Raw genomic sequence first — 230,686 nt, 5'->3', positions numbered from 1 at the left:
CGCTTCGGCTGCGCGTAGATCGCCAGCGCCTCCTCGAGCGTCGTCGTGAACAACGCCTCCTCCGAGGCGATGGTCCGCGAGTCGGTGCCCTTCTTGAGGTACGGCCCGTAGCGGCCGTTCTGCGCGGTGATCTCCGCACCCGACTCGGGGTCCACGCCCACCACGCGCGGCAGCGAGAGCAGCTTCAGCGCGTCGTCGAGCGTCAGGGTCTGCAGGCTCATCGACTTGAACAGCGAGCCCGTGCGCGGCTTGGGTGCCGCGGCGAGCGCACGCTTGCGGGCCGCGGCCGACAGGCCCTCCTCCAGCTCCGGCTCGGGCAGGATCTCGGTGACGTAGGGGCCGTACCGGCCGTTCTTCGCGACGATGGTCGTGCCCGTGACCGGGTCCTGGCCGAGCACCAGGTCGCCCTCGGGCTGGGTCTCGAGCAGCTCGCGCGCCCGGGCGGGCGTGAGCTCGTCGGGTGCCAGCTCGTCCGGGACCGACGCGCGCTTCGGGTTGCCGTCCTCGCCCAGGGGCGCGTTCGCGTCCTCGAGGTACGGGCCGTACCGGCCGACCCGCAGCGTGATGCCGTCACCGATCGGGATCGAGTTGACCTCGCGCGCGTCGATGTCGCCCAGGTTGGCCACCAGGTCGCGCAGGCCCTCGCCCTCCTCGCGTCCGCTGCCGTCGCCGAAGTAGAAGCGCGTCAGCCAGGCCACGCGGTCCTGGTCGCCCGCGGCGATGGCGTCGAGGTCCTGCTCCATCTCGGCCGTGAAGTCGTAGTCGACCAGCCAGTCGAAGTTCTCCTCGAGCAGCCGCGTCACCGCGAACGCGAGCCACGAGGGGACGAGCGCCTGACCGCGAGACGTGACGTAGCCGCGGTCCTGGATCACGGAGATGGTGGCGGCGTACGTGGACGGCCGGCCGATGCCGCGCTCCTCGAGCGCCTTGACGAGCGACGCCTCGGTGTAGCGCGGCGGCGGCGACGTGCGATGCCCGGCGGCGGCCAGGTCGGACGCCGTGAGCGGGTCACCCTCGGCCATCCGCGGCAGGCGCGCGTCGCCCTTCTCGGCGTCGGCCTCCACCTTCTCGTCGTCGCGCGACTCGTCGCGGCCCTCCTCGTACGCGGCCAGGAAGCCGCGGAACGTGATGACGGTGCCCGAGGCGGAGAACACGGCGTCCTGCCCCGTGCTCGCCACGGCGCCCAGCCGCACCGAGGCGGTCGAGCCGCGCGCGTCGCCCATCTGCGAGGCGACCGTACGCTTCCAGATCAGCTCGTAGAGCCGGAACTGGTCGCCCGACAGCTCCTTGGAGACCTGCGCCGGCGTGCGGAAGTGGTCGCCGGCGGGCCGGATGGCCTCGTGCGCCTCCTGCGCGCCCTTGGCCTTGCTCGCGTACGTGCGGGGGGCGTCCGGGACGTACTCGGGCCCGTACAGCTCGGCGGCCTGCCGACGCGCGGCGTCGATCGCCTGCGTCGAGAGCACCGGCGAGTCGGTACGCATGTAGGTGATGTAGCCGTTCTCGTACAGCGACTGCGCGGTGCGCATGGTCTGGCGCGAGGCCATGCGCAGCTTGCGCGAGGCCTCCTGCTGCAGCGTCGAGGTGGTGAACGGGGCCGCGGGGCGGCGCGTGTACGGCTTGGTCTCGAGCGAGCGGACCTCGAACGGGGCCTCGGCGAGGCCCGCCACGAGCGCGGTCGCGGTCTCCTCGGTGAGGTGCGTGGTGTCCGACGAGCGGAGCACGCCTCGGTCGTCGAAGTCCCTGCCGCTGGCCACGCGGCGCCCGTCGAGCGCCGTGAGCCGGGCGGGGAACACGGGCTCGCCCGCGTCGGCCACCGCGAACGTGCCGTTGACGTCCCAGTAGTCGGCCGCGACGAACGCCATGCGCTCACGCTCACGCTCGACCACGAGGCGCGTCGCCACGGACTGCACGCGGCCCGCCGACAGCCCCTGGCGGACCTTGCGCCACAGCACGGGGCTGACCTCGTACCCGTAGAGCCGGTCGAGGATGCGGCGGGTCTCCTGCGCGTCGACCATCCGGTCGTCGATCTCGCGGGTGTTCTCCAGCGCGCGCCCGATGGCCTCGCGGGTGATCTCGTGGAACACCATGCGCTTGACCGGGACCTTCGGCTTGAGCTCGGAGAGCAGGTGCCAGGCGATGGCCTCGCCCTCGCGGTCCTCATCGGTGGCGAGGTAGAGCTCGTCGGACTCCTTGAGCAGCTTCTTCAGCTCGCTGACCTTCTTGCGCTTGTCCGCGTCCACGACGTAGTACGGCGCGAAGCCGTTGTCCACGTCGACGGCGAACTTGCCGAAGGGGCCCTTCTTCATGTCCGCCGGCAGCTCCGACGGCTGGGGCAGGTCGCGGATGTGCCCGACGCTCGCCTCCACGTCGTACCCCTCGCCGAGGTATCCCGCGATCGTGCGCGCCTTGGCGGGCGACTCCACGATGACGAGCTTTCGCCCTGCTGACATGCGACGGCCTTCCCTACCGGTTCACGAGCCGGACGACTCGTGCGAACTCCACCGAGGCGGACTCTACGACCATCCGTCAGCCTCGTGGCAATCCTGATGCCGCCGCGTGACGGAGCGCGAGCATCACCGCGAACGCCAGGCACGCGGCCGAGGCGGTCCCCGCGGCACCGCCCAGGTAGGCCGTGAGCAGGTCGTCCCGGCCGCTCACGTCCGGCAGCCGCGACCACGTCGCCGACAGCGTGACGCCCGCGACCGCGCCGGCGACGAGGCCCACGGCGACGAGCGATGCCAGCGCGACCCGGGTGGCCCGCGGCACCGCGCCGCGGTCCCCGGGGAGGCCCCAGCGCGGCACCAGCACCGCGAAGGCGCACGTGGCGGCCGTCCACGCGAGCACGACGAGCACGGCGGCCACCACGTCGGACGGACGGTGCCAGCGGCCGATGAGGGTCGAGACGCCCGTCGCCGTCGTGTACGCGGCCCCCAGCACCGCCGCCCAGGGCCGCACGCGCGGCGAGACGACGAGCATGAGCACCACCGAGATCGAGGCGGCCGCGGTGGTGTGCCCCGAGGGCAGCGTGTTGCCGTACCCGCCGGGCACGCCCAGCTCGGGGCGCTCGAAGACGTACTCCTTGAGCACCCGGGTGGTCAGGTTGGCGCCGATCATCACGATGGCGGCCTGCACGGCCAGCTCCCAGCGGTGCCGGACGACAGCGATCACGACGGCCGCGAGCAGGACCACCGCGATGAGCCCGACCGACACCACGTCGAGCACCTTCTCGGCGACGCGCCACAGCTGGTTCTGCCCGTAGGTCGCGCCCTCGATGACCGCCTGGTCCACCGACTGGCCCGCCCAGGTGCCGACGAACACGCGCCACAGCACCCACACGCCCACCACCGACACCGCGGCCACGACGATCGAGACCGCGACCAGCGGGACGGGTCGGCGCGGGCTCACGCGGACCACGGTAGGTCACGCGGCGGCCGCGCTCGCCCCCGGCGGCGGTGCGCCGGGGGCGAGCTGCTCCGATCGGTCAGCGCAGCGCCAGCCGGTCCGGGACCGGCTGCGGGGTGAAGCCGGCGGCCGCGACCGTCTCGGGCTCGTGCCGGAGGCAGGCGACCGAGCGCCGATGGTCGTCGCCCGCGACGGCCGGGTGCACGAGCTCGGGCGTGATGTGCGCGCACGCGTCGAACACGAAGGCGCAGCGGTCGCGGAACGGGCAGCCCGTGGGCAGCTTGCGCATGTCCGGCGGCGAGCCCGGGATGCCGCCGAGCTCGCGGCGCTCGCCGCGCAGCGGCGGGAACGAGTGCAGCAGCCCGTCGGAGTACGGGTGCCGGGGACGCCGGTACACGTCCTGCGCCGAGGCGTCCTCGACGATCTCGCCCGCGTACATGATCGCGATGCGGTCCGCGATCTCGATGAGCAGCGAGACGTCGTGCGTGATGAAGATGACCGAGAACCCGAGCCGCTCGCGCAGCTCGGCGATCTGCTCCACGATCTGCCGCTGCATCACCACGTCGAGCGCCGTGGTGGGCTCGTCCATGATCAGCACCTGGGGGTCCAGCGCGAGCGCCATCGCGATCATCACGCGCTGGCGCATGCCGCCCGACAGCTGGTGCGGGTAGTCGCGCAGCCGGTCCGCCGAGATGCCGACCATCTCCAGCAGGTTGGCGCTCCGCTCGAGCGCCTCCTTCTTGGTGACCTGCGGCATGTGCGCCTGGATGCCGTCGGCGATCTGCCGACCGATCCGGAACACCGGGTTGAGCGAGTTCATGGCGCCCTGGAAGACGATCGCCAGGTCCTGCCACCGCGAGGCCCGCAGGTCCTTGTCGTTGAGCGCCAGGATGTCCGACCTGATGCCGTCCCGACCGGTGAAGATCACCTCGCCACCGGTGATGAGCCCGGGGGGCGGCAGCAGCCGGGTGGCGGCGTACGCGAGCGTCGACTTGCCGCAGCCCGACTCGCCCGCCAGGCCGAGCACCTCGCCGCGGTTGAGGGTCAGCGACACCTGGCGCAGCACGTGCGTCGGGTCGTCGTAGCCGTAGTCGACCGACAGGTTCTTGATCTCCAGCACCGGGTCGGTGCCGGACGCGGCCGCACGGGGGGTGCGGGACTCGGCCAGGGTGCTCATCCCCGGTCCTCCTTGGCCTCGTAGACCACCGGCGTGAAGCCGATGCGGGGGCGGATCTTGCGCTTGCGCAGCGACCGGGCGTTGAGGCCGGTGCTCCGCAGGCGGGGGTTGACGAACTCGTCGATGCCGAAGTTGATCAGGGTCAGCGCCATGCCCAGCAGGGCGATGCACAGACCGGCCGGCACGAACCACCACCAGGCGCCACGCTGCAGCGCGAGCTGCTGCTGGGCCCAGAACAGCACCGTCCCCCAGTTCCAGTCGCTCACGCTCGTGATGCCGATGAACGACAGCGTGATCTGCGAGAGGACGGCGAAGCCGACCGTGCCGACGAAGCCGGCGGCGATGATCGCGGTGAGGTTGGGCAGGATCTCCGCGGTGATGATGCGCCACGTCTTCTCGCCGTTGGCGCGCGCGGCCTCCACGAAGTCGCGCCGTCGCAGTGACAGCGTCTGCGCGCGCAGCACGCGCGCGCCCCACGCCCAGCCGGTCGCGGCGATGACGAGCGCCACGGTGAGACCGCCCGCGGACGGCAGCTGCCCGGCGATGATGATGATGAGCGGGAGCTGCGGGATCACGAGGAACACGTTGGACAGGGCCGACAGGCTCTCGTCGCCCCAGCCGCCGATGAAGCCGGCGGTCACGCCGATCAGCACGCCGATGGTGGTCGCCACGATGCCGGCCACGAAGCCGACCACCATGACGCCACGGGTGCCGACCACGATCTGGGAGAAGATGTCCTGCCCCACGTGGGTCGTCCCGAACAGGTGCGCCATCGAGGGCGGCTGCAGGATGTCCTTGCTGCGCGCGTTGGGGTCGTACGGCGCGATGTACGGGCCGATGATCGCGATGAGCGTGAAGAACCCGAGGATCACCAGGCCGGTGACGGCCTTGGCGTTGCGCATGAACAGGAACTTGCGGCGCCCCTGGTCGGGTGCGGTCGCGTCGGTCGCGAGGTCCACCGTGTCGTTGATGACGGTGTTGTCGACGGCGGTCATGTCAACCCTCCTGACGCGTGCGCGGGTCGAGCACGCCGTAGACGAAGTCGGCCAGGATGTTGGCGAGCAGCACCGCCAACGTGATCACCAGGAAGCACCCCTGCATGAGCGGGTAGTCCTTGGCGTTCACCGCGTTGAAGAGCATGAAGCCGATGCCCTGGTAGGAGAACACGATCTCCATGACCAGCGTCCCGCCGACGATGAAGCCGAGCGAGAGGGCGAAGCTCGAGATCTGCGGGAGGATCGCGTTGCGCGCGGCGTAGCCGAACAGCACCTTGCGCTCCGAGAGGCCCTTGGCCTGCGCGACGGTGACGTAGTCCTCGGACGAGACCGTGACCATCATGTTGCGCATGCCGAGGATCCAGCCGGCGATGGACGAGATGACGATCGTCAGCGCGGGCAGGGCGCCGTAGTAGATCACCGAGCCCACGAACTCCCACGACCAGTTGGGGGCCATGTTGCGGTCGTAGCTGCCGCTGGCCGGGAACCAGCCGAGGCCGACCGAGAAGATCGCGATGGACAGCAGCGCGAGCCAGAAGTACGGCACGGCCGAGAAGAACGTCGAGATGGGCAGCAGCGAGTCGGCCCAGGTGCCGCGGCGCCAGCCGATGCCGCTGCCGATCAGCGTGCCGATGACGAAGCTGATGATGGTCGCGATGCCGACGAGCCCGATGGTCCAGGGCAGCGCGTCCTTGATGACGTCCGTGACCGCGAACCCGGTGTAGCTGAACGAGACGCCGAGGTCGCCGTGCAGGAGCAGGCCGAGGTAGTCGACGTACTGCGACCAGAGCGAGGCGTCCGGGTCCAGGCCGAACAGCGCCTCGAGGGCGGGGATCGCGTCGGGGCTGATGGAGCCGCCGGCCGCCGCGATGGCCGCCTGCACCGGGTCACCGGGCATGACGCGCGGGATGAAGAAGTTGATGGTGATCGCGGCCCAGAGGGTGATCAGGTAGAAGATGATGCGCCGGACGAAGAACCTCATCGGCCCTCCTCCTCGGTGTCGGCGCCGCCGGTGACCGGCAGCAGGCTGATGTCGACCGGGGGGCGCTCGCCGAAGGCGTCGAGGACGGAGCCCAGCACCGGGCGGTCGGGACGGTCGGCGTAGCCCCAGCAGGCCGCCTCGCGCCCCTCGCCCACGGGCAGGAGCGGCGGGACCTCGGCGCGGCACACGTCGGTGGCGAACGGGCAGCGCGGGTTGAACCGGCAGCCGGACGGCGGGCGCACCAGGCTGGGCGCCTCGCCGCGGGCGCCGCGAGCACGGGCGTCGAGGTCGTCCGGGTCGGGGGCCGACCGCACGAGGAGCTGCGTGTAGGGGTGCTTGGGGTCCTGCGTCACGGACTCCGAGTCGCCGGTCTCGACGACGCGACCGGCGTACATGACCATCGTGGTGTCGGCGAAGTACCGGGCCGACGCGATGTCGTGCGTGATGTAGAGGATGGCGATCTGCAGCCGGTCCCGCAGGTCGCGCAGCAGGTTGAGGATGCCGAGGCGGATCGACACGTCGAGCATGGAGATCGGCTCGTCCGCGAGCAGCACCTCGGGGTCGGCGGCGAGCGCGCGGGCGATCGCGACGCGCTGCCGCTGCCCGCCGGACAGCTCGTGCGGGAACTTGTCGATGTACCGCTCGGGGGGCGTGAGCTGGACGCGCTGCAGCAGCGTGCTGAGCGCCGTCTCGAGCTCCTCGCCGCGGAGCCGTCCCTGGTGGATCTTCACACTCCGCGTCAGCGTGTAGCGCACGGTGTGGATGGGGTTCAGCGACCCGAACGGGTCCTGGAAGATCATCTGGACGCGGCGCACGTAGCGGCGGAACGCGCGACGGTTGCCCGCCGTGGCGTCCTCGCCGTGCAGCAGCAGCTGGCCGCCCGTCACGGGCATCAGCTGCGCCAGCAGGCGCGCGATCGTCGACTTGCCGGAGCCGGACTCGCCCACCAGGGCGACCACGCGGCCGCGGTGCAGCTCGAGGTTCACGTCGTCGACGGCGTGGACCACCTGCTTGGAACGGAAGCCGCGCACCGGGAAGTGCTTGCGCAGGTCCACCGCCGCGAGGACGGGGACTTCGTCGGACGGGGCCTTGCCGAGGCGGGACGCCGGTGGCAGGCCTGTGGGCTGTGCACTCATCAGATCACCTGGGGGGATTGGGCGGGGCGGCACGATGGTGCGGCGGGCGCGGGATCCGCGCCCGCCGCACCTCCATCGTCAGATCCTCATGCGAACCTGAGGATCAGTCCTCCGTCGGAACGAGCTTCGAGAGGATGAGCGCCGCCTGCGGACCCGTCGGCTGCGGGTTCGCGTACGGGTCCTCGTCCGTCGGGAACCCGGTGTAGTTGACCGTCGAGTACTGCGCGACGGCCGGACGCGACCAGATGACCAGGCCGGGGACGTCGTCGACGAAGTGCTTCTGCACGACCGCGAGGGCGTCGGTGCGCTGCTCCTCCGAGGAGCCGCTCTTGAAGTCGGCGAGGGCCTTCGTGACGTCGTCGTTCTTGTACCGGCCGAAGTTCCACGTGGCCGGCTTCTTGAGCGGGACGTACGAGGCCCCGTCCATGATGTTGGAGTACATGTTCCACGGCGTGCTGCCACCGTCGGTCCAGTGCAGCGACGCCTGGAAGTTGCCGAGCGGGATGATGTCGTTGAACCACGTGTCCTGGACGGCACCCTTGACATCGGCGGAGGCACCGAGCTTGACGGCACCCTCCTTGATGATCGCGAGAGCGTCGAGGTAGTCGGTCCAGCCGGTGGGGTTGGTCAGCGTGAAGGAGACCTTCTCGCCGTCGGGGTCGAGCAGCGCGCCCTTCGAGTCCCACGTGTAGCCGGCCGTCGTCAGGACCTGCTTGGCCCCGTCGACGTCGACCGACAGCTCCTTGCCCTGGTACTCGGGCGAGATGAACGGGTCGCCCGTGCCCGGCGGCAGGCCGGTCACGCTCTTGATCTCGGGCCACACGCCGTAGCCGGCGGTCGCCGAGATGTCCGTGCGGTCGACGACCATGTTGAGCGCCTTGCGGAACGCCACGTCGTTGAACGGCTTGGTCTCGTTGTTCAGGTAGAGCACGTCGACGCCGAAGCCACCGCCCGCGACCTGGTGGTAGTGGTCGGGGTCCTTGGCGATGAAGGTGTTCTCGAAGTCGGGGATGAACACCCAGCCCCACTGCGCCTCACCGGTGGTGAGGGCGGTGGTCAGACCGTTGTTGTCGTTGAACGTGTCGTAGCGCAGGCCACCGACGAGGGGCTTGGTGCCCCAGTAGTCGGCGTTGGGCTCGAGCGAGACCGACTGCGGCGTGAACTGCTTGAGCTTGAAGGGGCCGGTCCCGATCATCTCGGGGTCGGTCCACGTCACGGGGTCCTGGCCCTCCCACAGGTGCTTGGGGACGATCAGGAGCTTGAGCAGCTTGGCCTGGTTGACGTACTGGCCGGTGGTGAAGCTCACCGTGACCTTGTTGCCCTCGACCGCGATGTCCTTGTACTGGTCGGGGAAGTCGGTGTTCAGCTCCTTGTGGTCCTTGCGGAGCTGGATCGAGTACGCGATGTCCTCGGCGGTGAACGGCGTGCCGTCCGACCACTTCACACCGTCGCGAGCCGTGATGACGGCCTCGGTCGAGTCGGCGTTCCACTCGACGGACTGGGCGAGCCAGGGCGTCGGGGGGTCGGTCGGCTTGAGCTCGTTGACCTGCATCAGGGACTCGTAGACCGCGAAGGCGTAGCCGAGCGACAGGGAGGCCGAGCCCGGGGCCAGGGGGTTCTGGTTCGGCTTCTGCTGAGCGTTCGGCATGCCGATGGTGAGGATCTTGTCGGACGCCTTGGGCGTGCCCGAGCCGTTGGACGCGGTGCTGGCCGGGTCCTTCGGGTCGTCGTTGCTCTTGTTGTCGGACGTGCATGCCGTAGCGAGCAGGGCGATCGTTGCCACACCGGCCACGATGCCTGCGAGCTTGTGCTTTCTCACGAGTGCCTCCTTGCACTTTCGGGGAAACTGCGGGGACTGCGGGACATGTCGGGAACTGCATCGACGTGACTGCGGATCACGTCGAGGGAGGGGTGGTGCAGGACTAGCTGTCCGGGTCCGCCGGGAGCGAGCCGGGGTGGCTCACCTCGACGGTATGACGCAGGTCGCTCACCGAGCGGCCGACGCGGATCCGGTACGGGCCGGGCGGGATGACCCAGCCGGACCGTGCCGTGTCCCAGGTCCGGAACGCCTGCGCGTCCACCCGGACAGGGACGGTCGTGCGCTCGCCAGGCTCGGCGTGCACGACAGCGAACCCGCCGAGCCAGCGCACCGGGCGGTCGCCCGAGGGCGCCTCCGGGGGCTCGACGTAGACCTGGACGACCTCGCGACCCGCGCGGCGGCCGGTGTTGCAGACGGAGACCTGCACCGTGACGCTGCCGTCGTCGGCGAGCGCGGCCGCGGCGTCCTCGTGCTCCCACGTGGTCCAGCCGAGCCCGTGCCCGAACGGCGCGGCGGGCGTGCGGCCCAGCCGGAGCCACGAGCGGTACCCCACGTGCACGCCCTCGTGGTAGTCGATCACGCCGTCCACCGGCACCGCGTGCGGCACGGGCACGTCGGTCTCGTCGGCGGGCAGCGTCCAGGGGAGCCGGCCGGAGGGCTCGGTGCGTCCCGCGAGCACGTCCGCGAGCGCCTCGGGCCACTCCTGGCCACCGAGCCAGGCCCACAGCACGCACGGCACCTCGTCGAGCCACGGCAGGAGGACCGGCGCGCCCGCGTTGACCACGACGATGGTGCGGGGGTTGGCGGCCAGGACCGCCTTGACCATCTGGTCCTGCGTGCCGGGCAGGGCCAGGGACGTCCGGTCGTAGCCCTCGGACTCGATCTCCTCGTTGGTCCCGACGACGACGACGGCCAGGTCGGCCGCCTCGGCGGCCTCCACGGCCGCGGTCAGCAGCTCGTCGGGCGACGTGCCCGGCGTCCGGTGGACCAGCTCGGCACGGGCGAACGAGGCGTACCCCACCGGGTGGACCGCCTGCACGAGGGCGTCGACGACGACCGTGGTGGGCTCGTCGACGTCGATGGACAGGATCGCGGGGGCGGGCGCGTTGACGCTCGAGTCCAGGATCACCTCGGCACCCACCACGGTGTCGCCCGTGGAGAGCACGACCCCGCCGACCTCGATGCGGTGGCGCCCGACGGTGCCGACGCCCACCTCGTGGTGGCCCGGCTCGTCGAGGGCGACCGTGGTGCGGATGCGGACCGAGGCGGCGTGCTCGGCGGGCTCGCGGAGCCAGCCGTGCCACGCGGTCACGACGCGCGAGTCGATGACCGAGCCGTCGGCGTCCAGCACCTCGACCAGCGCACCGACCTCGCCCTGCGGCGTCCGGCAGCGGCCCGCGAGGTCGAGCTGCGGGGGCAGCATGCGGGACACGGCACCGGCGTGCACGGACACGTCGGCGCCGAACGCCTCGGCGAGCGCGTCGGCCGGCGTCGAGGTGCGGTCCGGGCGGACGTACGCGGAGCCGCCGCCCTGCACGAAAGGCGAGACGGCGTTGGGGCCGATGAGGGCGATGCGGGTGACGGCCTCGGTGGCGAGCGGCAGCGCGTGCTCGTCGTCGCGCAGGACGACCATGGAGCGGGACACCAGGCGCCGCAGCACCGCGGGGACGTCGACCGCGAAGACCTCGTCGCGCAGGGCCCCGGCCGGCTCGTGCCCGGCGAGCGCGCCCACACGCTGCGCGAGCAGCAGCAGGCGGTCCACCTTCTCGTCGACGAGCGCCTCGTCCACGGCGCCCGAGCGCACGGCCTCGAGCAGCCCGTCGCCCCACACGCCGTCCGGCCCCGGCATCTGCAGGTCCAGGCCGCCCTCGAGCGCCGCACCCACCGACTTGGTGGCGACCCAGTCGCTCACCACGACGCCGTCGAAGCCCCACTCGTCCTTGAGCACGCCGGTCAGCAGGGGCCGGTGCTCGAGGACCGGCGCGGCCGTCGTGCCGTCGTCGATGCCCGAGTACGCGCCCATCACGGACCAGGCCTGCGCCTCGTGCACCAGCCGCTCGAACGGCGCGAGGTACACCTCGCGCAGCGTCTTCTCGTCCACGCGCGCCAGGTAGGAGGTGCGCTCGGTCTCGGAGTCGTTCGCCACGAAGTGCTTGACGCACATGCCGACACCGCGCTCCTGCGCCGCGCGCACCACGTGGACCGCGATCTCGCCGGTCAGGACCGGGTCCTCCGAGTAGCACTCGAAGTGGCGGCCGCCGACCGGCGTGCGCTGCAGGTTGACCTGCGGCGCGAGCACCACGTCGACGCCATGCCGGCGGGCCTCCGACGCGAACAGCGCGCCCACCTCGTCGGCCAGGTCGGCGTCCCACGTCGCGGCGAGCGCGCTCGGGGCGGGGAACGAGGCCGAGGTCTCGGACACGTCCTCGGAGACGCCGCGCACGCCGGCGGGACCGTCGGAGACGAACACGGAGCGGAGGCCGATGTGCGGGATCGCCGTGGTGTCCCACAACCCGGCACCGACCAGGAGGCGGACCTTCTCCTCGAGCGTGAGCTGCGCACGCAGCTCCGCGAGGGGAGTCGCCGGCCGGTCGGCCGTGGGCTGAGTAGCTGTGTCGAGAGACACGGAGTGGTGCTCCATCCGGGACGTCGTTGTCATCTGGCGATATGTAAGCACATCTTGCTGACTTGTCAGTAAGGCGTTCGGTCACAGTATGGTTGCAGTCATGGACGACGACGTACCAAGGGTGCCCGCGGGCACGAACCGCCGATCCCCGGTGCGCAACCCGCGCAAGGGCACGGCGGAGCGACGCGCTGAGATCCTCCGCGCCGCCGCCCACACCTTCGGGTCGAAGGGCTACAAGAACGGCTCGCTGGCAGACGTCGCCGAGCAGGTGGGCATCACCCACGCGGGCGTGCTGCACCACTTCGGCACCAAGGAGCAGCTCCTCATCGAGGTGCTCGAGTACCGCGACCTCGAGGACGTGCGCGACCTCGAGGGGCAGCACATCCCCGACGGGATGGAGCTGTTCCAGCACCTGGTGCGGACCGCGCGGCACAACGTCGAGCGCCGCGGCATCGTGCAGGGGTACACCGTCCTGACCGGCGAGTCCGTCACCGAGGACCACCCCGCACGGAACTGGGTCACGCACCGCTTCAGCGTGCTGCGCGGCGAGATCGCGCGCGCGATCCAGGAGATCGCCGAGCAGCCCATCAGCGACGAGCAGGCGCTGCGCGCCGCCAACGCGATCATCGGCGTCATGGACGGGCTGCAGATCCAGTGGCTGCTGGACGGCACCGTGGACCTGGCCGAGTCGACGGCGTTCGCCATCGAGGCGATCCTGTCGGCCGTGCTTCACCCCGCGGGGGTCACGCGCCTGCCGGGCTAGCCTCTCAGGAAGCTCACAGGTCCAGCACAGGGGTTCGGCAGCGACGCGTCGGAGGCTGCTCCCATGACGATCACGACAGGCAACCGACCCCAGGCCCTCACGCGTGCCGACGGCTCGCCCGTCCGCGCGCTCGTGGTCGACGACGAGCCCACCCTCGCGGAGCTCCTGTCCACCGCGCTGCGCTACGAGGGCTGGCAGGTGGAGCACGCCCTGTCCGGGCAGGCGGCGATCAAGCAGGTCAAGGCGACCGACCCCGACGTCATCGTCCTCGACGTCATGCTGCCGGACCTGTCCGGCCTGGAGGTGCTGCGCCGCGTCCGCGCCACGCACCCCGACGTGCCCGTCCTGTTCCTCACGGCGCGGGACGCGGTCGAGGACCGCATCGCCGGGCTGACAGCGGGCGGGGACGACTACGTGACCAAGCCGTTCAGCCTCGAGGAGGTCGTCGCCCGGCTGCGCGCGCTGCTGCGTCGCACCGGCGCCACGACGGCCCGCGAGGACGCTGTGCTGGTGGTCGGCGACCTGGTGCTCGACGAGGACAGCCACGAGGTGTCGCGCGGCGGGGACGACGTCCGGCTGACCGCCACCGAGTTCGAGCTGCTGCGCTACTTCATGCGCAACCCGCGGCGGGTGCTCTCCAAGGCGCAGATCCTCGACCGCGTGTGGCAGTACGACTTCGGCGGTCAGGCCAACATCGTCGAGCTGTACGTCTCCTACCTGCGTCGCAAGATCGACAAGGGCCGTGAGCCGATGCTGCACACGCTGCGCGGCGTCGGGTACGTGCTCAAGCCCGCGTGATGCGCACGCCGTCGCGCTGGACCCTGCGCCGGCGGCTCGTCGTCGTCCTGGTGTCCCTCGTTGCCGTGGTCGCGCTCGGCATGGGCGCCGTCTCCGCCCTCGCCCTGCGCGGGTCGCTGGTGCGGCAGGTGGACGACCAGCTGCACGCCGCGAACCAGCGCGCCGTCAACGCGCCCGCGTGGGCGCGCGACCCGAGCACCGACGGCCCTGGCGCCATCGACCGCCCGAGCCCCGGCAACCGGGTGCCCGGCCAGGCCGCCGGCACCATCAACCTGTTCCGGCAGGGCGACGAGGACGCCGTGCGCGCCGACTACATCGACGAGTCGGGCGAGCGCCAGTACCTCGACGACGCCCAGGTGGACACCCTGCTCGCCGTGCCCAGCGACGGCGAGGTCCACCCGGTGGACCTGGACCCGCTCGGTCACTACCGCGCCATCTCGACCACCACGTCCAGCGGCGCGACCGCCGTGACGGCGCTGCCCACCGCGGCGGTGACCAGCACGGTCACCCGCTTCGTCGTCGTGGAGCTGGTGGTCGGCGTCCTCGCCCTCCTGGCGGCCGCCGCCCTTGGCCTGCTGCTGGTGCGGCGCGAGCTGCGGCCGCTGGACCGGATGGCCGCGACCGCGACGCGCGTGAGCAAGCTCCCGCTGGACCGCGGCGAGGTGGTGCTCGCGGAGCGCGTGGCCGAGCGCGACACGGACCCCGCCACCGAGGTCGGCCAGGTGGGCTCGGCGCTCAACGAGCTCCTCGGTCACGTGGCCGAGGCGCTGACGGCCCGGCACGAGTCCGAGTCGCAGGTGCGCCAGTTCGTGGCCGACGCGAGCCACGAGCTGCGCACGCCGCTGGCCTCGATCCGCGGCTACGCCGAGCTGGTGCGCCGCTCGCCCGAGGTGCTGCCCGACGGTGCGGTCACCGCGATGGGCCGCATCGAGTCCGAGGCCGCGCGCATGACGGCCCTCGTCGAGGACATGCTGCTGCTGGCGCGCCTCGACGCGGGGCGCACGCTCGAGGCCGCGCCCGTCGACCTCGGCATGCTCGCGATCGACGCCGTGGGCGACGCGCACGCGGCGGGTCCGGACCACGAATGGCTGCTGGACCTTCCGGAGGTGGACGAGGACGACGACGGGCCGCTCGTGCTCGGCGACGAGCACCGGCTGCGGCAGGTGTTCGCGAACCTGCTCACCAACGCGCGCCTGCACACGCCCGCCGGCACCACCGTCACCGTGCAGGTGCGCAGTGTCGGCACGGACGTCGAGGTGCGGGTGACGGACGACGGACCCGGCATCCCCGACGAGCTGCGCGACTCCCTGTTCCAGCGCTTCACGCGCGGCGACGAGTCCCGCACGCGCGGCACGGGATCCACGGGCCTGGGGCTGGCTATCGTCGACGCCGTGGTGGGCGCGCACGACGGCCGCATCACCGCGGGAGCCGGACCGCGCGGCGGGACGACGTTCACGGTGCGCCTGCCCGCGGCTGCGCGCACGTGAGCAACCGGTCGGTCAGAGCGGGTACGCGTTGTAGGCGTTGACGACGTCCTCGACCGCCGTCACCAGACGGAACACCGAGGTGCGGTTGGTCCACACCGCGACGCCGGTGCCGTCGCCCCGGTCCTGGATCACGAAGGTGCCGACCTTCGTGCCGCCTGCGCTGACCTCGCCCGCGGCCGGCAGCCCGGCGTCGGCGTCGACCGTGCCGTCGCCGTCCAGCAGGGTCTTCGCGAACGCGGTCGCCTCCTTGGCCGTCGGGAACTGCCCGGCGTCGACGACGAGCGTGCCCGTGCCACCGTCGGAGTAGGTGTCGGTCACGGCCTCGACCGCGCCGGCCTTGGCCCACGCAGCAGCCGGCTTCTCCCCCGTGAACGCGTACTGGAGCACGCTCGCGGGCAGCGCCGCGGTGAACGCCGTGGGGTCCTTGCGCTGGGCGGGTGTGACGGTCGGCGTGGGGACTGGTCCCACGATGGTCGGCGTCGCGACGGGCGTGCCCGCCGGGTCGGCGTCGCCGCCCCGAGAGACGACGACCGCGACCACGATCCCGGCGACGACGACCACCGCGGCCACGACGGCGGCCGGGACCAGCCAGGCGGGGCGGTTCCTGCTCGTCGCGCCAGTGCCGTCGGGCGCGGCCGGCTCCGGTCCGTCCGCGTCCGGTCCGGGCCGCACGGGTCCCCCGGTGTCGCTCATCGCTGTCCCCCTCGTCGTGACGTCCGGTGCCGGACGCCCGCAGCCTATCCAGGGCCCGAGCCCGCCCTCCTCAGGCGCCCAGATCGCGTCGGCGGAAGCCGGCCAGCCCGCCGAGCGCGAGCACGAGGGCGACGAGCGTGCACGCCACCACGGGTGCCCAGCTCATCGGTTCCGCGGGAAGGGCGGGCAGGTACGTGAAGGGCGACGCGACGTCCGCCCCGTCGGGGAGCAGCTCGCCGAACATCGCCATCACGCCGACGTAGGCGACGTAGGCCCACACCAGCGGGAACGCGCGCGGAGCGCACCCGAGCACCAGCACGGCGAAGGCCAGCACGCACAGCACCCCCGGGACGGTCACGGCCGTCGCACCCACCAGGGTCGCCACCTGGCTGTCGTCGTCCAGGCTCGCCGCAGCCGTCAGACCCATCACCACGCCGGCCACCAGCAGCATCGTCACGGCCGCACCCAGCGCGAGCCCCAGCTGTGCGCCCAGCCAGCGCGTGCGGGACAGCGGCAGCGCCAGCAACGTCTCCGCCCGGCCGGAGGTCTCCTCGTGGCGGGCCGCACCGACCGCCGTGGTGACGTACGCGGACGCCAGCACCGCCAGGAAGACGCTGTAGAGCGCGAAGGCGGCGGCCGTCGCACCGCCCACGCCCCCGGGGTAGAGGTCGGCGAACGCGGGCTGCTCGGCCACGAAGTCGACCAGCTGCGCCGCGAGCACACCCACCAGCAGGCCGGACAGCACGATGGCCGCGCCCCACGACCAGATCGCGGTGCGCTGACGCCTCCACGTCAGCCCGACGACGCCGCCGACCCGGCCGTGCTCGCGCCCCGGCCGGTCGGGCAGGAGGCCCGTGCCGAGGTCGCGCCGACCCGCGAGCGCGAACGCGACGGCGATGCTCACGGCGGTGGCCGCGAGGCCGAGCAGCAGCGGCCACCACCGGTCGACGGTGTAGGGCGCGGTGGCCTGCGACCAGCCGAACGGCGACAGCCAGGACCACACGCTCGTGCTTCGGGGGCCTTGGACGTCACCGACCGCCCGCAGCACGAAGGCAGCTCCGACGGCAGCCATCCCCAGCGACGACGCGGTGCGTGCGTGGGTCGAGAGCTGGGACGCGACAGCGGACGCCCCGGCCAGCACGAGCGCGACGACGACGACCGAGGCGCACATGAGGGCCGACCCGGCCGGGTCGAGCGACGTGGTGAGCAGGCCGACGAAGGTGAGACCACCGACCGCCAGCACCGCCGCGGCCGCCGCCACGAGCCCCGCGACGACCGGCGCCGCAGACCCGACGGGCTGCGACCGCACCAGCTCCAGGCGGCCGTCCTCCTCGGGGGCGCGCAGGTGCCGCGTGACCGCCAGGACGGCCATGATCGCGACGGGCAGCATGATCCACAGCGCGAGCTCGTTGGCCGTCATCGCGCCGATCGTGTAGTCGTCGAGCCCGTACCCGGGGCCGGCGAGGGCCGTCGCGGCGGGTGACGCGATGAGCTCGGCGCGCGCGGCCCGCGACTCCGGCGAGGTGTAGACCGTCTCGAGCGCCTGCACCGAGACGACGCTCAGCCAGGCGACCGCCACGGCCCACACCGCGATGCGCCAGCGGTCCGCCCGCAGTGCCAGCCGCACCAGGCCGCGCGTCCCCGCGAGCGGGTCCGACGTGCGCTCGGCGACCGCCGTCACTGCTCCGCCTTCATGGTGGCGAGCTCCTCGCCGTACTGCCGCAGGAAGAGGTCCTCGAGCGTGGGCGGGTGCGCGACCAGGGAGTGCACGCCGTGCGCCGGCAGTGTCGCGAGCACGCCGTCGAGCGCGTCCGCATCGACGTCGAACGTCACGTGGCCGTCGTCCTGACGCGCGTGGTGGACCCCGGCGCGCGTGCTCAGCGCCGCGAGCGCCCCGTCGGGGTCCCGGACGCCGACGGTCACCGAGGTGCGCGTCAGCGAGCGGAGCTCCTCGAGCGACCCGCTCTGCACGGCCCTGCCCGCGCGGATGATCGTGACGCGCCGGGCCAGCGCCTCGACCTCGGCCAGGATGTGGCTGGACAGCAGCACCGTGCGCCCGTCGGCCGCGGCCTCCCGCACCACCTCCTGGAACAGCGCCTCCATGAGCGGGTCGAGGCCGCTGGTGGGCTCGTCCATGAGCAGCAGCTCGACGTCCGCCGCCAGCGCGGCGACGAGCGCGACCTTCTGCCGGTTGCCCTTGGAGTAGGCGCGCCCCTTGACCTTGGTGTCCAGCTCGAACCGGTCGACGAGGTCGGCCCGGCGTCGAGGGTCGAGGCCGCCGCGCAGCCTGCCCAGCAGGTCGATCGACTCCCCGCCGGACAACGTCGGCCACAGCGTCACGTCCCCGGGCACGTACGCGAGCCGGCGGTGCAGGGCCACGGCATCGCGCCACGGGTCGCCACCCAGCAGCGTGACCTCTCCGGCGTCGGCCTTGAGCAGGCCCAGCAGCACCCGGATGGTGGTCGACTTCCCGGCGCCGTTGGGCCCCAGGAAGCCGTGCACCTCGCCGCTCGCCACCTGCAGGTCGAAGCCGTCCAGCGCGCGCTTGGGGCCGAACGTCTTGACGAGCCCGGTGGCACGGATGGCGTCGGTCATGGCTCGTCCTTCGGGTCGGCGCGCAGCAGGCAACCCCTCCACCCAACACCTGCGCGGACTCGCCGGCCAAGGACTCGCCGATCCCGGCGTTCGAGCGGCTCGTGGCATCCTGTGGTGCGCCGCGACCTCGGGGGTCGCACCGGGTCGGATGAGGAGACGGATGACCGACGCCATCGACGCGCGGTGGGACGCACGGACGCGCGCGACGCTCTTCCCGTCTCTCGGCTTCTACGGGGCCAAGGTCGTGGACCGCGTCGAGGTCGCCCTCCCGCCCGACCTCGTCGCCCTGCGGCTGCAGCTGCCGCGCACACCGCAGGAGAGCCTGTCGGTCCGGCTCATCGAGCTCGCGCGCGGCAACGCGCTCGTGAAGGTGCCCGCGTCGGCCATCGTGGCGACGGCCAGCTCGATCGCCAAGACCCGCCCGCAGGACCCCGCCGCCCCGCTGACCGGGGGGACCCCGCTGACCACCCGCAAGCAGGCCGGGCCGTGGTGGCAGGTGAGGTTCGTGGAGCCCGTCGGCGCCACCTCGCTGCGCCTGTACAACCGCCGCGACGGAGCCGGCCGGCGCAGCCGGTCCATGGTGGTCAAGGCGCGGGTGGGGTCCCCGGACGCGCCGTGGACCACGCTGTGGGACCTGCAGGACGACGACCTGGCCGCGGCGGTCGCGGTCGTCGAGCGGCTCGTCGGGCTGCGGCTTCGCCCTCCGCGGTGGCGGCGGGCGCAGTGGGCGCAGCGCACGCGCGCGGCCGTCCTGGCCCACCTGGTCGATGCCGCCGGGTCCGGGAGCATCGGCACCACGAGCCGCGAGGACCTGCGCCTGCTCTTCGCGCTCGTGCCGAGCAGCCCGCGCCCCGACGCACCCGGCCTCACCGAGGCGGAGTCGCACCTGCTCGCAGCCCTGCTGGTGGCGCAGCGGGTGGCCGTCCCCCGCACCGCCACCAGCATCCGCTCGTTCGGCGACGTGCTCCCCGACCGGGCGGCCCTGCGCAGGCTCACCGACGACGTGAACCGGTTCGCCGCGTGCGCGGGCCTGGGGCCGCACGCGATCACGCGCCACGGGGTGTCCGAGCTGGGCGCCCTGCAGACCGACGCGGACGGGCACCTCGACCTGGTCGAGCGCCTCTCGACCGAGTTCGCCGAGCTGGGCCACCCGCTGGTCCTGGCCTACGGCACGTTGCTGGGTGCGGTGCGCGAGGGCGACTTCCTCAAGCACGACGACGACATCGACATGCTGTTCCGCCTCGACGCCACCGACGCGGCGGCGGCCAAGCCCGCGCTCGACGCGCTCAAGTCCCAGCTGCGCAGCCGGGGCTACGGCATCTGGAGCAACCCGACGGGACTCAACTTCCACGTCATCGAGCGCGCCACGAAGCGGCACGTCGACGTCTTCCCCTATCTGGTGGACGGCGAGCTCGCGACGCTGCACATGACGTCGATGCGGCTCGAGACGATGGCCCTCGACGTCCTCGAGCCGCACGGGCGCCGTGAGCTGCGCGGCCGGGACGTGCCCGTGCCGCACCGGCCGGAGGCCTTCCTCGAGGAGCGGTACGGCAGCGGCTGGGGCGTGGAGGATCCGTACCACGACTGGACCTGGCCGCTGTCGTCCTGACTGCGGGACGCGTCACGTCGTGCGGGTGGCGGGCCCGCCTGACGGGGTGTGTCGGTGCGGGCGGCTACGGTCCGTGGCATGAGCACCACCGCGACCCGCCGCGCCGAGAAGGCGGCCCGCCCCGGCTTCCGCTGCACCGAGTGCGGCTGGACCTCCGCGAAGTGGGCGGGTCGGTGCGGCGAGTGCCAGGCGTGGGGGTCCGTCCTCGAGGACACCGGCCCCGGCGGCGGCGCACCGCGCACGGTGGCGACCGCGCCCACGCGCGCGCCGGCGCGGCCGATCAGCGAGATCTCCGTGGAGTCGGCGCACGCACGGCCCACCGGGGTCGACGAGCTGGACCGCGTGCTCGGCGGCGGCCTGGTGCCGGGCGCCGTGGTGCTGCTGGCCGGGGAGCCGGGCGTCGGCAAGTCGACCCTGCTGCTCGACGTCGCCGCACGGGCAGCCCGAGGCGGCCGGCGCGTGCTGTACGTGACCGGCGAGGAGTCCGTCGCGCAGGTCCGGCTGCGAGCCGGTCGCATCGACGCGCTCGACCCGAACCTGCTGCTCGCCGACGAGACCGACCTGGCCACGGTCCTGGGCCACATCGAGCAGGTGGACCCCGACCTCTTCGTGCTCGACTCCGTCCAGACCATCGCGTCGGCGGCCGTCGAGGGCACGGCGGGCGGCGTCGCGCAGGTCCGCGAGGTCAGCGCCGCGGTGATCCAGGCGGCCAAGTCGCGGGACCTTCCGGTGGTGCTCGTCGGCCACGTCACCAAGGACGGCTCCGTGGCCGGGCCGCGCACGCTCGAGCACCTCGTCGACGTGGTCTGCCAGTTCGAGGGCGACCGCCACTCGCGGCTGCGGATGCTGCGCGCCACCAAGAACCGCTACGGCCCCACCGACGAGGTGGGCTGCTTCGACCTCTCGGAGCAGGGCATCGTGGGCCTCGCCGACCCCTCGGGCCTGTTCATGTCCCAGGCGCACAGCCCCGTGCCGGGCACGTGCCTCACGGTGACGCTCGAGGGCCGGCGCCCGCTCGCCACGGAGATCCAAGCGCTGGTCGCCCCGTCCCAGGTCCCGAACCCGCGGCGCACGACCAGCGGGATCGACTCCTCCCGCCTCGCCATGGTGCTCGCCGTGCTGCAGCGCCGCCTGGGCGCGCGACTGGCCGACCAGGACGTCTACCTCTCGACGGTGGGCGGCGCGCGGGTCGTCGAGCCCGCCGCGGACCTCGCACTCGCCCTCGCCGCGGTCGGGTCGCGCGAGAACACCTCGCTCCCGCGCGGACTCGTGGCGATCGGCGAGGTCGGACTCGCCGGGGAGATCCGCAACGTCACGGGTGTCGGCCGCCGCCTGGCGGAGGCCGCCCGGCTCGGCTTCACCCGCGCGATCGTGCCGCACGCCTCGGTCGCCGGGCTGGCCGTCCCGACCGGCATGACCGTGCTGGGCGCCTCCGACCTGGCGCAGGCCGTGCAGGTGGCGAGCATGACCGACAACGTGGTTCCGCTCCGGCGGGACTGAGCTGTCTCAGCCGAGCGCGGCGATCTCGTACGCGTCGCCGTACACGTGCCAGCGCAGCGGCGGATCCAGCTCCAGGTTCCCCGCGTCGAGGAACACGCGCTGCGCGTCGTCCACCCGGGAGGTGTCCGAGTGCGCCTCCTCCTTGTTCATCTCGACCACCCGCTCGTCGAGGAACGCGGCGAGGTAGGCCGTCTCGTCGCCGCCGGCAGCCGGGGTCGCGGCCTCAACCAGCGCGCGGGAGCGCACGCCCTGCATGCCGTCGAACCCGTGCATCACCGCGGCGTCGTAGTACGCGAACTGCCCGAGCGCGCCCAGTCCGTCCGCCTTCGCGAGCGCCACGGCCGGGTCGAAGTAGACGGTGTCGCGCTCGCGGTCCTGCGCCGCCTGGAAGACGGGATCGTCGGCGGCCTGCTTCCAGGCGGGGACGAAGCCCGGGTCGAGTCCCTCGTGGGAGTCGCTGCCGTCGACGGCGCGCAGCGCGGGCAGGTACGGCGCGAGCGGGTTGTCGGGCGAGGTCGCGGTGTACGCCCCGACGAGCTCGAGCATGTCCGAGGTGCCGGAGCAGAAGCCGACGATGCCCGCGGTGTAGCCACGGCCGTCGCCGATGTCCTCGATGTAGCCGTACTGCGCCCTCCAGTCCAGCGACGAGTTCTCGGCGCTCGACACGAGCTCCATCGCCAGCTCCTTGTGGCCCGGCTCGTCCAGGCCCACGCGCGCCGGGGGTGCAGTCGCCACTGCGGAGGGCGTCGATGCGGGCGGCTCGGCGGTGGTCGGCGTGCTCACGGTCGACGACGGACCGGCGGAGGGCGTCGACGTGCAGCCCGCGCACGCCAGAGCGATCGCGATCGGCACCGCGACGAGCGGTCGTGCGGGCACGGCGGGCCTCCTCGGTGCGGGCGGGCTCAGGTGGCGAGCGCGGCGTGGGCGCCGACGGTCGAGCGGACGCGCTGCTCGGCGGCGGTGCCCGCTCCCGCCGCCTCGACCACCAGCAGAGCAGCACCGAGCACGGGGCGCTCGGTGACGAACGACAGCACGGCACGCGGTGCGGCCGCGACGATCCGCGAGCGGATGCCGTCGGTGAGGATCGCGTCGCGCGCCGCCATGACCCCGCCCCCGAGCACCACGGGGACGTCGGAGTCCATCAGGTCGAGCCGGGCCAGGGCGGCGAGCGCCAACGCGGCGATCTCGTCGGCCTGGCGCTCCACCACAGACCGGGCCACCGCATCGCCCGCGGCCGAGGCGGCGAGCAGCACGGGCGCAAGGAGGGTGTAGGCCCGGTCCGAGAGCCTGCCGAAGTGCAGGTCCTCGATGACGGCGAGCATGTCGGTCCGGTCGAGCGCGGACGGGACGAGCGCCGTGAGCGAGGTCGTCGGGCCGCGCCCGTCGAGAGCGCGGGCCGCGTGCCAGACGGCCTGCTCCCCCAGCTCCCAGCCGCCGCCCCAGTCGCCCGAGATGCGGCCGAGGGCGGGGAAGCGGGCCGTGGCACCGTCGGCTCGTCGGCCCACGCAGTTGATGCCCGTCCCGCACACCACCGCGACGCCCTCGTCGGCCTGCGTGCCCGCCCTGAGCAGGGCGAACGTGTCGTTGTCCACCACCGCCGCGTCGCGCGGGAACCACGGCAGGGCGGCGAGGGCGGCGGTGAAGGTCGCGATCTCCACGGGCAGGTCGAGGCCCGACAGGTACACCCCGGCGCGGACCACCCTCGCCCCCGGCACCTCGTCGAGGACGGTCGTCACGAGCGCGTCGACCACCGCGAGCGCCGGGTCTACGCCGATGACCTGCGGGCACGAGCCGCCGCCGCGGGCATGGGCGAGCACCGTGCCGTCGAGCCCGATCGCGAGCACGTCGGTCTTCGAGCCGCCGCCGTCGACGGCGAGCAGCACCTCGGTCATCGGGCCCAGGCCAGGTGGTCGCGGTTGGCGTCGAGGAGCAGGTCCGTCAGGCGAGCGGCCCTCTCGTGCTGACCCACGAGGGGGTGCGCGAGCAGGGCGCGCTCGACCCGCGACCGTCCTCCCTGCAGCGCCGCGTCGAGCGCGAGCCGCTCGTAGTCGGCGACGTGCGCGACGAGTCCCGCGGCAGGCGAGGCCAGCGGGGCGGCGGGCAGCGGAGCGACGCCGTCGGCGCCCACCACGGCGGGCACCTCGACGACGTGGTCGTCGGGCAGGAACGGCAGCACGCCGTCGTTGCGCACGTTGACCACCTGCACGTCGCCGCGGTCGGCGGTGAGCGAGGCGAGCAGGTCCACCGCCGCCTCGGAGTAGAACGCGCCGCCGCGGCGGGACAGCGCCTCGGGCTTGGTGACCACTCCGGGGTCGGCGTACTGCGCGAGCAGCTCCGCCTCGACGTCCATGACGGCCTGCGCGCGACTCTGCCCGCCCGCGAGCTGCTCGGCGAGCACCTCGTCGTGCGCGTAGTAGTAGCGCAGGTAGTACGACGGGACGCAGCCCAGCAGGTCGAGCAGCTCGGGCGCGAGCTCGACCTCCTCGGCCAGCTCCTTGCGGTGGGCCGCCAGAAGCCCGGGCAGGCGGTCCACACCGTCCGCCACGGCCCCGCGCTCCCAGGTCAGGTGGTTGAGCCCCACATGGTCGAGCTGCACCGACGCCGGCGCGACCCCCAGCAGCGCGGCGAACCTCCGCTGGAAGCCGATCGCGACGTTGCACAGCCCGACGGCCCGGTGCCCCTCGTTCAGCAGCGCGCGGGTCACGATCCCCACGGGGTTGGTGAAGTCGACGATCCACGCGCCCGGTGCCGCGTGCCGCCGTACCTGCTCGGCGACCGAGAGGACCACCGGCACCGTCCGCAGCGCCTTCGCGAGCCCTCCGGGTCCGGTGGTCTCCTGACCGAGGCAGCCGCAGGCGTGCGGGAAGGTCTCGTCGGAGTGCCGCGCCGCCTGGCCCCCGATCCGCAGCTGCAGGAGGACGGCCGACGAGTCGGACACGCCCGCCGCCACGTCGGACGTCGTGGTGACGCGCACGTCGTACCCGGCGTGCGCGAACATGCGCCGCGACACCCCGGAGACGAGCTCCAACCGGGACGCGTCCGGGTCCACCAGGCACAGCTCGGTGAGCGGCAGCAGCTCGCGCAGCCGCGCGAAGCCGTCCACCAGCTCGGGCGTGTACGTCGATCCCCCGCCGACGACGGTGAGCTTCATCCCTTCACTCCTGTCAGGGTCACGCCGCGCACGAACGACCGCTGCGCGAGCAGGAAGACGAGCACCACCGGGACCATCGCGATCAGGGTCGCGGCCATGGTCAGGTTCCAGTCCACCGAGCGGGAGCTGCGGAACTGCGCCAGGGCGTACGAGACCGGCCAGGCGTTCTCGTTCTCGGAGGTGTAGAGCAGCGGCCCGTAGTAGTCGTTCCACGATGCGAAGAACAGGAAGATCGACGTCGCCGCGATGCCGGGCCGGGCCATCGGCAGCACCACCTTCCACAGCGTGCGGACCTCGCCGCAGCCGTCGATCCGCGCCGCCTCGGTGTACTCGCGCGGGATGGTCAGGAAGAACTGGCGCAGCAGGAAGATCGAGAACGCGTCACCCAGCAGGTTGGGCAGGATCAGCGGCCACAGGCTCCCGGTGAGCCCGAGGTTCGACCACATGACGTACAGCGGCACCGACGTGACCTGGGGCGGCAGGAGCATCGCGCCGATGATCGCGAACATGAAGAACCGCGATCCGCGGAACTGGATGCGCGCGAGCGCGTACGCCGCGGGGACCGACGAGAGCAGCATGAACAGCGTCGCCGCGCCCGCGTAGAGGAACGAGTTGCCGAAGTACTTGAGCATCGGCAGCTTGTCGAAGACCTGGGCGAAGTTGTCCCAGTGCCACGACGTGGGCCACGCGAACGCCGTCCCGGCCTGCTCCGGCGACATCACGGCCGTGAGCAGCACGAACACGAACGGCGCGAGGAAGATGACGGCCAGGGCGATGAGCAGTGCGTGGTCCGCGATGAACACCAGCGGCGTGCGCCTGCGCAGGCTCGCGCCGTCGACGTTGGGACGCGAGGCACGCACGCGGGACGCCGGTCGGGTCAGGGTGGGCGCGCTCAACTGGCCACCTCCGGGGTGAACGAGGAGAAGCGGCGCAGCAGGACGGCGGTGGTGACGCCCGCGACGAGGAACAGCACGACCGCCATCGCCGAGGCGTACCCGAACAGGTTGGCGCCGAACGCCTTGGAGTACAGGAGCTGGCCGTACGTGAGGGTCGAGCCATCGGGCCAGCCGAGCAGCTGGCTCGTGCCCGCCCCGACGGAGGACTTGCCCATGGCGGTCGCGGACGCCACGGCCGGTTCGGTGAAGTACTGCAGCGCCGCGATGACTCCCGTGATCAGCGCGAACAGCAGGACCGGCGCCATGTTCGGCAGGGTGATGTGCCGGAACCGCTGCACCCCGTTGGCGCCGTCGAGCTCGGCCGCCTCGTACTGCTCGGTGGGCACGTCGAGCAGCGCGGCGAGGAAGATCACCATGATGTCGCCGAGCACCCAGAGCCCGAGCATGACGAGCGCGGGCTTCGACCACGAGGGGTCGGTGAACCAGCCCGGTCCCTCGATGCCGACCGCCGCGAGCGCCCGGTTCACCGGGCCCGTCGCGGGGTTGAGCAGGAAGACGAAGGCGATGGTGGAGGCCACCGGCGGCACGAGCGCCGGAAGGTAGTAGACGGTGCGCAGCGCGCCCGACGAGCGGCGGGCGCGAGTGAGCGCCCACGCGACGAGCATGGCCCCGGCGATCCGCACCGGCACGAGGATCGCGACGAACCACAACGTGTTCAGCGCGGCCTGGCCGATGAGCGGGTCCCCGCCGAACAGGAACTTCCAGTTCGCGAAGTTGTTCCACCGTGGCGGGTTCGACAGGTCGAACGCCGTGAACGAGTAGACGACGGTCATGATCAGCGGGAAGACGAAGAAGATGACCATGCCGAGCAACGACGGTGCGAGGAACGTGTACGCCGTCAGCGTGCGACGGCGGCGGATCGCCGAGGCCATGGCTCAGCTCCCGGCCTGGAGCTGCACGGCCGCGTCGATCTCCTGATCGACGGTCTTGAGCATCGCCGGCAGGTCGGTCTCCTTGCCGGACTGCCACTTGGCGGTGTGCGTGCCGAAGATCGTCTGGTACTCCGCCCCGATGCCGCTGGGCGGCGTGGTCGCGGAGTGCTCGTTCTCGAAGATGTCCAGGAACGTCTGGAACTGCGGCGAGACCTCCAGGTCCGGGGACGCGATCGCGTCGTGCATGGTCGGCACGTTCTTGAGCCCGTTCGACAGCTTGACCTGCGCGTCGGTGTTCGTCGTCAGGTACTTGACGAACGCCCACGCGGCCTCGGGGTTGGTCGAGCCCTTGCCGATGCCGACGATGTTGCCCGTGATGTACCCGCCGCCGTACGTGCTCTCGAAGCCCTGCGCGGACGGGAACGGCGCCGTGCCGTAGTCGAGGTCCTCGGCCTGGTCGTCGATGAACGCCGTGCGGTACTCGCCGTCCAGGTTCATCGCGACGCGGCCGGTCTGGAAGTCGTTCTGCGCCGAGAACTCCTCGCCGAGCCCCGCCTGGAACTTGGCGAGCTTGTCGTAGCCGCCGAGCTTGGCGATGAGGTCCTTCTGCCACTCGAGCAGCGTGGTCCAGCCGGGCGATCCGCTGATCGCCGACGTGCCGTCCTCGTTGAGCCATTGCGCGTCCGCCGACGGCGCCCAGTGCGCCTCCGCGTTCTCGTAGTAGCCGAGCAGCGGCATGAAGCCGAGCGTCTTGATGGAGCCGTCCGCCTTGAACGTCGTGAGCTTGACCGCCATGTCCGTCAGCTCGGCGAGCGTCTTGGGCGGCGCGGTGTAGCCCGCGTCGGCCAGCAGCTTCTTGTTGTAGTAGAGCCCGTAGACGTCGGCCAGCGCCGGCATGGTGCAGCGCTTGCCCTTGTACTCGGTGTACCCCAGCACGGTGTCGGGGATCTGCGTCAGGTCCACCTTGTCGCGCTCGATGAAGCTCGCGAGGTCCGTGAAGTCGCCCGACGAGCACAGCGGGCCCACCTGGTCGGTGGAGTAGCTCAGGCCGACGTCGATGGGCTGCCCGGCCGAGATGGCCTGGCGCATCTTCTGGTCGTCCTGCCCGGACTTCACGACGACCTTCACGCCGGGGTTGGCGGCCTCGAAGTCGTCGACGACGCCCTGGATGACATCGGCCTCGCGGTCGGTGAAGAAGTGCCAGAACTGGATGGTGCCCGACACGGTGGGCGGCGCCGAGGCCGCCGCGGTGGGGCCGTCCGAGGGCGAGCCGCTGCACGCCGCGGTGGCGAGCGCGAGCGACACGAGGGCCGGGACGACGAGGAGCGCACGTCGTGATCTCACTGCGGTACTCCGTTCAAGGTGGCTGCGCGGGCCGCTTCAGGGTGTGAGCCATCGACGTCCGGCGCAGGAGCGCGGGCGGTGCGGGATGTGTGGGTGGTGTGGAGCGCTAGGTGGTGTGGGGCGCTAGGTGACGAGGTCGAGCAGCCGGTCACGAAGATCGGCGCCGATCACGGCACGGGCTCCACGAAGGACCGGCTGATCAGGCACGGAGCTCGCGGAGATGGACGGGGACCAGCGGGTGGTCCTGCGGATGTGGCTCCTGACCTGGTCGGCGAGGGCCTGACCGCCGGCCATGCCGGTCGGTCCGCCAAGCACGACCCGATGGGGCTCGAGCACGGCGAGAACGGGGAGCACGGCCTCCGCGACGCGGGGGGCCAGCTCGGTCAGCACGGCGTCGCGCGCCGGGCTCGTGGCCAGGGCGGCCAGGGCGTCCGAGAGCCGCCGGCCACGGACGCCGTGGGCACGCGCGACGCGGGCGACCGCGATGCCGCCCGCGACGTCCTGGAGGTCGTCGGCCGTGGGGTCGATCTGCGCGGCCGAGCGCGAGACCGGCAGGTAGCCGATCTCGCCGGCCCCGCCCGCCGCGCCGCGGTGGAGCTCGCCGCGCAGATGCAGCGCGACGCCGAGCCCGTCACCGAGCCAGAGCAGCGCGAAGTCCTCGTCGGGAGCGACGGAGCCGTCGTTCCGCTCGGCGACCGCGGCAAGGTTCACGTCGTTGTCGATGCGCACCGGGATGCCGAGTCCCGCCTCCAGCTCGGCGCGCACGTTGCGCCGCGGCCAGCCGGGCATCAGACCGGTGAACGCGAGGTCGTCGGTGCGCGGGTCCACCGCTCCCTGCAGGCCGACGACCGCGGTGACCACCGTCGCGGGGTCGGTGCCTGCGGCGGCGCACGCGGCATCGATCGCGGCCCGGATGTCAGAGACCGCCGATCGCCCGGACGCCGCCTTGGCCAGCGGCACGTCCGCGACGGGGTGCTCCGTGCCGCAGGGGTCGACCACGGTCGACACCACCTGGTGCGGGCGCACGTCCACGGCGACCGCGTGCAGCCGGCCGCCGCGCGCGCCGTAGGTGACGGCGCTGGGTCCGCGGGTGGCGGCGACGGACCCGACCACCTCGATGAGGTCCGCCGCCTCGAGGCGGGCGACCACCTGGGACGCCGTCGGCTTGGACAGGCCGGTGCGGTCACCGATCTGGGCACGGGTGAGGGGGCCGTCGTCGAGCAGCAGGGCGAGCGCGGCGCGGTCGTTCATGGCGCGCAGCAGGCCGGGAGTACCGGGCTGGTTCGCCGTGCCTGCCATCGTGCTCCGATCACCGTCGACCGAGGTCGACGCGAGCACGCGTCGACCCCGTCAAACTAATAGGTAAGTTTCCTAACAGTCAACGGGGTCGACGATTCAGGCGCGTCTCGGTCCGGTAACGAGGTGGTTACCGGTGCGAAGCGAGGACGTGCTCAGGGGCCCTTGGGGGGGCCGTCGGTCTCGACGACCTGCGCGGTCTCGCCGTCGTCGAGCACGCCGTCCTGGTGCCGGTGCCCGGTCACGTCGCCCGTCACGTCGGCGTCATGGCGGTGCCCGGTCACGTCAGCGTCGTGGCGGTGCCCGGCCTCGGCGAGCCCCTCCCCCTCGACCACGCGAGCCGTCTCGCCGTGGTCGAGCACCTCGTCACCGTCGTCCGGCACCAGGTGCCCGACGGCGTCGCCCTCGACGATGCGAGCCGTGTCGCCGTCGTCGAGGACGTCGGGCTTGCCGTGCGTGGTGGTGCTGGGCATCGCGCTGATGTCGTCGTTGCTCATCGCGTTCCTCCTCGGGTCGAGTGCTGCGCCGGGGGTGTCGGCACGCCTTCAGCGTGCGCTCACCGGCCACGTCCCGCACGGCGAGGCCTTGTCGCGCCGCCCCGCGCGGTGCCACGGTGGCCGGATGCCCCAGCCTCAAGGAGCCGGCGGCGTCTTCGACCGCGTCGCCGACACGTACGACGCGGTCGGCGTGCCATGGTTCACCCCGATCGCCGCGGGACTCGTCGAGCAGCTCGCAGTCCAGCCCGGCGAGCGCGTGCTCGACATCGGCTGCGGGCGTGGCGCGGCACTCCGACCCCTTGCGGAGGCGACCGGGCCGCACGGGCGTGCCGTCGGGATCGACCTCGCGCCGCGCATGGTCGAGCTCACCGCCCGTGACCTCGCGGACCTGGCCCAGGTGGAGGTGCTCGTGGGCGACGCGCAGGCGCCCGCGTTCCCGCCCGCGTCGTTCGAGGTGGTCTCCGCGTCGCTCGTGCTGTTCTTCCTGCCCGACCCCGCCGCGGCGCTCGCCGCGTGGACCGCCCTCGTGGCGCCAGGCGGGCGGGTCGGCGTCACCACGTTCGGCGCGCAGGACGAGCGGTGGCGGGCGCTCGACGAGGTCTTCCTGCCCTACCTCCCGCCCGCGCTGCTCGACGCCCGCACGAGCGGGAGGACCGGACCGTTCGCGACGGACGCCGGGATGGAGGGGCTGTTCGCCGGCGCCGGGCTCACCCAGATCCGCACCGTGACGCGCGCGGTGCACGCCGTGGCGCGGGACGCCGAGCACCTGCTGGCCTTCACGCGGTCGCACGGCCAGCGCGCGATGTGGGACGCGGTCCCGCCCGAGGCGCACGACGACGTCCGGGCCCAGGTCGTCTCCCTGGCGGACCGGCTCGCCACCGACGGCGGCATCGCGCTGGGCCAGGAGGTCCGCTACACGCTGGGTGTGCGACCCGTCGCTTCGTAGGTTCGGCATCATCACGCCGGTCCGAACCGGCGTGACGATGCGGGATCGGCGAGGTGATCGCCGCGCGTCGGCGCGCCCCTGGGTGGATGTGCAGGCTCGAGGGCGGGTCGCGGGGTCCGCGCACCGTCGCCGCTCGTTACCATGCTCACGTGCCGTCCACCCCGCACGCCCCCGACGACCTCATGAGGTCCACGCTCGCCGCAGTCGCACCCGGCGGGGCGCTGCGCGACGGCCTGGAGCGGATCCTGCGCGGCCGCACGGGCGCGCTCATCGTGCTCGGCTTCGACAAGACCGTGGAGTCCATCTGCTCGGGCGGGTTCGTGCTCGACGTGGAGTTCTCGGCGACGCGCCTGCGCGAGCTGGCCAAGATGGACGGCGCGGTGGTGGTCGACCAGGACATCAGCCGCATCGTGCGCGCCGCCGTGCAGCTGCTCCCGGACGTGACCATCGAGACGACGGAGTCCGGCACCCGCCACCGCACCGCGGAGCGGGTGGCCAAGCAGACCGGCCTGCCGGTCATCTCCGTGTCCGCCTCGATGCGGATCATCGCCCTGTACGTCGGGGACCAGCGCTACGTGCTGGAGGGGTCCACCACCATCCTGTCCCGCGCCAACCAGGCGCTCGCCACCCTCGAGCGGTACAAGTCGCGGCTCGACGAGGTCAGCGGCACCCTCTCGGCGCTGGAGATCGAGGACCTGGTCACGGTGCGCGACGTCTCCGCGGTGGTGCAGCGGCTGGAGATGGTGCGCCGCATCTCCGAGGAGATCGAGGGCTACGTCGTCGAGCTCGGCACCGACGGCCGCCTCCTCACGCTCCAGCTGGACGAGCTGGTGGGCGGCATCGGCTCCGACCGCGAGCTCGTCATCCGCGACTACGTGGACACCAGCCGCCGCGACATCGACTCCGTGCAGGCGGCCCTCGCAGAGCTGGACTCGACGGAGCTGCTCGACATCGCGCACATCGCCCGCGTGCTGGGGCTGCCCGGCGGCGGCGACGCGCTCGACGCGGCGGCGGGCCCGCGCGGCTACCGCCTGCTCTCGAAGGTCCCGCGCCTCCCCGGCGCCATCGTCGACCGTCTCGTGTCCCACTTCGGCGGGCTCCAGAAGCTGCTCGCGGCCGGCATCGACGACCTCATGGCCGTGGACGGCGTGGGCGAGCAGCGGGCGCGCGCGGTGCGCGAGGGCCTGTCCCGGCTCGCCGAGTCGAGCATCCTGGAGCGGTACGTCTAGCAGGCCCGGTCACCCGCGGTGCGCCGGACTCCCGGCTCAGCGCAGCCGCAGCACCACCGGCGCCGCGTTCTCGCCGTCCAGCGAGTACGTCACGGCGTAGGTACCGGTCTTCGCGGCGGCCGGTGACGCCGCGCAGGCCTCGCTCGACCGCACGCGCTTCCACGTGACGTCCGTGGTGGCGCTCTTCCCGGCCGACAGCAGCAGCGGGTGCGACCGCGAGCCCGCGGCGGCGCAGTGCTGGTTCGACCAGACGTCGTCGTCGCCCGAGGTAATCACCAGGACGGCGTGCGCGGTGCCGTCGTCCACGAGGCAGGCGGCGGACCCCGTGTTGGTCACGGTCATGGTCAGTCGAGGGTTCTCGCCCGCCGAGTAGGACTTCGCGTCCGCGCTCAGGTCGAGGTCGACCGAGTCGCAACCCGGCACGTTGGGGGCCACCGTCGGAGTGGTCGCCGTCGGCGTGGGCCTCGTCGGCTTCTGCTTCGTCGGCTTCTCCTTCGTCGGCGCAGCGCGCCGCTCCGAGGCGGGCGCCTTGCCGGTGGCCGCGACGGTCGGCGTCGCGGCCGCGGCGGGCTCACCAGCGGAGCCGCGGCCCACGAGCCAGACGACGAGCGCGACCAGCAGCAGAGGCAGGCCCAGGACCACGAGCCGCCGACGGCGGTACACGTGCGGTGGCGTCACGCCCGTCGGACGTCCCTGACTCATGGCCACCTCCCCCTCGCTCGCCTACCGGGCCGTGCCGGCCACCCGCCCGTGCCGGCCACGCGCCCGACGAGAGCCGTGGTCCGACCCGACCACGGTACGAGCGGGCGCACGTGGACCGGGCGAACGCGCGCGGCGCGCCGCCCGATCCGCGTCACGTCAGGAGCGACGCCTCCGGGCGACCCCGACGGCGAGACCACCCAGCAGCACCGCGAGCAGCGCCACCCCGAGCGCCGGCGCGACGTCGGAGCCGGTGCGCGCGAGCGACTCGTCGTCCGGAACGGGCTTCGGTGCCGGGCCGCCGGGCGTCGGCTCGGTCGGGTCCACACCCGGCCGCTCGGTCGGCTCGACGACGTCGACCGCGTGGAACGGATCGGCGTCCGTGACGCGCACGGGGGTGCCGTCGTCGTGCGTCGCCACCACCGGCCGACCGCGCCCGCCCAGGGACGGCGCACCGGTCGGGACTCCGCCGGCGTCGACCGCCGGGACCACGACCGTCGCCGTGGCGGTCACCGTGTCGGCGTGCGCGCCGGTGGCCAGCGTCAGCGTGCCGGTGCAGAAGAACGAGGCGGACGGCGGGAGGAGCCCGTGCCAGGTGCCGCGCGACGGCGCGAACGTCGCGGGGCCGCCGAGCTCCGACAGGTCACAGGTGATCCCGGTCAGCGCCGGGCCGTCCCGGGTCACGTCGACGAGGTCGACGTCCGTCAGGGTGGTCGATCCCGTGTTGGTGACGACCCAGCGCACCGGGCTCGGCGCCCCGGCGGGCAGGTGCACGGCGTGGGCCGCGTCGTTCGCGTCCTGCGCCGGGTCCACGAGCGGCTTCGCGGGGATCACCCAGTCGCCGCCGTCCCGGACCACCGGGTCGGCGTGCGACCCGTCGTACTTGATCACCTGGATGGCGCCCGTGAACGCGTGGTAGTCGTCCCTGTCGTCGACGCGCGTGCCGCTCGCGACACCGACCGCGTCCACGCGCGCACGGTCCACGTGCGGCGCGTCGCCGGCCCGCACCGTCAGCGTGGCGATCCCGGTGATCACCGCACCCGGGGCGAAGGAGGTGCTGCCGTCGAAGGTCGCCTCCCAGCGGGCCTCCCAGGCGCCGCTCACTCGATCCGCCAGCGCCGTGCTGCCGTCGGGGAACGTCCAGCGGATCGCCGTGACGTCGGCGCCGGAGACCGTGCTGTCACGCAGGACGACGTCGCGCAGACGCTCGGTGCCCGTGTTGGCGACGGTGAGCACCACCCGGCGCCGCTCGCCGGGCGCGTAGACCTCGCCGTCGGCCATCGTGTCGGCGTCGTGCGTGATGGTGCTGCCGACGCCGTCACCCTTCTCGATGTCGACCAGCGGCGTGACCGCGGTCGGGTTCTCGAGCGTGACCTCGACGGTGGTGCCGTCGCCGATCGTCACACTGTCGACCTCGACGCCGCCCACGAGGAAGCGCGGCGTGCCCCACGTGGCGCCGGCCGGCAGGCCGACGAGGGGGCGGGCCTCGCTGAGCGTGACCACCGTGCCGGCGGGCAGCTGCGGCGAGGCCCAGCGCTCGCCGTCGTGCACCGTGATCGTCTCAGGCTGCGCGCCGGGGTGGCTGTAGGTCACCGAGAAGGCGGGGTCGCCCTCGAGCACGCGACGGCCCTCGCCGACGACGCGCTTGGTCACCGCGAACGAGCCGAGCACACGCGCGGTCGGGTTCGTCAGCGTCACGGCGACGGCCTGGTCACCCACCACGAACGACGCAGAGCCGTCGCCCTGGACGGTCACTCCCGTGCCGCTCCAGACCGGGTTCCCCCACCGCACGTCGGCGGGCGCTCCCGTGGGGCTCACCTCGTCGAGCGTCACGACGGCGCCGCGGGGAAGGCCGGCGAACGCACGGGTGGGGTCGGCCGTGGTGAGCGTGATCGGCGGCTGGTCGACGCCGTCCAGTGCGTAGCGCACGGTGAACTGGAAGGTCGGGGGCACCGACGCGGATGCGTCACCGGTGACCGCCTTGGTCACCGAGAAGCCGCCCACCAGCTGCGTGGTCGGGTTGGTCAGCTCGACGTCCGCGACCACGCCGTCGCCCACGACGAGCGTCGCCGTGCCGTCGCCGTTGTCCGTGACCCCGGCGCCGCCCCACACGGGCGTGCCCCAGGAGAGGTCCGGTGCACCGGCGGGGCGCGTGCCCTCCCACAGCAGCACCTCGGTGCCCGCGGGGATCCCGGTGACGCCGTCGGTCTCGTCGGCCGCCATGCTCAACGTGCCCGACGTCGTGCCGTACGCGTAGTGCACCGTGTAGTCGGCGTCCGGTGCCGAGCCGCTGGCCGCGCCGGTCACGCGCTTGGTGATGTCGAAGCCGCCGGTCCGCTGCGTCGTGGGGTTGGTGAGCGTCACGGCAGCGGTGCTCGCACCGACGACCAGCGTCGCCGACCCGTCGCCGTTGTCGGTCACACCGGTCCCCGCCCAGCCGGGCGCGCCCCACCGCACGTCGGCGGGTGCGCCGGTCGGGGTCGACTCCGAGAGCGTCACGCTCGTGCCGAACGGCACGCCCGCCACGCCGTCGGTCGGGGCGGACTTGCTCAGCTCGAGGTCGCCCGTGACGTCGGCGCCGGCAGCGTCGACGTACGCGTAGTGCACCGTGAAGGCGAAGTCGTCGGGCACCGAGCCCGCCGCCGCGCCCGCGACGTCCTTGGTCACGGAGAAGCCGCTCGACACGAGCGTCGTCGGGTTCTCCAGCGCGAGGCCGATGTCCGTGCCGTCGCCGATCGTCACGGACTGCGTGCCCGTCGAGGTGGCGGAGCCGATGGTCCACGTCGCCGCGCCCCAGACCACACCCGTGACCGCGGGGCGCGGGGCCTCGCGCACCAGCACGGTGCTGCCGGCCGGCAGCTCGGGAGAGGTGACCGTGGCGCCGTCCGCGACGGTCAGCGTCTTCCACGTGCTGCCCGCGTCGGTGCTGTACTCCACCGTGAAACCCGTCCCCGCGGGGACGTAGGCGGCCCCGGGGCCCGTGACGCTCTTGTGGACCGAGAAGGTGCCCGGCTCCACGAGCGTGTTGGTCACGGTGACGAGCTGCGGCTGTCCCGTGCTGAGCACGGCGAACGAGCCCGCGGGGTCCACCGTGGCCGGCGAGCGCAGGCCGGTCGTGGTCGTCTCGGTCACCTCCACGCGCGTCCCGAGCGGCACGCTCACGGTGTGGCCGTTCCCCGAGCCCACGCTCACGTCGAAGTCGGTGTCACCGGCCGGCAGGCTCAGCGGCTCGCCGCGGAAGCTGGTCGCCTGCACGTGCATGGCGAAGGTCGCGCCGGGGTCCGCGGTGCCGCCGTCCGGGCTGATGGCCTTCTCGACGGTGAAGGAGGCGTCGGCGACCAGGCCGACGTCGAGCGTGTGGTCGTTCTCGCCCGGCCCGCGCACGGTGTACGTGAGCGTCCCGGTCGTGTCCGCGTCGGAGTCCACGGTGTCGTCGCTGCCGGCGTCCTGCGTCGTGAAGCTCAGCCTGCTCCACGGCACGTCGCCGAACGCGCCGCCGGACCACGAGCCCGTGCTCGGCCGCGTGAACGTGAGGGTGTAGGCGCCGAAGGCGTCGAAGCCGTCGGTGTCCGAGCGGAAGTAGTACTCGCCCGACGCGTCGGTGGTCCTGGTCGCGACCGTGGTCCCGCCCTGGTCGACGAGCCCGACGACGACACCGGCGACGGCCGGCTCGTCGGCGTCCTGGATGCCGTCCTGGTCCGCGTCGAACCACACGCGGTTGCCGATCTCCACCGGTGCCTCACCGGCGAGCGCCTCGATGGCGCCCAGCCCGCCGCCCTTCTGGAACGTGCGGCTGCCCGACGTCTGCGCGGTGTCGAGCGTGTGCTCGTAGCCGCGCACCGCGGCGCCGGTGGTCCCGTTGAACCACATGAGGCCCGCGAGCCGGATGCCGCCGAGGGGGTCGAACACCGTGGCGAGCACGGGCTGCGGCGCGCCCGGGAAGGAGACCGCGCTGCCCAGCGTGGTCTCGTAGTGCGTGGCACCCGTCCCGAGGTTCTGCTGGTCGGCGTAGAACTCGCCGCCCCCGGGGCCCTGCCCGTTGCCGACCTGCCCCGAGCGCACGACGCTCGCACCGAGGTAGTTGTACCCCGTGACCGAGCCGTTGGACTCCGCCCGGAACTGGGTGTGCGCCACGTCCGTCGCACCGGCGATGAGCATGTCGCCCGCCGAGACCGACTCGAACGTGCCGGTGACCGCGGGGTCGGACGCGCTGTTGCGGTTGCCGCCCTGGATCGCGGTGCGGTCCGCGAGGCTGAGGATCAGGAAGCCGTCCTGGTCGAACGTGAGGTCGGTGAGCACGGCCTGGGGGTAGGCGTGCACCGGCCCCCAGCCGGCCGCGCCGGAGGCGTCCGGAGCGGCGAAGCCGACCGCCCCACCCGCGAAAGTCCACGTGTCGGACCACGTGTTCCACCGCTTCACCTGCGGCTTGGTGTCGGCCCAGTACGTCCCTCGGCCGGACCAGCCCGAGATCGGGTTGCCCTTGGTGTAGCCGAGGGCCACGCCGTCGGTGCCGTCACCGTTCTTGACGACCGAGGTCCACACGGGCGACCCCGCCAGCACCGCGGCCTCGGACGCGACGCGGACGTGGGCGCGCAGGCCGGCAGTGCCCGCCGGCTGGCCGGCCACGGCGCCGGTGTCGGTCGACCCGACGTAGACCTTGCCGCCGCGCACCGAGAGCGCCCAGGGCTGCTCCCCCGCACCCGCTCCCGAGCCCACGCGCAGCGCCGTGCGCGGGGTCGCGGTGAGGTCGACCGCGTACAGCTGCGCGTCACGCAGGTTGACGAAGTAGAGCACGGTCCCGCGGGCGTTCAGCGAGATGCCGCCGATGCCCACCTTGGCGGCCTTCGCGAAGGCGTCGGCGTCCGGCGCGAGGCTCGACGACGAGCCGAGCGCCGGCCGTGCGGCCGTCCCCACGTCGATGAGGTTGCCGTCCTGGTCGCGGAGCGTCGTCACGTCGATCGTGCTCATCGCGGGCGTGGTGCGGACCGTGCCGTCGTCGGCGGTGAGGTCGGCGAAGCGGTAGATCGCCCCCAGGCCACCGGGCCCGAGGTCCGCGTGGCGCTTGTAGGTGGCCGAGACATACAGGTCGTCGGTGACCCCCGAGTACGCGGTGGACCAGACGGAGCCGACCTGCCCGTAGGTGGCGATCGTGGTCCGCGCGGCGAACCGCGAGTAGTCGTTGGCGCCCGAGTCGTTGCGCGCCACGTCCCACGGGGTCGCGGTGACCGCCGCCAGGTCCTTGACATCGGCCCCTGCGCGGGTGCCCGCGTACTGGATCGTCGTCACCAGCGGGACGTGGTCCTGCGTGTGGTCGGCCGGGACGTTGACGCCGTAGTCGACGTCCGTGGCGCCCGCCTCGACGAACTGCACCGAGCTGCGGTTGGCCGAACCCACCGCCGAGGTCACCAACGCGTCCGGGGTCTCGAGCTGCACCCGGAACCGTGGACCGGTCAGCGAGGTGACGTCCGCGGTCCACTGCCCGGTCGGCCCGGTCTGGACGGTGGTGCTCGCGCCTCTGCCGTCCGTGACGACGACGTCGACGCCGGGCAGGCCCACGTCCTTCGCGACGCCGACGGCCACGACAGTGTCGTACGCGCCGTTGCCGTTGAAGTCCCGGTACACCCGGCCACCCACCGTGTCGGTCGCGGCGCTCGCCGTGCTCGCGCCGGCGACGAGCCCCGTCGCGAGCAGAGCCGCGACGGTCACGCCCGAGACGGCTCGGCGGGCGGGTCGGATGACATTCAGGTGCACGAGGCGAGATCCCTTTATCGATGGGCCGTCGAGGAGCCCTTTGTGCGAATTCGCCCATTTTGGGCGCGGTCGCGAACGGCGGTCGGGGCGAAAGCCAATCACGCGGCGAATTTCCCGCCCGGAGGCTGTCCGATGTGCCTGGGTGGTACCGCCCATCCGGCCCATCACAATCACCCGACGGAGTGTGACCAGCGCCTCGCGGCTGCCCCGGAGCGGCCACCTAGACTCACCCCGTGCGCCCCCGCCCCCGCCTGATCCCGACCACGCTCGCCGTGGTCCTCGGTGCGGTCGCGGCGCTGTCGGCGGGTGCGTGCAGCTCCTCGCAGGGGAGCCAGGAGCTTGTCCGCGTGCCCGCGGACGCAGCGACCATCACGGACGCCGTCGAGCGCGTCGCTCCCGGTGGGACCGTGCTCGTCGCCGCCGGGACCTACCCCGAGCAGGTGCTGCTGAGCACCACGGACGTGACGATCCGCGGCGAGGACCGCAATGCGACGGTCATCACCGGGGAGGGGAAGCGGCCGTACGGCATCGTCGCGACGGCGGACGGTGCCCGGATCGAGAACCTCACGGTGCGCGAGACCACGTTCTACGGCGTGCTCGTGACGGGCCTGCACGACGAGAACGGCCCGTCGGCGCACAACGGCGACGGCTACACCCGGCTCGACCCGGACAAGTTCCCGCCCGTCCGCCGGTTCTCGATCGACCACGTGACCGCTGCCAACAACGGCCTCTACGGGATCTACGCGTTCGACGCCCACGACGGCGTCATCCAGGACTCCTACGCGTCGGGGTCGGCGGACAGCGGTTTCTACGTGGGCCAGTGCCGACAATGCGGGATCCTCGTGACCGGAAATGTCGCGGAAAGAAATGCCGTCGGGTTCGAGAATGCCAACGCGTCCGACTCGGTGATGATCGCCGGGAACAGGTTCTCGGGAAATCGCGTCGGCATGACGCTGATCTCGAACTACCAGGAGGCGTTCACCCCGCAGCGCGCCAACACCGTGGTGGGCAACCTGCTCGCGGACAACGCCGAGCCGGACTCGCCCGCCCAGGCCAGCGGCTCGTTCGGGCTCGGCCTGGGCATCAGCGGCGGCATCGAGAACGCGCTCACCCGCAACCGGATCAGCGGCAACCCCGTCGCGGGCGTCCAGCTCGCCAACACCGAGGACCTCGCCGCGGCGTCCAACGCCTTCACGGGCAACGCCTTCGAGGGCAACGGCGTGGACCTCGCCAACACCTCGGCGACGCGCGCGCCCGCCGCCGGCAACTGCGCCGACGGGACGCCCACCACGTCGCCCGCGGACCTCCTGGCGCCCTGCCCCGGCACGGCAGCACAGCCCGCCGCCCCGCTGGAGGGCACGAGCGTCCCGCGCGGCACCAGCTTCCTGCGCGTCGCGTCGCCGGTCGCCCAGCCCGACATGGGCGCGTGGACCGGCCAGGCGGCCCCCCTGCCCGCACGGGTGACCATGCCGGACCCGGCCGGCTTCCCGGTGCCCCCCGCGGACTTCCTCGCCGCGATGTCGGGGACCGCATGAGGCGCGTCCTGGTCACCCTCCTCGCCGCCGGGCTGCTCGGCGCGTGCGGCAGCGGGGGCGACGAGGCGCGCCCCGTGACGTCCGAGGAGGCACAGACCCTCGCGCAGGTGCGGTTCCGCAACTACGACGCGGGCGCGCGCGTCGTCGCCGCGTCCACCGAGGACGCGCAGGGCCCGGTGCACCTCGACGGCTGGGTCGACTTCGTCGACCACGTGGGCTACGCCAGCCTCGACCAGGAGGGCGCGGCCCCGAGCCTGCTCACCTGGGACGGGGAGTCGGCGGCGCTCGCGCCGGCAGCAGCCGCCACCGCACCGCTGCCCCCGCCAGCGGAGCTCGCGTCCGCGCAGCGTTCGCCGCTCGACGCCTCGGCGTCGGCCGAGCACGCGCTGCTGCTGGTGCTGCTCGACCTCGGCTCGGACCGCCCGGAGAACCCGCTGCTGCTCCAGCAGGGCGGCGCTCGGTGGCTGCGCTCGGACGAGGTGCAGGGGGCGCCCGTCGACGTGTTCACGGCCACCAGCGCGGGCAACGCGCGCTACTGGGTGGACGGCGACGGGCTGCTGCGACGGGCCGAGGTGCTGGTGGGCGGCGAGTGGGTGACCATCGACCTCGGCGACTCGCTCGACCCGAGCCGGCTGGACGCCCTGGTCCCGGCGGAGGGCTCGTGAGCCCCGAGCTGAGCCGGCGCTCGCTGCTGCTGGGCGGTGGTGCGCTCGTCGCCGGGGCGACGCTCGCCGCCGCCGGAGCCGCGGCGGCGATCGACCAGGCGACGCCGGAGCCCACCGGCCGGCGACTCTCGGCGGCGGGGCGCACGCAGGCGGGCGTCGCGCGGCCGGCCACGCCGCAGCGCAACGCGCTGCACGCGGTCTTCGCCGTGCCCGACACCTCGAGGCTGCAGCGCGACCTGGCCGCGCTCGGCTCGGCGATCCTCGCCCTGCTCGACGGCCCGAGCCAGACGCCGAACCCGACCCTGCCCGACGGACCCGGCGACCTCACGGTGCACGTCGGCCTCGGACCGAGACCGCTGCGCGCCATCGACCCGTCGCTCCCCGGCGCGACGCCCATGCCGTCCTTCGCCCGCGACGACGCGATCGCCGCCGACCGCCGCGACGGCGACCTGCTCGTCGCGCTCGCCTCGAGCGACGCCGGTGCGCTGCGCCCCGCGCTGGACCACCTGCTCCAGGCGGTCCCGACGCTGGTGCCGCTCTGGGCCGAGCACGGGTTCCGCGCCGCCGGGGAGGGCACGGTCGCGCGCAACCCGCTCGGCTACCTCGACGGCATCATCGTGCCCGAGGGCCAGGACGAGCTCGACGAGAACGTGTGGATCACGTCGGGCCCGCTCGCCGGTGCGACGGTGTGCGTGCTGCGCCGGCTGCGGCTCGACCGGCGCGCGTTCACGGCCCTGGACGTGCCCGCCCGCGACGGCGTCATCGGGCGTCACGCCGACGGCCGGCCGCTGTCCGGCGGCGGACCCCGCACGCAGGTGGACCTGCAGGCCAAGACCCCCGAGGGCGAGTACCTGGTGCCCGCGCGTGCCCACGCGCGGGCGGCCCACCCGTCGTTCACCGGCAGCGCGCTCATGCTGCGCCGGGGCTACGCGTTCGACCGGGGTCCCGACCCGACGTCGGGCGTCGACGACGCGGGCCTGCTCTTCGTCTGCTTCGCGCGCGACCTGGACGCCTTCGTGCGCACCCAGCTGCGCCTCGACGAGGTCGACGACCTCATGACGTACGCCACCGCGACGGCGAGCGGCAGCTTCCTGGTGCTGCCGGGCTTCTCCCGCACCCGTCCGCTCGGTTCCCCCCTGTTCACGTGACGCCGAGAGCCCGCGTCGCGGCGGCAGCGGCCCACCCTGCGGAGGCCGCGCCGCTGGTCGAGCGGGTCGTGGCGTGGTTCGAGGAGTCGGCGCGGGACCTGCCCTGGCGCGCGGCGGACCGCAGCCCGTGGGGCGTGCTGGTCAGCGAGGTCATGCTCCAGCAGACGCCCGTGGTGCGCGTCGAGCCCGCGTGGCGAGCCTGGATGGCCGCATGGCCCACGCCGGCGGACCTCGCCGCGGCGTCGACCGCCGACGTGCTGCGCGCCTGGGACCGCCTGGGCTACCCGCGCCGCGCGCTACGGCTCCAGGAGTGCGCGCGAGCGATCGTCGCCCGGCACGGGGGCCGCGTCCCCGACGACGAGGAGGCGCTCCTGGCGCTGCCCGGCATCGGTGCGTACACGGCGGCGGCGGTGCGGGCCTTCGCGTTCGGGCGACGGTCGGTGGTGCTCGACACCAACGTGCGCCGCGTGCTGGCGCGCGTGGTGGCCGGGGCCGCCCTTCCCGCGCCCTCCCTGACGGCGGGCGAGGTCCGGGACGCGGCCGCTCTGGTCCCCGCGGACGACGTGGCGGCGGCGCGCTGGGCGGCCGCCTCGATGGAGCTGGGCGCACTGGTGTGCACGGCACGCTCGCCGCGGTGCGAGGTCTGCCCGGTGGCCTCGTCGTGCGCGTGGCTCGCCCGGGGCCGTCCGGCCGACGACCACCCCGGCCGGCGCCGCACGCAGGCCTGGGCGGGGACGGACCGGCAGGTCCGCGGACGCATCATGGCCCTGCTGCGCGACGCGCTGCACCCGGTGCCCCTGCACGCCGTCGACGCGGTCTGGCCGGACGCCGCGCAGCGGACCCGCTGCCTGGAGTCGCTCGAGGCTGACGGCCTGGTCACTCGGGTCCCGCCCGCGAGCATCGACGACGAGCCCACCTTCACGCTCCCGGCCTGAGCCGCGTGGGCGGCACCCGGCGGGTCGACGCGCGGCCGTGCGGACGGTGAGGATGGCGGGATGCACATCTCGGTGATGCCCTCCTACCCCGTCGAGCACTTCGGCTCCGACGGCGTGCAGATGGACGCGCTTCCCCCCGCCGTCGACGGCGCCTCGACCCAGGTGCACGTCGCGCGGGTGGCCGCCGGCGGCACCATCGGGCGGCATCCCGCGGTGCGCAGCCAGGCGTTCGCGCTGGTGAACGGTCGGGCGCGCGTCGAGGCGCCGGACGGCGTGCGCGAGATCGGCCCGGGTGCGCTGGTGGTCTGGTCACCCGGGGAGGAGCACCAGACGTGGGCGCTCACCGAGGTCGTCGCCGTCATCGCCGAGACCGACGGCACGTTCGACCTCTACCACCACCCGGCCGAACCCTGAGCAGCCGCGGGCGGCGCTACAGCTCGATGAGCATGCGCGTGTTGCCCAGGGTGTTGGGCTTCACGCGCGCGAGGTCGAGGAACTCCGCGACGCCGTCGTCGTGCGAGCGCAGCAGCTCCGCGTAGACCTCCGTGGTGACCGGGGTCCCCTCGATCACGTGGAAGCCGTGGGCCGTGAAGAAGTCGACCTCGAACGTCAGGCAGAACACGCGGCGCAGGCCCAGGGCGCGGGCGCGCTCCAGCAGCCCCGACAGCAGCGCGTGCCCCACCCGGCGGCCGCGCTGGGACGCGTCGACCGCGAGCGTGCGGATCTCGGCCAGGTCGTCCCACATGACGTGCAGCGCGCCGCAGCCGACGACCTCGTCGTCGATCTCGGCGACCAGGAACTCCTGCACGGCCTCGTAGTAGCCCACCCACTCCTTGGCGAGCAGGATGCGGTCGTCGGCGTACGGCTGGACCAGGGCGCGGATCGCGCGGACGTCCGCGGGCAGCGCGGGCCGGATGAGCACGTCGGTCGAGGTCACGCGCTCACGGTAACCGGGCTCACGCCCGGGCACGTGCCCGCGTCCGTGCACTGTCCACCTGCTCGAGGAGCAGCGCCGCGGTGATCTCGTCGACCACCAGGTCGGTGACCACGCCTGCACGCAGGGCCGCGAGGAGCGGAGCCACCTTGTTGTCCCCCGCCACCACGCACAGCCTGCGCGGGACGTGCTCGAGCTGCTGCGGGTCGGGCCCGGTCGCACGGGCGTTGAGGGCGACGTCCTGCCACGACCCGTCCGCGCGCAGGAACACCGTGCAGACGTCGCCCACCACGCCCTCGCGGTGCAGGAGCTGGACGTCCGCGTCGTCGAGGTAGCCGGCCGAGTAGACGTGCGACGGCACCGCGCCGGCCACCGCGCCGACCGAGAAGACGGCGATGTCGGCGCGCTCCTGCATGTCCACGACGCGGCGCACGGACCGCTCGCGCCACATGGCTGCCTTCGTCTCCGGGTAGTCGAAGAACGCCGGGACCGAGAAATGGTGCACCGCGGCATCGAACGCGCTGCCGAATGACGAGATGAGGTCCGACGCGTACTCCACGCCGCTCGTGCGCATGTTCGCGGCGCCGTTCAGCTGCACGACCGCCGCCCCTCGCGTCGGCTTGGGCACCAGGAACCGGGAGACCGACGCGAGCGTGGTGCCCCACGCGACGCCCATCACCATGTCCGAGTCGAACCACGACGACAGCAGCCGGGCGGCCGTCATCGAGACCTGGGTGAGCCGCTCGATGTGGCTGGACGAGTCGGGCACCGGCACGACGTAGGAGTCGATCCCAAACGCCGCGGCCACCGACCGGCCGAGCCCGGGGGCGCGCGTGCTCGACGGTCGCAGCGTGATCTCCACGAGCCCGGAGGCGCGCGCCTGCTTGAGCATGCGCGAGACGGTGGACCGCGACGTGCCGAGGTGGCGCGCGATGACCTCCATCTTCAGGTCCTGCAGGTAATACATCGATGCTGCCCGGAGCATGTCCTGCTCCCGGTCGTACTCCATCAGGCCCCCCGTGCACGTTTGTGCGCCCCGGTTGCGCGTTCGTTCTGGCATGGCGACGATAGCGAGCAAGAGCCGGTGGCGCGAGCGCCGCCCGGCTGCGCCACGCCGAGGAGACATCGCCCCATGAGGACCGCACCGCTCACCGCCCAGGCCCGTTCCGACGCGCTGGCGGCGTTGCGGGGCAGCGCGACCCGGGACGACGAGCTCGACGTCCTGGTGATCGGCGGGGGCGTGACCGGCGCCGGAGTGGCGCTCGACGCCGTGACCCGCGGCCTGTCGACGGCCGTCGTCGAGGCGCAGGACTGGGCCTCGGGAACGTCGTCCCGGTCCTCGAAGCTGGTGCACGGCGGCCTGCGCTACCTGCAGATGCTCGACTTCCACCTGGTGCGCGAGGCGCTCACCGAGCGGGACCTGCTGATCAACCGGCTAGCACCGCACCTCGTCAAGCCCGTGAGCTTCCTGTACCCGCTGGAGAACCGCGTGTGGGAGCGGGCCTACGTGGGCGCCGGCGTCGCGCTGTACGACACGCTCGCGTCGGTCAACGGCGGCAAGCGCGCGATGCCCATCCACCGCCACCTCACCCGCAAGGGCATGGAGCGGCTGTTCCCCGACCTGCGTCACGACGCGGCCATCGGCGCCGTCCGGTACTGGGACGCGAGCGTCGACGACGCACGGCTGGTCGAGACGATCATCCGCACGGCGGTCAGCTACGGCGCGCACGCCGCGTCGCGCACCCAGCTGGTCGACCTGCACACGACGACCGGCGGCGCGGTGACCGGCGCGCGGCTGGTGGACCTGGAGACGGGCGAGCAGTTCGACGTCCGGGCGCGTCAGGTCATCAACGCCACCGGCGTGTGGACCGAGTCGACCGAGTCGCTCGCGGGGTCCGAGGGCGGCCTCAAGGTGCTGGCGAGCAAGGGCATCCACATCGTGGTGCCGCGCTCGCGCATCGCCGGGGACGTCGGCCTGATCCTGCAGACCGAGAAGTCGGTGCTCTTCGTCATCCCCTGGTCGCGCTACTGGGTCATCGGCACCACCGACACCCCGTGGGAGCAGGAGCTCACGCACCCCGTCGCCACGAGTGCGGACATCGACTACGTCATCGAGCACGCGAACGCGGTGCTGAGCCGACCGCTCACGCGCGAGGACGTGATCGGCACCTGGGCGGGCCTGCGGCCGCTGCTGCAGCCCGGCACCAAGGAGGGCACCTCGTCGGCCAAGGTGTCGCGCGAGCACACCGTCGCGTCGCCGACCCCGGGCCTCACCGTCATCGCGGGCGGCAAGCTCACCACCTATCGCGTGATGGCCAAGGACGCGGTCGACTTCGCGATCGGTTCGCGCGCCACCACGCTGCCGTCGATCACCCACGAGGTCCCGCTGGTCGGTGCCGAGGGCCTGCGCGTGTTCCAGCGCCAGGCGCGGGCCATCGGCGCGCGGTTCGACTGGGACCGCAAGCGCATGGACCACCTGCTGCACCGGTACGGCTCGCTGCTCGGCGAGATCATCGACCTGTGCGAGGCGAACCCCGAGCTCGCCAAGCCGCTCGTCAACGCGAGCGCGTACATCGGGGCGGAGATCGTCTACGCCGCCAGCCACGAGGGCGCGCTGCACCTCGACGACATCCTCATGCACCGCACGCGCCTCAACTACGAGCAGGCCGACAAGGGCGTGGGAGCCCTCGAGGAGATGGCCGACCTCGTGGCGCCCATCCTGGGCTGGGACGCGGCCACGCGCGCCAAGGAGATCGCCGCGTACCGCGCCCGCGCCGAGGCCGAGGAGGCCGCGGCCTCGCAGCCCGACGACCACAGCGCCGAGGTGGCCCGCCTGGAGGCGGACGACCTCGCGCCCATGCAGCCGCTCGGCCGCGGTCCCGCCGGCGGCACCAAGCCGGGCTCGCCCGCGGGCAAGGGCTCGTCGCAACCCGCCGGGACCTGACAGAACTCCCCGCGCCCGGTGCGCGGGGTGCACGTGACAACGTCGTCCGTACAGAAGGGATAGCTCAGTGAGCACACTGATGTCTCACGCGTTCGTCTCCGAGATCCTGGGAACAGCGATGCTGATCCTGCTCGGTGCCGGAGTGGTCGCGAACGTGATCCTGCCGAAGACCAAGGGCTTCGGCGGTGGCTGGCTGCTGATCAACTTCGGTTGGGGCCTTGCCGTGTTCGCCGGCGTCTACGTCGCGTTCAAGTCCGGGGCGCACCTCAACCCGGCGGTGACCGTCGGGTTGTGGACCGCGGACCAGCCGTTCTACTCCGTGACGGGACCGGGCGGGGCGGTGACCGCGTCGCTCCTGCCGACGTTCGGCAACGCCATGTGGTACTTCCTGGCGCAGCTCATCGGCGCCTTCATCGGTGCCGTCATCGCCTTCCTGGCGTACAAGAAGCACTTCGACGAGGAGGCCGAGCCCGGCATCAAGCTCGCGGTCTTCTCGACGGGTCCCGAGCTGCGGTCCTACGCGTGGAACTTCATCACCGAGGTCATCGCGACCTTCGTGCTGGTGTTCGTGATCCTGTGCTTCGGCCCCACCCCTTCGGGTCTCGGGCCGCTCGCCGTGGCGTTCCTGGTGGTCGGCATCGGCGCCTCGCTCGGTGGCCCGACCGGCTACGCGATCAACCCGGCGCGTGACCTCGGTCCCCGCATCGCGCACGCCGTGCTGCCGATCCGCGGCAAGGGCGGCAGCGACTGGGGCTACTCGTGGGTGCCGGTGCTCGGCCCGCTCGTCGGCGGTCTGCTCGCCGGTCTCGCGGCCAGCGCGTACGTCTTCTGACCCACCCCTGATCGACCTGGGACGGGCCCCGCGTGAGGGCAGCCGCGCGGCCCGTCCCGCCTCAGCAGACCAACAACTCGGAGGAAGCCACCATGGCGGACAGCAAGTACGTCCTCGCGATCGACCAGGGCACCACCAGCAGCCGGGCGATCATCTTCGACCACGGCGGGCAGATCGTCGCGACCGGTCAGAAGGAGCACGAGCAGATCTTCCCGCGTGCGGGATGGGTGGAGCACGACGCGGCCGAGATCTGGGTCAACGTCCGCGAGGTCGTCGGCCTGGCGCTCGCCAAGGCGAACCTGACGGCGCGCGACATCGCGGCGGTCGGCATCACCAACCAGCGCGAGACCGCCGTCGTCTGGAACCGCAAGACCGGTGAGCCGGTCTACAACGCGATCGTCTGGCAGGACACCCGTACGCAGAAGATCGCCGACGAGCTGGGCGCGCTCGGCGGCGGCGCCGACCGCTACAAGGAGAAGGTGGGGCTGCCCCTGGCCACGTACTTCTCGGGCCCGAAGGTGCGCTGGATCCTCGACAACGTCGACGGCGCGCGGGAGGCCGCGGAGGCCGGCGACCTGGCGTTCGGGAACACCGACTCGTGGGTCCTGTGGAACATGACGGGCGGGGTCGAGGGCGGCATCCACGTCACCGACGTCACCAACGCCTCGCGCACGATGCTGATGAACCTGGACACCCTTACGTGGAACGAGGAGATCGCGGGCGAGATGGGCATCCCCGTCTCGATGCTCCCGGAGATCCGCTCGTCGTCCGAGGTCTATGGCAACGGCCGCGAGGGCGGCCTCCTGGCGGGCGTGCCCATCGCGGGCATCCTCGGCGACCAGCAGGCGGCCACGTTCGGCCAGGCGTGCTTCGAGGTGGGCCACGCCAAGAACACGTACGGCACCGGCAACTTCATGCTGCTCAACACGGGCACGACGCCCATCCCGTCGAAGAACGGCCTGCTGACGACCGTCTGCTACAAGATCGGCGACCAGGACGCGGTCTACGCGCTCGAGGGGTCTATCGCGGTCTCGGGCTCGCTCGTGCAGTGGCTTCGCGACAACCTGGGGATCATCAAGTCCGCCCCGGAGATCGAGGAGCTCGCCAAGACGGTCGACGACAACGGCGGCGCGTACTTCGTGCCCGCGTTCTCGGGACTGTTCGCGCCGTACTGGCGCTCGGACGCGCGCGGTGCGCTCGTCGGGCTCACGCGGTTCGTCAACAAGGGCCACATCGCCCGGGCCGCGCTGGAGGCCACCGCCTTCCAGACCCGCGAGGTGCTCGAGGCCATGAACGCCGACTCGGGCGTGGACCTCACCGAGCTCAAGGTCGACGGCGGCATGGTCCAGGACGAGCTGCTCATGCAGTTCCAGGCCGACATCCTCGGTGTGCCGGTGGTCCGGCCGAAGGTCGCCGAGACGACCGCGCTCGGTGCCGCCTACGCGGCCGGCATCGCAGTCGGGTTCTGGTCCGGCGAGCAGGACGTCATCGACAACTGGGCCGAGGACAAGCGCTGGGAGCCCTCGATGGAGGACGCCGAGCGCGACCGGCAGTACCGGCTGTGGAAGAAGGCGGTCACGAAGACGTTCGACTGGGTCGACGACGACGTGAGCTGACGCCTCGCACGACGACGACGGCCGCGCCCCGCCCGGGTCGCGGCCGTCGTCGCGCCCGCGCCGCCCCTCGCCGCGCGCCCTCGCCGCCCCTCGCCGCCCCCTCGCCGCGGCGAGTCGTCACTTTCGCGTCGGGTCGCCACTTTGAAGTGACGACTCGGCGAGAAAGTGACGACCCGTGCGGGCCAGGCGCATTGGAGTGGCCTCCCGCGTACGACGGGTGGCGTGGGTGCCGGCGGGTAGCGTGCGCGCATGCTCGTCGCCACGTGGAACATCAACTCGATCCGTGCTCGTACCGACCGCGCACTCGCCTTCCTGGAGCGCACGGGGGTCGACGTGCTCGCCCTGCAGGAGACCAAGTGCAAGGACGAGCAGTTCCCGCGAGCGGAGTTCGAGGCGCTCGGCTACGAGGTGGTGACCAGCGGCTTCAGCCAGTGGAACGGCGTCGCCATCGCGTCGAAGGTCGGCATCGACGACGTCGAGGTCGGCTTCGCGGGGATGCCCTCCTGGGGCGACCCCGCCGCCGCCGAGGCCCGCGCGATCGGTGCCACGTGCAACGGGGTGCGCGTCTGGAGCCTGTACGTGCCGAACGGCCGTGAGCTCGACGACCCGCACTACGCCTACAAGCTCGAGTGGCTGGCGCGCCTGCGGGACACCGCGGGCGGTTGGCTCGCCGCCGACCCCGAGGCCCAGGTGGCGCTCGTGGGCGACTGGAACATCGCGCCGCTCGACACCGACGTATGGGACATGGGGTTCTTCGCGGGCCGCACGCACGTGAGCCCGGCCGAGCGGGAGGCGTTCGCGGCCATCGCCGCCGCCGGGTACACCGAGGTCTCGCGCGAGCACGTCCCCGCGGAGCACACCTACACGTACTGGGACTACCAGCAGCTGCGGTTCCCGAAGAACATGGGCATGCGGATCGACCTGACCTACGCCTCCCCGGCGCTCGCGGCCCGGGTGACGGGCGTGACGATCGAGCGCAACGAGCGCAAGGGCAAGCAGCCCTCGGACCACGTGCCCGTGGTGCTCCGGCTCGCCGACTGAGCGGCCGCGACGGACGGACGGGCGCGTCGAACGTTCGGTAGGTTTCCGTCATGAGCCCCGAGCCTGGCGAGCCGTCCGAGCCGAACCCGTTCGCACCGCCCACGTCGCCGGACCTGCGCAAGGCTGCTCCGCCCGAGCCGTCTGCCGCGACGGGCATGCCCGCCCCGCCGCCACCGAGCGGGTACGAGGCCCAGCTGCCGGCCACTCCGCCGCCCCCGGCTCCGTACGCGGTGCCGTCCGGCGACGCCCAGCCCGCTGCGCCCGCGCCGTCTCCCCAGGTGCAGCCCGGTGACGGCCAGCAGCCCTACGCTCCCCCGCAGCCCGGCTACGGCCAGCAAGCCTCCGCCGCGGCCCAGCCCGGCTACAGCCAGCCGGCCTACCCCCCGGCGCATCCCGGCTACGGCCAGCCGGCCTACCCCGGGGCGCAGCCCGGCTACGGCCAGCAGTCCCCCTACGCCGCGACGCAGCCCGGCTACAGCCAGCCCGGCTACGGCGCACCCGGCGGCCCGGGCGCCTATCCGCCGCCGTACGGGCCCTACGGCTCGTACGGCCAGCCGGCCGCGCAGACGGACGGTCTCGCCGTGGCCTCGCTGGTCACGAGCCTCAGCGGCATGGCCATCGGCGTCTCGTTCCCGGTGGGCCTCGTGCTCGGCATCGTCGCGCTCAACCGCATCAAGAAGAACGGCAAGGGCGGTCGCGGTCTGGCCGTCGCCGGGATCATCATCGGCGCGCTCGGCACGCTGGCCCTACTGGCCCTCGTCGCGCTCGTGATCGCCCTCATCGCGTCCGGCGACACGAGCAGCGGGACGTGGGAGTGGTCGACCAACGCCGCGGGCGTGATCGCGCCGGCGGTGGTGGGGGGCCATGTCCTCGCCTGACTCCGGCGAGGCCGGCGGCAGCTGGCCCGGCCAGCAGCCCGCAGGGCCGGGCGGCTATCCACCGCCCCCGACGCCGCCCGGTCCGGTGCTGCCCGCCGGCTACCCGGAGACGTACTACGCGCCCGGCTGGCAGGAGCCCAAGCCGCCCACCGACGGCGTCTCGATCGCGGCGCTCGTCACGGGCCTGCTCGCACTCGGGCCCGTGGCGGTGGTGCTGGGCCTCGTGGGCCTGTACCGCACCACCAAGCGCGGCACCCGCGGGCGCGGCCTGGCGATCGCGGGCATCGTGCTGGGCGCCCTCGCCACGGTCGCCTGGCTGGTCCTCGTCGCCGTCGTGGTGGTGACGCTCATGCAGACGCGGCCGCTCCCGGCAGACGTGAGCTCGCCACGCAGCGCGCACGTCGGCCAGCTGGTGGTCGGCAACTGCCTCGCCACGCTGCCACCCGACGGCGAGGTCGACACCGTGCAGGTGGTGCCGTGCGCGCACGACCACGCCGCCCGCGTCTCGTCGGAGTACGACTTCCCGCAGGACGCGGTCTGGCCGGGGCAGCCCGCCGCTGACGCGCGCGTCGCGCGGGCGTGCGTGCTCACGGAGCAGGAGCGGGCCGACGGCGCGACGGTGGTCACCTGGGCGCCCACCGAAGACGGCTGGACCCGCGGCGACCGTGCAGGGCTCTGCCTCGTGAAGACCTCGTAGTCCCCTTACCACGTGGTAGGTATCGCGCTACCCTGGCGCCACCGCAACGCACGAGGAGGTGCCGCATGTCACGCGAGGTGTTCGACGTCGAACGAGTCCTGGCCGGCCTGACGCTCGAGGAGAAGGCGTCGTTGACCTCGGGCTCCGACTTCTGGCACACCCAGGGGGTCGACCGCGCCGGGGTTCCGGCGGTCATGGTCACCGACGGGCCGCACGGGCTGCGCAAGCAGGCGGAGGACGCCGACCACCTCGGCCTCGGCGACTCGGTGCCGGCCACGTGCTTCCCTCCCGCCGCGGCCCTCGGCTCGTCGTGGGACACCGGGCTGCTGCGTCGCGTCGGCGAGGCTCTCGGCCGCGAGACCCGCGCGAACGACGTGGCCGTGGTGCTCGGGCCAGGCGTCAACATCAAGCGCACGCCGCTGTGCGGGCGCAACTTCGAGTACTTCTCCGAGGACCCGTACGTCGCGGGCGCGCTGGGCACGGCGCTCGTCGCGGGGATCCAGAGCCAGGGCGTGGGCACCTCGCTCAAGCACTTCGCCGCGAACAACCAGGAGACCGACCGCATGCGGATCTCCGCCGACGTGGACGAGCGCACCCTGCGCGAGATCTACCTCCCGGCGTTCGAGGCGATCGTCACCGGCGCCCAGCCGTGGACGGTCATGTGCTCGTACAACAAGGTCAACGGCACGTACGCCTCGGAGAACCGCTGGCTGCTCACCGAGGTGCTGCGGGACGAGTGGGCGTTCGAGGGACTCGTCGTCTCGGACTGGGGCGCGGTGCACGACCGCGTGCCGGCGCTGGCGGCGGGCCTCGACCTGCAGATGCCGTCGGTCGGCTCGCGCCCCGACGACGAGGTCGTCGCCGCGGTGCGGGCCGGGACGCTCGACGAGTCCGTGCTGGACGGCGCGGCGCGCCGCGTGCTCCGGCTGGTCGAGCGCGCGCTGCCCGGGCTCCGCAGCGACGACTCCTTCGACGTCGACGCCCACCACGCGCTCGCCACCGAGGCGGCCGCCGCGGGCACTGTGCTGCTCAAGAACGAGCCGGTGGACGGCGCTCCCCTGCTGCCGTTGTCCGGCGACTTCGTGGTGGTCGGTGAGTTCGCGCGCACGCCTCGCTACCAGGGAGCCGGTTCGTCGCAGGTGAACCCGACGCGGCTCGAGTCCGCCCTCGACGCGCTCGGTGACGTGCCCTTCGAGCCCGGCTTCACCATCGCCGGCGGCCCCGACGGCGACGACGCGACGTTGCGGGAGGCCGCGGTGGCCGCCGCGCGCACGGCCGGGACGGTTGTCGTGTTCCTCGGGCTGCCGGGGCCTGACGAGTCGGAGGGCTACGACCGCCCGCGCCTGGGGCTGCCCGACAACCAGGTGGCGCTGCTCGAGGCCGTCGCGACGGTCAACCCGCGCGTCGTCGTCGTGCTGGCCAACGGCTCGGCCGTCTCCCTCCCCTGGGCGCCGCACGCGCCCGCGATCCTCGAGACGTGGCTGGGCGGGCAGGCCGGTGGCCGCGCCGTCGCCCAGGTGCTGCACGGCACCCGAGCCCCGTCGGGCCGCCTCACCGAGACCATCCCGCACCGGCTCGCGGACACCCCGGCGTTCGGCAGCTTCCCCGGCGAGGCCGGTCACGTCCGCTACGGCGAGGGGGTGCTCGTGGGGTACCGCTGGTACGACACGCGGGAGCTCGACGTCGCCTTCCCCTTCGGCCACGGCCTGTCCTACACGACGTTCGTGTACTCCGACGTGCGGGCGGTCCTGACCGGCGAGGGGGCGAGCGCCTCGGTCGAGGTGCGTGTCCGCGTGACCAACACGGGCGACCGAGCCGGTGCCGAGGTGGTGCAGGTCTACGTCCGGGACCCGGAGGCGTCCGTGGTGCGGCCGGTGCGCGAGCTCAAGGGGTTCGCCAAGGTCGAGCTCGAGCCGGGCGCCTCGCAGGAGGTCGCGCTCACCCTCGACTCGCGCGCGCTGGCGTACTGGCACCCGGGGCTGCGCCGCTGGGTGGTCGAGGGCGGTGCGTTCGTCATCGAGGTGGGCGCGTCGTCCCGCGACATCCGCGGCTCCGTGCAGCTCGACGTGGCGGGCGAGCCGTTGTGGGGACCGCTCGAGGCGATGTCGACGATCGCGGAGTGGTTCGCCCACCCGGTGGGTGGGCCCCTGCTGCGGGCGACGCTCGTGCCGCCAGCCGAGGTGGTCGTGGACGAGACCATGCAGGCGATGATGCTCGGCATGCCGGCCAAGACCGTGGCCGACTTCGGCCTGACGGGCTTCGACCACGCCACGCTGGACCGCCTCGTCGAGCAGGTGGCCGCGCAGGCCTGACGGGGGGCCGGACGCCGCTCAGTCGACGAGCAGGCTGCGGTACAGGGCGCGGATGGTCGCGCCCATGTCCACGCGCTCGCCGGCGCCGTCGGCCTCGAGCAGCCACTGCAGCTGCAGGCCGTCCATCCCGGCGACCACCAGCCGCGCCGCGGTGCGGGGATCGACGCCCTGCCGGAGCCGCCCCGCCGAGCGCAACGACTCCAGCTCCCTGGTCGCCCCGTCGAGGACCGTGACGTAGCGCTCCTGGAAGTAGCCGTGCGCCGGATGCTCCGGCGACGTCGCCTCGGCGGAGAGCGTGGCGTACAACGCGACGATGCCGGGCCGCGTCGCGTTGCGGTCCGCCAGGCGCGCGAGCGCGTCGAAGAACTCGACACCGCGCTCGAGATCCTCGCGGAAGTCGACGCGGTCCACCTCGTCGCGCCGCTCGAGCACGGCTGCCAGCAGCACCGCCTTGCTGGCGAAGTGGTGCAGGAGGCCGGGGTGGGAGATTCCCACGCGCGAGGCCACCTCCCGCAGGGACGCCGTGTGGTACCCGACGTCGCCGAACAGGCGCATGGCCGCGTCGAGGATCTCCTCGCGAGTGGCCCGCCCCCTGGCGTAGCCCTGGCGCGCCTGGAGCTCGGTGGCGTCGGTGGTCATGGCGTCAGCATCCCACCCGGGATGGCCCGGAACAGCCGGGGAGGGCAGGTCGGCAGGGGGCGGGCCGGAGCCAAGACCCGCCCCCTGACCGCGCGCTACTTCACCTTCAGCGACACCAGCTTCCCGGCACCGAACACGTCGGTGGAGACCCAGAGCTTGCCGTGCGCCCACTCCACGCCTGCGGGCTGCGTGAGCGACACGAACGGACGGACCTTGCCGTGCCGGTCCACGCTCGAGACCTGGTTGCCGTTGAGCTCCGCGACGAAGATCCGGCCCCGCGGCCCCACCGCGAGCCCGGTCGCGCCCGCGAAGCCCTTCGCGACCAGCGAGACCTTGCCCGACCAGGGATCGACCTTCACCAACCGGCCCTGGGAACCCAGGCTGCCGTCCTCGGGACCACCCGGCAGCAACGTCACGTAGAGGGCGCCACCGTGGCCCACCTCGACGTCCGTGGGGACGGCCTCGAAGTAGTACTTCTGCCCGACCACGCAGTCAGGCAGGCCGAAGGCGGTCGCTGCGGCCGCGGTGACCGTCACGGGCACGGCGGGCAGGACGGCGACGGTGCTGACCGTTCCCTTGCGGTCCACCTTGAGGATGGCGTTCGCGCCGGCGTCGGCGAGGTACGTGACACCGCGACCCGTGTTGGCCGAGCCGTACACGTGCGAGTCGATGGTGCCGGTGTACGGCTTGAACATGTCGGGCACCTGCGCGAGGCACGCGGCGTCGAGAGTGCGGAAGCCGTACTGGACACCCTTGTCCGGGTTGGCCTGCTTCTCGAACGCCAGGACGTCGATGTCCGCGACCCCGTCGCGCGTCTGGCGGTGCAGCACCGAGGCGGTGACCGAGGTCTCGTCGCCAGCCCGCTCGGCCCAGGTGAGCACGCCCGGCCGCACGTCGACGGCGGCCACGTCCGCCCCCGTGGCGGCCGCGCCCACCACCTGCGGCGCGGCGTTCGCCGTGTGCTTGGTGACGATGCCCGCGAACGCCTGCCCGACGTAGACCGAGCGCGCACCCACCCCGAACGTGAGCGGACCGGCCAGGTCGGAGGCGACGACCTTCGGCGTCCCCGCCGTCGGCTGGTGGTGCGTGTGCGTGTGCTTGGCCGGGTGCCAGACGACGCCGTGGCCGAAGTGACGCGCGTTCGTGACGCGATGAGAGGCGAGTGCCGGACTGCTCCCGGCGGCGATGAGCCCCGCAGCCGCCACCACGGCGACCGCTGACATGCGAAGACGACGCATGGGTTTCCTCCTCGTCGAGGAACGCGCGCCCTGCGGCCCGGGTTCGGGCCTGTCCAGAAGCGGGCGAACCGCCCGAAACCGGGCGGCATCTACTGTGCTCCGGGTGTCGGGCGTCGTCTAGGCCCGTACCCCGCCCATCTCGACGAGCACCGCCCGCGCGCCGGTGTGCGGCGGCGGCCGACGACCCGTCGCTCGGTGGCGCGCCCCCGACCGGCCACGACGTTATCGATAACGTTATCTGCACGATAGGCTCCGGGACGTGGAGAGCGGCGCGCGCGTGAAGATGCAGGATGTCGCGCGAGCGGCGGGCGTGTCGGTCGCGACCGTGTCCAAGGTGGTCAACGACCGCTACGGCGTCTCGAAGGCGACGCACGACCGCGTCACCACGGTGATCAACGAGCTCGGCTACGAGACGAGCCTCGGCGCGCAGAGCCTGCGCAGCCACAAGACCAACGTCATAGGCGTGCTGGTCGCCGAGTTCGAGCCGTTCAGCACCGAGCTCCTCAAGGGCGCGTCGGCGGCCATCGGCTCGACCGGCTACGAGCTGCTCGCCTATTCGGGCGGCCACCGCGGCGGCGCGGTCGGCTGGGAGCGTCGTTCTCTGTCGCGCCTGGGCGGCACGCTCATCGACGGCGCCATCATCGTCACGCCCACGGTCGTCGGCGCCTCCAACGGCGTTCCCGTGGTCGCGGTGGACCCGCACACGGGACCGTCCGGCATCCCGACCGTCGACTCGGACAACTTCGCGGGTGCCGTGCTGGCCACCGAGCACCTGCTCGGCCTGGGGCACCGGCGGATCGCGCTGCTGGGCGGTCGTCCCGACCTCGAGTCGGCGCGCCTGCGCGAGGACGGCTTCCGGCACGCGATGGCGGCGGCGGGCGTGCCGGTCGACGAGGACCTCGTGCGCCTGGGTGGCTACCGGCCCGAGACCGCGGCGGCGCCGGCACGCGAGCTGCTGACGCTCCCCGAGCCGCCCACCGCGATCTTCGCCGCCAACGACCTCTCGGCCATCCGCACCATGGAGGTCGCGCAGGAGCTGGGTCTGAGCGTCCCCGACGACGTCTCGGTGATCGGCTTCGACAACGTGCCCGAGTCGGCGCTCGCCAGCCCGCCGCTGACCACGGTGGACCAGCCGCTGCAGGCGATCGGCGCTCGCGCGCTCGAGATGCTCGTGGAGCTCCTCGAGGGCCGCGAGCCCGCGACCCCGCACGTGCGGATGCCCACGGCCCTCGTCGAGCGCGCGTCCTGCCGGCGGATCTGACCCCGCGAGGCGAGCCGCCCCGCGGGGTCACGAGCCGCGCTCAGACCACGAGCGTCGTGGTCCACCGCTCGTCGGCGATGCTGACCTCGTGCACGCCGCCCACCAGCGTGACGGTGCCCTGGGACTCCTTCGTGGCGCACGACGGGCCGACCCACACCTCGACGTCGCCGGGCTCCACGATGCGCGTGCCGGAGCGACCCGTGAACGCGAGCCGGGTGGTCGGGATCGTGAGGTCCACGACGACGCTCTGCCCGGCCTCGAGGCTCACGCGGCGGTAGCCGAGCAGCTGCGCCACCGGCCGCGTCACGCTCGCGACGACGTCGCGGCCGTAGACCTGCACGACGTCGTCGCCGGCACGGTCTCCCGTGTTCGTGACGCGCACCCGGGCGCGGATGGCGCCGTCGGTCCCGGCCTCGGAGTCGAGCTCGAGCGCACGCGCGAACGTCGTGTACGACAGGCCGTGGCCGAACGGCAGCGCGGGCGTGCTGCGCAGGTTGGTCACGTCGCCGTTGCCGCCGAGCGCGGGGTGCAGGTAGGAGTACGGCTGGGCACCGGCCGAGCGGGGAAGGCTCACGGGGAGGTGCCCCGACGGGTTGACGCGTCCGGTGAGCACCCCCGCGACCGCCGGGCCGCCCTCCTCGCCGGGGAAGAACGTCTGGACGGCCGCGGCGCACCGGTCGAGCGCCCAGTCCACGGCGTACGGACGGCCGGTGAGGAGCACGAGCACCACCGGGGTGCCCGTCGCGAGCACCGCCTCGACCAGCGCGCGCTGCACGCCCGGCAGCTCGAGGTCGTCGCGGTCGCAGCCCTCGCCCACGGTCCCCCGGCCGAACAGACCGGCGTGGTCGCCCACCACGACGACCGCGACCTCGGCGGCCTCCGCAGCGGCGACGGCTGCCGCGATCCCCGACTCGTCCTGGTCGTCCACGGCACAGCCGCGCTCGAACGTGACCGACGCCGACGGCAGCTCGGCGGCGAGCGACTCGCGTACCGTGCGGACCTCCAGGCCCACCTCGGCCTCGGGGTGGTGCGCGAGGACGTGGTTGACGAACGAGTAGCAGCCGAAGAGCGCGTCGTACCGGTCCGCGTTGGGCCCGATCACGGCGACCGACGCGGGTGCCCGCAGGGGCAGCGTCCCGTCGTTGGTCAGCAGCACCACGGACTCCTCGGCCAGCCGTGCGGCGATGCGGCGGTGCTCGGGGGTGTCCAGGTCGATGGTGGCCGGCGGCTCGTCGTCGAACGTCTCGTCGAGCAGACCCAGGTCCTCCTTCTGCTGCAGCGCCCGGAGCACGGCCCGGTCGACGAGGGCCTCGTCGACCGCACCCGCGCGCACCGCGGCGGCGAGCGGCGCCAGGAAGGCGTCGCCGGTCGGGAGCTCGATGTCGACGCCGGCCGCGAGCGCCTGCCCCGCGGCGTCGCCGAGATCGGCGGCCACGCCGTGCAGCAGCTGCAGGAAGGCGACGCCGAAGTAGTCGGCCACGACCGTGCCGTCGAACCGCCAGCGGTCGCGCAGGACACCGGTGAGGAGCTCGGCCGACGCCGCCACGGGCACGCCGTCGATCTCCGCGTAGGAGTGCATGACCGAGCGCACGCCGCCGTCGAGCACCGCCATCTCGAACGGCAGGAGCAGCACGTCCTCGATCTCGCGAGGCCCCGCGTGCACGGGTGCGAAGTTGCGTCCGGCCTGGGAGGCCGAGTACCCGACGAAGTGCTTGAGCGTCGCGTGCACGCCCGTGGACTGCAGCCCCTGCACGTAGGCGGTGCCCAGCGAGCCCACGACGTACGGGTCCTCGGAGATGCACTCGTCGACCCGGCCCCAGCGGGGGTCCCGGATGACGTCGAGCACGGGAGCCAGGCCCTGGTGGATGCCGAGGGTGCGCATCGAGCCGCCGATGGCCGCTCCCATCTCCTCGACCAGCTCCGGGTCGAAGGCCGCTCCCCATGCGAGCGGTGTCGGGAAGGTGGCAGCCCGCCAGGCCGACAGGCCCGTCAGGCACTCCTCGTGCACCAGGGCCGGGATGCCGAGCCGGGTCTCGCGGACCAGCCGGCGCTGCTGCGCCCACAGCCATCGCGCGCGGTCGCCCGCGTCGACCGGGCGCGTGCCGTACGGCCGGGTCAGGTGCCCGAGGCCGTGCCGGACGGCGTCGTCGAGACCCTGCTCCACGGCGAACTCGCCCTGCAGGGGGGCCACGACCTCGCCGTCGCCCTTCTCCCAGAAGCCGACCAGCTGCGCGAGCTTCTCGTCCAGGGTCATCCGGGCCAGCAGCGCGTGCGCGCGGGAGGTCCCCACGACCGAGGGGGTCTGCAGATCCGTCACGGATCGATCTCCTTCGAAAGTGTTGAGTGGGCGCTCAGCCCTTGACGGCGCCCTGGAGCCCGTTGACGATCCGCTTCTGCAGCGCGAGGAAGAACACCAGCGCGGGGATCATCGCGAGCGTCGTGAAGGCGAAGACCCCGGCGGTGTCCGACGCGTGCTCCGAGGAGAAGTCGGCGACACCGAGCGGGAGGGTCTTCATGTCGTCCTGCAGCAGGAGCAGCGGGAGCAGGTAGGCGTTCCACGAGCCGACGAAGGCGAGCACGCCGACCGTGACCATGCCCGGGCCCGAGAGCGGCACGAGGATCCGCCAGAAGAAGCCGATGCGGGACGCGCCGTCCAGCAGCGCCGCCTCCTCGAGCTCGTTGGGCAGGGCCATGAGGAACGGGCGCAGGATCACCACCGTCATGGGCAGCGCGAACGCCGCCTGGGGCAGCGCCACCCCCCACCACGTGTTCCCCATGTTGAGGTCCTTCGTGATGAGGATGAACAGCGGGATGATCGCCACCGTGGCTGGGAAGAGCAGGCCGAGCACGAACACGAGGAACAGCGGCTCGCGCCCGCGGAACTTGTACCTGGCCAGCGGGTAGGCCGCCATCATCCCGAAGACCACCACGATCGTCGTGGTGAGCAGGGCGATGACGGTCGAGTTCACCGCGTAGTGCCAGAAGCTCGGGTTGGTCAGCACGCCCGTGTAGTTGCTCAGCACCCAGGGTGAGGGCAGCGCGGCCGGCTTGTCGGCCAGCTGCGCGTTGGTGCGGAAGCCGCCGAGCACCCCGTAGAGCACCGGCCCCACCGTGAAGCCGACCACGACCAGGGCGATCAGGTAGATCAGCGGGCTTCCCCCGCCGTGGCGCTTGATCCGCCGCGTGTGCGTCGCCTGCCGCTTCGGCGCGGCGACCGCGTCCGTCATCATGCCCGCGCTCATCGCTTGGCCCTCTTGTTCCGGGGGGCGTCCTGCGAGTCACGGCGCAGGACGAAGTACTGGTACAGCAGGGCCATCACGAGAGCGACGACGAAGAGGATCACCGAAGCCGCGGAGGCGATGCCGTAGTTGGACCGCTTGGTGCCCTCCGTGATGAGGAAGGTCGCCATGGTGGTCGTCGAGTTGGCCGGTCCGCCGCCCGTGAGGATCCAGACCATGTCGAACAGCTGCAGCGAGCCGATCATCGACAGGAACGCCCAGGTGCGGATGGTGGGGCCGAGCAGGGGGATCGTGATCTTGCGCTGCACCTGCCACCAGGTGGCGCCGTCGATCGAGGCCGCCTCGTAGAGCTCCTCGGGAACGCCCTGCAGGCCGGCGAGGAACAGGATCACCGCGAGGCCCAGGTACTTCCACGTCAGGACGGCGATCACCGTGTACAGCGCGACGTCGGGCGTACCGAGCCAGCCCTCCTCCGGGCCGTGCAGGCCGATCGCACTGAGGATGGTGTCGATCACGCCGTACTGCGGCTGCAGCAGCTGGAACCACACCACGCCGGCGATGACCTCGGCCAGCACGTACGGCACGAAGATGATGGTCCGCAGCGCGCTCTGACCCCACATCTTGCGGTTCAGCAGCAGGGCGATCGCCAGCCCGAGGGGCAGCTGGATGAGGATCGAGAAGACGACGATGGTGATGTTGTGCATGAACGCGTCGGTGAAGACCTCGTTCTGCAGCACCGACGCGTAGTTCTTCAGGCCGACGAAGTCGACCAGCGGGCCGTAGCCCTTCCAGCGGTACACGGAGAACTGGACGGCCTTGATGATCGGCCAGACCACGAAGAACAGGAACACCAGCAGGGCCGGTGCCACGAAGAACAGGATCTCGAGGCGCATGCGGACCGACGTGCTCGACCGACGGCGCCCACCCGGGACCGGGCCGGCCGGCCGCGCCGAAGCGCGACCGGCGGCCGGGGCCTGGGGAATGGACGTCGCAGCCGAGACGGTGGTTCCGCCAGAGGCGGTCGTGTCGTCTGCCACGTCGGTCACTTCTCTGCGTCAGCTGCCTGCTGCGTGGCGTCGACGATGTCCTGCGGGCTCGCCTTGCCGGCGAACATCAGGGCGATCTCGTCGTTCATCGCGCCACCGACCGCGGAACCGAACGCCGTGTCGAAGTAGAGCTGGACGTACGGGGCCGCGTCGCGCACCTTGAGCAGGCCGGCGAGCGCCGGGTCGGACACGTACTGCGAGGCCGTCGAGTTGGTGGGCAGACCCATGTCCTGCTCGGCGAAGCCCTTCTGGACCTCGTCGGACAGCAGGTACTTGACGAACTCCACGGCCTGGTCGGGCGCCTTCTGCGAGACGGCCCACGCGTCGCCGCCGCCGAGCTGCGCGGCCGGGTCACCCTGGCCACCCTGCACGGACGGGAACGAGAACCAGCCGGTGTTCTCGCCGAGGCCCTTCTTGTCCTCGGTCAGCCCCTGCATGACGCCGGGCTCCCAGTGCCCCTGCATCTCCATCGCGACCTTGCCGGTGGCGAGCAGGCCGGAGGCGCTCGTCGGGCCGGTCTGGGCCGGGGTGGACAGGAAGCCCTTGTTGAACGGCTTCGCGGCGATGACCTTCTGCAGGTCCTCGCCGGCCTTGATGAAGCAGGGGTCGGAGAACTCGAGCGACTTGACCGCGTCGGTCAGCACCTGCTGCGAGCACTCGCGCAGCGCGAACTGGTACCAGTAGTGCGCGGCGGGCCACTTGTCGCCCGCACCCACGGAGATGGGCTCGATGCCCGCGGCCTTGATCTTGTCGATGTCGGCGTACAGGTCGTCCCACGAGGTGGGGGTCTCGGTGATCCCCGCCTGCTCGAAGAGCGCCTTGTTGTACCAGAAGCCCACGACGCCGACCGAGAACGGCAGCGCGTACGTCTTGCCGTCGACCTGCCAACCCGCCACGGAGCCACCGATCTTGTCGATGACGTCCTTCGCCGACTCGGAGATGTCCTTGGTGAGGCCCGCCTCGACGTGGTCGGCGAGCTCGCCGCCACCACGCTCCATGTAGATGTCCGGGGCGTCGTCGCTCTGGAAGGCGGCGTCCAGCTTGGTGAGCATGTCCTCGTGCTGCATGGCGCTGACCTTGATGGTCACGCCCGGGTTGGCTGCCTCGAAGTCCTTGGCGACCTTGGCGTAGTAGCTCATGCCGGGGTCGGTGTTCGAGTTGTGCCACCACGTGATGGTCACGTCCTTGGCACCGCCCGAGGCGGACGTGCTGGGGTCCGCCTCGTTGCTGGATCCGCCCGAGCTGCACGCTCCGAGCAGTGCGAGACCCACGCCGACGGCCAGGGCACGCAGGACTGGCGTCCTCTTCATCTTTGAACTCCTCGTCGTCACTGAGAGGGATGGACGACGCAACGTTGACAGTTCGCGGGGCGCTCTGTCAATCGTTAGCGATAACGTTATCGAAACGTTGCTCCGCCCGGGTGACCAGCGTCTCTGCTCGTCGCCAGGACCTCTTGGACACGTTTCGATAACGTTATAGGTAACGTTATCGAAACGTGTCCGATTTCTGCGTAGCCTCCCGGGCGGGGTGGGACCCGAATCGCGCAAAGGAGCGCTGATGAGACCGGTACGAACTCTCAGGAGGATCGGTACGGCGATCGTCGCCGTCGCCGTCGCGGCTGTGACCGCCGGCGTGACCACCGGCCCGGCCGTGGCCGCCGACGACGGCCCGGCGACGCTGATCGCCAACGACTTCGAGTCCGGGGGTGCGACGCCGTGGGGCCCGCGCGGACCCGTCTCCCTGACCGTGGTGGACACGGCCGCCCACTCGGGCAGCCGCAGCCTGGCCGTGACCGGCCGCACGGGTGACTGGAACGGGCCGGCCACCGACGTGAGCAGCCTGTTCCCCGCCGGCTCCGCCGTGACCGTCTCCGCGTGGGTGCGGCTCGCGCCCGGGACCACGGGCTCGTCGGCGATGCACTTCACCGTCGAGCAGAGCCCCGCGGACAACCAGTTCGCGTGGGTCGGCTCGCCCGTCACCGTGACCGCCGACGGCTGGGCGCAGCTGACCGGCACGTACACCCGCGCGGCGTCGGTGACGTCCGCGTCGCTCTACCTGGAGGCCGCGCCCATCGACGGCGCGAACCCCTCCTTCCTGGTCGACGACGTCCTCGTGACGACCCCCGGCGGCGGAGCCGACCCGGACCCCGACGTCGTGCCCGGAGGCGCCGTGAACCCCGTGCCCACCCCCGTCTCGGCCGCGCGCGGCACCGGCGACGTCGCGGCGCTCACGTTCGACGACGGCCCCAACGGCGCCACCACGGGCGCGTTGCTCGACTTCCTGGCCGAGCAGGGCATCCACGCGACCTTCTGCGTCATCGGCCAGAACATCCAGGCGCCGGGCGGCGCCGAGATGCTGCGCCGGATCGTCGCGGAGGGCCACACGCTGTGCAACCACACCACGTCGTACGCCGACATGGGCAGCTGGTCGGCGGCCCAGGTGCGGGCGGACCTCGTCGAGAACCTCGCGATCATCCGTGACGCGCTCGGCGACCCGCAGGCGAAGGTGCCGTACTTCCGCGCCCCCAACGGCAGCTGGGGCCAGACGGCGCAGGTGGCGGTGGACCTCGGCATGCAGCCGCTCGCGGTGACCAACACCATCAGCGACTGGGAGACGCAGGACGTCTCGACGCTCACCACCAACCTGCGTGCCGCGATGAAGCCCGGCCAGGTCGTGCTCGCGCACGACGGCGGAGGCGACCGCTCCGGGACGCTCGCCGCGGTGCGCACGGTGGTCGCCGAGCGCCTGGCCGCCGGCTGGTCGTTCACGCTGCCCGCCGGCGGGGCCGACGGGGACGGGACGGTCCCGACGGCGCTGTCGACCGGCTTCGAGGACGGCCTGGGCGTGTGGTCGGCGCGCGGCAACGGCACCGCCCCGGTGGTGGCCGTCTCCGACGTCGCGCACGGCGGCGCACACTCGGCGAGCGTGACCGGCCGCACCGACGGCTGGCACGGCCTCGGCGCCTCGGTCACCGACGCGTTCGTCAGCGGGCGCACGTACGCGATCTCCGCCTGGGTCCGCCTCGCGGCGGACGAGACCGCTCCCGCCGACGTCCGCGTGAGCGTGCAGCGTGACAACGGCGGCACCTCGTCGTACGACACGGTCACGACGGCGGAGGACGTCACGGCCGATGCGTGGACGCGCCTGACGGGCAGCTACACCATGACCTCGGCCGACACCGCCCTGCTCTACTTCGAGACGGCCTCGGGCACGGCGTCGTTCCTGGTGGACGACATCGTGGTCACCGGGTCCACCGCGCCTCCCGTCCAGCAGGACATCCCGTCGCTCAAGGACGAGCTGCCGTGGCCGGTGGGCGTGGCCATCGACGAGCGCGAGACCGCCGGGCCCGGCAAGGAGCTGGTCACCAAGCACTTCGACCAGCTCACGCCCGAGAACGTCATGAAGCCCGAGGCGATCCAGCCGACGGAGGGCACCTTCACGTTCGAGGCCGCCGACCAGCTGGTCGACTTCGCGATCGCGAACGGGCTGCGCGTCTACGGGCACACGCTCGTGTGGCACAGCCAGACGCCGGCGTGGTTCTTCCAGCACGAGGACGGCACGCCGCTCGCGGACAGCGCCGACGACAAGGCGCTGCTGCTGGGGCGCATGACGACCCACATCGAGACCGTGGCGAACCACTTCCGCACCAAGTACGGCGAGTACGGCACGGCCGGCAACCCGATCGTCGGTTTCGACGTGGTCAACGAGGCGATCGCGGAGAGCGAGAGCGACGGCCTCCGCCGCAGCGAGTGGTACCGGACCCTGGGCTCGGGCTACATCAAGGACGCCTTCGAGATCGCCTCGCAGGCCTTCAACGACGGTGACGTCGACGGTCCCGTGAAGCTGTTCATCAACGACTACAACACCGAGCTGCCCGCCAAGCGGCAGGCGATGTTCGACGTCGTGGACGGGTTGCTCACGTCCGGCACCCCCATCAACGGCGTGGGCCACCAGTTCCACGTGAGCCTCGCGCAGCCGGTGGACCAGATGCGCACGTCGCTCGAGAAGTTCGCGACGCTGGGCGTCCTGCAGGACGTCTCCGAGCTCGACGTGCAGATCGACGGCACGGTCACGCAGGAGAAGCTGGTGGCGCAGGGCTACTACTTCGCGAGCGTCTTCTCCATGCTGCGCGAGTTCCCGGACCTGTTCTCCGTGACGGTGTGGGGCCCGTACGACAGCCGCAGCTGGCGCACGGGTGCACCGCTCGTGTTCGACGACGAGCTGCAGGCCAAGCCCGCGTACTGGGGCATCGTCGACCCGAGCAAGCTGCCCACGCTGACACGCGCGGCCAACGCACAGCAGACGTCGCCCGACGACAGCTGGGCGCTGCTGCCCGACGTCGAGATCTCGGGTGGCACGGGCTTCCAGCTGCGCTGGTCGGGCAGCCAGCTCACCGCGCGCGTGCACGTGGTGGACGCGACCGACGACGGCGCCGACGACTCGGTGACGCTGTTCGGCCCCGGTGAGCCCGTCGTCGTCACGCGCAGCGAGGCGACTTCGACGAGCACGGGCTACGACGTCGTCGTGGACGTGCCGCTCACGGCACCGGGTGCCGTCGGCGCGACCGTGCCGTTCGACGTGCGCGTCGCCGACGGCAGCGGCAGCACCGCGTCGTGGAACGACCTCTCGAACCACCAGGAGACGGGTGGGGCGCTGGGCGTGGTCACGCTCATCGGGCCGATCGGCGTCGTCGACGTGCCGCGGACGGCCGCGGCACCCACGATCGACGGCGTGGTCGACGCCGCGTGGGCGGACGCCCCGAGCGTCCGGACCGACGTGCAGGTGGAGGGCACCGGCGGCGCGTCCGCGAACGTGCGGCTGCTCTGGCACGGCGACTCGATTGACGTGCTCGCCGAGGTGACGGACCCCCACCTGGACGCCACCAGCTCCAACGCGTGGGAGCAGGACTCGGTCGAGATCTTCCTCGACCCGGTCAACGCCAAGGCAGGGGCCTACAACCCGGCCGACGGCCAGTACCGGATCAGCTACACCGGCGCGGAGTCCGTCAGCGGCGACCTCTCGGTGATCGGCGACCGGCTGACCAGCGCCACCCGCGTGGTGGACGGCGGCTACGTCGTCGAGGCGTCGCTCTCGCTCGGTCACGCCGTCACGGCGGGTGACCTCGCTGGGCTCGACTTCCAGGTCAACGACGCCACCGCGGGCGTCCGGGACGCGGTGCGCACGTGGTCGGACCCCACGGGACGCTCGTACCAGGACACGAGCCGGTGGGGGGTGGGCCGGTTCGTCGAGCCCGCCGGTCCGCAGCCGGCGGCACCGGCCGTCACCCGGCAGCCCGCGTCCGTCACCGGGACCCTCGGGTCGACCGTGAAGCTCACCGCCGCCGCCAGCGGCGTGCCGGCCCCCACGGTCCGGTGGCAGCGCCTGGGCAGCACCTGGGTCGACGTCCCGGGCGCGACGAGCCCGTCACTGGCCGTGACGCTGTCGGCCAGCACCGACGGGAGCCGCTACCGGGCGGTGTTCACCAACGCCTCGGGCGTGGCGACCACCGCGACGGCCGCGGTGAAGGTCAAGGTGCAGGCCCCCAAGGTCACCACCCAGCCGCGGTCCACGCAGGCCCGGACGGGACGGTCGGTCACCCTGAAGGCGGCGGCGAGCGGGTACCCGGCTCCCACCGTGCGGTGGCAGAAGCGCGCCGCCGGGTCCACGACCTGGCGTGCGGTCAGCGGGGCCACCCGGCCCTCGCTCACGGTGACGGTCGGCGCCACGCGGGTCGCGTACCGCGCGGTGTTCACCAACCGGGGCGGCCAGGCGGTGACGAGGACGGCGACGGTGTACCCCACCCCGGTGACGCCCCGCATCACGAGCCAGCCTCGGTCCGTGCGGGTGGCCAGCGGGACGACCGTGCGGTTCTCCGTCACGGTGTCGGGCACGCCGGCGCCCTTGCTCCAGTGGTACCAGCGAGCGCCCGGCAGCTCGTCGTGGTACCGCGTCACGGGGGCGACCGGCCGGACGCTCGTCGTGAAGGCCGGCGCGCGCACGGACGGGACGTCCTACCGGGTGGTCGTGCGCAACCGCGCCGGGTCGGTCACGTCGCACACGGCAGTGCTGCAGGTGAGGCACCGCTGACCTGAACCGCCGAGGGGCACCGGTCGACTCCCACCCTGACCGGGGCCCCTCGGCTCCAGCAGGACCCCGCGAGCGACCCGGCAGCTGCCGGGTCGCTCGCGGCACGTCAGGCCAGTGCGGCCCGCACCAGCGTCGAGAGCTTCTTGCCGTCGGCCGAGGCGCCCGCGCGCGCGGTCGCCTCCTTCATCACGGCGCCCATGTCGCGCATCGAGCCGGCGCCCGTCTCCGCGATCACGGCGGCGACCAGCGCCGCGAGCTCGTCGTCCGACAACCGGGCCGGCAGGTACGTCTCGAACAGGTCGGCCTCGGCGGTCTCGGTCGCGGCCCGGTCGGTGGCGCCCGCGTCGGTGTAGATCTGGGCGGTGTCGCGGCGCTTCTTGACCTCGCGGGACAGCACCTTGAGCACGTCGTCCTCGGACAGCTCCTTCTCCACGGGGCCCGCCTTGGCCTCGGCGCGCACGGCTCCGATCGCCTGCCGCAGCGTGTTGGTGCGCGCGGCGTCGCGGGCCTTCATCGCGGTGGTGAGGTCGGCGGTCAGGCGGTCCAGCGTCTCGGAGCTCATGGGGCCATTGTCGCGCGGCCGCCCGGTGAGCACGAGAGAGATACGTCCGACGGCGATGAGTCCGAGGCGGCCCGGCGGTATGTACCGGTGCGGGACCCTCCGCACACCGGAACAACCGAGGAGCACGCCATGACCACACTCGAGTCGACCAGACCCATCACCGAGGCGGAGGCGGACGCCGTCGTCGACGTCCTGGTGGGGATCGCGGCCGCCTGGGCGGCCCAGGACGCCGACGCGTCCGCGGAGCTGTACGCGCAGGACGCGACCGTCATCACGGCCGGCACCTGCACCGAGGGACGCGAGGCGATCCGTGCGTTCATGGCCGCGGGCTTCGCGGGGATGCTCCGGGGGACGTCCCTGCTGGAGACCGAGCGCCACGTGCGGCTCGTCGCGCCCGACGCGGCCGTCGTCACGACGCTCGGCGGGATCGTCGCCGCCGGTGAGAGCACCGTCCGGCCGGCGATGCTGCGCCGTGCGACCTGGACGCTGGCCCGGTCCGGGGGCACCTGGCGCGTCGCCGCGTTCCAGAACTGCCCGGCGTGAGCGGTCGGACCGGGCGGTCCCACCGCCCGGTCCGGCCGTGGTTACATCGAGCCACCACCGACCTCCGAGAGGCCACGCGTGCCCCGCACCGACGACTTCGAGCGTCAGACCGCTCCGTACCGCCGTGAGCTGCTCGCGCACTGCTACCAGATGCTCGGGTCGGTCCACGACGCCGAGGACCTGGTGCAGGACACGCTGCTGCGGGCCTGGCGCGCCTACGACCGGTACGACGAGCGACGCGCCTCGATGCGCACGTGGCTGCACCGGATCGCGACCAACGCGTGCCTCACGGCGCTCGACGGCCGCCGACGCCGGCCACTGCCGTCCGGCGTCGTGGCCGCGAGCGACGACCCGCGGGCGCCGCTCGTCCCTGGCGCGGAGCCCGCGTGGCTCGAGCCGATCCCGGACTCGTTGCTCAGCGGCGACGCGGGCGACCCCGCCGCGGTCGTCCTCGCGCGCGGCCGGCTGCGGCTCGCGCTCATCGCGGGGATGCAGCTGCTGCCCGCCCGGCAGCGCGCGATCCTCATCCTGCGCGAGGTGCTCGAATGGTCGGCCGCCGAGGTCGCCGTCGCGCTGGGCACCACGCCGGCCGCCGTGAACAGCGGTCTGCAGCGGGCCCGCGCGCGGCTGCGCGAGACGGGGGTCGGCGAGGACGGTGTGCGCGAGCCCAGCTCGGCGGAGCGCCGCGCGCACGTCGACCGGTACGTCGACGCGTTCGTCGGCACGGACCTCGCCGCCCTGGCCTCGTTGCTCACCGACGACGTCGTGCTGGAGATGCCGCCGGTCGCCGTCTGGTACCGCGGGCCGGCCGACTACGTGGCGTTCATCGCCCGCGCGCTCGAGCTGCGTGGCACCGACTGGCGCATGCGGCCCGTGGCGGCGAACGGCCAGCCGGCGGTCGCCGCCTACACCCGGGTGGACGGGGCCTACGCGCGCCACTCGCTGCAGGTCTTCGACGTGGTCGCGGCCGGGATCAGGCGCGCGGTCGTGTTCACGGAGGCCGCCACGCTCGACGCCTTCGGGATCCCTGCCGAGCTGGCTCCCGGCCGCTGACGGCCGGGAGCCCCAGAGCTCAGCGCGCGGTGACCGACAGCCCGGCGCCGGACCGGTCGACCACCACGGTCTGCCCGTCGCGGACCTCGCCGGACAGCAGCGCTCGCGCCAGCCGGTCGCCGATCTCGCGCTGCACGAGCCGCCGCAGCGGACGCGCGCCGTACGCGGGGTCGTAGCCCTCCAGCGCCAACCACTCCCGCGCGCTCGGCGTGACCTCGAGCGTCAGCCGCCGCTCGTGCAGCCGAGCGGCCAGCGAGGCCACCTGGATGTCGACGATGTGGCCGAGCTCGGCGATCGACAGCGGGTCGAAGAGCACCACGTCGTCGAGCCGGTTGAGGAACTCCGGCTTGAAGGCTCCCCGGACCGCACTCATCACGGCCTCGCGCTTGGCCTCCTCGGACAGCAGGGGGTCCACCAGGAACTGCGAGCCCAGGTTCGAGGTGAGCACCAGGATCACGTTGCGGAAGTCGACGGTCCGACCCTGGCCGTCCGTCAGCCGGCCGTCGTCGAGCACCTGCAGCAGGACGTCGAACACCTCCGGGTGGGCCTTCTCCACCTCGTCGAGCAGCACCACCGAATACGGCCGGCGTCGCACGGCCTCGGTGAGCTGGCCGCCCTCCTCGTAGCCGACGTAGCCGGGAGGCGCCCCGACGAGCCGCGCGACCGAGTGCTTCTCGGCGTACTCCGACATGTCGATGCGGACCATGGCGCGCTCGTCGTCGAAGAGGAAGTCCGCGAGCGCCTTGGCCAGCTCCGTCTTGCCGACGCCCGTGGGGCCCAGGAACAGGAACGAGCCCGTGGGCCGGTTCGGGTCGGAGATGCCCGTGCGGGCACGCCGGACCGCGTCGGAGACGGCACCGACCGCGGCGCTCTGGCCGATCAGCCGCTCGCCGATCACCTCCTCCATGCGCAGGAGCTTCGCCGTCTCGCCTTCGAGCAGCCGGCCCGCGGGGATGCCCGTCCACATGGCCACCACCTCGGCGACCTCGTCGGGCCCCACCTTGTCGGCGATCATCGGAGTGCCCTCGGGGAGCTCGTCGTCCACCGCGGCCTCCGACTCCTCGGCGCGGCGGATCTCGTCCTCCAGGGCGGGGATCTCCCCGTACTGGAGCCGGGCGGCGGCCTCGAGGGAGCCCTCACGCAGCAGGCGCTCGGCCTCGGTGCGCAGGGTGTCCAGCCGCGCCTTCAGGTCGCCGACGAGGTTGTGGCCCGCCTTCTCCTTCTCCCAGCGGGCCGTGAGCGAGGCGAGCGCCTCGCGCCGGTCGGCGAGGTCGGCACGCAGCCGCTCGAGCCGCTCGGCGGAGGCCTCGTCGTCGGACTCCGAGAGCACGACCTCCTCCATCTCGAGCCGGGTCACGGCGCGCTGGAGCTGGTCCACCTCGATGGGGCTCGAGTCGAGCTCCATGCGCAGGCGGGAGGCGGCCTCGTCGACCAGGTCGATCGCCTTGTCGGGCAGCTGGCGTCCGGGGATGTAGCGGTCGGACAGCGACGCGGCCGCGACGAGCGCGGCGTCGGAGATGGTGACCTTGTGGTGCGCCTCGTAGCGCTCCTTGAGCCCGCGCAGGATCGCGACGGTGTCCTCGACCGAGGGCTCGCCGACGTAGACCTGCTGGAACCGGCGCTCCAGCGCGGGGTCCTTCTCGATCCGCTCGCGGTACTCGTCGAGCGTGGTGGCGCCCACCAGGCGCAGCTCGCCGCGCGCGAGCATGGGCTTGAGCATGTTGCCGGCGTCCATCGCGCCCTCGCCGCCCGCGCCCGCGCCGACGACCGTGTGCAGCTCGTCGATGAACGTGACGACCTCGCCGTCCGAGCTGGTGATCTCCTCCAGCACGGCCTTGAGGCGCTCCTCGAACTCGCCGCGGTACTTCGCGCCGGCCACCATGGCGGCCAGGTCCAGGGCGATCAGGCGCTTGCCACGCAGCGACTCGGGCACGTCACCGGCGACGATGCGCTGCGCCAGGCCCTCCACCACGGCGGTCTTGCCCACGCCCGGCTCGCCGATCAGCACGGGGTTGTTCTTGGTCCGCCGCGACAGGACCTGCACCAGGCGGCGGATCTCGGAGTCGCGACCGATCACCGGGTCCAGCTTGCCGTCGCGCGCGCGCTGGGTGAGGTCGAGCCCGTACTGCTCGAGGGCCTTGAACGTCCCCTCGGGGTTGGGGCTCGTCACGCGGCCGGTGCCGCGCACCGACGGCAGGGCGGCGGCCAGGGCGTCGCGCGACGCACCCGCGGCGCGCAGGGCGTCGGCGACGCCCGACTGGCCCGCGGCCAGGCCGAGCAGCAGGTGCTCGGTCGAGACGTAGTCGTCGCCGAGGGCCCGGGCCTCCGCGTTCGCCGCCTCCAGGGCGGCGGCCGTCGCGCGCGAGGCCGACGGCTGAGCCACGGTGGACCCGGAGCTCGCGGGCAGACCCACCAGGACGGCGCGCGTCGAGCGCGCGAGCGCGGCACGGTCGGCCCCGACGGCGTCGAGCAGCGCCCCGGCGACACCGCCCTCCTGCTGGAGCAGGGCGTTGAGCATGTGGGCCGGCTCGAGCTGCGGGTTGCCCGCTGCGGACGCCTGCTGGATGGCGTCGCCGATGGCCTCCTGGGACCGCGTGGTGAACTTGGCGTCCACATGACCTCCTGGTGGTCGGGTTCGGATGACTGCCTGTCACAACCCTAACCAGAGTTGAGTCTATTCCGCTCAAGTCTGCCGATGGCTGCGCCTGCTGGTGCCGCGTGGCACGATCCCGACATGGCGAACGACGTGGACGTGCTCGGCCCGGGATGGACGGTCACCACCCTGCCCCTGCGGCCCGACGGCGGCACGCCGGACCCCGTCGCGACGCTGGTCCGCCGGGTGGCAGCGCCGTCGCGGCGCGCGGTCCTGTACGTCCACGGGTTCGTCGACTACTTCTTCCAGACTCACGTCGGCGACGCGCTCGTGGGCGCCGGCTACGACTTCGCGGCGCTGGACCTGCGCGACTTCGGGCGCTCGATCCGGCCGGGCCGCCGCCCCAATGCACCGACCGACCTGGGCGCGCTGGCCGAGGAGATCGACGCGGCCGTGCGCCTGCTGCGCGCCGACCACGACCAGGTGGTGCTCATGGCGCACTCGATGGGCGGCCTGGTCGCGTCGCTGTGGGCCGACGCGCGCCCCGGCGTCGTGGACGCGGTCGTGCTGAACAGCCCCTGGCTGGACCTGCGGGCGAACTGGTTCGAGCGCGCGGTGGCCGCCCCGCTGATCGACGTCGTCGGCCGGTTCGCGCCGTCGCTGCGGGCTGCCAGGCTGGGCAAGCACTACGGCGAGGCACTGCACGCCGAGTGGGGCTACGACCTGGCCTGGAAGCCGATCGAGGGGTTCCCCGTGACCGCCGGCTTCATCAGAGCGGTCCGGCGCGGCCACGCCCGCGTGGCTCGCGGCCTCGCGATCGACGTGCCCGTGCTGGTGCTGGCCTCCGACGCCACCGGCCCGGACGACCGGTGGCACGAGGAGCTGCTCACCACCGACTCCGTGCTCGACGTCGCGCACATCGCGAGCCGAGCCGTCCGGCTGGGGAGCGACGTCACGTTCGTCGAGGTGCCCGGCGGTGCCCACGACCTGGCGCTGTCCCCCAGCCCGACGCGCGAGCGCTACCTGGACGAGGTCCTGCGGTTCCTCGCGGGGCACCTCGAGCAGGACTGACGTGGGCGTCCGCGAGCGTGGTCTGCGGACCTGGGAGTCCGTCCGTGACACCTGGGGCGGCCGGCTCGTGGAACGGATCGCGCTCGACCTGGCCCGGCTCGAGGTCTTCGACCGCGCGATGACCCTCGCGGCACAGGCGTTCACCTCGATCGTCCCGCTCATGCTCGTCGCGGCGACCGTCCGTCCCCGCCAGCCCGGGTTCGGCTCGCTCGTCGCCGACTCCCTCGGCCTGTCCGACCAGACGCGGGCCGCGCTGGCGGGATCGGTGCCGACGGACGCGACCGCCATCGGCTCCATCGGCGCGTTCAGCATCCTCGTCGCCCTGCTCAGTGCCACCTCGTTCTCCCGGGCGCTCGAGCGTGTGTACCTGCGCACGTGGGGCGTGCACAAGGCGAGCGTCCGCACGGCGTGGCGATGGCTCGCCACCGTCCTCGCCGTGGTCCTCGCGGTGCTGGCGATCGCGTTCACCCGCTCGACGCTCGAGGGAGACGTGTGGCGGGGCACCGTCGCGGCGATCCTGGCTGTGGCCGTCTGGACCGCGCTGTGGACCTTCGTGCCATGGATGCTCCTGCAACGGCAGGTCCCCGTGCGCATCCTCGTGTTCACCGCGGCCCTCACGGCGATCTGCCTCGGCGTCCTCAACCTCGCCGGCAGCATCTACCTGCCGCTCGCGATGGAGGCCGGCGCCCGCCAGTTCGGGGTGCTCGGTCTCGTGTTCGCTTACATCGGCTGGCTGTTCGCCATCGCCCTGGTGATCGTCGCGACGACCGTCATCGGTCGTGCGTGCGCGGAGTCGGACGGGCCGATCGGCCGCGTGGTGCGCGGCGCGAGTGGCTCGGGTGGCTCGGGCGTCACGCCGGCGTCGGGCGACTGACCTCGGGCTCGTCGGGCTCCCCCGGGGCGCGCGGCTCGGCCGCGAGCTCGGGCGCGATCATCACCGGGCGGTTCGCCACCATCAGCCACGCGCCGAGCGAGGCGAGCACCAGGACGGGCAGCAGCACGGGGTCGGGGATGGCCGCGAGCGCCATGAAGATGCTCAGCCACCCGCTGCGGCTCACGGCCACCACGAGCCCGACGATGCCCGCGCCTACGGCGAGCGGCAGGGAGACGGACGGGAAGGCGGCGCTCACGGCGAACCCGAAGGCGGCGCCCGCGAAGACCGCCGGGAAGATGCGGCCACCCCGGAAGCCCGCGGTCGAGGCGACCAGCAGCGCGACGACCTTGACCATGCCCAGCCCGAGGAAGCCCAGCGCCGTCATGGTGCCGATCTCGGCCGGCAGCTCCTTCATCTCGTCGAGGCCCTTGAACAGGCTGAGGGGCCCACCGATCGCACCGAGCACCCCGAGCAGCAGGCCGCCGACGGTGATCCGGACCAGCGGGTCGCGCAACCGGTGGAAGAGCCCGTGCATCGGCGCGAACACCGCCGACGCGAGCACGCCCACGACCGCGGCGCCGACCGCGACCGCGAGGGCGATCAGCAGGTCCCACCGGTGGAAGGCGTAGCCGGGCAGGTCGATCACCAGGCTCAGGTCGGAGAGGCTGAGCGTGACGATCGAGCCGGCCGTCGCCGCGACGAGCGGGGCGAAGAGCCGGTCCCACAGGGGGATGCGCCGGTCGCCCACGTCGAGCTCGGACAGCATGAGCGCCGCTGCCACCGGCGTGCCGAACATCGCCCCGATCGTGCCCGCGGTGGACAGCACCACCCAGTGCGGCACCTTCGCGGCGGGCAGCACCTTGCCTCCGAGCCACACCACCAGGGCGGCGTTGATCGCCATGATCGGGTTCTCGGGCCCCAGGCTCACGCCGCCCGCGAGCATGAGCACGAGGGCGAGCGCCAGGCTCGGCGTCACGGAGGGCGACGGCGGCGGTCCGACGAGCCCGTGCGTGGCGGGGTCCGGCCCCGCGTGGCCCGGCACGTACTTGACCACGAGGCCCACCGCGACGCCGGTCACGGTCAGCACGGACACGATCCACCACGGTGAGTCGGAGGCGATGCCGAGCGCGTCCGACAGGTCGTCCCAGATCAGGCCCTGGAGCGTCTCGGCGACGAAGGACAGGCCGATCAGGAGCAGCGAGCACAGCGCGCCGACGGCCGCCGCGGGGACGATCGCACCGAGCAGCTGCCCGACCGGCACGTGCGGTGCCGCATCATCGCCCTCGAGGGGTTCGGTCACGTCGCACCACCCGGATCGAGCGAAGCCTCCTCGGGCTCGGACAGGGAGAGGATCGCACGCACGATCGCGGGGTGGCCAGAGATCCGCCGCTCCAGCTCGGCGAGCTGGTGCGAGGCGAGCGTCTCGTCCGGGTCACCCTCCAGGTCGACGGCGGCGACGAGCGAGAGCTTCTGCGCACCGACGTACTGCAGCGACAGCGACGTCACCCGGGCGATCTCGGGCTGCTCGAGCATCTGGCGCACGACGGCGTCACCCACCCGGGAGTCGGCGTACTCCCCCACCAGGAACCGGCGGTTGCGCTGGATCAGCACCACGGCGACCACGCCCAGCAGCACGCCCACAAGGATCGAGCCGACGGCGTCGGGGATCGCGGAGCCGGTCGCCTGGTGCAGCCCGATCCCGGTCGCGGCGATGGCGATGCCGACGAGCGCGGCCGCGTCCTCGAAGAAGACGGCGCGGACCGTCGGGTCGGACGTGGCGAGGATGTGGTCCAGCAGCTCGGTCTCGCGCGCGGCAGCCTCGCGGCGCGCCTGCTTGTGCGCCTGCAGGAACGAGATGCCCTCGAGCACCGCGGACACGGCGAGGACCACGTAGGCGACCCCGAAGTCGGTGGCCGGCTCGGGGTGCACGAGCTCCTGGACGCCGTGGGTGACCGAGACGCCCGCGCCCACCGCGAACAGCCCGATGGCCGCGAACATGGACCACACGTAGACCTCGCGCCCGTACCCGAGCGGGTGGGCGTCGTCCGCGGGTCGGGCGGCCTTGCGCTGGGCGATGAGCAGGAACACCTCGTTGCCCGCGTCGGCCCACGAGTGCGCGGCCTCGGCGAGCATCGACGCCGCACCCGTGATCACGGCCGCCGCCGACTTGGCCAGGGCGATCAGCACGTTGGCGCCGAGCGCGACGACGACCGTCAGCGCGCTCTCGCCTCCTTCGGGCCTGCCCGTTGCGTCCTTCGAGGTCATGCCTCGTGGGTAGCACACGAGCCGTACGCACGCCCGACGGATCCGGCGGCGGGGACGCCCGCGAGGGTGTGGGATGAGGCCATGACCACGCACCGCGACCCCTGGCCCGCCGGGACGCCGGCCTGGACGGACCTCACCGTGCCGTCCCTCGATGCGGCACGGGCGTTCTACGGCCCCCTGCTGGGCTGGGAGTTCGACGTGGGCGGGCCCGAGACGGGCGGCTACACGATCGCGCACCTGGGGGGTCGGCGGGTCGCGGGACTGGGTGAGCCGATGGGCGAGCAGACCTCTCGTGCGCAGTGGTGCGTGTACCTCGCCACCGACGACGTCGAGGCGAGCGTGTCCACCGCGGCAGCAGCCGGGGCGCGCGTGCTCGTCGGCGCGACCCCCATCCCCCCGATGGGAGCCATGGCCATCGCCGCCGACCCCGCCGGGGCCGTCTTCGGCTTCTGGCAGAGCCGCGCGCACCGGGGCTGGGACGTGGTCGACGAGCCCGGCGCCGTGGCGTGGACCGAGGTGATGTCGCCCGACCAGCCGCTCTCGCTCGCCTTCTACCAGCACGTCCTGTCGCTCGAGGCGGACGACATGAGCGGCGACGGCTTCGTCTACGCGTCCCTGCGCCGGGACGGGGTGCCCGTGGCGGGCGTCGGCCAGTCCCCAGCCCCCGCGGCGTGGATGGTGTACTTCGCCGTGCCGGACGTCGACGCGGCCGCCGCGCGGGTCGCCGAGCTGGGCGGCGCCCTGCTCGACGGGCCGTTCGACTCCCCGTTCGGCCGCAACGCGCGGGTGCGCGGCCCGTTCGGCGAGGCGTTCGCGATCATCACCCCGCCGTGACGTCCGTAGGCTGGGTGACCGTGCCCCTGCCCTCCGACGCCTTCCGCCACGTGGCGTCGCGCCCGCACGAGCCGCTGCGCACGTTCCACCCGCGCCGCGCACCGCTGAGCCGGGACCGCGAAGAGTCGCTGGCGAACCTGTGGCCGCGCCTCGGGTTCTCGGTGCACGACGCCGAGCACCCGTTCCCCACCACGAGCGACGGGATGCTGGACACGGTCGCGCTCTTCGGCCGCGCCGCGCCGGTGGTGCTCGAGATCGGCTCCGGCATGGGAGAGACCACCGCGGCCATGGCGGCGGCCGACCCGGACCGAGACTACCTGGCGCTCGAGGCCCACCTGCCGGGCATCGCGAGCCTGCTCGGGCTCGTCGACGCGGCGGGGCTGACCAACGTGCGCGTCGGCCATGGCGACGCCCTGGACCTCGTGCGCCGAGCCCTCGCACCCGGCAGCCTCGACGCGGTCCACGTGTTCTTCCCCGACCCCTGGCCCAAGAGCCGCCACCACAAGCGTCGGCTCGTGCAGCCGGCGCACGTCGAGCTGCTCCGTAGTCGGCTGCGCCTCGGGGGAACGCTGCACTGCGCCACCGACTGGCCCCAGTACGCCGAGCAGATGCGCGACGTGCTCGCGGCCGACCCCGACCTGGACAGCAGCGGCCTGGTGGACCGGCCCGCCCACCGCCCCGTCACCAAGTTCGAGCAGCGCGGCCTGGACCTCGGCCATCCCGTGCACGACGTGATCGCCCGGAGGATCCGATGACCTTCCGCATCCTGCTCGTCCCGGGGGTCAACCCGGACCGCTGGCTGCGCGTGTGGGCCGAGCGGCTCAGCGACGTGCCGGCCACGCTCGTGCACGCGGAGCCCGCCGACGCGGTGGCGCGGCTGCGCGCCGGCGACGCGGACGTGGCGCTCGTGCGGCTGCCGGTCGACCGTGAGGGCCTCGCGGCGATCCCGCTGTACGAGGAGACCACCGTCGTCGTGGTGCCGAAGGACCACGTCGTCACCGTGGTGGACGAGGTGCCCGTGGCCGACCTGGCCGACGAGACGCTCGTCGTGCCGGGCGACGACCTGCTGGCCTGGGCGCAGGCGCCCGGCACGCGGTTCGCGGGCGGCGAGGTGCCGACGACGGCGGACGCGATCGACCTGGTGGCCGCGGGCGTCGGCATCGTGCTCCTGCCGCAGTCGGTCGCGCGGCTGCACCAGCGCCGGGGCCTGGTGGCGATCCCCGTCCCGGAGGCCCCGACGACGTCGGTCGCGCTGGTGTGGCCCGAGGACCGCTACGACGACCTCGTCGAGGAGTTCATCGGCATCGTGCGGGGCCGCAAGGCGAACTCCTCACGCGGCCGGGGCGCGCCTGCGCCCGCGCCGAAGCAGGAGAAGACGACGAAGAAGCCCAGGCCGGCCGCTGCGGCGAAGAAGCCCGCGCCCGGCGCGTCGGGTCGTACGCCCATGCGCCAGAGCACCACCAAGCACCGCCCTCGCAAGGGCCGCTGAGCGGGACCTCAGCCCTTGGCAGCCTGCGCCGCGCGGCGGTCCGCCTCGCGGGACTCGAGCCGCCGCTCCTCGCGGCGCACCTCCTCGAACGTCGCCCGCTCCTGGACCAGCCACTCCGGCGGGTCGGCGATGAGCGCGGCGATCTCGTCGGTGGTCAGCGGGTCGGTGATCCCGGCGCGGGCCAGGCCGCTCGTCGAGACGCGCAGCCGCGCGGCCACGACGCCGCGGGGGTGCGGTCCGTTGCGACGCAGGTCGGTCAGCCACTGCGGCGGCGTGCGCTGCAGCTCGGCCAGCTCGTCGCGCGTGATGGTGCTGTCCTGGAACTCCTGCGGCGTGGCCGGCAGGTACACGTCCAGCTTGGCGGCGGCGGTCGACGCCTTCATCTCCTGCGACTTCTTGGGGCTCACGGGCTCACCGTAGTTCCCCCGGGTCCGCGGTGGCGAACGACGACGCCCTCCGACCCGGGAAGGTCGGAGGGCGTCGTCGGGGCCGTCGTCGCTGCGCCGGTCAGGCCGGGGGCACCGGCGGGGTGTGCCAGATGCGATCGATGTAGTCGCGCATCGAGCGGTCCGACGAGAAGAAGCCACCGCGGGCCACGTTGAGGACAGCCGAGCGGGTCCACTGCTCGGGGTCCGCGTAGGCGGCGTCGACGCGGGCCTGGGCGTCGATGTACGCCTGGAAGTCCGCGAGCGCCAGGAAGCGGTCCTCGTGCAGCAGGTTCGAGACGATCGGCTCGAAGACCGCGCGGTCGCCGTTCGAGAAGGCACCCGACGCGATGAGGTCCAGCGCGCGCCGCAGGCTCGCGTTCGTCTCGTAGTACGCCGACGGGTGGTACCCGCGGTCGACCAGCTGCTCCACCTCGGGCTCGGTGAGGCCGAACAGGAAGAAGTGCTCGTCGCCCACGAGGCGGCGGATCTCGACGTTCGCCCCGTCGTCCGTGCCGATGGTCAGGGCGCCGTTGAGCATGAACTTCATGTTCCCGGTGCCCGACGCCTCCTTGCCGGCGAGCGAGATCTGCTCCGACAGGTCCGCGGCGGGGATGAGAGTCTCGGCGAGCGTGACGTTGTAGTTGGCCGGGAAGACGACCGAGAGGCGGCCCTCGAGGGCCGGGTCCTCGTTGATCGTGCGCCCCACGGCGTTGATCAGCCCGATGATCTGCTTTGCCAGCAGGTAGCCCGGCGCCGCCTTCGCCCCGAAGGCGAACGTGCGGGGCGTGACGGAGCCGATGTCGAGCCTGCCGGACGTGACCTGCTCGTACAGCGACACGATGTGCAGGAGCTTGAGGGTCTGGCGCTTGTACTCGTGCAGCCGCTTGACCATGACGTCGAACATCGTGTCGGGGTTCACCACGGTGCCGTCCCGCGTGGCCAGCACGTCCGCGATCCGGTGCTTGTTGTGCAGCTTGATCTCACGGAAGCGGCGCCGGAACTCGGCGTCCTCGGCCAGCGGCTCCAGGCCCGACAGCTTGTCGAGGTCGGTCACCCAGCCGTCGCCGATCGCCTCGGTGATCAGGCCGGAGAGCGCGGGGTTGGCCAGCCGGACGAACCGTCGGGGCGTGACGCCGTTGGTGACGTTGGTGAACTTGTCGGGGTAGTACTCCGAGAAGTCGTTGAGGACCTTGTCCCGCAGCAGCTGCGAGTGCAGCTCGGCCACGCCGTTCACCTTGGTCCCGGCGACGGTGGCGAGGTAGGCCATGCGCACCGCGCGCACCGGGTACTCGGCGATGATCGACATGCGGCGCACGCGCAGCTCGTCGTCCGGGTACTCCTGCCGCAGCTCTGCCAGGAAGGCGTCGTTGATGCGGTAGATGATCTCCAGGTGCCGCGGGAGCAGGCGGCCCAGCAGGTCGACGGGCCACACCTCGAGCGCCTCGGGGAGCAGGGTGTGGCACGTGTACGCGAAGCACTTGCTGGTGACCGACCAGGCGTCGTCCCAGTCCCAGCCCTTCTCGTCGACCAGGATGCGCATGAGCTCAGGGATCGCGATCACCGGGTGGGTGTCGTTGAGCTGGAAGTTGATGCGGTCCGGAAGGTTGTGCAGGTCGAAGCCCTCGGGCAGCACCTCGTCGATGAAGTTCTTGAGCGACGCGGCGACGAAGAAGTACTGCTGCTGCAGGCGCAGCTCCTTGCCCTGCGGCGTGGAGTCCTCCGGGTAGAGCACCTTCGTGATGTTCTCGGCGAAGGTCTGCGCCCGCACCGCCTCCGCGTAGTCGCCCGAGTTGAAGATCGCGAGGTCGAACGCGTGCGTCGCCTGCGCGCTCCACAGGCGCAGGGTGTTCACCCGGCCGTTCTCGAAGCCGGGGACCATGTAGTTGTAGGGCACCGCGAGCACCGACCAGCCCGGCACCCAGCGGCGCCGGACGACGCCGTCGTCGGCCTGGTACTGCTCGACGCTGCCGCCGAAGTTCACGCGGACCGCCGCCTCGGGGTGCGGGAACTCCCACGGCGAGCCGAGGGCCAGCCAGTCGTCGGGCTTCTCCACCTGCCAGCCGTCGACGAACGTCTGCTGGAAGATCCCGTACTCGTAGCGGATGCCGTAGCCGATGCACGGGACGTTCATGGTGGCGAGCGAGTCGATGAAGCAGGCGGCCAGACGGCCGAGACCGCCGTTGCCGAGACCGGGCTCGACCTCCGCGTCGCGCAGCGTGGCGAGGTCGATGCCCAGGCTGGACAGCCCCTCCTCGACGATGTCCTCGAGCCCCGAGGCGAGCAGTGCGTTGTCCAGCTGGCGGCCCAGCAGGAACTCGGCGGACAGGTACGCCACCGACTTGGCCTGCAGCTCGCCCTGCCGGCGCAGCGTCTCCAGCCACCGCACCATGAGGTAGTGGCGCACGGTGCGGGCCATGGCCAGGTACTGGTCGTTCACGGATGCTCGGGACAGGTCTACCCCCTGCCCGAAGTTCAGCTCGCGCAGGAACTCCCGCACGAAGCCGTCGACGGTGCGCTCACGCGTGGCGATGGGTGTCGAGTTCTCGGTCACCTTCGTCACGGTAGCCGGGCTACGTGTCCAGGTCATCACCAACGCGTGACCTGCATGACCTGCGGCTCACGCCCCCGCCGCCAATGCCCAACGCCGCGACCGCGACCGCGAGGCCTGCGGCACGAGCGCGGGTGCGGCGGCGCCATTCGCGACCGCGGGTGCTACGGCACGAGCGCGGGTCGCGCGCCACGCGCGGTCGCGGCGGGCGACCCGCGCTCGGCGGACGCCGGCCAGGCGGCGGGTGGCTACGCGCCCGGCTTCCTGCCAGTGCAATAACTCGCCCGCGACGCGATGCCTGCGCACCATCCGCCACCGCGCCTCGGCCGCACATGATTCGCGACCGCGGGGGCTGCGGCACGAGCGCGGGTCGCGCGCTACGCGCGGTCGCGGCGGGCGACCCGCGCTCGGCGGACGCCGGCCAGTGGGGCGTGGGCTATGCGCCCGGCTTCCACTGCCAGTGCCACGACTCGCCCGCGACGTTGTCGACGAAGCCGTAGTCGTCGGCGTGCGCCTTCATCCACGACAGCGCCCTGGCGTCGAGATGGAGGTCGGTCGCGACGCCCCAGCCGTGCATCGACGTCCCCGGCTGTGCCGCCAGGCCGCCGTGGCCGTACAGCCCCTTGGTCTTCACCATCGCCTCCTGCCGTTCGTACGAACGGTAGGAGTCGTTGATCCCGATCGAGACGCCGTCCTTGGCGGCCGCGGCACGCAGGTCCTCGAGCGCACGCGCAGCGGGGGCCCACAGCACCGCGTCGGTGCCCGCCACGTTCGACAGCGCGCTCGCAGGGACATGGCCGTTGCCGAACTTCTTCAGGACGAGCGGCACACCCGTGGCGTCGACCGCCGTGCTCCCGGCCGTGCGGTCGGTCCCGGCCGACGGTGCCGCGGCTCTCGGTGCCGCGGCGACCGGCTGGGCAGCGGCGGTCTGCGCCGTCGCATCCGCGAGTGCCTGGGCGAACGCCGCCCCGCTGCTGCCGCTCGACGCGCCGACCGGCTGGCTGACCTGCGCGGGCGCAACCGCCTGAGCGGTCTGTAGGGAGCCGATCTGCGTCTGGATCTGCGCGATGCGCGCGGTCAGGGCGCTGATGCCGTCCAAGAAAGGGCCTCCTCGAGGGCTCCGGGCAGAGCCGCGACTCCACCTATCGGCACGGCCGGCGCATCGATGAGCGGATCACCCACCGCCGTTCTCGTCGTGCTCACTCCACCGTCATGGGTGCAGGACTGGCAGGTGACCACGAACGACGAGGTTGCCGCCGACGAAGACCGGCGGCAGCGAGCACGCGAGGCGCGCGAACGCGCGGCGGAGGTCGGCAAGCGCGCCGAGGAGCTGCGCAGTCGTCTGACGCCCACGGAGGCCGACGTGCAGCTGGGCGTGGAGCGAGCGCAGGCCGCCGCGGAGCACGCCCGCGAGGGGCACATCCGTGCCGTCCGGACCCACGACCGAGCGGCGCAGACGCTCGAGCATCTCGCCGACACGTACGACGGCCCCGAGGAGGGTGAGCGGCGAGCCGCCGCGCAGAGGCACCGCGATGCCGCGGCCGACGACCGGCAGGCCGCCGAGAGCTCCGCCGACTGACGGGCTCACGTCGCCGCTGCGCGCGTGGACGGGTCGCTCCCGCATCGGAATGCGTCGCAGACTCGAGAACGCCCCGCCCCTGCTGGGGTGCAGGTGGCGGGGCGTTTCCTTGCTGTGCGCCCGAAGGGACTCGAACCCCCAACCTTCTGATCCGTAGTCAGATGCTCTATCCATTGAGCTACGGGCGCATGGCCTTGCGGGCCGCGGTAGACGATACCGGGTCGAGAGGCCGGAGCCCAAACCGGGCGCACGTGACCCCGCGCACGTCCGCTGGCAGGATCACCGCCATGGACACGCTGTCGGGCCGGTGGGGCATGCGGGCCGACGTGCTCAGGCACGGCGACGGCCGCGACTCGAGCCGCGTCGGCTACATCGAGCTGTTCTTCGACCTGGTGTTCGTCTTCGCCGTCACGCAGCTGTCCCACAGCCTCATCGCGCACCCGGACGGCTCCACCCTGCTGCACACCGTGCTGCTGGGCTGGGCCGTGTGGTGGCTGTGGATCGACACCACCTGGGTCACCAACTGGCTGGACCCCGAGCGCCTCCCCGTGCGCGCCATGCTCATGGTGCTGACGCTGCTGGGCCTGCTGATGTCGAGCGGCATCCCCGACGCGTTCGAGGACAAGGCGCTGATGTTCGCCGCCCCGTACGTCGCGATCCAGGTGGGACGCACGGCGTTCACGGTGTGGGCGATGGGACGGCACTGGCCGTCCAACGCCATGAACTTCGTCCGGATCCTCGTGTGGGTGTCGGTGTCGGGCGTGTTCTGGGTCACCGGGGCGCTCGCGCACGACGAGTCCCGGCTGTGGCTCTGGGTCGTCGCCGCTCTCATCGACATGACCGGCCCCCGTGCGCTGTTCCGCGTCCCCGGGCTCGGCGCGACCGATCCCGGGACGTGGGAGGTGCGCGGCGCGCACATGGCCGAGCGCGTGTCGCTGTTCCTCATCATCAGCCTGGGTGAGTCCATCGTGGTGACGGGTGCGGCGTTCGCCGAGCTGGAGGTCTCCTCGACGCTGATCTGGGCGTTCCTCGCCGCGTTCGCCTCGACCGTGCTGATGTGGTTGCTGTACTTCGACCGCTCCGAGCACACGGGCAGCGAGTACATCGAGTCGCGCGACCAGCCCGGCATGGTGGCGCAGGTCGCGTACACCTACGTCCCGTTCCTGCTGGTCAGCGGCATCGTGCTCACGGCGGTGGCGGACGAGCTGGTGCTCGCGCACCCGCACGGCGAGGAGGGGGCGACACCGGCCTGGACCGCCGGGCTCATGTGCGGAGCGGCCGCCGTCTACCTCGTCGGGAACGCGTTGTTCCGGCGCGCGACGGGCGGCCGCTGGTCCGTCCCGCACCTCGTCGGCGCCGTGGCCGCCGCGGCCGTCGCGCTCCTGGCGCCGGCCGTGACCCCGCTCGCGCTCAGCTGGGTCACCAACGCCGTGCTGCTCGAGGTGATCGTGGGCGACGTGGTCCTCGAGCGTCGCCGGGCACCCGAGCTCGCGGCCGCGGCCTCCGTGGACGGCTGATCGGCACTCGCTCGTCGCCGGGGACGACGAAGGCCCGGTCGCAACGGACCGGGCCCTCGTGAAGCGGAGACGGTGGGATTTGAACCCACGGAAGGGTTGCCCCTTCACGACCTTAGCAGGGTCGCGCACTAGACCTGGCTATGCGACGTCTCCAGGCCAGCACAGGGTACCCGTGCGCGTCGTCGGGCGGCAAAACGGGCTGCGCGAGGCCTCTGACCAGCGAGAACGTCAGCGCTCGAAGCCCCAGGTGGGGTCGGTCAGCATGCGCGCGACCGCGAGGCCGATCGAGAGCGCGACGACGACGAGGGCCGCCTGGACGCCGTAGGCGAGGGCCTGGACCGTGTCGCCCTCGGACAGCGCGAAGACCGACCGGTAGGCGGCCACGCCCGGCACCATGATCACGACGGCGGGGACGGCGACGGTCACGCGGGGGACGCGGATGCGCGGCGCGACGTACGCGGCCAGCAGCCCCACGACGAGCGCGGCGGCCGCCGCCGCGGCCTGCACCACGGTGCCGGCGTCGACGAGCTCGAGGCGGCCCAGGTTGGCCACCATCCCGATGAGCGCCGCGGCGAGCGCCATCCGCCACGGGCTGTTGAACATGAGCGCGAAGCCGAGCACACCCAGGAAGCTGGCGATCGCGCGCAGGACCAGCAGGAACGAGTGGTCCAGGCCGAGCGGGGCGGGCGGGACGGGCGTGAGGCCGACGATGCTCGACACCCCCCACACGGCGAGGGCGGCGGACGTGAGGATCATGAGCGCGTAGGTCAACCGCGACAGCCCCGCCGAGAAGTCGAGCCTTGCCAGGTCGAGCGCGGCCGTGACGAGGGCGAACCCGGGAATCAGGAACAGCACCGCGGAGACGTAGCCCGCCTCGTGGCGCGTGGTCAGCACCCCGGCGGCGTGCAGCGTCGTGACCAGGCCCAGGTAGGAGAAGCAGGCCACCGCGGCGGCGATCATCGTGACGCCGAACTGGTTCCAGCCGCGGTGCAGCAGGTCGCGGCGGACGCCCTGACCCAGCGTCGCCGCGACGAACACGCCCCCGATCTCCACCAGCCCGCCGTTGTTGAGGAAGGCGAACGCGGCGCACGCGATCCCCGACCACAGGGCGTTGAGCAGCCGCGGGTACAGGGGCGGCGCGGAGGCGATCGCATCGAGGCGGGCCTCGACGTCGTCCACGGTCGCCTCGACGCCCGTCGTGCGGGCACGGCTCTCGACGTCGGAGACCATGATCTCGAGGCGAGCCAGCCGGTCGGCGTTGATCCCGACCGTGCGGACCTCGGCGACCTCGGTGCGGAACGACCGGCCGCGGTGCGAGGTCGTCGTGATCTCGGTGAGGGTCACGTGGGCCTCGTGCCGGTCCACGCCCATGGCGTGCGCGAGACGGGCCATCGACGCCTTCACGCGGTAGCTGCCCGTGCCGGCCGACAGGCTCAGGCGGCCGGCACGCAGGGCAGCGCCGGAACGACGGATCAGCTGGAGCTCGTCGTCGTCCGGGGTCGTCGGCACCCGCACATCATGGCGCGGGCTGCGCCGTCGCGGCGTCCACGGCCGCGGATCGGGCCAGGTTCAGCCGCCGGGGCGTCCGGGGCATTCCCGATCCGCGTGCGATTCCGCTCACAGCCAATCACCTTGACGGAACCGGCCAGTTCCGTATGTGCTGGCCCTTGTCCGTCGGGGTCAGCCGACGGCGAGTGCGACTCACAGGTCGTGTCAGAAGGTCCGGATACGGTCCGGATCAACCGCTTGTCCCCTGGCGACGCCGCCTCCCCATCTCTTCGTGCCTGGAGCATCCGTGTCCGAAACAGCTGCGACCACGGTCGCACCCGAGCCTCCTCACGAGGCCGACCACACCGAGCCCGACCCACGTCGGTGGATCATCCTGGCGGTCATCGCGATCGCCCAGCTGATGATCGTGCTCGACTCGTCGATCATGACCATCGCGCTGCCGAGCGCCGCGGTGGACCTCAAGATCTCGCAGGAGAACTTCCAGTGGGGCATCACCGCCTACACGCTCGCCTTCGGCGGTCTTCTCCTGCTCGGCGGTCGCATCGCCGACTACGTCGGCCGTAAGCGGGCGTTCGTCATCGGCCTGCTGGGCTTCGCCGGCGCGTCGGCGATCGGCGGCCTCGCCGTCAACCAGGGGATGCTCTTCGGTGCTCGTGCGCTGCAGGGTGCCTTCGCGGCGCTCCTCGCGCCGGCTGCGCTGTCGCTCATCACCGTGACGTTCACCGAGGGCAAGGAGCGCGCCAAGGCGTTCGGCGTCTTCGGTGCGATCTCCGGCGGTGGCGCCGCCATCGGCCTCATCGCCGGCGGAGCACTCACCGAGTACCTCGACTGGCGCTGGTGCCTCCTGGTCAACCTGCCGATCGCACTCATCACCGTCGCGTTCGCCATCCCGATCGTGCGCGAGTCCAAGGCCCACGGCGACACCCGCTTCGACATCCCGGGCGCGCTCCTGTCGATCCTCGGCCTCGTCGCCCTCGTCTACGGCTTCACCGAGGCCGCCAAGACCACCACGGGCGCCGACGGCGTCCCGCACGCGGTCGGCTGGACCGACCCGACGGTCATGGGCTTCATCGGGCTGGCCGTGGTCTCGCTGCTCATCTTCGTCCTGGTCGAGACCAAGGTGAAGAACCCGCTGCTCCCGATGCGGATCCTGCTCAACCGCAACCGCGGTGGGTCCTACCTCGTCTTCCTGCTCGTGGGTGCCGGTCTGTTCGGCATGTTCCTGTTCCTCACGCTCTACTTCCAGAACGTGCTGGGCTACGAGCCGCTCGAGGCGGGCTTCGCCTTCCTGCCGTTCTCGATCGGCATCATTCTCATGGCCGGCGTGGTCGCGCAGCTCATGCCCCGCGTCGGGCCCAAGCCCCTGATGCTCATCGGCCTGGGCATGGCGGCGACCGGCCTGCTGCTGCTCCTGCGCACCACGCCGACGTCGTCGTACTTCGGCTCGGTGTTCCCGGCCCTGGTGGTCATGAGCCTCGGCATGGCCGCGGTGTTCATCCCGGCGTCGAGCACCGCGCTCGTCGGGGTGGGCGGTCACGACGCGGGCATCGCCAGCGCCGTGCTGAACACCGCGCAGCAGGTGGGTGGCTCGCTCGGCCTCGCGCTGCTCAACACGTTCGCGCTGACCGCGACCGCCAACAAGATCGGCGACCTCGCCGCCGGCGGTCAGGACCCGTCCGCGCCCGCGACCGTGGCGACCGCCCAGGTGGCCGGGTTCCACGTGGCGTACATCGGCTCGGCGTCGATGCTCATCCTGGCCTTCCTGGTCGCGGTGGTGCTGATCAACGCCAAGAAGGACGAGCTGCCGACCGAGGGTGCCGTCGCAGCCTGAGCCGCTGCTGCATGACCTGCTTCACCTGGTTCACCTGCTTTACCTGACTCACCTGCACCACCGACGAGGCCGGTGCCCACTGCGGGCGCCGGCCTCGTCGCACGTCCGGCCGTCCGGCCGCCCGGCGTGCGGAGCCGAGCGTCGTGAACCCGGCGCCGACCTTCGTGAACCGGGCGGCGACCTTGCGGTTGTCCTCGGATAGCGGCCCGATAGCGTGGACAAGGTCGAGGTCGCGGGCCGACTAGGGCAGGCGGGTGCGGGACATCCCTTCGACCTTGCGGTTGTCCACGGATAGGGGCCCGATGGCGTGGACAAGGTCAAGGTCGCGGCGACTGGACCCAGTGACGTCGACCCGTGCGGCCGCGGGTCAGGAGCGGGGGGTCCACTGGTTGGCGCGGCGGCCCGCGGCGGCCTCGCGGGCGATCTCCTCGAGCCGGCTCGTCCGGGTGGCGGCGCGCTTGGCGTGCACCAGCCACTCGAGCAGGGCTCGGCGCGCGCTGGGTGGGAAGGCGTCGAAGTTCTCACGCGCGCCGGGGTGCTGGCCGAGGGCGGCGGCGAGGTCGTCCGGCACGACGAGGTTCTCGACGTCGTCGAGCAGCGTCCAGGACCCGTCGGCGCGCGCAGCCTCGATCATGGCGCGGCCGGCCGGGGCCATGAGCCCGGCGGCCTCGAGCTCGACGACCCGCGCCTTGTTGGTCCGCGCCCACCCGCTGCCCTTCTTGCGGCGGGTGATCCACAGCATCGACTGCCGGTCGTCGAGCGCCTTGCCGCTGGAGTCGATCCAGCCGAAGCACAGCGCTCCGAGCACCAGCTCCTCGTAGGTGACCACCGGTCCGCCCGAGCCCTGCTTCCAGGTGATCGCCCAGACGCCGGGAGGCTCGTCGGCGTGGTGCTCGGCGAGCCAATCACGCCACTGGTCGGTCGACTCCACCACGAGCCGGGGAGCGTTGTCGCGCGCCATCGCCCCAGCCTGCCAGCGCCGGCCGCGTCAGTCGACGGCGAACCGCACGCGCCGGTCGGCGACCGACGCGTCGGTGAGCCGCACCCGCACGCGGTGGCCCAGCGGCAGGTCCACGCCGTCGACCCGGGCCCGCACCACCGGGTCGGCCAGCTGGACGACGCCGGAGCTGCCGCCGTCGGCGACGTCGACCACGACGCCGTCGAACACCTCGCCCACGCGGTCGCGCAGCAGCACGGCCTCGACCAGGTCGAGCCCGCCCCGCTCGTAGGCCGAGGCGCGCCGGTCACCACCGGCCATGAGCTCGGGCAGGGACGGCAAGGCCTCACGCACCCAGTCGTCCGGCGTACGGCCGGCGGCCAAGGCGACGCAGGTGGCACCGACGAACCGGTCGACGAGCCGGCGCAGCGGCGCGGTGGCGTGCGCGTACGGCGCGGCGATCGCTGCATGCAGCGGCGCCTCCGGTATCTCGCCGTCGAACGCGACGTAGGCCGCGCCCCGCAGCAGGGTCGTCGCCTCGGCGAGCAGCGCCGCCTGCGCCGGCACGGCGGCATCGAGGCCGCGCACCACGTCGCCCACCTCGGCGCCGGACGGCCAGTCGACGCCGAGCGCGAGGGCGACCCGGCGCAACCGTTCGACGTCCCGCTCCTGGGCCGCGGGCAGCGTGCGGAGCACTCCCACGCGGCCGTCGAGCATCAGCTGCGCGGCACACATGCCCGTCAGCAGGGAGATCTGGGCGTTCCAGTCCTCGACGGGCAGCGTCGCTCGGCTCCGCAGCGACCACCCGTCCTCGTCGTGCTCGACCACCTGCTCGGGGCTGGGCAGGGTGATGCCGCCGCGGTCACGCTCGGCCTGCTCCCGCAGGCGGCCGATGTCGCGCAGGAGCGCCAGCGAGTCGTCGGCCGAGCCGTCCTCGATGCTCCGTTGCACGCCCTCGTAGGTGAGCTGGGCGCGGCTGCGCACGGTCGCGGCACGGACGTCGACGCCGGTCGGCGCGCCGGAGGAGTCGAGGTCGATGGTCCAGAGGATCGCGGGAGCGGCATGGTCGGGCAGCAGGCTCGCCGCTCCTTCCGAGAGGGCCGGCGGGTGCAGGGGCGTGCGGCCGTCGGGCGCGTAGAGCGTGACCACCCGCCGGCGAGCCTCGGCGTCGATCGCTCCACCGGGGACCACCCAGGCGGCGACGTCGGCGATCGCGTAGCGCACGCGGAAGCCGCTCCCCTGCCGCGAGAGGTGCACAGCCTGGTCCAGGTCCATCGATCCGGGCGGGTCGATGGTGACGAACGGGACGTCCGTGGCGTCGGTGCGCTCGGCGGGAAGCGGCCCGTCCTTGATGCGCGCGTCGGCCTCGGCCAGCACCGCCGAGGGGAACTCGGTCGGGACGTCCAGCTCCGCGCGAAGGTCAGCGAGACCCCCGCGGATCTCGTCGTCGGTGGACTGCGCAGGGGCGAGGTGGACGCGGCGACGGGGCACCAGCCGAGCGTAGGTCGCCGAGCCCCGATCAGCAGGGCGTCAGCCCAGCGCGGCGACCACCGCCGCGACGCGACGCGCGCGCGTGGCCTCCGCCTTCGCCTCGGTGACCCCGCGCACCCACTCCTTGCGTCGCGACGGAGCTGCACCGTCGAACTGCTCGCGCAGTCCTGCATCGGCCAGCGCGGCCGCGAGGTCATCCGGAACGTCGACCGTGCGCGGCTGGTCGTCGAGCACCACCGTGACCTGGTGCTCCTCGCCGCCGGCCACGCCGGCGGCGGCGCGGACGGCCGAGGACACCGACACGAGGTACCGGCCGCCCATGGATGCGACCGAGGAGCGGTAGGTGTGACCGTTCAGCGTCACGACGACGGGCGGGCGCTTGCCGGCGCCGAGCTCCAGCAGGATCTCCTCGGGGACCACGATCCCGACGTTGTTGCCGATCTGGGCCAGCACGGTCGTGTAGGTGGGCATCTGCTCACCTTGCCACGGCCGGTGATCTCAGTCGCAGTTGTCGCAGCGGCCGGTAGCGGGCAGCTGCGTGAAGCACGTCGGGCACACGGCCGGTGCCGGGGGCGCCGCAGTGGTCGAGGCGCGCGGCTGAGAAACCGGCGCGGAGACCGCCGACGCGTGCTCGCCGGGGATCCGCTTGGCCGGGCGGGCGGTCGCGGTCCGGGTGGGTCGCGTCGTCGAGGAGCCCTCCGCGCGGGGGGAACGCGCGGCGCTGCCCGCCACGCGCGAGCGGGTCGCGGCGCGGACCAGGGTGGTGCGCGGGCGTGAAGGCTCGCCGCCGCCCGGGGGGATGTCAGCGCCGAACTGCTGGTGACACCTCAGGCGCTCGACAGCGGCGTGCTCGTCGGGGTCGGTCGGCCGGTGTCCCGTCGCTGCGACCACGGCCCGCGCGTAGCCGGGGCCGACGCTGCCGTCAGCGCGCACGCACAGAGCCGAGAGCAGCGGCTCGTCGCGGGCGGCGCACTCGGCGGTCACGCGGGCGAGGACCTCGTCGACCCACTGGAAGACGGACTTGGTGGTGCGCACGCCGGTCTCGCTCTGGACGCGCTCGCCGAGAGCGGGATAGGTGAGCACGGCGTGGTAGTCCGCGGCGGTCTCGAGGAGAGCCTCGCGCGCCGCCAGCGCCCAGATGCTGACGGCGGCATCGAACGTGACCGGCTTTCCGTCACTCTCGTCGTAGGTCCGGACCTGTCCCGCGGCGTTGGTCGTGTCCTGCACCCCACGAGTCTGCCCCAGATTCGGCGAGCCACGATGCGCGAGGGACGTCAGAGCTCGCGCACCACTCGAGCCGGGTTGCCCACCGCCAGGACGTTGGCGGGCAGGTCCCGCGTGACCACCGAGCCGGCGCCCACCACCGTGTTGTCGCCGATCGTCACGCCGGGACACACGATGACGCCGCCACCGAGCCAGACGTTGTCCCCGATGGTGATGGGCTTGGCCGACTCGAGCTTCGCACGTCGCGGCTCGGCCTCCAGCGGGTGGATGGGCGTGAGCAGCTGGACGTTGGGCCCGATCATGCAGTCGTCGCCAATGTGGATGGGGGCGACGTCGAGCAGCACCAGGCCGTAGTTGGCCCAGGAGCGGGCGCCGAGGTGGGTGTGCCGGCCGAAGTCGACGTAGACCGGCGGCCGGATCCAGGCGTCGTCGCCGACGGAACCCAGCAGCTCGCGCAACGCTGCTGCGGCGGCCACCTCGTCGGTCCGGGCCAGCTCGCCGAACCGCTCGGCGCGCGCCTGGGCCGCTCGCACCATGCCGCTGATCTCCTCGTCGCCGACGTACCAGTCGCCGGCCAGCACGCGCTCGTACTGCGATCGGGTGTCCTCGCTCATGGTCCTCGAGCCTACGTTCAGCCGTAGCGCCGCATTTGCGGCCACAGCACCGCCCAGGGCTGTCGGGGGCTGGTCGCGACCACGACCGGAGCACCCTGCTCCTCGTTGTCCACGTCGAGACCGTTGTCGATGCGGCCGACCACGTCCACCTCGCCGAACCACTGGCTGAGGACGCTCGGGCGCAGGCCCACCGCCACCACCGTCGTGGTCCCTGCGGGTGGCGGTCCCCAGCTGCTGAACGCGTTGTGCCCCGAGTACACCGGCGCGGCGTCCCCGCCGAACCGGGCGACGGCCCCCGCCTCCCCGTAGTTCGACGTCAGCACCACGGCGTGCGCGCTTCGGTCGTCGGGCAGGGCCTCGACCGCCTCGTCGACGGTGGCGGCGAGGCGGGGCCATCCCACCATCTCGACCGAGTCCGGGTTGATGTCGGGGATCGGGGTCTTCGCCAGCAGGGTCGGTGGCAGGACGGGTAGCGCGATGACGCCGCCGACGACGAGCGACACCGCCAGCCCCACCGCGAGCACGGACCTTCGCACGCGCGCCAGCACGGGAACCGACCCCGCCGCGAGCAACGTCGGGTACACCCCCGCCATGTAGTACGCCTTGCCGCCGGTCGCGAGGAAGCCGACGAACAGCACGGCGTAGGCGACGGGCAGGAACCGCGCCCGACGGACCGCGGGATCACGCCACAGCCGAACGAGCCCCGGGACCCAGACGAGGACGAGGATCGGCGATACCTGGACCAGCTGCAGCACGACAAACTCCAGCGGCGACGAGCTGGTGGCGGACCCGCCCTCGGCGATGGCGCGGCTGAGCTCGAGCTGGGGCCAGCCGTGCGTCGCCTGCCAGGCGAGGTTGGGGGCCCAGAGGGCAAGCGCGATGCCGACACCACCGAGGAGCCACCACGAGCGCAGGGGCGCGCGTGGGCCGACGACGAGGAGCGCCACGAGGCACGCGACGAGCAGGGCCGCCACCAGCGTCTTGGCCTCGAGCCCGATCCCGGCCACGGCGCCCACGAGCAGCCAGAGCCGGCCGTCCCCCGGCTCCCGGACGATGCCGATGCAGCGCAGCACCAACCAGAGCAGGACCGACCACACCACCAGGTCGACCACCGTCGTCGTCATCAGGTGCGCCGGCGCCAGGGTGGTGCCCGAGATGGCGACGCACACGGCCGTCAGGATCTGCGCGTCGCGTGCGCCGCCGAGCTCGCGGGCGATCAGACCGGCGACGACGACGAGCACGCCCCCCAGCAGGGCCGCGACGGCGCGCAACGCGACGAGGGACCCTCCCGAGACGGCGTCGACCCCGTGCGCGAGCAGGGGCACGAGCGGAGGCTGGTCGACGTAGCCCCAGGCGGGGTGGTCGCCGGCCACCAGGAAATAGAGCTCGTCGCGGTGGTAGCCGTAGCGCGCACTGACGAGCAGCAGCAGGATGCTGGTCGCAGCACCGACCAGCGCGAGGGGCCTCCGGGCCGTCGGGGGCATGAGGGGCATGCTTGCCCCCCCGTCGGGTCCGCGCAACGGTTGCCGGTCGTGACTGTGGGAGACTCAGGCGCCGATCCGTCGGCGTGGAGGGCTGGCTGAGTGGCCGAAGGCGCCCGCCTTGAAAGCGGGTGGGGCGGTGACCCCGTCCTCGCGGGTTCGAATCCCGCGCCCTCCGCCGAACCACCCGCCGCGGCGGGCGTGCGTGGCTAGGCCGGCGCGCCCGCCGGCGCGGGGCGTGGGGCATCCGGGGTACCCGCGAGCGACCACCTGATCAGCTTCGTCACCAGCGAGCCGGCCCGCAGCGAGGCTCCGTCACGGCGCGCGCTGCGCTCCCGCCCGGGCTCGACCATCGCCCGCGCCCACGGCTGCAGGCTCGACACGGCCAGCGCCGAGAGGCCCTTGTACGGAAGGCGGAGTGTCTTCGGTACAGGTGGCTCGCGCAGGAGGAAGTCGATCGTGTCGCGCGCTTGCGAGCTCACCGCGAGCTCCGCCCGATAGTCCTCGAGCTGGTCGTCCAGCGCCGCGACGGTGGTGGGTGCGTCGATCACGCCGAGTCGGTCGGCGACCGTCGCCATCTGCGCGACGTACCCGTCGTACCCGGCGTCGTCGAGCGGGTGCTCGCCGACCAGGCGGTGCGCGGTGACGAAGCTGTCGATCTCCGCCACGTGCACCCACCGCAGCAGGTCGGGGTCGCTCGCGCGGTATCGCACGCCGTCGGGCGACGTCCCGCGCACCCGCTCGTGGATGGCGCGCACGCGGTCCACGGCGGCCTGCGCGTCGTCGGCCGTGCCGAACGCGGTGACCGCCAAGAACGTGCTGGTCCGGGCCAGCCGACCCCACGGGTCGCTCTTGTAACCGGAGTGCCCGGCGACGCCGGCCATGGCGGCCGGGTGCAGCGCCTGCAGCAGGAGCGCGCGGATGCCGCCGACGAACATCGAGGCATCGCCGTGCACGACCCGGACCGGCGAACCCGGCTCGAACCAGCGCGGTCCGGGGGTCTCGTGGATGCGCGCACGGGCCGCGGGACCGTCCGGCCCGGCCACCCGGGCGAACAGCGCGTCGCCGGCGCGGCGGCGAAGGGGCGAGAGGACCACGCACCCATCGTCTCCCGTCCGGCTGCGCGTCGCACCCCGCCCGCGGCGGCCCCGCTCACGTACGGCTTCGCTCACGCAATGCGCCGCACCCGAGCACGCATGGGCAGCGTTGTTCCCGCTCAGCGGGACGAACGCTGCCCGGCGCCCTCACCCCTCGCTCACGCCGTGCGCTCACACCAGGCGCCGCGCGCCGCCCCGCCTCCCTCACGCCATGCGCCGGGGGCCCGCCCCCGAAGGCGCTTGGGCAGTGTTGTTCCCCCTCAGCGGGACGAACGCTGCCCACCGGCCCGGACGGAGCGGCCCGGCGGACCCCCCGTCACGCCACCCAGGGGGTCGGGTCGACCTCCCACCAGCGCGGCACGCGGCCCGGCGTCACGACCGTCAGCCCGTACAGCGCCGCGACGCGCGCCAGGTGCACGTCGTACGTCGCGACGGCGTCGACGTCCGGGTCGGCCAGCGCGATGCCGACGTGCAGCGCGACGAAGGGCAGCAGCACGCCCGACACGTCGGTCGCCTTGCGCACCGCCTGGTCCGAGAAGCGGGCCACGGGTACCCGGAATGCGACATCCGCCGCGATGGCGGGCGCCTCACCACCCCGCATGCGGGCGATGCCGCGCAGCTCGGTGATCCCGAGCGGTGACGTGACCAGGCGCGCGAGGTGCTCGTCGGCCCAGGTGGTCCACTGCTGACCGTGCGGCGCACCCGGCAGGTACCGCGAGAGCGCGGACCCGTCGGCGTAGATGCGCGTCGGTCCCTGGGGCACGCGCCCATGATTCCGCATCGGCCCGGGTCACGGGCGCGGCCGCGTCAGTCGCGGCCGGCGACGATCGCCTCGGCGTGGGCGGACACCCAGTCGACGAGCGGCAGCAGGTGCTCGACGAGCCCACGGCCGAGCTCGGTGAGGGAGTAGTCGACCCGCGGCGGCACGCTCGGCGTGACCTCGCGGAGCACGATGCCGTCCGCCTCGAGCGTCCGCAGGGTCTGGGCCAGCATCTTCTCGCTGATGCCCTCGACGACGCGGCGCAGCTCGCCCCAGCGCATGTCGCGCTCGGACAGGGCGACGAGGATGAGGACGCCCCACCGGCTCATGATGTGGTCGAGCACCACGCGCGTCGGGCAGCCACCCGCGAACTTCCCGTCGGTGAGCATCCGCTCCAGCATGCTGACCTCGTTGCTTACTGTCACGTGCGTACCTGATCTCAAAGTGGGTACCGCTCTGCGGGAAGGTGCTCAGCGTACGCCCGGTTACCGACGGCGTACCCACTCGCGCTTGACCGGAAGGAACGTCATGACCATCGCCGTCACCGGAGCAACCGGCCACCTCGGCCGCCTCGTCGTCGAGAACCTGCTGGAGGCCGGGGTGTCCCCCGACCAGCTGGTCGCCACGGGCCGGAGCGTCGAGCGCCTGTCCGCGCTCGCCGAGCGCGGCGTGCGCGCCCTCGTCGCTCCCTACGAGGACCTCGCCGCGCTGACGACGGCCTTCGCGGGGGTCGACACCCTGGTCCTGGTCTCGGGCTCGGAGCCGGGCGTGCGGGTGGCCCAGCACACCAACGTGATCGAGGCAGCGCGCGCGGCGGGCGTGGGACGCATCGTCTACACGAGCATCGCGCACGCCGACACGTCCGACCTGCTCCTGGTCCCCGAGCACCGCGCGACGGAGGAGGTGCTGCGCTCGTCGGGCGTCGCGTGGACGCTGCTGCGCAACAACTGGTACTCCGAGAACTACGTCGCGACGGTGGCGCATGCGCGCCAGACGGGGGTCGTGCTCACCAGCACCGGCACCGGGCGCGTGGCCAGCGCGAGCCGCGCCGACTTCGCCGCGGCGGCCGCCGCCGTGGCTCTCGGGACCGGCCACGAGGGACGCACCTACGAGCTCAGCGGGGACGTGGCCTGGAGCTTCGACGAGCTCGCGGGCATCCTGACCGACGTGCTGGGCAGGCCCGTGTCGCACCGGAGCGTCGACACGGCCGAGCACGTGCGGCTCCTGGTGGAGGCCGGCCTCGACGAGGGCACCGCCGGCTTCGTGGCGGGGCTCGACGCCGGCATCGCGCGCGGTGATCTCGCGGACGCGACCCGCGACCTGCGCACGCTCATCGGCCGGCCCACGACGCCGATCGCCGACTCGATCCGCGCGTTCGCCGCACAGGACTGAGGACGACGACGGCCGGTCCCCGAGATGTCGGGGCCGGCCGTCGGTCGTCCTACGGGCTCAGCGGCTGCGCAGTCGCTCCATCGCGAGCTGCACCAGCGAGATGAGCGCCTGCTTGGTGGCCGCACGCGAGCGCGCGTCCGTGTACAGCACCGGCACGTGGGGCGGGATCGCGAGGGCCTCGCGCACGTCCTCGAGCTGGTGCTTGGCGACACCGTCGAAGCAGTTGACACCCACGACGAACGGGATGCCACGGCTCTCGAAGTAGTCCACGGCCGGGAAGCACTGGTCGAGCCGGTCGGTGTCGACGAGGACGACGGCGCCGATGGCACCGCGGACCAGGTCGTCCCACATGAACAGGAACCGGTCCTGCCCGGGGGTGCCGAACAGGTAGAGCCAGAGCGACCCCGGCAGAGCGATGCGACCGAAGTCCATCGCCACCGTGGTGGTGGTCTTGCGGTCCGACACACCGCCGGCGTCGTCGACGCCGACCGAGTGCTCGGTCATCGCGGCCTCGGTGTTCAGAGGCTCGATGTCCGAGATGGAACCGATGAAGGTCGTCTTGCCGACGGCGAAGCCGCCTGCGACGACGATCTTGACGACAGTGGGGGCGACAGACGCGGCGGTTCCGGCCGGAGCGGCCACCGCGGCGTCAGAGGGCGGAAATGCCATTGAGAACACTCTCCAGCACGCTCAGGGACAGGGCGGGGGACTCACCGGTGTTGACCTCGACCGGCTGTGAGGCGTGCACACGCACATACTGCTGGTCGGCAAGATCGGACACGAGGATCCGGATCACGCCGAGCGGAAGGTGGAGCAGGGCCGAGAGCTCGGCGACCGAGATGAAGTTGCTCGCTGCGTGCTGCAGGATCGCCTTCTTCTCGGGCGTCAGGCCACGGCTGACGACGGCATCCGGCATCGCCTCGACCAGTGCCTCGAGAGGCAGGTCGGAGCGCGCCGAGCGCACGCGGCCACCGGTCACGGCATAGGGCCGGACCGTTCTGGCCTCGTACTCGATGTGCTCGCTCATGGCTGCCCCGTTCAGGCGACCGGTGCTCGGACCGCACCGTCGACGGGGAGCTGGCCACGCATCTCGGAGATGAGCTGCGGGGTCAACGTCGCCTCGGTGCGAGAGACGAGCATCGCCATCTCGTAGCCGATGAGCCCGACGTCGCAGGTCGACTCGGCGACCACGGCGAGGACGGAGCCGTTCGAGACGCTCATGAGGAAGAGGAACAAGTTGTCCATCTCGATGATCGCCTGACGCACCTCCCCCGCACGTAGCTGCCGTGCCGCTCCACGGGTCAGGCTCGACATGCCGGACACGATGGCGGCGAGCTGGTCGCCGCTGGTGCGGTCGAGCTGCTCCGACATCGCCATGAGCAGACCGTCCGCCGACACCACGAGTGTGTGGCGAGTGCCGGGCACGGTCCGGACGAAGTTGTCCAGGAGCCAGCCGAAGTTGGCTGCCTCGGTGCTGAGCGCGGTCACACTTCCTCCTTGCTGGTGCAGTTCATGACTGCGGGTTCAGACGTCTCCGTGGTGGAGGCGGCGGTTGGGCGGTTCACTGGTTGGTGCTCTCCGCCGGGTCCCCCGCGGCGCGACGGCCGCGAGAGGTACCGGACTGGAAGTTCGACAGGCGCGAGCGGAGCTCGTCGGCGTCACGCTGCACGGGGGCGGCGGACTCCTCAGGACCAGGCGTCGAGGCCGGGACGGCCGTCGGCACGCGCTTGGTGAGGCGCTCGGCCTGACCACCGACCGCTGAGGGGCGGTAGGCGGACAGTTGGCTGAGCTCCGACAGCGCCTGCTCCTGGATGTCGGAGCGAAGCGCGAGCATGGCCGCGACGTCGTCGTCCAGCGTCCCGATCCGCGGTGCCACCGACGGCGGCAACGACGGGTGCGGGACCGACGACAGCGGGGCTGCACCACCGGTGGCGGGACGAGCCCACTCCGGAGCGGACCACGAGGGGTGGGCGGCAGCCGGCTCGGGCGCCACCGGGGTGAGCTCCGGCGCCGACGGCGCGCTCCACGAACCGCCCCACGACCCGGCGGCCGGGGCCGCCTGCGGCTCAGGTGCGGGAGTCGTCGCCGGCTGGGCCCAGGCGGACGCGCGGACCGGGTCCGGCGTCGTCGGCGCGACGGCGGGAGCGGCCTCGGCCGCGACCTCGTCCTGCTTGCGGCGACCGAAGAGGCCGAAGCGCTTGCGACCCTTCTCCGGGGCCGTCTGGACGACGTCGGCGAAGCCTTCGGGAGCCTGCGTGGTCGCGACGACCGCCGGGGCCCACGTCTGCGGCGCGAAGGCCGCGGGCTCGGGCTGGAAGGCGGGCGCCTCGCTGACCGGCGAGAAGACCGGCTCGGCGGGAGCCTCGACGACGGGCGCCTCGGCGACGGGGGAGAAGACCGGCGCGGCCGGGGTCTCGACGACGGGTGCCTCGGCGACCGGCTCCGCGACGCGACGCGCCAGCGGCTCGACGGCACCGGCCGCCTCGACCGGCGTGAAGAGCTGCGTGGCGTCGTCCTCGACCACCTCGGGGGTGGACCAGGCGTGGTCACCCCAGGCAGGCGTGGTGGGCGCCCAGGCGGGCTCGTCCTCGGCCTCCGGCGCGAGCTCGGCGACGGGCTGCTGCTCGACGACGGGCTCGGCCTCGACGGCCGGCTCGGCCTCGACGGCCGGCTCGGGCTCGAAGGCGGGCTCGGGCTGTGCGTCGACCGTGGGCTCGGCGATCTCGGCGGCCGGCTCGTCCCACGACGGGACGGCGTCCCAGGTGGGCGTCGGCCAGGCTTGCGAAGCCTCAACTGCGGCAGCCGCGGGCTGGGCGACGGTCGGGATGGCCCCGGTGTGCCAGGCGCGCGCCTCGTCGAGCGTGCGCTCGAAGTCGGCCGTGGACTCGGCGGCGGCAGCAGCTGCTGCTGCCGACCAGCCGGCGTAGCCGCTGTACGACGTGAAGGCGCGAGCAGGCTCGGCGACCGGCTCGGCCACCTCGGGAGCGGTCCACTCGGCGACGGGCTCGGCGGCAGCCGGCTCAGCCACCTCAGGAGCTGCCCACTCGGCAACCGGCTCGGCAGCCTCGGGAGCCACCCACTCGGGCGCAGTCCACTCGGCGACGGGCTCGGCGACCTCGGGCGCAGCCCACTCGGCGACGGGCTCGGCAGCCTCGGGAGCCGCCCACTCGGGCGCTGCCCACTCGGCAACCGGCTCGGCAGCGACCGGCTCGGCCACCTCAGGGGCACTCCACTCGGCAACCGGCTCGGCGGCCTCGGGAGCCGCCCACTCGGGCGCGGTCCACTCGGCAACCGGCTCGGCGGCCTCGGCGGCAACCGGCTCGGCCACCTCAGGGGCACTCCACTCGGCAACCGGCTCGGCGGCCTCGGGAGCCGCCCACTCGGGCGCGGTCCACTCGGCGACGGGCTCAGCAGCAACCGGCTCAGCAGCCTCGGGAGCTGTCCACTCGGGCGCGGTCCACTCGGCAGCAGGCTCGGGCGCAGCCCACTCGGCGGCGGGCTCGGCAGCAACCGGCTCGGCCACCTCAGGGGCACTCCACCCGGCAACCGGCTCAGCAGCCTCGGGCGCCGTCCACTCGGCCGCAGGAGCAGTCCACTCGGCCGCAGGAGCAGTCCACTCGGCAGCGGGCTCGGCCACCTCGGCCGCAGTCCACTCGGCGGCGGGCTCGGCAACCTCGGCGGCAGCAGGCTCCTCTACCGCCTCGTCGGCAGCAGACTCGTCGGCCGGCTGGGCCGCCTCGGGAGCGGTCCACGACTCGGCGGCCTCGTCGCTCGCGAGAGCGGGCGCCTCGTCGACGGGGGCGTCGGCGATCGTCGGGGCCCACGGCTCGTCGTCGTCGTCGACCAGGTCGGGGATGACCATCTCGGGGACGGGCGCGGCGTGCTGGCCGCCGAGCGACATCCACGGAGCGCGCACGGGATCCGGCGTGCTGGGGTCGCCGGCGTTGTCGTCGGCGGTACGGCCACGGAAGCCGGAGAACAGGCCGGCACGGGCGGCCGGGGCGGGCACCGACGCGGACGACGCGGGGGTTGCGGGCTCCTCGGGCTTCTGCCAGGCCGAGGTGCCGGCACGCGTGCGGCTGGGCAGGCCACCGGCGCCGGGCGCCACCACGTCGGGCGACCAGTCCGCGCCGTGCGTGGAGATGTCGGCGGACAGGTTGCCGCTGGGAGCGTCGGGCAGGACCAGGTTGTCCTCGTCGAACGTCTTGCGCGGGCGGGCGGGGAGGCCGGTCGCGGCGGAGACGCCCTCGACGGGGATCGGCGCGGAGTCGGTCGACGGCTCGTCGCCCTCGCCGCGACGGCGGCGCGGCAGGCCCTGGGAGGTCGAGCCGTCCGTCAGCGCGTTCAGGTCGACAGCGGTGACCTCGGGCGCCTCGCTCTCGACGAGCGCGGCGAGCTCGGCCGGCGAGTCGGGCGCGGTGCCGTACGTCGAGGTCTCGGTCGCGGCGAACAGGTGCGCCGGGAACAGCACGGTCGTCTCGGTGCCCGTGCCGCCCTCGGCCTTGGCGAGCTGCACGGCCGCACCGAGGCGGTGGGCGATACGGCCCACCACGAAGAGGCCGAGGCGCTGCGCGCCGAGCATGTCGCCGGCGCCGGTCGAGGCGATCTTCGCGTTGGCCGCCTCGATCTCCGCGTCGGTCATGCCGAGACCGTGGTCGACGACGCGGACCGCGACGTACTGGCCCAGGATGCCGGTGGAGACCGTGACGGGCGTCTCGGGCTCGGAGAACACCGTGGCGTTCTCGAGCAGCTCGGCCAGCAGGTGAGCGGCGCCGAGCGCGTTGAAGCCGAGCATGTGCGGGTCGGTCTGGAGGTCCAGCTCGATGCGGTCGTACTGCTCGATCTCCGAGGAGGCGGTCCGGATCACGTCGGACAGCGGCATGGCGTCGCGCAGGCGTCGACCGGAGTCGATGCCGGCGAGCACCAGGAGGGACTCCGCGTTACGACGCATCCGGGTGGCGAGGTGGTCGAGGCGGAAGAGGTTGGCCAGCGTGTTCGGGTCTTCCTCAGCGCGCTCGAGCGAGTCGATGAACGACAGCTGGCGGTTGAGGAGCACCTGGTCGCGTCGGGCGACGTTGACGAACATCTCAGCGATCGAGCCACGCAGGGCGGCCTGCTCCTGGGCGACGGCGACGGTGGTCGCGTTCACCGAGTTGAACGCGGCGGCCAGGCGGCCGACCTCGTCCATGGACGTCACCGGGATGGGAGCCAGGGTGATCTCGGGGCCCTCACCGGGGGTCGCCACCTGCTCGACCAGGCGGGGCAGCTGCTCGCGGACGTTGGAGGCCGCCGAGGTCAGGCGCCGCAGCGGCGTCACGATGCCGCGGGCGACGAGGAGGGCGAAGAAGAGGGAGAACGCGGCGGCGCCGACCACGATGGCGATCGTCAGCCAGGCGGTCTGGGCGGACGCGTCGACGTCCGCCGAGGCGAGGTCGTCGGCCGTGGCGAGCACCGCGTCGCTGGTCTCGACGATGCCACCCAGCTGGGTCTGCACGTCCTCGGTGTAGTGCGGCACGTCGAGCTTCGACACCAGGTCCACGTCGTTGGACGAGAGCTGGAGGCGGGCCTGGGTGAACCGCGACGAGGGCTGACCCGACGGCATCTTGATGCCGTTGTCCATGCGGGCAACCAGCGTGGCCGCGTCGCCGCGGGCCCGCTCGGTCTCGTTCGCGGCCGAGACGTAGCGCTGGTTCGAGATGTCGTTGACGCCCTGCGGGCCGCTGGCGAACATCGTCAGACCGGTGATCATCTCGGTGACGACGACGTTCGAGACCTCCTGGAGCGCCCGGAAGGCGCTCAGCGAGGCGCCGACGCGGCGGTTCTCCATGAACTCGGCGATCTCGGCGACCAGCTCGAGCTCACCAGCGGTGATGGTCTGGTAGTTGTACTGGACCGCACCGGCGCCGGTGCCGGCGTCGGCAGCCTTGCGGGCGGTCGGTAGGTTCGTGTTGTAGCTCTCCTGCACCTGGCGGAAGTGCGTGGACAGCGCGGAGGGGAAGGCGCCCAGGTCGAGACGTGCGGTGACCTCACGCACGTCCGTCAGAGCCGCGTCCGTGGCCTTGCGTGCCGCGGCGATCTCTTCCTTCTTCCCACCCGTCAGGGTGGCGACACGCTCGGTCTCGACCGCGGTCGACAGCGGCTTGTACGCCTCGAGCGTCTTGATGACCTGCTCGGCGGCCTGCGCGTCGCGGAGGTTCTGCACGGCGCCGTACGAGATGTACGTACCGGCCAGGAGCAGGACGATCATGGGGACGGCGAGAACCGCCATCACCTTGGCGCGGATGCCAAGCCGTCGCAGCATGTCGATCCCTTCCTTCACCCGACTCTGGGTGTGACCACGGTCGGCCGGCTTTCCGGCTAATCCGTGGGGTTCCCCGTTCGCACCTCATCGGCTCCTGGACGCGGGACCATTAGCCCGCGGCAGAGTTTGCCATGGACCTCACCCCGGCGGATACGCCGACCTCGCCCCGCTCTGTCGCGGTTCGTCCCGGACGAATCGGGCGGAGTCCGGGAGGATACGGTCGACGTCGTGCGAGCAATCGTGATCACCGAGCCGGGCGAACCGGACGTCCTGCAGCCCGCAGACGTCACGGACCCGGTACCGGGGCCTGAGGATCTTCTCATCGAGGTGGCCGCTGCGGGGGTCAACCGCGCCGACGTGTTGCAGCGTCTCGGCCAGTACCCGCCGCCGCCCGATGCGCCGCCGTGGCCCGGCCTCGAGGTGGCCGGGGTCGTCCTGTCGGGTCCCGTCGGGTGGGCCGCGGGATCGCCGGTCGCCGCCCTGCTCGGCGGCGGCGGGTATGCCGAGCGCGTCGCCGTGCCCGCCGCGCTCGCACTGCCGGTCCCGCCCGGGCTCACGCACCGCGCTGCGGCCGCGCTCCCGGAGGCGCTGGCCACGGCGTGGTCCACCTTCGACGCCGCGGGGCTGCGGTCCGGCGACACCGTGCTGGTGCGGGGCGGATCGGGCGGCGTGGGCTCGATCGCCGTCCAGATGGCCGCTGCCGTGTTCGGGGCCCGCGTGCTCGCCACGGCGGGCGGTCCCGCCCGGACGGCGCGGCTGACCGAGCTCGGCGTCGACGTCCCGCTCGACCACCGCGCGGACGACCTCGTCGACCAGGTGCGCGCGGCGACCGGCGGCGCGGGCGTCGACGTCATCCTCGACGTGCTGGGTGCGGGTGGGCTGGCCGACAACGTCGCGATGCTGGCCGACGGCGGCCGGCTGGCTGTCATCGGCCTGCAGCGCGGCCGACGGGCGGAGCTGGACCTGGGGCAGCTGGTCGCGCGCCGGTTGACGGTCCTCGGCACCGCGCTGCGCTCGCGCGCGCCTGCCGACAAGGCGCGGATCATGGCGGGCGTGCGGGAGCACGTGTGGCCCTCGGTCGCGTCGGGCCGCATCAGACCGCTGGTGCATGCCGCGCTCCCGCTGGACCAGGCCGCCGAGGCGCACCGGCTGCTCGACTCGGGGGAGGTGTTCGGCAAGCTGGTGCTCGAGCCGTGATCAGGCGGGTGGCGGCGCCTCCTCGGCCGCGTCCGACGAGCGGGCCGTGAGGGCGATCGCCCCCGACACGAGCAGCAGACCCAGCACCTCGAGCCCGTGCGGCACCTGGTGCAGCGCGATCGCTCCCACCACCGCCGCCGTGGCCGGGAGCAGGGCCAGGAGCACCGCAAACGTGGCGGGGCGGACGCGGCGTAGCACCACCTGCTCGATGGCGTAAGGGATCACCGACGACAGCACGCCGACGCCAACCACCGCCGCCGCGAGCGAGGCGTCGTGCAGCACCGCGGTGGCCTGCGACGCCAGGAACGGCGCGAACGCCACGGCGCCCGCGGTCATCGCGAGCGCCAGGCCCGTCACGCCGCCGCTGCGGGCGGTCGCGACCCGCCGTCCGAGCAGGATGTAGGCCGCCCAGAACACCGCGGCCAACGCGATGGCGACCAGGCCCGTGCGGGCGTCCGGACCCGCGTCCAGGCTCACCCCGGCCAGCAGCACCACGCCGACGGCGGCGATCGCGATGGCGACGCGCTCGCGCCACCCCCGCCCGGTCACTGCCGCGACCGCGACCGGCCCCGCGAACTCGATGGCGACCGCGGTGCCCAGGGGCAGGTGGTCGATCGCGACGTAGAACGTCACGTTCATCGAGGCGAGCACCACGCCGAACAGCGCGACGACACCCAGCTCGCGCCGGGTCCAGCGCGTGCGCCACGGCCGGCGCCACCCGACCAGCACGAGCGCCGCGACGACGATGCGCAACCACGCGACCGCGGGTGCGGCGATGGAGGCGAACAGGCCGACGGCCAGCGCGGCGCCCGCGTACTGCGTCAGCCCCGACAGGACGAACAGCAGCGGCGCGGGCACCTGACCAGGCTAGGCGTCCCGGTGGGAGCCGCACGCCCCGGTCGTCACCGCGTGATGACGATGCTGCGCTGGTAGGTGGTCTGGACCGACCTGTAGTAAGGACCGGTCGGCACGTTCCACGTGGTGCTCACCGCCCGGATCACATGACCCGTCGAGCCGAAGCTCAGGCTGGCCTTGCCGGTCGAGCTCAGCTTCCACGAGGCGGTGAACGCCGGTCCCACCGCGCCGCAGTAGTACTTCGTCGCCGGGGCCTTCGGCAGCAGCAGCGCGGCCGCCGCCTGGCCGAGGCCGATCACGTAGGGCCCCGGCACGGGGATCTGGGTGAGCGCGCGGGAGACCGCGAGCGGGGACAGCTTCTGCGGCTTGGTGTTGCACGCGATGGCCGTGAGGTGCACCTTGCTCGCACCGACCTTGTTGACGATGACCGCCATGCCGCGGGAGTCGACCTTGGCCTTGCCGTCGAGCACCCGGTACGCGAGCTCACCGTGCCGGGCCGTGACCGTGAAGTGCAGCGGCTTCCACGTCTTCGTCTTCGGGTCCTTGCACGCGAGGACGGTGATCGTGTGGTTCGCGATCGGTGAGTTCTTCGAGTAGTAGTAGCGCTCGGTGACCTCGACCTTGCCGGAGTAGTCGAGCTTGGTCTGGAAGTCGTAGGCCGTCGCGGTCGCGTGCACCGTCATGCTCGTGCTCCTGGTCGCGGAGCACGCGGCCGCTCCGGCGCTCGACGCTCCCGCGACCGCCGCCGTCGACGCCAGGGCGACGGTGGCCAGCACGGCAGTCGCCCGTCTCGTCCAGCTGAAGACCTTCATGCCCGCTCCCTCGCCCGTCACCGATGACGCCTCGGAGTGTTCCAGCGGCCGGCCGGACCGGCAACGCGGGGCGCACTGGCCCTGCCGCTCAGGCCAGCAGGCTGCGCAGCACGGCGAGAGCGCCGTCGTCGTCGATGGTGCCGGTGACCTCGTCGGCCGCCGCACGGACCCGCTCCGTGGCGTGACCCATCGCGACGCCGCGCGCGGCCCACTGCAGCATCTGGACGTCGTTGCCGCCGTCGCCGATGGCCACGGTCTCGTGCGGCTCGACGCCGAGCCCGCGCCGGATCGACTCGAGCGCGCTCGCCTTGGACACGCCCCCCGGCGTCAGGTCGAGCCACGCGCTGTACCCCACCGCGTACTCGACCTCCTGCAGGCCCACGCGCTCGACCAGGGCGTGGAACTCCTCGGGGCTGCTGCCCGGCGCGCGGATCACGACGCGCGTGGCGGGCGTGGCCAGGAGATCGTCGAACGAGACGACCTGCACGTGGCCCGACAGCTCACCGGCCGGGAACTCGCCGGAGACACGGAACCCGGCGGCCAGGTCCTCGACGGCGTACAGCGCGTCCGGGAGCTCGAGCGCGAGCGCCCGCAGCGCGGGTGCCGGGTCGAAGCGGATGACCTCGGTGACCTCGAACCCGTCGGGTGCCGAGGGGTCGAGGCGCGTGGTGACCGCACCGTTGGAGCTCACGGCCCAGCCTGCGCTCAGGCCGAGCTCCCGCGCCACCGGCAAGGTGGCGTGCAGCCCGCGCCCGGTGGCGAGCACCACGTGCAGGCCCGCGTCGCGCAGCGCGGCGACCGCCTCGCGCACCGGTTCGGAGATCACGCCCGCGTACGACATCAGGGTGCCGTCGACGTCGAGCGCGACCATCCGGGCGCGGCTCAACGCACGGGCTCCAGCACCTCGAGGCCCCCGAGGTACGGGCGCAGCCCGACGGGCACGCGGACCGAGCCGTCCTGCTGCTGGTGGTTCTCGAGCAGCGCGACGAGCCAGCGCGTGGTGGCCAGCGTGCCGTTGAGCGTGGCGACCGTGCGCACCGAGCCGTCCGCGGTCCGCTCGCGCACCCCGAGGCGGCGCGCCTGGAAGGTGGTGCAGTTCGAGGTCGACGTGAGCTCGAGGTAGCGCTGCTGGCTGGGCAGCCAGGCCTCGCAGTCGAACTTGCGCGCGGCGCTCGAGCCGAGGTCGCCCGCCGCGGTGTCGATCACGCGGTACGGCAGCTCCGCGAGGGCGAGCATCTCCTGCTCCCAGCCGAGCAGGCGGCGGTGCTCGTCGGCCGCGTCCTCGACCGTGGTGTAGACGAACGCCTCGACCTTGTGGAACTGGTGCACGCGGATGATGCCGCGCGTGTCCTTGCCGTAGGACCCGGCCTCGCGCCGGTAGCACGCCGACCAGCCGGCGTAGCGCAGGGGACCGCCCGACAGGTCGAGGATCTCGCCGCCGTGGTAACCCGCGAGCGCCACCTCCGAGGTGCCCACCAGGTACAGGTCGTCCGCCTCGAGGCGGTAGATCTCGTCGGCGTGCGCCCCGAGGAAGCCGGTGCCCGCCATGACCTCCGGCTTGACCAGCGTGGGCGTGATGACCGGCGTGAACCCGGCCGCGAGCGCACGGTCGACGGCCGCGTTGAGCAGCGCGAGCTCGAGGCGCGCGCCGATGCCGGTCAGGTAGTAGAACCGCGCGCCCGAGACCTTGGCGCCGCGCTCGGTGTCGATGGCTCGCAGGCCCTCACCCAGGTCGAGGTGGTCGCGCACCACGAAGTCGGCGCCGTACTCGGCCGCGAAGTCGCGGGGGGTGCCGACGTGCTCGAGGACCACGTAGTCGTCCTCCCCGCCCGCGGGGACGCCGGGCTCGATGACGTTGCCGATCCGGCGCGCGAGCTCGGTGGCCTTCTGCTCGGCGGCGTCCGCGTCGGCCTGCAGGGCCTTGACCTGCTCCGAGAGCCGCTTGCCGTGCGCGAGCAGCGCCTGCTTCTCGTCGCCCTTCGCCGCGGCGACCAGCTTGCCGTGGGACTTCTGCTCGGCGCGCACGGTCTCGAACTCGGTGAGCGAGGAGCGGCGCAGGGCGTCGGCGGCGAGCACCTGGTCGACCAGACCGGGGTCGTCACCGCGCGCGACCTGGCTGGCGCGCACCACGTCGGGGTCATCACGGAGCAGGCGGAGATCGATCACCTGCGCCACCCTACCGACGAGCCGGACCGCCTCCGACCGCGAATTCCTGTCGGCCCGGGCCGCGCTACCCGTAGATTGCCCTGGTGACGTGGGTGGGGTGGGTGGCGATCGCGGCGGGTGTGCTGGCGGTCGCCGCCATCGTCATCGCGGTCATGGTGTACCGCGAGCAGAACAGCCTGCACCGCCGGCTGGAGGCCGGCACCGTGAGCCCGGCCGCCCGGGGCCTCGCGCGCGAGGTGGACGAGGGCGGCACCATGGTGGCCTTCGTGGCCAACCCGTCCAAGCCCGAGGCGGCCGAGCTCCGCGAGGCGGTCCGCCGCACGGCCGCCGAGCTGGGCGTGTCCGAGCCGATGTGGCTCGAGACCACCATCGAGGACCCCGGCGTGGGGCAGACGCGCGCCGCGGTGGACGCCGGGGCGGACGTGGTGGTCGCCGTCGGCGGGGACGGGACCGTGCGTGCGGTGGCCGAAGGCCTGATCGGCACCTCGGTGCCCATGGGCCTGGTGCCGATCGGGACCGGCAACCTGCTGGCGCGCAACCTCGACCTGCCGCTGGGCGACCCGCTCTCGGCCCTGCGCATCGCGCTCACCGGCCGGGACCGCAGCATCGACGTGGGCTGGCTGCGTGTGCTGCGCTTCGAGTCCGACGTGCACGACAAGGTCGCCGAGGCCGCGGACGAGCGCCCCGCCGACCCCGACGCGCCGCGCGACCACATCTTCCTGGTCATCGCGGGCCTCGGCTTCGACGCGGCGATGGTCGCCGCGACCGATCCGCACCTCAAGGCCAAGATGGGTTGGATCGCCTACTTCGTGGCCGGCATCAAGCACCTGCGCGGCGACCGCACCCGCGTGCACGTGCGGGTGGACGGCGAGCGGTCGACCACCGCCCGTCTGCGCAGCCTCCTGGTGGGCAACTGCGGCAGGCTGCCCGGCGGCCTGACGCTGCTCCCCGACGCGGAGCTCGACGACGGCTGGCTCGACCTCGCGGCCATCGACGCGCGCGGCGGGATCGCGGGCTGGGCCCAGCTGTTCGGGGAGGTGGTGCTCCAGGGCTTCGGGGTCAGCACCACCAACGCCCCGAAGATCGGCCGCATCGACCACCGGCGCGCCAAGGAGGTGCAGATCGTCGTCCCCGCCGGCGAGTTCGCGCAGGTGGACGGCGAGATCGTCGGACGCGTCGTCGAGGTGGCCGCGCGCGTGGACCCCGGCGCCCTCGTGGTGCGCGTGGCCGCGCTCCAGCCGCAGACGTCGGGCGTCTAGGTCGCAGTCCCCCCGCGCACCTCCCGCAGCCACGACCGCGCCTCGACGAAGTCCGCGTCCGCGGTTCCGACGTGCACGGTGGGCTCGACGGCGTCGGCCCGTGGGTAGGAGCCCAGGAAGCGCACGAACGGGCACCGCCGGTGCAGGCCCATGATCGCCTCGCCCACGCGCTCGTCGCGGATGTGCCCCTCGGCGTCGATCGAGAACGAGTACCGGCCCAGCGAGTCGCCGATGGGGCGGGACTCGATGCGCGACAGGTTCACGCCGCGCACCGCGAACTGCTCGAGCATGGCGAGCAGCGCGCCGGCCTCGTTGTCGGGCAGGTGCACCACGAGCGTCGTCTTGTCCGCACCCGTGGGCGGGGGCACGTCGCCGGGGTGCCCGACGACCACGAACCGCGTCACGGCGGAGGCGGTGTCCGCGACGTGCTCCGCGAGCGTGGTCAGGCCATAGGTCTCGACCGCAGGCGGCGGCACGAGCGCGGCGTCGAACGGCAGCTCGCCCGAGCCGCCCGAGGCGATCAGGGCGGCCGGTGCGGTGTTGGACGTGGCCGGCACGTGCACGGCGTCGGGCAGGTGCTCGGCGATCCAGCGGCGGCACTGCACCCACGCGTGCGGGTGCGCGGAGATGCGCCGGACGTCGGCCAGCGTCCGGCCGGGCGCCGCGGCGAGCGTGAACTGCACCGGGACCAGCACCTCGCGCAGCAGCACCAGCGGCTCGCCCGAGGCGAGGCTGTCGAGGGTGGCCGTGACGCCGCCCTCGGCCGTGCTCTCGATGGCGACGACGGCGAAGTCGGCGTCGCCCGCGCGGACCGCGGCGATGGCGGAGGTCACGTCGGTCTGCGGCAGGTAGACAGCGTCGTCGGGCGAGACCACCTGGCGCAGCGCGGCCTCCGTGAAGGTTCCGGCCGGGCCGAGGTAGGCGTAGCGGGGCAGTGCCATGGTTCTCCCGTCAGCTGGTGCGCTGGTCCGCAGGGTAGTGCTCGCCCACCTCGCCCTGACCAACGGTTTCGGTACGGCCAACGGTTTCGGCCTGGTCGCCGGGCAGCGGCGCGCTGCGCGCGAGCAGCACGCCGAGCAGCGGCAGGAGGGCGGCCAGCACCGACGTGGCGATCCGGATGCCGTAGTCGTTGACCAGCGAGCCGCCGATCGCGGCCACCAGCAGGGCGAACATCGTGGGCCGGACCAGCGGCCAGTGCCGCTCGAGGCGGTCCCAGGCGGCCCAGCGCAGGGGCGAGCCCTTCCACACCAGCAGGACACCGACCACCAGCAGCGCGAGCGTCACCCACGACACCCAGCCGCCGCCGATCGTGCGCGCGGCGTACCCCAGCTTGCGGCTGATCGTGTCCCAGGCGGTCCCGTCCACCACGGACTGCACGAAGATGCCGAGGTGCGTGCGCTGCGGCGCGGGCCGCAACCAGTCGAGGATGCCGATGCCCGCGACGAGCAGCACACCGGCCACGCCCGCGACCAGCAGCTTCTGCCAGGTGATCCGGATGCCGGCCACGGCGAGCACCACGATGGCTCCCGCCGGGAGCAGCACCAGGCCGCCGCCGACGTCGGCACCCAGGCTGGGCCACAGGTCGACGACGAGCGCGGCCCCGGCCACCAGCGCCGCCCCGGCGCCGGCCACCCAGCGCCCGTAGCGGCGCAGCCAGGTGCCCAGAGCCGCGGCACCCAGCAGGGCGGCCACCACGTAGACGGAGTAGGTGGGGTTGCCGAACCCGTAGAACCGACCGCCCAGCGTGGGCGCGGGCCCCAGCAGGCTGCCGCGGTGCAGCGGCGTGCCCAGCAGCGCGTCGAGCGACAGGATGCCGAAGGTCACGAGCGCGACGATCCCCGGCCCGCCGATCACGGGACGCCACGGGACGAGCGCCGCCGCGGCCGCCACCACGAGCGTGCAGCCGAGCACCGACCACCACATCACCGCGGTCGGCGACGCGAACCGCCACCACGAGGTGGCCGTCATGAGGAAGACCCCGGCGGGCAGGCAGGCCAGCAGCAGCATGGCGGCGTCGGCCGCGCGGCGGACCGCGAGCTCGGTGCGGGGCTGCAGGCGGGCGACCGTGGGCGCGAGCAGCATGCCGAGGATGAGCAGCAGCGCGACCACGAGGGGCGTGGTGGTGACCTTGCCGGCCGTCCCGCGCAGCGCCTGGTCGCGCACCGTGAGGTCCGCGAGCTGCCGCGCGGCGGTCGCGGCTTCCGCCGGCCGGTCCTCACCCACGGTGATCGCGGACCCGGTGAAGACGTCGGGCGGCTCGATGCCGACGGCCGTGAGCAAGGTCGCGGGGAGGTCGAGCAGGCGCACGACGCCCACCCACCGCGTCGAGGGCGTGGACCAGTAGCGCGTCCCCGTCACCTCGTCGGAGTCCAGCAGCCCCACGCCGAGCGACGGGCGCGCCGGTGCGGGGTTGCCGGTGTCGACGATCATGACGGTCGAGCCCGAGGGGATGACCGTGAGCAGCGTGCGCACCTGGGCGTCGAGAGCAGCGAGCGAGCGCGCCCGCAGCTCGGGCACGTCGCGAGCCGAGTGCGGCACGGTGCCGACGCTGACGAGCGTCAGCGGGCACGAGAACGCGTCGGTCGGGTTCGTGGTCGCCTGGTCGAGCGTGCGGTAGCGCGCCACGCTCGCGTCGCTGCGGGCCAGCGCGAGCGCGGCCGTCGGGCCCACGGCGGTGGCGCAGACGCCGCCGTCGGCCAGGGTGTCGCCCAGCCCGCCGATGATCGGGTGGAACACCGAGCGGGACTGGAGCGACTCGAGCCCGTCCCAGCCCTCGACGGTCACGCCCTCGCCCGCGGGCGTGATGTCCCAGGGGGCGCAGAGCCAGTCGCCGTCCACCGACTCGCCCGTCACGGGCGCCTGACCGGCGCTCAATGCCAGCCAGCCCGCCGAGACGCACCAGGACGACCGGCCGGTCACCCCGGGGGAGACGGCACCGGCCGCCGCGCCGTCGCGCAGCAGCCCCCACAGCGTCGGCGTGCTCGCCCGGTCGACGTCGGCCCAGGTCAGGCCGGCGGTCCCGATGACCACCACGGGCTTGCCGGCAGGCACGGCGGCCTGCCCCCCGCCCGCGGTGACGGCGCCGGCGACGGCGGTCTGCGCCGGAACGGTGATCGTGACGAGCAGCAGCACCGCGAGCAGCGCGCCGCCCGTGGCGACCACCACGGCGGGCATGCGCCGCAGCGGGGAGTCGGCCTGGGACGGCACCGTGGTGGCGGGAAGGCGGTCCCAGGCGCTGGCGAGCGCGGACAGGACCAGGCTGACGCCCGCGAGGCCCAGCACGGAGATGGCGACCACCACGCCGCTGTCGTTGACGAGGGCGCCCAGCAGGGCCGCGACGACGACCGCCGCGAGCACGGCGCGCAGCAGCGGCCACGAGGCGTACGCGCGGCGCAGGTACCCCGGCCGCCAGCGGTCCGGTCCGACGAGCACCGCGCACACCGCGAGGCACGCGAGCGCGGCGAACGCCCCGGCGGGCTGGTCGACCGTGGCCCAGGCGCCGCCGGCCTTGCCCGCGATCACCGGCCAGGCGTCGCCGTCGATGACGCGCTGCACGAACAGCCCGAGGTGGGAGCTGCGGCCCGGGCGGACCCAGTCGACGACCGCCACGGCCGTGACGGCGACCACGGCGCCGACGAGGATCAGGACCGCGCGCTTGACGGTCACGGTGGCACCGGCCACGGCCACGACGAGCACCGCGAAGGCCGGGATGAGCGCGAGCACGCCGCCGAAGTCCGCGCCGAACGTCGGCCAGCCGTCGACGACCACCGACACGAGGCCCACCGCCGACACGGCGAGCACCGACGCCCACCGCCGGCCGGACGAGCGCAGCCACGCGCCGACCGCACCCGCGAGCACCAGCGCCGCGGCGGCGTAGACCCCGAACGTCGTGTTGCCGAAGCCGTAGTACCGGGCGCCGGCGGCCGGCGTGGAGCCGAGCACGGAGCCCTGCTGCAGCACGGTGCCGGTCACGCCGTCCACGGTCAGCACGAGCCACGTCGCACCGGCGACCGCCGCCGCGAGGCGCCACCGCCCCGCGGGCAGGACGCGGGAGGCGAGCAGCGCGACGAGCGCGACCAGGACCGTCGCCACGACGTACCAGCCCGTCGCGGCGAACAGCGGCGCGGGGGAGCCCCACCAGCGGGAGAGCGCCGCCAGGTGCGCCCCGACGGGCGTGCAGACGCCGAGCAGCAGCGTCGCCAGCACCACTCGCCGCGTGGCGGGCGCCGGCGTGCGGTGCCGCCGGCGCGCGAGGGCCACGGCGCCCAGCGCCAGCAGGGTGGCCGCGGCGGCGGTGAGCAGCAGCACCGGGAGCAGCTGCGGGCTGATGGTCGTCATCTCGGTGAGGTAGCGCCGGTTCTCGACCGTGCGGTCCACGCTGATGCGGCGCTCCGAGTCCACCACCAGCGGCGAGCCCTCGAGGTCGCTCGTGTCGGCGCCGCCCGCCTCGGCGAGCGTCGCTCCCAGGTCGGCGAGCGTGACGATGCCGGAGGAGCTGCGCGTCGAGCCCGACGAGAGCCAGCCGACCGGCCCCCCGCCGCGACGCCACTCGACCACCACCTGCAGGCCCGTCTCGCCCGTCGGGCTGTCGGAGACGCCCGCGACCAGCACGCGCGTGCCCACCGGCACCGTGCGGGCCACCAGGGCGAGCGCGTCGTCGAGAGCGGTGAGCGCGTCCGAGCGCTGCGTCCGGTCCGCGGGCAGCTCACCCGCGTCGAGGACGGTCACGGGGCAGGCCGCGAGCTCGGCGGCGCTCAGGGATCCCGGTGCGGCCGCATATCGCTGGACGCGTCCGTCGGCATCGGCGAGCGCGATGGCGGCGCCGGGAGCGGCCGCGGTGGTGCACGTACCGGCGTCGGCGATGCGCTGGCCGATCGTGCCGGGCACGCCCAGGTCCTTGGTGCTGGTGCTCGAGAGCCCGGCCCAGCCGCGGACCTTGTGCGGCGAGGGGTCCGGCGACGACGACGCGGGCGCGACCTCGGGGAGCGGTTCGCACTCCACGGGGACAGAGTCGGAGCCGTCCGCCTCGTCGCCCTCCGGCGCGGGGACGGCCACCTTGCTCGCGGCCGAGATGGTGAGCCACGCGTCGAGCGGGCACGTCACCGGGCTGGGGGTGTGCACCGAGATGGAGCCGACGGACCCGCCCGTGATCATCCGCCACAGCGTCGGCGTCGCGGCGCGGTCCACGTCGGACCAGTGCAGCCCGCCCACACCGACCAGGACGAGCGGAGCCGGGTCCGCGGCGTCGTCGTCGGCCACCGCCTGCCCGGCACCGAGCGCCACCGCCAGGCACGCCACGAGCGCCGTGATCAGGGCACGGGCGGACCGGCGGAGCAGCGGGGGCACGGGCCCAGGTTACGGGGCGGGCTCGTCAGCGGTGGGTCTGCGGTCCGGGCGCGGGGGTGACCTTGCGCTTGACGGCACCCGCCGCGGAGCGCACGCGCCGCGCGTTCACGGCCAGCTGCACGTCGCGGTACTGGGCCGCCCGATGGAGCTGGCCCTTGAGGTCCGTGCCCGACGCCCGGTGCCGCAGGTCGCACGGCACCTCGACCACGCGGAAGCCGCGGCGCAGCAGGTCGATGGTCATGCCGGTCTCGACCCCCCAGCCGCGGGCCAGCGGGGTCGCGGCCTCGAACGCCTCGCGGGTCAGGCAGCGCATGCCGGACAGCGGCTGCGTGGGGGTCCAGCCCGTCATGGACTGGATGGCCCGCCGCGCGGCGCCCACCACGATGCCGCGCCCTCCGGCGCCAGGCTGCGGCGGGATGAGCGCGATGGCGAGGTCGGTGTGCCCCTCGACGACGGGGGGGACCAGCGGTGCGGTGTTGACCGCCGTCTCGCCGAGGTCGCCGTCGATGAACAGCAGCACGCGCGGGAGCCGGTCGGGCGCGTCCCGCATGGCGACCACGGCGGCGCCGGTCTCCATGGCCGCCGCCTTGCCGCGGTTGTGCGAGTGCCGCACCACCACCGCCCCCGCCTCGCGGGCGACGTGCTGCGTGTTGTCCTCGGAGCCGTCGTCCACCACGAGGACGAGGTCCACGTGCGGGATGGCCTTGGCCGAGCGCACGGTGGCGGCGATGCGCCGCGACTCGTCCTTGGCGGGGATGACGACGGCGACCCGCTGGCGCGCGCGGGGGGCGCGCGGCGCACGGGGCGCCTGCTGCGGCGCGGGCGACGGGAGCTGCGGCCCAGCCGGCTCTGTCGGCTCGGGTGCCTCCGGTGCGGCGGTCGGCTCGGCGGCCGTGGCCGTGGGCTCCTGGCCTGTCGTCGCCGCCGTCCGGGTCCGAGCGGCCCGGGAGCGAGCCCGCGGGCGCGGCGTCGCGGCCCCCTCGTCGTCGGGGGTCTGGGTGCCCTGGGCCATCACGGCGGTCAGCCTAGCGAGATCGCGTGCGCGACGACGCCCGGGCAGCGACGGAGCAGCGAGTCGTCCACGCGGGCGGTCAGCGCAGGGTGACCTGGCGGGCCACGAGGCCCGCCCGCGCACGCCGCTCGTTGGCGTCCAGCGGCTCGGTGCTGGCCAGCGCCTCGGCGAAGCGGGGGGCGAACTGCGCGACCGCGTCCTCGATGTCCTCGGCCTCCGTGCCGCGCGGCAGCTCCCAGACGGGCACGACGAGCCCGCTGGAGCGGAAGTAGCCCACGAACTTCGCCCCGTCGAAGCCGGACTCGCGACGAGCGTGCAGCCGCGCCAGGCCGTCCAGCACCACCTGCTCCTCGTGCGGCTGGGCCCAGCGCAGGAACTCGCGCGCACCCATGCGGCACCAGTACGCCGAGTCGGCGGCCGCCAGCTTGCGGGTGTCGATGATGCCCGCGTCGGCCTCCTCGATCGCCGCGGCGAGGTCCTCGGTGCGCTCGACGTCGGGCGCGAGCCAGTAGGCGAACGTGTCCCGGACGGTGACCTCGAAGGGGACCGACAGGTCGAGCACGTCCTGCAGGCGGGGACCGGGCTCGGGCAGGCCGGTCAGCTCGATCGCGGTGCCGGGCTCGGCGTCGATGGCCTCGAGCAGCGCGGCCGCGAGGTCGCGGCTGGCGTCGCCCGAGCTGCTGGCCGTCTGCAGGGCCAGCAGCATCACGCCGTCGGCGCGGTGCAGCGCGGGCCAGGCCTGGGGCAGCACGGTGGTGACGAGCACCTCGCGGGAGCCGTACTCCTTCGTCGTGCGCGCGGTCCCGGTGGCCGCCGGGACGACCTCCTTGAGCGCGACCCAGTCGGGCTCACCCGGGAGGCCCTCGAACGGGCGCAGCACGAACTCTCCAGTGTTCTTGGCCATGGGGCCAGGCTACCGGGGCCGGGCCCGTGCATTGTCGCTGCGGCTGCGGAAGGATCGAGGCATGCACCCGCGCGCCGGAACCCCCGCCCTGCCCGAGGACCTCGTCGACATCGACGCGCTGCTCGGCGCCTACTACGACCTCGAGCCCGACGTGACCGACCCCGACCAGAAGGTCGTGTTCGGCACCAGCGGGCACCGGGGCGGCGCGTTCAGGCGCGCGTTCAACGAGGCGCACATCGTGGCGATCACGGCCGCGATCGTCGAGTACCGGCGCGGGCAGGGCACCGACGGGCCCCTCTTCATCGGGCGCGACACCCACGGCCTGTCCGAGCCGGCCCAGCGCACGGCCGTCGAGGTCCTCGTCGCGGCCGGCGTCGAGGTGCACGTCGACGCCCGCGACTCGTACACGCCCACGCCCGCGGTGTCCCTGGCGATCCTGCGCCACAACGGCGCGGGCACGTCGGAGGGCGTCCGGACGCGGGGGCCCGGGCTCGCCGACGGCATCGTCGTGACCCCCTCGCACAACCCCCCCACCGACGGCGGCTTCAAGTACAACCCGCCGCACGGTGGTCCCGCGGGCTCCGACTCGACCAACTGGATCGCCGACCGCGCCAACCAGATCCTCGCCTCGGGGTGGCGCGCGGTCCCGCGCGTGCCGTACGAGCGGGCGATCGCCTCCGAGCTGATCCGCAAGCACGACTACCTCTCGGCGTACGTCGACGACCTCGCGGACATGATCGACTTCGAGGCGATCCGGTCCGCGGGCGTGCGCATCGGCGCAGACCCGCTCGGTGGCGCGGTGGTCGACTACTGGGGCGCGATCGGCGAGCGCTACGGGCTGGACCTCACGGTGGTGAACCCCGAGGCGGACCCGCGCTGGCCCTTCATGACCCTCGACTGGGACGGCAAGATCCGCATGGACTGCTCGTCGCCGTACGCGATGGCCTCGCTGGTGACCCGGATGACGGCCGAGGGCGGCGCCGCGCCGTACGACATCGCCACGGGCAACGACGCCGACTCCGACCGCCACGGCATCGTGACCCCCGACGGCGGGCTCATGAACCCCAACCACTATCTCGCCGTGATGATCGACTACCTGTACGGCGGTGCGCGCCCGCAGTGGCCGTCGGACGCGGGCATCGGCAAGACCCTCGTCTCCTCCGACCTCATCAGCCGCGTCGGGGCGCGCCTGGGCCGCCGCGTGATCGAGGTGCCCGTCGGCTTCAAGTGGTTCGTGCCCGGGCTGATCGACGCGTCGATCGGCTTCGGCGGCGAGGAGTCCGCCGGCGCTTCGTTCCTGCGCAAGGACGGCACCGTGTGGACCACCGACAAGGACGGCCCCATCGCCGCGCTGCTGGCCTCGGAGATCCTGGCCGTGACCGGCAAGTCGCCCTCCCAGCGGCACGCCGAGCTCGTGACCGAGTTCGGCGAGTCCTGGTACGCCCGCGTCGACGCCGAGGCGACGCGCGAGCAGAAGGCGACCCTCGCGGCGCTCTCGCCCGAGCAGGTGTCCGCCCAGACGCTCGCCGGCGACCCGATCACCGCCCGGCTGACCCGTGCGCCCGGCAACGACGAGGCGATCGGCGGCCTGAAGGTGACCACCGCCAACGCCTGGTTCGCCGCGCGCCCGTCGGGGACCGAGGACGTCTACAAGATCTACGCCGAGTCGTTCGTCTCCGCCGACCACCTGGCCCAGGTCCAGGCGGAGGCCAAGGACGTGGTCTCGGCCGCCCTCGCCGGCTGACCCCCCCTCGGCGGCCGGCTGTCCGCCCGGCCGGGCCGCCGAACCAGTGGTTGTCCACGCTCCCGAGTGCCGAACCCGTCGTTATCCACGCTTCCGGCCACTGAACCGTGGACAACCACAGGCTCGATAGGCGAGGCGGGGCGGGCCGGCGTGGCGGGGGCCGGTCGGCAGCCGGTCCGCGCACCAGCCGATCCGCGCACTAACCGGTCGGCGGGCGCCGAGCCTCACGTTGTGGCCGCATCGACCCCTCCAACCGCCCGCAACGTGAGGTTCGCGGCACCTCCCGCCCGGCCGGCCCCTCGAGCCGGTGGTTGTCCGCGCTTCCGGCTGCCGAACCAGTCGTTATCCACGCTTCCGGCCACTGAACCGTGGACAACCACAGGCTCGACCAGCCTTCGGGCCCGTGGACCAGCGGACGACCATCGGGCCGACCGGCGACCGGCCGGCGGGCACGTGTCGCGGGTCAGGAGGGGCCGACGAGGTCCTGGTAGTCCGGGTGGCGGGCGATCCAGGCCTTCACGTACGGGCACAGCGGTGCGACGCGGCGGTTGCCCTGGGCGCGCACCGAGTCGAGGGCCGCGCGGACCAGCTGTCCCGCGACGCCCTGCCCCTCGTACTTCTCGTCGACCTCGGTGTGCGTGAACGCGACGGTGGTCCCGATGACGTCGTAGAAGGCGACGCCCATCAGCTCCCCGTCCTGCCCGCGCGCCTCGAACCGCGACTCCTCCGGCACGTCCACCACGTCGATCGTCACGCGCCCATCCTGCCTCCCCGGCGCCGCCCACGCCCGCGACGAGCAGGCTCGCGGACGGGTGAGAGACTGGGCGGGTGCTCGGGCCGTACGGAGATGTCCTCAGACGGCCCGGAGCCCTCGCCTTCTCCGCGGCCGGTGCGCTCGCGCGACTCCCGATGTCGATGGTGGGCATCGGCATCGTCCTCATGGTCTCCGCGCTGTACGACTCCTACGGCCTCGCCGGCCGGGTGTCGGCGGTGTACGTCATCGCGCAGGCGGTCTGCTCACCGCAGCTGTCGCGGCTGGTCGACCGGCACGGGCAGGCGCGCGTCATGCGGCCCGCGGTGGCCGTCTCGGCGGCGGGGCTCGTCGGACTCGTGGTCGCGGCGCTCGCGGACGCGCCCGAGGTCATCCTCTACGTCACCGCGACCGTCACCGGCGCGGCGATCGGGTCGTTCGGGTCGTTGGTCCGCGCGCGCTGGTCGAGCACGTTGAGCGACCCGCGCCAGCTGCACACCGCGTACGCCCTGGAGTCCGCCGTCGACGAGCTGGTCTTCGTCGTGGGACCCGTCGCCGCGACCCTGCTGGCCACGGGCGTGGACCCCACGGCGGGGCTGGTGGTGCCGCTGGTCGCGATGGTCGTGGGCGGCTACTGGTTCTGCGCGCTGCGCGCCACCGAGCCCCCGGTCGCCCCGAAGGGTCAGCCGCGACCGCGCGGCTCCGTCCTCCGCACACCCGCGATGCTCGTGCTCGTGCTGGTGTTCGTCGCGATGGGCTCGATCTTCGGCGCCAACGACGTCTCGACGGTCGCCTTCGCGGAGGAGGCCGGGCACAAGAACCTGGCCGGCCCCGTGCTCGCCGTGTTCGCCGCGGGGTCCCTCATCGCGGGCCTGCTGTACGGCACCCGGCACTGGAAGCGTCCCCTGCACCAGCGGTTCGCGAACGGGATGATCGCGCTCGCCGTCGGGGTGTCGCTGTTCTTCCTGGTCGACTCGCTGTGGGCGCTGGCCGCCGTCATGTTCGTCACGGGCTTCGCGATCGCGCCCACGCTGATCAACGGCAACGCGCTGGTGCAGCAGCTGGTGCCCGCCGAGCGGCTCACCGAGGGCCTGACCTGGATCGGCACCGCGCTGGGCGTGGGCGTCTCCGTGGGCTCGTCGGTGGCCGGCGCCCGGATCGACGCCGAGGGGTCGCACGCCGGGTTCCTCGTGGTGGTGGTCTCCGCCGTGGTCGCGGTCGTCGCGGTGCTCGCGTCGTACCGCACGCTGCGCGGCGACCACACCGGGCACGTGCACGACGCGGTCGAGGACGGCTCGCCGTCGGCCACGGCGGGTGCGGCCGTGGCCGCGACCGAGCTGGCCGAGTGCGTCGAGCCCGACCGGTCGGGGCGCTAGCGTAGGCGCGTGACCAGCAGCGATACGCTTTCTGCCCTCGTCGCACCCGTCGGCCGGCTCACCGGGTTCGAGCGCCTCACGGGCGGGATGTTCGCGACGACGTACCGCGTCACGCTCGAGGACGGCAGCCGGGTCGTCGTGAAGACGGCGCCCACCGACCTCGACCGCCTGCTCACCTACGAGCTCGACCTGCTGCGGACCGAGGCGCTGGTCTACGAGCTGGCCCACGAGCGCCCCGAGCTGCTCATGCCCACCGTGCTGCACACCGACTACACGCGCACCGTCCTGCCCAGCGACGTGCTCGTCGTCAGCCACCTGCCGGGGACGCCGATGCTCGACGCGGGGCTCGGCGCGGACGACCCGCGCACGGAGCGGCTCGAGCGCGACCTGGGCGCCTACCTCGCGCACCAGCACACGCTGACGGGCACCCGCTTCGGCTACCCCAACGCGGAGACCGGCCTGCAGGCGGACGCGTGGCCGGAGGCGTTCTCCCTGATCGTCGAGGCGCTGCTGGCCGACGCCGCGCGCTGGGGGACGGCGCTGCCCGACGACGAGATCCGGGCGGCGCTGCGACGGCACGCCGGTGCCCTCGCCCACGTGACCACGCCGGTGCTGGTCCACACGGACCTGTGGCCCGGCAACCTGTTCGTCGACCCGGCGACCGGCGAGCTGCTGGGCGTCATCGACACCGAGCGCGCGATGTGGGGCGACCCGCTGCTCGACCTCGTGGGCATCGACCCGATGTGGCACGGGGTCTCGCCGCGCGTGCTCGCCGGCTACGGCGCGACGAGCGGCGCCGCGTGGGACGTGGAAGAGCCGGACGCAGCCGCCCGGCTGCTGCTGTACCGCCTGCTCATGGCGCTGATCATGAAGGTGGAGACCGCTCCGCGCGCGTACGAGGGTGACTGGGTCGCGGACTTCGTGGCCCGCTACGAGGAGAACCTGGCGCGGGCGCTGACCGCGTTGGCCTGAGGCCTGCGGATGCGGGAGGGCTGACCGCCGTTGACGATGGATCGATGTCCCGTCGAACCGTTGCCGACCAGCTGGTCGCCCAGATCATCGCCGCCGGAGCACGCCACGTGTACGGCATCGTCGGCGACAGCCTCAACCCCGTGGTGGACGCGGTGCGGCGCGCGGCCGACGACGGCGCCGACATCGCCTGGGTGCACGTGCGCCACGAGGAGGCCGGTGCGTTCGCCGCCGCGGCGGAGGCTCAGCTCACCGGCCGGCTCGCGGTGTGCGCGGGCTCGTGCGGGCCGGGCAACCTGCACCTGATCAACGGGCTCTACGACGCGCACCGCTCGCGTGTGCCGGTCCTCGCGATCGCGAGCCACATCCCGAGCACGCAGGTGGGCACCCAGTACTTCCAGGAGACGCACCCGGACCGCCTGTTCCTGGAGTGCTCGGCCTACAGCGAGATGATCACGTCCGCCGCGCAGGCGCCGCGGGTGATCCGGTCGGCCATCCACCACGCGTACGGCGCGCCCGGGGTGGCGGTCCTGACGCTTCCCGGTGACGTCGCGGAGCTGGAGGCGGCCGACGACGGCATCGACGTGCTCACCCCGCCGCCGAGCCCCCGCGTGGTGCCGTCGCAGGAGTCCGTGCAGGCGCTCGCCGCCGCCATCGAGGCCGCCGAGAAGGTCACGATCTTCGCCGGCGCCGGCGTGCGGGGTGCGCGCGACGACGTGCTCGCGCTGGCCGAGCGGCTTGCCGCACCGGTGGGCCACTCGCTGCGCGGCAAGGAGGTCATCCAGTACGACAACCCGTTCGACGTCGGCATGACCGGCCTGCTCGGGTACGGCGCGTGCGCGGCCGCGCTCGAGGGCGCCGGCCTGGTGCTGCTGCTCGGCACCGACTTCCCCTACGACACCTTCCTCCCGGACGTGCCGACGGCGCAGGTGGACATCGAGCCGACCCGACTGGGTCGGCGCACGCGCAACGACGTGGCCGTGGTGGGCGACGTCGGCGAGACGATCCGCGCCGTGCTGCCGCTGCTCGAGCCCCGCACCGACCGCTCCTTCCTCGACTCCATGCTGGCCCGCCAGGAGAAGGCGATGTCCGGCGCCGTCGGCGCGTACACCCGCGACGTGGAGGACCTGCGACCCATCCACCCGGAGTACGCCGCCGCGGTGCTCGACGAGGAGGCGCCCGACGACGCCGTGTTCACCGTGGACACCGGGATGGGCAACGTCTGGGCGGCCCGGTACGTGACACCCACCGCGAGACGGCGCGTGATCGGGTCGTTCCTGCACGGCTCGATGGCCAACGCGCTCCCGCACGCCATCGGCGCGGCACTCAGCCAGGCGGCGTCGACGTCGCCGGGCGACCCCGCGGGACCGCACGGCTCGGGCGACGAGCCGGCGCGGCCCCGCACCGTCGTCGCGATCGCCGGCGACGGCGGCCTGTCCATGCTGCTCGGCGAGCTCATCACCCTGCGCGCCCTGGACCTGCCGGTGAAGGTCGTGGTCTTCGACAACGCCTCGCTCGCCATGGTCCGCCTCGAGATGCTCGTCGCGGGTGTGCCGTCGTACGCCACGGACTCGCCGCCGGTGGACTACGCCGCGGTCGCCGCCGCGCTGGGCATCCCGTCGGTCCGCGTCGAGGACCCCCGTGAGATCCGGTCCGCGCTGCGCACCGCCTTCTCGCACGACGGACCCGCGCTCGTGGACCTGGTCACCGACCCGCGCGCGCTGTCGCTGCCCCCGAAGATCACGCGCTCCCAGGTCTCGGGATTCACGCGCGCCATGGCGAAGCAGGTGATCGGGGGCGGCGTCGCCGACGTGGTCGCGATGGCACGCTCCAACCTGCGCAACGTCCCCCGCTGACCGGTCACCAGCCCGAGGACGAGTCCGGGTGCATCGGGGCGCACGCGGTGGCCCCGTCCGGCAGCTTCTCGAAGTGCCACAGCTCGTTGGCGTAGGTGCGGCACAGCCCCAGCTCCAGGCCGTGCTCGCCGAGCCACAGGGCTCCGGAGGTCGGCCCGACGTCGACGGCGAGCCCCTTGACGTGGGCCGACGACCCCGGCGGGAGCACCCAGCGGTGCGCCTCACGCTCGGAGCCGTACCGCTCCACCGCCGCCTCGACCAGCTCCTGCTGCTCGGCCGCCGAGCGCTTGCCCGACGTCAGCGTCAGCCGGACGCCGTCCGCCGCGGCGACCCGCTGGGCGTGCGCGAAGCGCGCGGCGAGCTCGTCGTCGAGCCCGGCGAGCACCGGGTCGCCCGTCTCGGGCGGCGCGTCGGACGCAGCGACGGGCACGAGCGGCTCGGACGCCCCCGACGGGTCGGCCAGGCGCAGCGCGACGCCGACGGCGGCCGCCAGCAGGAGCAGCACGATCAGGGCCCGGGGGCGGCGACGGGCGGGTCTCTCGGGACGGCCGTGGACGTACGTGGTCATGGCACGAGCCTGCGTGCCGAGGCGTGCCGCGCACATCAGCCCGCGGGCCCATCCGCGGGCGGGGGCCGTCAGGCGACGGGATGACGCGCGTCGTACTGCCAGAACGAGCGCTGCCAGCGCACCAGCAGCCACAGCAGCACCACGCACAGGGACCCGCCGAGGACGACGGCCCAGGCCTCGCCCACCCACTCCGACAGGGAGCCGATCCACAGGTCACCCAGCCGCGGGCCGCCGGCCACGACGACGATGAAGACGCCCTGCAGCCGCCCGCGCATGTCGTCGGGCGTGGCGGTCTGCAGGATGGTCTGGCGGAAGATTGCGCTGATCTCGTCGGACGCGCCCGCGGCGACGAGCGTGCAGCACGCGATGACGAGCGCGCCCCACAGCACGTGCTCGGGCTTGTCCCGGCCGACCGCCACGAGGACCAGCCCGAACGCGACCACCGAGAGCCCCCAGCCGGTGATGGCGAACGTGATGACGCGCGCCTGCCAGCGCACGCGCGCGAGCCCGCCCGAGAACGTGCCGGAGAGCACCGCGCCCACCGCGAGCGCCGCGGTGAGGATGCCGGTGGTGGTCGCGCCCCCACCCAGGTACCAGATGCCCACGGCGGGGAACACGACGCGAGGCATCGCCACGATCATCGCGATGAGGTCGACCGCGAACGTCATGCGCACGTTGCGCTGCGTGCCGAGGTAGCGGAGCCCGTCGACGACGGAGCCGAGACCCACCCGGGCACGGCGCGTGGAGGAGGCCTCGGGCAGGACCGGCGGAAGGCGGAGCACGGCGACCAGCGCGAAGGTGAACAGCAGGAAGTCCACCGTGTAGGCGAGGCCGTAGTCGAACGCGGCGACCAGCGCGGCGCCGATCAGCGGCCCCACCGTGAGCGACGTCTGGAAGCCGATGGCCTGCAGCGCGTTGGCGGCGGGCATGAGCCGCGGCTCGAGCAGACGCGGGATGATCGCGCTGCGCGCGGGCGCGTTCACCGCGTTGGCGCCCGACTGCACGGCGACCAGCGCGAAGAGCAGACCGACGTGCTCGTTGCCCGCCCAGCCCTGCACGGCCAGGACCGCGATCACCACCCAGCTCACCAGCGAGGCGTAGAGCGCCACCTTGCGCCGGTCGTAGTGGTCGACGATGGCGCCGCCGTAGAGCCCGAAGATGATGAGCGGCACCAGGGCGAACAGCCCGAGCACGCCGACCGTGAACGTCGAGCCGGTGATGTCGTACACCTGCAGACCCACGGCGACGACCGTCAGCTGCGTGCCGAGGTTCGAGATCGACAGGCCGAGCCACAGCCGCCGGAAGGCCGGGCTGATGCGGAGCGGCGTCGTGTCGACGACGAGGGATGGCACCGCGCGAGTTTAGTTGCCCCCGTCCACCACCGCGGCTCGTGCCCACGGTGCGGGAAGTCGCCGTGCCGCGCGCCGGCGCCTGCCAAGGTGGCGCTCGTGAGCGAGCACGTGGTGGTCATGGGGGTGTCCGGGACGGGCAAGACGACCGTGGGCCGGCTGCTGGCCGAGCGGCTGGGGGCGACGTTCGTCGAGGGCGACGACCTGCACCCGGCCGCCAACGTCGCCGCGATGCGCGCGGGTTTCGCGCTCACCGACGCCCAGCGCGCGCCCTGGCTGGCCCGGGTGCGCGAGGCCATGGACGACGCCTCCGGCGGCACCGTCGTCGCGTGCTCCGCGCTGCGGCGGCCCTACCGCGACGTGCTGCGGGAGGCGCGCGCGCCGGTGCGGTTCGCGCACCTGGTGGTGCCGCCCGACGAGCTGGCCCGGCGCCTCGCGGCGCGGACGGGCCACTTCATGCCCGCGACCCTGCTCGCCTCGCAGCTGGCCACGCTCGAGCCGCTCGAGGCCGACGAGGTCGGCATGGAGGTCTTCGTCGACGCGACGCCCGACCAGGTGGCGGCCCGGATCTGGGCCGCGCACCCCTGAAGGGTCAGAACCGGCGCACATTCGGGTCGAGCTCGTCCTCGGGGACGGCCTCGACGACGATCTCGTCCGGGTCCGGAGTGCTCTTCGCGTTGCCCATCGCCGCCCACGCGGCGTCGACCGCGCGGTCCTTGAGCGCGGCGCCCTGCTCCTTGGCGAACTGCGTCGCCTGGGCCTCCATGTCCTTGACGTAGCCCTGCACGCGCGGGTCGAGCCACATGTCGCCCGCCCACGACTTGATCTTCTCGAACTGGCCCCGCCCTGCCCGGGTGCCGAGCAGATAGCCGAGCCCGGCTCCGGCGACGAATGCGACCTTGCCCTTCATGTGCGCTCCTCGTTGGTCGGTCCTGCCCGAGCCTAGGCACGTCCGGCGCGGGTCCGCAGCACGAGCGACGCCCGGGCCGCACGCGTCAGATCACCCGTCGGGTGGACTGACCCGGCGGGCCGGAGGAGGCAGGATGGGCTGCGGCCGGCATCCGAGCTGCCCCCCTGCGCTCGGGTGCCGGTCCCTCCACGTCACGGCACGGCGAGGCGCGCCGAGGCCGTGGGCGCCGTTCAGCGCCGAGCCGTCACCGTGTCGTACACGCGGGCGTGGGCGCGTACGGCCGCCTCGACGTCGCCCGAGCGCACGGCCTCGGCGAAGCGCACCAGCTCCTCGCCGTCGTAGGCCTCGAGCGCCTGCGGGTCCCGCACCAGGTACCAGCGCGCGCGTGCCTCGAGCAGGTCCATGGCCTGGGTCGCGACCAGGTTGTCGCCGGCCGCGGTGATCGCGGCAGACAGCTCGTCCACCGCGGCGATCCGCTCGTGCAGCGACGCCGCGCCGCGGATCCGGTCGAGCGTGGTCCCCCAGGCAGTCGGGACATCGACCTTCCCCGACAGGGCGTCACCCAGGCTGACCCTCCGCAGGACGCCGAGTGCGCGCAGCACGTGCACGAACTCCTCGTGGTCGAGGGTCGCCACACGCGCCGGTCGGTGCGTCTCGAGCGTCACGAGCCTGCGGGACGCGAGGAGCGCGAGCGCGTCGCGCACCGGCGTCCTCGAGATGCCCAGCCATGCCATCAGGGCGGACTCGCGCAGCTGCTCGCCCGGCTCGAGCGTGCCGTCGAGGATCGCGCGCTGGATGACGGTCGCGGCACGCTCGCGCAGGACCACAGGCCGCGCGGGCGGGGCCACGTCGGCCGGGGCGTGGACGAACGGCGCCGCCGTGTGCTCGACAGCGGCATGCCAGGCCGTCAGCGCGGCGGCTGCGTCACCCTCGAGCGCCCCGTCGATCGTCGCGACGAGCGCGCGCCGCCAGCCGGTGACGTCGAGGGCGTGCTCGTTGTGCGCGAGCGAGCGCTCCACGTAGGGCCACGTCTGCTGGCACAGGCTCCGGTACTCGTCGTTGCCCGTCCGGCCCACGATCACCGAGGGGAACTGCACCCAGTACGTCGCGTCGGTCAGAGTCGCGAAGGCCGTCGCGTCGTCACGCAGGCCGATGTCACGGAGGTCGAGCAGGTTGCTCGCGTCGTCGGCGGTCAGACGCCCCGCGGTCTCGACCAGGGCCTGCCCGACGACGGCGCCCAGGAGCTCGAGGCACTCGGCAGTGCGGCGCGGATCGATCGGGGTCACCTCGGTGAGCTGGCGCGGGACCACCCGCACGAGCCCGAGCGTCTCGAGCCTGTTCAGCGCCTCGCGCAGCGGCACTCGCGAGGCATCGGTCGTCGCGAGCAGCTCGCCGTCCCTCAGGCGGGACCCGGGCGCGAGCTCACCGGTGACGATCCGGCGCAGCAGGAGCTCGAACACCGCATCGCGTGCAGGGGCTCCGACGAGGTCCACGCGTTCAGTCGGAATGGGCACGGCTCCATTCAACTGCCCTGCGTGCTGAAAGTCAGGACCTTCGTCACTGATCGTGAATGTGGTTGCTGAAATACATTCGAGATGTCGGAAGCACACTGAACAAGCCAAGGAGATCGACCTCATGTCCACCACACGTCGCGCAGCTGGCCGGACCGCCGCACTCGCGGTCTCGACCAGCCTCGCGCTCGTCCTGGTCGGAGCCGGCACCGCCTTCGCGACGCCCGGACACCCCGGAACGCCCGACGACCCCACCGTGGTCTTCCACGAGAACTTCGAGAACGCCAACCACAGCGGGCTGCGCACCGAGCTCGCCGACTACCGGGGCACGGGTGGCCAGAGCTACACCGCCGACGCCTACTGGCTCAATGCCGTCAAGGCGAACGGCCTGGTCCTCTCGTGGGACAACACCCGCGCGGCCAGCGACGCCACGGGAGCGAACAACGGCACGGAGGTCACCGCCTTCAACACGCTGCGCCAGCTCACCGAGGCGCTGGGCAAGGTCAACGGCACGTCGAACCCGCAGCAGAACATGGCCATCTCGGCTTACACGCAGTCCACGGGCGCCGTGCCCGCGGGCGGCAAGATCATGTTCGCGACCAAGGACGACATCAGCCTCAAGGACTCCAAGGGCCGGTTCCTGGCGTTCTCCCTCGCAGCGGCCGCGACCAACGCGAAGAACGCGGCACATCCCGATCGCGTGAACCCGCAGCTCACCTTCGCCGTCGCGCAGAACGGCGTCGAGCGCGCCCTGACCACGAAGGCCATCGACCCGATCACCGATCCCCGCGGCCACGTCGTCCCGGTGACCAGCCTCGCGAAGGGCGCAGCCGAGCCGGTCTATGCCGGCAGCTTCGCCTCCGACCAGTCCTTCCTCTACGACGGCGGCCAGTTCGGCATCGTGATCCGCAACCTGACCTCGGCCTACCTGGGCAACGACGGCGCGTTCGACGACATCAAGGTGCTCGACGTCACGCCACAGCTGGACAAGTCGTTCTCGACGTCGGCGGCGACGACCGGCGACACCGTCCGCCTGACCCTGACGGTGACCAACACCGCCGAGAAGGCCGAGAAGAAGGGCTGGTCGTTCACCGACTCGCTCCCCGCCGGACTCGTCATCGCGGACGAGCCGAAGCTCGTCGCGAGCTGTGACGCCTCGAAGGTGTCCGCTCCCGCGGGGGGCACCGAGATCGCCGTCGCGGAGGGCAGCCTCGACGCCGGGCAGACGTCGTGCACCGTCTCGGTCGACGTGACTGCCGCGCAGCCGGGGACGTACACCAACGGTGCCGCCAACATCACGGTGCGCCGCGGCCTGGACGCTCCCGACGCGGCGACGGTGACCTTCACGGACGCGGCCGCCGGCGACCTCGTCGTCCGGTACGTCGACGAGCACGGCAAGCAGCTGGCGCCCAGCGACACCTCCTCGGGCAAGCCTGGCGACACGTACACGACGTCCGCCAAGCGAATCGACGGCTACGAGCTCGTCGCCGAACCGGCCAACGCCGCGGGCGAGCTGACCGACGGCTCGACCACGGTCACCTACGTCTACCGGCCGATCCCGGCACCGGCGACGGGCGAGCTCGTCGTCCGGTACGTGGACGAGAACGGCAAGCAGCTGGCCCCCTCGGACAGCTCGTCGGGCAAGGTCGGCGACGACTACAGCACGCGCGCCAAGGACATCGACGGGTACGTGCTCAGCAAGGTCACGGGCGACGAGTCCGGGCAGCTGGTCGACGGCACCACCGAGGTCGTCTACGTGTACGCGCCCGCCCCGGTCGCCGAGGGCTCGCTCGTGGTCAGCTACGTCGACGAGCACGGTGCACCGCTCTCGCCGTCGGACACCTCGACGGGTACGCCCGGAGACGCGTACACGACGCACGCCAAGGACATCGACGGGTACGAGCTGGTGGCGACGCCGGCGAACGCCTCCGGCGAGCTGACCGACGGCACGACGCAGGTCGTCTACGTGTACAAGCCGGTCCCCGCGCCGGCCAAGGCGGACCTCGTGGTGCGGTACGTCGACGAGAAGGGCAAGGCGCTGGCGCCGTCGGACACCTCGACCGGCACGCCCGGCGACGACTACACGACGCACGCCAAGACCGTCCCGGGCTACGAGCTCGTGCGGGTGCCCGCCAACGCGAGCGGGTCGCTCGCCGACGGCACCACGACGGTCACCTACGTCTACAAGCCGGTCGTGGCCCCGAAGCCGGCCGACGTCACCGTCCGCTACGTCGACGAGAAGGGCAAGCCGCTGGCCGACCCGACCTCCTCGACCGGCACCCAGGGCGAGCACTACACGACGTCGCCGAAGTCGATCGACGGCTACGAGCTGGTGGCGGTCCCCGCTAACGCGAACGGCACCTACACGGACGACACGCCCGACGTGGTCTACGTCTACCGGCCGATCGTCGTCGAGCCCACCCCGACGCCCGAGCCCACCCGGACGCCGGTGAAGCCCACCCCGGAGCCGACGAAGCCCGTCTCCGGTCGCGGCGCGTCGACCCGGCCCACGACCCCCGTCGCGTCGAGCCCTGTCGCATCCAGGCCGGTCGTCGTCGCGAAGCCCTCGGGCCACCTGGCCCAGACCGGCTCGGACGCGGGGCGCCTGGTCGCCCTCGGCTCCGCGCTCGTGCTGGGTGGCGCCACGCTCGCGGCGGCCCGTCGCCGGAGCGCAGCCGACTGACGTCTGGCACCCCCTGCGGCCGCCCCCACGCCCCCCCGCGGGGGGGCCGCCCCCACGCACACCTGCGTGGGGGCGGCCCTCTGGCGTCACGGTGGCTCGCGGTCCGAGACTGGGCCCACAGCCGGACGTGACGTCGCGAGGAGCAGACCCATGACCAGCACGCTCGTGGAGGCCGACAGGACCACGCGTCCCTACGCCGAGGACCCGGACGCGGTGCTGCGGGCGCTGCGGTCGTCGGCGGACGGCCTCACCGACGAGCAGTCCGCCGCCCGGCTCGCGCAGGTGGGGCCCAACCGGCTGCCCGAGGCGCCGCGCCGGCCCGCGCTGCTGCGCTTCCTGAGCCACTTCGACGACGTGCTCGTCTACATCCTGCTGGCCGCCGCCGTCCTCAAGGCCCTCCTGGGTGACTGGGTCGACTTCGCCGTGATCCTGGCGGTCGCCGTGATCAACGCGCTGGTCGGCTTCATCCAGGAGGGCCGCGCCGACGCCGCGCTGTCCAGCCTCTCGACCATGCTGTCGCTGGACGCCAACGTGCTGCGCGGCGGTCGCTGGGCCGAGATCGACAGCCAGCACCTGGTGCCCGGAGACGTCGTGCGAGTGCGGTCGGGCGACAAGGTGCCGGCGGACGTGCGGCTGCTCGAGGCCACGAACCTGCAGGTGGAGGAGGCGGCACTGACCGGCGAGTCGGTCGCGGCCAGCAAGTCGGTGGACGCCGTGGGCACCGACGCGGGGGTCGGGGACCGCTCCTGCATGCTCTACTCGGGCACGATCGTGACGGCGGGGCGCGGGCTCGGCGTGGTCACCGACACGGGCGCGCGCACCGAGATCGGGCGGATCCAGTCCCTGGTGGCCGGCGTCGAGCACCTCCAGACGCCCCTGACCCGCCAGCTCGCCCGGCTCGGCAAGCAGCTGTCGTGGTTGATCCTCGGCATGGCGGCGCTCATGCTCGTCATCGGCCGACTCATCCACGACTTCGCGCTGGACGAGCTGATCTCCGCAGCGATCGGGTTCGCGGTCGCGGCCGTGCCCGAGGGCCTCCCGGCGCTCGTGACCATCACGCTCGCGCTCGGCGTGCAGCAGATGGCCCGCCGCAACGCCATCACGCGCAAGCTCACGTCGGTCGAGGGGCTGGGGTCGGTCACGACCATCTGCTCGGACAAGACCGGCACCCTGACCCGCAACGAGATGACGGCACGGACCGTGGTGACGCACGACGGCCGGTACGACGTGGACGGGATCGGGTACTCGCCCGAGGGCCACGTGCTGCTTGACGGCCGGCCCGCCCCGCTCGACGTTCACGGCGACCTGCGCGCGCTCGTGGAGGTCGCCGCCCTGGTCCCGGACGCGCATGTCGACCTCCAAGGCGACCACTGGACGCTCGTCGGGCAGCCGACCGAGGGCGCGATGGTGGTGCTCGCCCAGAAGGCCGGGGGCGGCACCCCGGGCGCGACGCGCCGGGGGGCCGTGCCCTTCGAGTCCGCGACCAAGTACTCCGCGACGCTCGACGAGCTGCCCGACGGCACGCGGCGCGTGCACGTGATGGGCGCCCCCGACCGTCTCCTGGACCGTTGCACGACGCAGCGCACCTCCACCGGGGCGGCCGCCCTGGACCGGGCGCGCTGGGACGCGGTCGTCGACGAGCTGGGCGGCCAGGGGCTGCGCGTCCTCGCGACTGCCCGGCGGCCGGCCGCACCCGACGAGGGCGACGCGTTCACCGAGGTCGGTCACGAGCTGGAGTTCCTCGGCGTGGTGGGCATCGTCGACCCGCCCCGACCCGAGGCGGTCCAGGCGATCGCGGACTGCCACCGCGCGGGCATCGGCGTGAAGATGATCACGGGCGACCACGCGGGTACGGCGATCGCGATCGCCCGCGAGATGGGCATCGTCGGCGAGGGCCACGTGGAGGCGCTGACGGGTACCGAGCTCGAGGCCATGTCGCAGGAGGAGCTCCGGCAGCGGGTCGAGCACGTCGACGTGTTCGCGCGGACCTCCCCCGAGCACAAGATCCGCATCGTGCGTGCGCTGCAGTCGCACGGCGAGGTGGTCGCGATGACGGGCGACGGCGTCAACGACGCACCGGCCCTCTCCCGCGCGGACGTCGGCATCGCGATGGGCATCAAGGGCACCGAGGCGACCAAGGAGGCCGCCGACATCGTCCTCGCCGACGACAACTTCGCGACCATCGAGCGCGCCATCGAGGAGGGGCGGCGGATCTACGACAACATCCGCAAGTCCGTCGTCTTCCTGCTGCCCACCAACGGCGCGCAGTCCCTGGTGATCCTGGTCGCCGTGCTGGCCGGCCTCGCGCTGCCGCTGACGCCGGTGCAGATCCTGTGGGTCAACCTGGTCACCGCGGTCACCCTGTCGCTCGCGCTCGCGGGCGAGCCGGCCGAGCCGACGATCATGGCCCGCCCGCCGCGCGCGGCCGGCGAGCACGTGGTGTCGCGCAGCGCCCTGGCCCTGATCCTCGTGGCCTCCGCGACCATCGGCGCCGCGACCTTGTTCACCTTCCTGCTGGAGAAGGACCTCGGGGCCGACGACGGCCGCGCGCAGACCACGGCCGTCACCACGCTGGCGCTGGGTCAGATGGGCTACCTGTTCACGTGCCGGTTCCTCGGGTCGTCCAGCATCACGCCCAGGGTGCTCGTCGGGAATCCGCTGATCTGGGTGGCGACGGGTGCGCTGCTGGTGCTCCAGCTCGTGTTCACCTATGCGCCGTTCATGCACGACTGGTTCGAGTCGGCGCCCATCGGCCTGCGCGACTGGGGCATCGCGCTCGCCGCCGCCGTGTGCGTCTTCGTGCTGACCGAGCTCGGCAAGTCCGTGAGTCGCCGCATCCTGGAGTGACCGTACCCCCGGGCGCGCGGGCGCGCATGGTGCCGGTTAGCGTGCCTTCATGAAGCGACTGCCGGCGTCCCTCGCCTGCGGGTCCCTCGTGGTGGCGGGGCTGCAGAACTGGCAGTCCGAGTTCCTGGCGGTCGCGAGCATGGTGGTGCTGTCCATCTACCTGCGCGAACGGGGCTCGCCGGAGTCCAAGCCGGTCGGAACATCGCACGAGGCCACGGGGGTGGAGGGATGAGCGCCGAGCGCGGAGCCGTCGAGCTGGTGCTGGTGCGCCACGGGGAGAGCGTGGGCAACCTCGCGGCCGCCGCGGCCGCGCAGGCCGGCGCCGACCGGCTCGAGCTCGACACCCGTGACGCGGACACCCCGCTCAGCGCGCGGGGGCTGGAGCAGGCCCGCGCGCTGGGCGAGTGGCTGGGGGCCCTCCCGCCGGACGAGCGCCCCGACGTCCTGTGGTGCTCGCCCTACGACCGCGCCCGGCAGACCGCGGAGACCGCGCTCGCCACGGCGGGCTTCGACGTGCCCCGGCGGATCGACGAGCGCCTGCGCGACCGCGAGCTCGGCATCACCGACCGCCTGACCACGAGCGGCATCGCCCGCCTCCTGCCGGAGGAGGCCGCGCGCCGGGCACTGCTGGGCAAGTTCTACTACCGGCCGCCGGGCGGCGAGTCGTGGGCCGACGTCGCGCTGCGCCTGCGCTCCGTGCTGGCGGACGTCGACCGCCGCGAGGACGGGCGATGCGTGCTCGTCGTCACGCACGACGCCGTGATCGCGCTGGTCCGCTACGTCTTGGAGGACCTCACCGAGACGCAGCTGTTCGACCTGGTCCGCGAGCGCAGCGTGCGCAACGCGTCCGTGACCATCCTGACGCGCGGCGGCGACGCGTGGACGACGAGCAGGTTCGACGACGTCGCGCACCTCGCGGCCCTGGACGCACCGGTGACCGAGCACGAGGGGACCGATCCGCATGAGTGAGCACGGCGCCACCGGGCCGCTGACGGCCGCCCTGCTGCGGGACTGGCCGCTGCCCGACCGCTCGGGGTCCAAGGACGAGCGTGGGGGCGTGCTCGTCCTCGGCGGCGCTCGTGGCACCCCAGGGGCCGCGATGCTGTCGGGGCTCGCCGCGCTCCGGGTGGGTGCCGGACGCCTGACGCTCGCCGTCGCGTCGTCGGTGTCGGGTCAGGTCGCGGTCGCGGTCCCGGAGTCGGGGGTGCTGGCTCTGCCTGAGTCGTCCAGCGGCTCCGTCGCCGGGCTGCCCGACGACGACGCCGGCGAGCTGGACCGCGCGGACGTGGTGCTCGTCGGCCCGGGGCTCGACGAACCGGACGGCACCCGGGGGCTCATCGAGGACGTGTGCGCGGCGCTCGACGACCAGACGCCCGTCGTCTTGGACGCCTTCGCGCTGGGCGTCCTGCCGCAGATGACCGACGCCCGCCGCGCGCTCGCCGGCCGCCTGGTGCTCACGCCCAACGGCGAGGAGGGCAGCCGCCTGCTCGACGGCGACGAGCGGGACCCGAAGGAGGCGGCCGCGGCGATCGCCGACCGCTACGGCGCCGTGGTCGCCCTGTCCGGGCACGTGGCCGCACCGGACGGCCGCTCGTGGCAGTCCGCCAGCGGCTACTCGGGCCTGGGGACGTCCGGGTCGGGCGACGTGCTGGCCGGTGCCGTCGCCGGGCTGGCTGCGAGCGGCACCGACCTGGCGCGCGCCACCGGCTGGGGCGTCGCCCTGCACGCCGGGGCGGGTGACCGGCTCGCGGCCTCGGTCGGTCCCGTCGGATTCCTGGCACGCGAGCTGGTCGACGCGCTGCCGCACGTGCTCCTGGAGTTCCAGGTCACCTAGCTCCGGGTCACCCAGGCGCGCCTCAGGGCGCGGTGAAGCCGATCGCCTTGTGCGTGCCGTCGCAGTACGGCTTGATGGCCGACGCGCCGCAGCGGCACAGCGCGACGGTGGCCCGACGGCGCTCGACCGGCTTGCCCTGCTCGTCCACCAGCTGGGCGTCGCCGCGCACCAGCAGCGGGCCGTCGGGGCACGCGACGACCGACACGGGGCGTGAGTCCTTCACGCTGCGGGCCTCAGGGCCGACGCGCCCGCGGTCCAGGCGGTCAGGGTCTGCTCGCCCGCGAGGTCGTCGAGGTAGAGGCACGCGGCCGCGCCGAACAGGATGTCGTGGCACAGCTCGGGCTCCTGCTGGGCGAGCTCGCCGGCCAGGTCCCGGCCGGCGATCTGCTCGTGCACGGCGTCCGCCTCGACGTGCTCGTCGAAGTACAACGTGGTGGCCTCGTCGAAGCCGTGCCGCCGGAACCCGTCCCCGTACAGCCGGTTGGGCAGCGAGGACGTCATCTCGAACGCCGCGAGGTGTCCCGCGGTCGCACCGCGCAGCCGACGGTGCAGGCCCACCAGCGACATGAGGTTCAGGGCGGCGAGGGTGAGGGCGGGGATCCGCTCCACGTAGGCGCCGTAGGCAGCGTCGAGCCCGACGCCCCGCATGGTGCTGGCGAACAGCTCGCAGTGCATGCGCTCGGCGTCGCCGCCCCCGTACTCGTCGGCCTGGATCTCCACGAGCGCCGCCTTCGGCTTGCCCGTGAGCCGCGGGATGGCCCACGTGTGCGGGTCGGCCTCCTTGAGCTGGTAGATGGAGCGCAGGACGAGGAACTCCTCGAGCTGCTCGCGGGTGGCGCGCTTGGCGACGTAGCGGGCCACGCTCGGCCCGGGCGACGGTGCGGTCATCGCGAACAGCGCGGCGGCCACCGCCCCGCGCTCGGGAGCCACGTCGCCGGGCACCTCGACGCGACGGCGCAGGTCCTCCTCGAACGCGCCCTCCACGACGCGGCGCACCCGGAGGAGCTCCGGGTCCCACTCCCAGTCGTCGTCGACCCCGTCGAACCCGCGGTAGGCCAGCTCGTTCATGACGTAGAGGGCGAGCTGGACGTCCTCGTCGGTCAGCAGGTCCGTCGTCGCGTCCACCGCCGCCCGGGCGACGTCGGGCGCGCGCACGTCTGCGGGCTGGTCCACGGGCGACGCCACGAGGGTGCGCACCGCGTCGCTCAAGGGACCGCGCGGGGAGGGCAGCTTCATGACGATGGCTCCGGGGGGGTAGGTGCGGTCGCCCGTGTCCTGAGCGTGCCTCGCGATCAGGCTCGCACGCGGTGCCCCGTCCGCAAGTCGAGAGGGTCAGCTCGGCGGGAACGGCGCCCCTGCCAGCAGCTTCGCCAGGTGGGCGGTGTTCGACGCGAGCGTCGCGGTGGCCGTCGCGACGGGCTCGGGAGTCTCGTCCAGGTCCTGGTAGTCCTGGGTCTCCATCGCCCGGCCCACCCAGTACGTCACGGCACCCGGCGCGAGCGAGAAGCCCACGTCGTTCAGCGCCTGGAACAGCTCGGCGCTGGTGTGGTGCGCGCCGTCCTCGTTGCCGACCACCGCGACCGCGGCGACCTTGCCGTACGTCAGCAGGCGACTCTGCTCGTCCTGCTCCGAGAGCTCGGCGTCCAGCCGCTCGAGCACGCGCTTCGTGACGCTCGACGGCTGCCCCATCCAGATGGGCGTCGCGAGCACCAGGATGTCGGCCGCGAGCACCCGCTCGCGGATGGCCGGCCACGCGTCGCCCGGGCCCATGTCCTTCTCGACGCCCGGCCGCACGTCGTGGTCGACCACGCGCACCACCTCGCCGCTGACTCCGTGCTCCCCGAGCGCGGCGAGCACCTGCCGGCCCAACAGCTCGCTGCTGGACGGCGCCGGGGACGGCGTGAGGGTGCCGACGAGGACGAGGGCGGTGAGCGTCGAGGTCATCTACTCAGCGTGCGTCGGGCGGCGCCGGTGCGCGAGCCGTATCACCGACGCGCGGTGTCACTGACGCGCGTTGCGCCGGCCGACCCCGGTCGCCGCGGTGGGGGGAGCGAGATACCGTCCGAAGGGTCGCGCGGACGGCGCGAGGGGCGGCAGGTCGCCGCGCGGCGGGACACCCGGCGCCGCCCACCAAGGAGCTTCAATGAAGAAGCTACGACTCGTCATCGCACTGCTCGCGGCGCTCGCCCTGGTCCCGTTCGCGGCCCTCCCGGCCGGCGCGCACGGGGGGCCGGCCAGATCGCTGCAGTTCACCCTGAACGCGAGGGTGCTCGACTCCGGCCAGCAGATCGTCTCAGTCACTCTCGACACCAGCCGCCTCGGGGTCAGGGCGTCGAGCCTGACCGCCGACACGTTCAGCGTCCACGCCAAGGGCACCAACCCGTACACCGTCGAGCCCGGCACGGTCTTCGGCGAGTACGACGTCGACCGTACCGTCACCGGGGTCCACCTCGACCGGCACGGCCGGGTCGTCATCGACCTGCTGCACGGCTACGAGGTCGAAGGCGCCTCGACCCTGGCCTGGTGCACCAGCTGCGACACGGGCCGCAACCTCGTCCTCGACCTGACCTACACGCTCACGCAGAACAAGCCCCTCACCCTGCGCAACGGCAAGGCGGTCACGCTGACCCGCTTCAAGCAGGGCGAGGTCGTCGACCCTGAGGTGGACGCCTACCGGGACGGCAAGGCTGCGGGGCTCTCCTACCGACTCTTCACGCCCGAGGGCCGCGGTGCGCATCCGCTCGTCGTCTGGCTGCACGGCGGCGGTGAAGGTGGCTGGGCGCAGGCGCAGGACAACGACCTGCCGCTGCTCGCCAACCGCGGCGCCCTGGGATTCAGCACGCGCGAGGCGCAACGCATCTTCGGCGGCGCGTACGTGCTGGCGCCGCAGGCCACCGACTACTGGCTGAACGACCCCGCGATGGGCTACTCGGCCAAGCTGAAGGCGCTGATCGACAAGGTCGTGAGGACCAACCACGTCGACAAGCGCCGGATCTACGTGGTCGGCGCATCGAACGGCGGGTACATGACGCCCAAGCTGGTCGTCGACAACCCCCGGTTCTTCGCCGCGCAGGTGCCGATCGCCCCCGCTCTCGTGTTCAACGGCACCACGATGATCTCCGACGCCGATCTCGCGGCCATCAGGACGCCCACGTGGGTGGTCCAGTCGAAGGACGACGACACCCTGCCGTTCGAGGCGAACGGGCTGCACATGGCGGACACGATCCCGGGAGCGCTGCTCACCGCCTACGACCACGTCACCTGGGACGGCGTGACGTATCCCGGCCACTGGTCCTGGATCTACGTCGGGCGCAACGACCCGACGACCGCCTCGGGCGTCCACATCTGGCAGTGGATGGCGCAGCAGAAGCTCGGCTCCGGCCACCGCCGCTAGCGCCTTGCGACGACGAGCGGGCGCCATCCTCGGCGCCCGCTCGTCGTCAGCGACAGACAGACGCTGATCTCAGCTGACGTCCCCGCGCCACGCACCGGTCGCCGCGCCGCGGGACTCGATGAACTCCTTGAACCGCTTGAGGTCGCTCTTGACCTGCGCGTCGTCGACGCCGACGGCGGCACCGAGCTTCTCGACGAGCGACTCCGTCTCCCAGTCGATCTGCACCATGACGCGCGTCGTGGTGTCGCCGAGCCGGTGGAACGTCACCACGCCGGCGTGCGTCGTGCCGTCGACGCTCTTCCAGGCGACCCGCTCGTCTGGGTGCTGCTCGGTGATCTCGGCGTCGAACTCGCGCTCGACCCCGCCGATCTTCGTCTTCCAGTGCGTCAGCGTGTCGTCGAGCTGCGTGATCGACTCCACCCCTCCCATGAAGTGGGGGAAGGACTCGAACTGGGTCCACTGGTTGTAGGCCGTCGAGACGGGCACGTCCACGTCGATGGACTGCTCGATGGTGGGCATGGAACCTCCTGCGGTTCGGACGTCGGTCGGACGTCGTTCGGACGCCGCCACGGTAGGTCCGCTCCGCCCGACGCGCGCGTCGGGGCGATCCCGACCTGCCCGAGCGGGCGCACGGGGTCCTGGCGCTCCGACGCCTACGCGGTCTCCGACTTCCCCCGCCGCCAGTAGCCCATGAACGCCACGGCCTTGCGGTCCACGCCGCACTCGGTGACCAGGTGCCGGCGCAGCGTCTTGATGACTCCCGACTCGCCGGCCAGCCACGCGTACATCGCGGCCATCTCCCTCAGGGGCCGGCCGTCCTCGTCGACGGGTACCTCCCACAGGTGGTCCTCGTCGACGTCCTCCAGCTCCACCCGGTAGGCGGGCGCCTGCCCCGGGAGCATGCGTGCGGCGGCGGCCCGGACGGCCGGCACCAGCAGGTCGCCGTGTGCGCGGCCGTCGCGGCCGAGCCAGCGGATCGTCATGCCCGCGGGCGCCGCGAGGTCGATGCGGTCGGCGGACGACGGCATCTCGATGAGCGCCTCGCCGCGCGAGTCGTCGGGCAGGCGCTCCAGGATTCCCGCGATGGCGGGGAGCGCCGTCTCGTCGCCCGCGATCAGCAGGCGGTCGGTGACGGCGGGCGGCACGAAGTCGACGCCGCCGTGCGGGCCGCTGGCCGCCGCGTTCGGTCCGGCGAGCACGAGCTCGTCGCCGGGCGTCGCCGTCAGCGCCCAGCGGGAGGCCGGTCCGAGGTCACCGTGCAGGACCACGTCCACGTCCACCTCGCGGCGGTCGTGACGGACCGCGCGGGCCGTGTACGTGCGCATGGGGTGCCGGCGGTCGTCCGGCAGCGAGCGCCAGTGGCCGTACCAGTCGCCGGAGTCCTCGAGCGAGAGCAGCTCGTCGTACGAGGCGCTCTCGAGCGGCAGGAAGAACTTGATCCGCTGGTCGAAGCCGTTGTCGGCGAAGCGGTCGAGGTCGTCACCGGTGAACGTCACGCGCAGCACGCTCGGGCACAGGTGGCGCACGGCGGCGACCTGCACGGCGAACATGCGGAAGGTGGGCTCGGTGGCGGTGGCGGTCGTCACGGGCTCAGCATAAGCACGAGGTGAGCCTTACCTAAATCCCCTGCGGGAGTGATCCACGGCACGATCTCCTCATGGGGAGCGCGCGCCGGACCGCTGGAACGCGGGCGTTCTGGGACGTCGTCAGGGGCTGGGCCGGCTACGGACGGACCCCCGAGGACGACCTGGCGGACCTCGCGCGAGGCGTCGACCTGGTGCTCGCGGTGTACGCGCTCGACGACCGCACGCACCGGCGGTACCTGCTCCTGGGCGACCACGACGAGGCGCGCGCGTCGGTCGAGGCGCTCATCGGCCCGGGCCCGCACCGGGTGTTCCGCACGGACCGCGACGCACCGCCTCCCGTCGAGCCGGACTTCCGGATCGTCGAGGGCGTGGACGGGCGGGGGGAGGACTGGCGCCTGGCCGTCCCCCGCGTGGACCTGCCCGTGCTGCGCGCGGCGCTGCTCAGCATGTGGCCGCGGCCCGACCGGCGCGGGCTCGAGGCGACGGACCCGCGCCCCTAGACCACGCCGCCGAACGCCAGGCCCAGCAGGTAGGTGGCCGCGGCAGCGCCGAACCCGATGGCGAGCTGGCGCAGCGCGCGCAGCCCGGGCGAGGCCCCCGACAGCAGGCCGACGGTCGCACCCGTGCCGAGCAGCGCCAGGCCGACGAGCGCCGAGGCCCACGCCACCGCGACCAGCCCCTCGGCGCCGAAGAGGTACGGAAGCACCGGGATCAGCGCGCCCGAGGCGAAGAAGCAGAAGCTCGCGGAGGCCGCGCCGATCGCGGTACCGATCGTCTCGTGCTCGTCGACGTCGGGCGCGGCCTCGTCGCGGCCTCCAGGGATGCCGAACGCCCCCGCGGAGGATCCGGCCGTCAGCGTGCTGAGCACCGTGTCGGCGCGCGCCTGCGCCTCGTCGGGAGCCATGCCGCGCGCCCGGTACACCAGGGCGAGCTCGTTGGCGTCGACGTCGAGGTGCGGCAGGGCGGCGCGCGCGCCGGGGCCCGGCCGGGACGCCTCCAGCAGCTCACGCTGCGAGCGGACCGAGACGTACTCCCCGGCCCCCATCGACAGGGCACCGGCGAGCAGGCCCGCCATGCCCGTGAGCAGCACGGCGGCCGCCGAGGCGCCGCTCGCGCCGATGCCCAGCACCAGCGCGAGGTTGGAGACGAGGCCGTCGTTGGCGCCGAAGACCGCGGCCCGGAACGTACCCGACATCCGGTTGCGGCCGCGCGCGGCGAGGCCACGGACGACCTCCTCGTGGATGCGCTCGTCGGCGGCCATCTGGGCGGTGGCGTCCTCGTCGTCCTCGTACCCCGAGCGGGCCTCGGCGCGCTGCGCGAGCGCCAGCACGAACACCGAGCCGAACCGCCGGGCGAGCCACCCGAGCGTCCGGGTGCGGACGTCGCCGCGCGTGGGCCGGCCCACGTCGTCGCCGAGCAGGTCCAGCCAGTGCTGCTCGTGCCGCCCCTCCGCCTCCGCCAGCGCGAGGAGGATGTCCCGTTCCTCGCCCGAGCGCCGGGAGGCCAGGTCGCGGTAGACGGCCGCCTCGGCGCGCTCGTCGGCCAGGTACTGCCGCCAGCGGCGCGCCTGTGCCGCGGTGGGCGTGCTGGGGGTCATGGCACCCATGGTCGCAGGCAGGATCCGGACATCTCGGGCATCCTAGGGAGTTCGACTTGCCGAATCGGTGCGTCCGATGAACCGTGGCAGGGCACAGACGAGCAACAGGGGGCAGGACATGCGCGCCGAACGGACGGTGGACCCGCACTACACGGCCGTCGCGCCGGCGCGTCACTGGGCGGCGGAGCGCCTCGAGGAGGCCGGGATCCCGGCCGAGCGCCGCGAGCTGCTGGTGCTGCTGGTCTCCGAGCTGGTGACCAACGCCGTCGAGCACGCCTGGCCGCCGGTGGTGCTGCGGGTGGACGTCGACGACGAGCGCATCCGCGTCGAGGCCTCGGACAGCCACCGCGACGAGCCGGTGCTGCGCGACGCCCCGCCCACCGACCCGGGCGGCCGCGGCGTGTGGCTCATCGACCGGCTGGCCAGCTCGTGGGGCTCTCAGCTCGACCGCTCCGGGGAGTTCAAGACGGTGTGGTTCGAGCTGCGGGCCGACGACGACCGCGGCGTGACCGCGTTCGGCGCCTGACGCCTCAGTCCTCCCAGGGCGGGGTGTCGCCCAGCTTCGCGTAGTACTTCGCGAGGTGGCTCTTGACCCGGTCACGGTCCTTGGCCGGGAGGTCCACGCCGCCGCGCGAGCCCTGCATCACGGCGGCGGCCGCGAAGAACCCCCGCGGCACCGCCGTGAGCCGCCCGTCGACGACGTCGGCGATCAACAGCTTGTAGGCGGTGAAGTTGTCCTTGGCGTCGGCGTCGTACCAGACGTGCGCGTCGCGGTACTTCGCGTTCGGCTCGTCCTGCGCGTCGGCCCACGCGCGCACACGCTTCTCGGCGGCGGCGCCGTCCCACTCGCGGTCGCGGTCGGCCAGGGGCAGGTCCTGGAAGCTGGTGACGGCCATGGTCATTCCTCCTTCGGTGCGGCGGCCCGGAGGGCCTCGAGCAGCGGGCCGGCCGCCTCGTCGAGGAAGCGCTGCTGTCCCTCGTCGCCGATCTGCACGATGGCGACGTCGGTGAAGCCCGCCTCCCAGAACGCGGCGACGGCCTCCACGTGCGCGTCGATGTCCGGCCCGCACGAGATCGAGTCGGCGACGTCCTCGGGCCGCACGAACTGGCTCGCGGCGGCAAAGCTCTCCGTGGTGGGCAGGTCGGCGTTCACCTTCCAGCCCCCGCCGAACCAGCGGAACTGGTCGTGCGCCCGCTCGACGGCCCGGTCCCGGGACGGGTCCCAGCTGATGGGCACCTGGCCGATCGTGCGGGACGGTGCGCCTTCGTGGGCCTGGCCCCAGCGCTCGATCAGGTCGGCGTCCGGCTCCACCGCCACGAGGTGGTCGGCGAGGGGCGCGAACCGCTCCACCGACTGCTCGCCCGACACGGCGACCCCGATCTGCACCGGCGCGGGCGGCAGGTCCCACAGCTTGGCCTGGTCCACCCGGAAGTGGTCGCCCTCCCACGTCACGCGCTCACCGTCGAGCAGGTCGCGGATGATCACCAGCGCCTCCTCGAGCATGTCGTGCCGCTCGCCGACCGCGGGCCAGCGCTCGCCCACCACGTGCTCGTTGAGGTTCTCCCCGGCTCCGAGGTTGAGCAGGAACCTGCCCTCGGACAGCAGCGCGAGCGTCGCGGCCTGCTGCGCGACGACGGCGGGGTGGTACCGGATCGTCGGGCACGTCACGTACGTCATGAGCTCGACCGTGCTCGTCGCCTGGGCGACCGCCCCCAGCAGCGTCCAGGCGTTCGACGCATGCCCTTGGCTGTCGAGCCACGGGAAGTAGTGGTCCGAGCTCACCAGCAGGTCGAAGCCGGCCCGCTCGGCGTCGGCGGCGTAGCCCACGAGCTCGCGGGGGCCCGACTGCTCGGTCATGAGGGTGTACCCGAATCGCGTCATGCATCGACGGTCACACCGCGGGCCGCCGTCCGCATCTGGGGAGACCGCTCGCCGTGCGCGGACGACGGCGACGCGCCACGATGCGGCCATGGGCTCGATCCTGCGGCACAGCGCCGTCGTGGCGCTGGCGCTCGGATCGCTCGCGCCGCTCGGGTGGCTCGCCGGGTGCTCGGTCCACGGCGAGACCGGCTCCGGCGCCACCACGCCCATCGGTGAGGCCGTCGACGAGGCCTCGTCGGCGGTCGCCTCTGCGCAGCTCACCTCCGACCTGCTGGCCCGCGGTCGGCTCACGACCACGGTCGCCGACACCACGTTGCGCGACCAGCTGCACGTCCTGCAGGGCGCGACGGGAGCCCTGCTCACGGTGGTGCCAGGCGACGCCGAGTCCGTGCGGCTGCGCGCCGATGCCCTGCGCGCGGTGTCCGAGGCCCAGGCCGGCGTGGCCGACGCGCGCGTGTGGGTGCGGGGCGGGCCGGGCTCGCCCGCGAGCGTGGCGGCGCGGCTCGACGAGAGCGGCGACGCGCTCTCGTCCGTCTCGGACGCGGTCGAGGCGTCGTGAAGCGTCTCCTCGGCGTCGCGCTGGGCGTCCTGACCGCGATCGGCGGCTTCCTCGACATCGGCGACCTGGTGACCAACGCCGTCGTCGGCTCGCGGTTCGGCCTGTCCCTCGCGTGGGTGGTGGTCGTGGGCGTGGTCGGCATCTGCCTCTTCGCCCAGATGTCCGGGCGGGTGGCGGCCGTGAGCGGACGCGCGACGTTCGAGATCATCCGCGAGCGCCTGGGCGCCCGGGCTGCGGGGGCCAACCTCGCGGCCTCGTTCGCGATCAACATCCTCACGCTCACCGCCGAGGTCGGCGGCATCGCGCTCGCGCTGCAGCTCGCCAGCAGCGTGGACCCGCGCCTGTGGATGCCGGTGGCGGCGCTGGCGGTGTGGCTGGTGCTGTGGCGCGTGAAGTTCTCGATCATGGAGAACGTCACAGGTCTGCTCGGGCTCACCCTGGTGGTGTTCGCCGTGGCCCTGTTCCAGCTCGGACCGGACTGGGGCGAGCTCGCGCAGCAGGCCACCACCCTCGCCCCGTCGGGCACCGAGACGTGGCCCTCCTACTGGTACTACGCGATCGCGCTCTTCGGTGCGGCGATGACGCCGTACGAGGTGTTCTTCTTCTCCTCCGGTGCCGTCGAGGAGCGCTGGACCGCCAAGGACGTGGGCCAGTCGCGGATCAACGTGCTGGTCGGGTTCCCGTTCGGCGGGGTGCTGTCGATCGCCATCGCCGCCTGCGCGGCGGTGGTGTTCCTGCCGCGCGCCATCGAGGTGTCCTCGCTCTCGCAGATCGTGCTCCCGGTGGCCCTGGCCGGTGGGAAGCTCGCGCTCGCGGTGGTGATCGTCGGCATCGTGGCCGCGACCTTCGGGGCGGCGCTCGAGACGTCGCTGTCGAGCGGCTACACGCTCGCGCAGTTCATGGGCTGGTCCTGGGGCAAGTTCCGGCGGCCCGCGCAGGCGGCCCGCTTCCACCTCACGATGATCGTCGCGCTCCTGGTCGGGCTGTCGATCCTCATGACGAGCGTCGACCCCGTGAAGGTCACGGAGATCTCGGTGGTGTTCTCCGCCATCGCGCTGCCGCTGACCTACCTGCCCATCCTCGTCGTCGCCAACGACCCCGAGTACATGGGCACGCACGTCAACGGCCGGGCGACCAACGCGCTCGCGCTGGTCTACCTGGTCATCATCGTCGCGGCGTCGGCCGCCGCGATCCCGCTCATGATCGCGACGGGGGCAGGCGCATGACGATCGCCCGCAAGACGCACGACCGCACGACGTACGAGAAGGACGCACCGCAGCCCGGACGGGTGCTCGACGCCCGGCTGCACCTGCTCGACCGCCAGCTGCTCGACGTCGACGACGTGCCCGTGACCACCATCGACGACCTCGAGATCCACGCCACCGGCGGCGACGCGGACCCCGTGGGCGGGCCGGCGGTGCTCACCAACCTGCTGACGGGCCCGGTGCTCGGCACACGCATCCTCGGTGGGCGCCCCCCGTCCTCGCGGCTCGAGCGCATCGCGTGGTCGCACGTGCGCGCGGTGGACAGCGCCGTGAAGCTCGGCATCCACGGCTCGCAGCTCGACGCCACCTGGGTGGAGCGCTGGGTGCGCGACCACGTGATCGGGCGCATCCCGGGAGGCCGTCATGATCCTGAGTGACCTGCTCGACCAGCCGGTGCGCGAGGCCGACGGCACCCCCGTGGGGTACGTGATCGACGTGCGGTTCGTGCTCGACGGCCCGCCCGTCGGCCCGCTGGCGACGCCGCGCGTGCACGGTGTGCTGGTGAGCCCACGCACGGGCAGCTCGTTCATGGGGTACGAGCGCGTGGACGTGCGCTCACCCGCGCTGCTGGCCCGGTGGTTCGCCTGGCGGCACCGCGGCACGTTCCTGGTGCACTGGCAGGACGTCGCGGCGATCGACGAGGACGGCGTGACGCTGGCTCGCGACGCGCGGCGCTGGGCACCCGGGTACGAGCGACCCGCGCCCGCCTAGCGCTGCCGCGCGCTCGTGCGCGAGGGCGCTGGGCGCTGGCACCTTGACGTGGACCCGCCGGTATCTCTATGCCTGGTTTGTCCCCCTTATGGGTGACAACCATCCCCGCGCGGAGGAGTCCGGCGATGACGCTGTGGGACGACCTGCCCGGGTCGGCGACCTCCGGCGGCGCACTCGACTCCCTGCGACCGCTGCTCGACTCGGTGGACTCGCCCTCGTCGACCGAGCGTCCGGAGGAGGACGGCACCTGGCGGATCTGGTCGACGACGATCGGCGGGGACCGCTCACTGGAGATGGACCTGAGCAGCGGCGCGATCAGCCACGGCGGCTCCACCGGCGACGGGGGAGCGATCGAGCTCTCGTCGGGCTTCGGGATCGAGCTGGGCCTGCGCCTGACCGCGGGAGGCACCGACCCGGACGGCACCATGCGACTCACGCTGACCGTCCCGAGCTCGTCGATCCGCGTGCCCTTCCTGCGCGGCGCCGTGCTGGACGCGCAGGGTCAGCTGCGTGCGGACCCGTCGCACCCCGCCGTCCGGTTCCGGCTGCCCAGCGTCAAGGTGCGCGTGCTCCGCCCCGCGGGCGGATCGGTCGGGGTCGACCTCATCCCCGTGCCGAGCGGGGGCACGCCCGACGAACCGGTGCTCGACCTGGTGAGGATGGAGCCGGCCTACGCGCTCATCGGCCCGGACGACGTGGTCGGGTTCGCGTTCCGGGCCGCCGTGCTCGACCTGTCCGGCACGGCCGGGCCCGCAGGGGTCCCGGACGGGGCGCGGACCATGCCCGACGAGTGGCAGGGGCTCTACCTGCCCGAGGTGCGGCTCTTCGTCGCGCCGCACGGGGTCGAGGGCCTCGCCGTCAGCGCCGGCGTGCGCAACCTGTGGATCGGGTTCGGCGTGCACGCGGGCGTGACGGGGGATTTCAACGCCGAGGTCGTCAACCGCGGGTCGGCGCCGTCGGTACGGGTCCGGTTCCAGACGCCCGCGGGCGAGTGGATCGGGGTGCAGGACACCGACCCGGTGCCCGCTGTGGAGCTGCCCGAGAGCGTGACGATGTTCGTGGACGGCGGCGGGGGCGTCGCGCCGCTGCGCATCCGGCTCCTGGTGGACGGCAGCGAGACGGTCTCCGACCGGGTCGCGCTCACCGTGCCGGACACGGGCAGCCTCCACGTCGAGGTCACGGTGTCCGACGCGGGCTCGCACTCCACCACACGGTCCTTCGACGTGCGCCGACGCTCGGGCGCGGGTCACGCCTCGTCCTCGGCGCGCGACGTGGTTCCGACCACCACGTCGGACGTCGGGTACCGCGTGGTGACGCAGCCCGCGACCGGCAGCACGGTGACGGTCTCGCTGAACGAGGACCCGCAGGGCACGGTGGTGTGGACGTGGGCCGGGCACGCCCCGGTCACCGCCCCGACTGCCCAGATCGAGGTGACGACCGGCGCACCGGTCGACGTCCAGGCACGCATCACCCGCACGGGCGGCGGCGGCACGACGACCGTCGACGCCTACTTCTCCTTCGACCATCCCACTCCCGCCGAGATCGCCAGCGGGCCGTCGACGCCCTGGTGGATGACGCCCGGCAACATGCGCTCGCAGCCGTGGCGCACGCGCACCGACCCCGGAGCCGCTCCCGACCTGCTCAGCCCGGACGGACTGGCGCGGCTGAACGCGCTGCCCAAGGGCGCGCACTGGACCGTGGAGGGCTGGGCCTCCTACGAGGGCAGTTCCGGCACGGCCGCGCACAACCTCGGCCTCTCCGAACGCCGGCGCGACGCGCTCGTCGCCCTGCTCGCCGACGCCTCCCGCCCCGAGCTGCACTTCACCGACGTCACCCCGGTCACGCCGGGGCACGGCGAGACCGTCGCCCAGGCGAGCGGACCGCACGGCAACCCGCCGCAGGACGCGCCCGACTGGTGGCACGCCCGGGCGAGCGCCGCCGTGGACCAGACCATCGACGTCACGGCCCACCTCGAGCGGCCGGCGGCCGACCCTCCGCCGCAGCAGGTCGACCCGCGACCCACCCCGACGCCCGTGCCCGCATGCTTCCGCAAGATCGGCGTCACGGTGGAGCTGGTGCGCTCGACCTTCGTCCGCGCGGAGATCTACGGCGAGATCGACATCCAGACCGCCGCCGAGAACCAGATCGCCTCGGCGAGCCCGGGCGCCACGATCCCGCCACGCGACAACCCGAGCGACGGCATCAGCCAGTTCCTGCTCCGGCTGCGGATCGCGGAGGACCGCTCCGGGTGGGACGTGACCGCGCAGTTCAGGGCCATCGAGGACGACAAGGACGGCCTCTGGCAGCGCAGGCGCGGGACGGGTGACCAGACCGGCCTCGACATCCTCGGTGCGGTCGCCGTGCTCTCGCCGCTGCTCGCCGCCGTCACGCCCGCGTCACCCACCGCGGGCGAGCTGGTGCCCATGGTGCTCGTCGGCGGCGCGGCCGTCGCGGTCGGGGCGGCGGGGGTGATCACGACCCAGAAGATCACGCTGCACGGCGGGCAGCTCATGGTGACCGACGGCCTCGTCGACCCCGCCACCGGCGTGGGCCCGCGCAGCACGAGCATCAGCATCCTGCTCGACGTCGAGACGGCCTTCACCTTCGACATCGGCATCCTCCGCGTCGAGCCCACCAAGCCGTTGACCGCCCGGTACAAGGCCGTGGGCGTGCGCTCGCAATGGCGCTCCGACCCGCAGCCCGACGGGACCGTCCAGTACGTGCCGCTGCCCGTGTTCGACCCGTCGGCCGGGTACTCGCTCGACATCCCGATGGGCTCGCTGGTGGGCCCGGACGCGCTGCGGGACATCCTGCGCGTGGTGGGCGGCCGGATCAGTCGCGACAACCCGCTCTACCTCGAGGTGGAGGTGGGCCTCGGCGTCGACCTCGGCATCGTGACCGTCGACTCGGCGCGCGTGCGGGTACGCCTGGACCAGGCCGAGTTCCCCCAGCTCACCGCGCTGGGCGCGAGCATCGACGTGCCGGACGTCCTGCACGGGTCCGGGTACGTGAAGATCGACGAGACCGGCTTCGAGGGCGCCTTCGACGTGACCCTCACCCCGGTCAAGCTCCGCATCGCGGCGCAGATCGCCGTCAAGCAGGACCAGGGCGTCACGGGTGTGCTCATCGGCGCCGAGGTGGAGTTCCCGGTGCCGATCCCGCTCGCCAACTCCGGCCTGGCGATCTACGGGTTCCTCGGGGGCGTCGCGGTCAACTTCGCGCGCCGGGAGGAGTCCTCGTCGCAGGTCCCCGCGCTCGACTGGCTGCAGACGCAGCTGAGCGAGCCGAACCCGTCCGTCATGAAGCCGTCCGGCTGGAAGGTGCAGCCCGGGGCCTTCGCGGTGGCCGGCGGCATCCTTCTGGGCACCGCCGAGGGCGGCTTCATCGTCAACCTCAAGGGGCTCGTGCTCGTCGAGGTGCCCGGGCCGCGGCTGCTGTTCGCGATGAAGGCCGACGTCATCAAGATCCCGCCCGCGTTGAAGGACCCGAGCCAGCAGGCCACCTTCCTGGCGGTCCTGGACCTGGACCTCGGCCGCGGGACGATCACCATCGGGCTCGTCGCGTCCTACGAGGTCAAGAGCCTGCTGACCATCCGCGTGCCGGTCACGGCGTTCTTCGACGCCCACCACCTCGACCAGTGGTTCGTGGACCTCGGCTCGAACACCAACCCCGTGACCGTGAGCGTGCTCGACGTCTTCGAGGGCACCGGCTACCTCATGGTCCACGGCGACGGCACGACGATCCACATCGAGGGCCTGCCCCTGGTCACCACGGGCATCACCGTTGCGGTGGGCTTCCACATCAACGTGGTGCTGATGGGCTCCAAGGCGGTCGGGCTCTACCTCGAGGTCGCCGCGGGCTTCGACGCCATCGTGGCGTTCTCACCGTTCGCGATCGGCGGTCGGATCTACGTCTCGGGTGAGCTGCGGCTGTGGATCATCGGGATATCCGCGAGCGCGGAGCTCACCGTGCTCGTGGGCCGCCAGGTGGTCGACGCCGGGCTGCCCAGCGAGCACACCGAGGACCGCACGTACGTGCACGGCCAGGTGTGCGGCGAGGTCGACTTCTTCTTCTTCAGCGTCAAGGGCTGCGTCGAGCTCACCATCGGCGACGACACCCCGCTGCCGCTGATCCCGCCCCCGCTGGTCTCCGGCGTGAGCCTGGTGTCGCGGTCGCCGGCGCTCGTGGACGGCTCGGCGGTCGACCGGGCGGTGGACGGCGTGCTCGGCCGCGCCGTCGAGGTGGGTGCGCCCGACGAGCTGCCGAGCGTGCCGCTGGACGCGATCCCCGTGGTGCTGTTCGAGACGGCACCCGGGGTGAAGGCCGGCAACGTGGTGCTGGGCGGGGTCGCACGCGGGGCGAACGGGCTGCCCGCCAACCCGTGGATTCGGCGCGGAGAGTCCTGGTTCCGCTACCGGATCACCGGTGTGGAGCTCGTCGGCGAGCTCACCGCCGGCGCGACGCCCGCCACCTGGTGGGCTCGCGCGCTGGTCGGCGACCCACAGGTGGGGCCGGCGCTCGCGCTGCTGTCCTGGCTGCCGACCGCGACGCCGCGGGCCGTGGCGCTGGGCCGCGAGCTGACCACCACCGTCGAGGAGCGGTGGGGCACCATCTGCACCCCGGTCGCCAAGGCCGTGCCGGTGCTGTGGACGTTCGACGAGCAGGCCACCGGTCCCTCGGCGCGCGGGTGGGTGCTGCAGGGCGTGGCCTGGCCCGACGAGCCCGGCACGTGGCGCTCGGCACCCGCGGACTCCGAGGCCGTGGTGCGCGAGCCGTGGCGCACGGGCGACGCGTTCGTCGACCTCCTGCAGGGCACCGACCCGGCCGTGGTGGTGGGCGACCGCGTGACGTGCCCACGCAAGGACCGAGGTCCCGTGGTCGGCGCCCGTCAGGAGGCGCTCGCCGTGGGCACGAGCTCCACCTTCGGCCCGGGCGCGCTGCCCGCCGCGGGAGCCGGCACCGACGACGTCATGACCCTGCTGGCGGGCGGCGTCTCGCTGCAGGACGCCAACGCGGCGTGGGGGCGCATCGCCACGGGCGACGGCCAGAGCACGTGCGAGGGACGCATCCTGCGCTCGCCCACCGGCGACGAACCCGAGCCCGCGCCGGGCGCGGACGACCGGGAGGTGGAACAGGTCAAGACGGCGTGGGACACGCTCGGCTTCGCCCCCTCGGAGCTCGCGGACGCCGTGACCCTGCGCGTCGAGGGCGGTCTCGGCTCGTTCGACGCGCTGCTGCTGGTGCCACGCCGCGGCGTCGAGCGCGGCCTCGTGGCCCGGTTCCGCGACGCCGACGGCACCCTGCTCGACGAGTACCGCGCGTCCGGCGCCGACATGGTCGGCCCGAGCCACCCGATCCCCCCGCAGTGGCTGGCCGGGCCGTGGTCCGACCCGGTGCAGCGCGCGGCGCAGATCGCCGGCCGCGTGATCGCCGCGGGCGGCGGGCTCCTGCCGGTGCTGCTCTCGCCCAAGGTCCCCGACGGCACGGTGGTGGTCGAGCTCGGCTGGGACCGCGACGCCAAGGACCTCGTCGGCCTCGCCTTCTGGGTCGTGGCCGCCGCGGGCACCACGGCCGCGGAGCTGCACCGGGAGGACTGGGACACCACGACGATCACCTCGGACAAGGACGCGGTGACGACCGCCGTCACCGACGACCCGGACGACCACGCGCTCCTGCTGCCGGGGCGCGAGTACACGGTGCGGGTCAGCTGGGAGGCGCAGTCCCTCACCCAGGAGGCGAGGCCGGCGGCGAACGCCCCCGAGGCCTACACCGCGGGGACTCCGCAGGAGTTCCGCTTCCGTGCCGACGGCGCCGACCGCGCCCCCGAGCGCCTGGATCCGTGGCTGCTCACCACCGCGCCGGGCGTCGGCGAGACCGGTGTCCTGCTCGACGAGCCCCTGCGGATCGCGCTGGCCACGCAGAAGGTGGGTGCGTTGTTCGACGCCTACGGCGAGGAGCTCCGCGTCGTCGTCCGCTCGGCGTCCGGCCGGCACCCGTCCCCGCCGGGAGGTGGCGCCCCCGGCTCGTCGCTGACCATCCCCGTCGAGCTCGATGCCCATCTCCTGGTCGAGGCGGAGGGCACGGCCGTCATGACGCCGTGGCAGGAGACCGTGACCGCGCTGCTGGACGCGCTGCCGTGCACGCCCGGCACCGGCTCGCGGACCTACCACTCGGTCATCACGCTCGACTACCCGCTCGAGCCCCTGACCGACTACCTGCTCGACGTCCTCGCCGTGACGAAGGGCGCACCGGAGGGCGCGGCCGGGCGGCGCCTGTACCGGGTGCCGTTCACCACCTCCCGGTTCCACGACGTGCCCGAGCTGGCCGGGCTGCTGTCCGCCACCCGCGTCGCCCATGCGCTCGTCCCCGTGCCGTCGGCGCTCGCGGCGCTCGGCGAGCGACCCACGGGCAACCAGCTCGACGACGCCTTCCAGGCCGCGGGCCTGCCCGTGCCCGAGGTGCCGCGCTACCCCGCGGTCCAGGTGCTCTGGTCGCCGGACACCGTGCCGCAGCCCGTGGCCGTCGTCGTCGAGGGCAGCGAGGCGCTGTGGCGCTCGCGGCTGGTCGCGACGCGCGTGGAGGGCCCAGCCGACGCCGAGGACCCGTCGCACGAGTGGTGGGCGCCGCGACCCGGTCCGTGGCTGACCCTGGAGGTCCCGGGCGGGGGCGCTCCCGTGACGCGCGTCGTGCGCGGGCCGGGCGACACGCGCGCCGTGATCCTGCTGGGCGCCGGCGCTCGCGGGACGCAGCTGACGGTGCAGCTGGTGCGCGCGGCCGACGAGCTGGCGGGCACCCCCGCCAAGCCCGCGACCGCCGTGCAGGTGCTGCTGGAGCGGGCCCCCTGGGAGGTGGAGGACTGATGGATCGCATCTCCCGTCCGTACTGGCTGCGGGCCACGGGGTCGCAGGTGCCGTGGGCGACCGTGCTTCGCGCGCAGATGGTGGGCGTGCCCGGCCTCGCCGCGACCACGCACGTGTCCGACACGGCCGCCCCCTGGGTGCGGGCCGCCGCGGCCCAGCTCAAGGACCGCGCGGTGGACACCCAGCTGCGGTGGCAGTGCAACCCCGCGCTGGGCGTGCCCTTCGGCCCGTTCACGGTGTGGGTGGGCCGCCCACGCCTCGAGGCTCGCACGGTCGACGTGGTGGTCCGCGAGCACGACGACGGTCTGCTGCTGCGCCTGCCGACCATCGCGGCGGTCGTCGTCGTCGACGCCCAGGTGATCGACCCGAGCCGGCCCGTCGGCATCCTGGGCACGTATCGCGGCGGGGGCTTGACCGAGGCCATGGGCGCGGCGGCGGTCCAGGTGCCGGGCGGTGGGCGCGCGTTCCTCCAGCTCAAGACCGCAGGGATCACGCGCGTGCTGCTCACCAACGGCACCGACCCGCAGGTCAGGGTGGTGCCCCTCCAGGACGTCATCGACGACCCCGGGTGGAAGCCCGTCGAGCTGGTCGGCCTGCCGGTCGACACGCCCTGGGCCGGCACCGACTACGACACCTCGCAGCAGGGCATCCTCTCCGCACTCACGGACCCGCTCACGGCCGCGCACCAGCGTCTGGACCGGGGTGGCCCTCCGTTGGGCTGGGCGCCCGTGACCTCGACGGGCCACGCCGTGAGCCCCCCGTGGCGCGCCCCCGACCCCACGGCGCTCCTCAAGGAGATCACCGCGGACCTGCTGCCCCGGATCGACCGCCTCTACCGGCCGGGCCGCACCCCGGCCGACCAGGCGGCGCTCGCCGACTCCCCGCCGGTGGACCCGCCGTCGTCGGGCACGAAGTCCTCCTCGCTGGCCACCAGGGCGACGCTCTCGCCGCTGTCCCTCCTCACGCTCCCCGCGTCGGCCGACCCGTTCCTCGCGCTCGCCACGGGATTCGGCACCGCCTACCCGGCCACGCAGCTGCCCCGGGGGGAGGGGCTGGAGTTCATGGTCACGGCGGACTACCCGGACACCCCGATCGGCACGGGCCCGGTGCAGGTGGCCGCCTACGTCCCCGAGCCGGAGCCGCACATCGCCACGACCACCCCGCACGCCCTGACCACCCGGCGCTCCGGGCTGCTCGCACCCGCGGTGCGCGACGCCGCGTGGCGCGAGTCGGTGCAGGTGCAGTGGGACCGCGTGCCCGGCTCGGTCGCGATGGGCCGCCCCACGTCCGGGGTGGTCGCACGGTTCGAGGGCGCGTCTCCCGCCGAGGTGCTCGTCGAGGAACGGCTCGCGGGCGACCGGCGCGCGCTCGTCCTGGTGCCGGACGGGCCCGCGCCCACGCCGGCGTTCGGCCGCACGTCGATGGTCGATGCCGACGCGGAGATCCCGCTGGGCAGCGGCGGCCGTCACGTGGGCTACCCCGTGGCGGTGCAGGACGTGTTCGGCGTCTGGTCGCCCTGGGCCGACGCCCCGTGGGACGGCGACGAGCCCGGACCTCCCGGGCCGCACGTGGTGGGCGTGTCCCTCACGAGCGAGTACGCCGGGACGACGGCGTGCCCCGCGGTGCTCACGGTCGAGGTGGCCGTGGAGTGGCGGGACCGCACGCCCCTGGGTGTCGACCTCGCCGCGGTCCTCTTCCGCACGCCCACCGCGGCCGCACCCCCACCCGCCGGCGTCGACCCGGTGCTGCCGGCTCCCGCCGGCGCCTTCCGCCGCGACGTCACGCTGACCTTCGCGGGCGAGACGCTCGACGGTCCCGTCGACGTCACCGTCGAGCACCTCAACGAAGCGGGCGACGCAGTCGTCACACCGGGGACCGCGCAGGGCGACCACGGCCGCCGCTACCGCCTCACCATCCCCGTGCCGACGCTGGACTTCTCCTCGACCCTGCGCTGGGGCGTGCAGGTGTGGGCCCGGGTGCCCCTGTCGGTCGTCGGGGACGCCGGCTTCCTGCCGGACCCCGCGCACCCCGCGCTCGCGGGCGTGGCCAGCCCCGTCCCGGTGCCGCCCATCCTGCCGCCGGCCCCGCCGGGGGTGCCGCTCGGCTCGACGCCCGACGCGCAGGGCCGCAGCCACGTGCGGGTGCACTGGTCGATCCCGTCGGGTGCCGCGCTGGACACCCGCAAGGGGATCGCGGTGTGGGAGTGCGCCGAGACCGCGCTGCGGCAGTCGGCCGGGCTGTCCCAGCGGGCGCCCGACGGGACGCTGCCCGGTGTCCGGCTGGCGCAGCTGTGGGACACGTACGACGCGATGACCGCGGTGCAGCGCCGCGCCGCCTTCCGCCGCATCCTCGAGCTGCCGGGTACGTCCCGGGAGGCAGATGTCGCCCTGCCCGCGGGATCGACCGACATCCACCTGTTCACCGTCACCACCCTGTCGGCCACCGGCGTCGCCTCCGACTGGCCCACCGGCTCGCCGGCGCACGCCGTGCTGCAGTCGGTGGCCGCCCCGCGGCTGCGCCGCCCCGGACCGCCGCGCGTGCGCACGGTCCTCGGAGCCGCGGGCACGGTGTCGGTGTCCCTGACCGCCGACTCCGACGTACCGGTCGCGACCTTCCTCCTGCATCGCACCCGCTCGGCCGAGGCGGCGCTGCGTCCCGAGACGATGGGGCCCGCGTTCGCGTCCGTCCCGGCCGTCGCGCCGGCACCCGGTGCGCCGGTCGACCCCGCGTCGGGTCACGCCCTGTACACGGGCTCGTGGTCCGGCGGCTTCGACGAGTCCTGGGACGACTGGCACGTGCGCGCGGTGGCCGTGCCCGTGGACACCGTGCCGGTCGAGGCCGTGCGGGGGCTCCCGTCCCCCGCGAGCGACGTGGTCGTCGTCCGGGTGCGCCCGTCCGCGCCGCCGGACCTCGCCCCGCTCGTCGCGACCGTGCTCGGTGGGGCGCACGACGGCGTGCTCGTGACCACCTCGACGGCGTCGCCCGCGCGGGCCGTGCCCGACGGGGCGTTCCGGGTGTCCGCGAGCGCGGTGGGCGTCGGGGGGGCGGCGATCGGGGCCGTGGACCCGCTGGCCCTGGGCCTCGTCCCGCCGGGGCCGGTCTCGGGGGGTGCCGCGCCCGGTCCGTTCGCGCTGGTCGCCGGCACGCGAGCCGCCGGTCGCACGCCGCTGGCCCTGTGGTTCACGCGGCCCGTCGCGGCCGACCCGGTCGACGTGCAGATGACCCTCGTCGATCCCGCCGGACGCACGTCGGTGCAGGCGGTGACCGTGCCCGGGTGGGTTCCCGACCCGCCGTCGCTGGAGCTGGTCGACGTGAGCCCGGAGGTCGGCTACGTGCTGGCCCGCATCGCGTCGGACGCGTCGCTCACGGACCTGCCGCCCACCATCATGACGATCACCGTCTCCGCGCCGCGCAGGCCCTTCCCGCCCTTCCGCGTCCCGATCGGGCGGATCGAGCCGGTCGCGCCCGAGGTGCGCGAGCTGGTGGGCGACCGGTTGCTGCCCGATCTCCCCCTGCGCGGGCTCCCCGGCGTCGTCACTCTCCCGGTCTCGCTCGAGATCGCGCTGGCGGACATTCCCCGCCGGGCGCGGATCAGCACCGCGCCCATCGTCGTGACCCGCAGCACCACGGACCCGCCGCACGAGTACCGCGCCGTGATCCGGGTGACGCCGCCCTTCACGCTGCGCGTCTCGCTCCTGACGGGCGACGGTCGCAGCACGCAGGTCTCGCGCGCGGTGCGCTGACCTACGCCGCGACGGGCCGCCTCCAGACGTCGCCGGCACGCTCGAAGCCCACCCGCTCGAGGTAGGAGCGGGACGACGCGTCGTCGCCGTGCTCGAGCGTGCGGAATCCCTTGGCCGCGAAGATGCCGCTGGTCCGGTAGACGAACTCGCCCGGCGTGAAGTCGCGGAAGCGGGGCGTCACGTAGTCGATCTCGACCCGGCCCACCCCGTCGCCGGCGTCCCGGACGACGACGATCCCCACGGTCTCGTCGCGGCGTGCCACGACCCACACCGAGCGGTCGTCGCCGGTCGGGTCGAGCGTGTCCGGGTGGAACGTGGCGAGGTCGTCCCGGTGCACGGCCAGGATGTGCCGCCACAGCGCGTCGTCGATGCCCACCTCGATCACCTCGTACGTGACGTCGTCATGGCGCTCGCGGTGCAGGCGGAGCACCCAGTAGACGTCGATGATCGTGATGACGCCGTTCATGACGGCGAACGGCCACACGCCGATCACCGCGTTGTACACCGTGGCGAGCGCGGCACCCACCAGGTTCAGCCAGCGGAACCGCAGCACGCGCGCCTGCGTGAGCGACAGGATGACCAGCAGCGAGCCGGCCCATCCGAGCAGGTCGAACCATGTCATCGGCTGCTCCACTCCTCGCGTGCCGTCCGCACCGGCGCGCCCGTGCGCCCGGCCTCCTCGATGGCCAGCCCGAGCAGGTGGTCCTGGCACCCGTCGGCCAGCGGGTAGGGAGGAGGCGCGTCGTCCTGCAACCAGGCCGCCGTCGCCGCCAACAGACCGGCGACGGCCAGGTCGTCGTCCGCGAGCCGGGCGCCGTGGAACTCGTTGCGGTAGAGCACCCGCCCGTCGAGGCTGAGGTGCTCGAGGTCGAAGCCGTCGAGGTTCTGCTCGAGCCCCGAGACGCGACGGCTCATCGTCGACGTGAGCACGGTCCGCGGGTCGACCCACCGCGTGACGGCGTCGTCGACGAGCTCGCCGTGCGATCCGCGGACGACGATCCGGTTGGTGCGCAGCGGGTTGTGCCACTGGTTGTCGGTGAAGTCGTACACGGTGTGCCGGCCGTCGCCGAAGTCGAGCGTGGCGAGGATGCTCCAGGCGTGGCGCGGCTCCGTCGCACCGGTGAAGCCGTCCCGGCCCATCGGGTCCAGCAGCCGCTCCCCGGTGACCGTCGCCCGCACCTCGACCTCGTCGAACCCCACGCCGAGGAAGCGCCGCATGAGCGAGACTGCGTGGTACAGATGCGTGGACGAGATCTGTACGCTGCTCGGCGTCCCGATGATGCCGTCCGCGACCGCGGCGAGGCGAGCGGCGTGCGCGGGCATGAACGGGCTGTGCTCGGCGACCTGCACCAGGCCCGATGCCCCGACGTCCGCCCACAGGGCGCGCAGACCTGCGGCGTCCGGGGCTGGGGGCGTCTCCGCGAGGACCGGGACGCCCCGGTGCACGAGCTCGCGGATCGCATCCGGCGTCACGGGCCACGGCGTCGCCACGACGACGACCTCCGGCCGGTCGAGGTCCGAGGCGGCGCGGACCGCCGGCACGTGCCACTCGCGCTCCACCTGCGCGCCGCGCTCGGCGGAGCGCGTCACGACACCGACGCAGGTGAACCGGTCGGGAAGAAGCCGCGCGATGCGCACGAAGAACTCCGCGCGCCAGCCGCTGCCGACCACGCCGAACCTGATGGGAGCCATGAACCGTCCTCGTCGTCGGTCGAACCCTGCTCCCGGCACGCTACCCGGCTCGGCGCAGCGGTTCCCCGTCCACAGCCTCGCGGCCACGCGCCGCGAGGTGTGGGGAGCGCCGCCTAGGGTGACGCCACCCGACCCGAGGAGGACCCCGCGATGCCGAAGACGCACGAGGAGACGCTCGCGCTCATCCGCACGCTGCTGGCCATCGCGGACGGCGGCTCGCCGCACGAGGCCGAGCGCGACCTGGCCCGGACGCGCGCGGAGCGGCTGATGCTGCGGCACAGCATCGACGAGGCCGGGGTACGGATGACTCGCGAGCAGGCGCACGAGCCCGTCAGGACTGACACCGACATCGTCGGTTCCTGGGCGATGGACCGCTTCGACCTGCGCGCCGCGGTCTACCGGGCGTTCGGCTGCCGGTCGGTGCGCGCGCGCCGCCACGGCGCACCCCTCACCCACATCGCGTTCGGCTTCGCGGCCGACATGTCGATGGCCGCCGTGCTCGCCGACTCCCTCGAGCCGCAGCTTCTCCTCGAGATGGCGGCGCACGGCGGGAGCCCCGGCGACAAGCGGGCCTTCGCGGCCGGGTTCACCGCCGTGGTGGAGCAGCGCCTGAGCGCCTTCTACGCCGAGGTGCTGACCGAGGCCGAGGCCGACGGGACGTCGAGCGCGCTGGTGGTCGCCGCTCGCGACGCGCGCGTCGACGAGGCGGTCGCGCTCGCGTTCCCGTCCCTGCGCCGGGCCACGCGCCGGCTCAGCGGGAACGGCTACGCCGCCGGCACGGCGGCGGGGGCGCGGGCCGACATCGCCGTCTCCGGTCGCAAGGTCCAGCGCGCCGACGTCAGGGCGCTGGGCGCCTGACGGCTCGTCGCGTGGGCGCGGCGGCTGACTCCCGCCCGCGTGGGCGCTCGCCGATACGGTCACGGGCATGTTCCTCCTCGACGACGGCGCGCTGGTGCTCAGCCCCAGCGACCTCACGCTTGCCGCGACGTGCGAGTTCGCGCTGGTGCGCGCGCTCGACGCCCGCCTCGGCCGCGGCGCGCCGGTCCGCCTCGAGGCCGACGCCATGCTCGAGCGCGTCGCCCGGCTGGGACAGGTGCACGAGGCGCAGATGCTCGCCTCCTACGGGCCGGACGCCGTGCGCATCGAACGGCCAGGCTGGGGTGCGGCCACCGACCGCGCCGCGCTGGTGGAGGTGCAGGGGCGCACGGTCGCCGCCCTGCGCGCCGGCGCCCCCGTGGTCTACCAGGCGGGCTTCTTCGACGGGACGTTCAGCGGCTGGGCCGACTTCCTGGTGCGGGACGAGCAGGGCCGCTACGCCGTGCTGGACACCAAGCTGGCGCGCAGTGCCAAGACGACGGCACTCGTGCAGCTCGCCGCGTACGCGGACCAGCTGCAGCGGGCGGGCATCGCCACGACGCCCGACGTCCACCTGGTGCTCGGTGACCGCACCATGTCCCGGCACCGGCTCGCGGACCTCCTGCCCGTCTACCGAGACCGCCGCGCACGGCTCGAGGCGCTGCTCGACGAACGGCGCGCCGACGAGAGCCCGCTGCGGTGGCGCGACGAGCGCTACGTGGCCTGCGGCACGTGCGACGTCTGCAGGCCGGAGGTGGCGGCGAGCCGCGACGTGCTGCTGGTGGCGGGCGTGCGCAAAGTGCAGCGCGCGCGGCTCGCGGCGGCGGGCATCGAGACCATCGACCAGCTCGCGCAGTCTGACGAGGCCGTGCCCGGCATGTCCGCCGCGACGCTGGCCGGCTTGCGGCTGCAGGCCCGTCTCCAGGTGGGCCCCGGCGGTGCGACCCGGGAGGCCCCCGACGCCGAGCCGCTCGCGTTCCGGGTGCTCGACCCGGCCGCGATCCGCGCACTGCCCTCGCCGAGCGCGGGCGACATCTTCTTCGACTTCGAGGGTGACCCGCTGTGGGCCGACGACTCCCTCACGGCGCAGCCCACCGAACGATGGGGCCTGGAGTACCTGTTCGGCCTCGTCGAGGCACCCGTGGGCGGGGCGGACCCCGCGTTCCGCGCCTTCTGGGCGCACGACCGAGCCCAGGAGAAGCAGGCGCTCACCGATTTCGTCGCGTACGTCCAGGAACGTCGCGCGCGGTACCCGGATCTGCACATCTACCACTACGCGCCCTACGAGCGCAGCGCGCTGCTGCGCCTCGCCGGGAGGCACGGAACCGCCGAGAGCGTCATCGACGAGTGGGCCCAGAGCGGCGTCCTCGTCGACCTCTACGCCACGGTCCGCCACTCGCTGCGCGTGGGCACCGACTCGTACTCGCTCAAGAAGCTCGAGCCCCTGTACATGGGAGCCAGCACGCGCGACAGCGAGGTCACCACCGCGGCGGCGTCGATCGTCGAGTACGCCGAGGCCTGCGCGGAGCGCGATGCCGGACGCGTCGGGGAGTGGGAGCGGCGGCTCGACGCGATCGCCGAGTACAACGAGTACGACTGCGTGTCCACGTTGCGGCTGCGTGACTGGCTGCTCGACCACGGCGGGGGCCCGCACGCACCGGTCCTCGTCGAACCGACGAGCGAGCCTGCGCCCGACCACCTCGAAGCCCAGCTGCTCGCAGCGGCGGCCGACCTGCGCGACCAGGGCGCCGCCCGCGAGCCCGACGCACACGCGCTGGAGCTCCTCTCGGCCGCCCTCGCGTACCACCGGCGCGACGACAAGCCATTCTGGTGGGCGCACTTCGCGCGGTTCCGCGAGCCCGTCGACGAGTGGCCGGACACCCGTTCCACGCTCGTGGTGGACGGCCCGGCGGAGATCGTCACGGACTGGCACGTGACGGGCAGGGCCAGACGTCCGCGCCGCGAGCTCCGGCTCTCCGGGGTGCTCGAGCCGGGGTCCGACATCACGGTGGGCGCCACGGTCTTCGCGCTCTACGACGACCCGCCCGGCTTCACGCGCGTGCCTGCGAACGCCCTGCGCGGATCCACGGGCGCGGTCGTGCTGGCGATCGACGGGCGGGAGGGCGGACGGGTGGTGGTCACCATCCGCGAGACCCGCGCACCCGAGGACGAGGGTGGCGACGCGACGCCGATGGCGCTGACACCGGGTGCCCCGCCGCAGACGTCGGGCATCGCCGCCGCGATCCGCGACGTCGCATCCCGCATCGCGGCCGGCCTGCCCGACCTTCCGCACCACGCCGGGGCGGACATCCTGCGCCGCGTTCCCCCGCGCACGCGATCAGGCCTCGCGTTGCCGCGGCCGGCCTCACCCGAGGGGATGACCGAGGCGATCACCGACGCGGTGCTGGACCTCGACCGCTCCTACCTCGCCGTCCAGGGGCCGCCGGGGACCGGGAAGACCTACACGGGTGGCCACGTGATCGCCGCGCTCGCCGCCCAGGGCTGGCGGGTGGGCGTGGTCGCGCAGTCCCACGCCGTGATCGACAACATGCTGCGCTCGGTGGTCGCGGCGGGTCTCCCGCCCGAGCGCATCGGCAGGAAGGGTGACGCGGCGACGGCTGCGTCGATGCCGTGGACCGTGCTGGGCGACTCCGGCTACCGCTGGTTCTACGCCCAGCCCGGCGGCCTCGTGGTGGGCGGCACCACCTGGGACTTCGTCAACGCCAAGCGGCTGCCCCCGGACCCGTTCGACCTGATCGTGGTCGACGAGGCCGGTCAGTTCGCGCTCGCCGACGTCGTCGCCGTGTCCGGCGCCGCGCGCAACCTGCTGCTGCTCGGCGACCCGCAGCAGCTCCCGCAGGTGAGTCAGGGCACCCACCCGTTCCCCGTCGACCGGTCCGCGCTGGGCTGGCTCGCGGACGGCCACGACACCCTGCCGGACGAGCTGGGCTACTTCCTGGACCGCACCTGGCGCATGCACCCGGCCCTCACGGCCGCGGTGAGCCGGCTCTCCTACGAGGACCGGCTCACGTGCGTGCCGGCCACCGCCGCCCGCCGGCTGGAGGGCGTCGCGCCCGGCATCCACGTGCTGCTGGTCGACCACGCCGGCAGCTCCGTGAGCTCGGTCGAGGAGGCGGCCGTCGTCGTCGATCAGGTGCGTGCGGTCGTGGGCCGTCGCTGGGTCGACCCGTCCTCGGGCACCGACAGGCCGCTGACCAGCGCGGACGTGCTAGTCGTGGCGCCGTACAACGCCCAGGTCGCCACCGTGCGTCGGGCCCTGACCGCGGCCGGCCTGGGCGATGCGCGCGTGGGCACGGTCGACAGGTTCCAGGGCCAGGAGGCGCCCGTCGCGCTGCTGACCACCGCCGCCTCGTCGCCCGACGACGTGCCCCGCGGCATGGAGTTCCTGCTCAACCGCAACCGGCTCAACGTGGCGATCTCGCGGGCGCAGTGGTGCGCCGTCGTGGTGCGCTCGCGCACGCTGACCGACTACCTGCCGGGACATCCGGCGCAGCTGGCGGAGCTGGGCGCGTTCCTGGGCCTCGGCGCACCACCCGACTGAGTGACCACGGCGCGGTGCACCCAGCAGACGTCCAGGTTCATCGCGTACGGTTCCGGGGTCCGCCGCCTCGTCGTCCGGGGTGGAGCCCCCGAAACGACGGAGTACCTCGTGCGTCGCACGACTCGAGCCCGCGGCCTGGCCGCCGGTGCCCTCGCCCTGACCCTCGCCGCGACGCTCGCCGCCTGCGGCACCGACTCGGGCGACGACAACGCCGCCTCCAAGCCGTCCGCCTCGGCCAGCTCGCCCGCGCCCACCACCACGGCGGCCCCCACCGCCAGCGCCGCGGACGTCGCGCTCGTCAGGCAGATCAAGGTGGTCGGCGAGGCCGGCAAGGAGCCGAAGGTCACGCTGCCGAAGACCCCGTTCGCCGTGGGCGGCATCGTGGTCAACCTCCTCGAGGACGGCACGGGCGCCGCGATCAAGGACGGCCAGCAGCTCAGCATGCAGATCGCCGTGATCTCCGGCGACGACGGCAAGGTGCTCCAGTCGTCGTACACCTCCAGCCCGCAGCTGTTCACGGCCGGCGCGACGCAGATCCCCGACCTGGACAAGGCGCTCGAGGGCACGCACGTCGGCTCGCGACTGATCCTCGCCGCGCCGTCCAACCCCCAGGCCACCGCGGCGCCGTCCACGCAGGTGTTCGCGATCGAGGTCATCGACGCCAAGGACATCCCGACCCGCGCCGAGGGCACGGCCGTCGCCCCCAAGGACGGCCTGCCCGTCGTCACGCTCGACGGCTCCGGGAAGCCGGCCATCACCGCCTCCAAGGCCGACAAGCCCACGACCCTCGTCGCGCAGCCGCTCATCAAGGGCAAGGGCGAGAAGGTCAAGGCCGGCCAGACCGTGACCGTGAAGTACTCGGGCTGGACCTGGGACGGCAAGCCGTTCGACTCCTCTTGGGAGCGGGACCCCAGCACGTTCGACGTGACCAACATCGGCCAGGCCCAGGTGATCGCCGGCTGGAACGAGGGACTGGTCGGCCAGACCGTCGGCAGCCAGGTGCTGCTCGTGGTCCCGCCGGACAAGGGCTACGGCGACTCGGCCAACGGCGAGATCCCGGCCAGCTCGACGCTTGTCTTCGTGGTGGACATCCTCTCGGCGACCTGACCTGCCCCAGGACGGCCCGCGGCACCACCGGCGACGGTGGGGTCGCGGGCCGTCCTGCGTCCCCTGCGGCCTGTGCGTACCCTCGGCAGCATGGCGCGCTATCTGGACGTCCACCCGGAGAACCCGCAGCCGCGGTCGATCTCCCAGGTGGTGGAGATCCTGCGCAAGGACGGCGTGATCGCCTACCCGACGGACTCCTGCTACGCGCTGGGCACGCGCATCGACAACCACGAGGGCGCGGAGCGGATCCGCAAGATCCGCCACCTGGACGACCGCCACCACTTCACGCTCGTCTGCTCGGACTTCCACCAGCTGGGGCAGCTGGTGCACCTGGACAACAGCGCGTTCCGCGCCATCAAGGCCGCCACGCCGGGGCCGTACACGTTCATCCTGTCCGCGACGCCGGAGGTGCCGCGGCGGCTGGCGCACGCCAAGAAGCGCTCGGTGGGGGTGCGGATCCCGCAGCACCCGGTGGTCTCCGCGATCCTGCGTGAGCTCGGCGAGCCGCTGCTGTCGAGCACCCTGCTCCTGCCCGGCGCGGACTGGCCGATGACGGAGGGCTGGCAGATCAAGGAGGAGCTCGACGACGTGCTCGACGCAGTGGTCGACGCCGGCGACTGCGGGACGGTGCCGACGACCGTCGTCGACTGGACCGACGGCACGCCCGAGGTGGTGCGCGTCGGGGCGGGGGACCCGGACCGGTTCTAGTGCGCGACTCCCTGGCCGTCCTCGACGCCGAGGTGGTCGCGTGCCGTGCGTGCCCGCGGCTCGTCGCCTGGCGCGAGGAGGTGGGACGGGTGCGTCGCGCGGCCTTCCGCGACGAGACCTACTGGGCGCGCCCGGTCCCCGGTTTCGGCGACCCGCAGGCGCCCGTGCTCGTGGTGGGGCTCGCGCCCGCGGCCCACGGTGCCAACCGCACGGGCCGGATGTTCACGGGCGATCGCTCCGGAGACTTCCTGTTCGCGGCCATGCACCGGACCGGCTTCGCGTCGCAGGCCACGTCCACGCGCATCGACGACGGCCTCACGCTCACGGGGATCCGGTGCACGGCACCGGTGCGGTGCGCGCCGCCGGACAACGCACCCACCCCGGACGAGCGTCGTCGTTGCAGCCCCTTCCTCGCCCGCGAGCTCGAGCTCGTGAACCCACGGGTGGTCGTCGTGCTCGGCGCGTTCGGCTGGCAGGCGCTGCTCGCCACGCTCCGCGAGCTGGGCTGGGACGTGCCGCGCCCGCGCCCGGCCTTCGCGCACGGAGCCGAGGTGCAGGTGACGCGCGGCACGGCGAGCCTCACCCTGCTCGGGTGCTTCCACGTGAGCCAGCAGAACACGTTCACCGGGCGCCTCACGCCCGGCATGCTCGACGCGGTGCTGCTCCGGGCGCGCGCACTGTCAGAGGGCTGAGCCATCCTGGCGAGATGGACATCTCCTTCGTGGCTGGCTTCGGTCCCATCACCCGCGACGACACCGCGCGCGCGTTCTGGTCCGAGGGCGGGCTCGGCATCCCGCTCGAGGAGCCCGCTCCCGGGTACTTCGCGAACGACAGCCTCCAGGGCGTGAAGGCGTTCGCCCTGTGGCCCCTGGCGCAGGCCGCGGAGTCGACCTTCGGCACGACGACGTGGCCCGAGGACCTGCCCGTACCGCAGGCCTGGCTCGAGCTCGACGTGGCGAGCCCGCAGGCCGTGTCCGACGCGATCGCCGAGCTGACCGCGTCGGGCCACCGGGTGCTCAAGGCCGTGACCGAGGAACCCTGGGGTCAGACGACGGCTCGCCTCCAGAGCCCGGAGGGTCTCCTGGTGGGCGTGACGTTCACGCCGTGGATGCACTCGGGGTCCGAGTAGGGGACGCCACGCGCCCGGGAATGCGGATCCAGGGCCGTCCGTTGTCGTGGACATGCCCCTGACTGGTGAGTACGCGCCGAGCACGTCCGAGCACGCCCGCAAGCAGGCCGAGCAGTACGAGGCCACCGACGGCCGCGAGGCCAACACGATGCGCGGCAAGCCGGTCATCGTCCTCACCACGCTGGGCGCCACCAGCGGCAAGCTCCGCAAGATCGCGCTGATGCGCGTCGAGCACGAGGGCCACTACGCGATCGTCGCCTCCAAGGGCGGCGCACCCGAGCACCCGTCCTGGTACCACAACGTGGTGGCGAACCCGCTGGTCGAGCTGCAGGACGGCGCCGTCAAGAAGGACTACCTCGCGCACGAGGCGACCGGCGCGGAGCGCGACGAGTGGTGGGCGCGGTCGGTCGAGGCGTGGCCCGACTACGCCACCTACCAGACCAAGACGGATCGCCTGATCCCCGTGTTCGTGCTCGTGCCGGTGGAGTCAGCCGAGTAGGAGCTTCCAGCCGTGCTCGTGCCGGTGGAGTCAGCCGAGTAGGAGCTTCCAGCCCCCGACGCCGATCAGCCCGCCCAGCAACGGCGCCGCGACGGGAACCCAGCCGTACCGGAAGTCGGACCCGCCCTTGTGCTTGAGCGGGAGCAGCGCGTGCACGATGCGCGGCCCGAGGTCTCGCGCGGGGTTGAGGGCCGGCCCGGTGGGCCCCCCGAGGCCCGCCACGAGGCCCCACACCAGGAACCCGATCGCGACGTGCGCGACACCCGGCTCGTTCGCGGTGAGCGGCGAGTGGACCAGGGCGAGCGCGCAGGAGAACAGCACCACGGATCCCAGCAGCTCGTTGGCGAAGCCGTTGAGGCGGGACCTCGCGGCGTTGATGGTCGAGAAGGTGGCGAGCACGTCCTCGCTGCTCGTCGTGAGGTCGTAGTACGGCTTGTGGGTCGCGACGATCGCCACCTGGCCGGCCATCGCGCCGAGCATCTGCGCGACCACGTACGGCGCCACGTCGGACCACGGGAACAGCCCCCACGACGCCAGCCCCAGCGTGAAGGCGGGGTTGATGTGGTTGCCGCTGATCCCGCCGAACATCACCGCCGGGATCATCACCCCGAACCCGTAGCCCATCGCGATGAGGGACCAGCCGCCGCCGTACCCCTTGGACCCCCGGAGATGGACGTTCGCGACGGTGCCGTTGCCCAGGATGATGAGGATCGCCGTGCCGATGAACTCGCACGCCGCCCGGGTCCACAGGTCGTAGGAGGGGTCCATGGGGCCCAGCCTGGCAGGCGGCGGCTGGCCGGGCCAGCATGCGCGGCGCTCGTCGTCGCGCGGAGGTCCTGGTCAGCCGCGCCGGGCCGCGGTCCGCGGGGTCAGCGGGCCCGGTCCGCGTCGACGTGACCACCGGTGCGTGGCCTCGCTCCGCGCGGCCCGCGCCGCGCCAAGGTCATCGCGTGTGGGAACGGGTGAAGGAACGGGTGCGGGAGCAGGCGCGCGGACGGGCGGTGTGGGCGGCGCTGCTGGCGGCGTGCCTGGTCGTCGGCCTCGGCGGCCCCTGGTGGGCGCGCACGCGCTCGCTCGCGCGGTTCCCCGTCTCGTCGGGGGACCTGTCCGCCGGGCAGGCGGCGCTCGCGGCGCTGCCCGTCCGCGCCCCGGCGTCCTCGGACGGGTACGAGCGCTCGCGCTTCGGAGCGGCGTGGGCCGACGAGGACCACAACGGCTGCGACACCCGGGACGACGTGCTCGCCCGCGACCTCGCGGGCGCGGTGCGGGACGCCTGCACGGTGCTGCGCGGGGTGCTCGACGACCCCTACACCGGCGAGCGCATCGTCTTCGCCCGCGGACCCGGGTCCGCGGAGGTGCAGATCGACCACGTCGTGGCGCTCGCCGACGCCTGGCGCACCGGCGCCGCGCAGTGGACCGCCGCGCGACGCCGGTCTTTCGCGAACGATCCGGCCAACCTGCTGGCCGTCGCCGGTGGCGCGAACCAGGACAAGGGCGCGTCCGATGCGTCGGCGTGGTTGCCCCCGCTCGTCGGCTACCGCTGCGTGTACGTGCTGCGCCAGGTCCGTGTGAAGGCGGCCTACGGCCTGTGGGTCACGCCCGACGAGCGCGGGGCGATGCGCCGTGAGCTGGGACGGTGCGTGGTCGGCCGGTGATCTCAGCGCAGCAGCCAGTACCCGCCCACGACGAGGCACGCCAGGCAGACGAGCAGCAGCACGCCCACCCAGAAGCCGCCGGGGAGATGCGTGAGGCCGCCCAGCACGCCGGCGTCGGAGGTGTCCGGGCGCCCACGGCGACGCAGCGCACGGCGCTGGCGCTGCATCTCCAGCACCGCACGCGGAGCGCCCAGCAGCAGGAACCAGGTCAGCGCGTGCGCGGCCACACCCTGCACCTGCGGTGATCCCCACAGCGTCACCGCCACCAGCACCGCGCCGCTGACCAGCACCGCCCACAGCCCGTACCAGTTGCGGATCTGCACCAGCACCAGGACCACCACCAGCAGCAGACCCCACAGCACGCCGAGCGTGTAGCCCCCGGACAACGCCCACGCTGCGGCGAGGCCGACCAGCGCCGGGCCGGGGTACCCGGCGGCCGTCGTCGCGACCATGCCCGGGCCGCGCGGCTTGCCGACCGAGACCGTGAGGCCCGAGGTGTCCGAGTGCACGCGGATGCCCGTCAGGCGCCGGCCCACCAGCAGCGCGACGAACCCGTGCGCGGCCTCGTGCACGATGGTCAGCGCGTGCCGCGCCACGTGCCACAGGCTCGGCGGGAGCAAGCACGCGAGCACCACTGCGGCGATGACCAGCGACGCGAGGGCGGAGGGCACCGGCTGGGGTGTGGTGACGTCGTGCCAGACGTCGGGTAGCCAGTCCACCCCTCAGCTCGCGGCGGTCAGGGTGACGTCGGTGCCCGCGGCGGTGATCCGCAGCCCGCCGTCGCCGACCTGCGCGTCGGTCAGGACGAGTCCCTCCGGCAGGTCCTCCACCGGGATCTCGATGCCCTGCACGCGATCGCCGAGGTTGCCGGGCAGGTCGTCCGGATCGACGGCCAGCCCGCCGAGCGCCATGCCGGTGACGTCGGCGAGCAGCCGACCGTCTTCGACGCGCGGCTCGACGGTGGCCGTCAGCGCCACGCCCAGCACGGTGCCCGCCACCTTCAGGGTGTCGCCCTGCGAGGTCACGGTGAGGTCCAGCGAGGTGCGCTCGGTCACGGCCTTCTGGATCTGCTCCGGCGCGATCGTCGCCTCGACTCGAGCACGCTCGGCCGTGTATGGCTCGCTCGTGCTCACCCCGGTCGCGGCCAGGTCGATGTCGGTCAGTGCCAAGCCGTTCAGCGTGGCGCCCGGGACGTGGGCCGTGATGCCGTCGAGAGAGCCACGCGCCACCTGGGTGAGGAACGGGAAGTCACCGACGTCCACCGTCGGGGTGCCCACCACGTCGTCGAGCTCCTGCCCGATGCGCTCGACCGCGCGGTCCTCGGTCTCGTTCGCGGCCCACCGATCCGCCACGACGGCGCCACCGCCCACCACCGCGACGGCCACCACCAGGCCGATCACCACGCCTCGCGCGCTCACACGCAGTCCCGTTCGCCCACGGGGCCACCGTAGGCGAGTCGCACCGGTCCCACCTGCGCTCAGGGACGGAACTCGCACCCCACGCCGTCGCCGTCGCGATCCAGCCTGCGGCTGTAGCCGGGGTCGCCCACGCGGACCGGGGCGGCGCCCGCGGCCCACGCGGCCGTGCAGTTGGCGTACGGCACGTCACTCGCGGCCTCGTTCGGGGGCTCCCTCGGCGGCTGGGTCGCCTGCGTGGCCGGCGCGCGGCCCAGCTTCGCGCCGCCCGGGCCCGGAACCGGGTCGCCGGTGGGGAGCTTCCGCGTCGGGCACGTCGACAGGACGCGCTGCATCGCCGCGCTCTCGGCGCGGGTGACCCACAGGCCGTAGCGCGTCTTGACCGCCACCTGCCGCGCGACGTACTCGCACCGGAAGGCCTTGTGGGGCGGCAGCCACGTCGCGGCGTCGCCGTCGCCCTTCGACTGGTTGAGCGGTCCGTCGGCGGCGAGCAGGTTCAGGGGGTCGTTCGCGAAGGCGGCACGACGCTCGTCGTCCCACTGCTGCGCCCCCTTCTGCCACGCGTCGGAGAGGGCCACGACGTGGTCGATCTGCACGTCGGCAGAGTTCGGACCGCGCACGAAGTGGACGTCATGGCCCGAGTACCGGTCGTGCAGCGTGCCGTAGGCGAGCACGCACTCGCGTGTCCGCGGCTTGTACCCCGCGTCGACGAGATCGCGACCCAGGATGTCGTTGCGGGTGTCGCAGCCGTTGCGGTCCACGTCCTGCCACGCAGGGCCGAAGTCGTCGCGGTCGTATCCCGTGCGGGGCGCGCGGCCCTTGACGGGCAACGCGGCCGCCGCCGCCAGGGCTGACCCGGCGCCGTGGGGAGGCGTGGGCTTCGATGCCGGCTCGGGGGTCGCCGTGCGCGCGCTCGTCGGGGCGGGCGTCGGGGTTGGCGTGGTCGACCTCGTGGGCACGCCCGCGCCGTGGGTCGGTGTCGAGGGCGTGGCGGAGCGCCCGTGCACCTCGGGCCCGGCACCCTGCGCGGCCGTGCTCGCACCGGTGGGTGAGCCGGCGGAGATTCCGCAGCCGGCCAACGCGCCGACGACGATCAGCGCGCCCGCCGCCAGCGCGGCGACCCGCGACCTCGTCCCCGTGCTCACGTCATCCCATCGGCGTCGATCGATACGGTGCTGAGTCCCAGCCGGCCTGGCGTGTGTCACACCGCGGACCTAACCTGACGGGACACGCACGACGAGGGACACCCGATGACGTGGGTTCTGCTGATCTTCGTCCTCCTCCTTCCGGCGGTGGCGTTCTGGCTGGCGTTCCTCTGGATCCCGTCGCCCGACGAGCCGCCGCGATGGCGCACGGCCCTCGCCTCCCGCCTGGAGGCCGCGGCCGACCGGCTCCGGCGTCGCCAGCCCGCCACCGCCGACCCCTTCGAGGCGCTGCGCGTCCAGGAGCGGCTGGGCGCCGTCGCCGAGCACGTGCTCGCGCTGGAGGGTGACCCGCACAGCTTCGCCCGCGCCGAACGGATCATCGCCTCGCAGCTCGCGTACGACCAGCTCCTGGCGGAGGCCTGCAAGCTGGCGGGCGTCGAGGTCGAACCGAGCGCCCTCGGGGACCCGTACGAGCGCTTCCGGGAGGAGGTCGAGCTCACGGCGCGCGGCTGGTCCTGGTAGGCGGTGCTGGTAGACGGTCCGGGTAGGCCCTGCTGGCAGCCGGTGCTGGTCGGCGATGCTGGTCAGCGGTCCTCGTCGACGGTGAGGGGACGACCATCACGACGCGAGGACGCGGAGCGTGCTCGGCCCCTCCGGCAGCGGACGGACCTCGATCCGGTCGGCGATGGTCTGCTTGAGCGTGTCCACGTGCGACACGACGCCCACCACCCGACCCCCGGCGCGCAGCTTGCCCAGCTCGGCGAGCACCTGGTCCAGGGTGTGCGGGTCGAGCGTGCCAAAGCCCTCGTCGACGAACAGCGTCCCCAGGTCGATCCCGCCGGCCTCGGCGGTGACGACGTCGGCCATCCCCAGGGCGAGGCAGAGCGAGACGTAGAAGCTTTCGCCCCCGGACAGCGTGCGCGGGTCGCGCGGCTGCTGGGTGCGGTGGTCGACCACCCGCATCGACAGGCCGGTGCGTCGCGAGCTCACGTCCTCCTTCTGGTCGCTGCGCGTCAGCTCGTACCGACCGTCGGACATCGTGAGCAACCGCTCGTTCGCGGCGGCGACCACGTCCTCGAACCGCCGTGCCAGCACGTAGGTGGCCAGGGAGAGCCCCTTGCCGTTGTCCCCACCGGTGCCCGACGCGAGACCGGCGAGCCGCGTGACGGGTCCTCCCGCACGCCACGCCGCGCTCAGGCGCTCCGCGGCCGAGTGCACTCCCGCGGCGGCCGCGGTCGCGGCGTCCCGCCGCTGGTCGGCGACGCGTGCACGCCCCTCGGCCGCCGTGGCCTGCTCGCGGGCGACGCGCTCCGCCTCGACGACGGCGGGGAGGTCGACCGCCGCGTCGGCCGCCAGGCCCGCGATCTCGTCGTCCGCGAGGCCGGCCCGCACGCGCTCGACCGCCGCGGCGTACGCGGACACCGTGCGCTCGAGCTCCGCCAGCTCGGCGGCGCCCACCAGGGCGGCGCGCGCGGCCTGGGCGTCGGCGAAGTCCCGCTCGGCGAGGGCCGCGTCGAGCTCGGCGGCGCGGTCCGCGAGGTGCCGCTCGGCGTCGTCGCGGTCGGTGAGCGCCGCGAGGAGCTCGCCGGCCGCGGAGACCAGCGCCAGCAGCACCGACTGGCGCGCGACGACCGTGGGGAACCCGGCGCACGCGACCGTCACCTCCGCCTCGATGGTGCCCAGCGCCTGCGCGAGCACCTCGATGCGCCCGGACTGGTCCGCGAGCCGCTCCGAGGCCTCCTGGCGCGCCGCCTGCCGACGGGCGGTCGCCTCGTCGTGCGCCGCCACCTCGTCCGAGAGGCGCTGCACGTCGGCCGCCGCCGCGCGGCAGTCGGCCAGCAGCGCGCGCGTGCTCCGCAGTGCCGCGGCAACCTCGTCCGGCGTCGAGTCGCCCAGCGCCTCGCGCGCCGCCTGGACCCGCTCGGTGAGGCGGGCGTGCCGGTCGCGCGCCCGCGCGAGCCGGTCCTCCGCCGCCGTGCGCACGCGCTCGGCCTCGGCGACGTCGCCCGGCGACACGTGGCCCGCCGCGAGCGAGGCCTTGGCAGGATGCTCGGCCGCGCCGCACACGGGGCACGGGTCGCCGTCGGCGAGGTCGGCAGCGAGCTCGCCCGCGAGTCCGGCGATCCGCGCGGTGCGGAGCGTGGCCTCGCGTGCCACGGCTTCCGCCGCGGTGCTCGCCGCACTCGCGCGCGCGGCCGCGGCCTGGTCGAGGTCCGACACCAGCGCGGTCAGGTTTACGTGCGCCGCCGCAGCGTGCTCGAGCTCCTCCTCGCGGCGCCCGTGCTCGGGCGCCACCGCGGCGCGGGCCGTCGCCGCGGCCAGCTCGTCCGCGAGTGCCGTGCGCAGTGCCGCTCGCGTGGACAGCCACGCGTCGTCGGCGGAGATCTCGTCGCGCAGCGTGTCCGCGAGGTCGCGGGCCTCCCGCAGGGTGCGGCGTTCGTCGTTCAGCGAGGCCTCGAGCCCGACCACGCGATCGAGCGCGGCCGCGTCGCGCACCGCGTCCTCGCGCGCGGTCCGCAGCCGGGCCAGCACCGTCGCACCGGGGACGTCAGTGGCTTCGGCGACGAGGGCGGCGAGGCTCTCGGGCGCGGCGTCGAGCGCGGCGCGCACGGTCTTGCGTGCGGTCGCCACATCGGCCGCGGCCCTGTCCACCCCCTGCAGGAGGGGCCGGACGGCGGCCGCCGACCGCGCCCGCTCCAGGAGGACCACCGCCTCGGTGTGCTGCGCACCGGCCGCGTCGAGCGCGGCCTGCTCGTCGAGCAGACTCCGCCGGCGGGTGATCAGTCGCTGGGTCGCGGTCGCCTCCTCGAGCGCCCGAGCGGATGTCACGCGCAGGGTCTCCGCCTCGTCCGCCGCGACGCGCAGGCTCGCGGCGTCCGCGGCCAGGTCCGCCATGCGCTCGGACACCAGCGCCAGCAGGGCGTGGGTGCCGGACCCGTCGGCCGCCGTGAAGCCGGACATGGCCTCCGCGTCGTCCTCGCCCAGCTGCGCCGCGCCCACCAGGTGCGCCGTCGCGCTGGTCAGCGCGACCCGTGACGCCTCGATCTCCCGATTGGCCTCCGCCCGCATCTCCGCGAGGCGCTGCTGCATGCGCTCGTAGACCTCGGTGCCGAAGATCTTCTGGAGCAGACCGCGCCGGTCCTCGGGGTTCGCGCGAAGGAACCGCGCGAACTCGCCCTGCGGCAGCACGATCGTCTGCACGAACTGGGTGCGGGTCAGGCCCACCACGCGCTCGATCTCGAGGCCCGCCTCGTCGAGCCGGGTGATCGGCTCGCTCCCCGGGAGGTCTCCCGTCGGGTCGTCGGGCTGCACGCGCCACATGCGCACCGACGCCTGCTGCTTCACCGTGCCGGTGCCACGCTTCTTGGCCCTGTCGTAGGCGGGCGTGCGCCGCACGCGGTAGATCCCGGAGCCGACCTCGAACGTGAGGTCGACGAAGCTCTCGACGTCGTCCTCCGCGTAGGCGGACCGCAGCCGGTCGTCGCTCGCCTCGGCGGAGGCCACCTTGCCGTACAGCGCGAAGACGACCGCGTCGATCAGCGTCGACTTCCCCGAGCCCGTGGGGCCGTCGAGCAGGAACAGGCCGGACGCGCCCACCGCCTCGAAGTCGACCGTGTGCTGCCGCGCGAACGGCCCGATGGCTTGCAGCGTCATGGTGCGCAGGTGCATCAGGCGCTCCGCTCCGCCGCGGCCACGTGCTCGTACGCGGCACGGAGCACGGCGAGCTCGTCCGACGACGCCACGCGGCCGGTCACGTGCTCCACGAAGTCGGCACCGACCGCGACCGGGTCGTGCGCGGCCGTGACCGCCACCGCCCGAGCAGGCCCGGCGGCCGACTCGGCGCGGTGCTGCACCACGAGGGCGTGCGGAAAGCGGTCGCGCACGCGGCGGTACAGGTCCGCGGGGCGGTGCGCGTCCGTCACGGTGACACGGGTCCACGCGTCGACGTGCGGCTCGCCGGCCGCGCCCAGCAGCTCGTCGAGCGTCCCGGTGACGTCGGCGAGCCGACGGGGAACGGGCGCAGCGACCAGCTCGGTGCGGACCTCGCCACCGGTGCCACCGGTCAGGTCCACGAGCACCGAGGACTTGCTGTGGTGCTGCTCCGAGAACGAGTAGGCCAGCGGCGACCCCGAGTAGCGCAGCGTGGTGCCCCGGGGGCCGGACACGCGCTGGGGGCCGTGCAGGTGACCGAGGGCCACGTAGTCGACGCCCGCGAACACGCCGGCGGGCACGTGGTCGACGCCACCCACCCGGATGTCCCGCTCCGACTCGGACGGCTCGCCGCCGACGACGAACGCGTGCGCCGCCACCACGGCGCGGTGACGGCCGGGGCGCGCGGCGAGGTCGGCACGGATGCGCGCCATCGCCGCGGTGGTCACGGCCTCGTGCGAGCGCGCGGGAGCGGCGCCCTCGTCGTCCGCGAGCGCGTGCCGCACCGAGTCCGGGTCGAGGTACGGCACGCCGTACACGAGCACGTCGCCCGGCAGCTCCACCGGCTGGGCCAGGCTCGCGACGCGCGTCCTCAGCCGCACCCGCTCACGCATGACGGCCGACCCGAAACCGAGCCGGGTGGCCGAGTCGTGGTTGCCGGACGTGACCACCACCGTGGCGTGCTCGGCGACCTGCGCCAGCGTCTCGGACAGCAGCGTCACCGCCTCCACGGGCGGGATCGCACGGTCGTACACGTCGCCGGCGACGACCACGGCGTCGACCCGCTCGGAGCGCACCACCTCGACCAGGTGCGCGAGATACGCCGCCTGGTGGTCGAGGAGATCGACCCCGTGCAGCGTCCGGCCCAGGTGCCAGTCGGAGGTGTGCAAGAACCGCATGGTCGGACGGTAACCCGCGCCACCGACAGACCGGCGGCGACCGGCCGGGGGTCAGGAGAGCGAGGCGTCCGCGTCCCGCAGCTGGTCGGAGTAGCCGATGATCTCCAGCACCTCGCGCAGCACCCGGCGGGGATCGCGCAGGCTGACGTCGATGCCGGCCTCGCTCGCCGCGTGGTGCAGCTGCATCACGAACGCGATGCCGGAGGAGTCGATGAAGGTCGCCTCAGAGGCGTCGATCACCACGGGCCGCTCGCTCGTGAGGGCCAGGGCCATGCACGCGCTCGCCTCCGCGCGCAGTGCGGCGTCGATCTCGCCCGCGAGGCGCACGACCGTGACGTCCGGGGCGGCTTCCACGCGGATGCTGCCCGCCGCAACCAGCTCGATCACATGCACTCCTCGGTCGTCGTCCGCCGGTTCCGGCGCGTTGACGGTACGCCGGTCTGCGCCGAACGCCAGTCGAGAGGTCCAACGACCAGGACGGACGGGGCGTTCCCGAGCAGATCGACCGGCTGACCAGGGCTACGGCGCAGCCGCAGGCTCAGGGTCGGTGACGTCGGCGACCGTGGCACCCAGCGCGCGCACCAGGGCCGACCCGTCGAGCCCGGCCGAGACGCCGTGCGCTCCCGCGCCGATCGAGATGTAGCCACCCGGCACCCGGGCGTCCGCGACGACCGGCCACGGGTGCAGCGAACCGAACGGGGTGATCGTGCCCCGCTCGTAGCCGGTGACGTCCTTGGCCACCGCCGCGTCAGGCATGGAGATCCGGTTGACGTCCAGCAGCTCGCGCAGCTTGGGCCAGCTGATGGTCCGGTCGCCCGGCACCAGGACGAACACGTAGTCCCCCTCGCCCCGCCGCACCACGATCGTCTTCACGATCCGCGCCGGTTCCACGCCGCGCGCCGCGGCGGCCTCCGCCAGCGAGGACACCCGCCCGTGCCTGGTCAGCCTGTACGTCAGCCCGCTCGCGTCCAGCGCCGCGACCGCGCGCTGCTCACCCTCCGTGATGTCCACCCCGTCACCGTACGACGAGCGGGGCCCGGATGTTTTCAGGGCGCGGAGGACCGGCGAGGCCTGGGAGGATGGACGATCGTGACCACGTCCCCGCCGCCCCCCGCCACCGGGGGCCGCCGTGGCCGCGGCCGGACCAAGGGCCCGCGGCACCCCGAGCGGCAGGCCGCTCGCCGGCAGGGACCCAGCGACGAGCAGCGCGAGGCTCGTCGCGCGCGGGACGCCCAGCGCCGCGCGGCCGTCGAGCTGCCGCCGCTGCACTTCCCGGAGCAGCTGCCGGTCAGTGCCCGGCGGGACGAGATCGCGGCCGCCATCCGCGAGCACCAGGTCGTGGTCGTCGCGGGCGAGACCGGCTCGGGCAAGACGACGCAGCTGCCCAAGATCGCGCTCGAGCTCGGCCGCGGCCGGGCGGGGCAGATCGGCCACACGCAGCCGCGGCGCATCGCGGCGCGCAGCGTCGCGGAGCGGATCGCCGACGAGGTCGGCACGACCCTGGGCGAGGTCGTCGGCTACCAGGTGCGGTTCACCGACCAGTCGTCGGACTCGACGCTGGTCAAGGTCATGACGGACGGCATTCTCCTCGCGCAGATCCAGCGCGACCCGATGCTGTGGGCGTACGACACCCTCATCATCGACGAGGCCCACGAGCGCTCGCTCAACATCGACTTCATCCTCGGCTACCTCACGCGGCTGCTGCCCCGACGCCCGGACCTCAAGGTCGTCATCACCTCGGCCACCATCGACTCCGCGCGGTTCGCGGCCCACTTCGCGGATGCCGACGGCGCGCCCGCGCCCGTGATCGAGGTCAGCGGCCGCACCTACCCGGTCGAGGTCCGCTACCGGCCCCTGTCGCCCGACGCGCTGGGCACGGACGGCGCACCGATGAAGGGCCAGAAGGACCGTGACCTGCCGACCGCGCTGGTCGAGGCGGTCGACGAGTTGATGGCCGAGGGACCCGGCGACATCCTCGTGTTCTTCTCGGGCGAGCGCGAGATCCGCGACGCCGAGGACGCGCTGCGGGGATCGCTCGGCACGCGCGTCACGGACCCGCGGCACCCGCAGCACGTCGAGCTGCTGCCGTTGTACAGCCGGTTGTCCGCCGCTGAGCAGCACCGGGTGTTCGAGCGGCACCAGCACCGGCGCGTCGTGCTGTCCACCAACGTCGCCGAGACCTCGCTCACGGTGCCCGGCATCCGCTACGTCGTCGACCCCGGCACCGCGCGCATCAGCCGCTGGTCGAAGGCCACCAAGGTGCAGCGGCTGCCGATCGAGCCGATCTCCCAGGCGTCGGCGAACCAGCGCTCCGGCCGGTGCGGCCGCGTGGCGGACGGCATCGCGATCCGGCTGTACTCGCAGGAGGACTTCGAGTCGCGGCCGCTGTACACCGAGCCGGAGATCCTGCGGACCTCGCTGGCCTCGGTGATCCTGCAGATGATCGCCGTCGGGGTGGCGACCACGCCGGAGGACGTCAACGACTTCCCGTTCGTCGACCCGCCCGACGACCGCTCGGTGCGTGACGGCGTCCAGCTGCTGACCGAGCTGGGCGCGCTCGCCACCGCCGACGGCGCCACGCGCCTGACCCAGACGGGTCGTGCCCTCGCCCAGCTGCCGATGGATCCGCGCCTGGCACGGATGATCGTCGAGGGCGGGCGGCGCGGCGTGGCCCGCGAGGTGATGATCGTGGCCGCGGCGCTGTCGATCCAGGACCCGCGCGAGCGCCCGGCCGAGGAGCGCGAGCGGGCCGACCAGCTGCACGCCCGGTTCGCCGACCCGACCTCCGACCTCCTCGCGTACCTCAACCTCTGGCACTACCTGCGTGACCAGCAGCGAAACCTGTCGGGTTCCGCGTTCCGCCGGATGTGCCGCGCGGAGCACCTCAACTACCTGCGGATCCGCGAGTGGCAGGACGTCGTGACGCAGCTGCGCGAGCTCGCCAAGCCGCTCGACATCGTCGTCGGCCCGCCGCGCGCGCCCGAGGAACCGGCGCAGGACGACACCGTCCGCACGGGCCAGCACGCGCTCACGTGGGACGGCGACCGGATCCACATCGCGATCCTTGCGGGCCTGCTCTCGCACATCGGCATGCAGGAGGCCACCGAGGTCGCCGCGCCGCGCGGTGGCCAGTCGAAGGGCAAGCGACCCGACCGGCGGGCGCGCAACGAGTACCTGGGTGCGCGCGGCGCCCGCTTCGCGCTGTTCCCCGGCTCGGGGCTGAGCCGCAAGCCGCCCGCGTGGGTCATGGCGGCCGAGCTCGTCGAGACCTCGCGCCTGTGGGGCCGCGACGCCGCCCGGATCCAGCCGGAGTGGGCCGAGGAGGTGGGCGCCCACCTGGTGCGGCGCACCTACTCCGAGCCCGCGTGGTCGACGCGTCAGGCCGCCGCGACCGCGTTCGAGAAGGTGCTGCTCTACGGCGTCCCGATCGTCGCGCAGCGCCGCGTGCAGTTCTCCCAGGTGGACCCGGTCCAGGCGCGCGAGCTGTTCATCCGTCACGCCCTGGTACAGGGCGAGTGGACCACGCACCACGCCTTCTTCCACGAGAACCGCCGGCTGCTGGCCGAGGCCGAGGCGCTCGAGGCCCGGGCCCGCCGTCGCGACCTGCTGGTGGACGACGACGTGCTGTTCGACTTCTACGACGAGCGCGTGCCCGACGACGTCGTCTCCGCGCGGCACTTCGACCAGTGGTGGAAGGTGGCCCGCCGCGCCACCCCCGACCTGCTCTCGTTCAGCCGCGAGCTGCTGGTGGCCGACGACGCGGCCCAGATCGACGAGTCGGCGTTCCCGTCGCGCTGGCCGCAGGGTGACCTCTCGCTGCCGCTGACCTACCAGTTCCAGCCGGGCACCGAGGCGGACGGCGTCACGGTGCACATCCCGATCGGTCAGCTCACCCGCGTGCAGGCCGACGGGTTCGGCTGGATGGTGCCCGGCCTGCTCGACGAGCTGACCACGGCCACGATCCGCGCGCTGCCCAAGCCCGTGCGCGTGCAGCTCGTCCCCGCGCCGGACGTCGCGCGCCAGGTGGCCGCGTGGGTGCGCGAACACATGGCCGACTGGATCGACACCGTGCGGGCGGGCGACTCGGCGCCCTCGTTCCACGACGCCTTCCGCTCGGCCGTGCGGGCGCTCCGCGACGTCGAGGTGGCCGAGGACGACTTCGCGGACGACCGCCTGCCGAGCCACCTGCGCATGACGTTCCGGGTGGTGGGGGACAAGGGCGGCGTGATCGACGAGGGCAAGGAGCTCGCGGTCCTGCAGGACAGGCTCGCGAGCCGGGCGCAGCGCGCGGTCGACGACGCCGTGCGGACGGCCGTCCAGGCCGCGATGGCCGAGGCGCTGACCGCTGCGCCCGCCGCAGGTGCCACTCCGGCCGCAACCCGTGTGCCGACCCCACGTCCGCAGGGCGCGACCGACCCGGCATCCGCGACCGCCGCCCCCGCCGTCGACCTGGTCCGCACGGGCCTGACGACATGGCCCGCCGATCTGCCGGAGCTTCCCGCCGTCCTGGAGGCGGCCGGCCCCGGCGGCATCGTCGTGCGCGCCTTCCCCTCGCTGGTCGAGGAGCCCGACCGCTCCGTGTCCGTGCGTGCGCTGGCCGACGAGTCCGCCGTGCCCGCCGCCCACCGCGCGGGCCTGCGCCGGCTGCTGCTGCTCGACGTCGGGCTCCCCTCCGCCCGCGTCACCACCCGATGGACGGGCACGCAGGCGCTCACGCTGGCCGCGAGCCCGTACCCGAGCACCTCCGCGCTCGTGACCGACGTGCAGCTGGCCGCCATCGACCTGCTCGTCGGGCAGCGCACCGCCCGCGACGCGGCCTCCTACGCCGCCCTGCGGGTCGCCGTGCGGGACGGGCTCGAGGACGCGGTGCACGACCTCGTCGGCACCCTCGTCACCGTGCTGACGGCCTGGCGCGAGCTCGACGTGGACCTGCGCGGCGCCTCCAGCCTCGCGCTGCTGGCCACCGCCCAGGACGTGCGCGCGCAGGCCGCGCGGCTGGTCCACGACGGGTTCGTCTCGCGCGTCGGCGCCGCCCGCCTGCCGCAGCTCACCCGCTACCTGAGGGCGGCCCGGTACCGGCTGGCCAAGGCCGCGGACAACCCGCAGCGCGACGCCGACCTCGGCTGGCAGGTGCGCGACGCCGCCGAGCAGCTCGAGTCCGTCCGGCCGGGGGCCGACCCTGCCAAGGTCGACGAGATCCGCTGGCTGGTCGAGGAGCTGCGCGTGAGCCTGTTCGCCCAGCAGCTCGGCACGCCCGTGCCGGTGTCGCCGACGCGCATCCGCAAGGCGATCGCGGCCCTCTGAGCCCCCTCAGCGCTGACGTCGGAACAGCAGGCCGGCGGCGACCCAGCCGACCAGCAGCAGCCCGACGCACCATGCGATGGCCGCGCCGGCGGACGACCCGGCGGGCGTCCCCAGCAGCAGGGCACGCAGGGTGTCGGCCACGGGCGTGACCGGGTTCCCGTGCGCCACGTGCTCCAGCGCCGAGGGCATCGACTCGACCGGGACGAACGCGCTGGAGACGTAGGGGATGAAGAGGATGGCGAACGTGAACCCGCTCGCGGCCTCGGGCCCCGACGCCACGACGCCGATGGCCACGGCGATCCAGGTGAGTGCGGCGACGTACAGCGCGATGAGCCCGATCGCCGCGACCCACCCCAGGAGCGAGGCGTGCGCGTCGAAGCCGATCAGCAGCGCGATGCCGACGACGAGGGCCGTCGAGACGGCGTTGCGCGCCATGCTCGCGACCACGTGGCCGGTCATGACGCCCGTGGCCCGGATAGGCATCGAGCGGAACCGGTCCATGATCCCCGCGGTGACGTCGGTCGCCACGTCCACGGCGGTGGTCGCCGCGCCGTAGCCCGCCGTGAGCAGCACGATGCCCGGGACCACGAAGTCGATGTACTCCATGCCGGCGTCGAGGGCCCCGCCGAACACGTAGACGAACATCAGCAGCAGCATGACCGGGAGCATCACGGCCAGCAGAAGCGTGTCGAGCTGGCGGGTGGACCGGCGCAGGCACCGGCCGACGAGCGCGGCCGTGTCGCCGAGGGAGCCCGTGGGCGACTGGGCGGTGCGGGGGGTCAGGTCGAGCGTGGTCATCGTGTCTCCTGGAGCTCTCGGGTCTCGGTGGCGGGTGCGCCGGCGGGTACCGACGGCCGGCCGGTCAGGGTGAGGAAGACGTCGTCGAGCGTGGGTCGCCGGACCTCCCACGCGGTCACGTCCAGGCCGCGACGCTCGACGTCGGCGAGGATCCGGCGCACGTCGCCCACCGAGCCGTCGGTCTCGATCCGCTCGATTCCCTCGGGCGTCGTCAGCTCGACGTGCGCGGCGCCCACCTGTGCCTTGAGGGCGGACGCAGTCCCGCTCGCGATGACGCGGCCGTGGTCGATGACGGCCACCCGGTCGGCGAGGCGGTCGGCCTCCTCGAGGTACTGCGTGGTCAGCAGCACCGTGGTGCCAGCGCGCTGGACGTCGCCGATCACGGCCCACAGGTCGTTGCGGCTGCGTGGGTCGAGGCCCGTGGTGGGCTCGTCGAGGACCAGCACCTGCGGGCGGCTGAGCAGGCTCGCCGCGAGGTCGAGGCGACGACGCATGCCGCCCGAGTACGTCTTGACGGGCCGTCCGGCGGCACCGGTGAGGTCGAAGAGCTCGAGCAGGGCCCCCGGACGGGTGCGGCGCTCGGCGCGGGGCAGGTGCGCGAGGCGAGCCATCAGCGCCAGGTTCTCCGCGCCGGTGAGCAGCTCGTCGACGGCGGCGTACTGGCCGGTGAGGCTGAGCGCGGCGCGTACGTGGCCGGGGCTGCGCACGACGTCGTAGCCGGCGACCGTGACGGTCCCCGCGTCGGGCCGCAGCAGCGTGGCGAGGATGCGGACGGTGGTCGTCTTGCCCGCGCCGTTGGGCCCGAGCAGAGCGAGCACCTCGCCACGCGCCACCTCGAGGTCGAGGCCGTCCAGGACGGTGACGCCGCCGTAGGACTTGCGCAGCCCCTTCGCGACGATGATCGGAGCGGTCATCGGATTCCCCTTCTGCGTATGCCGTAAACTGTGTGTGTATGTCATACACACTATTAAGATCGGCCGTCAAGGAGGTGCCGTGGGCGAGCGGGAGATCGGGCACGAGGACGAGGCGCAGGGCCAGCGCGACGCGGACGGGGCGCGGCGGGAGGCGGAGGACGCCCGCCGCGAGGCGGAGGACGCCCGCCGCGAGGCGGAGGCGTTGCGTCGCGACCGCGAGCGCGACGAGCGCGCCGCGCAGAAGGAGGCCGAGCGCATGCGCCGCGACGCCGAGAAGGCGGAGCGCACACGCGCGAAGGACGCCGAGCAGGCCCGACGCGAGGAGCAGCGGCGCACCGAGGACGCCGCGAAGGTCGCCGAGGCCGCCCGCCGCGACGCCGAGCGCCGGGAGCGCGAGCGGACGCGCGCCGAGGAGAACGTCCGCAAGGAGCGCGAGCGTGCGGCGCGCGACGCGGCACGCGAGGCCGGCCGGGCGATGCGTGAGGCGGCCAAGGCCGAGCGGGCGGCCGCGCTCGCGCAGCAGCGCGCCGCGCGGGAGGCGGAGAAGGCGAGGATCGGCGCGGAGCGTGCGGGCGACGTCCCCACGCCCGACATCGCCGGGCTACCGCGCGACCTGGCCGTGCTGTGGCGTACTCCGACCCCGAGCCGACGCGGGCCACGGCCCGGCCTGACCGTCGAGCAGATCGCCCACGCCGCCATCGCCCTGGCCGACACCGAGGGCATCGGGTCCGTCTCGATGGCCCGGCTCGCCGAGTCCCTCGGTTTCACCACGATGTCGCTCTACCGCTACGTGTCGTCGAAGGACGAGGTGCTCGCCCTGATGTCCGACGAGGCCGGTGGGCGGCCGCCGAGCGTCGGGCCCGAGGTGGGGGACTGGCGCGCGCGCCTCGAGCTCCTGCTCGAGGAGCAGCGGTCGGTGGTGCAGGCCCATCCCTGGCTCGCGCACACGACGACCGTGCTGCACGCGCTCGGGCCCAACCGGCTCGCGTGGATGGAGGCCATGCTGGCCGCGCTCGACGGCACGCCGCTCTCCGAGGCCGACCGGCTCGGGGTGGTCGGCACGCTCGCGGCGCACATGCTCGACGAGGCCCGGGTGGCGACGGCGATCGCCGACCGGCGCCAGGCGCTCGCCGACGAGGCAGCGCCCTCGCCCGACGAGCTGGTGCTCATGCTCGCCGACGAGCGGACGCATCCGGCACTCGTCGCGGCGGCACGAGCCGGAGCGTTCGCCGCCCCCGCGCCCGAGGGGCTCTCGTTCGGCACGCACGTGATCCTCGACGGCGTGGCGGCGATGATCGCGCGGGCCTGAGACCCCCTCCGGGCGACCACAGCCCCGGCGGTCGACCCGCCGGTCCACCGCGTCGCCCCGAGCGCGATGCGGTGTGGGCGCCACGGGGCACACTCGCTGCATGACGGACCTCGCCCTCGACGCCGCCGGCACCGCGCCGGCCCTCCTCGCCGTTCGCTGCTTCGGCGAGGGCAACCCGCTGTACGAGACGTACCACGACGAGGAGTGGGGAGTCGCGGTGCACGGCGAGAACGCGCTGTACGAGCGCGTCACGCTCGAGGCGTTCCAGTCCGGGCTGGCGTGGATCACCGTGCTGCGCAAGCGGCCGGCCTTCCGCGCCGCCTTCGCGGGGTTCGATCCCGAGGTCGTCGCCGAGTTCGGTGACGCCGACGTCGCCCGGTTGATGGCGGACGCGTCGATCGTGCGCAACCGCGCCAAGATCGACGCCGCGATCGCCAATGCACACGCCCTCCGGGCACTGCACGCGTCCGGCCGCACGCTCGACGAGATCTTCTGGTCCCACGCGCCGGACCGCTCGGGCCACGAGCGCCCCACCTCCTGGGCCGACGTCCCGGCGACGACGCCCGAGTCGAAGGCGCTCGCCAAGGAGCTGAAGTCGCTCGGGTTCCGGTTCATCGGCCCGACGACGGCTTACGCCGCGATGCAGGCCTGCGGCGTGGTGGACGACCATCTGGCGACCTGCCCCGTCGTGGTCGCGCGCGGCGCACGCTGAGCGTTCACGGAGCCCCAGGACGCGCCGTCGGGCACGCGCCGTTGCTCCCCTCGGGTGACGTTTGCCGCGGGGGTTCTGTCCGGTCGGTGTGTCGGGTTAGCCTGCCGCGCATGACCGATCCGCACCGCAACGACGCCGGCGACGACGCCGTGCGCATCGCGCGCGAGGCGCTGGTCGGCACCACGGCCCCCGATGTGTCGGTGCTCGCCGCCGTCCAGGACGGCCTCCTGTCCGTCCCGGCCGGCCCGTCGAGCGGCTGGTTCGACGTCCCGTCGCAGCGCCAGCGTCCCGAGCCGTTCGCGCCCCCACGCCGCCGCGCCTGACGACCGCGCCCGACGACCGCCCGGCGGGACGAGCGCCAGCCTGGCAAGAGCAGACCTGACGACCGCACAGCCCTCGTGGGCGGAGTCCGCGACAGCCGCCCAGATCGCCCCGTGCACGGTGACCATCGCGCCGATCTGTGGCAGCGTGGCCCGTGCCGGACGAGCGCGCGGGCGCGCAGATCGCGCCGACGACGCCCGCTCGCCGATGGCCGAACGAAACCGTCTCACGCTGTGGGAAACCTTGCCCACGATGCGAGAGCGTGGCTACTCTGCAGCCAACCATCCAGAGCGGCCGAGAGACCTGGCTCATTGACGCCGCAGCAACCCCCTTCGCGACGAGGGTGTGGGTGCTTCCGCCAGGACCGATGGAGTGAACCATGTCGCAGACCTCGCGTCTGAGCATCCTCCGGTCGCCCGCGTGAGCGCCGCGACCGTGGAACCGCGTACCCCGGGCACGCACGCCGCGCCCGAGCGGCGCCCCCTGGCATCCGTGGACCGGCCGACCGTCTCGTTCGAGCTGTTCCCCCCGCGCAACCCGCATGCCGCGCCGCGCCTCTGGGAGACCATCCGCGCGATCGAGGACGTCCGACCGGACTTCGTGTCGGTGACCTACGGCGCCTCGGGCAAGACGCGCGAGACGAGCCGGACGCTCGTGACGCAGCTGCTGCGTGAGACGGCCCTCAACCCGATCGCGCACCTGACGTGCGTGGGCACCAGCCGCGCGGAGATCACGACGATCGTCGAGGAGTTCCTCGACGAGGGCGTGCGCTCGTTCCTGGCGCTGCGCGGGGACCCACCGGTGGGTCAGCCCGACTGGCGCCCGCACCCCGACGGCGTGGACACCGCGGGTGAGCTCGTCGAGCTGCTGCGGGAGATCGAGTCGCAGCGCTGCATCGCCAGCCCCTCGCAGGCGGTCCGCGCCCGCGTGCGCCCCTTGTCGATCGCCGTGGCCGCCTTCCCGCGCGGGAACGCCGCGACCGGTGGCACGCGCGCGCAGGACGTCGCCTCGCTGCTCGCGAAGCAGGAGGCGGGCGCCGACTTCGCCATCACGCAGGTGTTCTACGAGGCCGACGCCTACCTGGGCCTCGTCGCCGAGGCGCGCGAGGCGGGCGTGGTCATCCCGATCATCCCGGGCATCATCCCGGCCACGGACCCGGCCCGGCTGCTGCGCGTGCAGGAGCTCTCGGGCGTCCCGGTGCCGTCGTCGTTGCTCGATCTGCTGGGCAACGCCGACGACGACCTGGACCGGCACCGCCGCGGCATCCGCGCCGGGGTGGACCTGATCAACGGCGTCCTCGACGGCGGCGCCCCGGGCGTCCACCTCTACACGTTCAACAAGCACCACGCCGCACTCGACCTGCTCGAGGGCGCGCAGCTGACGGGCTCGTCCCGCAGCGCCACCGACTCAGCACCCACGCACGCAACACCGACTACCCCCGAAGGCTGATCCCATGAGCAACGTCCCCCAGTTCCCGGCCGGCTCCGTCCTCGGCTACCCGCGCATCGGGCCGCGTCGCGAGCTCAAGAAGGCCATCGAGGCCTTCTGGGCCGGCAAGACGACGGCCGACGAGGTCGAGGCCACCGCTGCCGACCTGCGCCGCCGCACGCGCACCCACCTCGCCGGTCTGGGCCTGCCCACCGACGTGCCCGCGATCCCCAGCGCGTTCTCGTTCTACGACCACGTGCTCGACGCGACCGCCGTCGTGGGCGCGATCCCCGCGCGCTTCGCCGACCTCGTGACCGACGGTGGCCTGGACCTGGCGGGCTACTCCACCGTGGCTCGCGGCCGGGGCGACGACCTGCCGCTCGAGATGACCAAGTGGTTCGACACCAACTACCACTACCTGGTGCCGGAGATCGGCCCGGAGACGGTGTTCAGCTACTCGAGCGACCGCCCCGTGCGCGAGTTCGCCGAGGCCCTCGCCGACGGTGTCGTCACGCGCCCCGTCGTCGTCGGCCCCGTGACCTACCTGGCCCTGGCGAAGGCGACCGAGGGCTCGCCCGAGGACTTCGCGCCCATCGACCGCCTGCAGGACATCCTGCCCGTCTACGTCCAGCTGCTCTCCGAGCTGGCCGCCGCCGGCGCCACCTGGGTGCAGCTCGAGGAGCCCGCGCTGGTCTCCGACTCCATCGAGGTCCCGGCCGAGCGCCTGCTGGCCGCCGTCGTCGAGGCCTACGGCACGCTGACCGCCGCCGAGACGCGCCCCGCCATCTTCGTCGCAGCGCCCTACGGCGACCTCGGTGCGGCGCTGCCCGTGCTGGCGGCCACGGACGTCGAGGCGATCGGCATCGACCTGGTGCGCGGCGACGTGCCCGCCGAGGCGGTTCCCGGCCTGGAGACCAAGACTCTGGTCGCCGGCGTGATCGACGGCCACAACATCTGGCGTGCGGACCTGGACGCGAAGCTGGCGATCCTCGAGCGCCTCGAGAACCTGGGGGCCGCGGCCGTCACGGTGGGCACCTCGACGAGCCTGTTCCACGTCCCGCACACCACCGCGGACGAGCCGAACCTGGACGCGACGCTGAAGACGTGGCTCGCCTTCGCGGACGAGAAGGTCCGCGAGGTCGTCGTGCTGGCGGAGGGCCTGACGGAGGGCCGTGAGGCCATCCACGAGCAGCTGCTCGAGGCGTCGGACGCCGTCAACAGCCGCAAGACCGCCCCCGGCGTGGTGCGCCCCGAAGTGCGTGAGCGCGTCGCCGCGCTCACCGAGGACGCGTTCAACCGCGGCGACTTCGAGACGCGCAAGAAGGCTCAGGCGGACCGTCTCGACCTCCCGCCGCTGCCCACGACGACGATCGGCTCGTTCCCGCAGACGCCCGAGATCCGCAAGGCGCGTGCCGCCTTCGTCAAGGGTGAGCTCACCGCCGCGCAGTACGAGGACGAGATGAAGGCGGAGATCGCCCGCGTCGTCGAGCTGCAGGAGCGCATCGGCCTTGACGTGCTGGTGCACGGCGAGCCCGAGCGCAACGACATGGTGCAGTACTTCGCCGAGAACCTCGACGGCTTCGCGGTCACGGAGAACGGCTGGGTGCAGTCGTACGGCTCGCGCTGCACCCGTCCCTCGATCCTGTGGGGCGACGTGTCCCGCCCGGCCCCCATCACGGTGGCCTGGGCGCAGTACGCGCAGTCGCTGACGAAGAAGCACATGAAGGGCATGCTCACCGGCCCGGTGACGATCCTGGCCTGGTCGTTCGTCCGCGACGACCAGCCGCTGGGCGACACCGCCAACCAGGTGGGGCTGGCGCTGCGCGACGAGATCGCAGACCTCGAGGCCGCCGGGATCGCGATCATCCAGGTGGACGAGCCCGCGCTGCGCGAGCTGCTGCCCCTGCGCGCCGAGGACCACGCCGCCTACCTCGACTGGTCGGTCCGCTCGTTCCGGCTCTCGACGGCCGGCGTGCGCGAGGACACCCAGATCCACACGCACCTGTGCTACTCGGAGTTCGGCCAGATCATGGGCGCGATCGACGGCCTGGACGCCGACGTCACCTCCATCGAGGCCGCCCGCTCCAAGATGGAGATCCTCGGCGACATCGCCGCCGCGGGCTACCCGCGCGCGGTCGGTCCCGGCGTGTACGACATCCACTCGCCCCGCGTGCCCTCCGAGGCCGAGGTCACCGAGCTGCTGTCCGACGCCGTCAAGGCCATCGCGGTCGACCAGCTGTGGGTCAACCCGGACTGCGGCCTCAAGACCCGTCGCTACGAGGAGGTCACACCCTCGCTCGAGCGGATCCTCGCCGCGACCCGGACCGTGCGCGCCACGCTCTGACGCTCCCCGTCCGAAGGCCCCGGCCCGCCACGCGCGGTCGGGGCCTTCGTCGTCCGGGGCCCGCTAGCCTCGGCCCATGGCAGGGGCTCGTGGACACGGTAGCGCCCTCGAGCTCTTCGCCGGCCGACGGGGACGGTTCTTCGCGACCCTGCTGCTCGCCGAGCTGGGCGCCGCGATGCAGGGCATCGCCTACTCGACGGTGCTGCCCGTGGTCGCCGACGACCTCGACGGTGCGGCGCTGTACGGTGCGACACTCGCCGCCGGGAGCATCGCCGCGGTCCTCATGCTCTCCGTCACGGGCGTCGTCCTGGCCCGGGTGCGGCCGGCGACGGTGCTGCTGGGCGCGACCGCGCTCTACGTGGTCGGTGTCGCGCTGGCTGTCACCGCGCCGACCATGGGGTGGGTGCTCGCCGGCACGCTCGTGCGCGGGGTCTCGGCCGGGCTGCTCGGTGGCTTCGGCACGTCGGCGCTCGGTGCGCTGTACGACGAGCGGGAGCGGCCCCGGGTGTTCGGGCTGTTCGCCTTCGTCTGGATCCTGCCGTCCGTCGTCGGGCCGGTGCTCAACGCCGCGATCGTCGAGAGCGCCGGCTGGCGATGGGCGTTCGCGTGGCCGGCAGCGCTGGTGCTGGGCGCGCGGGTGCTCATGGGCCGCTACGTCGGGGCGATCCCGTGGGACCGCGGGAGGCAGCCCTCGCAGCTGGGTACGGGGCTGCTGGTCGCCGCGGGCCTGGGCGTCGGCGCGTGGGGCTCGGGTCAGGGCGGCACGCTCGGCGCGACCGTCCTCGTCGTGGGACTGGCCGCGGCCGCCGGAGGATTCGTCGCGTTCGTCGTGCGTGGCTCCCGTGGCGACGGGGCACCGGTCCGAGCGCTGCTGGCGTTCGGCGCGACGTGCGCGGCGTTCTTCGGCATGTACGAGCTGTTCTCGCTCGCGGTCGTCGAGGGGCTCGAGGAGCCGCTGTGGTGGGCGTCCGCCGCCCTGACCGGTGGCCTGCTCGGTTGGTCGCTCGCGGGCCTGCGCCCCCGGCCGGCGGCGCGACCGGACCGGGCCCTCGTCGGGAGCGCGCTGGTGCTGGCGGGAGCGGCGGGCGTCGTGGTCGCGCTGGCGTGGGCCGGCGGGGCGGGCGCGCTCGCCCTCGTCGTCGGGGCTGCCGTGACCGCGGGGGTCGGCATGGGGCTCGCCTACCCGCTGCTCAGCGCGGCGCCGTTCGACGTGACCGCACCCGAGCGCGTCACGGCGGTCGGTCCGCAGATCGCCTTCGCCGAGACGGCGGGTACGGCGTGGTCGGCACTCCTGTGCGGTGGGATCTACTCGCTCGCGGCCGCCGGCCACGCGCCGCACCGGGCCGTGCTGCTCGCGTACGTCACGGCTGCGGCCCTGGCCGTCGTCGCGGTCGTGGCCGTGGCCCGGCGTCGGCTATCGCCCGGGCGCTGACGCCCGAGCCGGCCAGGGGTTGATCGCCTCCACGATCGGGACGTCGGCATCGAGCCAGGGCACGGAGAGCCACTGCCCTGGTCCGAGCCAGCGCAGTTCGTCGTGCGCGACGAGGGGAGCCGGCTCCGGGTCCGGGGAGGCCAGCTCCGCGAACCACAGGCGCATCACGTAGGTGCTGGAGAGGCGCCACGAGCCGTTCTCTGGACCCGTGACCTCTGCTCCGAGCCGGAGGCTCACACCGAGCTCCTCGCCGATCTCGCGGTGCACCGCCTCGATCGGATCCTCTCCGGCCTCCACCTTGCCCCCGGGAAACTCCCAACGGCCTGCCAACGACGCCGGGACGGAGCGTCGGGCGGCCAGCAGAACCCGGGGATCGTCGAGGTCGTCCACGATGGCGGCCGCAACGACGAGCACGGGTTCGGTCATGCGTGCGAGTGTGCCAGGAGGGTGCCCCTGCACCCGCGATGGCTGTACGAGGTGGGTGCTGCTCGTCCTGCTGGGGTCAGCGGATGCCGTGCTCGATCGCCCAGGCCACGGCCTCCGAGCGCGTGGACACGCCGATCTTGCGGTAGACGCTGCGGACCTGCGACTTGACGGTGTTGCGCGTCACGAAGAGGCGGGTCGCAATCTCCTCGAGGGTCACATCCTCGCCGAGCTCGGCGAGCACCACACGCTCGCGGCGGGTCAGGGCAACGGTGGCGGCCTCGGTGGCCTGCCGGCTCGTCTCCAGGATGGTCATGATGTCCTCCGGTTCTTGCGTGTCCCGGCTTCTGGCCGGGTCCACGATGGGCTGAGTACCGGATGAGAGCGGGTGAGAAGCGCGTTATGACGCCACTTTTCGGATCCGTCTCGATCGTGCCTCGCTGCCCCCACCGCGGCGTCGTGTTCTGCCGTCAACAATGAACCGACTCCGGGCCCGGTGATACACGGAGCCCGACTTCACGCGCCGATTCACTCGGATGGGCCACACCAATTCGCCCAGATGGGCGCAGGTGCCGCCCGGTCGCGGTCAGCCCCCGGACTGAGCCGCGTACTCGTCGGCCGTGAGGACGGGGCCCGTCTCGGTGACGTCCACCTTGAGGAGCCAGCCCGCGCCGAACGGGTCGGAGTTGACCAGCGAGGGGTCGTCGACGGCGGCCTGGTTGACCTCCGCGACGGTCCCGCTCACCGGCGAGAAGAGCTCCGAGACCGACTTGGTGGACTCGATCTCGCCGATCACGGATCCCGCGGAGAGCGTCTCGCCGACCGCGGGCAGCTCCAGGTACACGATGTCGCCGAGTGCGTCCGCGGCCACCGACGTGATGCCGACCGTGGCGGGAGCGGCGTCGTCGAGCCACTCGTGCTCGACGGTGTACTTGAGGTGGGCGGGCAGCTCGGCGGTCATGGCGGTCTCTCTCTGGGGGCTGTGCTCGGGGCTGGCTGTGCTCGGGACTGGCTGTGCTTCTGGCTAGCGAGAACGACGGTAGAAGGGAAGTGCCACCACGCGCACCTGTTCTCCACGGCCGCGCACGTCGACGAGCAGCTCGGTGCCCTCGGCCGCGTGCTCGGGCGTGACGTAGGCCATGGCGACCGGGTGGCCGAGCGTCGGGGACGGGGCGCCGGACGTCACCTTTCCGATGACCTCGCCACCGGGCGTGGTCACGGGATAGCCGTGCCGGGCCGCCCGTCGGCCGAGGCCCTGCAGCCCGACGAGCTGACGTGCCGGCTCGGCTTCGGCGCGGGCCGCGAGGGCGTCGCGCCCGACGAACGGCACGGGCCGCCCGTCGGCGTCGACCTTGTCGAGCTTGACCACGCGGCCGAGGCCCGCGTCGTGCGGGGTGGTGGTCCGGTCCAGCTCGTTGCCGTACAGCGGCATGCCCGCCTCGAGGCGCAGGCTGTCGCGCGCGGACAGACCGGCGGGCACCAGGCCGTGCGGCTCGCCGGCCTCGAGCAGCGCGGCCCACAGGGCGGGTGCGTGCTCGGCCGCGACGAACAGCTCGAAGCCGTCCTCGCCGGTGTACCCCGTGCGGGCGACGAGCGCGTCGATGCCCGCGACGGTCGCGTTCACGCTCGCGTAGTACCGCAGGGCGGCGACCGCCTCGGCCTGCGGCGTGAGGCCGGTGAGGATCTTCTCGGCGAGCGGGCCCTGCACGGCGACCAGCGCGGTCGCGAGCGAGTTGTCGACGAGCAGCGCGTCCTCACCCAGGCGCTCGACGAGCGCCTCGCGCACCACCGCGACGTTCGACGCGTTCGCGACGACCAGGTAGCGGTCGGTGCTCAGGCGGTAGACGACGAGGTCGTCGATCACGCCCCCGTCCTCCGCGCAGATCATCGTGTAGCGAGCGCGCCCCGGCTCGAGGGCCGAGAGGTTGCCCACGAGCGCACGGTCCAGCGCCCTGCCGGCGTCGGTGCCGGCGACCTCGAGCTCACCCATGTGGGAGAGGTCGAACAGCCCGGCGGCGGTGCGCACCGCCTGGTGCTCGGCGATGTCCGAGGAGTAGCGCAGCGGCATCTGCCAGCCGGCGAAGCTCGTGAGTGCGGCCCCCAGCGCCACGTGCTCGTCGTGCAGCGGCGACAGGATGTCGTCGGACATCGCATTCTCCTTCACAGCGCTCGTCATCATTCGGCGAACGCCTCGACCGGCGGGCACGAGCACACGAGGTTGCGGTCGCCTCGTGCACCGTCGATGCGGCGCACGGGCGGCCAGTACTTCCCGGCCCGCAGGCTCGCGACCGGGAACGCGGCGGTCTGGCGCCCGTATGCGTGCTGCCAGACGTCCGACGATACCGACGCGGCGGTGTGCGGCGCACCCCTGAGCGGGGAGTCCTCCAGCGGCCAGGTCCCGTCGGCGACCGCGTCGATCTCCTTGCGGATCGCGACCAGCGCGTCGACGAACCGGTCCAGCTCACCCAGGTCCTCGGACTCGGTGGGCTCGATCATCAGCGTGCCCGCCACCGGGAAGCTCAGCGTGGGGGCGTGGAAGCCGTAGTCCATGAGCCGCTTGGCGACGTCCTCCGCGGTCACACCGGTGCTCTTGGTGATCTCGCGGATGTCGAGGATGCACTCGTGCGCGACGAGGCCGGCCGGGCCGGTGTAGAGCACGGGGAAGTGCTCGTTCAGACGCGTAGCCAGGTAGTTAGCGGCCAGCACCGCGGTCTCGGTGGCCGTCCGCAGCCCGTCAGGACCCATGAGCGCGACGTAGGCCCAGGAGATCGGCAGGATGCCCGCCGATCCCCACGGCGCGGCGCTGACCGGCGCGACCCTGGTGGTCGCACCCGGCGTCGGGTCACCCGGCAGGTAGGGCGCCAGGTGGGCCGCGACCGCGACGGGGCCGACACCCGGGCCGCCACCGCCGTGCGGGATGCAGAACGTCTTGTGCAGGTTCAGGTGGCTCACGTCGCCGCCGAACTCGCCGGGCCGCGCCAGGCCGACGAGCGCGTTGAGGTTGGCGCCGTCGATGTAGACCTGCCCGCCGGCCTGGTGCACGAGGTCGCACACCTCGCGCACGTGCTCCTCGTAGACGCCGTGCGTGGACGGGTACGTGATCATGATCGCCGCGACGCTCGGGCCGTGCTGCTCGAGCTTGGCGCGCAGGTCGTCGAGCTGGATCTCGCCGTCGTCGGCCGTGGCGACCACCACCACGCGCATGCCCGCGAGCGCGGCCGAGGCGGCGTTGGTGCCGTGCGCGCTGGCCGGGATGAGGCAGATGTCGCGCGCCTCGCCATTGGCCTCGTGGAAGGCCTTGATCGCCAGCAGGCCGGCGAACTCGCCCTGCGACCCGCCGTTGGGCTGGACCGAGACGGCCGCGTAGCCCGTGATCTCGGCGAGCCAGTCCTGCAGCTGCGTGACGAGCTCGGCGTAGCCCTGCGTCTGGTCGGCGGGGGCGTAGGGGTGGATGCTCGCGAACTCCGGCCAGGAGATGGGCTCCATCTCGACCGTCGCGTTGAGCTTCATGGTGCACGAGCCCAGCGGGATCATCGTGCGGTCCAGCGCGAGGTCCTTGTCCGAGAGCTTGCGCAGGTAGCGCAGCATCGCGGTCTCGGAGCGGTGCAGGTGGAAGACGGGGTGCGTGAGGTAGGCGTCGGTGCGGCGCGCCCGCTCGGGCAGCGCCGAGCCACCGTCCGCCCAGGAGAAACCGCCGGTCCCCGGCCGCTCGACGTTCGTCACCCCGGCCTCGACGAACGCCAGGAAGGCCTCCGTCACGTGGCCGGGGTCCGTCACCTCGTCGAAGGACACCTGGACATGGTCGGCGTCCGACGCCCAGAAGTTCACACCGTGCCGGACGCCCGCGGCGACCACGTCGGCGGCCTTGCCAGGGACGTGCACGCGGATCGTGTCGAAGTAGCTCTCGTGCACCACGGCGACGCCCGACCGCCGCAGCAGGTCCGCCAGAGCGACGGAGCGCCCGTGCACCCGTTCCGCAATCGCCCGGAGGCCGTCGGGGCCGTGGTAGACGGCGTACATCGAGGCGACGATCGCCAGCAGCGCCTGGGCGGTGCAGATGTTGCTCGTCGCCTTCTCGCGGCGGATGTGCTGCTCGCGCGTCTGCAGCGCGAGGCGGTAGGCGGCGGCACCGTCGGCGTCGATCGACACCCCCACCAGGCGGCCGGGAAGCATGCGCTCGAGGCCGGTGCGCACGGCCATGAAGGCTGCGTGGGGGCCACCGCCGAACAGAGGGACGCCGAACCGCTGCGCGGACCCGACGCTCACGTCCGCACCGAGCGTGCCGGGGCTGGTCAGGAGCGTGAGGGCCAGCAGATCCGCGGCCACGGTGACGAGTGCGCCCCGCTCCTTCGCCGCGGCGATCACGGGTGCGAGGTCGCGGACCTCGCCCGAGGCGGCGACCTGCTGGACGACGACACCGATGAGGTCGCCCTCGACCTCGGGCAGGCCCTGGCTCAGGTCGGCGACAACCACCGGCAGGCCGATGGCCTCGGCGCGCCCCAGCGTCACGGCCAGCGACTGCCCGAAGAGCTGGTCGTCGAGCACGACCGTGCCCGCCTTGTTGCGCTGGCCGCGCCACATGAGGGCCACCGCCTCGGCGACCGCGGTGGCCTCGTCGAGCAGCGACGCGTTCGCGATGTCCAGGCCGGTCAGGTCGGTGACCATCGTCTGGAAGTTGAGCAGGGCCTCGAGGCGGCCCTGGCTGATCTCCGGCTGGTACGGCGTGTACGCGGTGTACCAGGCGGGCGACTCGAGCACGTTGCGACGGATCACCGCGGGCGTGATCGTGTCGGAGTACCCCTGGCCGATCATCTGCGTGAGCACACGGTTCTTGCTCGCGATGGTCCGCAGCGCGGCCAGCACCTCGACCTCGCTGCGCGCCGAGGGCAGGTCCAGCGGGCGCCCGCTGCGGATGGACTCGGGGACGGCCGCGTCGATGAGCGCATCGAGGGTCTCGTAGCCCACGGTCGCGAGCATCCGGGCGGTCTCGGTCCCGCGGGGGCCGATGTGGCGGTCCGCGAAGTCGGCGGCTGCGGGCGTGTGCTCGACGGCGGTCACCGGCACCGACTCGGCGTGGATGGGCGGGATGAACTGAGGATTCGTCACGTGCTGCTCCGCAGGGGCTCGCCCGGCTGACGCCGGGACGGACGGTGGGCCTCCCCGCTCTGTCATCCGTGTGCGGGCACACGACCTGAGAGTTTTGCCGGTCCGCCACGCCCTGACGGGCTCGGGGCGCGCCGGCTTGCACCGTCGGTGGGTCCGTCGCCGGACCGCTTTCCAGAGTTGCCTCGCCGCGGCGGTACAGGGGCCTGAGAGTTTCCCGGGGAGGGTTGCTCCTTCGGCGTCCCGCCACACGTGCGGGAGCTCTCCCGCCGCGGTTCGAGCAGCGTGTTCAGTTGTGCGGCCCAGGGTACCGGCCCGATCTGCCGACCGGCACCGCCGCCCACGTGGCGGGCCTCCACGGACCCGGGCCCGGCTGCGACGTGGCCAGCGCCGGGTTGGGCGACCGAGGTCCGGGTTACGCCGGGAGCGTGTCGTGGCCAGCGCCGGGTGTGGTCGGACCGAGGTCCGGGTTGCGTCGCGGCCAGCGACGCCCTCGGCGTCGGGATCAGCCCCGCGATCGGCGGGCGGGGATTCGGGCGCGCAGGTGCTCGAGCAGGATGTCGAGCTCCTCGTCGCCGGCCGGCGCGAGGCCGCCCCCTCGACGGCCGCGCGGGCACACGACGAGCGTGACGCCCGACCGCAGGCCGATGGCCAGCCCGCGCGCGCCGAGGTCTCCTACGCGCGCGTCGACGACCTGGACGGCCGCCACCGCCTCCCATCCGACGCGGAGGAGGCGGGAGGGCCGCCGTCCGCCGTCCCAGAGCTCGACCTCGCCGGTGCACCAGGTCAGGACCAGGGGGGCGACGCGACCCGGTGGTACCGAACGCTCACCGCCCGCCGCGGCCACTGCTCCCGGCAGTGACTGGTCGGCCCACGCGGCGACAGCGTCCCACCCAGGTCGACGGGCGCGGACGCGGCGGATCCGCCCCTCGTGCCCGCGCGAGAGCCCGAGCATCACCGATCCCACGAGGAGCACGTGCCCCGCCAGCCACATGGCCGCGTGCAGGCACGTCTGCGCGCGTTCGGCCCGTGGTGCGGTGCCGATCCAGAGCGCGGTGGAGGCGGCGAACATGCCACCGACGGTCGCGAAGGGCACGAGCCAGGGCGCTCGTTCTCTCGTCATGTGCGGGGAACCTTCTCGTGCGGAGGGGCAGGGGTGGGGCTGGGGGCCTTGACCGGATCCACGGTGTCGACCGTCTCGACGGTGTCGACGATGGCGTCGAAGAGGTCGAGGAAGCCCGCGGCAGCGTCGACCATGGGGGTGCCGAACGTGAGCAGCACGATGTCCGCAGCGCCCGGCAGGTCGAGCCAGTAGTCGGCGCGGAAAACGGGCGCCCCTGGCACCGGTGATCCGGGCGGCGCGCCGACACTTGTGCGACGCAGGAGTGCACCGCGCTCGGCCGTGACGAGCACCGCAGTGTTCGGACCTCGCGCGAGCTCGTCCGCCAGGGCGCTCAGCTCGTCGCCTCCCGCACGCGGGACGCGGTAGCCGGCGAGCGCGGCCGGCAGCGGCACGTCGCGCCACTGCATCACCGACAGCGCCAGCAGGAAGGCCCCCGCACGGGCAGCGGTGCGCGCCTGCTGGCCGAGCGCGGCGCGCGCCTCCGCGCGCAGTGCTGCGCGGTGGTCGCCGCCGAGTCGCTGCTCGACCAGGGCGGCGATCGAGCGTTCGCGCGCCCGGTCCGAGGTCGGGTCGACCAGCCACCACGACGCCGGAAGGAGGAGCGTCACGGGAGCCCCGGAAGCAGGCAGGTGTTCGGCGGGCACGCTTCCAGCAGGCACGCTTCCAGCAGGCACGCTTCCAGCAGGCACGCTTCCAGCAGGCACGCTTCCAGCAGGCACGCTTCCAGCAGGCACGCTTCCAGCAGGCACGCTTCCGGCTGGCGCAGTGCCGGCAGGCGCTCCAGCCCGCGGCGCGCCGCCTTGGACCGCCTGGTTGCCGGTCACGGGCCGACCGCCGGGAGGTGCAGCACCCGCCGCGCGTCGCCGTCCCCGTGGATGTTCCCCAGGCTCTGCAGCGCGTGGAGCGCACCCGGCGCGTAGTCGTCCGGGCCGAAGGCCCAGTCCGCCAGGTCCTGCGGGCCGACCACCGCGTCGGTGGACGTGAGCGCGTACGCGCCCGCCGCGGTGCGCCGCCATGTGTGCGAAGCCCGGACGGCGGCGGCCGTCTCCGGCGAGACCGCGAGGAGGGTCGGAGAGATGCTCCGCACGGCCTCGATGTCCTTGGCCAGCTCCGGGTCGCCGAGCATGCGGACCGCGAACGTCGCACCCTTGCTGTCGGCCCACCACTCGCGCAGCGTCTTCGACCCCCGGATCTCGCGCCCGTCGCGGATGGCCCGCAGCTCGACCCGAGGATCGAACGCGTCTCGGAACGCCTTGCGGCCGCTTGCCGCTGTCATCGCCTCGATGGCACCCGCCCGCGACAGCAGCTCGGGCGGTTCGCCGACGAGCCCGCGCAGGACGTCCTGGGAGCTGCCGGTGCGAGGGACGCCGGGCGGCCGGAGATGCGGCGGGCGGGCCGCGAGGCGTCCGGCCTCGCGCCGCGCGGTGCCGGCAGCGACCTTCGTCGTCGTGCGGGCCATGGTCCCGACGCCCTTGCCCACGCCGCCGGGAATGAGGCCCGCGGCGTCCCACACCACGTCGCCCCAGGTGACGTCGTCGTCCGCGGAGGCGAGCGCGATGTCCGCCACCAGCTTGACCGCTGCCGCGAGGAACGCGGCGAGCGCGAACAGCTCCCCGAGGCCCGGCACCCAGCACCCGATCAGGGCGAGGATGCCGCACACGTTCGCCACGACGTCGGCCACGGCAGCGACCGTGGTCAGCACCGTCTTGCCCCAGTCCTGCCACCAGCCGTCGCCGAGCCCGTCGTGCAGCGACGCGCGGATCTGCTCGGCCGCGGTCCGGGCGGCGGCGTCCCGCGCGGCCGCTGCGCGTTCGAGGTCGGAGCGCGCAGCCTCGACGCGGCGGCGTGCCTCCTGCTGGTCGTCCGCGGCCGCGGCGAGCTCGCGTGTGCGAGCGGGGACCTCGTCGGGTGGCGCCGCTTCGAGCGCGGCACGAGCCGCCGCCGCCCGTGCGTCGGCGTCGCGCGCGTCGACGTCGGCCGACCTGCCGGCGCGCACCGCCGCGCTCGCTGCACCCTGGGCTGCGTCCAGCCGCACGGCGTACGCACCCAGCGCCCGTCCCGCGTTCGCGTAGCGGCCGCGGGCGCGGTCGATGCGCTCCGCGACGTCGGACGCCTTGCGGGACGCAGCCTCCACCGACTCCGCGACGTCCCGGCGTCGCGCGGCGATCTCGCGCAGGCGCCGGGCGGCCACGGCGATCGTGTCGGCGACGTCCGAGTACCGCTGCGAGGCACGTCGGACCGCCACGGGGTCGCCGTCGAGCGGGAACCAGGACGTGGTCACGACCCGCCCCGGAGTGCGGCGGCGAAGGCCCGGTCGAGGTTCTCGAAGCCCTCGCCGATCGCCTCGCACGCGCGCGCCAGCCACGCGATGTCCTGAACCATCTCCGCGCGGCGGTCGTCCCAGCCGTGGGCGAGGTCGCGGACCGCCGCCGCCAGGTCCGCATCGCCGACGGCGTCGGCTACCGCTTCGCTGTGCGCGTTCGCCGCGTCGAACTCCTCGGCGACCGCGCGGAGCGCCGCCCCGGCCTCGCGCAGGCCGGCCGTGTCGACCGCGAGCCCGTCGCCCATCTCGTTCCCCCTGGTCCGCGTGATCAGCCGCGCAGCGCTGCCGCGAGCTGCTTGTCGGTGTCCTCGAGCGCGTCGGACGCCTTGCGCAGGTAGTCGCCGAGGCTCGACAGGCCGCCGATCAGCTCCGTGGCACCGTGCGAGAACTTCCGGTACGCCTCGCCGAACGCCACCGACGCCTGGTCGGTGACGAAGCCGGACGAGACGAGGCCCTCGATGAATCCCTTGAGCTCGTGGAGCGTGGTGGTGATGTCCTCCTGACCCGTGCTGAGCCGGGTCGCCGCGTCGCGCATCTCGCCGTAGGAGACGTTGAGGTTGGCCATGTGTTCCTCCAGGTGGTGGGGCCGGCAGACGGTGCCCGCCTGGCTGCACCGTAGGAGGGATCGAGTCCGCTTCGTCCCGGTTTTCCACAGGCTCAGTCGGCGACCGGGACCTGCACGCGGCGGAGCCGTCCGTGCTCCACGTACACGCCCCGCCCCGGTGGGAACTCGGAACGGGCCGAGCGAGGGAACGGGGTCCGGAAGAGGGCGTCGCCGTCGAGGTAGTCGGGCTGCAGCACGAGCCCCCGACGGGCCGCGCGGGCCTCCGCGACCAGCGGCCACGAGGAGGACCACGCACTGGTCTCCGCCTCGGCCAGCACCAGCTGCTCTCCGCCCCGCGCCGCGCGGACCAGGTCGGTCAGGGGCTGCTCCGCCGGTCCGCCCAGGAAGTCGGCAAGGCCTTCGACCACGATCAGGAGGGGCCGGTCCGTGAACGACCCGAGCACCGTGCGAGCCAGACCTGCGGCGGAGTCCGGGTCCAGGGCGACGTCCGTCCAGCTGCCGGCCGTGGGCACGGGCGAGCGCCGGATCCCGACGTAGTACCTCGGCAGGTCCGGCCGCCAGCGCCGGAGCGCGGCGCACAGGGCGAGGAGCGCCGTCGTGCGGCCGCTGCCCGGCATGCCGGCCAGGATGAACGTGCCGCGCGGCTCGAACCCGAGCGCCGCGAGCGTGTCGTCGGCGATCCCTAGCGCGGGCCGCCCGGACACCGTGGCCGGAAGGTCGGCCAGGGAGACGAGCGCCGGCAACCGTCGCACGGGCTCGGGTCGCTCGCGCGGGGGCATCGCGGCGGCGACGGCAGCCAACGCTCGCGCCTGCTCGGCCGGGCTGCTGGCTCCCCCGGGGACGGCGATCTGGATCTCGGCGCCCTGGCCCGCGAGCACGGCGCGACCGGGCGGCGACCCGGGGTGGAGGACGTCCCTCGGCGCGTCGAGGAGGCCGTAGGCGGACTCGTCGGCCTGCCGCAGCACCAGGCGGCGCTGCACGCTCCCGGCGAGCGCGGTGGGGAGCGCACCCGGACGCTCGCACGTCAGCACCACGTGGATCCCGAGCGGACGCCCTTCGGCGACGACCCGCTGCAGCGCCGTCCAGGCACCGGATCGGCCGACGTCCGCCTCGTACGTCTCGCGGAAGGCCGCGAGCCCGTCCACCAGCAGCAGCACGCGCGGTTCGTCCGGCCGCGCGGCGAGGCGCCGGTACTCGGCGAGGTTTCCCGCGTGCGCGGCCGCGTACCGCGCGCCCCGCTCGTCCAGCAGGTCCCGCAGCCGGTGCAGGAGGCGGACGACGCGCTCGGTGTCGGCGCCGTCCACGACTGCCCCGACGTGGGGCAGCGCCTCGAGCATGGCCAGCCCGCCCGCACCGGAGTCGATGGCGTAGACGTGCACGGTCCCGGCGGCCGCACCGCAGGCGAGCGTCCGGAGCAGGGTCGACTTCCCCGAGCCGCCCGTGCCGAACACAGCCAGGCAGCCGTCCTCGTCGGGCCGCCACTCGGCCACCGGCTGGCGCTGCCGGGCGGGCTGGTCGGCGAGGCCGAGCACGAAGCCGTCCCCGGGAGCCTCGAGCGCGCTGAGGTCGATCGATGCGGGCAGCTCGGGCAGCCAGGGCCGCCTCGGCGCTGGCATGCCGACCGCCGCGCCGCGCACCGCGTGGACGACCCGTTGCAGGTCGGTGGGCCCGTCGTCCGTCTCCCCGCTCCGCTCGACGGGTGGGTGCTCCCACCGTTCGCCGGCCCCGAAGGAGAAGCCCTCGACGGTGACCGACGGGCGGCGCGGCCCGGCTGACGAGCCCGACGCGTACGCGGACTGGAACATCGCCACGCGACCCGGGCCGGTCCGCACGGCGGCGCGCCCGGGGATGGCCGGGTCGAAGCCCGCCGCGAGCGCGGTGCCCAGCACGTCGATCGAGTCGTTCTCGTCGGCCATCCGCAGCGCGACGCGCAGGTTGGTGTTCGCGCGGAGGTTGTCCTTGATGACGCCCGCGGGGCGTTGCGTGGCCAGGATCAGGTGCAGGCCCAGCGACCGGCCGCGCTGGGCCACGTCGACGACGCCGTCGACGAACTCGGGGACCTCGGTGGCGAGCGCCGCGAACTCGTCGACCACGATCACCAGCGCCGGAGGCGCCTCCGGGTCGCCCGCCCGCTCGAGGTCGAGGAGGTCCTTGACGCCCTTGCGGTGGAACAGGTGCTCGCGATGACGCAGCTCCGCGCGCAGGGAGGTCAGCGCGCGGCGTACGAGGTGCGGCGACAGGTCCGTGACCAGGCCGACACAGTGCGGCAGTCGCACGCAGTCCGCGAAGGCGGCGCCGCCCTTGTAGTCGACGAGCAGGAAGGTCACGCGATCCGGGCCGTGCGCCGCGGCCATGCCCAGCACCCACGCCTGCAGGAACTCGCTCTTGCCCGAGCCCGTGGTGCCGCCGACGAGCGCGTGCGGGCCCTGCGCGCGCAAGTCGAGCACGAGCTGACCGGCCGACCCGAGCCCGACGAGCGCGCGCAACCCCGCGTCATGCCGGCGACCCGCGGACGGAGGCGTTCCGGCCAGCACCGACCCCGTCTCCCGCCACCGCTCGAGCACCGCGGGCGTGCGGTCCGCGATCTCCGGGCCGGCGAGCTCCAGGAAGCCGATGCTGCGCGGCAGGTCGTGCGCGTCGAGCACCGGCGCACCGGCGTCCACGACGGCGGCCAGCCTGCGCGCCACGTCCCGGGCAGCGTCGAGCCGCTCCGGACGCACCGTCGTGGCGGTTTGCGCCACGACGTCGCTCACGACCGCCGAGCCGTCGGGCCGCGAGCTGACGAACGTGCGGCACGCTGCGGGCAGGCGTTCCGGGCTCGCCGCGCGCCACAGCACGTGGACGCCGACCGCGGGACCGACCTCGGCGAGCCGGACCAGGCGTGCCCGGTCGGCCTGCGCGTCGTCCTCCACCACCAGCAGAACGGCGGGCACGGCCTCGTCCCTGCCGGCAACCAGACCCTCCAGCCGCGTGACGAGGTCGGTCGCCGCGGTGGGGTGGGCGGCGAGGTGCGGGCCGACGAGCGGGCTGTGCGGCGACTCGGTGTGCGGCAGCCACGCGAGCCACTCCCATCGGTGCCGGCTCGCCGGCCCCGCGACGGCGACGACCACCAGCTCGGCGGGCGAGTGGAGGCAGGCGAGCTGCGCGACGAGCGCCCGCGCCACTTCCTCGGACCCCGGACCCGCGACACCGATCGCCCCGCAGGTCCGCAGGTCGGCCGTGATCGGCACCTCGTCGATGTCTGCGTGCCTGGCGCGCATCGCGGCCAGCGCGCGCCAGTGCCCGACCGCCGAGCGTCCACGCGCCGGCAACCGCACCGTCGTCCGCGAGGCCGCGCACCCGAGACCGAGGCGCACGTGCAGGAACTCCGCGTGCTCGGGTCGCCGGGACCAGAGCAACGGCGTGCGCTGCTGCGCGGCCGCGACGGCCTCCTGCGTGGACGGGTGCTCGGCGAGCCGGGCGGCTCGCTCCGCCCGCGCGGAGGCGGCGAGGTCCTCCTCGAGTGCCGCCAGGGTGGCGGCGAACTCGGCACCGTGCTCGCGCTCGCGGCGACGGGCGCTGCGGCGCTGGTCCGCGAACGCCGCCACCGCCAGCAGCGGGCTCAGGGCCAGGAACACGAGCGTCACGGCGCTGCGCATGACCGCGAACAGCACGACGCCGATCAGCAACGGCGCGACGAGCGCGAGCAGCGGCAGCCGGGCCGGCGGCGCCGGATCGGGCGGGGTGGGTGCCTCGACCGTCCGCTCGCTGAACGTCGGGACCAGGCGCGGGGAGCGGTTGAAGGCGACGACGGCGCCGTCGCCGTCCCCTGGCTCGGCGGCGAGCGGCGTCACGCGCAGCACCGAGTCGCCCAGCAGCACGTAGTCCGACGGCCCGACCACCGCGCGGTCCACCCGTCCGCCGTCCACCACGACGCCGTTCGAGGAGCCCGCGTCGATGATCTCCACGCGAGCGCCGACGTGGATCCGCGCGTGCGTCCGCGAGACCATCGGGTCGTCGAGGAGCACGTCGCAGCCGTCGCCCCGTCCGACCGTCGCCAGGCCCCGCGGCAGCTGCACGTCGAGCCCCGCGACCGGGCCCGTGACCACCTGCACGCGCGCGCCCGCCACCCGGTCGTCGTCCGCCGGGGCGACGAGCCGGACCAGCGAGCCCGCGTGCAGCGCGACCTCGCTCGCGAGGCCCGCGCGCGGCAGCACGGCGGCGAGCTCGTCGCCGGGGTGCTGGACGTGCAGGGTCAGCGTGCCCTGCTCCGGCACCGACGCGAGCGCGTCCGCGACGTCACCCACCGTCGCGTCCGCGTCCGCCGCGACGACGACGTCGAGCGACTCGTCTCCTCGCACCAGCGTGATCCTGGTCCGCACCCGTGCCCCTCCTGCCCGTACCTCCGCTCCCGGCCAGAGCCGCTGCCGGTCGGCGGGGACGCTAGCCACCCTCGGGCGCAGGCGTCCCGCGTTGTCCCCAGGTGCGTGGATCGACGCGTCCGGCAGGCAGCGGCATGGTTACCCTGGCCACGTGCCCGTCGCCCGTAAGGCCGTCGTCGTGGTGGTCTCCGACCGCTCGGCCGCTGGCCTGCGCGAGGACCGCTCCGGGGCCGTCGCGCGTGAGCTGCTGGAGGCCGCAGGGTTCGAGGTCGAGGTCCGCGTGATCCCCGACGGCGCCGAGTCGGTGCAGGCCGCGCTGGCGTCGGCGACGGGCGCGGCCCTGGTGCTGACGTCCGGCGGCACGGGCGTGACCCCGAGGGACCAGACGCCGGAGGGGACGCGCCCGTTGCTCACGCGCGAGCTGCCCGGCATCCCCGAGCTGCTGCGACGCTCGGGCTCGGTCGCCACCGCCGTCCTCTCCCGCGGGCTGGCGGGGGTGACGGCCGGCGGCACCGTGGTCGTCAACCTTCCCGGCTCGCCCCACGGGGTGGCCGAGGGCGTGGAGGTGCTCCTGCCCCTGCTGCCCCATCTGCTCGACCAGGTGGCGGGCGGTGACCACCGATGATCGCGCGGATCCAGGAGGAGCCGCTCGACCTGCTGTTTCACGTGGAACACGTGGGTTCGCCGATCGCCGGGGCGGTGGCGACGTTCGCGGGGCTGGTCCGCGACCACGATCCATCGGTCGAGGGCCGGGTCGTGGCGCTGGAGTACTCCGCGCACCCCGACGCGGCCGACGTGCTCGCCCGCATCGCCCGTGAGGTCGCCGACGACGACGACGTGCTCGGCGTGGCCGTGAGCCACCGGCTCGGCCACCTCGAGGTGGGGCAGGCGGCGATCGTCGCGGCGGTGTCCAGCGCGCATCGCGCAGCCGCGTTCGAGGCGTGCCGCCGCCTTGTCGAGACCGTCAAGGCGGAGCTGCCCGTGTGGAAGCGTGAGATTCTCGCGGACGGCTCGCACGTGTGGGTGGGGATGGCATGACGCTCGTCGACAGATTCGGCCGCCCGCACCACGACCTGCGGATCTCGCTGACGGACCGCTGCTCGTTGCGCTGCACGTACTGCATGCCGGCCGAGGGCGTCCCGTGGCTCGCGCGCTCCACCATGCTGAGCACGGAGGAGATCATCCGCGTGGCCCGCGTGGGGGTCGAGAACGGCATCACCGAGATCCGGCTCACGGGCGGGGAGCCTCTGCTGCGGGTCGACGTCGTGGACATCGTCCGCCGGCTCACCTCGCTGCCGGGAGCGCCCGAGGTCTCGCTGACCACCAACGCGCTGCGGCTGCCGGCGCTGGCCGCGCCGCTCAAGGACGCCGGGCTGAGCCGCGTGAACATCAGCCTCGACACGCTCGACCGCACGCGCTTCATGGAGCTCACCCGCCGCGACCGGCTCGTCGAGACGCTCGCGGGCATCGCGGCGGCCGACGCTGCCGGCCTGCACCCGGTGAAGATCAACGCGGTGGCCATGCGGGGCGTGAACGACGACGAGGTGGTCGCTCTCACCCGGTTCGCGGTCGACCACGGCTACCAGATGCGCTTCATCGAGCAGATGCCGCTCGACGGCGGCCACACGTGGGACCGGACGCAGATGGTGACCCAGGCCGAGATCCTCGACCGCCTGACCAGCGCGTTCACGCTCACCGAGGTCGAGAGTCGGGGTGCGGCCCCCGCCGAGCTCTGGTACGTCGACGGCGGCCCGCAGACCGTGGGCGTCATCGCGAGCGTCACGGCACCCTTCTGCGGCGCGTGCGACCGCCTGCGGCTGACCGCCGACGGCCAGCTCCGTGCCTGCCTGTTCTCCGAGGCCGAGGTCGACACGCGGCAGATCCTGCGCACCGGCGGCGCCGACGAGCAGCTGGCCGACGCCTATCGCCGGTGCCTCGCCGGCAAGAAGGCCGGTCACGGCATCGGCGAGCCCGGGTTCCACCAGCCCGACCGGCCGATGAGCGCGATCGGCGGCTGACCCGCCCTCAGCCGCCCGCGAACGGGGGCAGCACGTCGAGGGTGGCGCCGTCGGGCACGGGCTCGTCGGCCTCGACGCGGCGGCCGTCCGCGAGCAGCGCGCACCGCTCGAGCACGCCGGCCAGCGCGGGGTGCCGCTCGACCAGCACCGCACCGACGGGCCCCGCCGGCAGCTGCTCCGCGTCCACGCCGGCGGCCTCGGCAGCCGCAGCGAAGTAGCGGACCGTGATCACGCGGAGCCGTCCAGCCCGGTGGCCCACTGCGCAGCATGCTGCTCGACGATCCGCAGGATGCGCTCGACGTCCTCGGACGTCCCGCCGGCGGACGCCAGCCCCGCGACGAACAACGACACGGGCACCGCGGGCCGCGCCACCTGGTGCGCCACGTCGCTGGCCAGGTCCAGCACGCGATCGATGTCCACGAGCGCGCGGTCCACCCCGACCTCGGTGGTGAGGCGGTCCACCCACGCGGGCAGGTCGGCTCCGGGCGCGCGTCGGGGGTCCTGGCTCATGGGCTCGATCGTGCCACGCAGCTCGGCGTCCAGACGATGCACGTCGGACCAGGTGTCGGCGTCCGCACCCAGGTTCGCGTCGTCGGGGACGTCCACGAGGTCGAGCCCGGCCACCAGCGCGCGCGTCGCGCGGCCCGCGGGGTCACCGAGGCGCGAGAACGCGTCGTCAAGCGCGGCGCGGGAGTACACCGCGAGGAGGTGCTGCGGCCGTCCGTGCGTCACGAGCCGCGCGCCGTCGGTGCCGTCGACCGCCGCGAGCAGTGCCGGGAGCGCCGCCGGGCCGCGGGGGGCGTCGCAGGCCAGCACCGCGACGAGCGGCGAGGTGGACGCGCCGAGGTGTGCGAGCCCGGCCGCGAGCCCCGCCACCGGGCCGCCTCCAGGGGGCGACTCGAGCACGCGGTCGATGCCCGGGCGCGACACCTGCGGCGGTCCGACGACCACCACCGAGGCCGCGTCCGCGAGGCCGTCGAGCACGTGGTCGAGCATCGCCCTCCCGGCGACCTCGACCTCGGCCTTGACGACGCCGCCGAGCCGGGTCCCGCCGCCGCCCGCCAGGACGACGGCATCGAATCTCACGCGCGCACCCAGTCGCCCGACTTCCCGCCCGTCTTGGCCTCGAGCCGCACGTCCGCGATCGACACGGACTTGTCCAGGCCCTTGACCATGTCCACGACCGCCAGCGCGGCGACCGACACGGCGGTGAGAGCCTCCATCTCGACGCCGGTCCGGTCCGCCGTGCGGACGGTCGCCGTGAGGTGCACGCCGTCGTCCTCGACCGACAGGTCGACGACCGCGCCGTGCACACCGATCACGTGCGCGAGCGGCAGGAGCTCGGCCGTGCGCTTGGCGGCCGCGATGCCGGCGATGCGCGCCACGGCGAGCACGTCCCCCTTCGGCACGTCGCCCGAGCGCAGCGCGGCCACGACGTCGGGCCCGCACGCCACGCGGCCCGAAGCCGTCGCGGCCCGCACCGTGGGCTGCTTGTCCGTGACGTCGACCATGCGGGCGTGACCGGCCGCGTCGAGGTGAGTGAACCTGCTCATGGGACCACCTTCAGCACGTGGAGCGTGTCGCCGACGAGCACCTCGTCGACCTCGGCAGGGACGACGGCGAGGCCCTGCGCCTGGGCCAGCCGTGCCACCAGGTGCGAGCCCGAGCCGCGCGCGGTCGCGGGTGCCACGCGGTCGTCGCGCACGAAGCGCACGGGCATGAGCTGCGCGCGCCCCGGCGGCGTCCGCCAGCCCTCGTCGGCCACCGCCGCGACGGCCGGCCGCTCGACGGAGGCGAACCCGAGCATGCGGCGGACGGCGGGCCGGACGAACAGCTCGAACGAGGCGAAGGAGCTCACGGGGTTGCCCGGGAGGGTCCAGATGGGGGTCCCGGCCGGGAGTCGCCCGAGCCCCTGCGGCTTGCCCGGCTGCACCGCCACGGGGACGAACTCGACGCCGGGCTGAGCCAGCAGCGCGGCCTTGACCACGTCGAACGCGCCCATGCTCACGCCGCCCGAGGTCACGATGCCGTCCACCGACTCGTCGGCGTCGAGCTCGAGCAGCAGCGCCAGCAGCGCGGCGGGGTCGTCGGCCACCGGGCCCAGGCGCAGCGCGGTGGCGCCCGCGTCCGTCACCGCGGCGGCGAGGAGCCACGAGTTGGAGTCGGGCAGCTGCCCACGGCGCACGGGCGTGCCGGGAGCGACCAGCTCGTCGCCCGTGGACACGACGGCGATCCGCGGTCGGCGGTGGACGAGGGCGGTCGCGCGGCCCGTCGAGGCGAGCGCCGCGAGGTGCGGGGGACGCAGCTCCGCCCCCGCGACCAGCACCAGGTCGCCGGGGACCGCGTCCTCGCCCGCGCGCCGGACGTGCGCCGCGGGCACCGGTGTCACGCGGATCTGCACGTGCGTCGTGCCGCCGTCGGTCTCCTCCACGGGGACCACCGCGTCCGCTCCGGCCGGGATCGGCGCGCCGGTCATGATGCGGGCCGCGGTGCCCTGCGCGACGACCGCCTCGTCGGCCGAGCCCGCCGGAAGGTCGACGACGACCGGCAGCACCACCGGCACGCTCAGGACGTCCGCGCGCCGGACCGCGTACCCGTCCATCGCGGAGTTGTCCCAGCGCGGCAGGGGCTCGTCGGTGCGGACGTCCTCGGCGAGGACCAGGCCCAGCGCGTCGGCCAGGGGCGTCTCGACGGCGCCGAGGGGAGCGGCGAGGGCGAGCGCGACCGCCCGATGCTCGTCCAACGTCCGCACGCCATGCCTCCCGTCCCGCTGTGATCCTGCCAGAGCGCGCTACGACGGTACGCGAGTGCTCCACGCCTGGATCCCGCCGGCCAGGTGGGCGGCGTCGACCCCGGCGGCGCGCAGCACCTGGGCGGCGACCGCGGACCGGGATCCCACGGCGCAGTGCACGACGACGGGCCGCCCGCGCGGCACCTCGTCGAGGCGGCTGCCGTCCAGCAGTGCGCCGAGCGGGATCAGGCGCGCGCCGGGGATGGACGCCACGGCGGCCTCTGCCGGCTCGCGCACGTCGATCAGCACCACGTCGGCGCGCCGGGCGACCAGCTCGTCGACGGTGACGGTGGGGACCCCGTCGTCCACACCGAACGCGGGGTCCTCCCCATCGAACGCGGGGTCCTTCACACCCAACGCGGCGGAAGCGGCGGAAGCCGCGGGAGCAGCGCCCACGGGACGCTCCCGCCCACCCGCGCGCGCGCCCACCAGCGGCACCTCGCTCCATCGCGCACGCAGCGCGTCGACCACGAGCACGCGCCCGAGGAGCGGTTCGCCGACGCCCGTGACCAGCTTGACCACCTCGGTAGCCATGACCGAGCCGACCTGCCCGCACAGTGCGCCCACCACGCCGGCCTCGGCGCACGACGGGACCGAGTCCGGCGGGGGTGGTGCCGGGAACAGGTCGCGCAGCGTCACCCCCGCCCGGTCCCAGAACACCGCCACCTGTGCGTCGAACCGCAGCACCGATCCCCAGACGACGGGCAGGCCCAGCCGGGCACACGTGTCGCTGACCAGGTAGCGCGTCGGGAAGTTGTCCGTGCCGTCCACCACGAGGTCGTACCCGGCCAGGATCTGCTCGGCGTTGCCGGCCGTGAGCCGCACCGGGTGGGTGATGACGTCGACGCCGGGGTCGAGCGCCGCGATCGCCGACCGTGCGCTGTCCACCTTGAGGCGCCCGACGTCCGTCGTGGCGTGGATGACCTGTCGCTGGAGGTTGCTCACGTCGACGAGGTCGTCGTCCACGATGCCCAGCGTGCCGACGCCGGCCGCGGCGAGGTACTGCAGCACGGGGGCGCCAAGCCCACCGGCGCCCACCACACACACGCGCGCGGCACGCAGGCGGCGCTGCCCGGTCACGCCGATGCCCGGAAGCAGCAGGTGCCGCGAGGCGCGCGCGGTCTGCTCGGCCGTGAGCGGTGGGCCAGGTTCGACGAGCGGGGCGATCACCCGCCCAACCTACGTCCACCGAGCCGCACGGCCGCGGGGGTCACGCGGTGAGCGTGGCCTGCCAGGCGGTGATCCGGTCCGCCGCCTCGCGCACGACGTCCACCGACGAGGCGAACGAGAGCCGCACCCACCGGTGCCCGTCCACCGGGTCGAAGTCGGTGCCCGGCGTGAGCGCCACTCCCGCCTCGTCGAGCAGGCGTGCGCACCACGTCACCGAGTCGATGCCCGAGGCGGAGATGTCGGCGTACAGGTAGAAGGCACCATCGGCGGGCGCGACCCGCGACCAGCCCAGCGCCGGCAGCCGGGACAGCAGGAGCGCGCGCGTGTCGGCGTACCGCTCGACGTTCGCGCGCGCGGCGGCCATCCCCTCGTCACTGAACGCCGCCACGCCGGCGTGCTGGGCCAGCGCCGGCGGGCAGAGGGCGACGTTGCCCGCGAGCGCGTCGACCGGCGACACCAGGTCGTCCGGCAGCACCAGCCATCCCAGGCGCCAGCCCGTCATGGCCCAGTACTTGGAGAACGAGTTCACGACGACGGCACCGTCGCCCAGGTACCGCGCGGCGGTCGGCACCGGCTCCTCGGAGTAGACGATGCCGTGGTAGATCTCGTCGCTGATCAGCCGCACGCCGTGCTCGCCGCACCACTGCGCCAGCGCGGCGAGCTCCGCCGCGTCGATCATGGTCCCCGTCGGGTTCGCCGGGCTGGCGACCACCAGGCCCTCGACCGGCTCGTCGAGCGCCTCGAGCTGCGCGACCGTGGGCTGGTAGCGGGTCTCGGGACCGCACGGCAGCTCGACCACCTCGCACCCGAGCGCGGCGAGGATGTTGGTGTAGGCCGGGTAGCCGGGACGGGCCAGGGCCACGCGGTCACCGACGTCGAACGCCGCGAGGAACGCGAGCAGGAAGCCGCCCGACGAGCCTGTGGTGACCGCCACCCGCGCCGGGTCGACGTCGACCCCGTACCAGGCGCCGTAGTGCCGGGCGATCGCCGCGCGCAGGCCTGGTGCGCCCAGGGACTCGGTGTACCCGAGGTCGCCCGCGGTGAGCAGCTCGATCGCGCGGTTGCGCACCACGTCCGACGCGCCGGTGGACGGCTCCCCGGCGCACAGGTTCAGCACGTGCTCACCGGCGGCGCGCCGGGCGTTGGCGGCGGCCAGGATCTCCATCACGGCGAACGGCGGGACGTGTGCTCTCGCGGCGACCTTCACGCGGCCATTGTTCACCCGGCGGCGTCAGGGGGCGGGCTGGTACCGCAAGCCGTCGAGCACCAGCCGGAGCGGCAGCCTGCTGGCGGCCGGGTCCTTCGAGTCGCCGGCGGCGACGCACACGCCGCTGACCGCACGCAGGACGTCCATCGTCTCGACGTCCGTGCGCACGGTGCCCTCGGCCTGAGCCGCGCCCAGCAGTGCCGAGCCCGAGGTCTGCAGCTTCTCGTGCACGTCCGCGAACACGGTGGACGCCCCGTCCCCGAGTGCGGAGCGGAGCGCGCCGGCCAGCCCGCGCTTGGAGGCCGCGTAGGCCACGAACTCGAGCAGCCAGGCCTCGAGCGCCTCGCTGGGCGGAAGGGCCGCCCGCAGGCGATCGCCGGACGCGCACAGCTCGTCGACGTTGTGCCGGTAGACCTGCTCGATCAGCTCGATGCGCGTCGGGAAGTTGCGGTACAGCGTGCCGACGCCGACCCCGGCGCGGCGGGCGACCTCTTCCAGCGACACGTCGGTGCCCGCCTCGTCGAACATGTCGCGGGCGGCGGCGAGCAGCTTCTCCCGGTTGCGCGCGGCATCGGCGCGCAGCGGCCGCGCGCTCCCCGTCGTGACACCTGCCGGACCCACGCGCACCCTTCCCCGACGTCGACAGCAAGAAACCGGTTGCTAAACGGAGGGAGCCTCCGTATAGTTCCAAGCGGAGGCTCTCTCCACTTCCCCACATCCTACGCCGCGGAGGCCCGCGTGTCTGTGCACCCCTCCTCCGCCGGCCGACTCGCCTCGCCGCGACTCGTGCTGGCGGCCATCCTCACCACTCAGCTCATGCTCGTGCTCGACGCCACCATCGTGAACGTCGCACTTCCCGACATCCAGGAGTCGCTCGGCTTCACGCCCACCGGGCTGTCCTGGGTCATGAACGCCTACACGCTCGCCTTCGGAGGACTGCTGCTCCTCGGGGCTCGCGCCGGAGACATCCTGGGCCGCCGCCGCGTGCTCATCACGGGGGTCGGGCTGTTCACGCTCGCCTCGTTCGTGGGCGGCTTCTCGCAGTCGCCCGGCCAGCTGCTCTCCGCGCGCGCGGTCCAGGGGGTCGGCGCCGCGCTGGCGGCCCCGTCCGGCCTGGCCCTGCTCATGGCCCGGTTCCCCGAGGGCCGCGAGCGCACGCGGGCCATCGGCTACTACTCGGCGGTCTCGATCGGCGGCTCCGCGCTGGGCCTGATCGCCGGCGGCATGCTCACCCAGTGGGTGTCCTGGCGCTGGGTGCTCTTCGTGAACGTCCCGATCGGCATCGCGCTGGTGATCCTCGCACGCGCCGTCCTGCCGGAGACGCCCCGTCACCGCGGCCGCTTCGACCTCATGGGTGCGGCGACGTCGACGATCGGCATGACCTCGCTCGTGTACGGGTTCGTGCGCGCAGCGACCGAGGGCTGGACCGACCCGGGCACCGTCGCGGCGTTCACGATCGGCGCGCTGCTGCTCGCCGCGTTCGTGCTTGTCGAGCTGCGCGCGGAGGCCCCGATCACGCCGCTGCGGCTCTTCGCAGACCGGCAGCGCTCGGCCGTCACCGTCGCTCGGCTCCTGCTGGTGGCCGGGATGATGGGCATGTTCTTCTTCCTGACCCAGTTCCTGCAGGACGTCCTCGGCTACTCGCCGCTCGCGACCGGCGTCGCGTTCCTTCCTCTGACGCTCATGCTCTTCGTGATGTCCCGGGTGAGCGCCACGCTGATGCCCCGCCTCGGCATGCGCAGCCTCATGGTGGGCGGCCTGACCCTCTCCACGGCCGGGCTGCTGATCCTGTCCCAGATCTCCGCGGACTCGGGCTACGTCGCGGTGCTCGTCCCGCTGCTGCTGTTCGGCACGGGCAACGGTCTCGCGTTCGTGCCGCTCACCGCGGCCGGCCTGGCGGGTGTCGCCCCGCAGGACGCCGGGGCCGCGTCGGGACTGGTGAACGTCAGCCAGCAGGTGGGCGGCTCGCTGGGTCTCGCCATCCTGGTGACCGTCGCGACATCGGGTGCGACGAACGCGACCCCGACGGGATCGACGGCCGAGCAGATCGCGCAGCATGCGTTCGTGGTCGGCGCCGACCGGGCGTTCCTGGTCTCCGCGCTGTTCATCGCGGCGACCGTCCTGCTGCTGGCGCTCACCGTCCGCCCTCACCGGTCGACTGCGCCCGCGACGGGCGCCTCGGTCGTCACGCCGGCGGACGAGCGGGACCTCGCGCTGGTCGACTGAGCGTCCGATCGGCCGCGGCCCCGCGCGGGGTCGCGGCCGATCCACGCGTCACGCCGTCGCGGCCCGCACGTGCTCCACCACGCCGTCCGCGGCCGCCTCGAGCTGGGCCAGGCAGACCTCGAAGTCCTCCGGACCGCCGTACCAGGGGTCGTCGACGTCGAGGTCGTCCGGGTCGGCGGCCGGGTCGAACTGTCGGTACATCACCACGCGCTCGGCCACCTCGGGGTCTGCGGCTCGACGCAGCGCCCGCGCGTGCGCGGCGGTCATGGCGAGCACGAGGTCCCGCGCGGGCAGGTCCGCCGGCGAGAAGCGGCGCGCCCGGTGCGAGCCCGCCGGGTCGTACCCGTGCGCGACGAGCACCGCGCGAGCCCGCCGGTCGATCGGGTTGCCCCGCTCCTCGTCGCTGATCCCCGTCGAGTCGACCTCGACGTCGAGGCCGGCAGCCTCGAAGCGGGCCCGCAGCACCACCTCGGCCATCGGCGAGCGGCAGATGTTGCCCGTGCAGACGGTCATCACGCGGTAGGTCACACGGGACAGCATGGCTGACCACGGTGCCGGGCGCAGCGTGCAGCGCGCCCGGCACCGCGACGCGTCAGCGCACGCGCACCTTGTGGGTGACGCTCACGCGGACGTAGGACGACGAGCCCTCGTAGGTCGCCGTCACCGTCGAGGCCCGCACGATCCGGGGCAGCCGCACGGAGACGCGGCCCGAGTGCACCGCCTTCGTCGCGACCTTCTTGCCGTCGACCCGCACGGTGACCGAGCCGCTCGGCGCGACCGGTCCGCTCACCGTCACGGTCACCACCGGCCGGGCGTGCTTCTTCACGGTCCAGGCGGCCGACGAGATCGCGACCTTCGGCCTGGCCTTGGTGACCGTGAGCGACACCGCGCCCGATGAGCCGGTGACGGTCGTCGTCCCGGCGTAGACGGCCCGGAGCGCGTGCTTGCCCACCGCGAGCGTGCGCGGCAGCGTGACGACCGCCTTCCCGGTGCGGCCCGTGACCACGAGGCGGCCCGTCGCGAGCCGCTTGTCGCCCTCGCGGATCTCGACCGTGCCCGTGGCGGGCGCCGTCGCACCCGCGACGGTCACGGTCGCCGTCGCGGCGGTCCCGAACGAGGTGGTGGGGACCCTGACCTTCGTGGTGCTCGCCGAGCGGGCGATCGTCACGGTCGCGACGGTGGACGTGGAGCCGGCCCAGTCGCTACCGGACGGCGTGAACGTCGCCGAGAGGGCGTGGGTGCCGACGCCGAGCGCGGTGCTCGTGACCGCCGTGCCGGCCGCGACCGGCACCGTGCCGAGCGAGCGCGTGCCGTCCCGGAAGGTCACGGTCCCCGTGGCCGCCTGCGGCGCGACGCTCGCGGAGAGCGTCTGCCGGGTCCCGTAGGAGCGCACGCCGCTCACGGCGAGCGCGGTCGACGTCGCCGCCGGGCCGAACACGTGGCTCGTGCTGCCCAGGCGCAGGAACACCGTCTCGCCCGTGGCGTCGAGCACGCCGTCGTTGTCCGTGACCGCGTAGACCTGGCCGTCGATGCCGATGGTCAGGCCCTCGAGCTTCTCCTGCGTCCACCCCGCGGTGGCCCGCAGGTCGGGAAGCACGTCGTGCGCGAGCGTCTTGGTCAGGGGTGCGACCGCGCCGGGGGCCGGGTCGGCCGGGATCTCGACCGTGTAGATGCGCTTGACCGCGGCCGCGGGCCCGTTGAGCTTGTCCCGCTCGATCACCGCCAGGGTGTCGTCGTCGACCGCCACGACCTCCGAGAGCCCGAGCCAGTCCCCGGTCACGGCGGTGGTCTCGAGCGGGTAGGCGAACCAGGTCCAGGCCTGCGTCGCGACGTCGTACCGACCGAGCCGCGCCGTGCCGGCCAGCCCGCCGGGATCGGTCGACAGCCCGCGCTGCAGGGCGACCCACACGTGCTCGCCTGCGTCGTCCGAGAGGGTCGTGACGCCCTCGATGCCCCACTTGTCCAGGCCCGCGGCCACTTCGGCGGGGAGGCTGACGCGCTCCTCGACGGCCCCGGCGTCGGACGTGCGCACCAGCTGGTTGCCTGCCCCGGTCGCCCCCTCGACGCCCAACCAGAAGCCGCCGGCGGGACGCGAGGCGATGCCCTCGACGTCGAGCGTGACGCCCGCACCGCCCTCGGTCACGCGCACGGCACGGTCGATCACGACCGGGGTCTTCGAGACGTCGAGCGACAGCAGGCGCGTGTCCGCGTACGCCGCGTCGGTGGCCGACCACAGGTGCGTCGCATCGGCGCGGTCGGGCGTGAGCGCACCGAGCGCCCCCCAGCCGATCGGGCTGCCCGCGACGTCGGCCGACACGACCGACGGGAACGTCGCCGGTGCGGAGGCGAAGGCCGGACCGCGGCCGAACACCGTCACGGACGAGCGCACGTTCTTGGCGGCGTCGTCGGTCTCGCTGGAGACCAGCAGGAGGTCGCGCGAGGGGACCGGAAGGATGCCCTCGGGCCCGTTGGTGGTGGCCAGGACCTGCACGAACGCCGGGTCGAGCGCATCGCTCACGTCGTAGACAGCCACGAAGTTGGACCGCTCGGACCCGACGAACGCGTACGGCGTCCCGCCGAGGGTGGCGACGGCCAGGCCCTCGATCTCGACGCCCTTCTTGGCCGCGCGGTCCTCGGAGTGCAGGCCGGTGCGCACGGCCAGGCGCTCGAGCGAGTTCCCGGCGTCCCACACGGGAAGCCCGGTGGTGGTGTCGAACACGGACCAGCCGCGCGTGCCGCCCTTCCAGTCACCCTCGTTGGCCGTGGCGACGTGCGTCGCGTCGAGCCACGCGATCGCGTCGGGCTCGCGCGGCGTGGCCGGGATCGAGCCGGTCTGGTCGATCACGGCGTTCTTGACCACGTCGATCCCGCTGACCGCGACCGAGCCCGCGGTGAACGCCTTGTCGATCGTCCCGCTCGCGATGTCGATGAGGACGACGCCGTTGTTCTCCTGGAGCGTCAGGGCCACCGTCGAGCCGGTCGGGTCGATGGCCACGTACTCGGGCTCGGGGTCGGACGGCGCGGTCACGCCTGCGAGCGCCGACTCGGGGAGGTCGACCCGGCGCAGCGACCAGTCCGCGGGCGCCGTCTTCGAGGGGAGGTCGACGAGCTGCACGAAGCCGCCGGGGGCCTGCGGCAGGTCCCCCTTGCTCCCGCCGGCCGGCTTGAGCTCCTCGTCGCGCTGGTTCTCGATGGCGATCGCCGCGTGCGTCTTGTCCGGGCTCAGCGCGATCGAGTCGGGCTGACCGCCCAGCTCGAGCGTGCGGACGACGGTGTGGGAGGCGAGGTCGACCACCACGAGCACGCCGCTCGGGGCGGTGAAGCTGGGGCTCGTGTCCACGACGACCAGCACGTAGCCGCCGACGACCGCGACCGACGTGGGCTCCGCGTGCGCGGCGAGGCCCAGGTCGGCCGCGAGGTCGAGCGTGCCCTTGCCGACGGGGTGGGCCGGGTCGGTGATGTCGACGAAGCCGATCCGGCGCGCCAGGGCGTCGGTGTGGACGAAGGTGGTCCCGTCCTCGCTCACCGCGGAGATCTCGGCGACGGTCGGGTCGGCGAGCGCCGACGTCGCGGGCCGGTTCTGGAACACGGGGTAGGTGGCCAGCCGGTGGAAGGTGCGGTCGGCGGGAGGCGCGGTCCAGCCTGCCTCGGACCACCCAGGCTCCGGGGTGTCCGCCTGTGCGCCGAGCGCACCGGTCAGGGTGGAGACGGCGGCGACGGCGAGAGTCGCCGCCGCGGCGGTCAGGGTGCGGCCACGACGACGCGGGGGCACAGGCAGCATCGAGTTCCTCCAGGTGGCGGGGGTGTCGGTCGACGCTCTCGGCTCCGGGTGTCGCCGGGCGAACGTGCAGGTGAACGGCGGCGGACGGTCGAGCGACGAGCTCGGTGTGGCCAGACGCGACATAGACGCGATATATTCGCTCCAGAACATTCGATCGCGAGGAGTGACGATGGCCGGGAGGACGCGCAACAACCCGCTGGCCCTCGCCGTGCTCGCGCTCCTGTGGGAGCGACCCATGCACCCGTACGAGATGTCGATGACGCTGCGCGAGCGGCGCAAGGACGAGTCGGTGCGCCTGAACTTCGGCTCGCTCTACTCGGTGGTCGACTCGCTGGTGAAGCACGGGCTCGTCGAGGCGGCGTCCACCGAGCGCGAGGGCAACAGGCCGCAGCGCACGGTCTACCGGATCACCGACGCGGGCGCCGCGGAGGCGGTCGACTGGATGACCGACCTGGTGCAGACACCGGTCAAGGAGTTCCCGCAGTTCGAGGCTGCGCTGTCGTTCCTCCCCCTGCTGCCCCCCGACGACGTCGCGCGCCTGCTCCGCCTTCGAGCGGCGAACCTGGACCGCGCGATCACCGTCCTTGCGACCACGGTGGACGGCGCCCGCGCCCAGGGGCTGCCCGACGTCTTCGCGCTGGAGGCCGACTACGAGCTGGCCGTGCTGCGCGCGGAGCTCGGCTTCGTCAACGGGCTCGCGGCCTCCATCGCCGACGGCAGCCTCGGTGGTGTCGAGCTGTGGCGCACCCTGCACGCGCAGTCCCCGGGCGGCCGCATCGATCCCGACCAGCTCGCCGACGCGCTCGCGCCGTTCTTCGAGGGCGGCTGACTCAGACCACCCGGGCAGTGCCCGGGCACAAGATCGGCCCAGGTGCGGCAACACCCGGGCCGATCGACGACGAACCGACCGGGTTCCCCCGTGCGATCCGCTGCACGCTCAGCATAGGTGGGCCCCGGTCTCCGCCCCCGCCGCCCGGCGGGGGGACACGACCCGAGAAGGCGATCACCCATGTCTGCATCCGCGATCGAGGCTCACGACCTCGTCAAGACCTATCCCGGCGGCCGAGGCCGGCCGGACGTCCGGGCCCTCGACGGCCTCACGCTCACGGTCCCCGCCGGGACGGTGCACGGTCTGCTCGGCCCCAACGGCGCGGGCAAGTCCACCACCACGAAGGTGCTGACCACGCTGTCGACCCCCACCTCGGGTGCGGCGCGCGTCGCCGGCCAGGACGTCATACGGGAGCCCGGGCAGGTGCGGCGCCGCATCGGCTACGTGTCGCAGGGCACGGGCGCCGACCAGCTGCTGACTCCCCGCGAGAACCTCGTCATGGCGGCCCGGCTGCGCGGCCTGGGCCGTGCGGCGGCCTCCGCCCGCGCCGCCGAGCTCGTCGACCGGTTCGGGTTCGCCGAGTACGCCGACCGCGGTGCGGCCACGCTGTCGGGCGGCACGCGGCGCAAGCTCGACGTCGCGCTCGGGCTGGTGGGCTCGCCTCATGTGCTGTTCCTCGACGAGCCCACGACGGGCCTGGACCCCGAGGCTCGCGCGGCCATGTGGGACGAGATCCGGCGGCTGTCGGGAGAGGACGCGCTCACGGTCCTCCTCACGACGCACTACCTCGAGGAGGCGGACCGGCTCGCGGACGGCCTCAGCATCGTCGACCGCGGACGGGTGGTGGCGGCGGGCACGCCCGACGAGCTCAAGGCGACCCTCAGGGGCGACACCCTCACGGTCGACCTGGTCGAGCCCGACGCCGACCTGGTCCGGCGGGTCGCGGGCGCCGTGCCGGGCCTCGACGAGGTCCTCGTGCACGTCGAGGGTCCAGCGGGCCGGCTCGTCGCGCGCACCCCGGACGGCCCGATGCTGGTCGGGCCCACCATCGCCGCGCTGCAGTCCGCGGGCGTGCGCCACGGCGCCGTCGCCGTCTCCCGACCCACCCTCGACGACGTGTACCTGCGCCACGCCGGGCGCTCGTGGACCTCGGCCGAGACCGTGGAGGTGGCCCGATGAGCGCCGCGACCGCGGGCTGGGGAACCCAGCTCGACCAGGTCACGCGGCGGTGGGTGACCGACGCGATCCGCCAGCCCTGGGGGCTCGGGGTGGCCATCGTGCAGCCGGTCATCTGGATCGTGCTGTTCGGCAACGTCTTCCAGTCGGTCGCGCAGGTCCCCGGCTTCGGGCACGACGACTACCTCACGTTCCTCGTGCCGGGCATCCTCATGATGACCGTCCTGTACTCCGGCGCGTGGGCCGGGACCGGCTTCATCGAGGACATCCGCTCGGGCGTCATGGACCGGCTGCTGTCCTCTCCGGTCTCGCGCTCCGCGCTGGTGCTCGGGCAGCTGGTTCAGCAGCTGATGATCTGCGTCGTGCAGGGCGTGATGGTGCTCGCCATCGGCGCGCTCGCCGGCGCGCACTACTCCGGGGGTGCGGTCGGCATGGCCGTCGCCCTCGGCGCCTCGGTGCTCCTCGCCGCGGCGTTCTGCTCGGTCTCGGCGGCCGTGGCGCTGCTCGCGCGCGACCAGACCGCGCTGATCGGCATCTCGACCATCGTGGTGCTGCCCGCGACGTTCGTCTCGACCGCGCTCATGCCGGCGCAGCTGCTCCCGGACTGGGTGGCGACCGCCGCGAAGCTCAACCCGCTCACCTGGGCCACGTCCGTCGCGCAGACCGCCATGTCACCGGACGTCGACTGGGGGCTCGTGGCGACGCGCTCGCTCTGGCTCACGGCGCTGGCCGCGGCGGTCGCGTGGTGGTCGCTGCGGGCGATGCGCAGCTACCAGCGCTCGCTCTGAGGTTCGCGCGGCGCGCCCCGGTCGTCACCTGAGACGATCGGGGCGTGCCTCCCGCCGATGCCCACGCCCACGTCACCGACCTCGCCGCCTTCGTCGCCGCCTCGCCGTCGTCGTTCCACGCCGCGCACGAGGTGTCCCGCCGCGCGGTCGCGGCCGGCTTCTCGGACCTGTCCGAGTCCGACGCCTGGCCGGCCGGGCCCGGCCGGCACGTCGTCGTCCGCGACGGCGCGGCCATCGCGTGGGTGGTGCCCGTCGGCGCGGGCCCGACGACGCCCGTCACGGTGCTCGGCACCCACACCGACTCGCCGGGCTTCACGCTCAAGCCCACCCCGGACGCCTCACGTGCGGGCTGGCGGCAGGCGTCGGTCGAGGTCTACGGCGGGCCGCTGCTCAACTCGTGGCTCGACCGCGAGCTCGCTCTCGCGGGCCGCGTCGCCACCCGCGACGGCGAGCACCTGGTGCGCACCGGACCTCTGCTGCGCATCCCGCAGCTCGCCATCCACCTGGACCGGCAGGCCAACGACGGGCTCGCGCTCGACAAGCAGCGGCACACGCAGCCGGTGTGGGGGATCGGCGACGCGCCGGGCCTGCTCGCCGCGGTGGTCGACGGCGTGTGCGACCCCGCCGACGTGCTGGGCTGGGACCTCTCGGTCGTCGACACCCAGGAGGCGCGGGTGTTCGGCGCCGACGACGAGCTGTTCGCCTCCCCCCGGCTCGACAACCTGCTGTCCACCCACGCGGCGCTGACGGCACTGCTCGCCACCGAGCCGGACGTCATCACGGTGCTGGCCGCCTTCGACCACGAGGAGGTCGGCTCGGCGACGCGCTCGGGCGCGGCCGGCCCCTTCCTCCAGGACGTCCTGTCCCGCATCCGCTCGGGCCTGGGCGCCGACGGTGAGCAGGCGCACCGGGCGCTCGCGTCGTCGCTGTGCGTCTCGAGCGACGTCGGCCACTCGGTGCACCCGAACTACGCCGAGCGGCACGACCCCGGCACCGTCCCGGTGGCCGGCGGCGGTCCGATCCTCAAGATCAACGCGAACCAGCGCTATGCCACCGACGCCGCGGGTGCCGCGCTGTGGCAGGCGGCGTGCGAGCGGGCCGGCGTGCCGAGCCAGGCGTTCGTCTCGAACAACGCGGTGCCGTGCGGCTCCACCATCGGCCCCATCACGGCGACCCGGTTGGGGCTGCGGACCGTCGACGTGGGCGTGCCCATCCTGTCGATGCACTCCGCGCGCGAGCTGTGCGCGGTCGTCGACCCCTGGTACCTGACCCGGGCGATGGCCGCGGTGCTCAGTCCCGCGCCGTGAGCACCACGGGCCCGTCGCGGGTGATCGCGACGGTGTGCTCCGCGTGCGCTGCGAGCGAGCCGTCCGCGGTGCGGATGGTCCACCCGTCGGGGTCGATCACGTAGCCGTCACCGCCCGCCATGAACCACGGCTCGATCGCGATGACGAGCCCGGCGTTGAGCTTGATCCCCGTCCGTGCGCGGCCGAGGTTGGCCACGTGGGGGTCCTCGTGCATGGTCCGCCCCACGCCGTGCCCGCCGAAGTCGGCGTTGATGCCGAAGCCGCCGGCGCGCCCGATGGTCCCGATCGCCTCGGAGATGTCGCCCATCCGGCCGCCCGGTCGCGCGGCTGCGATGCCCGCCGCGAGCGCGCGCTCGGTGGTCTCGATGAGCCTGGTCGCCTCGGGCGTCGTCGTGCCGATCTGGAACGTGAGCGCCGAGTCGGCGACCCAGCCCTGCACCTGCGCGGCGAAGTCGATGCTCAGCACGTCGCCGTCCTGCAGCACGTAGTCGCTGGGGAGGCCGTGCAGCGCGGCGTCGTTGACCGAGGTGCACAGCACCCCCGGGTAGGGCATCGCACCGAACGACGGGTGGTAGCCGAGGTAGACGGACTTCGCTCCGGCGGCGTCGATCATCTGGTGCGCGTGCCGGTCGAGGTCCTTGAGCGTCATCCCCTCGCGCGCGACGTCGCGCACGGAGGACAGCACGCTGGCGATGAACTTCCCGGCGGGACGCATCGCGTTGACTTCGGCAGGTGTCTTCAGGGCCACGACCCCACCTTGCCATGCTGCGGGCAGGGAACAGCCCGTGGGCCGGACCCTCGTCGAGGGCCCCGCCGCGATGGACGAGATCGCGGCTCCCACGGGCTGCGGTGACTGCCGTGAATTCGCTCGCCGCCTTGCCGGAGCGGTCCGGCGTGGCAAGCGGGCGGACTTGGCAATCCGTCCGAGTACTCGGGCGACTAGCGGACAGTCACCTCACGCGTCCAAGAAGACTTCATGTCTCAGACCACCTCCTTCCCGTGTAGCTCGACGGTACGTCCGGCTGCCGCGTGGCGCCAAGGCTTTTCGCCACCGGGGAACAGCGCGCCGCCGCCGCGGGTTGCCACGGCCATGACCACCATCGGAATCATCGGCAGCGGCCACATCGGCGGCACGCTCGCCCGACTGGCCGCGAAGCACGGCTACGACGTCGTCGTCTCCAACTCCCGCGGACCCCACACCCTCGTCGACCTCGTCGCGGAGCTCGGCGACCGCGCACGGGCCGGTACCGCCGCCGAGGCGGCCGAGGCCGGCGACCTCGTCGTCGTCAGCGTCCCGTTCCACGCGGTCGACCAGATCCCCGCGGAGCAGCTCGCGGGCAAGGTCGTCATCGACACCAACAACTACTACTGGGAGCGGGACGGCCACGTCGACGCGATCGACAGCGGCTCCACCACCTCGGCCGAGGTGCTCGCGGACCACCTGGGCTCCGCGCACGTCGTGAAGGCCTTCAACCACATCACGGCCGCCCACCTCGGCTCGCAGGGCGTGCCGAGCGGGACACCCGGGCGCCGGGCGCTGGCGATCGCCGGCGACTCCGAGGCCGCGAAGGCGACGGCCGCCGCCTTCATCGACCGCATCGGCTTCGACGTCGTGGACGCGGGCCCGCTCTCCGAGGGATGGCGCTACCAGCGGGACCTGCCCGCCTACGGGCCCGAGCTCGACGCCGCCGGCCTCACGCACGCGCTGGCGGCTGCCGCTCGCTGATGCGCCCTCGCCGGATCCCGCGCCTGCACGCGCGGGATCCGGCGCGGCGGAGCACCCTGGGTGCATGAGCGAGCCGGACGTCCCGCCCTCGGCGGTCCCGAACCAGCACGAGGGGCTGGAGTTCAGCCTCTCGGCCACTGTGCTCGAGTCGCGCGACGCGAACGCGCTCGCCGACTTCTACGAGGCGCTGCTCGGCTGGCGCCGCATCTACGACGAGCCCGGCTGGTCGATGCTCCGGCCTCCGCACGGTGGGTCCGGCCTCTCGTTCAACACCGACCCTCTCTACGAGCCTCCGGTCTGGCCTGCGACGGGTCCCCACCAGCAGATGCAGTCGCATCTCGACCTGCTGGTCAGCGACCTGCCCCGAGCCGTCGAGCACGCGCTGGCGCGAGGGGCCACGCTGGCCGAGTTCCAGCCCCAGGAGCACGTGCGGGTGCTCATCGACCCGGCGGGCCACCCGTTCTGCTTCTTCGACGAGAACGGCTGACCGCGCGGGTTGCGGGCCGTCTACCCAGCGAGGCGCGTCGCGATGTCGATGGTGCGGTGGGCCAGGTGGTCGAGTGCGGCGAGCTCGTCGGACCCGAGCGGCTCGTCGTTGTCGGCACCCGACGCGTGCGAGACGCCGTACGGGTTGCCGTCGGCGAACTTCACGGGATCCGTGTAGCCGGGCGCGACGACGAGCCCGCCGAAGTGCGCCACCATCCGGTAGATCGACAGCAGCGTGGTCTCCTGGCCGCCGTGCTCCGTCTGCGACGACGTGAACGCCGCGTAGACCTTGTCGGCGAGCTTGCCCTGCGACCACAGGGGACCCAGCAGGTCGATGAACTGCTGGAACTGGCTCGTGACGTTGCCGAACCGTGTCGGCGAGCCGAGCAGGACGACGTCCGCCCACTCGATGTCGGCGGGTTCCGCGACGGGCTCGTCGGCCAGCGCGGCCACGTGGGCGGCCCACTCAGGCCGCGACTCGATGGCCTCGCGCGGTGCGATCTCGCGCACGTGCCGTCGGCGCACCTCGGCCCCGGTGCCGGCGGCGGCCTTCTCCAGCCGCTCGGCCATGGCCTGCAGGCTGCCCGTGGCGGAGTAGTAGACGATCGCGACGCGGATGGTCATGAGGGCTCCTTCGTGGTGAGGACCCTTCGATCGTCACCCGCCCCGAGGCTGGCCGCACCTCGGTGAGGCCGCGACCGGACGGCACATCGCCGCACGCGCGCGGTGTGCCGCCCAGCCCTGCGCCGCTACGCCTGCTCCACCAGGAACTGCGTGTACGCGGGCACGGTGAGGAACGTCGGGAAGTCGTCCGCGAGCGCCACCTGCTCGAACAGGTTCGCGGCGTCGTCGAACCGGTCGCCCTCCGACCGGGTGACCGAGGAGAGCACCGACGCGAGCACCGCGCGGACGTGGTCGGCCGTGACGGGCGTGCCGGAAGCGGTCACCACGCCCTGGTGCACCCACTGCCACACCTGCGACCGGGAGATCTCGGCCGTGGCCGCGTCCTCCATGAGGTTGTCGATCGCCGCGGCGCCCACGCCGCGCAGCCACGACTCGAGGTAGCGGACCGCGACGGAGACGTTCGCCAGCAGCCCGGCATCCGTGACCGAGCCTCCTGCGGAAGGGATGTCGAGGAGCTCGGCCGCGGTCACGTGGACGTCCGAGCGCAGGAGGTCGCGCTGGTCTGCGCGGTCGCCGAGGAACGCGTCGAACGCCTCCAGGGCCACCGGCACGAGGTCGGGGTGCGCGACCCAGGTGCCGTCGAAGCCCTGGCCGGCCTCGCGGCGCTTGTCCGCGCGCACCTGCTCCAGCGCCCGCGCGGTGACCTCCGGGTCTCGCCGGTTGGGGATGAAGGCGCTCATCCCGCCGATCGCCTGAGCACCACGCCGGTGGCACGTCGCGACCAGCAGCTCCGTGTACGCGCGCATGAACGGCACGGTCATGGTCACCGCCGACCGGTCGGGGAGGACGAAACGCGGCCCACGGTTCCGGAAGTTCTTGATGACGCTGAAGATGTAGTCCCACCGCCCCGCGTTGAGGCCGGCGCAGTGGTCGCGCAGCTCGTAGAGGATCTCCTCCATCTCGAAGGCCGCCGTGATGGTCTCGATGAGGACCGTGGCTCGGATGGTCCCGTAGCGCAGCCCCAGGTAGGCCTCGGTGAAGCGGAACACCTCGTCCCAGAGCCGCGCCTCGAGATAGCCCTCCAGCTTGGGCAGGTAGAGGTAGGGGCCACGGCCCGCGTCGATGAGCGCCTGCGCGTTGTGGAACAGGTACAGGCCCGCGTCCACCAGGCTGGCGGAGGCGGCGGCGTGCTGCCCCGCACGGTCGACGAAGTCGAGGTGCTTCTCGGTCAGGTGCCAGCCTCGGGGGCGGAACACGATCGTCGGCGTCTGCTCACCGACCGTGTACGCACGGCCCTCGCTGGTCGTGAAGTCCACCTGGCCGCGGATCGCGTCGAACAGGTTGTGCTGGCCACCCACGACGTTGGCCCACGTGGGACTCATCGCGTCCTCGTGGTCCGCCAGCCACACCCTCGCGCCGGAGTTCAGCGCGTTGACGGTCATCTTGCGGTCGGTGGGCCCGGTGATCTCGACGCGCCGGTCCTCCAGGCCGGGACCCGGCCCGGCGACCCGCCACGTGGGGTCGGCGCGGATCCCCGCCGTCAGCGGCTGGAACTGCGGGTCCATGCCGTTCGAGAACCGGTCGCGGCGGTGCTGACGGCCGAGCAGCAGGTCGTGGCGGCGACCGGCGAACCGCGCGTGCAGGTCGGTGAGGAAGTCCAGCGCCTCGGGCGTGAGAATCTGCTCGGTCCCCGGGACCGCCGGGCCGGTCACGTCGAGGCGCGGGCGGGCGAACGGGTCGGTGAGGCGGTTGCGCGAGGGCGAGGGGGTGATGACGGTCATCGGTCTGCTCCTGTTCACGGCGAGTCAGTGGTGGAACTGGGCGGTCTCGGTCGAGCCCGCGAGCGCGAGGGTGGCGCTGTCGGGGGAGATCGCGGTGGCCACGCGGTCGAAGTAGCCCGTGCCGACCTCGCGCTGGTGGCGCGTGGCCGTGTAGCCGAGCGCCTCGGAGGCGATCTCGGCCTCCTGCAGCTCGACGTACGCGCTCATGCCCGACGAGGCGTAGCCGTGCGCCAGCTCGAACATCGAGTGATTGAGCGCGTGGAACCCGGCCAGGGTGATGAACTGGAAGGCGTACCCGTGGCCGGCCAGCTCGCGCTGGAAGCGCGCGATCTGCGCGTCCGACAGGTGCTGGCGCCAGTTGAACGACGGCGAGCAGTTGTACGCGAGCAGCTTGCCGGGGTGCCGCTCGTGGATGCGCTCGGCGAACTCGATCGCGAGCCCCACGTCGGGCGTCGACGTCTCGACCCAGATCAGGTCGGAGAACGGTGCGTACGCGGTGGCCCGCGCGACGACCGCATCGAGCCCCGGCCGCACGCGGAAGTACCCCTCGGCCGTGCGCTCGCCCGTGAGGAACCGGGCGTCGCGCTCGTCGACGTCCGACGTCAGCAGGTCGGCTCCCAGCGCGTCGGTCCGCGCGATCACGACGGTCGGCACCCCGGCGACGTCGGCCGCCAGCCTCGCCGCGGACAGGGTGCGCACGTGCTGGGAGGTCGGCACCAGCACCTTCCCGCCCAGGTGCCCGCACTTCTTCTCGGCCGCCAGCTGGTCCTCCCAGTGCACGCCGGCCGCACCCGCCGCGATCATCGCGTGCATGAGCTCGTAGGCGTTGAGCGGCCCCCCGAACCCGGCCTCGGCGTCGGCGACGATCGGTGCGAGCCACTCACGCGTGCGGCGGCCGTGCTCGGCGACGTCGATCTGGTCCGCGCGCAGGAGCGCGTTGTTGATGCGCCGCACGACGGCCGGGACGGAGTTGGCCGGGTACAGCGACTGGTCCGGGTACGTCTGCCCCGACAGGTTCGCGTCGGCGGCCACCTGCCAGCCGGACAGGTAGATGGCCTCGAGGCCGGCACGGACCTGCTGCACCGCCTGGTTGCCCGTGAGCGCGCCGAGCGCCGGCACGTGCGTCCGGGTGTGCAGGAGCTCCCACAGTCGCTCCGCCCCTCGTCGGGCGAGCGTCGGCTCCTCGCGCACCGACCCACGCAGCGCGACGACGTCGTCGGCGCTGTAGGTGCGGCGGACGCCGGCCCACCGGGGGTCCAGCTCCCAGCTCGCGGCGAGCTCAGCGGCGGGCTGCGTCTGGTCGCCCGGGCGGACCGTCGGGCCACCGTGCGTCGTCGCCTGGTGCGTCTGCGTGGACATGGCTCGCTCCTTCGATATGTGCGTTCTTCTCGGCCTCCTGGCCTGACCTCTACGTTCCTGGACGAGGAGCCGTTCTTCTCCGGCCGGGCGCGCAGAAGATCGGCGTTCCTTCTCCTGGACGGAAGCGTCCACACGTGTGACCGTTGATCGCATGACGACGACGTCCACCACGGCCCCCGGCGGGATCGACACGCTGGTCCTCGGCCGGCGCATCCGGCACCTGCGCACGGCGCGCAACATGACGCTCGACGACCTGGGTGCCGCCATCGGGCGCGCCGCCTCGCAGGTATCGATGCTGGAGAACGGGCACCGCGAGCCCAAGCTCTCGATGCTGGCCCTGGTGGCCGAGGCGCTCGAGGTGCCGCTGTCCGAGCTGCTGCGCACCGACCCGCCCAGCCGGCGGGCCGCCCTGGAGATCGAGCTGGAGCGTGCGCAGCGCGGGCCGTTGTTCGCCAACCTCGCGGTGCCGCCCGTCAAGGTGGGTCGCTCGCTGCCCGCCGACGCCCTCGAGGCGCTGGTCCGCCTGCAGAACGAGGTGCAGCGCCTGCTGACGGAGAACGCCGCGACGCCCGAGGAGGCGCGCCGCGCCAACGCGGAGCTGCGCGCACGCATGCGCGCCCAGGACAACTACTTCCCCGAGCTCGAGGACCACGCCCGTCGCCTGCTCGACGCGATCGGCCACCCGGGCGGCCCGCTCTCCCAGCGCTCGACCGCCGACATCGCGGCGCACCTCGGCTTCACGCTCCACTACGTCCCCGACCTGCCGCACTCCACGCGCACGGTGACCGACCTGGCCAACGGACGGATCTACCTGCCGCAGGGCAACCCCGGGTTCAGCGACGGCCGCTCACCGCTGCTCCAGGCCATCGCGAGCCACGTGCTGGGACACGCGGAGCCGGCCGACTACGGAGACTTCCTGCGTCAACGGGTCGAGGCCAACTACCTGGCCGCGGCGCTGATGATCCCCGAGGACGGCGCATCGGCGTTCCTGCAGGCGGCCAAGGGCGAGCGCCGCTTGTCGGTGGAGGACCTGCGCGACGCGTTCGCGGTCCCCTACGAGACCGCCGCGCACCGGTTCACCAACCTGGCGACGCGGCACCTGGGGATCCCGGTGCACTTCATGAAGGTCCACGAGGGCGGCACGCTGCACAAGGCGTACGAGAACGACGGCGTCGTCTTCCCGTCCGACCCGTTGGGCGCGATCGAGGGCCAGCCCGTGTGCCGGCAGTGGACCGCGCGCGTCGTGTTCACGCTCGCGGACCGGTTCACGCCGTACTACCAGTACACGGACACCTCGTCGGGCACGTACTGGTGCACGTCCCGCGTGCAGGCTTCGTCGCAGGGCGCGTTCTCGGTCTCGGTGGGCGTCCCGTTCGCGCACGTGCGGTGGTTCCGGGGCCGGGAGACCACGGAGCGGTCGGCGTCGCGCTGCCCGGACCCGACGTGCTGCCGGGAGGCGCCCGCGGAGCTCGCGGCGCGATGGGCCTCGCAGTCGTGGCCGTCGGCCCGGCCGCACGCCTCCTTGCTCGCGGCGCTGCCCGTCGGCGTGTTCCCCGGGGTGGACACCACCGAGGTGTACCGGTTCCTCGACCGGCACGCGCCGCACGACTGACGGCCCGCCCGTCGCGGCGGGCGGGCCGCCACTGCCGGACGTCAGCTGCCGAAGCCCTCCGGCGCGCACTCGGTGTCGATGACCGCGACCTGCTTCGGCAGGTCGAGCGTTGCCGTGTTCTTCTCGCCCGAGTCCGCGGCGGCGACGGCACCCGCGATCCGCTCGTGGATCGCGGTGTACGCGTCGGCCAACGGCGCCGGGGAGACCTTGACGGCCAGCAGGATCGACGCGTCGATCTCGCCGAGCTCGGCGAGCTGGTCGTCCGTGAGCGGCGTGCCCGCGTCCTGCGCGTCCATGGCCGGCGCCACGGTGGCGATGCGGACCTTGAGCGAGCTGTCGCCGCCGTTGTAGAACCGCCCGCACGCGAGCGTGAGGTTGGGCTCGGTCGCCGGGGCGGGCGCGCTCTGCGTCGACGCGGCGGAGGGCGTGGCGCTCGACGACGACGACGGCCCGGCGCTGTCGTCACCCCCGCTCGAGCAGGCGGCGAGTGCGGACGCCGCCAGAACGGCAGCGGCGAGGATGCGGGCAGGACGATTCACGGTGGAGCTCCTAGCTGACTTCGACGAACGGGGCCGGATGCGGCCCTCCCCCTGGTTACCACGTGGTAACAATTCGCCGAGTCTACCGAGCGTGCTCGGCCCTCGGCGCACTGGTCGAGCATTCGCCGAGGGATCGTGACGCGCAACGCATTTGGCTCCGCGCGACTGCCGGCCGCGGGCTACCGCTTCTGCTCGTCGAGGTACTGCTTCGCCTTGTCGACGACGTCGTCGACCTTCGCGTCCGTGCCGTCACCGGTCCGCGCCTTCACGGCCTCCGCGGCCTTGTCCAGCGCGTCCTTCGCCTGGTCCTCGTGGCCGTCGAGCGCGTTCTTCGCCTTGGCGACCAGGTCGTCGAGCCCCATCGCAGTCCCCTCTCGTCACGTTCCGTGCGGGCCTCCCGCCCCACCACCATGCGCTGCACGGCAACGATCCGCACGTGTGGGTGGTCGGCGAGAGCATGTCCGTACGTCCCGAACCGGGACAAACCTCCCGCACCGGCGAAGGGCAGAGTCATGGACATCCGCATCGAGCTCATCCTCATCCCGGTCACGGACGTCGACCGGGCCAAGGCGTTCTACGCCGACCAGGTCGGCTTCGTCGTGGACCACGACGTCCGCGTCTCCGAGACGCTGCGCTTCGTCCAGCTCACGCCGCCCGGGTCGGCCTGCTCGATCGCGATCGGCGAGGGCATCATCGACACCGTTCCCGGGTCGGTGAAGGGCATCCAGGTGGTGGTCGACGACGCCGACGCGACGCGCGCGTTCCTGGTCGCCAACGGGGTCGACGCCCCTGAGGTCGAGGACCTCGCGTGGGGGCGGTTCACGCGGTTCGCGGACCCCGACGGCAACGAGTGGTCCGTGCAGCAGCTCCCGGCGCGGGGCTGAGAGGTGTCAGTCGTTCGCGCGCTGGGTGGGCACGGCGTTGACGGTCCGCTGCATCGGCGCGACGCGTCCCTCGACGGTCAGGTGGCCGGTCTCGGACAGGAACGGGTTCGGCTCGGTGAACGCGTGGTTCCCCGGGGCGGTGGTGGCGACGGTGTCGTTCTCCTGGACGCTCATCGTCGTCCTCCTCTCTTGGGTCATCCTCTGCTGCAACGAGCTCCATCGGACCGCGTGATCGCAGGCTCTCGGTGGGACCAACGGCCGACTGTAGCCATCCCCTACGGCATCCGGACCTCGCAAATGAGGACACCCCCGGACAGCGCTACGTACCGCGTGGCGGAAATCACCCCTGCGCGGGGGGACGGGCGGCCCGCCGTCGGGCCCCACGTCCGTCCCGCGCCGGGACCGCGCACCGGCGAC

General features: G+C 73.4%; 190 protein-coding genes, 3 tRNA genes, 2 pseudogenes and 2 riboswitches (1 of these 197 cut by a window edge). Of the genes and pseudogenes, 83 read left to right on the top strand and 112 right to left on the bottom strand.

Annotated elements, in window-relative coordinates; genetic code table 11:
* The 8 genes from topA to QRT05_RS03440 all read right to left on the bottom strand — a co-directional run.
* Nucleotides 1-2,450, bottom strand: the 5' portion of a protein-coding gene (topA, locus tag QRT05_RS03475; RefSeq protein WP_289445299.1) for a type I DNA topoisomerase. The gene continues 277 nt to the left of window position 1, outside the view; 2,450 of the gene's 2,727 nt are visible here — the first part of the coding sequence; the start codon lies at nt 2,448-2,450; the stop codon falls past the left edge of the window.
* Between the two features lie 76 nt (nt 2,451-2,526).
* Complete coding sequence (locus QRT05_RS03470) at nt 2,527-3,405, bottom strand: phosphatase PAP2 family protein (RefSeq protein WP_289445297.1); 879 nt, start codon at nt 3,403-3,405, stop codon at nt 2,527-2,529.
* 76 nt (nt 3,406-3,481) lie between these two features.
* The gene (locus tag QRT05_RS03465; protein WP_289445295.1) at nt 3,482-4,579 is read right to left on the bottom strand and encodes an ABC transporter ATP-binding protein; all 1,098 of its coding nucleotides are present in this window, start codon (nt 4,577-4,579) and stop codon (nt 3,482-3,484) included.
* Complete coding sequence (locus QRT05_RS03460) at nt 4,576-5,574, bottom strand: ABC transporter permease (protein ID WP_289445293.1); 999 nt, start codon at nt 5,572-5,574, stop codon at nt 4,576-4,578. The genes QRT05_RS03465 and QRT05_RS03460 overlap by 4 nt, the downstream gene beginning before the upstream one ends.
* Before the next feature lies 1 nt (nt 5,575).
* A complete protein-coding gene (locus QRT05_RS03455; RefSeq protein WP_289445291.1) occupies nt 5,576-6,556 on the bottom strand; it encodes an ABC transporter permease in 981 nt (326 codons plus the stop codon).
* Nucleotides 6,553-7,692: an ABC transporter ATP-binding protein gene (locus tag QRT05_RS03450; RefSeq protein WP_289445289.1), complete on the bottom strand. Its 1,140-nt coding sequence runs from the start codon at nt 7,690-7,692 to the stop codon at nt 6,553-6,555. Before QRT05_RS03450 ends, QRT05_RS03455 begins: the two co-directional genes overlap by 4 nt.
* 103 nt (nt 7,693-7,795) lie before the next feature.
* A complete protein-coding gene (locus QRT05_RS03445; protein WP_289445287.1) occupies nt 7,796-9,511 on the bottom strand; it encodes an ABC transporter substrate-binding protein in 1,716 nt (571 codons plus the stop codon).
* A 103-nt stretch (nt 9,512-9,614) separates the two neighbouring features.
* On the bottom strand, nt 9,615-12,170 hold the full coding sequence (locus QRT05_RS03440; RefSeq protein ID WP_289445285.1) for a beta-d-glucosidase: 2,556 nt from the start codon (nt 12,168-12,170) through the stop codon (nt 9,615-9,617).
* Nucleotides 12,171-12,237: 67 nt separating this feature from the next.
* On the opposite strand from QRT05_RS03440, the gene QRT05_RS03435 reads away from it, so the two are divergent.
* From QRT05_RS03435 to QRT05_RS03425, 3 genes are all read left to right on the top strand, one after another.
* The gene (locus tag QRT05_RS03435; RefSeq protein ID WP_289445283.1) at nt 12,238-12,900 is read left to right on the top strand and encodes a TetR/AcrR family transcriptional regulator; all 663 of its coding nucleotides are present in this window, start codon (nt 12,238-12,240) and stop codon (nt 12,898-12,900) included.
* Between the two features lie 63 nt (nt 12,901-12,963).
* Entirely contained in the window at nt 12,964-13,698 is a 735-nt protein-coding gene (locus QRT05_RS03430) for a response regulator transcription factor (RefSeq protein ID WP_289445282.1), read from the top strand.
* Nucleotides 13,698-15,185 carry a sensor histidine kinase gene (locus tag QRT05_RS03425; RefSeq protein WP_289446107.1) on the top strand — a complete coding sequence of 496 codons (1,488 nt, stop codon included), beginning with the start codon at nt 13,698-13,700 and terminating at the stop codon, nt 15,183-15,185. The genes QRT05_RS03430 and QRT05_RS03425 overlap by 1 nt, the downstream gene beginning before the upstream one ends.
* Before the next feature lie 12 nt (nt 15,186-15,197).
* On the opposite strand, the gene QRT05_RS03420 is transcribed toward QRT05_RS03425, so the two are convergent.
* The 3 genes from QRT05_RS03420 to QRT05_RS03410 form a co-directional block, all read right to left on the bottom strand.
* Complete coding sequence (locus tag QRT05_RS03420; RefSeq protein ID WP_289445280.1) at nt 15,198-15,878, bottom strand: hypothetical protein; 681 nt, start codon at nt 15,876-15,878, stop codon at nt 15,198-15,200.
* A 70-nt stretch (nt 15,879-15,948) separates the two neighbouring features.
* The gene (locus QRT05_RS03415) at nt 15,949-17,559 is read right to left on the bottom strand and encodes an ABC transporter permease (protein WP_289445278.1); all 1,611 of its coding nucleotides are present in this window, start codon (nt 17,557-17,559) and stop codon (nt 15,949-15,951) included.
* Nucleotides 17,556-18,473 carry an ABC transporter ATP-binding protein gene (locus tag QRT05_RS03410; RefSeq protein ID WP_289445276.1) on the bottom strand — a complete coding sequence of 306 codons (918 nt, stop codon included), beginning with the start codon at nt 18,471-18,473 and terminating at the stop codon, nt 17,556-17,558. The genes QRT05_RS03415 and QRT05_RS03410 overlap by 4 nt, the downstream gene beginning before the upstream one ends.
* Nucleotides 18,474-18,633: 160 nt before the next feature.
* On the opposite strand from QRT05_RS03410, the gene QRT05_RS03405 reads away from it, so the two are divergent.
* Together QRT05_RS03405 and radA are read left to right on the top strand one after the other, a co-directional pair.
* Complete coding sequence (locus tag QRT05_RS03405; RefSeq protein WP_289445274.1) at nt 18,634-20,082, top strand: LicD family protein; 1,449 nt, start codon at nt 18,634-18,636, stop codon at nt 20,080-20,082.
* Between the two features lie 78 nt (nt 20,083-20,160).
* Entirely contained in the window at nt 20,161-21,582 is a 1,422-nt protein-coding gene (radA, locus tag QRT05_RS03400; RefSeq protein WP_289445272.1) for a DNA repair protein RadA, read from the top strand.
* A 6-nt stretch (nt 21,583-21,588) separates the two neighbouring features.
* Here the strand turns inward: radA and QRT05_RS03395 are convergent, their stop codons facing one another.
* The 8 genes from QRT05_RS03395 to QRT05_RS03360 all read right to left on the bottom strand — a co-directional run bounded on the left by QRT05_RS03395 (nt 21,589) and on the right by QRT05_RS03360 (nt 29,698).
* The gene (locus QRT05_RS03395; protein ID WP_289445270.1) at nt 21,589-22,458 is read right to left on the bottom strand and encodes a chitosanase; all 870 of its coding nucleotides are present in this window, start codon (nt 22,456-22,458) and stop codon (nt 21,589-21,591) included.
* Nucleotides 22,459-22,484: 26 nt separating this feature from the next.
* On the bottom strand, nt 22,485-23,474 hold the full coding sequence (locus QRT05_RS03390) for an N-acetylglucosamine kinase (RefSeq protein ID WP_289445268.1): 990 nt from the start codon (nt 23,472-23,474) through the stop codon (nt 22,485-22,487).
* Complete coding sequence (locus QRT05_RS03385) at nt 23,471-24,733, bottom strand: 6-phospho-beta-glucosidase (protein ID WP_289445266.1); 1,263 nt, start codon at nt 24,731-24,733, stop codon at nt 23,471-23,473. The genes QRT05_RS03390 and QRT05_RS03385 overlap by 4 nt, the downstream gene beginning before the upstream one ends.
* Nucleotides 24,730-25,629 carry a carbohydrate ABC transporter permease gene (locus tag QRT05_RS03380; RefSeq protein WP_289445264.1) on the bottom strand — a complete coding sequence of 300 codons (900 nt, stop codon included), beginning with the start codon at nt 25,627-25,629 and terminating at the stop codon, nt 24,730-24,732. The genes QRT05_RS03385 and QRT05_RS03380 overlap by 4 nt, the downstream gene beginning before the upstream one ends.
* Nucleotides 25,626-26,561, bottom strand: coding sequence for a carbohydrate ABC transporter permease (locus QRT05_RS03375; protein ID WP_289445262.1), 936 nt, complete (start codon nt 26,559-26,561; stop codon nt 25,626-25,628). Before QRT05_RS03375 ends, QRT05_RS03380 begins: the two co-directional genes overlap by 4 nt.
* 3 nt (nt 26,562-26,564) lie before the next feature.
* Complete coding sequence (locus QRT05_RS03370) at nt 26,565-27,905, bottom strand: ABC transporter substrate-binding protein (RefSeq protein ID WP_289445259.1); 1,341 nt, start codon at nt 27,903-27,905, stop codon at nt 26,565-26,567.
* Nucleotides 27,906-28,028: 123 nt separating this feature from the next.
* Nucleotides 28,029-29,204: an ROK family transcriptional regulator gene (locus tag QRT05_RS03365; RefSeq protein WP_289445257.1), complete on the bottom strand. Its 1,176-nt coding sequence runs from the start codon at nt 29,202-29,204 to the stop codon at nt 28,029-28,031.
* A gap of 152 nt (nt 29,205-29,356) precedes the next feature.
* The gene (locus QRT05_RS03360) at nt 29,357-29,698 is read right to left on the bottom strand and encodes a hypothetical protein (protein WP_289445255.1); all 342 of its coding nucleotides are present in this window, start codon (nt 29,696-29,698) and stop codon (nt 29,357-29,359) included.
* Between the two features lie 124 nt (nt 29,699-29,822).
* Here QRT05_RS03360 and QRT05_RS03355 point away from each other — a divergent pair, with 124 nt between their 5' ends.
* Both QRT05_RS03355 and disA read left to right on the top strand, forming a co-directional pair.
* A complete protein-coding gene (locus QRT05_RS03355) occupies nt 29,823-30,644 on the top strand; it encodes a class I SAM-dependent methyltransferase (protein WP_289445253.1) in 822 nt (273 codons plus the stop codon).
* 182 nt (nt 30,645-30,826) lie between these two features.
* Nucleotides 30,827-31,873, top strand: coding sequence for a DNA integrity scanning diadenylate cyclase DisA (disA, locus tag QRT05_RS03350; RefSeq protein WP_407650305.1), 1,047 nt, complete (start codon nt 30,827-30,829; stop codon nt 31,871-31,873).
* 36 nt (nt 31,874-31,909) lie between these two features.
* Here the strand turns inward: disA and QRT05_RS03345 are convergent, their stop codons facing one another.
* Together QRT05_RS03345 and QRT05_RS03340 are read right to left on the bottom strand one after the other, a co-directional pair.
* On the bottom strand, nt 31,910-32,575 hold the full coding sequence (locus QRT05_RS03345) for a DUF4232 domain-containing protein (RefSeq protein ID WP_289445249.1): 666 nt from the start codon (nt 32,573-32,575) through the stop codon (nt 31,910-31,912).
* Nucleotides 32,576-32,731: 156 nt separating this feature from the next.
* A complete protein-coding gene (locus tag QRT05_RS03340; RefSeq protein ID WP_289445248.1) occupies nt 32,732-38,323 on the bottom strand; it encodes a DUF5979 domain-containing protein in 5,592 nt (1,863 codons plus the stop codon).
* A 233-nt stretch (nt 38,324-38,556) separates the two neighbouring features.
* Between QRT05_RS03340 and QRT05_RS03335 the strand changes: the two genes are divergently transcribed.
* From QRT05_RS03335 to QRT05_RS03315, 5 genes are read left to right on the top strand one after another with little or no spacing between them, the layout of a single operon-like run.
* Nucleotides 38,557-39,858 carry a right-handed parallel beta-helix repeat-containing protein gene (locus QRT05_RS03335; protein WP_289445246.1) on the top strand — a complete coding sequence of 434 codons (1,302 nt, stop codon included), beginning with the start codon at nt 38,557-38,559 and terminating at the stop codon, nt 39,856-39,858.
* Nucleotides 39,855-40,523: a hypothetical protein gene (locus tag QRT05_RS03330; RefSeq protein ID WP_289445245.1), complete on the top strand. Its 669-nt coding sequence runs from the start codon at nt 39,855-39,857 to the stop codon at nt 40,521-40,523. The genes QRT05_RS03335 and QRT05_RS03330 overlap by 4 nt, the downstream gene beginning before the upstream one ends.
* On the top strand, nt 40,520-41,671 hold the full coding sequence (locus QRT05_RS03325) for a Dyp-type peroxidase (protein WP_289445243.1): 1,152 nt from the start codon (nt 40,520-40,522) through the stop codon (nt 41,669-41,671). Before QRT05_RS03330 ends, QRT05_RS03325 begins: the two co-directional genes overlap by 4 nt.
* Nucleotides 41,668-42,606, top strand: a complete 939-nt coding sequence (locus tag QRT05_RS03320) for an HhH-GPD family protein (RefSeq protein WP_407650289.1) — start codon at nt 41,668-41,670, stop codon at nt 42,604-42,606. The genes QRT05_RS03325 and QRT05_RS03320 overlap by 4 nt, the downstream gene beginning before the upstream one ends.
* Nucleotides 42,607-42,666: 60 nt before the next feature.
* Nucleotides 42,667-43,020 (top strand): hypothetical protein, encoded by a 354-nt coding sequence (locus tag QRT05_RS03315; protein WP_289445241.1) that lies wholly within the window; start codon nt 42,667-42,669, stop codon nt 43,018-43,020.
* 16 nt (nt 43,021-43,036) lie between these two features.
* On the opposite strand, the gene QRT05_RS03310 is transcribed toward QRT05_RS03315, so the two are convergent.
* Together QRT05_RS03310 and QRT05_RS03305 are read right to left on the bottom strand one after the other, a co-directional pair.
* Nucleotides 43,037-43,543, bottom strand: coding sequence for an amino-acid N-acetyltransferase (locus tag QRT05_RS03310; protein WP_289445239.1), 507 nt, complete (start codon nt 43,541-43,543; stop codon nt 43,037-43,039).
* A 19-nt stretch (nt 43,544-43,562) separates the two neighbouring features.
* On the bottom strand, nt 43,563-44,549 hold the full coding sequence (locus QRT05_RS03305) for a sugar-binding transcriptional regulator (protein ID WP_289445237.1): 987 nt from the start codon (nt 44,547-44,549) through the stop codon (nt 43,563-43,565).
* Nucleotides 44,550-44,672: 123 nt separating this feature from the next.
* Between QRT05_RS03305 and QRT05_RS03300 the strand changes: the two genes are divergently transcribed.
* From QRT05_RS03300 to QRT05_RS03270, 7 genes are all read left to right on the top strand, one after another.
* The gene (locus tag QRT05_RS03300; RefSeq protein WP_289445235.1) at nt 44,673-46,484 is read left to right on the top strand and encodes a glycerol-3-phosphate dehydrogenase/oxidase; all 1,812 of its coding nucleotides are present in this window, start codon (nt 44,673-44,675) and stop codon (nt 46,482-46,484) included.
* 79 nt (nt 46,485-46,563) lie between these two features.
* Entirely contained in the window at nt 46,564-47,316 is a 753-nt protein-coding gene (locus QRT05_RS03295; protein WP_289446105.1) for an MIP/aquaporin family protein, read from the top strand.
* Nucleotides 47,317-47,408: 92 nt separating this feature from the next.
* Nucleotides 47,409-48,932 (top strand): glycerol kinase GlpK, encoded by a 1,524-nt coding sequence (gene glpK / locus QRT05_RS03290; protein ID WP_289445233.1) that lies wholly within the window; start codon nt 47,409-47,411, stop codon nt 48,930-48,932.
* 249 nt (nt 48,933-49,181) lie between these two features.
* Nucleotides 49,182-49,973, top strand: a complete 792-nt coding sequence (locus tag QRT05_RS03285) for an exodeoxyribonuclease III (protein WP_289445231.1) — start codon at nt 49,182-49,184, stop codon at nt 49,971-49,973.
* A 50-nt stretch (nt 49,974-50,023) separates the two neighbouring features.
* Nucleotides 50,024-50,851 carry a DUF4190 domain-containing protein gene (locus tag QRT05_RS03280; RefSeq protein WP_289445229.1) on the top strand — a complete coding sequence of 276 codons (828 nt, stop codon included), beginning with the start codon at nt 50,024-50,026 and terminating at the stop codon, nt 50,849-50,851.
* Complete coding sequence (locus QRT05_RS03275) at nt 50,838-51,548, top strand: DUF4190 domain-containing protein (protein ID WP_289445227.1); 711 nt, start codon at nt 50,838-50,840, stop codon at nt 51,546-51,548. The genes QRT05_RS03280 and QRT05_RS03275 overlap by 14 nt, the downstream gene beginning before the upstream one ends.
* Before the next feature lie 65 nt (nt 51,549-51,613).
* On the top strand, nt 51,614-53,860 hold the full coding sequence (locus QRT05_RS03270) for an aryl-beta-d-glycosidase (RefSeq protein WP_289445226.1): 2,247 nt from the start codon (nt 51,614-51,616) through the stop codon (nt 53,858-53,860).
* A gap of 18 nt (nt 53,861-53,878) precedes the next feature.
* Here the strand turns inward: QRT05_RS03270 and QRT05_RS03265 are convergent, their stop codons facing one another.
* Together QRT05_RS03265 and QRT05_RS03260 are read right to left on the bottom strand one after the other, a co-directional pair.
* Entirely contained in the window at nt 53,879-54,499 is a 621-nt protein-coding gene (locus QRT05_RS03265) for a TetR/AcrR family transcriptional regulator (protein ID WP_289445224.1), read from the bottom strand.
* A 95-nt stretch (nt 54,500-54,594) separates the two neighbouring features.
* Complete coding sequence (locus tag QRT05_RS03260; RefSeq protein WP_289445222.1) at nt 54,595-55,737, bottom strand: ScyD/ScyE family protein; 1,143 nt, start codon at nt 55,735-55,737, stop codon at nt 54,595-54,597.
* 283 nt (nt 55,738-56,020) lie between these two features.
* Between QRT05_RS03260 and QRT05_RS03255 the strand changes: the two genes are divergently transcribed.
* A complete protein-coding gene (locus QRT05_RS03255) occupies nt 56,021-56,998 on the top strand; it encodes a LacI family DNA-binding transcriptional regulator (RefSeq protein WP_407650304.1) in 978 nt (325 codons plus the stop codon).
* Nucleotides 56,999-57,038: 40 nt separating this feature from the next.
* Here QRT05_RS03255 and QRT05_RS03250 read toward each other — a convergent pair whose 3' ends face one another.
* From QRT05_RS03250 to QRT05_RS03235, 4 genes are read right to left on the bottom strand one after another with little or no spacing between them, the layout of a single operon-like run.
* Complete coding sequence (locus QRT05_RS03250) at nt 57,039-59,315, bottom strand: beta-xylosidase/alpha-l-arabinosidase (RefSeq protein ID WP_456064479.1); 2,277 nt, start codon at nt 59,313-59,315, stop codon at nt 57,039-57,041.
* Nucleotides 59,316-59,349: 34 nt separating this feature from the next.
* A complete protein-coding gene (locus QRT05_RS03245; RefSeq protein ID WP_289445218.1) occupies nt 59,350-60,240 on the bottom strand; it encodes a carbohydrate ABC transporter permease in 891 nt (296 codons plus the stop codon).
* On the bottom strand, nt 60,237-61,274 hold the full coding sequence (locus tag QRT05_RS03240) for a carbohydrate ABC transporter permease (protein WP_407650287.1): 1,038 nt from the start codon (nt 61,272-61,274) through the stop codon (nt 60,237-60,239). Before QRT05_RS03240 ends, QRT05_RS03245 begins: the two co-directional genes overlap by 4 nt.
* A 5-nt stretch (nt 61,275-61,279) precedes the next feature.
* A complete protein-coding gene (locus QRT05_RS03235; RefSeq protein ID WP_289445214.1) occupies nt 61,280-62,593 on the bottom strand; it encodes an ABC transporter substrate-binding protein in 1,314 nt (437 codons plus the stop codon).
* A gap of 247 nt (nt 62,594-62,840) precedes the next feature.
* Between QRT05_RS03235 and QRT05_RS03230 the strand changes: the two genes are divergently transcribed.
* Nucleotides 62,841-67,370 (top strand): endo-1,4-beta-xylanase, encoded by a 4,530-nt coding sequence (locus QRT05_RS03230; RefSeq protein WP_289445213.1) that lies wholly within the window; start codon nt 62,841-62,843, stop codon nt 67,368-67,370.
* A gap of 106 nt (nt 67,371-67,476) precedes the next feature.
* Here the strand turns inward: QRT05_RS03230 and QRT05_RS03225 are convergent, their stop codons facing one another.
* Nucleotides 67,477-67,932, bottom strand: coding sequence for a GatB/YqeY domain-containing protein (locus QRT05_RS03225; RefSeq protein WP_289445211.1), 456 nt, complete (start codon nt 67,930-67,932; stop codon nt 67,477-67,479).
* Between the two features lie 129 nt (nt 67,933-68,061).
* Here QRT05_RS03225 and QRT05_RS03220 point away from each other — a divergent pair, with 129 nt between their 5' ends.
* Entirely contained in the window at nt 68,062-68,475 is a 414-nt protein-coding gene (locus tag QRT05_RS03220) for an SgcJ/EcaC family oxidoreductase (RefSeq protein WP_289445209.1), read from the top strand.
* 78 nt (nt 68,476-68,553) lie between these two features.
* Entirely contained in the window at nt 68,554-69,528 is a 975-nt protein-coding gene (locus tag QRT05_RS03215) for a sigma-70 family RNA polymerase sigma factor (RefSeq protein ID WP_289445207.1), read from the top strand.
* A 19-nt stretch (nt 69,529-69,547) separates the two neighbouring features.
* On the opposite strand, the gene clpB is transcribed toward QRT05_RS03215, so the two are convergent.
* On the bottom strand, nt 69,548-72,142 hold the full coding sequence (gene clpB, locus QRT05_RS03210) for an ATP-dependent chaperone ClpB (protein WP_289445204.1): 2,595 nt from the start codon (nt 72,140-72,142) through the stop codon (nt 69,548-69,550).
* A gap of 120 nt (nt 72,143-72,262) precedes the next feature.
* Between clpB and QRT05_RS03205 the strand changes: the two genes are divergently transcribed.
* Both QRT05_RS03205 and QRT05_RS03200 read left to right on the top strand, forming a co-directional pair.
* Nucleotides 72,263-73,192 (top strand): alpha/beta hydrolase, encoded by a 930-nt coding sequence (locus QRT05_RS03205; protein WP_289445203.1) that lies wholly within the window; start codon nt 72,263-72,265, stop codon nt 73,190-73,192.
* 1 nt (nt 73,193) lies between these two features.
* Nucleotides 73,194-74,066 (top strand): YhjD/YihY/BrkB family envelope integrity protein, encoded by an 873-nt coding sequence (locus QRT05_RS03200; RefSeq protein WP_289445201.1) that lies wholly within the window; start codon nt 73,194-73,196, stop codon nt 74,064-74,066.
* Here QRT05_RS03200 and QRT05_RS03195 read toward each other — a convergent pair.
* Both QRT05_RS03195 and QRT05_RS03190 read right to left on the bottom strand, forming a co-directional pair.
* Nucleotides 74,044-75,366, bottom strand: a complete 1,323-nt coding sequence (locus QRT05_RS03195) for an ion channel protein (protein WP_289445199.1) — start codon at nt 75,364-75,366, stop codon at nt 74,044-74,046. The genes QRT05_RS03200 and QRT05_RS03195 overlap by 23 nt on opposite strands.
* Nucleotides 75,363-76,331 (bottom strand): cation diffusion facilitator family transporter, encoded by a 969-nt coding sequence (locus QRT05_RS03190; protein ID WP_289445197.1) that lies wholly within the window; start codon nt 76,329-76,331, stop codon nt 75,363-75,365. Before QRT05_RS03190 ends, QRT05_RS03195 begins: the two co-directional genes overlap by 4 nt.
* A gap of 81 nt (nt 76,332-76,412) precedes the next feature.
* Between QRT05_RS03190 and QRT05_RS03185 the strand changes: the two genes are divergently transcribed.
* From QRT05_RS03185 to QRT05_RS03175, 3 genes are read left to right on the top strand one after another with little or no spacing between them, the layout of a single operon-like run.
* Nucleotides 76,413-77,165 carry a VOC family protein gene (locus QRT05_RS03185; RefSeq protein WP_289445194.1) on the top strand — a complete coding sequence of 251 codons (753 nt, stop codon included), beginning with the start codon at nt 76,413-76,415 and terminating at the stop codon, nt 77,163-77,165.
* A gap of 20 nt (nt 77,166-77,185) precedes the next feature.
* A complete protein-coding gene (gene trmB, locus QRT05_RS03180) occupies nt 77,186-77,920 on the top strand; it encodes a tRNA (guanosine(46)-N7)-methyltransferase TrmB (RefSeq protein ID WP_289445192.1) in 735 nt (244 codons plus the stop codon).
* Entirely contained in the window at nt 77,917-78,654 is a 738-nt protein-coding gene (locus QRT05_RS03175) for a LysR family transcriptional regulator substrate-binding protein (protein ID WP_289445190.1), read from the top strand. The genes trmB and QRT05_RS03175 overlap by 4 nt, the downstream gene beginning before the upstream one ends.
* 8 nt (nt 78,655-78,662) lie before the next feature.
* Here the strand turns inward: QRT05_RS03175 and QRT05_RS03170 are convergent, their stop codons facing one another.
* From QRT05_RS03170 to QRT05_RS03160, 3 genes are all read right to left on the bottom strand, one after another.
* A complete protein-coding gene (locus QRT05_RS03170) occupies nt 78,663-79,037 on the bottom strand; it encodes a DUF5997 family protein (RefSeq protein ID WP_289446103.1) in 375 nt (124 codons plus the stop codon).
* Between the two features lie 124 nt (nt 79,038-79,161).
* On the bottom strand, nt 79,162-81,669 hold the full coding sequence (locus QRT05_RS03165) for a glycogen/starch/alpha-glucan phosphorylase (RefSeq protein WP_407650286.1): 2,508 nt from the start codon (nt 81,667-81,669) through the stop codon (nt 79,162-79,164).
* 397 nt (nt 81,670-82,066) lie between these two features.
* Nucleotides 82,067-82,729 (bottom strand): M15 family metallopeptidase, encoded by a 663-nt coding sequence (locus QRT05_RS03160; RefSeq protein WP_289445185.1) that lies wholly within the window; start codon nt 82,727-82,729, stop codon nt 82,067-82,069.
* A 132-nt stretch (nt 82,730-82,861) separates the two neighbouring features.
* On the opposite strand from QRT05_RS03160, the gene QRT05_RS03155 reads away from it, so the two are divergent.
* Nucleotides 82,862-83,209 carry a hypothetical protein gene (locus tag QRT05_RS03155; protein WP_289445184.1) on the top strand — a complete coding sequence of 116 codons (348 nt, stop codon included), beginning with the start codon at nt 82,862-82,864 and terminating at the stop codon, nt 83,207-83,209.
* A gap of 115 nt (nt 83,210-83,324) precedes the next feature.
* On the opposite strand, the gene QRT05_RS03150 is transcribed toward QRT05_RS03155, so the two are convergent.
* Nucleotides 83,325-83,397, bottom strand: a tRNA-Arg gene (locus tag QRT05_RS03150).
* Nucleotides 83,398-83,496: 99 nt separating this feature from the next.
* Between QRT05_RS03150 and QRT05_RS03145 the strand changes: the two genes are divergently transcribed.
* Nucleotides 83,497-84,726 carry a low temperature requirement protein A gene (locus tag QRT05_RS03145; protein ID WP_289445182.1) on the top strand — a complete coding sequence of 410 codons (1,230 nt, stop codon included), beginning with the start codon at nt 83,497-83,499 and terminating at the stop codon, nt 84,724-84,726.
* Between the two features lie 64 nt (nt 84,727-84,790).
* Here the strand turns inward: QRT05_RS03145 and QRT05_RS03140 are convergent.
* Nucleotides 84,791-84,879, bottom strand: a tRNA-Ser gene (locus QRT05_RS03140).
* A 75-nt stretch (nt 84,880-84,954) separates the two neighbouring features.
* The gene (locus QRT05_RS03135) at nt 84,955-86,235 is read right to left on the bottom strand and encodes a threonine/serine exporter family protein (RefSeq protein WP_289445180.1); all 1,281 of its coding nucleotides are present in this window, start codon (nt 86,233-86,235) and stop codon (nt 84,955-84,957) included.
* A gap of 286 nt (nt 86,236-86,521) precedes the next feature.
* Here QRT05_RS03135 and QRT05_RS03130 point away from each other — a divergent pair, with 286 nt between their 5' ends.
* Entirely contained in the window at nt 86,522-88,066 is a 1,545-nt protein-coding gene (locus QRT05_RS03130; RefSeq protein WP_289445179.1) for an MFS transporter, read from the top strand.
* Between the two features lie 367 nt (nt 88,067-88,433).
* Here QRT05_RS03130 and QRT05_RS03125 read toward each other — a convergent pair whose 3' ends face one another.
* Genes QRT05_RS03125 through QRT05_RS03100 form a run of 6 tightly spaced genes read right to left on the bottom strand, consistent with a single transcriptional unit; the run spans nt 88,434 to nt 93,816 of the window.
* Nucleotides 88,434-89,027, bottom strand: coding sequence for a YdeI/OmpD-associated family protein (locus tag QRT05_RS03125; RefSeq protein ID WP_289445177.1), 594 nt, complete (start codon nt 89,025-89,027; stop codon nt 88,434-88,436).
* A 27-nt stretch (nt 89,028-89,054) separates the two neighbouring features.
* Nucleotides 89,055-90,494, bottom strand: coding sequence for an RNB domain-containing ribonuclease (locus tag QRT05_RS03120; RefSeq protein ID WP_289445175.1), 1,440 nt, complete (start codon nt 90,492-90,494; stop codon nt 89,055-89,057).
* 39 nt (nt 90,495-90,533) lie between these two features.
* Entirely contained in the window at nt 90,534-90,965 is a 432-nt protein-coding gene (locus QRT05_RS03115) for a DUF1905 domain-containing protein (protein ID WP_289445173.1), read from the bottom strand.
* A gap of 27 nt (nt 90,966-90,992) precedes the next feature.
* Nucleotides 90,993-91,721: a hypothetical protein gene (locus tag QRT05_RS03110; protein WP_289445171.1), complete on the bottom strand. Its 729-nt coding sequence runs from the start codon at nt 91,719-91,721 to the stop codon at nt 90,993-90,995.
* Between the two features lie 47 nt (nt 91,722-91,768).
* Entirely contained in the window at nt 91,769-92,332 is a 564-nt protein-coding gene (locus tag QRT05_RS03105; protein WP_289445169.1) for a sugar O-acetyltransferase, read from the bottom strand.
* Nucleotides 92,333-92,349: 17 nt separating this feature from the next.
* The gene (locus tag QRT05_RS03100) at nt 92,350-93,816 is read right to left on the bottom strand and encodes an ArnT family glycosyltransferase (protein ID WP_289445167.1); all 1,467 of its coding nucleotides are present in this window, start codon (nt 93,814-93,816) and stop codon (nt 92,350-92,352) included.
* Nucleotides 93,817-93,901: 85 nt separating this feature from the next.
* Between QRT05_RS03100 and QRT05_RS03095 the strand changes: the two genes are divergently transcribed.
* Nucleotides 93,902-93,991, top strand: a tRNA-Ser gene (locus QRT05_RS03095).
* Nucleotides 93,992-94,022: 31 nt separating this feature from the next.
* Here the strand turns inward: QRT05_RS03095 and QRT05_RS03090 are convergent.
* From QRT05_RS03090 to QRT05_RS03080, 3 genes are all read right to left on the bottom strand, one after another.
* On the bottom strand, nt 94,023-94,910 hold the full coding sequence (locus tag QRT05_RS03090) for an oxygenase MpaB family protein (protein ID WP_289445165.1): 888 nt from the start codon (nt 94,908-94,910) through the stop codon (nt 94,023-94,025).
* 316 nt (nt 94,911-95,226) lie between these two features.
* On the bottom strand, nt 95,227-95,673 hold the full coding sequence (locus QRT05_RS03085) for a PIN domain-containing protein (protein ID WP_289445163.1): 447 nt from the start codon (nt 95,671-95,673) through the stop codon (nt 95,227-95,229).
* A 44-nt stretch (nt 95,674-95,717) separates the two neighbouring features.
* Nucleotides 95,718-96,095, bottom strand: a complete 378-nt coding sequence (locus tag QRT05_RS03080) for a winged helix-turn-helix transcriptional regulator (protein ID WP_407650285.1) — start codon at nt 96,093-96,095, stop codon at nt 95,718-95,720.
* 103 nt (nt 96,096-96,198) lie between these two features.
* On the opposite strand from QRT05_RS03080, the gene QRT05_RS03075 reads away from it, so the two are divergent.
* Nucleotides 96,199-97,062 (top strand): SDR family oxidoreductase, encoded by an 864-nt coding sequence (locus QRT05_RS03075; RefSeq protein ID WP_289445161.1) that lies wholly within the window; start codon nt 96,199-96,201, stop codon nt 97,060-97,062.
* Nucleotides 97,063-97,119: 57 nt separating this feature from the next.
* Here the strand turns inward: QRT05_RS03075 and QRT05_RS03070 are convergent, their stop codons facing one another.
* The 4 genes from QRT05_RS03070 to QRT05_RS03055 form a co-directional block, all read right to left on the bottom strand.
* Complete coding sequence (locus QRT05_RS03070) at nt 97,120-97,731, bottom strand: GTP-binding protein (RefSeq protein WP_289445159.1); 612 nt, start codon at nt 97,729-97,731, stop codon at nt 97,120-97,122.
* Complete coding sequence (locus QRT05_RS03065) at nt 97,712-98,089, bottom strand: DUF742 domain-containing protein (RefSeq protein ID WP_289445158.1); 378 nt, start codon at nt 98,087-98,089, stop codon at nt 97,712-97,714. Before QRT05_RS03065 ends, QRT05_RS03070 begins: the two co-directional genes overlap by 20 nt.
* An 11-nt stretch (nt 98,090-98,100) precedes the next feature.
* Nucleotides 98,101-98,550 (bottom strand): roadblock/LC7 domain-containing protein, encoded by a 450-nt coding sequence (locus QRT05_RS03060; RefSeq protein ID WP_118766041.1) that lies wholly within the window; start codon nt 98,548-98,550, stop codon nt 98,101-98,103.
* Between the two features lie 73 nt (nt 98,551-98,623).
* Nucleotides 98,624-103,363, bottom strand: a complete 4,740-nt coding sequence (locus QRT05_RS03055; protein ID WP_289445153.1) for an ATP-binding protein — start codon at nt 103,361-103,363, stop codon at nt 98,624-98,626.
* A 228-nt stretch (nt 103,364-103,591) separates the two neighbouring features.
* On the opposite strand from QRT05_RS03055, the gene QRT05_RS03050 reads away from it, so the two are divergent.
* On the top strand, nt 103,592-104,560 hold the full coding sequence (locus QRT05_RS03050) for a zinc-binding dehydrogenase (RefSeq protein WP_289445151.1): 969 nt from the start codon (nt 103,592-103,594) through the stop codon (nt 104,558-104,560).
* On the opposite strand, the gene QRT05_RS03045 is transcribed toward QRT05_RS03050, so the two are convergent.
* From QRT05_RS03045 to serS, 4 genes are all read right to left on the bottom strand, one after another.
* On the bottom strand, nt 104,561-105,418 hold the full coding sequence (locus QRT05_RS03045; protein ID WP_289445148.1) for an EamA family transporter: 858 nt from the start codon (nt 105,416-105,418) through the stop codon (nt 104,561-104,563). It abuts the gene before it with no gap.
* Between the two features lie 44 nt (nt 105,419-105,462).
* On the bottom strand, nt 105,463-106,227 hold the full coding sequence (locus QRT05_RS03040; RefSeq protein WP_289445146.1) for a hypothetical protein: 765 nt from the start codon (nt 106,225-106,227) through the stop codon (nt 105,463-105,465).
* An 88-nt stretch (nt 106,228-106,315) separates the two neighbouring features.
* Nucleotides 106,316-107,113, bottom strand: coding sequence for an HAD family hydrolase (locus tag QRT05_RS03035; RefSeq protein ID WP_289445144.1), 798 nt, complete (start codon nt 107,111-107,113; stop codon nt 106,316-106,318).
* The gene (gene serS / locus QRT05_RS03030) at nt 107,110-108,393 is read right to left on the bottom strand and encodes a serine--tRNA ligase (protein ID WP_289445142.1); all 1,284 of its coding nucleotides are present in this window, start codon (nt 108,391-108,393) and stop codon (nt 107,110-107,112) included. The genes QRT05_RS03035 and serS overlap by 4 nt, the downstream gene beginning before the upstream one ends.
* An 83-nt stretch (nt 108,394-108,476) precedes the next feature.
* Between serS and QRT05_RS03025 the strand changes: the two genes are divergently transcribed.
* Nucleotides 108,477-109,652, top strand: a complete 1,176-nt coding sequence (locus QRT05_RS03025; protein WP_289445140.1) for a diacylglycerol/lipid kinase family protein — start codon at nt 108,477-108,479, stop codon at nt 109,650-109,652.
* Here the strand turns inward: QRT05_RS03025 and pheA are convergent.
* The 4 genes from pheA to QRT05_RS03005 form a co-directional block, all read right to left on the bottom strand.
* Nucleotides 109,649-110,593 carry a prephenate dehydratase gene (pheA, locus tag QRT05_RS03020; RefSeq protein ID WP_289445139.1) on the bottom strand — a complete coding sequence of 315 codons (945 nt, stop codon included), beginning with the start codon at nt 110,591-110,593 and terminating at the stop codon, nt 109,649-109,651. The genes QRT05_RS03025 and pheA overlap by 4 nt on opposite strands.
* A 10-nt stretch (nt 110,594-110,603) precedes the next feature.
* Entirely contained in the window at nt 110,604-114,998 is a 4,395-nt protein-coding gene (locus tag QRT05_RS03015) for a hypothetical protein (RefSeq protein ID WP_289445138.1), read from the bottom strand.
* 25 nt (nt 114,999-115,023) lie between these two features.
* Entirely contained in the window at nt 115,024-116,013 is a 990-nt protein-coding gene (locus QRT05_RS03010; protein ID WP_326522627.1) for a glycosyltransferase family 2 protein, read from the bottom strand.
* A gap of 76 nt (nt 116,014-116,089) precedes the next feature.
* On the bottom strand, nt 116,090-116,914 hold the full coding sequence (locus QRT05_RS03005) for a DUF5926 family protein (protein ID WP_289445137.1): 825 nt from the start codon (nt 116,912-116,914) through the stop codon (nt 116,090-116,092).
* A 61-nt stretch (nt 116,915-116,975) separates the two neighbouring features.
* On the opposite strand from QRT05_RS03005, the gene pgm reads away from it, so the two are divergent.
* A complete protein-coding gene (gene pgm, locus QRT05_RS03000; protein ID WP_289445136.1) occupies nt 116,976-118,658 on the top strand; it encodes a phosphoglucomutase (alpha-D-glucose-1,6-bisphosphate-dependent) in 1,683 nt (560 codons plus the stop codon).
* Nucleotides 118,659-119,121: 463 nt separating this feature from the next.
* Here the strand turns inward: pgm and QRT05_RS02995 are convergent, their stop codons facing one another.
* On the bottom strand, nt 119,122-119,412 hold the full coding sequence (locus tag QRT05_RS02995) for a GNAT family N-acetyltransferase (RefSeq protein WP_289445135.1): 291 nt from the start codon (nt 119,410-119,412) through the stop codon (nt 119,122-119,124).
* Nucleotides 119,413-119,486: 74 nt separating this feature from the next.
* Here QRT05_RS02995 and QRT05_RS02990 point away from each other — a divergent pair, with 74 nt between their 5' ends.
* The 3 genes from QRT05_RS02990 to QRT05_RS02980 are packed head-to-tail and all read left to right on the top strand — an operon-like array spanning nt 119,487 to nt 123,610.
* The gene (locus tag QRT05_RS02990) at nt 119,487-120,785 is read left to right on the top strand and encodes an MFS transporter (RefSeq protein WP_289445134.1); all 1,299 of its coding nucleotides are present in this window, start codon (nt 119,487-119,489) and stop codon (nt 120,783-120,785) included.
* Nucleotides 120,786-120,794: 9 nt separating this feature from the next.
* Nucleotides 120,795-121,757, top strand: coding sequence for a phosphotransferase family protein (locus tag QRT05_RS02985; RefSeq protein ID WP_289445133.1), 963 nt, complete (start codon nt 120,795-120,797; stop codon nt 121,755-121,757).
* Nucleotides 121,758-121,801: 44 nt separating this feature from the next.
* Nucleotides 121,802-123,610, top strand: coding sequence for a pyruvate dehydrogenase (locus QRT05_RS02980; protein WP_289445132.1), 1,809 nt, complete (start codon nt 121,802-121,804; stop codon nt 123,608-123,610).
* 4 nt (nt 123,611-123,614) lie between these two features.
* Here the strand turns inward: QRT05_RS02980 and QRT05_RS02975 are convergent, their stop codons facing one another.
* Both QRT05_RS02975 and QRT05_RS02970 read right to left on the bottom strand, forming a co-directional pair.
* Nucleotides 123,615-124,178, bottom strand: coding sequence for a M15 family metallopeptidase (locus tag QRT05_RS02975; RefSeq protein WP_289445130.1), 564 nt, complete (start codon nt 124,176-124,178; stop codon nt 123,615-123,617).
* 68 nt (nt 124,179-124,246) lie between these two features.
* Nucleotides 124,247-125,530 carry an MFS transporter gene (locus tag QRT05_RS02970; protein WP_289445128.1) on the bottom strand — a complete coding sequence of 428 codons (1,284 nt, stop codon included), beginning with the start codon at nt 125,528-125,530 and terminating at the stop codon, nt 124,247-124,249.
* 96 nt (nt 125,531-125,626) lie between these two features.
* On the opposite strand from QRT05_RS02970, the gene QRT05_RS02965 reads away from it, so the two are divergent.
* Entirely contained in the window at nt 125,627-126,115 is a 489-nt protein-coding gene (locus QRT05_RS02965; protein ID WP_326522626.1) for a gluconokinase, read from the top strand.
* A gap of 4 nt (nt 126,116-126,119) precedes the next feature.
* On the opposite strand, the gene QRT05_RS02960 is transcribed toward QRT05_RS02965, so the two are convergent.
* Together QRT05_RS02960 and QRT05_RS02955 are read right to left on the bottom strand one after the other, a co-directional pair.
* A complete protein-coding gene (locus QRT05_RS02960; RefSeq protein WP_289445126.1) occupies nt 126,120-126,437 on the bottom strand; it encodes a YtxH domain-containing protein in 318 nt (105 codons plus the stop codon).
* A gap of 230 nt (nt 126,438-126,667) precedes the next feature.
* On the bottom strand, nt 126,668-127,951 hold the full coding sequence (locus QRT05_RS02955; protein WP_289445124.1) for a GntR family transcriptional regulator: 1,284 nt from the start codon (nt 127,949-127,951) through the stop codon (nt 126,668-126,670).
* A gap of 121 nt (nt 127,952-128,072) precedes the next feature.
* Between QRT05_RS02955 and QRT05_RS02950 the strand changes: the two genes are divergently transcribed.
* The 5 genes and pseudogenes from QRT05_RS02950 to QRT05_RS02930 all read left to right on the top strand — a co-directional run bounded on the left by QRT05_RS02950 (nt 128,073) and on the right by QRT05_RS02930 (nt 135,312).
* On the top strand, nt 128,073-130,631 hold the full coding sequence (locus QRT05_RS02950) for a MucBP domain-containing protein (protein WP_289445122.1): 2,559 nt from the start codon (nt 128,073-128,075) through the stop codon (nt 130,629-130,631).
* A gap of 150 nt (nt 130,632-130,781) precedes the next feature.
* The gene (locus tag QRT05_RS02945) at nt 130,782-133,478 is read left to right on the top strand and encodes a cation-translocating P-type ATPase (protein WP_289445120.1); all 2,697 of its coding nucleotides are present in this window, start codon (nt 130,782-130,784) and stop codon (nt 133,476-133,478) included.
* Nucleotides 133,479-133,578: 100 nt separating this feature from the next.
* Nucleotides 133,579-133,710, top strand: a pseudogene (locus QRT05_RS02940) (DUF6766 family protein); the annotation flags it as partial.
* A complete protein-coding gene (locus tag QRT05_RS02935) occupies nt 133,707-134,447 on the top strand; it encodes a histidine phosphatase family protein (protein WP_289445118.1) in 741 nt (246 codons plus the stop codon). The pseudogene QRT05_RS02940 and the gene QRT05_RS02935, both read left to right, overlap by 4 nt.
* The gene (locus QRT05_RS02930) at nt 134,440-135,312 is read left to right on the top strand and encodes an NAD(P)H-hydrate dehydratase (RefSeq protein WP_289445116.1); all 873 of its coding nucleotides are present in this window, start codon (nt 134,440-134,442) and stop codon (nt 135,310-135,312) included. Before QRT05_RS02935 ends, QRT05_RS02930 begins: the two co-directional genes overlap by 8 nt.
* 22 nt (nt 135,313-135,334) lie before the next feature.
* Here the strand turns inward: QRT05_RS02930 and QRT05_RS02925 are convergent, their stop codons facing one another.
* From QRT05_RS02925 to QRT05_RS02915, 3 genes are all read right to left on the bottom strand, one after another.
* Nucleotides 135,335-135,517 (bottom strand): CDGSH iron-sulfur domain-containing protein, encoded by a 183-nt coding sequence (locus QRT05_RS02925; RefSeq protein WP_289445114.1) that lies wholly within the window; start codon nt 135,515-135,517, stop codon nt 135,335-135,337.
* 14 nt (nt 135,518-135,531) lie between these two features.
* Nucleotides 135,532-136,548 carry an iron-containing redox enzyme family protein gene (locus QRT05_RS02920; RefSeq protein ID WP_289445112.1) on the bottom strand — a complete coding sequence of 339 codons (1,017 nt, stop codon included), beginning with the start codon at nt 136,546-136,548 and terminating at the stop codon, nt 135,532-135,534.
* A 96-nt stretch (nt 136,549-136,644) separates the two neighbouring features.
* A complete protein-coding gene (locus tag QRT05_RS02915; RefSeq protein ID WP_289445110.1) occupies nt 136,645-137,256 on the bottom strand; it encodes a flavodoxin family protein in 612 nt (203 codons plus the stop codon).
* A gap of 199 nt (nt 137,257-137,455) precedes the next feature.
* On the opposite strand from QRT05_RS02915, the gene QRT05_RS02910 reads away from it, so the two are divergent.
* Entirely contained in the window at nt 137,456-138,706 is a 1,251-nt protein-coding gene (locus tag QRT05_RS02910) for a prolyl oligopeptidase family serine peptidase (protein ID WP_289445108.1), read from the top strand.
* A gap of 69 nt (nt 138,707-138,775) precedes the next feature.
* Here QRT05_RS02910 and QRT05_RS02905 read toward each other — a convergent pair whose 3' ends face one another.
* Both QRT05_RS02905 and QRT05_RS02900 read right to left on the bottom strand, forming a co-directional pair.
* Complete coding sequence (locus QRT05_RS02905) at nt 138,776-139,225, bottom strand: SRPBCC family protein (RefSeq protein WP_289445105.1); 450 nt, start codon at nt 139,223-139,225, stop codon at nt 138,776-138,778.
* A gap of 134 nt (nt 139,226-139,359) precedes the next feature.
* Nucleotides 139,360-140,256 carry a siderophore-interacting protein gene (locus QRT05_RS02900; protein ID WP_289446099.1) on the bottom strand — a complete coding sequence of 299 codons (897 nt, stop codon included), beginning with the start codon at nt 140,254-140,256 and terminating at the stop codon, nt 139,360-139,362.
* A gap of 107 nt (nt 140,257-140,363) precedes the next feature.
* Between QRT05_RS02900 and QRT05_RS02895 the strand changes: the two genes are divergently transcribed.
* On the top strand, nt 140,364-140,792 hold the full coding sequence (locus QRT05_RS02895; protein ID WP_289445103.1) for a hypothetical protein: 429 nt from the start codon (nt 140,364-140,366) through the stop codon (nt 140,790-140,792).
* On the opposite strand, the gene QRT05_RS02890 is transcribed toward QRT05_RS02895, so the two are convergent.
* On the bottom strand, nt 140,789-141,889 hold the full coding sequence (locus tag QRT05_RS02890; protein ID WP_407650284.1) for a VIT1/CCC1 transporter family protein: 1,101 nt from the start codon (nt 141,887-141,889) through the stop codon (nt 140,789-140,791). The two genes, QRT05_RS02895 and QRT05_RS02890, sit on opposite strands and share 4 nt — an antisense overlap.
* 118 nt (nt 141,890-142,007) lie before the next feature.
* On the opposite strand from QRT05_RS02890, the gene QRT05_RS02885 reads away from it, so the two are divergent.
* On the top strand, nt 142,008-142,415 hold the full coding sequence (locus QRT05_RS02885) for an ATP-binding protein (protein ID WP_289445100.1): 408 nt from the start codon (nt 142,008-142,010) through the stop codon (nt 142,413-142,415).
* A 4-nt stretch (nt 142,416-142,419) separates the two neighbouring features.
* On the opposite strand, the gene QRT05_RS02880 is transcribed toward QRT05_RS02885, so the two are convergent.
* On the bottom strand, nt 142,420-142,785 hold the full coding sequence (locus QRT05_RS02880; protein WP_289445099.1) for a hypothetical protein: 366 nt from the start codon (nt 142,783-142,785) through the stop codon (nt 142,420-142,422).
* Between the two features lie 2 nt (nt 142,786-142,787).
* On the bottom strand, nt 142,788-143,771 hold the full coding sequence (locus tag QRT05_RS02875; RefSeq protein ID WP_289445097.1) for a TIGR03557 family F420-dependent LLM class oxidoreductase: 984 nt from the start codon (nt 143,769-143,771) through the stop codon (nt 142,788-142,790).
* Nucleotides 143,772-143,859: 88 nt separating this feature from the next.
* Here QRT05_RS02875 and QRT05_RS02870 point away from each other — a divergent pair, with 88 nt between their 5' ends.
* The 6 genes from QRT05_RS02870 (at nt 143,860) to QRT05_RS02845 (ending at nt 156,909) form a co-directional block, all read left to right on the top strand.
* Nucleotides 143,860-144,330 carry a hypothetical protein gene (locus QRT05_RS02870; RefSeq protein WP_289445095.1) on the top strand — a complete coding sequence of 157 codons (471 nt, stop codon included), beginning with the start codon at nt 143,860-143,862 and terminating at the stop codon, nt 144,328-144,330.
* Nucleotides 144,327-145,556: an NRAMP family divalent metal transporter gene (locus QRT05_RS02865; protein ID WP_289445093.1), complete on the top strand. Its 1,230-nt coding sequence runs from the start codon at nt 144,327-144,329 to the stop codon at nt 145,554-145,556. The genes QRT05_RS02870 and QRT05_RS02865 overlap by 4 nt, the downstream gene beginning before the upstream one ends.
* A complete protein-coding gene (locus tag QRT05_RS02860; protein WP_289445091.1) occupies nt 145,553-145,972 on the top strand; it encodes a hypothetical protein in 420 nt (139 codons plus the stop codon). The genes QRT05_RS02865 and QRT05_RS02860 overlap by 4 nt, the downstream gene beginning before the upstream one ends.
* Nucleotides 145,959-146,306: a PRC-barrel domain-containing protein gene (locus QRT05_RS02855; RefSeq protein ID WP_289445089.1), complete on the top strand. Its 348-nt coding sequence runs from the start codon at nt 145,959-145,961 to the stop codon at nt 146,304-146,306. Before QRT05_RS02860 ends, QRT05_RS02855 begins: the two co-directional genes overlap by 14 nt.
* Before the next feature lie 125 nt (nt 146,307-146,431).
* Complete coding sequence (locus QRT05_RS02850; protein ID WP_289445087.1) at nt 146,432-153,166, top strand: DUF6603 domain-containing protein; 6,735 nt, start codon at nt 146,432-146,434, stop codon at nt 153,164-153,166.
* Nucleotides 153,166-156,909: a hypothetical protein gene (locus QRT05_RS02845; protein ID WP_289445086.1), complete on the top strand. Its 3,744-nt coding sequence runs from the start codon at nt 153,166-153,168 to the stop codon at nt 156,907-156,909. Before QRT05_RS02850 ends, QRT05_RS02845 begins: the two co-directional genes overlap by 1 nt.
* 1 nt (nt 156,910) lies before the next feature.
* Here the strand turns inward: QRT05_RS02845 and QRT05_RS02840 are convergent, their stop codons facing one another.
* On the bottom strand, nt 156,911-157,531 hold the full coding sequence (locus QRT05_RS02840) for a hypothetical protein (protein WP_289445084.1): 621 nt from the start codon (nt 157,529-157,531) through the stop codon (nt 156,911-156,913).
* Entirely contained in the window at nt 157,528-158,601 is a 1,074-nt protein-coding gene (locus QRT05_RS02835) for a Gfo/Idh/MocA family protein (RefSeq protein ID WP_289445082.1), read from the bottom strand. The genes QRT05_RS02840 and QRT05_RS02835 overlap by 4 nt, the downstream gene beginning before the upstream one ends.
* A 150-nt stretch (nt 158,602-158,751) precedes the next feature.
* On the opposite strand from QRT05_RS02835, the gene QRT05_RS02830 reads away from it, so the two are divergent.
* The 7 genes from QRT05_RS02830 to QRT05_RS02800 all read left to right on the top strand — a co-directional run bounded on the left by QRT05_RS02830 (nt 158,752) and on the right by QRT05_RS02800 (nt 166,461).
* A complete protein-coding gene (locus QRT05_RS02830; RefSeq protein WP_289445080.1) occupies nt 158,752-159,459 on the top strand; it encodes a DUF7168 domain-containing protein in 708 nt (235 codons plus the stop codon).
* A gap of 67 nt (nt 159,460-159,526) precedes the next feature.
* Nucleotides 159,527-163,018 carry a TM0106 family RecB-like putative nuclease gene (locus QRT05_RS02825; RefSeq protein ID WP_289445078.1) on the top strand — a complete coding sequence of 1,164 codons (3,492 nt, stop codon included), beginning with the start codon at nt 159,527-159,529 and terminating at the stop codon, nt 163,016-163,018.
* Between the two features lie 108 nt (nt 163,019-163,126).
* Nucleotides 163,127-164,125, top strand: coding sequence for an FKBP-type peptidyl-prolyl cis-trans isomerase (locus QRT05_RS02820; protein ID WP_289445076.1), 999 nt, complete (start codon nt 163,127-163,129; stop codon nt 164,123-164,125).
* A 90-nt stretch (nt 164,126-164,215) separates the two neighbouring features.
* Entirely contained in the window at nt 164,216-164,833 is a 618-nt protein-coding gene (locus tag QRT05_RS02815) for an L-threonylcarbamoyladenylate synthase (protein ID WP_289445074.1), read from the top strand.
* Complete coding sequence (locus QRT05_RS02810; RefSeq protein WP_289445072.1) at nt 164,833-165,525, top strand: uracil-DNA glycosylase; 693 nt, start codon at nt 164,833-164,835, stop codon at nt 165,523-165,525. The genes QRT05_RS02815 and QRT05_RS02810 overlap by 1 nt, the downstream gene beginning before the upstream one ends.
* A gap of 14 nt (nt 165,526-165,539) precedes the next feature.
* Nucleotides 165,540-165,962, top strand: coding sequence for a VOC family protein (locus QRT05_RS02805; protein WP_289445070.1), 423 nt, complete (start codon nt 165,540-165,542; stop codon nt 165,960-165,962).
* A gap of 52 nt (nt 165,963-166,014) precedes the next feature.
* A complete protein-coding gene (locus QRT05_RS02800; protein WP_289445069.1) occupies nt 166,015-166,461 on the top strand; it encodes a nitroreductase family deazaflavin-dependent oxidoreductase in 447 nt (148 codons plus the stop codon).
* Between the two features lie 30 nt (nt 166,462-166,491).
* On the opposite strand, the gene QRT05_RS02795 is transcribed toward QRT05_RS02800, so the two are convergent.
* Entirely contained in the window at nt 166,492-167,229 is a 738-nt protein-coding gene (locus tag QRT05_RS02795; RefSeq protein ID WP_289445067.1) for an MIP/aquaporin family protein, read from the bottom strand.
* A gap of 182 nt (nt 167,230-167,411) precedes the next feature.
* On the opposite strand from QRT05_RS02795, the gene QRT05_RS02790 reads away from it, so the two are divergent.
* On the top strand, nt 167,412-168,116 hold the full coding sequence (locus QRT05_RS02790; protein WP_289445065.1) for an HNH endonuclease family protein: 705 nt from the start codon (nt 167,412-167,414) through the stop codon (nt 168,114-168,116).
* A gap of 2 nt (nt 168,117-168,118) precedes the next feature.
* On the opposite strand, the gene QRT05_RS02785 is transcribed toward QRT05_RS02790, so the two are convergent.
* Genes QRT05_RS02785 through QRT05_RS02775 form a run of 3 tightly spaced genes read right to left on the bottom strand, consistent with a single transcriptional unit; the run spans nt 168,119 to nt 170,676 of the window.
* Nucleotides 168,119-168,835, bottom strand: a complete 717-nt coding sequence (locus QRT05_RS02785; RefSeq protein WP_289445063.1) for a M50 family metallopeptidase — start codon at nt 168,833-168,835, stop codon at nt 168,119-168,121.
* 3 nt (nt 168,836-168,838) lie between these two features.
* Complete coding sequence (locus tag QRT05_RS02780) at nt 168,839-169,534, bottom strand: LmeA family phospholipid-binding protein (RefSeq protein ID WP_289445062.1); 696 nt, start codon at nt 169,532-169,534, stop codon at nt 168,839-168,841.
* A gap of 59 nt (nt 169,535-169,593) precedes the next feature.
* Nucleotides 169,594-170,676, bottom strand: a complete 1,083-nt coding sequence (locus QRT05_RS02775) for a GmrSD restriction endonuclease domain-containing protein (RefSeq protein WP_289445059.1) — start codon at nt 170,674-170,676, stop codon at nt 169,594-169,596.
* Nucleotides 170,677-170,781: 105 nt separating this feature from the next.
* On the opposite strand from QRT05_RS02775, the gene QRT05_RS02770 reads away from it, so the two are divergent.
* On the top strand, nt 170,782-171,198 hold the full coding sequence (locus QRT05_RS02770) for a hypothetical protein (RefSeq protein ID WP_289445056.1): 417 nt from the start codon (nt 170,782-170,784) through the stop codon (nt 171,196-171,198).
* Between the two features lie 96 nt (nt 171,199-171,294).
* Here QRT05_RS02770 and QRT05_RS02765 read toward each other — a convergent pair whose 3' ends face one another.
* From QRT05_RS02765 to QRT05_RS02750, 4 genes are all read right to left on the bottom strand, one after another.
* Entirely contained in the window at nt 171,295-174,345 is a 3,051-nt protein-coding gene (locus QRT05_RS02765) for an AAA family ATPase (RefSeq protein ID WP_289445054.1), read from the bottom strand.
* Nucleotides 174,345-175,505, bottom strand: a complete 1,161-nt coding sequence (locus QRT05_RS02760; RefSeq protein ID WP_289445053.1) for an exonuclease SbcCD subunit D — start codon at nt 175,503-175,505, stop codon at nt 174,345-174,347. Before QRT05_RS02760 ends, QRT05_RS02765 begins: the two co-directional genes overlap by 1 nt.
* A gap of 51 nt (nt 175,506-175,556) precedes the next feature.
* On the bottom strand, nt 175,557-175,892 hold the full coding sequence (locus QRT05_RS02755; protein WP_289445051.1) for an STAS domain-containing protein: 336 nt from the start codon (nt 175,890-175,892) through the stop codon (nt 175,557-175,559).
* Between the two features lie 132 nt (nt 175,893-176,024).
* Complete coding sequence (locus QRT05_RS02750; protein WP_289445049.1) at nt 176,025-176,516, bottom strand: aminoacyl-tRNA deacylase; 492 nt, start codon at nt 176,514-176,516, stop codon at nt 176,025-176,027.
* Nucleotides 176,517-176,594: 78 nt separating this feature from the next.
* On the opposite strand from QRT05_RS02750, the gene hrpA reads away from it, so the two are divergent.
* Complete coding sequence (hrpA, locus tag QRT05_RS02745; RefSeq protein ID WP_289445047.1) at nt 176,595-180,809, top strand: ATP-dependent RNA helicase HrpA; 4,215 nt, start codon at nt 176,595-176,597, stop codon at nt 180,807-180,809.
* A 6-nt stretch (nt 180,810-180,815) separates the two neighbouring features.
* On the opposite strand, the gene QRT05_RS02740 is transcribed toward hrpA, so the two are convergent.
* Nucleotides 180,816-181,607, bottom strand: coding sequence for an ABC transporter permease (locus QRT05_RS02740; protein WP_289445045.1), 792 nt, complete (start codon nt 181,605-181,607; stop codon nt 180,816-180,818).
* Nucleotides 181,604-182,521, bottom strand: coding sequence for an ATP-binding cassette domain-containing protein (locus tag QRT05_RS02735; protein WP_289445043.1), 918 nt, complete (start codon nt 182,519-182,521; stop codon nt 181,604-181,606). The genes QRT05_RS02740 and QRT05_RS02735 overlap by 4 nt, the downstream gene beginning before the upstream one ends.
* Before the next feature lie 79 nt (nt 182,522-182,600).
* On the opposite strand from QRT05_RS02735, the gene QRT05_RS02730 reads away from it, so the two are divergent.
* The 6 genes from QRT05_RS02730 (at nt 182,601) to QRT05_RS02705 (ending at nt 190,067) form a co-directional block, all read left to right on the top strand.
* Complete coding sequence (locus tag QRT05_RS02730) at nt 182,601-183,830, top strand: TetR/AcrR family transcriptional regulator (RefSeq protein ID WP_289445041.1); 1,230 nt, start codon at nt 182,601-182,603, stop codon at nt 183,828-183,830.
* Nucleotides 183,831-183,930: 100 nt separating this feature from the next.
* Nucleotides 183,931-184,542 (top strand): DNA-3-methyladenine glycosylase I, encoded by a 612-nt coding sequence (locus tag QRT05_RS02725; RefSeq protein WP_289445039.1) that lies wholly within the window; start codon nt 183,931-183,933, stop codon nt 184,540-184,542.
* 110 nt (nt 184,543-184,652) lie between these two features.
* Complete coding sequence (locus QRT05_RS02720) at nt 184,653-184,865, top strand: hypothetical protein (protein ID WP_289445037.1); 213 nt, start codon at nt 184,653-184,655, stop codon at nt 184,863-184,865.
* Nucleotides 184,866-185,141: 276 nt separating this feature from the next.
* Nucleotides 185,142-185,237, top strand: a riboswitch (SAM riboswitch).
* A gap of 46 nt (nt 185,238-185,283) precedes the next feature.
* Nucleotides 185,284-186,312 carry a methylenetetrahydrofolate reductase gene (locus tag QRT05_RS02715; RefSeq protein WP_289445035.1) on the top strand — a complete coding sequence of 343 codons (1,029 nt, stop codon included), beginning with the start codon at nt 185,284-185,286 and terminating at the stop codon, nt 186,310-186,312.
* 4 nt (nt 186,313-186,316) lie between these two features.
* Nucleotides 186,317-188,635: a 5-methyltetrahydropteroyltriglutamate--homocysteine S-methyltransferase gene (metE, locus tag QRT05_RS02710; protein WP_289445033.1), complete on the top strand. Its 2,319-nt coding sequence runs from the start codon at nt 186,317-186,319 to the stop codon at nt 188,633-188,635.
* A gap of 76 nt (nt 188,636-188,711) precedes the next feature.
* Nucleotides 188,712-190,067, top strand: a complete 1,356-nt coding sequence (locus QRT05_RS02705) for an MFS transporter (protein ID WP_289445031.1) — start codon at nt 188,712-188,714, stop codon at nt 190,065-190,067.
* On the opposite strand, the gene QRT05_RS02700 is transcribed toward QRT05_RS02705, so the two are convergent.
* The 7 genes from QRT05_RS02700 to QRT05_RS02670 all read right to left on the bottom strand — a co-directional run bounded on the left by QRT05_RS02700 (nt 190,050) and on the right by QRT05_RS02670 (nt 197,324).
* Nucleotides 190,050-190,493 (bottom strand): (deoxy)nucleoside triphosphate pyrophosphohydrolase, encoded by a 444-nt coding sequence (locus tag QRT05_RS02700; protein ID WP_289445030.1) that lies wholly within the window; start codon nt 190,491-190,493, stop codon nt 190,050-190,052. The genes QRT05_RS02705 and QRT05_RS02700 overlap by 18 nt on opposite strands.
* A gap of 76 nt (nt 190,494-190,569) precedes the next feature.
* Nucleotides 190,570-190,806 (bottom strand): LuxR C-terminal-related transcriptional regulator, encoded by a 237-nt coding sequence (locus tag QRT05_RS02695; protein WP_289445028.1) that lies wholly within the window; start codon nt 190,804-190,806, stop codon nt 190,570-190,572.
* 270 nt (nt 190,807-191,076) lie between these two features.
* Nucleotides 191,077-191,451 carry a glycine cleavage system protein GcvH gene (gene gcvH / locus QRT05_RS02690; protein ID WP_289445026.1) on the bottom strand — a complete coding sequence of 125 codons (375 nt, stop codon included), beginning with the start codon at nt 191,449-191,451 and terminating at the stop codon, nt 191,077-191,079.
* Between the two features lie 63 nt (nt 191,452-191,514).
* Nucleotides 191,515-192,639 (bottom strand): glycine cleavage system aminomethyltransferase GcvT, encoded by a 1,125-nt coding sequence (gene gcvT / locus QRT05_RS02685; protein ID WP_289445024.1) that lies wholly within the window; start codon nt 192,637-192,639, stop codon nt 191,515-191,517.
* Nucleotides 192,640-192,665: 26 nt separating this feature from the next.
* Nucleotides 192,666-195,662: an aminomethyl-transferring glycine dehydrogenase gene (gcvP, locus tag QRT05_RS02680; RefSeq protein ID WP_407650283.1), complete on the bottom strand. Its 2,997-nt coding sequence runs from the start codon at nt 195,660-195,662 to the stop codon at nt 192,666-192,668.
* A gap of 115 nt (nt 195,663-195,777) precedes the next feature.
* A riboswitch (glycine riboswitch) is annotated at nt 195,778-195,872 on the bottom strand.
* A gap of 226 nt (nt 195,873-196,098) precedes the next feature.
* Nucleotides 196,099-196,716, bottom strand: coding sequence for a hypothetical protein (locus QRT05_RS02675; RefSeq protein ID WP_289445022.1), 618 nt, complete (start codon nt 196,714-196,716; stop codon nt 196,099-196,101).
* Complete coding sequence (locus tag QRT05_RS02670) at nt 196,713-197,324, bottom strand: hypothetical protein (protein WP_289445020.1); 612 nt, start codon at nt 197,322-197,324, stop codon at nt 196,713-196,715. Before QRT05_RS02670 ends, QRT05_RS02675 begins: the two co-directional genes overlap by 4 nt.
* On the opposite strand from QRT05_RS02670, the pseudogene QRT05_RS15535 reads away from it, so the two are divergent.
* Nucleotides 197,207-197,461, top strand: a pseudogene (locus QRT05_RS15535) (pentapeptide repeat-containing protein); the annotation flags it as partial. The gene QRT05_RS02670 and the pseudogene QRT05_RS15535 overlap by 118 nt on opposite strands.
* 75 nt (nt 197,462-197,536) lie before the next feature.
* Here the strand turns inward: QRT05_RS15535 and QRT05_RS02665 are convergent.
* From QRT05_RS02665 to QRT05_RS02650, 4 genes are all read right to left on the bottom strand, one after another.
* Nucleotides 197,537-198,997 carry a hypothetical protein gene (locus QRT05_RS02665; protein WP_289445018.1) on the bottom strand — a complete coding sequence of 487 codons (1,461 nt, stop codon included), beginning with the start codon at nt 198,995-198,997 and terminating at the stop codon, nt 197,537-197,539.
* Nucleotides 198,994-199,284: a hypothetical protein gene (locus tag QRT05_RS02660; protein WP_289445017.1), complete on the bottom strand. Its 291-nt coding sequence runs from the start codon at nt 199,282-199,284 to the stop codon at nt 198,994-198,996. The genes QRT05_RS02665 and QRT05_RS02660 overlap by 4 nt, the downstream gene beginning before the upstream one ends.
* A gap of 23 nt (nt 199,285-199,307) precedes the next feature.
* Entirely contained in the window at nt 199,308-199,604 is a 297-nt protein-coding gene (locus QRT05_RS02655; RefSeq protein ID WP_289445016.1) for a WXG100 family type VII secretion target, read from the bottom strand.
* Between the two features lie 92 nt (nt 199,605-199,696).
* On the bottom strand, nt 199,697-203,944 hold the full coding sequence (locus QRT05_RS02650; protein WP_289445015.1) for an FtsK/SpoIIIE domain-containing protein: 4,248 nt from the start codon (nt 203,942-203,944) through the stop codon (nt 199,697-199,699).
* A 172-nt stretch (nt 203,945-204,116) separates the two neighbouring features.
* Between QRT05_RS02650 and QRT05_RS02645 the strand changes: the two genes are divergently transcribed.
* From QRT05_RS02645 to moaA, 3 genes are read left to right on the top strand one after another with little or no spacing between them, the layout of a single operon-like run.
* On the top strand, nt 204,117-204,590 hold the full coding sequence (locus QRT05_RS02645) for a MogA/MoaB family molybdenum cofactor biosynthesis protein (protein WP_289445014.1): 474 nt from the start codon (nt 204,117-204,119) through the stop codon (nt 204,588-204,590).
* A complete protein-coding gene (locus QRT05_RS02640) occupies nt 204,587-205,003 on the top strand; it encodes a molybdenum cofactor biosynthesis protein MoaE (protein WP_289445013.1) in 417 nt (138 codons plus the stop codon). The genes QRT05_RS02645 and QRT05_RS02640 overlap by 4 nt, the downstream gene beginning before the upstream one ends.
* A complete protein-coding gene (gene moaA, locus QRT05_RS02635; protein WP_289445012.1) occupies nt 205,000-205,983 on the top strand; it encodes a GTP 3',8-cyclase MoaA in 984 nt (327 codons plus the stop codon). The genes QRT05_RS02640 and moaA overlap by 4 nt, the downstream gene beginning before the upstream one ends.
* A 7-nt stretch (nt 205,984-205,990) precedes the next feature.
* Here moaA and QRT05_RS02630 read toward each other — a convergent pair whose 3' ends face one another.
* From QRT05_RS02630 to QRT05_RS02600, 7 genes are read right to left on the bottom strand one after another with little or no spacing between them, the layout of a single operon-like run.
* Nucleotides 205,991-206,215: a MoaD/ThiS family protein gene (locus tag QRT05_RS02630; protein WP_289445011.1), complete on the bottom strand. Its 225-nt coding sequence runs from the start codon at nt 206,213-206,215 to the stop codon at nt 205,991-205,993.
* The gene (locus QRT05_RS02625) at nt 206,212-207,069 is read right to left on the bottom strand and encodes an NTP transferase domain-containing protein (protein ID WP_289445010.1); all 858 of its coding nucleotides are present in this window, start codon (nt 207,067-207,069) and stop codon (nt 206,212-206,214) included. The genes QRT05_RS02630 and QRT05_RS02625 overlap by 4 nt, the downstream gene beginning before the upstream one ends.
* Nucleotides 207,066-207,536 (bottom strand): cyclic pyranopterin monophosphate synthase MoaC, encoded by a 471-nt coding sequence (gene moaC, locus QRT05_RS02620; protein ID WP_289445009.1) that lies wholly within the window; start codon nt 207,534-207,536, stop codon nt 207,066-207,068. Before moaC ends, QRT05_RS02625 begins: the two co-directional genes overlap by 4 nt.
* On the bottom strand, nt 207,533-208,735 hold the full coding sequence (locus QRT05_RS02615; protein WP_289445007.1) for a molybdopterin molybdotransferase MoeA: 1,203 nt from the start codon (nt 208,733-208,735) through the stop codon (nt 207,533-207,535). The genes moaC and QRT05_RS02615 overlap by 4 nt, the downstream gene beginning before the upstream one ends.
* A gap of 39 nt (nt 208,736-208,774) precedes the next feature.
* Nucleotides 208,775-209,944 carry a ThiF family adenylyltransferase gene (locus QRT05_RS02610; RefSeq protein ID WP_289445005.1) on the bottom strand — a complete coding sequence of 390 codons (1,170 nt, stop codon included), beginning with the start codon at nt 209,942-209,944 and terminating at the stop codon, nt 208,775-208,777.
* Nucleotides 209,945-209,984: 40 nt separating this feature from the next.
* Entirely contained in the window at nt 209,985-211,151 is a 1,167-nt protein-coding gene (locus tag QRT05_RS02605; RefSeq protein ID WP_289445003.1) for a pyridoxal phosphate-dependent aminotransferase, read from the bottom strand.
* A 24-nt stretch (nt 211,152-211,175) separates the two neighbouring features.
* A complete protein-coding gene (locus tag QRT05_RS02600) occupies nt 211,176-211,772 on the bottom strand; it encodes a TetR/AcrR family transcriptional regulator (protein WP_289445001.1) in 597 nt (198 codons plus the stop codon).
* Nucleotides 211,773-211,889: 117 nt separating this feature from the next.
* On the opposite strand from QRT05_RS02600, the gene QRT05_RS02595 reads away from it, so the two are divergent.
* Nucleotides 211,890-213,377 carry an MFS transporter gene (locus QRT05_RS02595; protein WP_289444999.1) on the top strand — a complete coding sequence of 496 codons (1,488 nt, stop codon included), beginning with the start codon at nt 211,890-211,892 and terminating at the stop codon, nt 213,375-213,377.
* Nucleotides 213,378-213,425: 48 nt separating this feature from the next.
* Here the strand turns inward: QRT05_RS02595 and QRT05_RS02590 are convergent, their stop codons facing one another.
* Nucleotides 213,426-213,917 (bottom strand): low molecular weight protein-tyrosine-phosphatase, encoded by a 492-nt coding sequence (locus QRT05_RS02590; RefSeq protein ID WP_289444996.1) that lies wholly within the window; start codon nt 213,915-213,917, stop codon nt 213,426-213,428.
* Between the two features lie 52 nt (nt 213,918-213,969).
* A complete protein-coding gene (locus QRT05_RS02585; RefSeq protein WP_289444995.1) occupies nt 213,970-217,158 on the bottom strand; it encodes an esterase-like activity of phytase family protein in 3,189 nt (1,062 codons plus the stop codon).
* Nucleotides 217,159-217,327: 169 nt separating this feature from the next.
* Between QRT05_RS02585 and QRT05_RS02580 the strand changes: the two genes are divergently transcribed.
* From QRT05_RS02580 to QRT05_RS02565, 4 genes are all read left to right on the top strand, one after another.
* Nucleotides 217,328-217,987 carry a PadR family transcriptional regulator gene (locus QRT05_RS02580; protein ID WP_289444993.1) on the top strand — a complete coding sequence of 220 codons (660 nt, stop codon included), beginning with the start codon at nt 217,328-217,330 and terminating at the stop codon, nt 217,985-217,987.
* A 180-nt stretch (nt 217,988-218,167) separates the two neighbouring features.
* Nucleotides 218,168-219,166 carry an ABC transporter ATP-binding protein gene (locus tag QRT05_RS02575; protein ID WP_289444991.1) on the top strand — a complete coding sequence of 333 codons (999 nt, stop codon included), beginning with the start codon at nt 218,168-218,170 and terminating at the stop codon, nt 219,164-219,166.
* Nucleotides 219,163-219,951, top strand: coding sequence for an ABC transporter permease (locus tag QRT05_RS02570; RefSeq protein ID WP_289444989.1), 789 nt, complete (start codon nt 219,163-219,165; stop codon nt 219,949-219,951). Before QRT05_RS02575 ends, QRT05_RS02570 begins: the two co-directional genes overlap by 4 nt.
* 44 nt (nt 219,952-219,995) lie before the next feature.
* Nucleotides 219,996-221,258 (top strand): M18 family aminopeptidase, encoded by a 1,263-nt coding sequence (locus tag QRT05_RS02565; protein WP_289444987.1) that lies wholly within the window; start codon nt 219,996-219,998, stop codon nt 221,256-221,258.
* On the opposite strand, the gene map is transcribed toward QRT05_RS02565, so the two are convergent.
* Nucleotides 221,242-222,006, bottom strand: coding sequence for a type I methionyl aminopeptidase (gene map / locus QRT05_RS02560; protein WP_289444985.1), 765 nt, complete (start codon nt 222,004-222,006; stop codon nt 221,242-221,244). The two genes, QRT05_RS02565 and map, sit on opposite strands and share 17 nt — an antisense overlap.
* Before the next feature lie 342 nt (nt 222,007-222,348).
* On the opposite strand from map, the gene QRT05_RS02555 reads away from it, so the two are divergent.
* Together QRT05_RS02555 and QRT05_RS02550 are read left to right on the top strand one after the other, a co-directional pair.
* Nucleotides 222,349-222,984: an NADPH-dependent F420 reductase gene (locus QRT05_RS02555; RefSeq protein ID WP_289444983.1), complete on the top strand. Its 636-nt coding sequence runs from the start codon at nt 222,349-222,351 to the stop codon at nt 222,982-222,984.
* Nucleotides 222,985-223,048: 64 nt separating this feature from the next.
* Complete coding sequence (locus QRT05_RS02550; RefSeq protein ID WP_289444981.1) at nt 223,049-223,471, top strand: VOC family protein; 423 nt, start codon at nt 223,049-223,051, stop codon at nt 223,469-223,471.
* Between the two features lie 20 nt (nt 223,472-223,491).
* Here the strand turns inward: QRT05_RS02550 and QRT05_RS02545 are convergent, their stop codons facing one another.
* From QRT05_RS02545 to aceA, 3 genes are all read right to left on the bottom strand, one after another.
* Complete coding sequence (locus tag QRT05_RS02545) at nt 223,492-224,094, bottom strand: NAD(P)H-dependent oxidoreductase (RefSeq protein ID WP_289444979.1); 603 nt, start codon at nt 224,092-224,094, stop codon at nt 223,492-223,494.
* A gap of 125 nt (nt 224,095-224,219) precedes the next feature.
* The gene (gene aceB, locus QRT05_RS02540) at nt 224,220-225,875 is read right to left on the bottom strand and encodes a malate synthase A (protein ID WP_289444977.1); all 1,656 of its coding nucleotides are present in this window, start codon (nt 225,873-225,875) and stop codon (nt 224,220-224,222) included.
* A gap of 24 nt (nt 225,876-225,899) precedes the next feature.
* Complete coding sequence (gene aceA / locus QRT05_RS02535) at nt 225,900-227,234, bottom strand: isocitrate lyase (RefSeq protein WP_289444975.1); 1,335 nt, start codon at nt 227,232-227,234, stop codon at nt 225,900-225,902.
* A gap of 151 nt (nt 227,235-227,385) precedes the next feature.
* On the opposite strand from aceA, the gene QRT05_RS02530 reads away from it, so the two are divergent.
* Entirely contained in the window at nt 227,386-228,846 is a 1,461-nt protein-coding gene (locus tag QRT05_RS02530) for an XRE family transcriptional regulator (protein WP_289444973.1), read from the top strand.
* A gap of 41 nt (nt 228,847-228,887) precedes the next feature.
* On the opposite strand, the gene QRT05_RS02525 is transcribed toward QRT05_RS02530, so the two are convergent.
* Nucleotides 228,888-229,385 carry a hypothetical protein gene (locus QRT05_RS02525; RefSeq protein WP_289444971.1) on the bottom strand — a complete coding sequence of 166 codons (498 nt, stop codon included), beginning with the start codon at nt 229,383-229,385 and terminating at the stop codon, nt 228,888-228,890.
* Between the two features lie 179 nt (nt 229,386-229,564).
* Nucleotides 229,565-229,747: an antitoxin gene (locus QRT05_RS02520; RefSeq protein WP_289444969.1), complete on the bottom strand. Its 183-nt coding sequence runs from the start codon at nt 229,745-229,747 to the stop codon at nt 229,565-229,567.
* A gap of 150 nt (nt 229,748-229,897) precedes the next feature.
* Between QRT05_RS02520 and QRT05_RS02515 the strand changes: the two genes are divergently transcribed.
* Nucleotides 229,898-230,269: a glyoxalase superfamily protein gene (locus tag QRT05_RS02515; RefSeq protein ID WP_289444967.1), complete on the top strand. Its 372-nt coding sequence runs from the start codon at nt 229,898-229,900 to the stop codon at nt 230,267-230,269.
* A gap of 6 nt (nt 230,270-230,275) precedes the next feature.
* On the opposite strand, the gene QRT05_RS02510 is transcribed toward QRT05_RS02515, so the two are convergent.
* Entirely contained in the window at nt 230,276-230,443 is a 168-nt protein-coding gene (locus QRT05_RS02510; RefSeq protein WP_289444965.1) for a hypothetical protein, read from the bottom strand.
* Nucleotides 230,444-230,686: the final 243 nt, after the last annotated feature.

This window comes from Cellulomonas edaphi (assembly GCF_030362815.1).
GTDB classification, from domain to species: domain Bacteria; phylum Actinomycetota; class Actinomycetes; order Actinomycetales; family Cellulomonadaceae; genus Cellulomonas; species Cellulomonas edaphi.
Note: the sequence above shows the minus strand (reverse complement) of the source record. Positions and strands in the feature narration are given on the sequence as shown.

Excerpts from the sequence above, each read along its gene's own strand:
- QRT05_RS03465 (WP_289445295.1), bottom strand. The coding sequence starts at position 4,579 with ATGAGCACCCTGGCCGAGTCCCGCACCCCCCGTGCGGCCGCGTCCGGC.
- QRT05_RS03460 (WP_289445293.1), bottom strand. The coding sequence starts at position 5,574 with ATGACCGCCGTCGACAACACCGTCATCAACGACACGGTGGACCTCGCG.
- QRT05_RS03455 (WP_289445291.1), bottom strand. The coding sequence starts at position 6,556 with ATGAGGTTCTTCGTCCGGCGCATCATCTTCTACCTGATCACCCTCTGG.
- QRT05_RS03450 (WP_289445289.1), bottom strand. The coding sequence starts at position 7,692 with ATGAGTGCACAGCCCACAGGCCTGCCACCGGCGTCCCGCCTCGGCAAG.
- QRT05_RS03440 (WP_289445285.1), bottom strand. The coding sequence starts at position 12,170 with ATGACAACGACGTCCCGGATGGAGCACCACTCCGTGTCTCTCGACACA.
- QRT05_RS03435 (WP_289445283.1), top strand. The coding sequence starts at position 12,238 with ATGGACGACGACGTACCAAGGGTGCCCGCGGGCACGAACCGCCGATCC.
- QRT05_RS03430 (WP_289445282.1), top strand. The coding sequence starts at position 12,964 with ATGACGATCACGACAGGCAACCGACCCCAGGCCCTCACGCGTGCCGAC.
- QRT05_RS03425 (WP_289446107.1), top strand. The coding sequence starts at position 13,698 with ATGCGCACGCCGTCGCGCTGGACCCTGCGCCGGCGGCTCGTCGTCGTC.
- QRT05_RS03420 (WP_289445280.1), bottom strand. The coding sequence starts at position 15,878 with ATGAGCGACACCGGGGGACCCGTGCGGCCCGGACCGGACGCGGACGGA.
- QRT05_RS03410 (WP_289445276.1), bottom strand. The coding sequence starts at position 18,473 with ATGACCGACGCCATCCGTGCCACCGGGCTCGTCAAGACGTTCGGCCCC.
- QRT05_RS03405 (WP_289445274.1), top strand. The coding sequence starts at position 18,634 with ATGACCGACGCCATCGACGCGCGGTGGGACGCACGGACGCGCGCGACG.
- radA (WP_289445272.1), top strand. The coding sequence starts at position 20,161 with ATGAGCACCACCGCGACCCGCCGCGCCGAGAAGGCGGCCCGCCCCGGC.
- QRT05_RS03390 (WP_289445268.1), bottom strand. The coding sequence starts at position 23,474 with ATGACCGAGGTGCTGCTCGCCGTCGACGGCGGCGGCTCGAAGACCGAC.
- QRT05_RS03385 (WP_289445266.1), bottom strand. The coding sequence starts at position 24,733 with ATGAAGCTCACCGTCGTCGGCGGGGGATCGACGTACACGCCCGAGCTG.
- QRT05_RS03375 (WP_289445262.1), bottom strand. The coding sequence starts at position 26,561 with ATGGCCTCGGCGATCCGCCGCCGTCGCACGCTGACGGCGTACACGTTC.
- QRT05_RS03365 (WP_289445257.1), bottom strand. The coding sequence starts at position 29,204 with ATGGCAGGCACGGCGAACCAGCCCGGTACTCCCGGCCTGCTGCGCGCC.
- QRT05_RS03360 (WP_289445255.1), bottom strand. The coding sequence starts at position 29,698 with ATGAGCAACGACGACATCAGCGCGATGCCCAGCACCACCACGCACGGC.
- QRT05_RS03355 (WP_289445253.1), top strand. The coding sequence starts at position 29,823 with ATGCCCCAGCCTCAAGGAGCCGGCGGCGTCTTCGACCGCGTCGCCGAC.
- disA (WP_407650305.1), top strand. The coding sequence starts at position 30,827 with ATGAGGTCCACGCTCGCCGCAGTCGCACCCGGCGGGGCGCTGCGCGAC.
- QRT05_RS03345 (WP_289445249.1), bottom strand. The coding sequence starts at position 32,575 with ATGAGTCAGGGACGTCCGACGGGCGTGACGCCACCGCACGTGTACCGC.
- QRT05_RS03330 (WP_289445245.1), top strand. The coding sequence starts at position 39,855 with ATGAGGCGCGTCCTGGTCACCCTCCTCGCCGCCGGGCTGCTCGGCGCG.
- QRT05_RS03315 (WP_289445241.1), top strand. The coding sequence starts at position 42,667 with ATGCACATCTCGGTGATGCCCTCCTACCCCGTCGAGCACTTCGGCTCC.
- QRT05_RS03305 (WP_289445237.1), bottom strand. The coding sequence starts at position 44,549 with ATGGAGTACGACCGGGAGCAGGACATGCTCCGGGCAGCATCGATGTAT.
- QRT05_RS03300 (WP_289445235.1), top strand. The coding sequence starts at position 44,673 with ATGAGGACCGCACCGCTCACCGCCCAGGCCCGTTCCGACGCGCTGGCG.
- QRT05_RS03295 (WP_289446105.1), top strand. The coding sequence starts at position 46,564 with ATGTCTCACGCGTTCGTCTCCGAGATCCTGGGAACAGCGATGCTGATC.
- glpK (WP_289445233.1), top strand. The coding sequence starts at position 47,409 with ATGGCGGACAGCAAGTACGTCCTCGCGATCGACCAGGGCACCACCAGC.
- QRT05_RS03285 (WP_289445231.1), top strand. The coding sequence starts at position 49,182 with ATGCTCGTCGCCACGTGGAACATCAACTCGATCCGTGCTCGTACCGAC.
- QRT05_RS03280 (WP_289445229.1), top strand. The coding sequence starts at position 50,024 with ATGAGCCCCGAGCCTGGCGAGCCGTCCGAGCCGAACCCGTTCGCACCG.
- QRT05_RS03275 (WP_289445227.1), top strand. The coding sequence starts at position 50,838 with ATGTCCTCGCCTGACTCCGGCGAGGCCGGCGGCAGCTGGCCCGGCCAG.
- QRT05_RS03270 (WP_289445226.1), top strand. The coding sequence starts at position 51,614 with ATGTCACGCGAGGTGTTCGACGTCGAACGAGTCCTGGCCGGCCTGACG.
- QRT05_RS03265 (WP_289445224.1), bottom strand. The coding sequence starts at position 54,499 with ATGACCACCGACGCCACCGAGCTCCAGGCGCGCCAGGGCTACGCCAGG.
- QRT05_RS03260 (WP_289445222.1), bottom strand. The coding sequence starts at position 55,737 with ATGCGTCGTCTTCGCATGTCAGCGGTCGCCGTGGTGGCGGCTGCGGGG.
- QRT05_RS03255 (WP_407650304.1), top strand. The coding sequence starts at position 56,021 with ATGCAGGATGTCGCGCGAGCGGCGGGCGTGTCGGTCGCGACCGTGTCC.
- QRT05_RS03245 (WP_289445218.1), bottom strand. The coding sequence starts at position 60,240 with ATGAGCGCGGGCATGATGACGGACGCGGTCGCCGCGCCGAAGCGGCAG.
- QRT05_RS03235 (WP_289445214.1), bottom strand. The coding sequence starts at position 62,593 with ATGAAGAGGACGCCAGTCCTGCGTGCCCTGGCCGTCGGCGTGGGTCTC.
- QRT05_RS03230 (WP_289445213.1), top strand. The coding sequence starts at position 62,841 with ATGAGACCGGTACGAACTCTCAGGAGGATCGGTACGGCGATCGTCGCC.
- QRT05_RS03225 (WP_289445211.1), bottom strand. The coding sequence starts at position 67,932 with ATGAGCTCCGAGACGCTGGACCGCCTGACCGCCGACCTCACCACCGCG.
- QRT05_RS03220 (WP_289445209.1), top strand. The coding sequence starts at position 68,062 with ATGACCACACTCGAGTCGACCAGACCCATCACCGAGGCGGAGGCGGAC.
- QRT05_RS03205 (WP_289445203.1), top strand. The coding sequence starts at position 72,263 with ATGGCGAACGACGTGGACGTGCTCGGCCCGGGATGGACGGTCACCACC.
- QRT05_RS03190 (WP_289445197.1), bottom strand. The coding sequence starts at position 76,331 with ATGACCTCGAAGGACGCAACGGGCAGGCCCGAAGGAGGCGAGAGCGCG.
- QRT05_RS03185 (WP_289445194.1), top strand. The coding sequence starts at position 76,413 with ATGACCACGCACCGCGACCCCTGGCCCGCCGGGACGCCGGCCTGGACG.
- QRT05_RS03175 (WP_289445190.1), top strand. The coding sequence starts at position 77,917 with ATGACCTTCCGCATCCTGCTCGTCCCGGGGGTCAACCCGGACCGCTGG.
- QRT05_RS03170 (WP_289446103.1), bottom strand. The coding sequence starts at position 79,037 with ATGAAGGCGTCGACCGCCGCCGCCAAGCTGGACGTGTACCTGCCGGCC.
- QRT05_RS03165 (WP_407650286.1), bottom strand. The coding sequence starts at position 81,669 with ATGACCTGGACACGTAGCCCGGCTACCGTGACGAAGGTGACCGAGAAC.
- QRT05_RS03145 (WP_289445182.1), top strand. The coding sequence starts at position 83,497 with ATGGACACGCTGTCGGGCCGGTGGGGCATGCGGGCCGACGTGCTCAGG.
- QRT05_RS03125 (WP_289445177.1), bottom strand. The coding sequence starts at position 89,027 with ATGGCGCGCGACAACGCTCCCCGGCTCGTGGTGGAGTCGACCGACCAG.
- QRT05_RS03115 (WP_289445173.1), bottom strand. The coding sequence starts at position 90,965 with ATGCCCACCTACACGACCGTGCTGGCCCAGATCGGCAACAACGTCGGG.
- QRT05_RS03105 (WP_289445169.1), bottom strand. The coding sequence starts at position 92,332 with ATGAGCGAGGACACCCGATCGCAGTACGAGCGCGTGCTGGCCGGCGAC.
- QRT05_RS03100 (WP_289445167.1), bottom strand. The coding sequence starts at position 93,816 with ATGCCCCCGACGGCCCGGAGGCCCCTCGCGCTGGTCGGTGCTGCGACC.
- QRT05_RS03075 (WP_289445161.1), top strand. The coding sequence starts at position 96,199 with ATGACCATCGCCGTCACCGGAGCAACCGGCCACCTCGGCCGCCTCGTC.
- QRT05_RS03070 (WP_289445159.1), bottom strand. The coding sequence starts at position 97,731 with ATGGCATTTCCGCCCTCTGACGCCGCGGTGGCCGCTCCGGCCGGAACC.
- QRT05_RS03065 (WP_289445158.1), bottom strand. The coding sequence starts at position 98,089 with ATGAGCGAGCACATCGAGTACGAGGCCAGAACGGTCCGGCCCTATGCC.
- QRT05_RS03055 (WP_289445153.1), bottom strand. The coding sequence starts at position 103,363 with ATGCTGCGACGGCTTGGCATCCGCGCCAAGGTGATGGCGGTTCTCGCC.
- QRT05_RS03040 (WP_289445146.1), bottom strand. The coding sequence starts at position 106,227 with ATGAAGGTCTTCAGCTGGACGAGACGGGCGACTGCCGTGCTGGCCACC.
- pheA (WP_289445139.1), bottom strand. The coding sequence starts at position 110,593 with ATGGCACTGCCCCGCTACGCCTACCTCGGCCCGGCCGGAACCTTCACG.
- QRT05_RS03005 (WP_289445137.1), bottom strand. The coding sequence starts at position 116,914 with ATGGCCAAGAACACTGGAGAGTTCGTGCTGCGCCCGTTCGAGGGCCTC.
- pgm (WP_289445136.1), top strand. The coding sequence starts at position 116,976 with ATGCACCCGCGCGCCGGAACCCCCGCCCTGCCCGAGGACCTCGTCGAC.
- QRT05_RS02980 (WP_289445132.1), top strand. The coding sequence starts at position 121,802 with ATGTCCCGTCGAACCGTTGCCGACCAGCTGGTCGCCCAGATCATCGCC.
- QRT05_RS02975 (WP_289445130.1), bottom strand. The coding sequence starts at position 124,178 with ATGACCACGTACGTCCACGGCCGTCCCGAGAGACCCGCCCGTCGCCGC.
- QRT05_RS02960 (WP_289445126.1), bottom strand. The coding sequence starts at position 126,437 with ATGAAGGGCAAGGTCGCATTCGTCGCCGGAGCCGGGCTCGGCTATCTG.
- QRT05_RS02950 (WP_289445122.1), top strand. The coding sequence starts at position 128,073 with ATGTCCACCACACGTCGCGCAGCTGGCCGGACCGCCGCACTCGCGGTC.
- QRT05_RS02945 (WP_289445120.1), top strand. The coding sequence starts at position 130,782 with ATGACCAGCACGCTCGTGGAGGCCGACAGGACCACGCGTCCCTACGCC.
- QRT05_RS02935 (WP_289445118.1), top strand. The coding sequence starts at position 133,707 with ATGAGCGCCGAGCGCGGAGCCGTCGAGCTGGTGCTGGTGCGCCACGGG.
- QRT05_RS02930 (WP_289445116.1), top strand. The coding sequence starts at position 134,440 with ATGAGTGAGCACGGCGCCACCGGGCCGCTGACGGCCGCCCTGCTGCGG.
- QRT05_RS02920 (WP_289445112.1), bottom strand. The coding sequence starts at position 136,548 with ATGAAGCTGCCCTCCCCGCGCGGTCCCTTGAGCGACGCGGTGCGCACC.
- QRT05_RS02915 (WP_289445110.1), bottom strand. The coding sequence starts at position 137,256 with ATGACCTCGACGCTCACCGCCCTCGTCCTCGTCGGCACCCTCACGCCG.
- QRT05_RS02910 (WP_289445108.1), top strand. The coding sequence starts at position 137,456 with ATGAAGAAGCTACGACTCGTCATCGCACTGCTCGCGGCGCTCGCCCTG.
- QRT05_RS02905 (WP_289445105.1), bottom strand. The coding sequence starts at position 139,225 with ATGCCCACCATCGAGCAGTCCATCGACGTGGACGTGCCCGTCTCGACG.
- QRT05_RS02900 (WP_289446099.1), bottom strand. The coding sequence starts at position 140,256 with ATGTTCGCCGTGCAGGTCGCCGCCGTGCGCCACCTGTGCCCGAGCGTG.
- QRT05_RS02895 (WP_289445103.1), top strand. The coding sequence starts at position 140,364 with ATGGGGAGCGCGCGCCGGACCGCTGGAACGCGGGCGTTCTGGGACGTC.
- QRT05_RS02890 (WP_407650284.1), bottom strand. The coding sequence starts at position 141,889 with ATGACCCCCAGCACGCCCACCGCGGCACAGGCGCGCCGCTGGCGGCAG.
- QRT05_RS02885 (WP_289445100.1), top strand. The coding sequence starts at position 142,008 with ATGCGCGCCGAACGGACGGTGGACCCGCACTACACGGCCGTCGCGCCG.
- QRT05_RS02880 (WP_289445099.1), bottom strand. The coding sequence starts at position 142,785 with ATGGCCGTCACCAGCTTCCAGGACCTGCCCCTGGCCGACCGCGACCGC.
- QRT05_RS02875 (WP_289445097.1), bottom strand. The coding sequence starts at position 143,771 with ATGACGCGATTCGGGTACACCCTCATGACCGAGCAGTCGGGCCCCCGC.
- QRT05_RS02870 (WP_289445095.1), top strand. The coding sequence starts at position 143,860 with ATGGGCTCGATCCTGCGGCACAGCGCCGTCGTGGCGCTGGCGCTCGGA.
- QRT05_RS02860 (WP_289445091.1), top strand. The coding sequence starts at position 145,553 with ATGACGATCGCCCGCAAGACGCACGACCGCACGACGTACGAGAAGGAC.
- QRT05_RS02855 (WP_289445089.1), top strand. The coding sequence starts at position 145,959 with ATGATCCTGAGTGACCTGCTCGACCAGCCGGTGCGCGAGGCCGACGGC.
- QRT05_RS02850 (WP_289445087.1), top strand. The coding sequence starts at position 146,432 with ATGACGCTGTGGGACGACCTGCCCGGGTCGGCGACCTCCGGCGGCGCA.
- QRT05_RS02845 (WP_289445086.1), top strand. The coding sequence starts at position 153,166 with ATGGATCGCATCTCCCGTCCGTACTGGCTGCGGGCCACGGGGTCGCAG.
- QRT05_RS02840 (WP_289445084.1), bottom strand. The coding sequence starts at position 157,531 with ATGACATGGTTCGACCTGCTCGGATGGGCCGGCTCGCTGCTGGTCATC.
- QRT05_RS02835 (WP_289445082.1), bottom strand. The coding sequence starts at position 158,601 with ATGGCTCCCATCAGGTTCGGCGTGGTCGGCAGCGGCTGGCGCGCGGAG.
- QRT05_RS02830 (WP_289445080.1), top strand. The coding sequence starts at position 158,752 with ATGCCGAAGACGCACGAGGAGACGCTCGCGCTCATCCGCACGCTGCTG.
- QRT05_RS02825 (WP_289445078.1), top strand. The coding sequence starts at position 159,527 with ATGTTCCTCCTCGACGACGGCGCGCTGGTGCTCAGCCCCAGCGACCTC.
- QRT05_RS02815 (WP_289445074.1), top strand. The coding sequence starts at position 164,216 with ATGGCGCGCTATCTGGACGTCCACCCGGAGAACCCGCAGCCGCGGTCG.
- QRT05_RS02805 (WP_289445070.1), top strand. The coding sequence starts at position 165,540 with ATGGACATCTCCTTCGTGGCTGGCTTCGGTCCCATCACCCGCGACGAC.
- QRT05_RS02800 (WP_289445069.1), top strand. The coding sequence starts at position 166,015 with ATGCCCCTGACTGGTGAGTACGCGCCGAGCACGTCCGAGCACGCCCGC.
- QRT05_RS02795 (WP_289445067.1), bottom strand. The coding sequence starts at position 167,229 with ATGGACCCCTCCTACGACCTGTGGACCCGGGCGGCGTGCGAGTTCATC.
- QRT05_RS02770 (WP_289445056.1), top strand. The coding sequence starts at position 170,782 with ATGACGTGGGTTCTGCTGATCTTCGTCCTCCTCCTTCCGGCGGTGGCG.
- QRT05_RS02765 (WP_289445054.1), bottom strand. The coding sequence starts at position 174,345 with ATGCACCTGCGCACCATGACGCTGCAAGCCATCGGGCCGTTCGCGCGG.
- QRT05_RS02760 (WP_289445053.1), bottom strand. The coding sequence starts at position 175,505 with ATGCGGTTCTTGCACACCTCCGACTGGCACCTGGGCCGGACGCTGCAC.
- QRT05_RS02740 (WP_289445045.1), bottom strand. The coding sequence starts at position 181,607 with ATGACCACGCTCGACCTGACCCCCCGCACCGCCCAGTCGCCCACGGGC.
- QRT05_RS02735 (WP_289445043.1), bottom strand. The coding sequence starts at position 182,521 with ATGACCGCTCCGATCATCGTCGCGAAGGGGCTGCGCAAGTCCTACGGC.
- QRT05_RS02725 (WP_289445039.1), top strand. The coding sequence starts at position 183,931 with ATGACGGACCTCGCCCTCGACGCCGCCGGCACCGCGCCGGCCCTCCTC.
- QRT05_RS02720 (WP_289445037.1), top strand. The coding sequence starts at position 184,653 with ATGACCGATCCGCACCGCAACGACGCCGGCGACGACGCCGTGCGCATC.
- metE (WP_289445033.1), top strand. The coding sequence starts at position 186,317 with ATGAGCAACGTCCCCCAGTTCCCGGCCGGCTCCGTCCTCGGCTACCCG.
- QRT05_RS02705 (WP_289445031.1), top strand. The coding sequence starts at position 188,712 with ATGGCAGGGGCTCGTGGACACGGTAGCGCCCTCGAGCTCTTCGCCGGC.
- QRT05_RS02700 (WP_289445030.1), bottom strand. The coding sequence starts at position 190,493 with ATGACCGAACCCGTGCTCGTCGTTGCGGCCGCCATCGTGGACGACCTC.
- QRT05_RS02695 (WP_289445028.1), bottom strand. The coding sequence starts at position 190,806 with ATGACCATCCTGGAGACGAGCCGGCAGGCCACCGAGGCCGCCACCGTT.
- gcvH (WP_289445026.1), bottom strand. The coding sequence starts at position 191,451 with ATGACCGCCGAGCTGCCCGCCCACCTCAAGTACACCGTCGAGCACGAG.
- gcvT (WP_289445024.1), bottom strand. The coding sequence starts at position 192,639 with ATGTCCGACGACATCCTGTCGCCGCTGCACGACGAGCACGTGGCGCTG.
- gcvP (WP_407650283.1), bottom strand. The coding sequence starts at position 195,662 with ATGACAGAGCGGGGAGGCCCACCGTCCGTCCCGGCGTCAGCCGGGCGA.
- QRT05_RS02675 (WP_289445022.1), bottom strand. The coding sequence starts at position 196,716 with ATGACGAGAGAACGAGCGCCCTGGCTCGTGCCCTTCGCGACCGTCGGT.
- QRT05_RS02660 (WP_289445017.1), bottom strand. The coding sequence starts at position 199,284 with ATGGGCGACGGGCTCGCGGTCGACACGGCCGGCCTGCGCGAGGCCGGG.
- QRT05_RS02655 (WP_289445016.1), bottom strand. The coding sequence starts at position 199,604 with ATGGCCAACCTCAACGTCTCCTACGGCGAGATGCGCGACGCGGCGACC.
- QRT05_RS02640 (WP_289445013.1), top strand. The coding sequence starts at position 204,587 with ATGATCGCGCGGATCCAGGAGGAGCCGCTCGACCTGCTGTTTCACGTG.
- moaA (WP_289445012.1), top strand. The coding sequence starts at position 205,000 with ATGACGCTCGTCGACAGATTCGGCCGCCCGCACCACGACCTGCGGATC.
- moaC (WP_289445009.1), bottom strand. The coding sequence starts at position 207,536 with ATGAGCAGGTTCACTCACCTCGACGCGGCCGGTCACGCCCGCATGGTC.
- QRT05_RS02590 (WP_289444996.1), bottom strand. The coding sequence starts at position 213,917 with ATGCTGTCCCGTGTGACCTACCGCGTGATGACCGTCTGCACGGGCAAC.
- QRT05_RS02585 (WP_289444995.1), bottom strand. The coding sequence starts at position 217,158 with ATGCTGCCTGTGCCCCCGCGTCGTCGTGGCCGCACCCTGACCGCCGCG.
- QRT05_RS02580 (WP_289444993.1), top strand. The coding sequence starts at position 217,328 with ATGGCCGGGAGGACGCGCAACAACCCGCTGGCCCTCGCCGTGCTCGCG.
- QRT05_RS02575 (WP_289444991.1), top strand. The coding sequence starts at position 218,168 with ATGTCTGCATCCGCGATCGAGGCTCACGACCTCGTCAAGACCTATCCC.
- QRT05_RS02570 (WP_289444989.1), top strand. The coding sequence starts at position 219,163 with ATGAGCGCCGCGACCGCGGGCTGGGGAACCCAGCTCGACCAGGTCACG.
- QRT05_RS02555 (WP_289444983.1), top strand. The coding sequence starts at position 222,349 with ATGACCACCATCGGAATCATCGGCAGCGGCCACATCGGCGGCACGCTC.
- QRT05_RS02550 (WP_289444981.1), top strand. The coding sequence starts at position 223,049 with ATGAGCGAGCCGGACGTCCCGCCCTCGGCGGTCCCGAACCAGCACGAG.
- QRT05_RS02545 (WP_289444979.1), bottom strand. The coding sequence starts at position 224,094 with ATGACCATCCGCGTCGCGATCGTCTACTACTCCGCCACGGGCAGCCTG.
- aceB (WP_289444977.1), bottom strand. The coding sequence starts at position 225,875 with ATGACCGTCATCACCCCCTCGCCCTCGCGCAACCGCCTCACCGACCCG.
- aceA (WP_289444975.1), bottom strand. The coding sequence starts at position 227,234 with ATGTCCACGCAGACGCACCAGGCGACGACGCACGGTGGCCCGACGGTC.
- QRT05_RS02530 (WP_289444973.1), top strand. The coding sequence starts at position 227,386 with ATGACGACGACGTCCACCACGGCCCCCGGCGGGATCGACACGCTGGTC.
- QRT05_RS02520 (WP_289444969.1), bottom strand. The coding sequence starts at position 229,747 with ATGGGGCTCGACGACCTGGTCGCCAAGGCGAAGAACGCGCTCGACGGC.
- QRT05_RS02515 (WP_289444967.1), top strand. The coding sequence starts at position 229,898 with ATGGACATCCGCATCGAGCTCATCCTCATCCCGGTCACGGACGTCGAC.
- QRT05_RS02510 (WP_289444965.1), bottom strand. The coding sequence starts at position 230,443 with ATGAGCGTCCAGGAGAACGACACCGTCGCCACCACCGCCCCGGGGAAC.